A 225,008-nucleotide genomic window follows, 5' to 3' on the forward strand; every position below is an offset into this window, starting at 1 on the left:
TGGCAGGAGCGGCAGCCTTCTTCGCAGCAGGAGCAGCAGCCTTCTTGGCAGGAGCGGCAGCCTTCTTTGCAGCAGGAGCAGCAGCCTTCTTGGCAGCAGGAGCTGCAGCCTTCTTCACAGCAGGTGCAGCAGCCTTCTTGACGGGTGCTGCCTTGGCAGTGGCCGTGGTTTTCTTCACGGTTTCAGCCTTGGGAGCAGCCGCCTTTTTGGCAGTGGTTTTCTTGTCGGTGGGGGCCTTGGTGGAGGCCGTCTTCTTCGCAGTTGCCATCATCTTCTCCTTCGTTGATTTGCACAAAACACTTCGGGGTACGGGGCTCCGAAGCGATCCAAAGCGATGTGGAGTGACGCATCGCAATGAACACGGAGACGCCCCACGCCGCAACACCATCGGTATTGCAAAAGCGTGAAGCGCGTCATGGTTCGCATTGTGCCTGCAGAGAAGCGATTAATCCCAGGAAAGTGCGCCGCCGGTTTGATACTCGATGACGCGTGTCTCAAAGAAGTTACGTTCCTTCTTCAAATCGATCATCTCGCTCATCCAGGGGAACGGGTTTTCCTCGTTGGGGAACAGGGCCTCAAGGCCGATCTGCGTGGCGCGGCGGTTGGCGATGTAGCGCAGGTAGCCCTTGAACATCGATGCGTTCATTCCGAGCACGCCGCGCGGCATGGTGTCCTCTGCGTAGCGGTATTCCAGCTCGACGGCCTTGACGAAAAGCGCCGTGATTTCTTCCTTGAATTCGGGTGTCCACAGCTGTGGATTTTCGAGCTTGAGCTGGTTGATCAGGTCGATGCCGAAGTTGCAGTGCATGGACTCGTCGCGCAGGATGTATTGGTACTGCTCGGCGGCGCCGGTCATCTTGTTTTGGCGGCCCAGTGCAAGGATCTGCGTGAAGCCCACGTAGAAGAACAGGCCCTCCATCAGGCAGGCGAAAACGATCAGCGACTTGAGCAGGGTCTGGTCGGTTTCGAAGGTGCCGGTCTTGAAGGCGGGGTCCATGATCGCTTCGATGAAGGGGATCAGGAATTCGTCCTTGTCGCGGATGGAGGGGACTTCGAGATAGGCGTTGAAGATCTCGCCCTCATCCAGGCCCAGCGACTCCACGATGTACTGGTAGGCGTGGGTGTGGATGGCTTCCTCGAAGGCCTGGCGCAGCAGGAACTGGCGGCACTCGGGCGCCGTGATGTGGCGGTAGGTGCCCAGCACGATGTTGTTGGCGGCCAGCGAATCGGCCGTCACGAAGAAGCCCAGGTTGCGCTTGATGATGCGGCGCTCGTCCTCGGTCAGGCCGTTGGGGTCCTTCCACAGGGCGATGTCGCGGTTCATGTTCACTTCCTGCGGCATCCAGTGGTTGGCGCAGGTGGCCAGGTACTTTTCCCAGGCCCACTTGTACTTGAATGGCACCAGCTGATTGACGTCGGTCTTGGCATTGATGATGCGCTTGTCGGCGGCATTCACGCGCTTGTGTGTGGTACTCGGCGCAGCCTCCGCGCCGCTGGGCGTGTTCGAGAGGGTGGCGTCGTCGTCAAAGGTCAGCATTGCAATTTTCTCCGGCATGCCCTGGGGCATATGTTCAGTTCATTCGGTGCGAAAGAGTCCTCTCTTTCTGCTCCGGTCAATGTAGGACCATGGGTGGCCTGGCGTGTTGAGCAGGCCCAAGGTCCATGGCGAAGATCCTGCGCATGGCGCTGGCTGGCGGGCAGGGCGCGGGGCCTGCGCCGTGGCGAGGCCCCGCGCTGCGCGGCTCACTGGCAGGCTTCGCAGCCGGGATCGTCGATGGCGCAGAACTTGATGTCCGTCGCCGGTGCCTGGGCGCGTGCGGCGGCTGCCGCGGCTTCCAGGGCGCTGGAGGTGTTCACGGCGGCAGGCTGTGCGGCGGCGGCCGAGGGCACGGCGTTGAGCACGCGGCTTTGCACCGTGGACTTCTCGATGTTGGTGGCGCTGGTGGTGCGCAGGTAGTAGGTGGTCTTCAGACCGCGCAGCCAGGCCAGCTTGTAGGTGTCGTCCAGCTTCTTGCCCGATGCACCGGCCATGTAGATGTTCAGGCTCTGGGCCTGGTCGATCCACTTCTGGCGGCGCGCAGCGGCCTCGACCAGCCAGGTGGGCTCGACCTCGAAGGCGGTGGCGTACAGGCTCTTGACGTCCTGGGGCACGCGGTCGATGGGGCGCAGCGAGCCGTCGAAGTGCTTGAGGTCCATGACCATCACGTCGTCCCACAGGCCCAGGCGCTTCAGGTCACGCACCAGGTACTGGTTGATGACGGTGAACTCGCCGGACAGGTTGGACTTGACCGACAGGTTGCCGAACGAGGGCTCGATGGAGGCATCGACGCCGACGATGTTGGAGATGGTCGCCGTGGGCGCGATGGCCACGCAGTTGGAGTTGCGCATGCCGTGCTGGCCGATCTTGGCGCGCAGGGCATCCCAGTCCAGGCGCGAGGAGCGGTCCACTTCCACATAGCCGCCGCGTGCCTTCTCCAGCAGGTTCAGCGTGTCCAGCGGCAGGATGCCCTGGTCCCACAGCGAGCCCTTGTAGCTGGAGTACTGGCCGCGTTCCTTGGCCAGCTCGGTGGAGGCCCAGTAGGCGTAGTAGCAGATGGCTTCCATCGACTGGTCGGCGAACTCGACGGCCGCGTCGCTGGCGTAGGCGATGCGCATTTCATAGAGCGCATCCTGGAAGCCCATCAGGCCCAGGCCCACCGGGCGGTGGCGCAGGTTGGAGTCCTTGGCCTTCTGCACGGCGTAGTAGTTGATGTCGATCACGTTGTCCAGCATGCGCATGGCCGTGGTGATGGTCTTGCGCAGCTTGCCGTGGTCGATGGCGCCATCGACGATGTGGCGCGCCAGGTTGACCGAGCCCAGGTTGCAGACGGCGGTCTCGGTGTCGCTGGTGTTCAGCGTGATCTCGGTGCACAGGTTGGACGAGTGCACCACGCCGGCGTGCTGCTGGGGCGAGCGCACGTTGCAGGGGTCCTTGAAGGTGACCCAGGGGTGGCCGGTCTCGAACAGCATGGACAGCATCTTGCGCCACAGGTCCATGGCCGGGATGCGCTTGAACAGCTTGAGTTCGCCGTTGTCGGCCTTGGTTTCGTAGGCCTTGTAGGCGTGCTCGAAGGCGGCGCCGAAGAGGTCGTGCAGGTCGCCGACATCGGAGGGCGAGAACAGGGTCCAGTGGCCCTTTTCCATGACGCGCTTCATGAACAGGTCGGGAATCCAGTTCGCCGTGTTCATGTCGTGCGTGCGGCGGCGGTCGTCGCCGGTGTTCTTGCGCAGTTCGAGGAATTCCTCGATGTCCAGGTGCCAGGTCTCCAGGTAGGTGCAGACGGCGCCCTTGCGCTTGCCGCCCTGGTTCACGGCCACGGCCGTGTCGTTGACCACCTTGAGGAAGGGCACCACGCCCTGCGACTCGCCGTTCGTGCCCTTGATGCGCGAACCCAGGGCGCGCACGCGCGTCCAGTCGTTGCCCAGGCCGCCGGCGAACTTGGACAGCAGGGCGTTTTCCTTGATGGACTCATAGATGCCGTCCAGATCGTCGGGCACCGTGGTCAGGTAGCAGGAAGACAGCTGCGAGCGCAGCGTGCCGCTGTTGAACAGCGTGGGCGTGCTGCTCATGAAGTCGAAGGACGACAGCAGCTCGTAGAACTCGATGGCGCGTGCATTGCGGTCCTCTTCCTGCAGCGCCAGGCCCATGGCCACGCGCATGAAGAAGGACTGGGGCAGCTCGATGCGCGTCTTGCGCACGTGCAGGAAGTAGCGGTCGTACAGGGTCTGCAGGCCCAGGTAGTCGAACTGCTCGTCGCGCTCGGCCTTGATGGCGGCAGCCAGGCGGGGCAGGTCGTAGTTCAGCAGCTCGGGGTTGAGCAGCTCGTTGTCCACGCCCTTGCGGATGAAGCCGGGGAAGTACTCTGCGTAGGCCGCCTGGATGTCGGCCGGATGCACGTCACGGCCCATGACCTCGCGCACGATCGTGTGCAGCAGCAGGCGGGCGGTGACGTAGGTGTAGTCGGGGTCTTTCTCGATCAGCGTGCGAGCGGCCAGGATGGAGGCCTTGAAGACTTCTTCGATCGGCACGCCGTCGTACAGGTTGCGCAGCGTCTCGGCGACGATGGGGGCGGCCTGGATATCGGCGTTGAGGTTGCGGCAGGACGCCTCGATCAGCGCCAGCAGGCGGGCCTGGTCCAGCGGCACGCGCTGGCCGTTGTCGGTCACATGCAGCACGGGCGCCGGTGCGGCGGCGGCAGCCGCTGCGGCCTCGGCGGCCTTCTTTTGCTCGGCACGTTCCTGGTTGCGGCGGTCACGGTACAGCACGTAGGCGCGTGCCACGTCGTGGTGGCCGCCGCGCATCAGGCCCAGTTCGACCTGGTCCTGCACATCTTCAATATGGAAGGTGCCGCCGCCGGGACGCGAGCGCAGCAGTGCGCGAACCACGGCCTGGGTCAGCTCGTCCACGGTCTCGCGCACGCTGGCGGAGGCCGCGCCCTGGGCACCGCGCACGGCCAGGAAGGCCTTGGTCAGCGCGACGGCGATCTTTTGTGGCGTGAAGGGCACCACATCGCCGCTGCGGCGGATGATCTGGTAGCCGTCCTGCACGGACAGGTGATGGGCGGAGGAAGGATTGGCAGCATCACCGTGCGCAGCGGGAGCCAAAGAATTCAGTGCTTCTTGCATGAGTTTCCTCAACGGGTGTTTGTGGATAGAACGGACGCGGACCTGCACTTGGGGCAGGCTTGCTGGGAGATGGAATCGGGGTCGGATGTACACACCGTTTTCACAGGGTGTGCACAGCTTGTGAACACTAGATATGGTGTCCAGCGTGCTTCTGGGCACTACCTGTAGTGTATCGCCGTCTCATGTACACGGGGTACTCACAGCCGGAAAACCGCTGTTTGCGCTGCGCCAAACGGGTGCGCAACCTACAAGCCAATAGCAGCAAAGGCCCGCTGCGCCGTGGCTTGCGGGCGATGGTCCGCCGCAAGCCGCTGCAGCCTTGGCCCTGCGCCGGTCGGACCGCTGAAAGCCCCATGGACAGTGGGGCTGCGACACATGCGTGAATTTGTAAAAAATGATCAGGCAGCCGCTGCGTGCGCCGGGCGCGCCACATCGGTTGCTTTCTGGATTGACAGACCCTTTGTCCTCTGCCTGTGGACAAGCGGGGTTTTGCGCAAGATCTGGCGGTGCCTGCGATGAGGGTGTGCGCTTACGTGGAGGGCTGGCCCGAGCCCGGCGGCAGCTGCCAGTTGGCCGTGGCAGGGTGATGGGCCAGCAGCCCGCGCAGCCGGTGCCAGTCGAAGCCTGCGCCCGGATCGTATTTGCGGCCCGGCGCGATGTGCTCATGGCCTGCGAGATGGGCCACGGGGTAGCGCGCCGCGATGGCGTTGCACAGGGCATCGAGCGCCGCGTACTGGGCCGGCTCGAACCGCAGGCCCTCCAGGCCTTCGAGTTCTATGCCGATGGAGTCGTCGTTGCAGCGGTCGCGGCCCCGCCAGCAGGAAGCGCCTGCATGCCAGGCGCGCGCATCGCAGTCCACAAACTGCCAGACCTCGCCCTGGCGCGTGATGAAGAAATGCGCCGACACCTCCAGGCCGCGTATCCCCTGGTAGTAAGGGTGGGCGTCCCAGTCGAGCTGGTTGGTGAACAGTTGCTGGACCGCACCCGTGCCGTACTCGCCGGGGGGCAGGCTGATGGAGTGCACGACGACCAGATCGACCAGCGCCTGGGCCGGGCGCTCGCCAAAGTTGGGCGAGGGCAGGTGGCGGGCCTGCTGCAGCCAGCCGCCTTGCCAGGTCCAGGCCGGGGCCTGGGTGGCTTGCGCCTGCGGATCAGGACTCGCCATGGCCGCCTCCGTCCGCCTCGGCGCTGGCATCGCCGGGCAGGGCGATGTTCAGCCGGTCGATGCGGTAGCGGATCTGGCGCAGGCTCAGGCCCAGGCGCGCGGCGGTGGCCGTGCGGTTGAAGCCGTTTTCCTGCAGCGCCTGCACCAGGATGCCGCGCTCGCGCTCGTCCAGCCAAGCCTGCAGGTCACGGGGCAGGTCGGCATCGGCTGGCTCTGGCGATAGCGGGCCGCCTGGCGGCACGGGGCGCGAAGGCGAGAGCGAAGGAGAGGGCGAGGCGGATGCAGGCGGTACGGGCGGGGCTGGCGGCGTGCCGCAGGGCAGCTGCATCTCGGGATCTATGCGCAGCGGTCCGTCCTCGCCCAGCGTGATGGCGCGGTGCAGCAGGTTCTCCAGTTCACGCACATTGCCGGGCAGGGGCAGGCGGGCGATCTGCTGCACTGAAAGCTCGTCGATCTCGGGCATGGGCAGGCCGGATTCCTGCGACAGCCGTGCCAGCAGGGCGCGGCACAGGGCGGGCAGGTCTTCGCGGCGTTCGCGCAGCGGGGGCAGCAGTACCTCGATGACATTGAGGCGGTAGTACAGGTCCTGCCGGAAGCGCCCCTGCTGCACATCGGCAGCCAGGTCGCGGTGGGTGGCGCTGACGATGCGTACATCGGCCGCTTCCTCCTGTGCGGAGCCCAGGGGGCGCACGCGGCGCTCCTGGATGGCGCGCAGCAGCTTGGCCTGCATGGCCAGGGGCAGGTCGCCGATCTCGTCCAGAAACAAGGTGCCGCCGCGCGCAGCCTGGAAGTAGCCGTCGCGGTCCTGGGTGGCGCCGGTATAGGAGCCCTTGCGCGCGCCGAAGAACTCGGCCTCCAGCAGGTTTTCGGGAATGGCGCCGCAGTTCACGGCCACCATGGGGCCATGGGCGCGCTGGCTGCAGGCATGCAGCGCGCGGGCCACCAGCTCCTTGCCCGTGCCCGACTCGCCATGCACCAGCACCGGCGCCATGCCGCGCGCCACCTTGGCAATGCGCTGCTTGACGGCCTGCATGGCGGGCGACTCGCCGACCATGGCGTCCAGTGCGCCGCTGCCGTTGAGCACCGGGCTGGCGGCGGGAGCGGCCGAAGGGCTGCGCGCCGGCATCACGCCCGGGGCCGGCACACCGCCCACGCCCTGGGCGGCCGAGGCCACGACCAGGCGGAACTGCTTGAGGTCCACGGGCTTGGTCAGGTAGTCGAAGGCGCCTGAGCGCAGGGCCTCGACGGCGTTCTCGGCGGAGCCGTAGGCCGTCATGACCACGCAGCGCTCGCGCCGCTGCTGGCTGCGCAGGTCCTGCAGCAGCTCCATGCCCATGCCGTCGGGCAGGCGCATGTCGGTGATGACCACGTCGAAGCGCTGGGTCTGCAGTTGCTCGCGCGCCTCGCCCACGCTGGCGGCGGTTTCCACGCGGTAGCCTTCGCGCAGAAGGGTCAGTTCATAGAGGGTGCGCAGATCCGGCTCGTCGTCTACGACAAGGATCGATGCGGCAGCGGGCAGGGAGTTCAAAGGCATCACACCACAATCTGATCAAACAGGGAGGCCGGCAGGGCCGAGGCCGGGCCGGCACGGAACACGATGCTGAAGGCATTGCCCTCGACAGGGCCGTGCGGCGTGGGCCGCGACAGCCGCTGGTAGCTGATGCTGGCATCGTAGCGCTGGCACAGCTCGCGGCAGATATACAGGCCCAGGCCGCTGGAGCGGCTTTCCGAAGAGAAGAAAGGCTCGAACAGATGGCGTTGCACCGTGGGCTCCAGCGCGGCGCCGTCGCTCCAGACCTGTAGCCAGATCTGGCCGCCGGCCGGCGCGCCGGTCAGCACCTGCAGCGTGTGTGGCTCGTGGGCGTTGCTGCGGTAGCGCCGGGCGTTGTCCAGCAGGTTCACCAGGATGCGGCGCAGATGCTCGCCATCGAACACCACGGTCTTGTCCCTGGCGTCCAGCAGGAGCTGGATGCTGTGCGCGGGCTGGCCCTGGGCCTGCCATTCCTGGCAAACCTGGGCCACATGCTGGTCCAGGGCCAGCAGACCGGCATGCGCCTCGCCAATGTGCTGCTGGGCCCGGGCGATGTTGAGTACGTCCTCGACGATGCGTGCCAGGCGCTCGGCATTCTGGCCCACGATGCGGCACAGCTGCTGCTGGGCCGGATCCTGCGCCAGATCCTCGGCCAGCAGGGCATTGGCCTGGGTGATGGCGGCCAGCGGATTGCGGATCTCGTGGGCCACGGCGGCCGACATGCGGCCCATGGAGGCCAGCTTCTCCGTGCGCAGCCGCGCCTCCATCTCGCGCAGATCATGCAGAAAGACCACGCACAGCTGCTGCAGCAGTGCGGGCTCGGTCGCGTCGGCGGCGTCGGATGGGGTGGCGACCTCGGTCAGCCAGGTGCGCAGGTGCAGGCCCGTCATGCCTTCCTGGCCGATGGACTGCAGATGGATGGCGGCCGAGATGGGCAGGTTCTGGGCAAAGCTCTGGGCCACGGCGTCCTGCAGCCGCTGCCAGCCGGAATGCTCCTTGAGGGCGAAGGGCAGGGCATGCGCGTCGGCCAGCCCCAGCAGGTGCAGCGCGGCCGGGTTGGCCTGCTGCACGCGGAACTGGGGATCGACCACCAGCACGCCTTCGCCCAGGTGGCGGATCACCAGGGCATTGACCTGTTCCTGCGTCTGGGCCTTGCGGCTGCTGTGCTGGGCCAGGTGGCGCTCGCGCCGCACGCGGCGTGCCAGTTCGTGCGTCAGATAGGCCACCGCGAAATAGCCTGCGCAGGCAAAGCTGGCCTGGTAGTAGGCCTGGGTGCTTTCTATGCGGCCAGCCACGTCCTGCCATGCCACCCAGCCCAGGGTCAGCAGCGTGACGCTGGCCGTGGTGGCCAGGGCCAGCGTCAGATTGCCCAGCACGGCCGAGATCAGGATGGGAATGGCCAGCAGGGCCGAGTAGTTCAGCGGCCCGGTCTGCAGCATCTGCAGCAGGCAGATGACCGCGATGTCCACGCCGATCACGGGCAGCCAGTGCACGCCGGCGCGGGGCGATGGCGGCTGGGCGCGTGCCGTCAGCCGCAGCAGCAGCGTCAGCCCCAGGTAGCCCAGGCAGACCAGCCAGACCAGGGAATTGCCGCCGGGCTGCACGCTGAGCAGCGCCAGCTGCAGCAGCAAAAGCGCAGTGGCGATGAGCACGCGGCCGGTCAGGAAGCCCTGCCATAGCCGGACAAAGGGGGCGTTGGCGTCGTGCGGCGACTGCGCCGCGGCCTCGTCGATGGTGGGTGGCTGGGGGGGGGCCGCGTCCTGCATGCTCAGCGCCGTTGCGCCAGGGTGCGGTGCTCTGCGCTGCAGTAGCTGCGGCCGGCTGCCTCGATGGCCTCGCTGCGCGGCAGGTGCAGGCCGCAGTGCGCGCACTCGACCATGTCCTGTGGAGCCGCCAGCGGCGCATTGGCCGGGTTGGCCGGGTTGGCCGGGTTGCGTGGCGCAGCGGCGTGGCGCCGCTCGCGGGCCTCGGCACGGCGCTGGCTGCGCCAGATGCCGACAGCCACGATGATGACGATCAGGACCAGCAGGTACTTCATGTGGTGCGCTCCAGCAGCACTTCCATGACGAAGCGCGATCCCGCATAGGCCAGCAGCAGCAGCAGGGCGCCTGCATAGAGCATGCGCACGGCGCTGCGGCCACGCCAGCCAAAGCGCGCACGGCCGATCAGCAGCACGGCAAAGGTCAGCCACGACAGCAGCGAGAACACAGACTTGTGGTTCCAGACCCAGGCCTTGCCGTAGAGCTGCTCGCCGAACAGCCAGCCTGCGGCCAGCGTGGCCGTGAGCAGCACAAAGCCTGCGGACACGAAGCGGAAGGTCAGGCGCTCCAGCGTGAGAAGCGGCAGGCCGCTGTCATGGCCACCGCCGCCCAGCCGCATGTGCTGCTCGGCGCGTGTCATCAGCGAGGCGTGGACCACGGCGGCCGCGAACAGTCCGTAGGAGGCAATGCCCAGTGCCAGGTGCAGCGGCAGCCAGGGCGAGGCGTTGACATGCAGGGGCGTTCCCGGAAACAGCGCGGCCATGAGCACGGCGGCCGTGCCCAGCGCGGACAGCGCCAGCTGCGCGCGCATCTTTGGGAACAGCTGCTGCTCGACGCCATAGACGGTGAGCACCAGCCAGGCCGTCATGGACAGGGCCGGTGCGAAGCCGAAATGAGGCTGCTCCCCGAGCAGGCCCCAGGCCAGGGCCAGGGCGTGGAGCACCCAGGCCAGGCGCAGTGCAATGCGGGCGCCGGCCTGGCTGATGCGTCGGGCGCCGGCGGCTGGCACGGCATAGGCCACGGCTGCGGCAAGCGCCAGCATCCAGCCCAGGGGCGATACGTTGGCGGAAATCAGGGGGACGGAGAGCATCTTTCAATGATAGCTGTGGCTTTCCCGCCGCCGGTTGTGCAGGCTCAGAATCCGGGTGCCATGCCGTGGTTCGGCGCGCATTTTCAGGGCTCCACGGCTGCCTCGATGCGATTGCGCCCCTGGGCCTTGGCCTGGTAGAGCAGGCCGTCCGCCTTCTGCAGCCAGGTTTCCAAAGGCGCGGCAGACGGCTGCCGCACGGTGAGTACGCCGCAGCTGACGGTGAGCTGCGGCGCCGTGGGAGAGGCGGCGTGGGCGATGGACAGGCGCAGCACTTCCTGGCGGAAATGTTCGGCCATGGCCGGGGCGTCGCTTTCGCCGGGGAGGATGAGCGCGAATTCCTCGCCGCCAAAGCGCGCGGCCAGGTCGTAGGGCCGGCGCGCATGGCGCTGCAGCGCGGCAGCCACGGCCTTGAGCGCCTCGTCCCCCTGCAGATGGCCATAGCAGTCGTTGTATTGCTTGAAGTGGTCTATATCAATGAGAGCCAGGCCCACGGGCTCGCCGGTGCGCAGGCTGCGGCGGTAGGCGCGCTCCAGCACGTCGTCGAAGTGGCGCCGGTTGGCCAGGCCGGTCAGCCCGTCCACCATGGCCAGGCGTTCCAGGGCCTGGCGCTGCAGGGCCAGCCGTATCTGGTTGCGTACGCGCACCTCGACCACGGCGGGGCGTATGGGCTTGGAGACATAGTCGGCCGCGCCCAGGCGCAGGCCGTATTCCTCGGCCTCGGCATTGCTCTGTCCGGTGATGAAGATGACGGCGATATGGGCGGTGCGCTCCTGCGCGCGCAGCGCACCCAGCACCTCGTAGCCGTTCATGCCGGGCATGGCCAGGTCCAGAAGGATCAGCTGCAGGCGGTGGGCTTCGCGGTGGGCGATCACCAGGGCGCCAGGGCCGTCCTTGGCCAGCAGCACTCGGTAGTGGGGGCTCAGCAGCTCGGCCAGCATGCTGCGGTTCAGCCGCTCGTCGTCCACGATGAGGACCGTGGGCAGCTCCGACCCGGTCAGGGCGTCAAGCATCTGCAGCTCCCTGTAGGGCCATCCGGTTCGCGGCCATGCTCCGCGCCAGCTGATCGAGCGCCTGCAGCGCCGCCTCGGTTTCCAGGGACTCGGTGCAGCGCTGGATGCGCTGCAGCACGGACGCATGGCGCCCGCTGACCAGGGGCCGCAGCCGTTCCAGTTCGGCCACGGCGGCATAGTCGCTGTCGGCAATCTGCAGCCGCAGCCGAGCCAGCGTGGATGAGACTTCCTCTGCGGTCATCGGCTGCCGCTGCGGCGGCGGCGCAGCGCTGGACACCGTGACCAGGGGTGGCAAGGCCGCCTGCCTGGACCGCACGGCGATTTCCGCCAGCAGGCCCTGCAGCCCATCGGCCAGCGCCTGCACCAGGGATGGCAGATCACCGCTGGGCCGGGCATTCCCGCCATTGCCGTCGCCTGACATGCAGGCATGCGCGCCGGTCTCGGCCATGGCCGACCATTGCTCCAGCAGGTTCGCGCCCAGGTAGCCCAGGCTGCCCTTGAAGGTATGCGCCAACGACGCCACGGTTGCCCAGTTGCCGCTGCGCGCGGCGCGGCGCAGCTGTTGCGGCGCATCGGCAAAGTCCTGGGCAAAGCCTTCGATCGCATGCAGCATGCGCGGCGATTGGCTGGCAAGGCGTTGCCGCAGCTGCACAGGATCCCAGGCCGGGGCAGGGGTTGGCGGCGTGGGCTTGAAGGGCGGGGCCGGCGCAGGCGCTGCCGTTGTCGGGGGGGCTGCGCGCAGGCAGCGCTGCAGCGTCTCGTACAGCAGCACATCGTCAACGGGTTTGGTCAGATGGGCATTCATGCCTGCGGCCTCGATCCGGGCGCGCTCCTCGACATAGGCCTGTGCAGTCAGCGCGATCACCGGAAGATGCCGCAGCGCGCTGCGCGTGCGCAGGGCGCGCGTGGCACTGAGGCCGTCCATGCCGGGCATGTGCACGTCCATGAGCACGGCATCGAAAGGCTGGCTGTCGAGCAGCTGCAGCGCCTGCAGACCGTCTTGCGCAGTCTGTACTGATATGCCTGCCTGCTCCAGCAGTTCGGTGGCCACCTCGCGGTTGAGCACGTTGTCATCCACCACCAGCACCCTGCGCCCAGGCAGGCCCGGGTAGCGCTGCTGTGGCGACGGGCCGGCCGCCGGGTCTTCAGGCTGGGTCGATTCGGGGTCCCGCAGCGCCTCACGGATGCAGGACCTCAGTGCCGATGCGGTCAGGGGCTTGATCAGCAGGCCCCGCAGGCCCCGAAGGCCAAACTGCGCGGCACGCAGCTGCACTTCGTCGCGCCCGAAGGCCGTGACCATGAGCGCAGCCGGGGTCTTGACCAGGTCCTGTCGCTCGCGCATGCGGCGTGCCAGCTCCAGTCCGTCCATGCCGGGCATGCGCCAGTCCAGCAGGGCCAGGCCATAGGGGGATTCCTGGCGTGCGGCCTCTTGAAGCATTCCCAGCGCCTGCATGCCGTCCGCCGCTGTATCGCAGCGCATGCCCAGTTTGCGCACCATGGTGGCCAGCGCCTCGCGCGCGCTGGCGTTGTCATCTACGATGAGAACGCCGGTGCTGCCCAGGTTGTCGTGGCCGTCCAGCAGCGCATCCGTGGCAAGCCGGACCTTGGCCGTGAAGCGGAAGTCGCTGCCCTGGCCGGGCTGGCTGCACACGCCGATCTCGCCGCCCATGAGCTGCACCAGCCTGTGGCAGATGGCCAGGCCCAGGCCGGTGCCGCCGTGGCGGCGCGTGGTCTGGATGTCGGCCTGGGTGAAGGGCTGGAACAGCCGCTCGGCCCGCGATGCATCCAGGCCTATGCCGGTGTCGCGCACGCTCACGCACAGGTGGTGCAGGGGCGCTGCCGTGGTGTCCGCATCGGCATCCGCAGGCGCGTCCACCGGTGGCGGCTCCAGATGCAGGGAGATCACCACCTCGCCATGCTCGGTGAACTTGATGGCGTTGCCGACCAGGTTGGTCAGCACCTGGCCCAGGCGCATTGGGTCGCCGCGCAAACGGGGCGGCAGGTGCGGGTCCAGCGCATAGACCACTTCCAACCCCTTTTCCTCTGCGCGCAGCGCCGTGGAGGCCGTCACGGTCTCCAGCACATCGTCAAGGGCGAAGTCCACTTCCTCCAGCGCCAGCATGCCCGCCTCTATCTTGGAGAAATCGAGGATGTCGTTGATCACGGCCAGCAGGGCGCTGGCCGAGCGCTCCACCTTCTCCAGGTAGCCGCGCTGGCGCGATGTCAGCGCGGTCTGCTGCACCAGGCGCGTCATGCCGATGACGGTATTCATGGGTGTGCGGATTTCGTGGCTCATGATGGCCAGGAAATCCGATTTGGCGCGTTCGGCCGCTTCGGCGGCTTCCTTGGCCTGCCGCAGCGCCTGCTCGGCCTCGCGCTCGCGGGTGATGTCCAGCATGATGCCGTCCCAGACCATGCCCTCCTGACAGCGCCGGGGGGCCGAGCGGCAGCGCAGCCAGCGGATCTCTCCGTCGGGCTTGATCACGCGAAAGCGGCAATCGAAGACCCGCAGCGTATCGATCGAGCGTTGCATCATCCCCTGGTAGAGCGGCAGGTCCTCGGGATGGATGGCATTCAGGTAGACCTGCCGATCGGCCATGATGGCGTGGGCCGGCACGCCGATCAGGTTCTCTATGCCGGCGCTGATGTAGCTGAGCCGCAGTTGCGTCAAGCCGCCTTCCAGGCGGTAGATGGCGCCGCTGGGCAGGTTGTCGGCCAGGGCTTCGAGGCGCATGCGTGCGTCCTCGCGTTCGGACAGGTCCTGCAGCGTGCCGCTGAGCGCGACGATGCGGCCTTGCTCGTCGCGCAGGGCCCGGCCCATGAGGCGGGCAGCGAACTGCCGGCCGTCCGGGCAGCGCTGGACCACATCGATGCTGTAGGACTGGCCGGTGCTGATGCACAGATCCACGGCAGCGGTGAGCCGGGCAAGATCCTGCGGCCCGAGCATGGCGCGCAGGGCCTGGCGCGTCAGTGGCGGACCCTGGGGGTCCAGGCCGTTCATCACATACATCATCTCCGAGGCCTGAAAGTGCCCGGTGTCCAGTTCCCATGTCCAGCTGCCCAGGCGCGCCAGCTGTTCGGCCTGGCGCAGCACGTCGTAGCTTTTTTGCAGCTGGGACTCGGTCTGGCGCATGAGGGTGATGTCGCGCGCAATGCCCAGCACGCCCACGGTCCGGCCCTCGGCATCGCGATAGGGAATCTTGGTGGACTGGAAGATGCGGCGCTGCCCGTCGACCAGCAGATGATCGTCCATCACCACGGGTGCATCGCTGTCCAGCACCCGGCGGTCGCTGTCGGTGAAGCTGCTGTCGGAGAAAAGCTCCTGGTCGGTCTTGCCCACGACGTCTTCGGGCGCGCGCCCGGCAAAGCGCGCTGTGGCGGGGTTGGCGAAGGTGTAGCGGCCCTGCCAGTCCTTGGCGAAGACCAGGTCGGGCGTCTCGCGCATCACGGTCTCCAGCAGGCGCGTCGAGTCCTGCCACGGCCAGGTGCGGTTTTGCAGGTGCGGCTCAAGCTGCGCATTGGGCTGGCCGATCGGCTCGTCCTGGCCGGTGCGCTCGCTGAGGTCGTGCCAGGTAGTGAAGAAAAGCCGCCTGCCCGACAGTGACAGGCAATGGACATGGATCTCGGCGGGCAAGCTGCTGCCATCGCGGCGGATCAGCCGGCCTCGCAGACGGGCCTGGCTGTCCACGACCATGTCCCGCCAGAAATCACGCGGCCGTCCATCCAGGTCCAGCCATAGGTCCATGATGCCCAGCCCCAGCATGGCGGCCTTGTGATGGCCCAGGCTGGCGCAGGCCTGGGCATTGGCATCGAGCAGGCCGCCCTGCTCGTCAAACAGAAGAAAACCGTCGGACACACGGTCCAGGAACTGGCGATACGGCGTATCAGGCATGAAGACTCCCAGGCGGTAGCAAGCCAGCATTGCGGAATGTGATAGCCATAAACTATGGAAACATTGCGCATGTTACTGCTGGCCGGTGCCTGCCGTGGGGCACGGAAGGCCGGTACTTACCCCGGCAGGGGCAGCGGGTAGAATCATCGGGATCTGCAGGGTCCGTGCCGCGACCCGGCCCCACTTGGCCACCTGGCCCCGGCTGGCTCGCTGCAGCACACCTTTTCCTTTCCGACGACTCCAGTTCCTCCCCGCTTATGGCCTCCGCTCTGACCGACAAACTTTCGCGACTCGTCAAGGAGATGCGCGGCCAGGCCCGCATCACCGAATCCAACGTGCAGGACATGCTGCGTGAAGTGCGCATGGCCCTGCTCGAGGCCGACGTGGCCCTGCCCGTGGTGCGCGACTTCGTTGCGCGCGTCAAGGAAAAGGCGCTGGGCCAGGAGGTGCTGGGCTCGCTGCAGCCGGGCCAGCTGCTGGTGTCCATCGTCAACAAGGAACTCGCCGCCACCATGGGCGAGGGCGTGGCCGATATCAATCTCAATGCCCAGCCACCGGCCGTCATCCTGATGGCCGGCCTGCAGGGCGCCGGCAAGACCACGACCACGGCCAAGCTGGCCAAGCACCTGATCGAGCGGCGCAAGAAGAAGGTGCTCACCGTGTCGGGCGACGTGTACCGCCCCGCCGCCATCGAGCAGCTCAAGACCGTGACCGCCCAGGCCGGTGCCGAGTGGTTCCCCTCTACGCCCGACCAGAAACCCCACGACATCGCCGTGGCCGCGCTGGACTACGCCAAGCGCCACTTCTTTGACGTTCTGCTGGTCGATACGGCCGGCCGCCTGGCCATCGACGAGCTGCTGATGGCCGAGATCAAGGATCTGCACGCCACGCTCAAGCCGGTCGAGACCCTGTTCGTCGTCGATGCCATGCAGGGCCAGGATGCGATCAACACGGCCAAGGCCTTCAAGGAAGCGCTGCCCCTGACCGGCATCGTGCTGACCAAGCTCGACGGCGACTCGCGCGGTGGCGCGGCGCTGTCGGTGCGGCAGATCACGGGTGCCCCCATCAAGTTCGCCGGCGTGTCCGAGAAGATCGACGGCCTGGAGGTCTTCGACGCCGACCGCCACGCGCAGCGCGTGCTGGGCATGGGCGACATCGTGGCCCTGGTCGAGCAGGTCACCAAGGGCGTGGACATGGAGGCCGCTCAGAAGCTGGCCGAGAAGGTCAAGAGCGGCGACGGCTTCGACCTCAACGACTTCCTTGCCCAGATCCAGCAGATGAAGCAGATGGGCGGCCTGTCCAACCTCATGGACAAGCTGCCGGCCCAGCTCACGGCCAAGGCCGGCCAGGTGGACATGGACAAGGCCGAGCGCGAGATCCGCCGCAAGGAAGGCATCATCTGCTCCATGACTGCCAAGGAGCGCAAGAAGCCCGAGATCATCAAGGCCACGCGCAAGAAGCGCATTGCCGATGGCGCGGGCGTGCAGGTCCAGGAAGTCAACCGCCTGCTCAAGGAGTTCGAGCAGATGCAGGAGATGATGAAGAAGATGAAGGGCGGCGGCCTCATGAAGATGATGAAGCGCATGGGCGGCATGAAGGCCATGAAGGGGATGATGGGCGGTGGCGGCGGCATGCCCAAGCTCCCGTTCTGATGGGCACCGCCTGAGCCGCCGGGCCGCGTGCTCTTTCCCGCCAAGCCGCAGCGCAGCCTGCGGCTTTTCTTTTGGCCGCGAGGGCTTTGTGAGAACATGCAGCGCCATGAAGGCTGGTGTTTCGACTTCCCTTGCGGTGTCTCCGGTGACCGGGGCGCGGCTCTCGCGCCGTGACTGGGGTCTGCTGGCGGCCGCCGTGCTGCTGGCTGGCTGCTCGTCCGCACCACGCAAAGGCTCGGGCCCGGCGCCGGTGCCTTCGCCGCAGGCGCTCAATCTGGACGGTGAATTGCGCGAGGCGCTGCTGGCGCGCACCATGCTTGTGGTCAACACGCCCTATACCTATGGCGGCAATTCGCCCGAAGGCGGTTTCGACTGCAGCGGCCTGATCCAGTGGGCCGTGGGCGGCATCACCGAAAACCGCCTGCCGCGCACCACGGCGCAGTGGGCGCAGTTCAGCAATCCCGTGGGCAGCCGCAGCCTGCAGCGCGGCGACTTCGTGTTCTTCAACACCCTGGGCGCGCGCTATTCGCACATGGGCATCTTTGTCGGCAACGGCCAGTTCGTGCATGCACCGTCCAGCGGCGGCACGGTGCAGCGCGTGCGCATGGACAACACCTATTTCGCCAAGCGCTTCACCGAGGCGCGCAGCATCTTCGCCTGAACGCTGGCCGGGCGACGGGTTTGAGCCGGGTCTTCAATCGATGAGTCAATCAAGATTCCAGGGAAATCCAGGGTGTCGGAATGCGTAACAAGCTCGAATTCGCACTGCGCCTGCGCCAGGCCATCGAGGCTGCGGGACTGGAGCCCCGGCCCAGCGTGCTTCTGAAGCTGTTCAATTCCAGTTACTGGGGGCCGCCGATCTCCTTCCAGGCGGTCTCGCGCTGGCTGAACGGCGAGGCCGTTCCCGAGCAGGACAAGCTGGTGCTGCTGGCGGGTTTGCTCGAGGTCGAGCCCGATGTGTTGCGCTATGGCGAATCAGCCCAGCGGTCCCTGCCGTCGCCGCTCGAATGCCAGGAGCCGGGCGTGGGCTATCTCGAACGCGAAACCTTCGATGCCTTTCTGAAGCTGCCCGCGCCTCAGCGCCAGGTGGTGCGGGAGGTGATCCTCACCTTCGCCAAGGTGCATGGCGAAGGCTGAGCACCGGGCAGGGTAGGCAGTACAGGCGGCGCACCCGCCTGGCGGCAGTCACCGGACGGCCTGCTGCTGCCAGGGCATGGCATGCCAGGGGTGGCGCGGATCGGCCACCCACTGCTGCACTTGCTCAGGCGTCACGCTGCGCCCCAGCACGTCGGCGCGGCCACGGGCCAGCCACTGGCTGCGGCCGCGTGCGTAGGCCTGGCCGAAGGCCTGCCAGCTGTCAAAGCAATCCCGCGCGCGGCATGCGTTCAGGTGCAGGATCTGCTGGTGCAGGGCCTCGTCCACCCAGCCCAGCAGCCAGGCGCAGCGCACATGGAAGGCCACGCGCGCGCAGGCAAAGGCCATGGCGGCATGGGGATCGTCACCGGCCTGCAGGCGCTGCAGGTCCAGCGTGAACCAGCGCTGGCGCAGGCCATCGGGCAACTGGCGTGCGATCTGGGCATCGTCCAGGTCGGTGCGCAGGCCCAGGTGGTGCAGCACCATGGGGCGCAGCTGGGTGGTCAGTGCGGAGTCGGCGCCGTTGAGCTGCCGGTCCGCAAAGCCGCCCTGAATGGCGTGAAAGGCCATGGGATGGGCCAGGGCCAGGGCCCAGTCCAGTGCCGCGTCACCGCTGCGGTAGCTGCTGAAGTCGCCGCGTTGGCGCGACGCACGCATGCGCCGCAGGCCGGCGCGCACTGCCCACCAGAGCAGTGCAGACAGCACAACAAGGGTGAAGGCGTTCATCGCGGATTTCCTGTCCTGCCCGGTGTTCCCGGTGTTGCCGGCGATCCCGCCCGGCGGCGCGCCAGCTCCAGCGACTGCTGCAGGGCCGCGCTGCGCGGCATGCGCTCGAAGGCGGGCACGGGCACGGTGTCGCGGCGTGCCGCGACCAGCCATTGCATCAGGGGCGACCGGATGTCCAGCTGCTCCAGCAGCGCCGGGTGGGACTGCAGCAGCCACAGCTGCTCGGCCTCGGTGTGCAGCTCGCTGGCCGCGCACCAGGCAGCTGCGCTGCCCGTGGCCAGCAGCTGTGCCGGTCGGCGCACGATGCCCATGGCCAGGGCGTCCGCTGGCACCTCGCCATCGGTATCGAGGTGATTGAGCAGGGCCAGCACATCGGCCAGGTAGCGCGCAATCGGCGGGCGGTTCTGCTTGCCCTTGATCTGGTCGATGCGCAGCCGCCCGTCGTCCCGCACCTGGGCGCTGACGGTGATGCGCGGCTGGGCCGTGCCCGTGCGGTAGCTGAACAGCCGCAGCCGGCCCTGCTCACAGGCTTCGGCGTAGTGCTCGCCATAGCCGCCGCGCAGTGCGCCGCGCTCGCTGAACTGGCCCAGGCAGTGGCGCATCATCTGGCTTTCATAGGCCATTTCGGCGCGCAGGTCCGGGCTTTGGGCATCGAATTCGACGAAGACACCCAGCTGGCCACGCAGCAGCGGGCGCACGGCGCCGGGCCGGTGCTCGGCCCAGCCGCTGTCGCTTTTCCGGGCGAAGGCCAGGTGCTCCAGCGTCCAGCGCGCCAGCGCCTGCGGGCAGTTGATGCGCTGCAGCTTGCCCTCCAGCGCGGTGCCGCGCCGGGTGGACAGGAACTCCAGCAGCCGGCTCTCCAGCGCCAGCAGGGGTGCGCTGTCGGGCTCCACCCACCACAGCGGCGCGCTGCCGTCGGCCGCGGGCCTGTCCGGTGACAGCGGCTGGCGGGCCGCATGTTCGCGCAGGCGCTCCAGCGCCCAGGCGGCAGGCTCGGCGCGCCGGTGCAGGCGCAGCAGCTCGGCCTGCGTGGACACGGGCTGCACGGCAGGCGGATCGGCGTCGAGGTTGCCGATCACATGGCGGTAGAAGTGGTTGGCCAGCCAGGCGGCGATCTCCTCGCTGTCGCCGCGTGCGGCGCTGCGCTCGCGGATGCGCTGCTTGATGGCCGGCGCATTGACCACGTCGCGCGGCCGATAGGCACTGGCGGCGTTGGCACCGGCGCCCGGGTTCACCACAGCTTCCACCAGGGCTTGCTGTCCGAGCGCAGCTTGAGGCAGCGCTTGAGGCCGTCCTTTGCCATCCTGTGCTCGGCCTCGCCGTCGTCGGGCGTGAGCTTGGCGATGGCCTCGCGGTGCAGGGCCACGGCCTGGTCGATGGGGCCGCAGCTTTCCATGGCGCAGGCCAGGCGGCGCAGCGTGTAGCACTCGCCCAGGGCGCGCACTTCGGGCAGCAGGGCGTCCAGGCGCGGGCGCACCAGTTCGCCATGGTTTTCGGAGAAGAAATCGAGCAGGGACATCAGCGAGGCCAGGTAGTCGCGCCGCTGTTCGCGCTGGTCGTCCTCGTCCAGTTCCTCGAACCACTGGTCCAGGCGCTCCAGCCAGATGCCGATTTCGCCTGCGCGGCCCAGCTGGTAGAGCGCCAGCGCCGCGCTGGGGAAGTAGTCCGTGGGGCAGTGGCGGCTGTAGCCGTAGTCCTGGGTGAAGTGCCACAGCTGCTCGGCCGCCGTGACGATGCCGGGGCGGTCGTCACGGCGGATGGCGCACCACAGCAGGCCGTCATGGTGTTCGGCAAAGGGGCTGCTGGACAGGCCCTTGTGGTGCAGGGCCGCCGCCTCTTCATAGCGCTGCTGCGAGCGGTACTTGATGGCCAGGTTGTTGCAGAGCATGGAGTAGACGTGCAGGTGCGCGTCCTTGTACCGGCCCTGGCCGGTGGCCCAGAAGGCTTCGAAGCGGGCCAGGCCCTCTTCGTAGTAACGCTGCACCAGCGGCTCGCGCACCTCGTCGCCCGGCACCTGCCGGCCTTCGCCCATGATGGCGGCCAGGTCGTCCTCGTCGTCCAGGGTCACGCCCGCTGCATAGCACCAGTGGGCGCCATGGCCCTGCGCAAAGGGGCGCTGCAGCGCCTGCGCGGCGGGCAGCACGGCGAAGCGCGCGGCCCAGAGCATAGGCAGCAGCTCGGAGTTGGCGTGCCGGGGCTGCTCGGTCACGCCGCGCTCCAGCAGAGGCAGGGCCTGCTCCCATTGGCGGTCCTTGGCCAGGCGCCAGCCGTCGATCAGGTCCAGCAGAGGGTGGCCGGGCGCCTGGGTGCGCGCCAGGGCCAGGTAGTCGTCGGCGCTGCGCGGAGCAGCCGGGCTGTCTTCCAGGATCTCCTGCATGTCGGAATCCAGTCCCGCCCAGGCCAGGATCAGCGCCCAGGCCGGTGCATGGGCGGTGTCGCTGTCCACTCTGCGCAAGGCCAGTTCATAGCCCTGACGGGCCGATCCGGGGCGGCTGTGCAGCACGCTTTCCAGCGCCAGGTCCGCCGCATCGGCCAGGCGGCCCGCCTCTTCCAGCCACTGCAGCACCAGGCCGCTGAAGGCATCGTCGGAGTCATCCACCAGGCCGAAGCGGCCCAGCGCGGCCAGCTGCAGCGCGGCCTCGGGCTGGCCCATGGCATGGCAGGCCATGGCCTGCAGCCGGGCCGCATGGACCTTGCGGTGCGTGCGCACCGCCTGCGATGCGGCGGGGCTTTCGGTGCGGGCCAGGTGCTGCTCCGCCGCCATGAGCACGGCCGGAACGCTTTGCGGGGCCAGCGGCAGGACCTCGCGCGCGAGGTGCAGCCAGTCGTCGAAGTCCACGTTCTGCTCTGCATCGGCCTGGGTCAGCAGCGCCGTGGCGGCCTGCACCTGGCGCACGGTGGCGGGCACATCGCCGCGCAGACGGGCCAGCTCGGCCTTGCGCAGGCAGGCACGCGCGTCGCGGCGCGCGGGGGAGGCCTCGCCATCCGGGTCGCTGCGTTCGTGGCTGCGCTGCAGGTCCACGCCTTGCTCGGCCAGCTCCCAGGCCTGGGCTTCGCGGGCCAGGTAGTGCCAGCCGTTCCAGTAGCGGTAGGGCTCGCTGGTATGCGGCAGCCGGCCCATGAGATCGGCAGCGGGCGCGAGCAGGGCCACGCCGCCTTCACGGTCAAAGCGCAGCCGGCTCTGGATGTCGCTGAGCGCCAGGCTGGCCGTGGCCAGCAGGTGGTTGTCGCCCTGCAAGGGCTGCAGCGTGGCAGCGCGGTGTTCGCGCAGCAGTGCGTTGGCGGTTTCGGGCCGTTCCAGGTCCAGCCAGAGATCGTGCAGACGCTCCAGCTCGCCCACCGTGGCCGGGGCGAAACGCTGCTGGGAGAGCAGCTCCATGACGGCCGCCTGGCGTTCGGCCGGGGCGATGGGGCTGGCATCAGCCTCCTGCTGCAGCAGGTCGTGCGCCTGGTCCATGAAGGCATGCAGGGCTTCGCCCTCAAGGACGGCCTGGGCGGTGGCGGGCTGGGAGGTGTTCATGGAATCGATAGCAAGCAAGCGAAGCTGGAAAAGCCATGCAGGCCGACGGACCTCAGGGCGGCGACCCCGCGATGCTAGCGGGCCAGCCGGCACCATGCCAGAGTGGCCGGGCTGTTTTCACGTCCTGTTACATGCAAAAAAGCCCGGCATTGCCGGGCTTTAGTTAAGAAGGAGGTCGCTGGGCCGCCGGGGCCGGGTTGCGGTCAGTGGCGCACCACGACTTCGCCGCGCAGCGTGAAGGTGCGGGCCTCGGTGATCTTCACATCGATCATCTGGCCGATCAGGCGTTCGTTGCCCGGGAAGTTCACCACGCGGTTGCACTCGGTGCGGCCCATGAGTTCGCTGCCATCGCGCTTGGACAGTCCTTCCACCAGCAGGCGCTGCACTGTGCCCACGCGCTCGTCGCTGATGTCCTTGATGTTGTTGTTGATCACGGCCTGCAGCTCCTGCAGGCGGCGCAGCTTGACCTCGTGCGGCGTGTCGTCGTGCAGGTTGGCGGCCGGCGTGCCGGGGCGGGGGCTGAAGATGAAGCTGAAGCTGTTGTCGAAGCGCACGTCGTGGATGAGCTTCATCATCTTCTGGAAGTCTTCCTCGGTCTCGCCGGGGAAGCCCACGATGAAGTCGCTGCTCATGGCCATTTCGGGCCGGATGGCGCGCAGCTTGCGGATGGTGCTCTTGTATTCCATGGCCGTGTAGCCGCGCTTCATGGCCATCAGGATCTTGTCGCTGCCGTGCTGCACGGGCAGGTGCAGGTGGCTGACCAGCTTGGGCAGCCGAGCGTAGGCCTCGATCAGGCGCGGCGTGAACTCGTTGGGGTGGCTGGTGGTGTAGCGGATGCGCTCGATGCCGGGGATCTCGGACACGTATTCCAGCAGCAGGGCAAAGTCGGCGATCTCGGCCGTGTCACCCATCTTGCCCAGGTAGGCGTTGACGTTCTGGCCCAGCAGCGTGACTTCCTTCACGCCCTGGTCGGCCAGGCCGGCGACCTCGATCAGCACGTCCTCGAACGGGCGGCTGACTTCCTCGCCGCGCGTATAGGGCACGACGCAGTAGCTGCAGTACTTGGAGCAGCCTTCCATGATGGAGACGAAGGCCGAGGAGCCTTCCACGCGCGCGGGCGGCAGGTGGTCGAATTTCTCGATCTCGGGAAAGCTGATATCGACCTGGGGCTTGTGCCTGGCGGCGCGTGCATTGAGCAGCTCGGGCAGGCGGTGCAGGGTCTGCGGGCCGAAGACCACGTCCACATAGGGCGCGCGCTTGATGATTTCCTCGCCCTCCTGGCTGGCCACGCAGCCGCCCACGCCGATGAGCACGCCGCGTTCCTTCAGGTGCTTGTAGCGGCCCAGGTCGCTGAACACCTTCTCCTGCGCCTTCTCGCGCACCGAGCAGGTGTTGAACAGGATCAGGTCGGCCTGCTCGGGATCGTCGGTGGACTCGTAGCCCTGGGCTGCGCCCAGCACATCGGCCATCTTGTCCGAGTCGTACTCGTTCATCTGGCAGCCGAAGGTTTTGATAAAGACTTTCTTGGACATGGTGGGGTTCCGTCAGGCAGCCACCGCACTGCAAGCGGCGGTCTGCAAAAAATGAAGGTGGCTCGGCCAGGGTGCGGCGTGCCCCATGGCCGGGCCGCTGCGCCCCGCAAGGCGCGGGCCGCGTCAGCCGTGTACGTGCTGTGCGCTTGCTGTGGTGTGCGCGGTGCTCAGTTGAAGATGCGCTGCAGCATCGACTTGGGCTTGTAGTGCTTGTCGGCCTCGGCCTTGGTCAGGATCCAGGCCTGGTGCAGCCACTGCGTCTGCGGCTCGATCACATAGCCCACCACGAGCTTGCTGCCCCGGTAATTGATGGCCTGCACCAGCGTGCGTTCAGGGCTGAACAGGCGAAAGCCCGGACTGGTGCGAATGGTCTTGCCGTCGATCTCCACCTCGGGGAACTGGGTCACGACCAGCTCGCCGAACTGGGCCTGCGGCGGGAAATTGCGCGTCTCGTTGGACGGCAGGCCCTGCGCGGCCACGCCCAGGCTGGCGCAGGCCAGGCCGGCGAGCAGGGCGCCGGCACACAGGCGGCGGACGGTAGAGAAATGGGGCTTGCAGCGGTTCATGGTGTACATCCAGGGGCTGAACCCGCGATTCTACGAACTTGCCGCTGCGCAGGCGTGGCACTCGGGCATTGGGTCAGGTGCGGCCCGGCGCATACAGCACCGCCTTGGGCGGGCGGCACAGGCCCCAGAAGCGCAGGCCGATCAGTTCGGCCATCTGCACGCCCATGGCCGTGGGTGCGGAGATGGTGGCCAGGGCGGCGATGCCGACCTTGGCGCATTTGCGCACCAGCTCATGGCTGCCGCGGCTGGATAGCACGACAAAGCCGGCCTCGCCCAGGCGGCCTGTGCGGGAGAGGCGGCCGACCAGCTTGTCCAGCGCGTTGTGGCGGCCCACGTCTTCGAGCACATCCGTCAGTTGCCCGTCCAGCCCTGCCCAGCCTGCGGCATGCACGGCTCCGGCTTCGGCGTTGAGCAACTGCAGCGGCGGCAGTGCCGCGATGGCTGCGCAGACGGTGTCGGCATCGACACGGGCGATCCAGTCGTGCGTGGGCAGGGGGTCGAAGGACAGGTCCAGCGCCGCGAAGCTGTCCACGCCGCAGACACCGCAGCCCGTGCGCCCGCTCATGCTGCGGCGCCGGTCCTTGAGGCGGGCGAAGCAGCGCGAGGCCACGTCCAGCTGCACCTCAATGCCGTCCATGCCGGCCGGCAGGCCTGCGGCCTGTGCAGCCACGGTGCGCACCTCGATGCCGTAGCAGTCGGCAGCGCTGTCCAGAATGCCTTCGGTGAGCGCAAAGCCCAGCGCAAAGTCTTCCAGGTCCGAGGGCGTGCCCATCATCACGGCATGGGAGATGCCATTGAACACCAGGGCGATGGGGACTTCGCTGGCCAGCACCTGCGGCTCGGCCTGGATGCTGACGGCGCCGCCTTCACCGAGCCGGTGGCGCGCCACCGCATGCGTGCGCAGCGCGGCAATGGCAGGCGGGGTGGCGCATGCAGCATCTGCTGCGCCGGGGCCTGCGTCTGGGGCGGGGACGGGTGCGGGGGCGTGTTCGGTGGTGGCGTTCATGGCGTGGGCCGCGCAGGCGGCTTCCGCATGATATCGGCGCCGCCGCGCGTGCTCAGTCCAGCAATGCCATGCCCTTGATCTGGGCGAAGACATGCATGCCCGGCGCAATGCCCAGCTGCCGGGCGGAATGCAGGGTGATGCGTGCCAGCAGGCGGGACGGGCCCAGCTGCAGCGAGACCATGACCTGGCCCGGGCCGTCCTCACGCAGCTCCTGCACGGTGGCCGGGAGGATGTTGAGGATGCTGCTGTCTTGCGGGTGCTGCAGGCTCAGGCTCACATCGCGTGCCTGCACGCGCAACTGCACGGTTTCGCCGATGGGGCGCGGGCAGGCCATGACAAGGCGCAGACGCCCGCCATCGAAGCACAGCGTGCTCAGGTGTGCATCGGGATCGTGCTGCTGGACCTGTGCGCTGACCATGGCCGCTGCCGTGTCGCCCATGCTCAGGGGCAGGTCCAGCCGTGCCAGCAGTTCGCTGGTGGCGCCGGCCGCGACGATGCCGCCTGCCTTGAGCAGCACCAGGTGCTGGGCCAGGCGAGCGACCTCGTCGATGGAGTGGCTGACGTAGAGGACGGGAATGTCGAGTTCGCGGCGCAGCTGGTCCAGGTAGGGCAGGACCTCGGCCTTGCGCTGGGCGTCCAGCGCGGCCAGGGGCTCGTCCATCAGCAGCACCCGCGGGCTGGTGGCCAGCGCCCGCGCAATGGCCACGCGCTGGCGCTCGCCGCCCGACAGGGTGGAGGGCATGCGGTCCATCAGGTGGCCTATGCCCAGCAGGGACACGGCCTGGTCCTGGGACACCTTGCGCCGTGCGGCCGGCGTGCGCCGCATGCCGTAGTCGATGTTGCGCCGCACGGTCAGGTGCGGGAACAGGCTGGCCTCCTGAAACACATAGCCCAGCGCACGGCGGTGCGTGGGCAGCCATTGGCTGGCCGCATCGTCCTGCCAGACCTCGCCGTTGACGGCGACGCGGCCGCGCGCGCGCTCCAGTCCTGCCAGGGCGCGCAGGCAGGTGGTCTTGCCGCAGCCCGAGGGGCCGAACAGGGCGGTAACGCCGCGCCCGGGCAACTGCAGCTGCACATCAAGGCGGAAGTCTGCACGCTCCAGCGCCAGGTTTGCGATGATTTCCGAGGAGGGATGGGAGTGCGCGGCGCCGGACATCAGGGAGGGAGAGAAGGCGGTCATCATGCGCGGCGCTCCTCACGCGGCTGCAACAGGTGCAGGGCCAGAAGAACCAGGAAGGAGAACACCACCATGCCGCCTGCCAGCCAGTGGGCGTGGGCGTACTCCATGGCCTCCACATGGTCGTAGATCTGTACCGAGACCACGCGCGTCACGCCGGGAATATTGCCGCCCAGCATCAGCACCACGCCGAACTCGCCCACGGTGTGCGCAAAGGTCAGCACGGCCGCCGTGATGAAGCCCGGCCGCGCCAGCGGCAGCGCCACGGTGAAGAAGCGGTCCAGCGGCCCCGCGCCCAGGCTGGCCGCAGCCTCCATGGGCCGCGTGCCCAGGGATTCGAAGGCACGCTGCAATGGCTGGACCGTGAACGGCATGGAATAGACCAGCGAACCGATGACCAGGCCCGGAAAAGTGAAGGGCAGGGTGCTCAGCCCCAGCGCCTGCGTCAGCTGCCCCACGGGGCCGTTGGGACCCATGGTCACCAGCAGGTAAAAACCGATCACCGTGGGCGGAAGCACCAGGGGCAGCGCCACCACGGCGCCAATCGGGCCGCGCCAGCGCGAGCGCGTATGCGCCAGCCACCAGGCCAGCGGCGTGCACAGCGTCAGCAGCAGCACCGTGGTCACGCTGGCAAGTTTCAGCGTCAGCCGTATGGCGGCGTAGTCGTCGGCGGTAAGAATCATGCGGGGCAAATAGCAGGTGTCCGTAGGAAAACACAGCCCGAGAAACCGGCGCGGCCCAAGTCAGAGACAGCAAGCAAGGGCCTACGCCGGCCGCGCCGCCCCGCCCCGCAGCGAGGCTGTCGTCCCCTTCAGGGGGAAGCGGCGTAGCCAATCAGGGGGGGTCAAAGCCCGTAGCCGTACGAGCGGATGATGGCACGGGCCTTGTCGGCGCGCAGGTACTTCATCAGCTCGGTGGCGGCTTCGTTGTCCTTGCCGCTGTTGAGCACGACGGCGTCCTGGCGGATGGGCTCGTGCATGGAGCCGGGCACCTGCCAGGCCGAGCCTTCGCGCAGCTTGCCGTTTTCCATCACCTGCGACAGGGCCACAAAGCCCAGCTGGGCATTGCCCGTGGCCGCGAACTGGTAGGTCTGGGCAATGTTCTCGCCCATGACGATGCGCGGCTGCACCTGGGCCGTGATGCCCAGCTTGTTCAGCACTTCCATGGCGGCCGTGCCATAGGGCGCCAGCTTGGGATTGGCCACGGCGATGTGCTTGTAGTCGCCGGTCTTGAGGACCTCGCCCTTGTCGTCCACATAACCGGCCTTGGGGCTCCACAGCACCAGCTGGCCGATGGCGTAGGTGAAGCGCGAATCGGGCAGGCCACGGCCTTCCTTGGCGATCTTCTCGGGCGTGGTGTCGTCGGCGGCCAGCAGGATCTGGAAGGGCGCGCCGTTGACGATCTGTGCATAGAACTTGCCCGTGGCGCCGAAGGACAGCAGGGCCTTGTGGCCGGTGTCCTTCTCGAACTCGGCGGCGATCTTCTGCATGGGCGCCGTGAAGTTGGCGGCGACGGCCACCGACACTTCGGCGGCCTGCGCGGCGGCCCAGCCGAACAGGGCAAGGGCGGCGAAGGCGGTGGCACGCAGGGGCTGGTTCACGTTCATGGGTCTCTCGCTATTCCGTTGGTGAATAGCGCAGTGTAACGACCTGAAAATGCGCATGCAGGGTGCAGGCGTTTTGCTTGGCGGGAAATAACGCTTGGCGGGCATGATGCTGCGCATGACAGCCGCAACCCCCGCTTCTCCCTCAGACCTGGTGCCCGCGCTGGGCCATGACCTGGCCGACCGGCGCATTGCCATCCTGCGGCATATCGCGGCAGGGCATTCGATTTCCCAGGCCGCGCGCGAGGCGGGTGTCAGCTACAAGGCGGCCTGGCAGGCGCTGGATGTGCTGACCAATCTGGCGGGCCGCGCCCTGGTGGAGCGCTCGGTGGGCGGCGCCGGCGGTGGTGGCGCGCGCATCACCGAGGCCGGGCAGGCCCTGCTGGCCATGGCCGATGCGCTGGAGCAGGCGCGCGCGCAGGTGCTGCAGCGCTTTGGCGGGCCCGCCGGCGTTTCTTCGGCGGCTCCCGGGCTGGGGCTGGGCCTGCGCACCAGCATGCGCAATCTGTGGCCTTGCCGGGTTGGTGCCCTGCAGGCGCAGGGCGCCCAGGTCCGCGTCTGGCTGCTGCCCGACGGCGGCGGGGATGCATCAGGCATTGCCGCACGCATCACCGAAGAAAGCGCCCAGTTGCTGGGCCTGGCGCCGGGCCTGCCCGTGATGGCGCTGTGCAAGGCCACGGCCGTGCAGGTGCTGCCTTCGGCGCCACGCTCCGATGTGCATGCCCAGGCCAATGCCTGGCCCGCCCAGGTGCAGCGCGTGGCCCGGGCCGACAGGGCGGGGCCGCGTGAAGTGGTGGCACAACTGCCCTGGGGCGGTAGCGGCGTGGGTTACGCGGCCGAGCCGGCAGAGGGCGAGTCCTGGACTTTGCGCGCAGGGCGCAAGGTCTGGCTGACGGTGCCGGAGTCCGCCGTGGTGCTGGCCGTGGCCGATTGAGCAGATGGAGCGGATGGAGTGTTGAAGGAGCAGCAGCGCGTTGCGCATGCGCAGCAGTGGCTGCAGATTCGGACGGGTCTGATGGCGCATTCAGGGCGGTATACGAAGAATTGCGCCGCTGTGAAACCTGCGCGCTCTGGCGGCGCGGGCTTTTCTGGCGACCGAATCATCGAAACCTCCCTGGCCCTCCATGAGCATCCTGAAATTGCGCAGGCAAGAGAAAGTGGCGGTCTACACCGCCCTGCTGTGTTCCTTCATTGCAGCGTTCATCTTCTTCGCGTCCGAAGGTGTTGCTGACAGTTTTCGGCAGCGGCTGGATGCGCTGGCCATCTGCGCCGTCATCGGTGCGCTGGTGACCTGGTTCAATCACTGGTGGTTCCGGGTCTGGGGCTGGCATCTGGTGCCTGTGACCCTGCTGCTGTTTTATGCCGGCACGCTGGCCGCAGGATGGCTGTTTGGCGGATGAAGGCGGTGAAGGCGGATGAAGGATGATGAAGGCGGTGATGTGGGAACCTGCCGCCACGCTTTGCATCGAAGATCCTTTTCGACTGCCTCACCAGGCCATCCACGGCCTTGCCCCTGCCATGAAGACCACCCTGTCCGCCGCCCTGATCTGCCTGTTCCTGTCCACCCCGGCCATGGCCCGTCCGCTGGACCCGGCGCCTCTGGACGCCTCGCAGTTCAACCTGGGGCTGGTCGGGTTCGCGGGCGAGATCTCGCCTGCGGAGCGGCACCTTGAAGCCATGCTCAGGCGGCCCGAGGCCAATGCCGTCCTGCTGTCGGTGATCGACGATCCGCGCCGATCTCCCGTGGCCAAGCTCTATGCGCTGTGCGGGCTCAAGCGCATGGGCAGCGGCGGCTACGAGGCAGCGCTGATCAAGCTGCGCGGCTTTGAGGGCCAGGTCTCCGTGATGCTGGGAGACCAGATGTTCCAGGAAGACATCCGCGAGGCGGCAGACCGCATCGAAAACCTGGAGTGCAGCGAAGGCGGCTGAGCCTGGGCACGCCGGTTGCCGGACAAAAAAAGAGCTGCCATCGGCAGCTCTTTGCATTGTGGGGCATCGTTCTGAGCCGGAGAATCTGAGCCGCTCAGGACAGCTCGCGCCCCTTGAGTTCAGGGATCAGGAAGGCCGTGGCCAGCATGTCCAGCACATAGATGGCCGCCAGCAGGGCGATCGCCACCTGGAACGAATAGCTCATGGCCAGCGCACCGATCACCACCGGGCCCAGTCCGCCCACGGCGCGGCCGATGTTGAACAGCACGTTCTGCGCGGTGGCACGGGCCTCGGTGGGGTAGGCCTCGCTCATCACGGCGCCGTAGCCGCCCATCATGCCGTTGACGAACAGGCCCATGAGGGCGCCTGCCCAGAGCATGGCCGTGGGATCGGACAGCTGCGAATAGAGCACGACCATGATGACCGAGCCCAGCTGGAAGATCAGGAAGCTGGGCTTGCGGCCGATGCGGTCGGCCAACTGGCCGAAGACCCAGATGCCGACCATCATTCCCACCACGGTCACGGCAGTCCATATCGAGGACTTGGTCAGGCTGAAGCCCAGTTGCTTGGACAGGAAGCTGGGCATCCAGATCATGATGCCGTAGTAGCCGAAGTTCTGGACCGAGGTCAGCACGATCACGCCCAGGCTGACCTTGGTCGTGGCGCGGTCCTTCACCAGCAGCTTCAGGCTTTGCAGTACCGGCACGCGGGCCGAGGGCGTGGCGGACTGCTGGCGCTTCACGAAGACTTCGGGCTCGTGCAGCTTGTTGCGGATCACCCAGGCCACCACGGCCGGTATCACGCCCACCAGGAACATGCCGCGCCAGCCGATGAGGGGCAGCAGCAGCGGCGTCAGCAGCGCCGCACCCAGCACGCCCATTTGCCAGCCCAAGGCCACGTAGGACGAGACGCGGGCGCGGTGGCGTGCGGGCCAGGCCTCGGCAGCCAGTGCCATGCCGATGCCGAACTCACCGCCCAGGCCGATGCCCGCAATCGTGCGGTAGGCCAGCAGGTCCCAGTAGCCCTGCGCGAAGGCGCACAGGCCCGTGAAGACTGCGAACAGCATGATGGTCCAGGTCAGCACGCGGATGCGCCCGTAGCGGTCGCTGAGCAGGCCGAAGAAGATGCCGCCGAACACGGCACCGATCAGCGTCCAGGTCACCAGCGAACCGGCCTGGCCCGGCGTGAGGTGCAGGTCGGCCGAGATGGCCGACAGCATGAAGCCCAGGATCAGCAGGTCGAAGCCGTCCATGGCATAGCCCACGGCCGAGCCGGCCAGGGCCTTCCAGCTGTAGCCATTGACCTGGGTGGCATGTGTGCCGACATGCGTGTCTGTGCTGGCGCCGGCAGCAGTGGCTGCGAGCGCCCCGGAGGAAGTGGTGGTCACGTGAAAATCCTTGAAAGCCAGGACGGCGCGCGCTCTCGCTGGGGTGCGGCACCACGCAAAACGCCTGCGCCGCCGGCTGGGCCGGCGTGCGGGCACGCTGCGCGTGTGCGGCATCCTGGAGTGGCGATGGGCACGGGAAATCCTGGTGGGAAAACAAGCTGGGCGGCCGGCATGCCGGAGCATGGCAGGGGCTGCGCGCAAAGACAGAGCGCAAGGTGCAGCGCCAAAAGACCGCTTCTGCAAAAAGCGAAAGCCCTGAAATCGGCCGGGCGATCAGGGCTTGGAGGCGGTGGGCAGGCCCTGCGAGGAGAGGGCGGCCCATGCGAGCGGGCGCAATGGTAAGGCAAGTCGCCAGCCAAGGCAAGCTGCAGGGCTTATGCCAGGGCGATGGGTCTTTGGCCGGGGCGCCAAGGGGGCTCGTGCTAGGCTGGCGCCCGCTGCGGCCATTGCGCCGCTGGCGCGCCCCATTACTGCCCGGGTCCGTCTATGACCTTGCGGTGCAGTGCGGCGATATCTCGCAGGTTTTGCCAATAAAAACAATTCTCATTACAGTTTGGCATTCCGAGTTCTCCAACCTCCGATCCTTTCTGCCATGCATCCCATCCTGATTGCAGCCGCCCTGGCCCTGGGCGCGGCCGCCCCGATGAGCCAGGCCGCAGCCGCCGGCACCGTTCAACAGCCCGTGAAGAAGAGCCTCTCCGTTGCGGAGGTGGTCAAGCATTACGGCACCCTGGTGCACGCCAATTACTCGGACTCCATCAGCTCCGCCAAGACCATGCAGAAAGCCATTGCGGCTTTTCTGGCGGCGCCCAGCGAGCAGGGCCTGAACCAGGCACGCAAGGCCTGGCTGGATGCCCGGGAGTACTACGGCCAGACCGAAGCCTTCCGCTTCTACGCCGGTCCCATCGACAACGATGAAGGCCCCGAAGGGCAGATCAACGCCTGGCCCATGGACGAGTCCTATGTGGACTATGTGGAAGGCAATCCCAACGCCGGCATCATCAACAACCGCAAGGAAGCCATCACCAAGAAGCGCCTGGCCGAGCTCAACGAGCATGACGGCGAGGAGAACGTTTCCACCGGCTGGCACGCCATCGAGTTCATGCTCTGGGGCCAGGACCTGAATGACAAGGGGCCGGGCGCGCGTCCGTACACCGACTTCGTCGATGGCAAGAAGTCCAATGCCGACCGCCGCCGCGAGTACCTGAAGGTGGTGACCGCGCTGCTGATCGAGGATCTGCAGTCCGTGGCCGACCAGTGGAAGCCCGGCTCGCCCAAGAACTTCCGCGCCCAGTTCGAGAAAAAGCCCGACGACGCGCTGCGCCGCATCTTCGTGGGCCTGGGTTCGCTGTCGCGCGGCGAGCTGGCCGGCGAGCGCCTGGAAGTGGCCCTGGCCAGCCGCGACCAGGAAGACGAGCACTCCTGCTTCTCGGACAACACGCACCGCGATGCGGTGACCAATGCCCAGGGCATCCTCAACGTCTGGCAGGGCAGCTACAAGCGCCTGGATGGCAGCGAGTTGCAAGGCCCGGGCATCAAGGACTGGGTGGCCTCCAAGGACAGCGCGCTGGCCGACAGGACCACGCGCCAGATCACGCAGTCGGTGCAGGCGGCCCAGGCCATTCCCGCGCCGTTCGACCAGGCCATCCAGGGCGCGCGCGACTCGGCTTCGCGCGCCAAGATCCAGGCCACCATCGACAGCCTGGTCCAGCAGAGCAAGGATCTGGTGGAGGCGGCCAATGCCGTCGGCATCACCCAGCTCAACCTGGTGGACCCCAAGGCCAACTAAAAGAACATCCACGCCAGCGTCCATCCATTCCTGCGCCCATGTGCCAAGGCCGCCGCCCCCGAAAGGGTTCGGCGGCCCTGGCTTTTCCAGGGACGTCCCCACCCATGAATCTCTCCCCCTCGCTGCTGGTCGCTGCCTCCCTGGTCCTGATGGGCTGCTCGGCCCAACAGCAGGACACGGTGGCTGCCGCTCCAGCGCGCGCGCCAGCACCGCAGCCTGCTCCCGATCCAGCTCCCGATCCAGCTCTTTTGTTCGCGGCACCCGGCGAGCCCCTGCCCCCGGGTGGCCAGACCACGGTCCACGCCACGGGCCGCAACGCCTTCTCGCTGCCTGCCGCCAACCTGGAGGATGCAGAGCGCACGCGCTTCGTCATCGGCAACTCCTTCTTCAAGCGCAATTGGGTGCAGGCGCCGGCCTCCACCACGGCGCGCGATGGCCTGGGCCCGCACTTCCTTGCGCGCTCCTGCGGCGGCTGCCATGTGCAGGACGGCCGCGCCCAGCCGCCCGACTTCCACAATCCGCTCAAGCCCCAGCCCTTCGCGGGCCTGCTCATGCGTCTGTCCATTCCGGGCGACGGCCCGCACGGCAGCCCGGTGCCGGACCCGGTCTATGGCGACCAGTTCAATACCGAGGGCGTGCTGGGCGTCAAGGGCGAGGGCCAGCTGCGCATCCGCTATGAACAGGTGCATGGCCGCTTTGCCGACGGCACGGCCTACACGCTGGAAAAGCCGGTCTACGAGCTGGCTGCGCTCAACTACGGCCCCCTGGCCGCCAACCTGATGACCAGCCCGCGCATTGCGCCCCAGGTCATCGGCCTGGGCCTGCTGGAGCACATCCCGGAGTCCGAGATCCTGGCCAACGCTGCTGCCCAGGCGGCCCTGGGCGGCCCCATCAAGGGCCAGCCCAACTATGTCTGGGATGCCTACGGCGAACGCATGATGCTGGGCCGCTTCGGCTGGAAGGCCAACGTGGCCTCCATTGCCCACCAGACGGCTTCGGCCTTCCTGGGCGATATCGGCATCACATCGAAGCGTTTCCCGCACCAGACCTGCACGCCCGCGCAAAAGGACTGCCTGGCAGCGCCCAACGGCAACGGCGCCGAGGGCGTGGAGATCGAGGACCGCGTGCTGGACGACGTGATCTTCTACCAGGCCACGCTGGCGCCGCCTGCACGGCGCAACGCCAGCGACCCGGCCGTGCGCCGTGGCGAGGCACTGTTCCACCAGGCCCAGTGTGCGCAGTGCCACCGGCCCTCGTACAAGACCGGCGGGGAGCTGTTCCCCGCGCTGTCGCCGGCACTCAGCAGCAAGGGGTTGTCGGGCCAGACCATTGCGCCCTACACCGACCTGCTGCTGCACGACATGGGCGATGCGCTGGCCGATGGCCGGCCCGACTTCAAGGCCTCAGGCCGCCAGTGGCGCACGCCGCCGCTGTGGGGCATAGGCCTGCTGCCCGATGTCAACAACCACCAGCGCCTGCTGCACGACGGCCGTGCGCGCGGCGTGCTCGAAGCCATCCTCTGGCACGGCGGCGAGGCCGAAGCCGCGCGCGAACAGGTGCGCCAGTTCAGCGCCGAAGACCGTGAAGCCCTGGTCAAATTTGTGGAGTCCCTCTGATGCAAGACATGCGCATGACCCCTCGCCAAATCCTTTGTGCCGCCGCGCTGGCGCTGCTGGCCGCCGCCCCGGTCCATGCCCAGGAAGTGGATGCCAACATGGCCATCCCCTTCTACAACACGGCCCACGCCGTGCAGGGGCTGTACGTCCAATGGTTCGCGCCCCAGGCCAAGGCCGCGCAGGCATCCGCCCAGGCGCTGAGCCAGGCGCTGCGCGCGCACTGCACGGCACCTGCGGCACCTGCGGGATCGGCTGCCGCCACGCTGCAGACGGCGCGCCAGGCCTATGTGCAATCGTCGCGGCAGTGGAGCAGCCTCTCGGCCGTGGCCCTGGGGCCGCTGGTGGAGCGCCGCTCGGCGCGTCTGGTGGACTTTCGCCCCGTGCGCCCGGCCCTGCTCAAGAAGGCCATACAGTCGGCCCCCGCCGATCTGGCTGCCATGGAGCGCATCGGCGCACCCGCCAAGGGATACCCGGCGCTCGAGAACCTGCTGTGGACCCAGCCCGTGGAGCCGCAGACGCCGGCCTGCGCCTATGCCACCCTGGTGTCCGAGGAAATCGGCGCCGAGATGGGCATCCTCAGCAACGGCTTTGCCAAGCTCGCGGCCCAGGATTGGTCCGAGGACGGCGATGCCACCACCGAAGCCATGGCCGAGTTCATCAACCAGTGGGTGGGCGGCCTGGAGCGCCTGCGCTGGGCGGACATGGAAAAGCCTTTGCGCAGTGCAGGCAGCAAGCCCCCCGCCTGGGAGCACCTGGCCAGCGGCAGCACCGTTGAGATCTGGCGCGCGCACTGGCAGGGCCTGCGCACGCTGGCCGTGAGCGTGGACCGCAAGGTGCCCCAGCCCGGCGTGGACATCGTGCCCATCGAGTCCTACCTGCGCGGCCGTGGCCTCAACCCGCTGGCCGACCGCTGGCTCAAGGCCGTCAACGAGGCCGATGCCGGCATGCGCGCCCTGACCGAGCCGAGCGCCAAGGCCGTCGATGCCGCGACCAAGCCGCTGTCGCGCCTCAAGCGCCTCATGGAAGGCGAGGTGGCGCCTGCGCTGGAAGTCAACATCGGGTTCTCGGATGCCGACGGGGATTGAGCAGGCGCTGAATCGCCGCCGCTGGCTGCAGGGCATGGGGCTGCTGGCTGCCATGCCGCTGGCAACCTCCCATGCGGCCAGGCCGTCTGGACCGGCACGGTCGCTGGCTGCGGCCTGGATGCAGGGCGAGCAGATGCGTGTCGGCATCGTGCAGGCCAGTGCGCAGGTGGACAGGCCGCTGCAGGTGCTGCAGGCGCTGGATGTGCCCACGCGCGCCCATGGCATGGCCGCGCTGCGCGACGGCTCCGTGGTCTTCGCCAGCCGCCGCCCCGGTGACTGGCTGGTGCGCCTGAAGCCGGGACAGGCCGCCGAGGATGCGCAGTGGCAGTGGATCGAGCCCGACCGCTTCTTCAACGGCCATATCATCGAAAGCGCCGATGGCCGCCATCTCTACACCACCGAGACCGACCTGGAAGATGCCCAGGGCCTGATCGGCGTGCGCGATGCCATCACCTTGGAGAAGATCGCCGAATGGCGCACGGGCGGCATGGACCCGCACCAGTTGCTGCTGGACGCCGACGGCACGCTGATGGTCGCCAATGGCGGCATTCCCACGCAGTCCGAAACCGGCCGGCGCAAGCTGCAGCTGGACCACATGGATTCGTCCATCGCGCGGCTGCTGCCGGCCGAAGGCGGCGCCCGTGCCGGCCTGTGGAAGCTGGACGACAGCCGCCTGAGCCTGCGCCACCTGGCCTGGGGCCCGCAGGTCGCCCACGCGCCCGCACGCCGCTGGCTGGGCATTGCGCTGCAGGCCGAGCACCGCGACACCGAAGCGCGCGCCGCCGCGCCCGTGCTGGCCCTGTTCGATGGCCACCGTTTGCATGCCGTGCCCCTGCCCGAATGGCGCGAGCCCCTGGCCGGCTATGGCGGCGACATAGGCTGCGACGGCCAGCTCTTTGCCGTCAGCTGCCCGCGCGTGAACACCGTCACCTGGTGGCAGGTGCCCGACAGCGGCCAGGCCAGCGGACGCTGGCTGCGCGGCGATGCCATGCCGGGCGTGTACTGCGTGGCCAACGCAAGTGTCTCGCTGGATGCCAAGGGCCGGCCCCTGCCTGCCGAGCCCGCGCTGTGGATGGGCGGCGCACGCCAGGCCCAATTGCGCCAGCGCGGCCAGGTGCTGCGCACGGTGCCGGTTCCCGGCATGGCGCTGGACAACCACTGGATTGCGTTGGAGCGCGGCAGCTAGCAGCCGGAGGCGGCGCCGCAAACGGCGCGCTCTGGCGGAGTGCAGCGCCAACGGAAAAAGGGTCTACGTTTGCACGTAGACCCTTTTTTTTGTTTGGTGGCGCTTCACGGATTCGAACCGCGGACCTGTGGATTATGATTCCATCGCTCTAACCGACTGAGCTAAAGCGCCGTAAGACCTAAATTATATGCAGAATTTTCGGTCGATCCGGCAAGTTGTGCAAATTTCTCGAAATTTCTTTGCGAGAGGCTTGCTGCGCCTTGCCGGAAGACGCGCATTGTAGCGCGACTTTCAGCCCGCTCAGAGATGCTTGAAGTTGGCGGGACGCTTGTTGACGAAGGCGTCCATGCCTTCCTTCTGGTCCTGCGTGGCGAACAGCGCGTGGAACAGGCGGCGCTCGAACATGACGCCGTCGGCCAGCGAGCCCTCGAAGGCGCGGTTCACCGATTCCTTGGCCGCCATGACGGCGATCTGCGAGAAGCCGCTGATGATGATGGCGGCGCCCAGGGCTTCGTCCATGAGCTTGTCGAAGGGCACGACGCGGCTGACCAGGCCGGCGCGCTCGGCCTCGGTGGCGTCCATCATGCGGGCCGTGAGGGCCATGTCCATGGCCTTGGACTTGCCCACGGCGCGCGGCAGGCGCTGCGTGCCGCCGGCGCCGGGGATCACGCCCAGCTTGATTTCCGGCTGGCCGAACTTCGCATTGTCGGCGGCGATGATGAAGTCGCACATCATGGCCAGCTCGCAGCCGCCGCCGAGGGCAAAGCCGCTGACGGCGGCGATCACGGGCTTGCGGATGGAGCGGATGGCTTCCCAGTTGCGTGTGATGTAGTCGCCCTTGTAGGCATCGGCAAAGCTGTACTTGGCCATGGCGCCGATGTCGGCGCCAGCCGCGAAGGCTTTCTCGCTGCCGGTGATGATCATGCAGCCGATGGCCTCATCGGCATCGAAGGCCTGCAGGGCCTGGCCCAGCTCGTCCATGAGCTGGTCATTGAGCGCGTTGAGCTGCTTGGGGCGGTTGAGCGTGATGATGCCGACCTTGTCGGCTTCGACGCGAACTTCAATCATTTCGTAGGCCAAGGGAGTCTCCTGCTGGGGTTGTCGTCGTGATCCTCAAGAATAACCGGCCGGCGGCGCGGGACGGCATGCGCCGTTCAGGGCGTGGCAGGCGCCTGCGCAGTGCCCGTGTGCCCGGCCAGCCAGCGTCCAGCGGTCTCCTCGTCCGTGATTTCCAGTCCGAGATTGCTGGGGGCGGGCGCCGCCAGGGTGCCGGATGTGGCAGCTTTTGCATCGCCGTTGTCCGTTTTCTCCACCATGGCGGCGGCCTCGGACAGCAGGCCCGAGCCCCAGGGCAGGGTCAAGGCCAGGATCTGCCGGTCGCGGGCCACCCAGGCGACGATGTCCAGGGCCGTGCCTGCATAAAGCGCCACGTCGTCCAGCCGGGTGATGCGCCAGCGCGCGGGCTGTGAATCCTCGGCGCCGGTGGGCAGCTCGATGGCCAGCCATTCGTCGCCCGCCATGAAGCCTGCGCGCTCGGCCAGGCTGCCGCGCAGCACGGTCTTGATGGTGATGCCCTGGCTTTCCTGCACGCGCAGGCCCAGGCGCTGGGCAGTCTGCGCCGGCTCGGCCTTGGCCTGTACGCCGTGAGCGGCCAGCAGCTCGGCCAGCGGCAGGTCGTCGGTGCCGTGCACCCATTGCGTGATCTCGGGCGCGAAGCTGCGCCCGCCCAGGTCCTGCAGCACGGCCAGCACGTCGGCCTCGCGCATGGGGCCGCCCTGGCAGCGCTGCCACAGCGCGCGCATCACGTCGTCCAGCGTGCTGCGGCCTTCGCGGCGCAGTTGCAGGTCCAGGGCCAGTGCGACCAGGCAGCCCTTGGTGTAGTAGCTGACGGTCTGGTTGGGCGTGTTCTCGTCCTGGCGGTAGTACTTGACCCAGGCGTCATAGCTGGCCTGGGCCACGGACTGCAGGTGTCGGCCCGGCGTCTGCAGCACCTGGTTGATGGTGCGCGTGATGAGCTTGAGGTACTGGGCGTTGTCGATCAGGCCGGCGCGGCGCAGCAGCAGGTCGTCGTAGTAGCTGGTGAAGCCTTCGAAGAACCACAGCAGCTCGGTGTAGTTCTCCTGCCCGTAGTCGTAGCGTGCGAATTCTGCGGGGCGCAGGCGCTTGACGTTCCAGGTGTGGAAGTACTCGTGGCTGATCAGGCCCAGCAAGGTGGTGTAGCCCTCGGCGGCCTTGCGCTCGCCCACGCGCGGCAGGTCGCGCCGGCCGCAGATCAGGGCCGTGGAGTTGCGGTGCTCCAGGCCCCCATAGCCGTCATCGACCACGTTGAGCATGAACACATAGCGCTGCATGGGCGCGGGCGTGGCCTGCTCGCCCGTACCGTGCCAGAAAGCCAGCACGGTCTCGCAGATCCTGCGTGCATCGGCAATCAGGCGCGCGCCGTCGAAGCTGGGCGCGGCGCCCGCCACGATGAAGCTGTGCGGCACGCCCGCGGCCACGAAGTCGCCACGCCAGAAGCTGCCCATCTCCACGGGGCAGTCCACCAATTCGTCGTAGTGGGCGGCGCGGTACAGGCCCCAGCCGCGCGCATCGGTGTCCACGGCGTCCAGGCCGGTGGCCACCTGCCACGATGCCGTGGCATCCGACGCAAGCAGTTGCAGCGTGTGCGGCGTGTCTTCCTGGCCGTGCACGCGCAGGCACAGGCTGGTGCCGTTGAAAAAGCCGCGGCGGCGGTCCAGCCAGGCCGTGCGCACCGAGCTGTCATAGGCGCAGAACTGGTAGTGGAGCACCAGGGGCACGCCGGCTGCGCAGTCGGCCTGCCAGAGGTTCTTGCCCTGCTGGGCCAGCGCGACGGGGCGACCGTCCTGCTCGGCAGACAGGCCCTGGAGGTTCTTGGAGAATTCCCGCACCAGATAGCTGCCGGGAATCCAGACCGGCAGCGACAGGGTCTGGCCAGCAGCCGGGCGGGCGATGTGCAGTTGCACGCTGAACAGGTGCGCGTCCACATCAAGGGCCTGCACGCGGTAGTGGATGTCCGCTGCGGCAGTGGCAGTGGCGGTGGCGGCGAGGGGAGAGGTCATTCGGGCTCCTGCAGGTGTGGCCTGGAGGCTGCCCGGACCCGCTGCGGCGGGCTGGAGCCGGGAAGCTCCGGCCGAGGGGGATCAGGTGGGCGGGCCCGGCGTCCATGGCGCCGGGCCCGCCCGGTGGCGGTCAGCGCGCGGCTGCGGCTGCGGCCAGGTTCTTCTCGACTTCCTGGGCGCTGATGGCGCCAGGCACGCGGGTGTTGTTGGTGAAGATGACGGTGGGCGTTCCCGTGATCTTGTACTTGCGGCCAAAGGCCAGGTTGCGCTGCACGGCCGAGGTGTCGCACTGGGCGGCGGCCGGCACCTTGTCGCGCAGCATGTGGTCGGCCCATGCACCGGCCTGGTCCTTGGCGCACCAGATGTTGCGCGACTTCTCGGCCGAGTCGGGGCTCAGGATGGGGTACAGGAACAGGTAGATGGTGACGTTGTCCACGGTCTGCAGGTCGCGCTCGAAGCGCTTGCAGTAGCCGCAGTTGGGGTCTTCGAACACGGCCATCTTGCGCTCGCCCTTGCCGTGGACGATGGTCACGGCGTCCTTGAGCGGCAGCTGCTTGAAGTCCACCGCCGTCAGCTGGTTCATGCGGTCTTCGGTGAGATTGCGGCGCGCCTTGGTGTCGATCAGCTCGCCCTGGATCAGGTAGTTGCCCTTGGCGTCCGTGTAGAACAGGTCCGTGCCGATGCGCACCTCGAACAGGCCGGACATGGGCGTGGGGCGGATTTCGTCGATCTTTTCCAGCTGGGGAATGCGCTCGGTCAGCGTCTTGCGCAGGTTGGCGTCCTGGGCATGGACACCGAGGCTCCAGGTCAGGCTGGCGGCCGTCAGCAGGCAGGCGAAGAGTTTCATGGCAATGCGGTGGGTGGGCGGGGCCGCATTCAGGCCGGCCGCGCCGTGGTTGAGGGGGATTGCGCGGCGCGGTGCGCCACGGAGCAGGGGTACGAGTCGCAAAACGGCAAAGGGTTCAACGGCACGGGATCGGCTTGGCTCCAGGCTCAGGCGCCGCTGCGCGGGTCCAGGCCCATGGCCTGGCGCGCCATCCAGTCCTTGAGCGGGCCGAAGCGCTCGAAGCCCTTCATGCCCCAGTTGCGCAGCATCTGCACCGGCACCTCGGAGCGGCTGAACAGCTGCTGCAGCCCGTCCATGGCCAGCCCCATGGGCGCCAGCGCGGCCTTGCGCTCGCGTTCATAGCGGCGCAGCAGGCGCAGATCGCCGGTGCTGCGCCAGTAGCCGCGCTCCTGCAGCACGCGTGCCAGCGCCTGTACATCGCCCAGGCCCAGGTTCAGGCCCTGGCCTGCCAGCGGATGCACGTTGTGGGCAGCGTCGCCCACCAGCACCCAGCTGCGGGCCGAGCGTGCATCGCCGTCGGGCATGGAGCCGCACCAGTGGTCGGCCACGGCCTGCTGCAGCGGCCAGGCCATGCGCGGTGCGCTCAGCTCCAGCCGGCCCAGCGCGCCCTGGCTGATGGCTTCCAGCCGCGCGGTGAAATCCTGTGTGTCGGCGGCCAGCCAGCCGTCGGCCAGCTCGCGGGCGATGGACCAGACCACGGCCACGCTGTGGCCTTGCGGGCCGTCCAGCGGCAGCAGGGCCAGGATGCCTTCGGGCGTGAACCACTGTCGCGCCACCTGTCCGTGCGGCAGCTCGCAGTGCAGCCGGGTGGCGATGGCGTGCTGTGCATAGGGCGTGACGGCGAAGTCCACACCGAACTCGCTGCGCGTGCGGCTGGCGCGGCCCTCGCAGATGGCCGTCAGCGGCGCCGCCACGGGCTGCTCCACCACCTCGACCATGGGCTGGTAGCGCACGGCCTCGGCCAGGCGCTGCTCCAGCGCGGGCACATCGACGATCCAGGTCAGGGCCTCGACATCCTGGCTGGCGGCGTCGAACAGCACATGGCCGTCCAGGTCGCCAAAGACTTCCATTTGCGTCACGGGCGTGGCGTGCTGGTCATCGGGCCAGCAACGCAGGCTGTCCAGCAGACCGCGTGCGCTGGCATTGAGCGCGTAGGCGCGCACATCGGGCGCGTTGCCGGTCGGCGCGGCCACCACCAGGGCCACGCGCAGCCGTTCCCGGGCCAGCAGGAGAGCCAGGGTCCGGCCTGCAATGCCGGCCCCGCGTATACATACATCAAAGGTTTGCGCCATGGCCGGCATTGTAGGAGTCCGGGCCATGCCGGGGATTCCAACTGGCGCAAACTCCGGCTTTGGCATGACCTGCCGCAGCCTGCGTCGCCATCTGGCATATTGCCGCCCATCGCATGGCGCCATTCGCGCCATGGATGGCATACACACTCCAGATTTCCCAAAAAGAGCTATCCGATGTTTGACCAAGAAAGAGACGTGCAGGGCCGCATTGCACAGTTGTGGGTATATCCCGTCAAATCCTGCGCGGGCATCGCGCTGCAAAGCAGCGGCGTCGGCGCCACCGGCCTGGCCTGGGACCGCCACTGGATGGTGGTCGATGCGCAGGGCGAATTCCTGACCCAGCGCGACCATCCGCGCATGGCCTGGATACGCCCCGAGCTGGAGGCCGGGCACCTGGTGCTGCACTTTCCCCAGCAGCCGCCGCTGCGCATCGCGCTGCAGGCCACGGGGCCGGAGCGCCGGGCGCGCGTCTGGTCGGACTGGGTGCAGGCCTGGGACATGGGCCCCGAGGCCGCCCACTGGCTGACGCAGGCCCTGGGCACGGACTGCTCCCTGGTGCGCTTCGACCCGGCGGCGCCGCGCCGCACCAGCGAGCGCTGGACCGGGGGCGAGGCCGCACCTGTGCACTTCGCGGACGGCTATCCGCTGCTGGTGCTGAGCCAGGCGGCCGTGGATGAACTCAACCAGCGCCTGCAGGCGGCCGGCCACGCCCCGGTGGACGCACGGCGCTTTCGCCCCAACATCGTGATCGAAGGCCTGGAAGCCCATGACGAGGACCGGGTCGACGGGCTCGACGTGCTCGATGCCCAGGGCCTGCGGCTGCGCATGGCCAAGCCCTGCACACGCTGCCCCATTCCCGACATCGACCCCGTCACGGCCGTGCAGGGCACCGCCGTGGGTGACGCCATCCGTACCTACCGCCAGGACGACCGTGTCGATGGCGCCATCACCTTCGGCATGAATGCCGTGCTGGAAGGCCTGCACGACGGGGCCGAACTGGTCGTTGGCCAGTCCGTGGCCGGCGACTGGCAGTTCGCCTGAAACGACAGGAAATGCCCGGTTGACTAAAATACGGGGTTTGTCCCCAGAATCCCTGTAGAAAGCCCTGCCATGAGCCTCAAATGCGGCATCGTGGGCCTGCCCAATGTGGGCAAGTCCACTCTCTTCAACGCGCTGACGAAGGCCGGCATCGCCGCCGAGAACTATCCCTTCTGCACCATCGAGCCGAACACCGGCGTGGTGGAAGTGCCCGATCCGCGCCTGCAGAAGCTGGCCGACATCATCACGCCCGAGCGCATCGTCCCGGCCATCGTCGAATTCGTGGACATCGCCGGCCTGGTGGCCGGTGCCTCCAAGGGTGAAGGCCTGGGCAACCAGTTCCTGGCCCACATCCGCGAGACCGACGCCATCGTCAACGTGGTGCGCTGCTTCGAAGACCCCAACGTCATCCACGTGGCCAACAAGGTGGACCCCATCGCCGACATCGAGGTCATCCAGACCGAGCTGTGCCTGGCCGACCTGGCCACCGTCGAGAAGGCGCTGAACCGCTACAGCAAGGCCGCCAAGTCGGGCAACGACAAGGAAGCCGCCAAGGTGGTGGCGCTGCTGACCCCCATCCAGGCTGCCCTGGACCAGGGCAAGCCCGCACGCACGGTGCCCGTCTCCAAGGAAGACGCGCCCCTGCTCAAGCAGTTCTGCCTGATCACCGCCAAGCCCGCCATGTTCGTGGGCAACGTCAGCGAAGACGGCTTCGAGAACAACCCGCTGCTCGACAGCCTCAAGGCCTATGCCGAGGCACAAGGCGCTCCCGTCGTGGCCATCTGCGCCAAGATCGAGGCTGAAATGGCCGAGATGAGCGACGAAGACCGCGACATGTTCCTGCAGGAACTGGGCCTGGAAGAACCGGGCCTGAACCGCCTGATCCGCGCCGGCTTCGGCCTGTTGGGCCTGCAGACCTACTTCACGGCCGGCGTCAAGGAAGTGCGCGCCTGGACCATCAAGGTCGGCGACACCGCCCCCCAGGCCGCAGGCGTCATCCACGGCGACTTCGAGCGCGGCTTCATCCGTGCCCAGACCATCGCCTTTGACGACTTCATCGCCTTCAAGGGCGAGCAAGGCGCCAAGGACGCGGGCAAGATGCGCGCCGAAGGCAAGGAATATGTCGTCAAGGATGGCGACGTGATGAACTTCCTGTTCAACGTGTGAGGCAACGGATGCCGCGGCAGAACTGCTGAAAAGCAGTTCTCGCCCACCTCAGGAAACCGCGCTTGTGCGCGGTTTTTTCATGCCTGGATCGATTCGGTCCCGCGCACCGAACGTCCATGGACAATGGCGCCTTTCCATTGGGGAAAGAGAGACCTTGAAATGGACCGCCCGCATTTCAGATTCCATCCCGGTGCCTATGAAACCGTCTTCGAGCAGGAAGAGGGTGTGTGTTCCTGCTGCGGACAAAACCGCAGCCTCAAGTACGAAGGCCCGTTCTACAGCCAGCAAAGCCCCGATTACCTGTGTCCCTGGTGCATTGCCAGCGGGCAGGCTTGCGAGACATACGACGGCGAACTTGTGGGATATACCGATATCGAAGGCGTGTCGCCTGATCCGGCAGACCCGGAGCCCACCATCGCCAGGGAGCTGCTGCTGGAGATCGCGCAGCGCACGCCCGGCTACAGGGCCTGGCAGCAGCCCGTGTGGCTCACGCACTGCAACGCACCCTGTGTCTTCCTGGGTCACGCCGACAGGCAGGCCGTCGAGCCTTTCCTTGCTGAAGTCCTGCCCGACATCGAAGGCAGCTACAGCAACGATGCGCAGTGGATGCTGGAGCGGATGTCCAAGGACGGCATGATTTCCGGCTGTCTTTTCCGGTGCGTGCATTGCGGCAGGCATCGGCTGCATATGGACGTGGGATGAATCCAATGACCACCTACGCCAACCTCTCCATCCAGACCGGCATTGCGCTGCCGCCGCTGTTGAGCGACCTCCTGGCATCGGGAAAGACCGTCTACGGTCCGGATTGGGCCGCCACCTGGCGCCAGCGCTGCCTGCAGGACCCGCCCTTGTTCATGAGTTGGCAGGACTTCGAATGGATAGATGCCGAAGCCAGCCGGGAAATCATCGAGGGCTGGCTTCATCCTGGCGCACAGAACGGCCGGAGCTTTCTGCCATTCGCCCAGTCGGGCGCCGGCGATGCCTGGTGCCTGACGCCGCTGGACATGCATGGCGTGGGCGTGGCGCTGGTGTTGCACGATGACGAGGCCAGCAGTGTTTCGCACGCCTGCTTCGATGACTTTGTCTGCGCGGGATTTCTGCAGGCCTTTGCGGACCTGAGCGATCAGCTGGATGAGTTCTCGCAGTCGGAGGCTTTGCAACTGTTGCGGGCCGATGTCGCACAGACCACGCGCTTCATGAAGCAGGAGTTGGGCGACTATCTGCAGGATTTCTGTCGGCGTCCCTTGGAGATCAGGCCTTGGCGCGACGGGCCCCGGGCGCGTGTTCGCCAGGTGGCTTCATTGATTTCACAGGATGAACTGGCGGCCGAACTGGGCCGGCTGCCTGCCGTGGACCTTTCCTTTCCCGTCGTGGCGCGCTGGGAGGTGCGTTCGGTGGAGGAGGGAGACGCGCGGCATGGCCCTGCGCCAGAGTCCGCAAAGATCGACTGGCGCACCCTCGCCGCCGATCCCCTGCAGAAGATGGCGGCCATCAGGGCCTGCCAGAGCGAGCATGGCTGCAGCCTGGGACAGGCCAAGGCCATGGTGGACCAGTACATCGGAAGCTTGGACCGCCATGCGTGAACGCGGGCAACCCCGCCCCTGCAACCCACCATAATCACCCATCCCGCCAACCGACCTCCCTCACCTTCGTGCCCCACCCCACCAGTCCCGCAGCCTCTCCCATCCATGCCGAACTCGTTGCCGTGCTGGCGGCCGTGACCCAGGGCACACCGCGCGTGCTGACCACGGCGGACGGGCAGTTGCTGCCGGCGGGGCCGTTCGAGGTGGGGCACCGTTCGCTGCAGGCCGGCCTGCGCGCCTGGGTGGAGGAGCAGACCCATCACCCGCTGGGCTACATGGAGCAGCTCTACACCTTTGCAGATGGCGATCGCACCGATGCCAGCGGGGCGCGCGTGATCTCGGTCAGCTACCTGGGGCTGACGCGCGAATCCGCGGACCGCAGCGCGGGGCAGGCCGTCTGGCAGGACTGGTACCGCTACTTTCCCTGGGAAGACTGGCGCGGCGGCGAGCCGGCCCTGCTGCGCTCCCACATCGCTCCGCGCCTGCATGCCTGGATGGCCGAGGCGCGCGGCGCCCAGCGTGCGCTGCGGCGCCAGCGCGCGGACATCGCCTTCGGCCTGGACGGCGGGCCCTGGAACGAGGACATGGTGCTGCAGCGCTACGAACTGCTGTACGAGGCCGGACTGGTGCAGGAGGCGGCCCACCGCGTCCATGGCGCGGCCGCCATGCTGCCTGGCGAGGCCATGCACCACGACCACCGCCGCATCCTGGCCACGGGCATGGCGCGGCTGCGGGCCAAGATCAAGTACCGGCCCGTGGTCTTCGAGCTGATGCCGCCCGAGTTCACGCTGCTGCAGCTGCAGCAGACGGTGGAGGCCCTGGCCGGGCGCGGGCTGCACAAGCAGAACTTCCGCCGCCTGATCGAGCAGCAGGATCTGGTCGAGGAGACCGGCCAGCTCACGGTGGGCTCGGCGGGCCGGCCGGCCAAGCTGTTCCGCTTTCGCAGCGATGTGCTGCTGGAACGCGCCATCTCCGGCAGCAAGCTGCCTCTGGCCAAGGGCATCGACGGTTCCCCCTGAGCCGCACGGCACTTGCCCGATTGTGTCAATGGCTTGACAGCACTTATGCTCGTATCTAGCATAAGTTCCTCGCTCAAGCCCGCAAGGCCGCGCGCCACATTTTTTTGATCTACATATACTCAAAATGAGCATTAATATTGCCAATGCCCTCAGTGCCCGCCTGCCGGTACCGCCGCTGCCCGACCTGATGCTGGAGCCGCTGGTGCGCTCGGCCCTGCTGGAAGACCTGGGCCGCGCGGGCGACCTGACCACGGATGCCATCGTCCCTGCCGACGCACAGGCCGAACTGCGCCTGGTGGCGCGCCAGGAGGGCGTGCTGGCCGGGCTGGACATGGCGCGGCTGGCGTTCCGTGCGCTGGATGCGCAGTCGCGTTTCGAGCCGGTGCTGCGCGATGGCAGCGAACTGGCGCCCGGCCAGGAGATCGCGCGTATCCACGGCAGCGCGCGCGCCATCCTCACCGCCGAGCGCGTGGCGCTCAACTACCTGTGCCACCTGAGCGGCGTGGCCACGGCCACGGCATCGATCGCGCGGGCCATCGCCGACACGGGCGCACGCGTGACCTGCACGCGCAAGACCATGCCCGGCCTGCGCGCGCTGCAGAAGTACGCGGTGCGCGTGGGCGGCGGCAGCAACCACCGCTTCGGCCTGGACGATGCCGTGCTGATCAAGGACAACCACATCGCGCTGGCCGGCGGCGTGGCCGAAGCCCTGGCCCGGGCGCGCGCAGGCGTGGGCCACATGGTGCAGATCCAGCTGGAGGTGGACACGCTGGAGCAGCTGGAGGTGGCGCTGTCCCTGGGCGTGGAAGTGGTGCTGCTGGACAACATGGACCTGGACACGCTGCGCATGGCCGTCTCCATGGCGCGCGGGCGCGCGGTGACCGAAGCCTCGGGCCGCATCACGCCAGAGACGGCGCGTGCCGTGGCCGAGACCGGCGTGGACCAGATCGCCGTGGGCTGGATCACGCACAGCGCCCGGGTTCTCGACATCGGCCTCGACACCTGAGGACTCGGTCATGGCATTTTCTTTGCGCGGGCGGAGACTCTGGACGCTGGCGGCCTGCGCGCTGCTGGCGGGCGCATCGGGGCTGTGGCTGGCGGCGCCGGGCAAGGCCGGCACGCGCCTGGAGCGGCCCATCACCATCGTCGTGACCTTTCCGCCGGGCGGCGGCACGGACCTGCTGGCGCGGCGCCTGGGCGAGCAGCTGCAGCAGCGCCTGGGCCAGCCCGTGGTGGTGGAGAACCGGCCCGGCGCCAGCGGCAACATCGGCGCCCATGCCGTGGCCCAGGCCGTGGCGGACGGCAGCACCTTGCTGATGGCCAACAGCTCGTTTGCCATCAACCCCGGTGTGTACGAACGCCTGGACTTCGACCCGCGCAAGGACTTCACGGCAGTGTTCAACGCAGGCTCCATCGCCTCGGTGCTGGTCGTGCCTGCGGACAGCGCGCTGCAGACGCTGGAGGATGCGCTGGCTCAGGCGCGCCAGGACCGGCCGCTGCTGTTCGCCTCCTGCGGCAACGGCACGCCCCAGCACCTGGCCGGCGAGATGCTGGCCCGGGAGGCGAAGCGCTTTGTGCAGCATGTGCCCTACAAGGGCTGCGGCCCGGCCATCACCGCCGTGGCGGCAGGCCAGGTGGCGGCGGGCATGGTCACGGCCAGCAGTGCTGCGGCCATGATCGCTGCAGGCCGAGTGCGCGCCCTGGCCGTCACGGCGCCGCAGCGACTGCCGCAGCTGGCCGGCGTTCCCACGGTGGCCGAGCGCGGCCTGCCGGGCTTTGCGGTGGAGCAGTGGCACGGCCTGCTGGCACCTGCCGCCACGCCACGGGCCACGGTGCAGGCATTGCATGACACGCTGGAGCAGGCGCTGGCCGATCCCGCCGTCAGCGCTGGCTTGCGCGACCAGGGCTACACCCTGGCGCGGCAGACACCGGGCCAATTCCAGGCGCTGATCGCGGCCGACATCGACCGCTATGCGGCCGTGACGCGTGCGCTGGGCCTGAAGGCCGATTGAAGGCCGATTGAGTGGCCGACTGGCGACTTACTGCATGAACCAGCCGTGGCTGACCACCAGCGACTGGCCGGTCAGCGCATTGCTGGGGAAGCCCGCGAACAGCAGGGCCACGCGGGCCACGTCCTCGGTGGTGGTGAACTCGCCGTCCACGGTTTCCTTGAGCATCACGTTCTTGATGACCTCGTCCTCGCTGATGCCCAGCGTGCGGGCCTGCTCGGGAATCTGCTTGTCCACCAGCGGCGTGCGCACGAAGCCCGGGCAGATCACATTGGCGCGCACGCCGTGCTTGGCGCCTTCCTTGGCCACGGTCTTGGCCAGCCCGATCAGGCCGTGCTTGGCCGTGACATAGGGCGCCTTGAGCAGCGAGGCTTCCTTGGAGTGCACCGATCCCATGTAGATCACGCTGCCGCCGCGGCCTTGCGCATACATGTGCTTGAGGCAGGCGCGCGTGGTGAGGAAGGCACCGTCCAGGTGGATGGCCAGCATCTTCTTCCAGTCGGCAAAACTGAATTCCTCCACCGGATGCACGATCTGTATCCCGGCATTGCTGACCAGGATGTCGATGCCGCCGAAGGCCCGGGCGGCCTCCTCGACCGAGGCGTTGACCTGGGCCTCGTCTGTCACGTCCACGGCAACGCCCATGGCCTGCGCTCCCGTGGCGCGCAGCTCGGCCGCCGTGGCGTCGGCTGCCTCCTTGTTGAGGTCGGCAATGACGATGCGCGCGCCTTCGCTGGCGAACAGCGTGGCGATCTCCTTGCCGATGCCGCTGGCCGAGCCGGTGATGAAGGCGACCTTGTCCTTGAGTTGCATGGTGAGTCTTTCCTGGAGAGTGGATGAAACAGGCCGGTGTCCATCTTCGGCGCGGCCGGCCGCGTGCCCTTGTCGGCGCAGGGACCAGTCTGGCGCCGGTTTCTTAGACGAAACTGAGTCGGCCCGCCCTTCAGGGCGCGGCGGCCTCGCGGTGCCGGGGCTGCTGGAACAGCTCGCAGACCAGTTCGCGCAGCCAGCGCTTGGCCGGTTCCTGCTCGAAGCGCCAGCTCCAGTGCAGCGACACGTCAAAGCGGTGATCGGGCAGATCGGCATCGCGCACCGCATAGCCACCGCGCTCGACAAAGCCGGCCGCGATCTCGGCCGGCATGATCACCGCCAGGTCGGTCTTGCCCACGATGGAGGGCACGGCCATGAAATGTGCGGCCGACAGGCGGATGCGCTCGTCGAGCCGCAGCGCCTGCAGGATGCGCAGCGTCTCCGAATGCGAGCGCACCGCCGCGAAATCCAGCTGGCGCAGCGTGGCCAGCGCCAGTGGCGTGTCTTCGGGCAGGTGCGCCAGTGCGGGGTGGCCGCTGCGCAGCAGCACGCCGTAATGGTCGGACAGCAGCACGGTCTGCCGGGTCCGCGTGCCACCCGGCAGAAAGCCGATGGCGATGTCCAGCGTGCCCCGGTCCAGCGCATCGGCAATGCCGTCCAGCGGCATGGGCAGGGTCTCCAGCTGCACATGCGGGGCGCGATGGTGCAGCGCCTGCATCAGCGGCGGCAGAAAGCGCGCCTCGCCGATGTCGCTCAGGTGGATGCGAAAGCGCTGGCGCGCCTGCAGTGGCTCGAAGCTCTGGGCCTCGGACATGGCGACTTCGAGCACCTCCAGCGCCTGGCGCACGGCCAGCGCCAGGCGCTCGGCACGCGGCGTGGGGCGCACGCCTGCGTGCGCGCGCTCGAACAGCGGATTGCCCAGCAGCAGGCGCAGCCGCGTTACGGCCTGGCTGGCGGCGGGCTGGGACATGCCCAGCTCCTCGGCCGCGCGGCTGACGCTGCAGTGGCGGTACACGGCGTCAAAGACGCGCAGCAGGTTGAGGTCCAGGTTCTTGATATCCATTTGGTGAATATCTCTTAGATGGTTTATTCAATTGCTGGAAATCATAAGCGCCTGCACCATGGGCGCCGATTTCCATGGCCACTGCGCGGCACGCACCGGGCGGCCGGCCCATTCCCCAGGAGACCCCATCTTGCAAGCACCCACCACACCGCGCAGCCAGCCCGCCGAGGCATCCTCTTCCACCGCGACCTACACCGTGCGCCATGCCGTGATCGCCATGCTGCGCGAGCTGGGCATGACGCGCATCTTCGGCAACCCGGGCTCGACCGAGCTGCCGCTGTTCCGCGACTACCCCGAAGACTTCTCCTATGTGCTGGGCCTGCAGGAAACCGTGGTCGTGGGCATGGCCGACGGCCACGCCCAGGCCACGCGCAATGCCAGCTTCGTGAACCTGCATTCGGCTGCGGGCGTGGGCCACGCCATGGCCAACATCTTCACGGCCTTCAAGAACCGCACGCCCCTGGTAATCACGGCAGGCCAGCAGGCGCGCTCGTTGCTGCAGTTCGACCCCTTCCTGCATTCCAACCAGGCCGCCGAGCTGCCTAAGCCCTATGTGAAGTGGAGCTGCGAGCCCGCGCGCGCCGAAGACGTGCCCCAGGCGCTGGCGCGCGCCTACTACATCGCCATGCAGGAGCCGCGCGGCCCCGTGCTGGTCTCCATTCCCGCCGATGACTGGGACAAGCCGGCCGAGCCCGTCACGCTGCGCCATGTGGGCTTCGAGACGCGGCCCGATCCGCGCACGCTGGACCTCATCGGCCAGGCGCTGGGCACCGCGCGTGCCCCGGCCCTGGTCGTGGGCGCGGCCGTGGACCGGGCCCAGGGCTGGGATGCCGTGGTCGCGCTGGCCGAGCGCCACCAGGCCCGCGTCTTCGTGGCCCCCATGAGCGGGCGCTGCAGCTTCCCCGAGGACCATCCCCTGTTCGCCGGCTTCTTGCCCGCCATGCGCGAGCGCATCGTGCAACTGCTGTCCGGCCATGACGTGGTCTTCGCCGTGGGCGCGGCCGCCTTCACCTACCACGTGGAAGGCGAGGGCCCGCACATCCCCGAGGGCACGGCGCTCTACCAGTTGATCGAAGACCCGGCCATTGCTGCATGGGCCCCCGTGGGCACGGCTGCCGTGGGCAATGTGCGCATGGGCGTGGAGGAGCTGCTGCAGCGCCCCGCACCCGCACCGCGCCAGGCGCCCGCACCCCGGCCCGCAGCGCCCGTGCCGGCTGCGCCCGCCGCAGGCGAGCGCATGTCGGTGGCCTTTGCCATGCACACGCTGGCCCAGGTGCGCGACCGCCACAGCATCGTGGTGGAAGAGGCGCCCAGCTCGCGCTCCACCATCCAGACCTACCTGCCCATCTTCCACTCGGGCACCTTCTACACCATGTGCAGCGGCGGCCTGGGCCACAGCATGCCGGCCGCCGTGGGCGTGGCGCTGGCAAAGCCCGAGGCCAAGGTGGTCGCCGTCATCGGCGACGGCTCGGCCATGTATGCCATCCAGGCCCTCTGGAGCGCAGCCCAGCTGCGCCTGCCCATCAGCTTCGTGATCCTCAAGAACCGCCGCTACGCGGCGCTGCAGGACTTCGCCCATGTCTTCGGCTACCGCGAGGGCGAGAAGGTCGAGGGCACGGAACTGCCCGACATCGACTTCGTGGCGCTGGCCCGTGGCCAGGGCTGCGACGGCGTGCATGTGGAGAACGCGGCCGAGCTGTCCGATGTGCTGGCCCGCGCGCTGGCCCATCCCCGGCCCATCGTGGTCGAGGTCGAAGTCGCCTGAGGCGAAGCCCCCTGCAGGAGACACGGCAATGGAAAACACAAGAAGCATAGGCATCCTCGGCGCAGGCGCCATGGGCACCCTGTTCGGCGCGCGGCTGGCCCGCATCGGCCTGGATGTGACCCTGGTCGACGTGAACGATGAGCTGCTGCAGGCCCTGAACCGCGATGGCGCGCGCTGCCACACCGATGAGGGGCTGCTGCAGGCGCGCGTGCATGCGGCGCGGGCCGAGCAGCTCACGGCGGGGCCCGCGCTGTGGCTGGTCTTCACCAAGTCGGCCCATACGCGGGCCGCGCTGCAGGGCATTGCGCATCTCATCGGGCCGGACACGCATTTCCTGAGCCTGCAAAACGGCATAGGCCATGCCGATGTGTTGCGTGAAATGGTGCCGCTCGAACGCATCGCCGTGGGCGTGACCACCTGGCCTGCGCGCGTGATGTCGCCGGGCGAGGTCAGCTCCATGGGGCAGGGCGGTATCCGCTTCATGCCTTGCAATGGCCAGCGCAGCGCGGTCTTCGACCAACTGGCGGATGAACTCAACCGCGCAGGCATGCATTGCCGCATCGACCCGCAGGTGCAGGAAGCCATCTGGGAAAAGCTGGCCTTCAATGCCGCCTTCAACGGCGTGTGCGCCGTGACGCGCCAGACCGTGGACGGACTGGCCAATCCGCAGGGCGAGGCCCTGCTGCAGCGCGTGCTGGACGAGGTGCTGTCCGTCGCCCATGCCCATGGCGTCGCCGCCAGTGCCGAGCGCGTGGGCGCGGCCGTGCGCGATGCGCTGGACCACCACCGGGGCCACCAGCCCTCGATGCTGCAGGACCTGCTGGCTGGCCGTACCACCGAGACGGGCGCCATCCATGGCGCCGTGCTGCAGGTGGCCGACCGCCTGGGCATTGCCGTGCCCGTGACGCGCACGCTGCACGCACTGGTCAGCCTGTCGGAGAACGCGGGCGCCGTCGCACCGCGCTGAACGCGCTCAAGGCAAAACGAGCCACTACAAGAAGGAGACAAGATGCTGCGCAGACAAGCACTCAAGGCCGTACTGGCCATAGGCGCCCCGCCCCTGCTGGGCATGGGCACGGCACACGCACAGACCGGCAAGCCCGTCGAATGGGTGGTGGGCTTTGCCGCAGGCGGCGGCTCGGACGCCGTGGCGCGCACCGTGGGCGAGTCCTTTGGCAAGGCCCTGGGCCGCACCGTGGTCGTCATGAACAAGCCCGGGGCCGGCACCAACATCGCCGCCGAGTACGCGGCGCGCACGCGCGAGCTGGGCAGCCTGGTCTTCACGGCCGACTTCGCCACGCTGGCGGCCAACCCCCACCTGTTTCGCAAGCTGGCCTACAACGCCGAGAAGGACTTCGTGCCCATCGGCCTGCTGGCGCGCTTTCCGCTGTTCCTCGTGGTCGGCAACCAATTGCCGGTGCACAACCTGCAGGAGTTCACGCAGTGGGTGAAGGCCCAGCCAGGCCCCGTCAGCTACGGCAGCCCGGGGCTGGGCACGCCGCATCACCTGGCCACCGAACTGCTGTCGCAGCGCCTGGGCCTGAAGATGTCCCATGTGCCCTATCGCGGCGCGGGGCCGGCCCTGATCGACGTGATCGGCGGCCAGATCCCCTTCATGCTGGCCGACAGCGCGGCGGCGGCCCAGCACATTGCGGCCGGCAAGCTGCGCGTCATCGGCGTGGCCAGCGCCGAGCGGCTCAAGAGCCACCCGTCTGTGCCCACGCTGGCCGAGCAGGGCGTGAAGGATTTCGAGGCCCATGCATGGCAGGGCCTGGTCGCACCCGCAGGCACGGACGACGCCACCGTACAGGCCTGGTCCGTGGCGCTGCAACAGGCGCTGCGCTCGCCTGCCGTGCTGGCGCGTTTCGAGGCGCTGTCGCTGGAGCCGCTGCCCGGCACGCCTGCGCAGATGCGTGACTACTGGCGCAGCGAAAGCCGGCGCTGGGGCCAGGTCATCGAGTCGGCGGGCATACGGCTGGATTGACCGTAGCGCCGCTGCGCCGCTGCTGCTTCAGGCGCCCTCACCGTTTTCAAGAACTCATAACCCAAGGAGACATAGCTCATGCACAAGACAACCCCCTTCAGCCGCTGGCGCCGCCTGGGCCTGCTGGCCCTGCTGGGCGCGACGGCCTCGGTCCCTGCGCTGGCGCAGAAGGCCGGCGACAAATGGCCCGAGCGCCCCGTGCGCCTGGTGGTGAACTTCGCGCCCGGCGGCGCGGCCGATGTGCTGGCGCGCGCCATCACGCCCACCATGTCCCAGGTGCTGGGCCAGTCGGTGGTGGTGGACAACAAGCCCGGCGCGGGCGGCAACATCGGCATCAGCGAAACCGTGCGCGCGCCCAAGGATGGCTACACGCTGCTGCTGAGCTCGGGCGGGGCCATCACCATCAACCCGATGATCTACAGCAAGCTGGCCTTCAATCCCGAAAAGGATTTGACGCCCGTGGCTGCCGTGGCGCGCGTGCATGTGTTCCTGGAGACCAATCCCGCCGTGCCCGCCACCAACGTGGCCGAGTTCATCAAGCACCTGAAGGCCAACCCCGGCAAGCTGTCCTACGGCTCGCCGGGCCAGGGCAGCTCGCCGCATCTGGCCGGCGAGATGTTCAAGCGCATGGCCGGTGTCGATGCCGTGCACGCCCCCTACAAGGGCGCGGGCCCGGCGCTCAGCGACGTGCTCAGCGGGCAGCTGCAGTTCTGGTTCGACCCGGGTCCGGGCCTCAAGCAGGTGGAGGCCGGCAAGCTGCGCCTGCTGGCCATTGGCAGCCCGCACCGCTCGCCGCAGTACCCCAACGTGCCCACGCTGGCCGAAAGCGGCCTGCCGGGCTTTGACGCCGACACGCTGTTCGGCATCTACGCGCCCACGGGCACGCCCGAGTCCGTGATCGAGGCCGTTCGCACTGCCGTGGCCAAGGCGCTGGAGCAAAAGAACGTCAACGATGTCATCCTCACCCTGGGCGCCACGCCCGCGCCCCTGAGCCGCAAGGCCTTCATCGACCACCACGCCACCGAGCGCGAGCGCTTTGGCGAACTGGTGAAAGCCATTGGCCTGAAAGTGGACTGAGCTTTCCCGCAGGCCATCGCCCGCAAGCCGCCCGCTCCGCGCTGGCGGCTTTTTTCTTTCCGGTCCGGGCCGGTCCGGGCCGGGCCGATGGGGCTTGTGCTGGCCATCTTCTATACGAAGGTATATCCCGCATCCACCAATGAACAGGCCAGCCTTCCCAACAAAGGCTGGCCGCAGGCACTTTCGCCTTTGATAATTCCGGGCACATATTGCACTGCAGCAAACAGGGCTCCCGGCCTGCACGGGGACTGCGCCACCCACACGCAAAGGAGTACCCCATGGACCCCGATCCCGATCCTGCCAGGCGCTGCCGCGCCGTCCCTTTCCGTCTTTCCCTTCTTCCATTTCTTGATCTGCCCGGACCCGGGCGGAGGCCTGTGATCGCCTGAAGGGGCGAGAGGTCTGCGCGGGTCCGTGGCGCCCGGAGACCTCAGGATGACCCGCTTTCTCGCTTCTGATCGACCAGGCCGACCCCATGGCCACCCACATGACCGACCACATGGCCTGCACCAGCGCCATCCCTTGCTGGCAGCCGCCTGGCCTGTGGGCGGGCTGCTGATCAGCGTGGCCATGGCCGCCTGCAACGGCCCGGCCGAAACCCAGGCTGCAGTGGCAACCCCCGCCACCGCCGCCCCGCAGCCGGCTCCCGTGCGCCGCGAAGGCAACCTCATCGTGGTGCCCGAAGGCTCGCCGCTGCGCGAGCGCCTGCAGGTGGCCGAGATCGCGCTGCAGCCGCTGCAGACCCGCCTGTCGGCCCCCGCCACCATCGAGGCCGAGCCTGAAAAGCTGGTCCGCATCACGCCGCCCGTGGCGGGCCGCCTGGTGCGCCTACACCACCAGCTGGGCGATGCGGTGAAGGCCGGCGATGCGCTGATCACCATGGACTCCTCCGAGATCTCCAGCGTGCGTGCCGAGCACGCCAAGTCCCAGGCCGCGCTGCTGCACGCGCGCCAGGAATTCGACCGCCAGAAGCTGCTGTTCGATGCCGAGATCGCCGCGCGCAAGGACTACGAGGCCGCGCAGCAGTCGCTGGCCGCCGCGGGGGCCGATGCGCGCGCCGCCTCCGACCACCTGTCCCAGCTGGGTGCGGCCGTGCAGGAAGGCTCGCGCGGCAGCTACGTGGTCAAGTCGCCCATCAGCGGCCGCGTGGTGGAGATGGCGGGCTCGCAGGGCGGCTACTGGAACGATGTGAATGCCTCCGTCATGACCGTGGCCGACCTGCGCAAGGTCTGGCTCAGCGCCAGCGTCAGCGAGCGCGACCTGGCCCATGTGGACGTGGGCCAGCAGGCCCACATCGCGCTGGCCGCCTATCCCGACCTGCAGCTGCAGGGCCGCGTGCAGTACGTGGGCGAGCTGGTGGACACCGCCACGCGCAGCGTCAAGGTGCGCGTGGCCGTGGACAACCCCGAAGGGCGGCTGCGCCCCGGCATGTTTGCGCGCGTGGGCTTCGACGCCCCGGCGCGCCAGGCCTTGATGGTGCCGGCCGCAGCCCTGCTGCAGGGCCAGGTCAGCACGCGCGTCTTCGTGGACAAGGGCGGCTGGCGCTTCGAGCCGCGCGACGTGCAGGTCGGCGCGCAGCAGGACGGCCAGGCCGAGATCCTCTCGGGCCTGGCGGCCGGCGAGCGCGTGGTGGTCAACGGGGGAGTGCTGCTGCAATGATCGAGCGCATCGTCAACATCGGCTTTTCGCGCCGCGGCGTGGTCTGGCTGGTCTTTTGCTTCGCGGCCCTGTATGGCGTGTTCAGCTGGAAGCAGCTGCCGCTGGAGGCCTATCCCGACATTGCCGACGTGACCTCGCAGATCGTCACCCAGGTGCCCGGTCTCGCGGCCGAGGAGATAGAGCAGCAGATCACCATTCCGCTGGAGCGCGCCCTGCTGGCCACGCCCGGCATGCACGTGCTGCGCTCGCGCAGCCTGTTCGCGCTGTCGCTGATCACCGTGGTCTTCGAGGACGGCGTGGACGGCTACTGGGCGCGCCAGCGCCTGAAGGAGCGCATCGACGAGGTCACGCTGCCCTATGGCGCCCGCGCCGGGCTGGACCCCTACAGCTCGCCCACGGGCGAGGTCTACCGCTACACGCTGGAAAGCCCCGTGCGCAGCCTGCGCGAGCTGTCCGAGCTGCAGCAATGGGTGGTGATCCCGCGCCTGAAGAAGGCCCAGTCCGTGGTGGACGTGACCAACTTCGGCGGCCTGACCACGCAGTTCATGCTGGAGCTGGACCCGGCGCGGCTGCTGCAGTACGGGCTGGCGCTGTCCCAGGTGATCGAGGCCATCAATGCCAACAACGCCAGCGGCGGCGGCAGCGTCATCGACCGGGGCGATGTCTCCTATGTGGTGCGTGGCGTGGGCCTGCTGGGCTCGCTGGACGACATGGGCAACGTGGTCGTCAAGACCACGGACAGCGGCACGCCCGTGCTGGTCAAGGACCTGGGGCGGCTGACCTACGGCAACGTGGAGCGGCGCGGCATCCTGGGCAAGGACGGCAACTCCGACACCCTGCAGGGCATCGTGCTGCTGCTCAAGGGCTCCAACCCCTCGCAGGCGCTGGAGGGCATCCACGCCGCCGTGGAGGAGCTCAACGGCAAGCTGCTGCCGCCCGACGTGAAGGTCGTGCCCTACCTGGACCGCACCACGCTGATCGAGCGCACCACCCACACCGTGGGCAAGACCCTGGCCGAAGGCCTGATCGTCGTCACCCTGGTGCTGCTGGTCTTCCTGGGCAGCCCGCGCGCGGCGCTGATCGTGGCGCTGACCATTCCCATGGCGCTGCTGCTGGCCTTCATCTTCATGCACCACGCGAAGATTCCGGCCAACCTGCTGTCGCTGGGCGCCATCGACTTCGGCATCCTGGTGGATGGCGCCGTGGTCGTGGTCGAGAACATCCTGCGGCGCCGCGAGGCCGACCAGAACCGGCCGCTCACGCCCAGGGACGCCATCACGGCCACGCTGCAGGTGGCGCGGCCCATCTTCTTCGGCATGTGCGTGATCGCGGCCGCCTACCTGCCGCTGTTCGCCTTCGAGCGCATCGAGTACAAGCTGTTCTCGCCCATGGCCAGCGCCGTGGGCGCGGCCCTGGTCGGGGCGCTGGCCGTGGCCCTGCTGCTCACGCCGGCCCTGGCCTGGCTGGCCTTCCGCAGGCCGCGCAGGATTTTCCACAACCCCGTGCTGCACCGGCTGGGTACGGCCTATGACCGCTTCCTGGGCGTGGCCGTGGGCCGCGTGCGCTGGCTGGCGGGGGCGGTGGTGGCCTCGCTGCTGGCGCTGGGCGTGCTGGCCGGCACCATGGGCCGCGACTTCCTGCCGTACCTGGACGAAGGCTCCATCTGGCTGCAGGTGCAGATGCCGCCCGGCATCACGCTGGACAAGGCGCGCGACATGGCCGACGCGCTGCGCAGCGCTGCGCTGGAGTTCCCCGAGGTCTCCTACATCGTCACCCAGACCGGGCGCAACGATGACGGCACGGATTACTGGACGCCCTCGCACATCGAGGCCAGCGTGGGCCTGCATCCCTATGGCGAATGGAAGTCGGGCCTGACCAAGCAGCAGCTGATCGCGAAGATGGCCGCGCGCTTCGACCAGCTGCCCGGTTATTCCGTGGGCTTCATGCAGCCCATGATCGACGGCGTGCAGGACAAGCTGTCCGGCGCGCACAGCGACCTCACGGTGAAGGTCTTCGGCCAGGATCTGGCCGAGGACCGGCGCGTGGCCGATGCCCTGGTGGCCGTGCTGGAGAAAGTGCCCGGCGCGGCCGATGTGGCCGTGGACGTGGAGCCGCCGCTGCCCAACCTGCGCATTGCGCTGGACCGCGCGGCGGCCGCGCGCTACGGCATCAATGCCTCCGAGGTGGCGCAGCTCATCTCCACCGGCGTGGGCGGGGCCTCCATCGGCCAGCTGTACGTGGGCGAGCGCAGCTACGACATGGCCGTGCGCTTCACGCCCGACACGCGCAGCAGCCCCGAGGCCATCGGCGCGCTGCGCCTGTCGGCGGCCAACGGCGCCCAGGTGCCGCTGGCTGACGTGGCACGCATCACCACCACCGTGGGCCAGAGCGTCATCGTGCGCGAGGGCGGGGAGCGCCACATCCTCGTCAAGCTCAATGTGCGTGGCCGCGACTTGGCGGGCTTCCTCAAGGATGCGCACACCGCCATCGACCAGTACCTGGACTACGACCGCCAGAAGCTGCACATCGAGTGGGGCGGGCAGTTCGAGAACCTGCAGCGTGCCGAGGCGCGGCTGCTCATGATCCTGCCGCTGACGCTGGGCATCATGCTGGTGCTGCTGTTCGGCGAGTTCGGCAACCTGCGCCAGCCGCTGCTGGTGCTGGGCGTGGTGCCGCTGGCCATGATCGGCGGCTTTGCGGGCCTGCACCTGCGCGGCATGACGCTCAACGTCTCCAGCGCCGTAGGCTTCATCGCGCTGTTCGGCGTGGCCGTGCTCTCGGGCGTGCTCATGGTCTCGCAGATCAACCGGCTGCGCCGCGAGGACGGCCTGAGCCTGCGCGAAGCCGTGCTCGAAGGCGCCTCCAGCCGCATGCGCCCTGTGCTGATGACGGCCACCGTCGCGGCCTTCGGCCTCACGCCGGCCATGCTGGCCACGGGCCTGGGCAGCGACGTGCAGCGGCCCCTGGCCACCGTCGTCGTCTGCGGCCTGTTCAGCGCCACCTTGCTGACCCTGCTGCTGCTGCCCAACCTCTACTACGTGATCGAGGCCCGTGCCGCCCGCGCGGCCGAACGCCGCCAGCGCCGCGCCGCTGAACGCGGTGAGAGCGGCGATCTGGATGCCGCCGAGGACGAGGGCGGGCATCGCACCGCAACGAGCCAACCCCATTGATGCGAGTCGCCATGCAAACGACCCCTTTCTTCCCCAGGCAGGCCCTGGCCCTGCTGCTGTGCCTTGGCGCCGCAGCCCAGGCGCAGACGGCGCCGTCCGCCGGCGTGCGCTTTTCCGACTACCTCAACGCCGTGGAGCAGCACAGCCCCCTGCTGCGCTCGGAGGAACAGGGCGTGGAATCCGCGCGTGCCGGCATCGGCATCGCCGGCATTCGCCCCGACCCCAACCTCACGCTGGGCGCCTCGCGCGAGCAGGTGCGCACCGGCCAGCCCAGGCCCACCACGCGCAACTACGAGATCAGCATGGAGCTGGAGACGGGCGGCAAGCGCGCCGCGCGCATCCGGTCCGCACGCAGCCAGGTGCGCCTGTCCGAGGCCGGCCTTGAAGGCGTGCGCAGCCAGCTGTTCTCCGATGCCGCCCAGGACTACACCCAGGCCTGCCGCGACTCGCTGGCGCTGGAGCGCAAGCAGCAGACGCTGAAGGCGCTGGGCGATGTGGTGCAGGCCAACGAACTGCGGCGCAAGGCCGGCGACATCGGCGGCGTGGAATGGCTGCAGTCGCGCGTGGAGCGCGACCGCTTCCAGGCCGAGGTGGTGCAGGCGCGCGCCGAGGCGCAGACCGCGCGGCTGGCGCTGTCCGTCCCGCTGGGACGCCGCCTGTCCGAAGTCTTTGCCAGCGACACGCTGCAATGCGGCTTCATGGAATTGGCCGAAGACTCGGGGCTGGAGGATGCCGACGCCCTGGTCGCCCAGGCCCTGCAGTCGCGCGCCGAGGTGCGCATCGCCCAGGCGGCGCTGGAGCATGCGCGCGACAACGCGGGCCTGGCCCAGGCCAACCGCTGGGTCAATCCCACGCTGGCGGTGGGCATGGCCGCCGTGCCGTCCACGGCTGCCGGCACCGATGCCCAGGGCAATCCCTTCGATGGCGGCGGGCGCTCGCGCACGCTGTCGGTCTCGGTCAGCGTGCCGCTGCCGCTGTCGCGCCTGGACCGGGGCGATCTGGTGCAGGCCGAGGCGGCCGTGACCCAGGCCATGCTGGCCCTGCAGCAGGCCCAGAACCGGGCCGAGGCCGATGTGCGCGGCGCGCGCTTTCGCCTGACCGCCGCGCGCGAGAACGTGCAGCGCTACCGCGACGGCGTGTTGCGCGATGCGCAGCGCGTGCTCGAGGGCATACGCCTGTCCTACCGGCATGGCGAGGCTTCGCTGCTGGAGCTGCTGTCCGCCCAGCGCTCGGCCGACGAGGCCTACCTGGGATCGCTGGAGGCCGAGACCGAGCTGGCCAAGGCCACGGTGGAGCTGCAGCTGAGCGTGGGCCGGCGACCCGCCCTCTGATCGCGGGAGGGCAGGGCATCTTGCGACACAATCGACACGCCCTCATCGCAGCCCTGCACGCCATGACCACCGCTCTGCGCCGCTTTCCCCATTGGCCCCGGGCCCTGATCCTGGCGGCCATGGGCGTCGCCATGGCCGCGATCTTCGCGCTCGACACGCTGACCGACTACGCCGTGGCGGCCGCCGTGTTCCATACCGCCATCATCCTGGTGGCGGTGCGCTGGTTCAGCCCGCGCGTGGTCATCGGGCTCACGGCGCTGTGCATCGTGCTGACCCTGGCCAGCTTTGCGCTCACGCCTGCCGGTGCCTATCGCACCGGACTGATCAACATGGTGATCAGCATCCTGGCCATTGCCATCACGGCCTATCTGGGCCTGAAGATGGTGGCGGCCCAGAACGCGGCCCATGAGGCGCGCACCCAGCTGATGCGCATCACCCAGACCACCAGCCTGGGGCAGTTGACGGCCTCCATCGCCCATGAGGTCAACCAGCCGCTGGCGGCCATCGTCACCAGCGGCAATGCCTGCCAGCGCTGGCTGGCCCAGGAGCCGCCCAATCTGGCCAAGGCCGGCCAGGCGCTGGAGCGCATCCTGGGCGATGCGCAGCGCGCCAGCGATTTCATTGCCCGCATCCGCAGCATGGCGCGCGGCGAGGCGCCCAGCCGCCAGTCCTTCGACCTCAACGACGCTGTGCGCGAGATGGCGCGCCTGTCGGATGCCGAGCTGGACCGGCGCGGCGTGGCCCTGGACCTGCAACTGGCGCCCGCGCTGCAGCCGGCCTGGGCCGACCGCGTGCACATCCAGCAGGTGCTGGCCAACCTGCTGATCAATGCCATGGATGCCATGCAGGGCACGCCGGCCGCGCAGCGGCGCATCACCGTCACCACCCAGGCCCTGGGCCAGCAACTGGTGCTGACCGTGGCCGATGCGGGCGAAGGCCTGTCGCCGCTGGCCCGCACCCACCTGTTCGATGCCTTCTGGACCACCAAGCCCGACGGCATGGGCCTGGGCCTGAACATCTGCCGCCACATGGCCGAGGCCAACGGCGGCCGCATCTGGGCCACGGACCGCGAGGACATGCGCGGCGGCACGGTCTTTCACATCACCATTGCCTGCGCCCCGGCCACGGGCGACAGGTCTTCCACGGGATTGCGCCATGGTTGAACCCTCCACGGCCGAAGCCGAGGCACTTGTCTACATCGTCGATGACGACGCCTCGGTGCGTGCCGCCATCGAGGACCTGCTGGCCTCGGTGGGCCTGTGCGTGCGCGCCTTCGGCGCCACGCGCGAGTTTCTGGACCACTGGCAGCGGCAGCCGCCCGTGGGGCCTGCATGCCTGGTGCTGGACATCCGCATGCCGGGCCAAAGCGGCATGGACTTCCGGCGCCAGATGCTGGAGATGGGCCTGAAGCTGCCCACCATCTTCATCACCGGCCATGGCGACATTCCCATGAGCGTGGAGGCCATGAAGACCGGCGCCATCGAGTTCCTGACCAAGCCCTTCCGCGACCAGGACCTGCTGGACGCTATCCAGCAGGGCATTGCCCTGGACCGCCAGCGCCGCGCGCTGGAGGCCGGCGAACAGGCGCTGCGCGCCTGCTGGCAATCGCTGTCGCCGGGCGAGCAGGAAGTGGTCGTGGGCGTGGTGCGCGGCCTGCTGAACAAGCAGATCGCGGCAGACCTGGGCGTGAGCGAAATCACGGTGAAGGTGCGGCGTGGCCAGGCCATGCGCAAGATGCAGGTGCGCACGCTGGCCGACCTGGTGCGTGCGCTGGAGCGGCTGGATATCCGCTGAGGTGTCCTGGCAGGCCGGGCGCAGGCCAGGGGCAGGCCTGCCGCAACGCTTCAGTGGGCGTGTCCGTGCGCCGGTGCCTGCGCAGGCCCGCTTGCGGCACTGGCGGCACTGGCGGCATCCAGCGCCAGGAAGTGGTGGACCACGGGCCGCTCGGGGCCGATATGAAAGCGCAGCGCCTGGGCCTGCAGATCGGCATCGGCCCTGGACACGCGCTGGTGCTGGCGCAGATGCTCGGCCCAGGACTCCACCAGGAACCACTCGATCACCCGGCCCGGCTCGCCCGTGTGCTCGGCAATGCCCCAGGCATAGGCGCCGTCGCGCCGCCGCTCGCGCGCCACATGCTGCATGGCCTCGATGAAGGCTGGCAGGTCGTCGCGGCGCACCTGGTACTCCACCTGGATCATCACCGGGCCACGGTCATGGGCCACGGGCTCGGCCAGCAGCGGCTCGGGCCAGTGGTTGGAGGCCTGCAGGTCCGCCTCGCCCGTGGGCAGCTTGATGCGGTGGAACACCAGCGAGATGGCCACCAGGCCCGCCGCGCCGATCAGCAGCGCCGTGGGAATGCCCACGCCCTGCGCGAAGAGCCCCCAGGCCAGGCTGCCGCCCGCCATGGCGCCGTTGAACACCATCAGGTAGATGGCCAGCCCGCGGCCGCGCACCCAGTTGGGCAGCACCGCCTGGGCCACGCCGTTGAGCGTGGTCAGCGCAATGATCCAGCCCAGGCCCAGCACCAGCATCAGCAGCACGGCGGCCCATTGCGGCGGCGCGGTGGACAGCGCGGCCATCACGGCGGCGCTGAGCACGGAGGACAGCAGCACCAGGCCATCGGCATCCAGCCTTTTGCGCAGGCGCGGCAGCACCAGCGCACCCAGGATGGCGCCTGCGCCCACGGCGCCCAGCATCACGCCGTAAAAGCCTGCCGAGCCGCCCAGCATGCGCCGCGCCACCAGCGGCAGCAAGGCCCAGACCGAGCTGGCGAAGAGGAAGAACACGGCGGCGCGCAGCAGCACCACATGCAGCTCGCGGCTGGAGCGGGCATAGCGCAGGCCTGCGCGGAAGGCGCCGAAGAACTGCTCGTTCAGGGCCGAGGCCTCGGCCTTGGGGCGCGTCCACCAGACCAGCGCGGCGATCACGAACACATAGCTGGCCACGTCCGCGCCATAGGCCGCCGCCGCGCCGAAGCTGGCCAGCAGCAGGCCGCCGGCCGCAGGGCCCAGGGCGCGTGCGATGTTGATGCCCAGCGAGTTCAGCGCCACCGCGTTCTTGAGGTCGCTGCGCGGCACCAGCTCGGGCACGATGGACTGCCAGGTCGGCCCCATCAGCGCCGCGCCTATGCCGCCCACGAAGGTCAGCGCCACCAGGTACTCCACGGTCAGCGTGTTGGTGCGTGCCAGCAGCAGCAGGCTGGCGCTGACGGCGGCCAGCAGGATCTGGATGCCGATCAGGAAACGGCGGCGGTCCAGGATGTCGGACAGCACGCCGGCCGGAATCGCCAGCAGGAAGATGGGCAGCGTGGCCGCCGTCTGGATCAGAGCCACGGCGGCCGGGCTGGCCGACAGCTCGGTCACCATCCAGGAGCTGGCCACATCGCGCATGAAGCTGCCGATATTGCCCAGCACCGTGGCCGCCCACAGCACCGCGAACACGGGCTGGCGCAGCGGCGCGAAGCTGCCGGAGGCGGTGGTTGCGGGTGCGCTCGAATCAGCGGACATGGCGCTCTCCCAGGTCATGCCAGGCGACGAACAGGAAGCCGCCGACCAGGCCCAGATGCTCGAAGAAGGAATTGGCCGCCATGAAGCGCTCCTGCCCTGCAGGAAGCTCCCAGAAGCGCAGCGCGACGAAGGTGGCCAGCAGCGTGAACGCGGCCAGCGCCAGGGCGCCCAGCCAGCGCAGCCGGCCGGTGATGATCATGGCCGAGGCGCCCAGCTCCAGCGCGATCACCAGGACTGCGAACAGAGGTGCCGGCGACAGGCCGAAGTGGGCCATCTCGCCCAGCGCACCGGGAAAGTCGGTGAGCTTGACCAGGCCGCCCTGCAGATAGGCGGCGCACAGGCCCAGGTAGGCCACCAGGCGCACGGCCTGGCTGCCGAACACCGGGCGCGCGGCGGCCGCAAGGCGGCCGGAGAAAGTACTGGCTTGGGTCATGGCGGGTGTCATGCGTGTGGTCCTCAGGCCATCCAGCAGGAGCAGCCCAGCGCGCCGAAGAAGCTCTTGGGGTCGGAGGCCGGCACGTTCGAGGCCCATGCGTCGGCATGGCTGTGGCCGTGCATGCCGCAGCTGGTGCCGCAGCCGCAGGCCGCCGCCAGGCTGCGGTAGCGCGCGGGGTTGAGCGAGTTCCTGCCCGCACCCTCGGGCTCGCCCCAGGCGCCGTAGCCGCCAAAGCGCCGCACGGGCGACCAGTCGGGCATGGCCGGCGGCAGCGGGTTGTCGTCATGCTGCTGGAAGGGACCTGCGCCATAGACCACGCGGCCGCCCACCACGGTGAGGTCGGAGGTGAGGAAGGAGATCTCGTCCTCGGGCACGGCGAAGTAGTCCTTGCTGGGCACGATCATGTCGGCCAGCTGGCCCACCTGGATGCGGCCGCGCAGGCCTTCCTCGTTGGAGAACCAGGCCACGTTCTCGGTCCACATGCGCAGCGCGGTCTCGCGGTCCAGCAGGTTGCGCTGGGGGTACATCTGCAGGCCGCCCACGGTCTTGCCCGTCACCATCCACGACAGCGACACCCAGGGGTTGTAGGAGGCCACGCGCGTGGCGTCCGTGCCGGCCGAGGTCTTCACGCCGCGCTCCAGGATCTTCTTGACGGGCGGCGTGGCCTCGGTGGCGCGTGCGCCGTAGCGTTCGGTGAAATACTCGCCCTGGTAGGCCATGCGGTGCTGCACGGCAACGCCGCCGCCCAGCGCCGCAATGCGGTCGATGGACTTGTCCGAAATGGTCTCGGCATGGTCGAAGAACCAGTTCAGGCCGTTGATGGGCGTGTCGCGGTGCACCTTCTCGAACACATCGAGCGCGCGCGAGATGGTCTCGTCATAGGTGGCGTGCAGGCGCCACGGCCATTGGTTCTGCACCAGCACGCGCACCACTTCCTCCAGGTCGCCCTCCATGCTGGGGGGCATGTCGGGGCGCGGCTGGCGGAAGTCCTCGAAGTCGGCGGCCGAGTACACCAGCATCTCGCCCGCGCCGTTGTGGCGGAAATAGTCGTTGCCCTGCTTGTACTTCACGCTTTGCGTCCAGTTGAGGAAGTCGGCCTTCTCCTCCTTGGGCTTTTGCGTGAACAGGTTGTAGGCCAGGCGCACGGTGATCTGGTTGGCGTCGCTGAGCTTCTGGATCACGTCGTAGTCGTCGGGGTAGTTCTGAAAGCCCCCGCCCGCATCGATGACGCCGGTCACGCCCAGGCGGTTGAGTTCGCGCATGAAGTGGCGCGTGGAATTCACCTGGTAGTCCAGCGGCAGCTTGGGGCCCTTGGCTAGCGTGCTGTAGAGGATGGTGGCGTTGGGCTTGGCCAGCAGCAGGCCCGTGGGGTTGCCGTTGGCATCGCGCGTGATCTCGCCGCCTGCGGGCTGGGGCGTGTCGCGGGTGTAGCCCACGGCACGCAGGGCGGCGGCGTTGAGCAGGGCGCGGTCATACAGGTGCAGCAGGAACACCGGCGTATCGGGTGCGATGGCATTGATCTCGTCGATGGTGGGCAGGCGCTTTTCCACGAACTGGTGCTCGGTGAACCCCCCGACCACGCGCACCCACTGCGGCGCAGGCGTGATGGCCACCTGGCGCTTGAGCATGTCCAGCGCATCGGCCAGCGAGCGCACGCCGTCCCAGCGCAGCTCCAGGTTGAAGTTCAGGCCGCCACGGATCACGTGCGTGTGGTTGTCGAACAGGCCGGGCAGCACACTGCGGCGCTGCAGATCGATGCGGCGCGTGCCGCTGCCGGCCAGGGCCAGCACCTCGGCGTCCGAGCCCACGGCGATGAACCGGCCGTCCTTCACGGCCACGGCGGTGGCGGTGGGCTGGGCCTTGTTCAGCGTGGTGAAGCGGCCGTTGTGGAAGATGACTTCGGGCGTGGAATCGGACATGGAGGCTCCTTGGCGAGCGTTGGTGGTGCAACCCAGCAGTCCACCCATGGCAAGGGTGGCGGCGGAGCCCAGGACTTTTCTGCGCGTGGTCATGGTGCAGTTTTCTTGGAGAGAGGGGGAGGGGTCAGCCGTGGTGCCGATCGGCATCGGCATCGGCGTTCTTGCGGCCGGGCAGCTGGCCCAGCACATGCTCGGTGGCCTGCGTCTTGCTGCAGGCGCTGCGCAGGTCCATGCCCTGCAGCAGATGCCGGCCCACGGGCACGATCTGCTCGCCGGCCAGGATGCCCAGCAGGCCGACCAGGGCCACCAGCGGCGGTGCGGGCGAGCGCACCTGCAGCAGGCTGTAGACCACACCGACCAGCAGGCCGGCCCCCAGGGAAAGTGCATAGAGCTTCATGGCGAGACTCCTTTGGCGGGCCGGCGGCGGCGCTGGTGCTCAGACCTTGGCGGGGTTCGGGCCCATGGTCTCGCCGTGCTGCACGCGCTCGGCGGCCTTGTGCACCATGGTGTAGGCATAGTCCACGCCCATGCCGTAGGCGCCGGAATGCTCGCGCACGATGTCCATCACCGCGTCGTAGGTCTCGCGGCGGGCCCAGTCGCGCTGCCATTCCAGCAGCACCTGCTGCCAGGTCACGGGCACCACGCCGGCCTGCACCATGCGGTCCATGGCGTAGTTGTGCGCGTCCAGCGACGTGCCGCCCGAGGCGTCGGCCACCATGTAGATCTCGTAGTCCGTGTCATGCAGGGCCGACAGGGCGAAGGTGGTGTTGCACACCTCGGTCCACAGGCCGGAGACCACGATCTTCTTGCGGCCCTGGGCGGCGTTCCTGGCCAGTGCGTCCCGCACGTTCTGGTCGTCCCAGGAATTCATGGAGCTGCGCTCCAGCAGTGGGTGCTCGGGGAACACGGCCAGCAGTTCGGGATAGGTGTGGCCGGAGAAGCTGCCCGTCTCCACCGTGGTGATGGTGGCGGGAATGCCGAAGGCCTTGGCCGCCTTGGCCAGGCCCACCACGTTGTTCTTGAGCACCTGGCGGTCGATGGACTGCACGCCGAAGGCCATCTGGGGCTGCTGGTCGATGAAGATGATCTGGCTGTTGGCGGGCGTCAGGACTTCGAGGTACTTGCGGTCGGTCATGGTGATCTCCTGGAGGGGTTGGACGGGGTACGGGAAATGTTTTCTTGGGAAGAGGCGGGCAGGGCGCTTCAGCGCGCCGTGTCGACGAGCACCAGCTCGGTGTCGGCCAGGGCCGTCACACGGAAGCTGTCCACATCGCTGATGGCGGCGCCGTCGCGCTCCTGCAGCGTCACGCCGTCGATCTGCACCGAGCCGCTGGCCGGCACCAGGTAGCCCAGGCGGTCGCGGCCGATGCGGTACTCCGTGCTCTCGCCGGCCTTCAGCGTGGCGCCCAGCACCCGGGCGGCCGTGCGGATGGGCAGGGCGTCCTCGTCACCGGGCAGGCCGCTGGCCAGGGCCACGAAGCTGCCCGAGCGCTCGCCCTTGGGGAAGGGCTTGGCACCCCAGGACGGGGGCTGCTGGCCGCGCTCGTCGGGCATGATCCAGATCTGGAAGATCCGCGTCGTGTCCTTTTCCTGGTTGTATTCCGAGTGGCGGATGCCGGTGCCCGCGCTCATCACCTGCACATCGCCCGCTTCGGTGTGGCCCTTGTTGCCCAGGCTGTCCTGGTGGGTGATGGCGCCTTCACGGACATAGGTGATGATTTCCATGTTGGCGTGGGCATGGGGCGGGAAGCCCGTGCCGGCGGCGATGGTGTCGTCGTTCCACACCCGCAGCGCGCCCCAGCCCATGCGGGCCGGATCGTGGTAGCCGGCGAAGGAAAAGTGATGCTTGGCATCGAGCCAGCCGTGGTTGGCACCGCCAAGGGCTTGGAAGGGACGGCGTTCGATCATGGTGTTCTCCTGCTGCGTTGTGTGTTGCGATGGATGAACTTTATGTTTTGCCGATCAAGAAGAGAATAGAAAATATGCAAAGACATCTATTCCAAAACTTTCATGCCAAGACTTCCTGACCTCGAAGCCTGGGCCGTCTTCGCCAAGGTGGCCGAAACGGGCTCTTTCGCCAAGGCCGCCGCCGACCTGGGCGTCTCCCAGCCCACCATCTCCAAGGCCATCACGCGGCTGGAGACGCGGCTCAAGACCAGCCTGTTCCACCGCACCTCGCGGCGCATGTCGCTGACGGCCAGCGGCCAGGCCTCGCTGGAGCGCGCCGCGCGCATCCTGGCCGAGGGCGAGGCCGTGGAGGCCGAGATCAGCGAGCAGTCCAAAAGCCTGCGCGGCCCCATCCGCATTGCGGCGCCCATGTCGTTCGGCATCTCGCACCTGGCGCCGGCCGTGCCCGCCTTCATGGCCGAGCACCCGGAAGTCACGCTGGACCTGCACTTCAGCGACGAGCTGATCGACGTCGTGGCCCAGGGCTTCGACATCGCGCTGCGCATCTCCTCGCTGCCCGACTCCAGCCTGCTGGCGCGGCGCCTGTGCACGGTGCGCCTGCTGCTGGTGGGATCACCCGAATACTTCGAGCGCCACGGCCGCCCCACCCATCCGCGCGAGCTGGCGCAGCACCGCGCGCTGCGCTATGTGCACAGCCGCCTGGGCGAGGCCTGGCGCTTCGTGCATGCGCGCCGCGGCGAGTTCGCCCAGGTCGTTCCCACGGCCATGCGCGTGAACAATGCCGAGGGCCTGGCGCCGGCCCTGCGCGCCGGGCTGGGCCTGGCCCTGCAGCCCGAATTCCTGGCCTGGGAAGATTTGCAATCGGGTGCGCTGCAGACCTGCATGGACGACTGGCAGGTGCCCTCCATCGCCCTGCACATCGTCACGCCGCCGGGGCGCGCCCGGCCGGCGCGCGTGCAGGCGCTGATCGATTTCCTGGCTGCGCACTTCGCGCTGGCGCCCTGGGCGCGTGAGCCGCAGGCGTAGATCGCAAAAAGGGGAGGGCTTCGGTGGGAGGGCTTCGGCCTCAGCTGGCCCAGGAGGCCGGCAGCAGCTGCAGCAGCACCACCGTCATCACCACATAGCGCAGGAACTTGCCGATGGCCATGTAGAACACGCAGGGCCAGAACGGCAGCCGCAGCCAGCCGGCCACGGCGCACAGCGGATCGCCCACCACGGGCAGCCAGCTCAGCAGGCAGGCCTTGGCGCCCAGGCGGCGCAGCCACACGCGGGCGCGGCGCTCATGGCGGGACAGGGCGCGGGGCGGCTTGGCCCGCAGATCCTCGGGCAGTCCGGCGCGCCGCCGCTCGCGGGCCGCGCGCCAGGCCTTGTGCGCACCCAGGCCCATCCACCAGCTGATGGCGCCGCCCAGCGTATTGCCGGCCGTGGCCACGAAGACCGTTTGCCAGAACAGATCGGGGTTGAGCTGCAGCAGGCCGACCACCGCAGGCTCGGAGCCCAGCGGCAGCAGCGTGGCCGAAATCAGGGCCACGATGAACACGGTGCTGAGGCCGAACTGCGGCAGCGCCAGCCAGCTCAGCAATTGATGCATCCAGACTTCCATAGGTGCTGTAAGTGTAGGTCTGCGCTGGCTGACGCTTTGTCGGCCTGAAGCTATCGTGGGGCCTGTTCCAGAACCACAAGCACAGGGGGCGTCATGCAGACAGGGCGGATTGCAGGATGGGCGGGATGCGCGGCATTGGGAATGGCAGCAGCCGGCTTGGCCGGCTGCGCTGCGTTGCAGCCATCGCCGGGCAAGGACACCACCGTGGTGGCTCAGGCCGCTGCCCAGGCGCCGCCCACCCAGGCTGCACCGCCCTCCGCCTGGAGCAAGGCGCTGCAGGCCAAGGGCTGCACCCTGCCGGACCCGGCCGTGGGCGACAGGCTGGAGCAGCTGCAGCGCGAGCTGGAGCCGCTGGGCCTGGAGCCGCGTCTGCAAGGCTGCGTGAGCCTGGCCGGGTCCGAGCCCGGCCCGGCCCTGGTGCTGGACGCCTGGGTGACCGACGGGCGCAAGGCCATGGCCGTGGTGCGCGGCCCGCTGGCCGACGGCGAGGCGCTGGACCTGGGACTGGAGGCTGGGCTGCAGACAGCTGGGCTGCAGGCAGCCGGGCAGCCGAAAGCCGGGCTGCAGAAGGTCGGCCTGCGCCCCATGCCCGACGACCAGGTCTCTCCCGACGTGCAATTCAACCGCCGCTGGTGGCAGGGCCGGCTGGGTGCCTACGGGCTGCAGGCCGTTCCGGGCCAGGTGCGCACCTTCGTGCCCACACCATGAAAACTGCGCACTGTCTTGTTTTCGCTGCTTGGCCGTCTTGACGGCCCGGTTTTAGCCCTGCTGAAAATTTGGGCAGGTACAATCTTGGTCCTTTGTTGCCGCCCGTTTTGTGCTCGGCGCGCGCATTTTCTCCGGCTTTTCCGATGTCTTCCCCACCCCTGTCCATAGGCCCCCATGCCCTGGCCAATCGCCTGTTCGTCGCCCCCATGGCCGGGGTGACGGATCGGCCGTTCCGCCAGCTGTGCAAGGCCCTGGGCGCGGGCTACGCGGTCAGCGAGATGGTGACATCACGCAAGGACCTGTGGAACAGCCTCAAGACCTCGCGCCGCGCCAACCATGAAGGCGAGCCCGGCCCCATCGCGGTGCAGATCGCGGGCACGGACGCCGAGATGATGGCCGAGGCCGCGCGCTACAACCTGGACCGCGGCGCCCAGATCATCGACATCAACATGGGCTGCCCGGCCAAGAAGGTCTGCAACAAATGGGCCGGCTCGGCCCTGATGCAGAACGAGGCCCTGGCCGTGGAGATTGCCCAGGCTGTTGTAGAGGCCTGCGCCCCGCACGGCGTGCCCGTCACGCTGAAGATGCGCACCGGCTGGTGCGACGCGCACAGGAACGCCGTGGTGCTGGCCCGCCGCTTCGAGGAGGTGGGCATACAGATGCTCACCGTGCACGGCCGCACGCGCGAGCAGGGTTACAAGGGCTTTGCCGAGTACGACACCATCGCTGCCGTCAAGGCGGCGGTGCGCGTGCCCGTGGTGGCCAATGGCGACATCACCAGCCCCGAGAAGGCGCGCGACGTGCTCGCCTACACGGGCGCCGATGCCGTGATGATCGGCCGCGCGGCCCAAGGCCGGCCGTGGATCTTCCGCGAGATCGCGCACTTCATGGCCACGGGCGAGCACATGGCCCCGCCGCTGGTGGCCGAGCTGCGCCGGCTGCTGCTGGACCACCTGCAGGACCACTACAGCCTGTACGGCGAGGGCACCGGCGTGCGCAGCGCGCGCAAGCACATCGCCTGGTACCTGCGCAGCCTGCCGGGCGGTGAAGCATTCAGACAACACATCAACACCATCGAGGACTGCGCGGTGCAATGGCAGGCCGTGGCCGACTATCTGGACGCCCTGGGCGCACAGATGGACCGGATACCGGCCGCCATCGATGCCGGCGCCACAAGCGCCGAATTCGGAGAGCCCGCAGGAATGACAGTATGAGCAACCAGAACATCGAACAATGCGTGCGTGAAAGCCTGGAGGGGTATTTCCGCGATCTCGACGGCGAAAAGCCCAACGGCATGTACGACATGCTGATCCACCTGGTCGAAAAGCCGCTGCTGGAAGTGGTGATGACCCAGGCCGACAACAACCAGTCCCGCGCTGCCGACTGGCTGGGCCTGAACCGCAACACGCTGCGCAAGAAGCTGCTCGAGCACGACATGCTCTGAGCGGCACGAATCTCCATTTTTTCAAACTCCCTGCACTGACGCCCATGAACGCCCTGCTCTCCGTCTCTGACAAGACCGGTATCGTCGAATTCGCCCAAGGCCTGCACGCCCTGGGCATCAAGCTGCTGTCCACCGGCGGCACCGCCAAGCTGCTGGCCGAGGCCGGCCTGCCCGTGACCGAGGTGGCCGAAGTCACCCAGTTCCCCGAAATGCTGGACGGCCGCGTCAAGACCCTGCACCCCAAGGTCCACGGCGGCCTGCTGGCGCGCCGCGAGCTGCCCGCCCACATGGCGGCCCTCAAGGAGCACGGCATCGACACCATCGACCTGCTGGTAGTGAACCTCTACCCCTTCGAGGCCACCGTGGCCAAGGCCGGCTGCACGCTGGCCGACGCCATCGAGAACATCGACATCGGCGGCCCGGCCATGGTGCGCTCTGCCGCCAAGAACTGGGCCGACGTGGGCGTGATCACCGACGCCGGCCAGTACGAGGCCGTGCTGGGTGAACTCAAGGCCAACGGAAAGCTGTCCGACAAGCTGCGCTTTGCGCTGTCCGTGGCCGCCTTCAACCGCATCGCCCAGTACGACGGCGCCATCAGCGACTACCTCTCCAGCGTGAAGTTCGAGGACGAGAAGCTCTCCGAAACCTACGTGCCCGAGCGCAGCCCCTTCCCCGACCAGAGCAACGGCCACTTCACCAAGGTGCAGGACCTGCGCTACGGCGAAAACAGCCACCAGCAGGCCGCCCTGTACCGCGACCTGTATCCGGCTCCCGGCTCCCTGGTCACGGGCGAGCAGCTGCAGGGCAAGGAGCTGTCGTACAACAACATCGCCGACGCCGACGCCGCCTGGGAATGCGTCAAGAGCTTCGAGCAGCCTGCCTGCGTGATCGTCAAGCACGCCAACCCCTGCGGCGTGGCCGTGGGCAAGGACGCGCACGAAGCCTATGCCAAGGCCTTCCAGACCGACCCCACCAGCGCCTTCGGCGGCATCATCGCCTTCAACCGCACGGTGGACAAGGCGGCGGCCGAGGCCGTGGTCAAGCAGTTCGTCGAGGTGCTGATGGCTCCCGACTTCACGGCCGAGGCGCTGGAAATCTTCAAGCCCAAGGTCAATGTGCGCCTCATGAAGATCGCCCTGCCGGCCGGCGGCGAGCGCGCCTGGGACCAGGGCCGCAACGCCATGGACGCCAAGCGCGTCGGCTCGGGCCTGCTGCTGCAGACCGCCGACAACCATGAGCTGGCCCTGGCCGACCTCAAGGTCGTCACCGTCAAGCAGCCTACCCCCGAAGAACTGCAGGACCTGCTGTTCGCCTGGAAGGTCGCCAAGTACGTCAAGAGCAATGCCATCGTGTTCTGCAAGAACGGCATGACCATGGGTGTGGGCGCAGGCCAGATGAGCCGCCTGGACTCGGCGCGCATCGCCTCCATCAAGGCCGAGGCCGCCAAGCTGAGCCTGCAGGGCACGGTCGTGGCCAGCGATGCCTTCTTCCCCTTCCGCGACGGCCTGGACGTGGTCGTTGACGCAGGCGCCACCTGCGTGGCCCAGCCCGGCGGCTCCATGCGCGACCAGGAAGTCATTGACGCCGCCAACGAGCGCGGCGTCGCCATGGTCTTCACCGGCGTGCGCCACTTCCGCCACTGATGGCCGGCCAACTGCCTCCTGACGCAGACGACGAGGGCTACGACGCCCCCCACCGGCCCCGCTGGCTGGGCTGGGCGCTCGTGGTCTTCATGCTGCTGGTGGCGCTGGGTGTCTTCAACATCGGCTGGCGCATCATGCGCGGGCCGGCTGTCGGGGCCACCACGGCGGCGGCCAATGCGGCCCCGGCCGCCGCTGCCGTGACAGCCGACGCGCAGCTGGCCGCCGGCAAGGCCCTGGTGGAAGGCAATGACTGCCTGCGCTGCCACGGCCTGGTGCGCCACTACGTGGGCCCGTCCTTCCAGCAGATCGCCGAGCGCTACCGGGCCCGCGAAGATGCCGCCGACTACCTGGCGCGCAAGATCCGCGAGGGCGGGGCCGGCGAATGGGGCCGCGCCATCATGCCGCGCCACCCGCACCTCGATACGGCGCAATCCCTGCAGATGGCGGCCTGGCTGCTGTCCCTCCCCTCTGCCGAGCCCGGGAAGTCCTGACCATGTCCCGCCTGTTCACCGCCCCTGACGGCCGGCCGCGCTGCCACTGGTGCGCCGCCACGGACAACTACCTGGCCTACCACGACCGTGAATGGGGCTTTCCCGTCACCGACGACCGGCGCCTGTTCGAGAAGCTCAGCCTCGAAGGCTTCCAGTCCGGCCTGAGCTGGCTGACCATCCTCAACAAGCGCGAGAACTTCCGCGCGGCCTTTGCGGGCTTCGACTTCCACCAGGTTGCGCGCTTCACCGAAGACGACGTGCTGCGGCTGCTGGGCGATGCGGGCATCGTGCGGCATCGCGGCAAGATCGAGGCCGTGATCAACAACGCGCAGCGGGCGCTGGAGATGGTGGAGGCGCAAGGCTCGCTGTCGGCCTTCTTCTGGCGCCATGCGCCTGCGCCTGCGCCTGCGCCTGCACCTGTGACCGGTGACGGGCCCGTGTCCGAGACGGCCGAGTCTCGGGCGCTGTCCAAGGAGCTGAAGAAGCTCGGTTGGAAGTTCGTGGGGCCTACGACTGTCTACTCGTTCATGCAGGCCATGGGGTTGGTCAATGACCATGCTTTGGGGTGTGTGGTGAGGGGTGAGGTGGAGCGGGCACGGGGTGCGTTTCTGCTTGGTGCTTGAGCTGGGGTCTGGTTTTTGACCCTGCCGGGTGGTTGTTTTTCGAGGCCGGGTCTCGGCCCGGCGGCCGACCACCTTTCTTGATCGCCAAGAAAGGTGGCCAAAGAAGGCGACCCGAATGTCCGCGACCCTCCGCTTCGCTGCGGGCAACCTGCGTCGGGCCGCCTGCGGGGTTCGCCGCAGAACTCACTGCGCGCTGCGCGCTCCGTTCAAACAACTGCGGCGAGTCAGTTGACGAAGCAATCCTGTCCTTCGGCAGGACTGCAACCCCGCAGACGGCCCGACGCAGGCGCTGACATACGGGGGGGTGGAGGCGGGCCGTCGCTGCGCTCGGCCTGGTTTTGAAGTACTCAGCTATTACACTTGCGGCAGGCCGAAAGGCCCGGTGTGTCGAAGCATCTTTTCAACAGCGTTTGTGACCCCCAGCGAAAAGCGGGGTTCTGTCATGTCCAGATCTTTGGGACTGGCGCGTTCGTGCGCGCGAGTCCTGTCGGTTACGGGCGGGATGGGGCTACCCGTAAGGGCGTCCGCACGGCTGTTGACGTGCTTCGAACATCCCGTCCACCTGTTTCCGTGTCGAAGCGGCGCGGGTGGTTCCTTGATTCCAACAGGAGCCAAGACATGCACCCTCTCACCGCCGTACAGGCGAACTCTCCCCAACCACCCCTTCTTCCCACCTGGCAGCAGGCCATGCATGCTTCGCTGGGCCTGGTGCACAGCACGCTGCAGCAGTTGATCGAGCTGATGACCGACGATCCCGACAGGGACGACAGTGAAATCGATGTGGACTGCGCCGTGGAGCTGGCGCTGGAACACATCAAGCGCATGAGTGTCCAGCAGCACGCGGACCGCTATGCCTTCGAGGTGGAATGGGTCAAGGCAACGGCGGCGCTGCGGCTGGCGCAGGGCGCCTTCGGGCGGCCGGAATCACGCTTCGGCTTGCGGCTCAAGGACGCTATCCAGCAGCTGGAGATGCTGCCGGAGCTGGTGGAGTTCGTGGACCAGGGCGACGACGAGTGATGTGACCTGCACGCCAGCGCCGGATCACGGCGTTGGTGGCGTTGGCGTGCAAGGGAAGATATCTGCGGATATCAGAGCGTCTTGAACACTTCGCGCGCGGCTTCGATGGTTTTGTCGATGTCCGCGTCCGTGTGCGCGGCGCTCACGAAGCCGGCCTCGTACAGGGCGGGCGCGAAGTAGTGGCCGCGCTCCAGCATGCCGTGGAAGAAGCGGTTGAAGCGGGCGCCATCGGTCTTCATGACCTCGGTCCAGGTGCTGGGCAGCTCGGGCAGCAGGTAGAAGCCGAACAGGCCGCCCTGGTGGTCCACGCTGAAGGGCACGCCGGCGGCGTCGGCCTCGGCCTTGAAGCCGGCCATCAGGCGGCCGGTCTTCGCGTGCAGGGCGTCGTGGAAGCCCGGCTCGCTGATCAGCTCCAGCGTCTTGAGGCCGCAGGCCGTGGCGATGGGGTTGCCCGACAGGGTGCCGGCCTGGTAGACCGGGCCCAGGGGCGAGAGCTTTTTCATGATCTCGCGGCGCGCGCCGAAGGCCGCCATGGGCATGCCGCCGCCGATGACCTTGCCCAGCACGGTGATGTCGGGCGCAAAGCCTTCGATCTGCTGGGCGTACAGGCTCTGGGCGCTGCCCAGGGCCACGCGAAAGCCGGTCATCACCTCGTCGTAGACCATCAGCGCGCCATGCTCGCGCGTGAGTTCGCGGATGCGGCGCGTGAAGGGCACGCTGGCGCGCACGAAGTTCATGTTGCCGGCAATGGGCTCCATGATCACGCAGGCGATCTGGTCGCCGAACTGGGCGAAGGCCTCCTCGAGCTGGCCCACGTCGTTGTATTCCAGCACCACGGTGTCCTTGACCACGTCCTGCGGCACGCCGGCCGAGGAGGAGGCGCCAAAGGTCGCCAGGCCCGAGCCGGCCTTGACCAGCAGGGCGTCGGCATGGCCGTGGTAGCAGCCGTTGAACTTGATGATCTTGTTGCGGCCCGTGAAGCCGCGCGCCAGGCGCAGCGCGCTCATGCCGGCCTCGGTGCCCGAGCTGACCATGCGCACCATGTCCATGGAAGGCATGAGCGAGAGGATCTTCTCGGCCAGCACGACCTCGCGCTCCGTGGGCGCGCCGAAGGAGAAGCCTTCCAGCGCGGCGGCCTGCACGGCGGCCATTACCTCGGGGTGGCCGTGGCCCAGGATCATCGGACCCCAGGAGCCGATGTAGTCGGTGAACTGCTGGGCGTTCTCGTCCCAGAAATGCGCGCCCTGCGCACGGCGCACGAAGCGCGGCGTGCCGCCCACGGCGTTGAAGGCGCGCACGGGTGAATTCACGCCGCCGGGGATCACGGCCTTGGCGCGTTCGAACAGGGGAATATTCAGGTCAGTGGTCATAGTGCAGGAGTCTGCCATGTGCGGGGTACAAGCCAGAGGCGCCAAGCAAGGGCGCAGCCGCTCAGGGGGTGGCCTGCCTCAATGCTTGGTGTCATGGGGCGGCATCACGAAGCCTTCGATGGCCTGGGTGTCGGCGTCAAGCTCGGTGAGCGGCTCGGCGGCCTCGGCGTCTTCGTCCTCGGGCTCAGGCTGGGCCCAGAACATGCGGTCCGGGATGAAGTGGCCCATGCCGGGGCGAAAGCCGCTGTCCAGGCTGCGGTCCAGGTACTCCAGCGCCTCCTGCGTGGCCAGCCCCAGGTCGTTGCCGCTGGCCACCAGGGCCGCCAGCGCGGCCGACAGGGTGTCGCCCGAGCCGGTGAACGTGGCGTCGAACATCTCGTACTTGCTGTTGCCCAGCACGGACTGCGCCGTGGCCAGCACGTTGTCCACGAACTGGTCGGGCAGGGGGATGCCGGTGACCAGCACGTAGGGCACTTCCAGGGCCTCGGCCGCCATGGCGATGTCGCGCGCCGTGGGGCTGCGGCTGTTGCTCCAGTCGGGCAGCAGCCAGCGGCACAGCGTACTGTGGCTTCCAACCAACACAGAGGTTTGCGGCAGCACAAGCTCCTTGAGCGCGTCCATGTACTGGTCGAGCGGGTCTTCCTCCCACCACGACAGGTCCGGCATGTAGCAGACGATGGGGATGTCGGGATAGTCGGAAGCTATCTCGGCGATCGCCGCCAGGTTGCCCGGGCTGCCCACGAAGCCGACCTTGATGGCGGACACGGGTATGTCCTCCAGCACGGCGCGCGCCTGCTCGGCCACGGCCTCGTCGTCAAAGGGAAAATGCTCGAAGATCTTGGCCGAATCGCGTGCGTAGGCACCCGTGACCACGGGCAGCGGATGACCGCCGACCGAGGCGATGGTGGCGATATCGGCCGACAGGCCACCTGCTCCGCTGGGGTCGCTGGCGTTGAAGACCAGCACGCACACGGGAGCGGTTTCGTCCACCAATTCGGTGTCGAGACTGGGGGAGTTGGAGGGGTTCAATGCCATGGCTCAGCCCAGTTTGCGCCCCGCCAGCGAAGGCCGTGGCGGGTGGTTATGACTAGATACAATCGTTGCATTCTATGTGAAGGCCCTTTAAGCTGTGACCGACCCTAAAACTTGGATGTGCTTGATCTGCGGGTGGATCTATGACGAGGCGCAAGGCTGCCCCGAGCATGGCATCGCACCCCAGACGCGTTGGGATGACGTGCCCATGAATTGGACCTGTCCCGAATGCGGTGCACGTAAAGAAGACTTTGAGATGGTCGAAATCTGAGCGCGGGACCACCCGCGCCGACTCATACATTTCCGGGAGGTTTCTCAGTGACGACATCGGGCGCACCCTTGCGCGTACTCGTGGTGGATGACAGCAATACCATCCGCCGCAGCGCAGAAATCTTCCTCAAACAGGGCGGGCACGAAGTGCTCCTGGCCGACGACGGCTTCGACGCACTGTCCAAAGTCAACGACTATCAGCCCCAGCTGATCTTCTGCGACATCCTCATGCCCAAGCTGGACGGCTACCAGACCTGCGCCATCATCAAGCGCAACGCGCGCTTCTCCGATACGCCCGTGGTCATGCTCTCGTCCAAGGACGGCGTATTCGACAAGGCGCGCGGGCGCATGGTGGGCTGCCAGGACTACCTCACGAAACCCTTCACCAAAGACCAGCTGCTGCAGGCCGTGGAGCAGTTCGGCAAGCAAACCATAGGAGCACTTTGATGCCCATCCGCAAAGTCCTGGTCGTGGACGATTCCAAGACCGAACTGATGTTTCTGTCCGACATGCTGCAAAAGCAGGGACTGCAGGTGCGTACGGCCGAGAACGGCGAAGAAGCCCTGCGCAGCCTGGCCGAAGACCGGCCCGACCTGATCCTGATGGACGTGGTCATGCCCGGCCAGAACGGCTTTCAGCTCACGCGCGCCATCACGCGCGACCCGCTGTACGCGGACCTGCCCATCATCATGTGCACCAGCAAGAACCAGGAAACCGACCGGGTCTGGGGCATGCGCCAGGGCGCGCGTGACTACATCACCAAGCCGGTGGATGCAGGCGAGCTGCAGGCCAAGATCGCGGCGCTGAACTGACGCGGTGCGCTGGCCATGGCGAACCGTGAAGCACTGCGCGATCTGCAATCCCGTCTGGCCGGCCGTCTCCAGGCCGCACGCAGCGAAGGCGTCAAGGTGGCGGCCTGGCTGGCCGTCCAGGCCGGCGGGCGCAACTACCTGATGCCGCTGGGCCAGTCCGGCGAGATCTTTCCCTGGGCCGGCGTACAGCCCGTGCCCTATACAAAGCCCTGGTTCCTGGGCATTGCCAACCTGCGCGGCACCCTGGCCGGGGTGATCGACCTGGCCAGCCTGCTGGGCCATGGCGTGGCGCGCAGCGAACCGGCGCTGGCCGAGTCCAGCCTGCTGGCCTTCAATGCCGCGCTGGAAGTGAACGCCTCCCTGCTGGTGGACCGCCTGCAGGGCCTGCGCAGCGCCGACGCCTTTGTGCGCACCGAGCCCGCGCCCGAGCAATCCCCCGCCTTTTTCGGCCCCGTGCATATCGATGAAGCGGGCCACCGCTGGCAGGAGCTGCAATTGCAGCGCCTGTCCCAAACCTCCGAGTTTCTGAGCATTCGCGCCTGAGTTTCTGAAGGTCGTCCCATGTCATTCTTGCAACGTCTTGCAAATCGCTTCCAACGCAAGCCGGCCGACTCCGGCTCGGGCGCGGACAACAGCATGCTCGGAGACACCGTCTCCCAGGATATGTACGCACTCGATGCGTCCATGACCGTGCAGGGCGCGCCCGACGCCATGCCGGGCGACGCCGGCGCAGTCCTGGACCAGGAAACGGTGGTCCTGCCGCTGCTGGGCCGCGCGCCTGCCGCGCGCCACCAGCGCACGCTGTCCACGCTGCTGGGCGTTTCCGTGCTGGCCCTGGTGCTGGCGGCGGCATGGGCTCTGCGCCAGGCGGACGGCTCGGCACAGCAGCTGGCCGCCACCGGCCAGGCCCTGATGCAGTCGCAGCGCCTTGCCAAGTCGGTGTCGCAGGCGCTGACCGGCGCGGCACCTTCGTTTGCGGACGTGCAAGACAGTGCGGGCGTGCTGGCGCGCAACGTGCGCGCCCTCACCTCGGGCGATGACTCCATGGGCGTGCGCCCGCTGGGCGGCGCCTACGCCGACGAGCTGGGCCAGATCATGCCGCTGATGGAGCGCGCCGAGCAAAGCGCCAAGGTGGTGATGGAGCAAAAGCAGATCCTGACCCAGGTCGGCGACGCGCTGCGCACCATCAACCGCCAGTCCTCGGATCTGCTGGAGATCGCCGAAACCATCTCCTCGCTCAAGCTGCAGCAGGGCGCCAGCCCCGCCGAGATCTCGGCCGCAGGCCAGCTGGTGATGTTGACCCAGCGTATCGGCAAGTCGGCCAACGAATTCCAGACCGCCGAAGGCGTGAGCCCCGAGGCCGTGTTCCTGCTGGGCAAGGACTTGAACTCGTTCAAGGAAATCTCCGAAAGCCTGCTGGGCGGCAGCAGCGAACTGCGCCTGCCCCCCACGCGCGACGCCCAGACCCGCGAGCAGATCGAGGCACTGATCAAGCTCTACGAAGAGACCCGCACCGAGGCCAGCGCCATTCTGGGCAACCTGCAGGGCCTGGTCTCCGCACGCGAGGCACAGACCGCCATCAACGCCGACAGCGAACCGCTGCGCCGCCAGCTGGAAGACCTGCAGACCAAGCTGCAAAGCGGCGCCGGCATCGGCTCGCTGCCCATGGGCCTGCTGGCCCTGGCCACCGTGCTGGTGCTGCTGTGCGGCGTGGGCCTGTCCCGCGTGCAGCTGCTCGACAGCCGTCTGCGCCAGGAAGCTGCCGAACGCCGCCAGGAAGAGTCGCGCGTGCAGGAGCATGAAGCCAAGCGCATCAACGACGCCAACCAGGCCGCCATTTTGCGTTTGATGAACGAGTTGCAGTCGGTGGCCGAGGGCGATCTGACGCAGGAAGCGACCGTGACCGAGGACATCACCGGCGCCATCGCCGACTCGGTGAACTACACGGTGGAAGAGTTGCGCGCCCTGGTGGGCAGCGTGCAGAACACGGCAACGCGCGTGGCGCAGACCACGGCCGAGGTGGATGCCAACTCCACCGAGCTGCTGGCCGCATCGACCGAACAGCTGCGCGAGATCCGCGAAACCGGCCGCTCCGTGCTGGACATGGCAGGCCGCATCAACGAGGTCTCCACGCAGGCGCAGGAATCTGCCCAGGTGGCGCGCCAGTCGCTGGAAGCTGCGGATCTGGGCCTGAAGGCCGTGCAGAACGCCATCGGCGGCATGAACTCCATCCGCGACCAGATCCAGGAAACCTCCAAGCGCATCAAGCGGCTGGGCGAATCCTCGCAGGAGATCGGCGAAATCACCGAGCTGATTTCCGACATTACCGAGCAGACCAACGTGCTGGCGCTGAACGCCGCCATCCAGGCCGCATCGGCCGGTGAAGCCGGTCGCGGCTTCTCGGTGGTGGCCGAAGAAGTGCAGCGCCTGGCCGAACGCTCGGCTGACGCGACGCGCCAGATCGCGGCGCTGGTGAAGGCGATTCAGACCGACACCCAGGATGCCGTGGCCGCCATGGAGCGCTCCACCCAGGGTGTGGTCGAGGGGGCCCGCCTGTCCGACTCCGCCGGCACCGCACTGACCGAGATCGACTCCGTGTCGCGCCATCTGGCCGAGCTGATCGAGCTGATCTCCTCGTCCACCTCGCGCGAAGCCGTTCTGGCCAACGACGTGGCCGAGAACATCCAGCACATTTTCGCGGTGACCGAGCAGACGGGCGAAGGCACGCGCACCACGGCACAGCAGGTGCGCGAACTCTCACACATGGCCGAGGAACTGCGCCAGTCGGTGGCGCGTTTCAAGATTGCCTGACCCGGTCCAACATAGCTATGCACAGGCCCTAGGGGCTTGGGGAACTGTCCATGTCAGTGGTTGACGAATCGCAAACGGGCGCGGCGCAGGCCGCGCACACCGAACAGGACCTGGGCCCGCTGGCCTGGGTGCTCGATGAGCTGCGCAAGTCGCTGGAAGGGGCGAGCAAGGCGGTGGCCCGTTTCGTGCGCGATGCCGATGCGGCACGCGCCTCGGACCTTGAGGAGCTTGACACCTCGGCCCTGCGCATCGCCCGCCAGCAACTGCACCAGGCCTGCGGCGCCCTCGAAATGGTGGGCCTGGGCTCTCCGGCCCTGGTGCTGCGCGGCATGGAAAGCGCCGTGCAGCGCTTTGTGCAGCGCCCCGAGCTGTGCACCGACCAGGCCGCCGCCACGCTGGAGCGCGCCAGCTTCGCGCTCATCGAATACCTGGAAACCGTGCTGGCCGGCAAGACCGTCTCGGCCGTGGCCCTGTTTCCCCAATACCGTGACACCCAGGCGCTGGCCGGCAACGACAAGGTGCACCCTGCCGACCTGTGGCCTGCCGAGCGCCGCGCGCGCGAGCCCGAGTGGGCGCGCCAGCCCGAGCCGCTGGCCTACGGCCCCGATGCCCGGGCCCTGCTCGACGGCGTGGTGCTGCGCATGGTCAAGAGCGACGACCGCGAGGCCGCCGCCCAGATGCGCGACCTGTGCCTGCGCTTTGCCGTGGGCCAGACCGAGGATGTCACCGCGCGCAGCTTCTGGAAGGTGGCGGCCGGCTTCTTCGACGCGCAGTCGCGCGGGATGATCGTGGTCGACCTGTACGTCAAGCGCATGGCCTCGCGCGTGCTCATGCAGTACGCGGCCATGGCCAAGGGCGACCGCACGCCGCCTGCGCGGCTGCTGCAGGACCTGCTGTTTTTCTGCGCCCAGGCCCGCCCTGCCGAGCAGGCTGGCGCCGCCCTGCAGGCGGTGCGCCAGGCCTACGGCATGCAGGCCCAGCCCCAGGTGGACTACCAGCAGACACGCTTTGGCCGCTACGACCCGGCGGTGCTGGTGCAGGCGCGCAAGCGCATCACCACGGCAGCCGATACCTGGTCCGCCCTTGCCGGCGGCGATCGTGCCCGCACCAAGACCGTGGTGGACCAGTTCGCCCAGGTGGCCGAATCCCTGGTCAAGCTGCACCCGGCCAGCCATGGCCTGGCGCGGATGCTGATCAAGGTGGCCGAAACCGTGGCCCGCATCGGCGAGCCGCCACCGGCCGAACTGGCCATGGAAGTGGCAACCTCCGTGCTCTACCTGCAGGCGGCCTTTGCCACCATGGACATGGGCGACGAGGAATTGGCCGAGCAGTCCGCCAACCTGGTCCAGCGCCTGGAGGAATCCCTGCAGGGCGCGCCCGCGCGTCCGCTGGAGCCCTGGATGGAGGAGCTGTACCGCCAGGCCAGCGACCACCAGACCATGGGCTCGGTCGTGGGCGAGCTGCGTGCCACGCTGGCCGAGGCCGAGCGGCACCTGGACCAGTATTTCCGCAATCCTGCCGATGCCACCGTGCTGGCACCCGTCTCGGGCCAGATGGCGCAGATGCGCGGCGTGCTGTCCGTGCTGGGCCTGGACCAGGCCACGCAGGCCATGCAGCGCATGCGCGAGACCGTGGAACGGCTGGTGCTGGGTGAGATCGACGACGCAGAGCGTCCCCAGGTGTTCGAGAAACTGGGCAACAGCCTGGGCGCCATGGGCTTTCTGATCGACATGCTGAGCTACCAGCGCAGCATGGCGCGCAAGCTCTTCGTCTATGACGAGGCCGAAGGCGGCCTGCGCATCCTCATGGGCCGTCGCGGCCACCGGGCCGATGATGCGGGCAAGGCGCCCGAGCAACTGCCGGCCCTGGACACCGCCGCCGTGCCGCCGCAGCGCGAAGCCGTTGCCGTGGCCCAGCCGCTGCCCGTGCCGCAGGACGCCATCGCCGAGCCGCAATTTGCCGCGCCCTCCACGCCGCCCCCGCCGCCCCCGGCTCCCGTGGACATCGCGACCGAGCCGCTGGCGCAGCCCGCGGCCGCCGAGCAGGACGCGCTGGCCGATGCCGCGGAACTGGCGCAATTCGCCAAGGCCCTCGAAGCGCCGGCCGAGCCGGTCTTCCAGCTGGACCAGTCCCTGGCCGAGCCAGAGCCCGCAGCCGAATCTGCGCCTGAAGCCGTCTCTGAATTCGTCTCTGCATCCGTGTCCGAGCCCGTGCCCCCGCCGGCCGGCCTGTCGGTCTCGGAAGAAGACTCGGACGACGAACTGCTAGGCATCTTCCTGGAAGAGGCCCGCGAGGTGGTGGACAACGGCCTGCAGGCCCTGCGCGCCCTGGCCGACGAGCCGGGCAACCTCAGCGAGCAGACCACGCTGCGCCGCGCCTTCCATACGCTCAAGGGCAGTTCGCGGATGGTGGGCCTGGATGAATTCGGCGAAGCCGGCTGGGCCATGGAGCAGATGCTCAACGCCTGGCTGGCCGAGCAAAAGGCCATGCCCCAGCCCATGCAGGAGCTGGCCAGCGATGCGCTGCGCGCCTTTGGCGCCTGGGCCTCGGCCATAGAGCGCCACCAGGCCGACGCCTGGCAGGCCACGCCTTTCCGCGCTGCGGCCGATGCCATGCGCCTGGAAGGCCTGCGCGCCGACGTGGCCCTGGTGCCGCGCACACCGCGTGCCGAGCCCCTCGCACAGCCCGAACCCGAACTCGAGCCCGCACCCGCTACCGCCGCAATCGAGGAAGTCGCGCCCGTGGCCCAGGAGCCGCAGGCAGAACACCTGGATGCGCCCGAGCAGGCCACGCCCGTCCAGCCCGTCCAGCCCGTCCAGACCTCTGGCGAGCTGGACTTTGCGCTGGACTTCGACCTGCTGGAGCCGGACCCCCAGCCTTCGGCTGCCGCGCCTCAGGAGTCGCTGGAGACATTGACGCCGCAAGCCGCCGAGGCGCCTGCCGAACTGGCCACCGACGCCGTCGAGGAACTGGACTTTGCGGCCTTCGAAGCCGCCATGCGCGACAGCGAGCAGGAGGCCCTGGCCGTCGTCGCGGGCGACCCGCCCGCGCTGCCCGAGGCCGCCGCCATCGAAGCCGAAGCCATCGAGGCCGAAGCTGAAAGTGAAACTGAAACACCGCAAGCCGCCGTGCCCCTGGCTCCTTTCGAGGGGCTGGACCTGGATCTGGGCCTGACACCGGCAGCCGCACCCGCCGAAGCGATCGAGATGATCGCGGTGCCAGAAACGGTTGAGGCGGTTGAAGCGGTTGAAGCAACCGACGCAGTCGAGTCGGTCACGGCGCCCGAGGTGCCCGAGGCAGAAACCCCGCAGGCCGAAGAGTCCGGCGACGAGGATCTGTCCGGCATCGACGCCGATGGCTTCAAGGTCGTGGATGGCCTGCGCATCAGCGCGCCGCTGTACAACGTCTACCTCAACGAGGCCGACGAATGGTCGCGCCGCCTGGACCTGACGCTGCAGCAATGGGCGACCGAGCCCGGCGAGCCCGTGCCCGACGACGCCGTCGCCTTTGCGCATTCGCTGGCCGGAAGCTCGGCCACCGTGGGCTTCAAGGCCTTGTCGGACCTGGCGCGCCTGCTGGAACATACGCTGACCCATCTGCAGCCGCAGCGCTGTGGCACGCCCGACCAGGTTGCCGCCTGCGTGGCGGCCTCCGACGAAGTGCAGCGCCTGCTGCACCAGTTCGCCGCCGGTTTCCTCAAGACGCCCCAGCCGGGCGTGGAAGAAGCCCTGCAGGCCCTTCTGGCGCTGGACATCGAGGCCGCAGACGCGCCGGACAGCCGCCTGGACGCGCTGGAGCAACTGGACCAACTGGACCAGCTGGAGCCTCAGGACGCCAGCGATGGCACGGACGCCGTGCTCGACGCCGGTGCCCAGGCGCAGACACCGTCGGTGGCGCCCCTGGCCTACTCCATGCGCCCCCTGGTCAACGATGCGCGCCACGAAGCCGAGCTGCAGCGCCGCATAGACGAGGCCATCGCCCATGCCGTGGCCGTGGGCAGCGACCTGGACGATGACATCGATGCGCTGGACGAGGTCGATCCCGACCTGTTCCCCATCTTCGAGGAAGAGGCCATCGAGCTGCTGCCCCGCCTGGGCGCCGCGCTGCGCCGCTGGCATGGCCGGCCCTCGCTGGACGAGGCGCGCCACGAAACCCTGCGCGCCCTGCACACGCTCAAGGGCAGTGCCCGGCTGGCGGGCGCCATGCGCCTGGGCGAGATGGCCCACCGCCTTGAATCTGCCGTGGAGCGGGTCGATGGCGAATCTCCGACCGCCGAGCAGATCGAGCCCTTGCTGGGCAGCTTCGACGCGCTGCAGGCCGGCTTCGACGTGCTACGCGTGGCCGGTGAGCAGGCGCAGGAAGCGCCGCTGGACCTGGGCGATGAAATCTCCCTCGACGAGCCCGCAGCGGCTGCGGCCTCCGACGCATCGGCAGCGGCTGGATCACCGGCGGCTGCGGCCCCTGTGCCAGCGCCTGTCACTGCGCCGCTGCGCGCCGGAGCCCAGCAGACGGTACGCGTGCGCGCCCAGCTGCTGGACCGCCTGATCAGCCAGGCCGGCGAGGTGCTGATTGCGCGCTCGCGTGTCGATGCGCGCCTGGCCCAGGCCCGTGGCTCGCTGGACGAGCTGGCCGGCAACCTGGAGCGCCTGCGCATGCAGCTGCGCGACATCGAGGTCCAGGCCGAGAGCCAGATGCAGTCGCGCCTGGCCCTGTCCAAGGACTCGGCCGTGGGCTTCGACCCGCTGGAGTTCGACCGCTTCACGCGCGTGCAGGAACTCACCCGCATGATGGCCGAGTCGGTCAACGACGTGGCCACCGTGCAGCGCAACCTGCAGCGCGACATGGCCGGCGCCGAGGACGACCTGGTCGCCCAGGGCCGCCAGGCCCGCGAGTTGCAGCGCGACCTGCTGCGCACGCGCATGGTGGAGTTCGACTCCCTGGCCGAGCGCCTGTACGCCGTGGTCCGCCAGACCTCCAAGGAGATGGGCAAGCAGGTGCGGCTGAACATCCTGGGCGGCACCATTGAAATGGACCGGGGCATGCTGGACCGCATGATGCCGGCCTTCGAGCACTTGCTGCGCAACTGCGTGGCCCACGGCATCGAGTCGCCCGAGCAGCGTGCCGCCGCAGGCAAGCCCGCCATGGGCACCATTGAAATCATCCTGAGCCAGGAGCGCAACGACGTGGCGCTGTCGGTGGAGGACGATGGCGCCGGCCTGAACCTGCAGCGCATCCGCGACAAGGCCGTGGCCCAGGGCCTGTGGCCCGAGGACCAGACGCTGACGGAGCAGGACGCCGGCCGCCTGATCTTCGAGCCCGGCTTCACCACGGCCACCGAGGTGACCGGCGTGGCCGGGCGCGGCATCGGCATGGACGTGGTGCGCTCCGAAGTCAACGCGCTGGGCGGCCGCATCGAAACCCACAGCGAGGCGGGCCGGGGCAGTGCCTTCCGCCTCGTGCTGCCGCTGACGACCGCCGTCACCCAGGTGGTCATGCTGCGCGCAGGCCAGTTGCTGGTCGGCGTGCCCGCCAGCCTGGTGGAAATCGTGCGCCGCGCGCCGCTGGAGCTGCTGCAGCAGGCCTATGCAAGCCACAGCTTCGAAGACGGCAGCGAGACCCTGCCGTTCTACTGGGCCGGCGCGCTGTGGCAGTCCTCGCTGCGCAGCGAGGAAACCGTGGGCCGTACCCGGCCCGTGGTCATCCTGCGCAGCGCGGCGCAGCGCATTGCGCTGCACGTGGACGAAGTGCTGGGCAACCAGGAAGTGGTGATCAAGAACCTCGGCCCCCAGCTGGCCCGCCTGCCCGGCCTGACCGGCATGTCGGTGCTGGCCTCGGGCGCCGTGGTGCAGATCTACAACCCCGTGGCGCTGGCCAACGTCTATGGCGACGAGGTGCGCGCCCGGACCGAAGAGGCCGAGCGCGCCGCAGGCCAGGGCGACGGCGAAGCCGTGCTGGCCAGCGCAGGGCCGGCCTCGGTGCCGCTGGTGCTGGTGGTGGACGACTCCATCACCGTGCGCCGCGTCACCCAGCGCCTGCTGCAGCGCGAAGGCTACCGCGTGGCCCTGGCGGCCGACGGCCTGCAGGCCATGGAGCGCCTGGCCGAGGAACGCCCCACCCTGGTGCTGTCCGACATCGAGATGCCGCGCATGGACGGCTTCGACCTGCTGCGCAACATCCGCGCCGACGAGGCCCTGCGCGACCTGCCCGTGGTCATGATCACCTCGCGCATCGCCCAGAAGCACCGCGAGATGGCGCGCCAGCTGGGAGCCAACCACTACCTGGGCAAGCCCTACTCGGACGAGGAACTGCTGGGCCTGATCCAGCACTACTCCCTGCAGGGCGGCAGCATCAGCGGCGGCCCGCTGGCGCCGCAGTCGCTGCAGGCGCAGCAGGTGGACAGCGAGCCCCTGGGCGAAGGGGCCTGAAGGCTGGTGGCCTGAACAAAAAAGAGCAGCATCCGCTGCTCTTTTTTTATTCCAGCAGGTTTTTCAGCCGGCCTGCTTGACCACGCCGTAGCGGGCCAGCGTGCGCTCGCGCGCGGCTGCGTGGTCCACCACGGGATGGGGGTAGTCCGTGCCCAGCACCACGCCGGCCTCGGCCAGCTCCAGCGGCCGGGCCTGCCAGGGCGCGTGGCGCAGCGCGGCGGGCAGGCGGGCCAGCTCGGGCACGTAGCGCTCGATGAAGCGCGCGTCGGCATCGAACTTCTGGCTTTGCGTGATGGGGTTGAAGATGCGGAACCAGGGCTGGGCGTCGCAGCCCGTGGAGGCCGCCCACTGCCAGCCGCCGTTGTTGGCCGCCAGGTCGAAGTCGTTGAGCTGGCGCGCAAACCAGGCTTCGCCCCGGCGCCAGTCTATGCCCAGATCCTTGACCAGGAAGCTGGCCGCCACCATGCGCAGCCGGTTGTGCATGTAGCCCGTGGTGTTGAGCTGGCGCATGGCGGCATCGACCAGCGGATAGCCGGTGCGGCCCTCGCACCAGGCGGCGTACAGCGCATCGGCCTCGGGGCCGGTATCCCACACGATGGCGTCGTAGGCGGGCTTGAAGCTGGCGTGCACCACGTGCGGATGGTGGGCCAGGATCTGGAAATAGAAGTCGCGCCAGATCAGCTCGGACAGCCAGGTGGCGGCGCCCTCGGCATCATGGGGCTGGCTCTGCGTCTGCTCCCAGGCCAGCCTTGCCAGGCGGCGGATGGAGACCGTGCCAAAGCGCAGGTGCACGCTCAGGTAGCTGGGGCCCTTGACGGCGGGAAAGTCTCGCGCCTGCTTGTAGCGCGGCAGGCGCGGCAGGAAGTCGGCCAGCAGTTCCTCGGCGCCAGCGCAGCCCGTGGGCAGGCGCAGGCCGTCCAGCGTGCCGGCCTCAAAGCCCAGGTCGGCTGCGGTGGGCACGGGGCGGCGCTCGCCTTCGGGGCGCGGGGCCAGGCGCTCGGGCAGGTCGCGCTCGCTGGGATAGGCGGACAGGAAGAAGGGCGTGATCTGGCGCAGCCAGGCGTTCTTGTACGGGGTGAACACCGAGAACGGCGCGCCGGCCTGGGTCAGCACCTCGTCGCGCGCAAAGACCATGTGGTCCTTGAAGCTGTGCAGGGCCACGCCCTCGGCAGCCAGTGCGTGGCGCACGCGGGCGTCGCGGGCCAGGGCGTCGGGCTCGTCGTCCCAGTTGCAGAACACGGCCTGGGCGCCGAGCTGCCGGGCCAGGTCCGGGATCTGCTCTGCGGGCTGGCCGCGGCGCACGATGAGGCCGGTGTCGGCGCGGCCCGAGGCCTCGCGCAGCGCATCGTCCAGCCCGCTCAGGCTCTGGCAGATGAACTCCACGCGCCGGTCTGCACGGGGCAGGGGGGCGAGGATGTCGTCGTCGAAGATGAACACGCAATGCACCTGCCTGCACTGGCGCAGCGCGTGGTAGAGGGCGGCGTGGTCGGCCAGGCGCAGGTCGCGCCGCAGCCAGACCAAGCCCACAGGGTAAGAAGGTGGCATGGATCGCCGGTAAAATCCGTGGTTATGTCTGCTGAAACTGCGCCTATCAATCTGACGCACCACTTCCTGATTGCCATGCCTGGCCTGGAAGACGAAGCGTTCTCGCGCAGTGTGATCTACCTGTGCGAACACAGCGAGCGCGGTGCGCTCGGTCTGATTATCAACAAGCCCTCGCAGCTTACGCTGGAAGGCTTGCTGGAAAAGGTGGATCTGGCCCTGGGCCGCGAGGACCTTCGCGGCAACCGTGTCTTCAACGGCGGACCCGTGCAGACCGATCGCGGCTTTGTGCTGCACGACCCCATGGTCATCGAAGGCGCGCCCGACGACGAGTCCGCCTACGCCTCGACCATGACCATTCCCGGCGGCCTGGAGATGACTACCTCCAAGGACGTGCTCGAAGCCCTGTCCGACGGCGCAGGCCCCAAGCGCCTGCTGGTCACCCTGGGCTATGCGTCCTGGGGCGAGGGACAGCTGGAGTCGGAGCTGGCCGAAAACGCCTGGCTCACGGTGGGCGCCGACGCCAACGTCATCTTCGACACCCCGGTCGACGACCGCTATGACCGCGCCCTGGGCCTGCTGGGCCTGCAGCGCTGGATGATCTCGCCCGAAGCGGGGCGCGCATGAGCCTGCCCGCTCCCGAGTCCCAGGCAGCAGCGGCAGCCGGCACGGCCGTGCCGCCCACCGTTCCCTCCCATTTCCAGAGTTTCGTGGCCTTCGACTTCGGGGCCAAGCGCACGGGCTGCGCCGTGGGCACGCGCATGCTGCGCTCGGCCAACCCGCTGCCCACCATCCGCGCCGAGGCCGGCGAGGCCCGCCTGGCCCAGGCCGGTGAGCGCATCAAGGAGTGGCAGCCCGATGCGCTGGTCATCGGCGTGCCCTACCACCCCGACGGCAATGCGCACGAGAACACGGCGCGGGCGAAGAAATTCGGCCGCCAGCTCAAGAGCCGCTTCGGCCTGCCTGTCTACGAGGTGGACGAGCGCTACAGCACCACCGAGGCCCTGGCCGGTGGCGCAAGGGATGCCGATGCGGCCTCGGCCTGCATCATTCTTGAACAGTTTTTGAGGAGTCTTCCATGAGTGAAACCATTGCGGGAGCCGGCAGCCTGGTGCTGGACGCCGAGGCCCTGTACCGCGAACTGCTGCGCGGCGTGCGCAGCCTCATGGGGCCTGAAACCCGCCTGGCCGGCATCACCTCGGGCGGCGCCTGGCTGGTGGAGCGGCTGCACAAGGACCTGAACCTGCCCGGCAACCCCAGCGTGCTGTCCTCGGCCCTGCACCGCGACGACTTCGCGCAGCGCGGCATGGCCACCAGCGCCCAGACGCAGATCGACTTTGACGTGAACGGCGCCGACATCCTGGTGCTGGACGACGTGCTCTACACCGGCCGCACCGTGCGCGCCGTGCTCAACGAACTCTATGACTACGGCCGCCCGGCCTGCGTGCGCCTGGCGGTGCTGGTGGACCGGGGCGGGCGCGAGTTGCCCTTCCAGGCCGACTTTGCCGCCGCGCGCATCGCGCTGCCGGCCGACCGCCTGCTGTCGCTGGCGCGCGATGACGCCGGCGTCTTCCAATTCCGCATCCAAGAGGCCTGACCGTGCTGTACAAGCGCAATCCCCAGCTCAACAAGAACGGCGAACTGATCCACCTGCTGTCCACCGAAGGACTGTCCAAGGACATCCTCACCCACATCCTGGACACGGCGGCCAACTTCGTCAGCGTCAATGACCGCGAGGTCAAGAAGGTGCCGCTGCTGCGCGGCAAGAGCGTGTTCAACCTGTTCTTCGAGAACAGCACGCGCACGCGCACCACGTTCGAGATCGCGGCCAAGCGCCTGTCGGCCGACGTGTTCAACCTGGACATCGCGCGCAGCTCGGCCAGCAAGGGCGAGTCGCTGCTGGACACCATCGCCAACCTCTCGGCCATGGCCGCCGACATCTTCGTCGTGCGCCACAGCGAGTCGGGCGCGCCCTACCTCATCGCCCAGCATGTGGCGCCCCATGTCCACGTGGTCAATGCCGGCGACGGCCGCCACGCCCACCCCACGCAGGGGCTGCTGGACATGTACACCATCCGCCACTACAAGAAGGACTTCGCCAACCTGCGCGTGGCCATCGTGGGCGATGTGCTGCATTCGCGCGTGGCGCGCTCCGACATCCATGCGCTGACCACGCTGGGCGCGGCCGAAGTGCGCGTCGTCGGCCCGCGCACCCTGGTGCCGCCGGACCTGGCGCAGATGGGCGTGCGCGTCTTCCACACGCTGGAAGAGGGCATCCGGGACTGTGACGTGATCATCATGCTGCGCCTGCAGAACGAGCGCATGAGCGGCGCCCTGCTGCCGTCCAGCCAGGAATACTTCAAGAGCTTCGGCCTCACGGCCGAGAAGCTGCGCCTGGCCAAGCCGGACGCCATCGTCATGCACCCGGGACCCATCAACCGCGGCGTGGAGATCGACTCCGAAGTCGTCGATGGCCCGCAGGCCGTGATCCTGTCGCAGGTGTCCTTCGGCATCGCGGTCCGCATGGCCGTCATGTCCATCGTCGCCGGCAACGAGGCTTGAGCCTCCACACACGCAAATGTTTTTGATCGCCGCAGGCCGCAGCCCATGCGCCGCCTGCGGTCTACGGGGTAGCAAACCATGAAGATACTCATCCGCAACGGCCGAGTGATGGACCCGGCACGGGGCCTGGACCAGCAGGCCGACGTGGCCATCGACGGCGGCAAGGTGCTGGCCATCGGCAAGGCGCCCGAGGGATTTGCCGCAGAACGCGAGATCGATGCCGCCGGCTGCTGGGTGCTGCCGGGCCTGGTCGATCTGGCCGTGCGCCTGCGCGAGCCCGGCCACGAGCACGAAGGCATGCTGCAGTCCGAGATGGCTGCATCGGTGGCCGGTGGCGTGACCAGCCTGGTCTGCCCGCCCGACACCGATCCCGTGCTCGACGAGCAGGGCCTGGTGGAGATGCTCAAGTTCCGCGCCGAGAAGCTGCACCAGTCGCGCCTGTTCCCGCTGGGCGCGCTGACGCTGGGCCTCAAGGGCGAGGTGTTGACCGAGATGGCCGAGCTGACCGAGTCCGGCTGCATCGGCTTCAGCCAGGCCGAAGTGCCCATGACCAGCACCCAGACCCTGCAGCGCGCGCTGGCGTATGCGGCCACCTACGGCTACACCGTGTGGCTGCGCCCGCAGGAGCTGTACCTGGGCAAGGGCGTGGCCGCCAGCGGCCCGCTGGCCACGCGCATGGGCCTGTCCGGCGTGCCCGTGGCGGCCGAGACGATTGCCCTGCACACCATCTTCGAGCTGATGCGCGGCACCCAGGCACGCGTGCACCTGTGCCGCCTGTCCAGCGCCGCAGGCGTGGAACTGGTGCGCCGTGCCAAGGCCGAAGGCCTGCAGGTCACGGCCGACGTGTCCATCAACTCGCTGCACCTGACCGATACCGATATCGGCTACTTCGACAGCAGCGCGCGCGTCACGCCGCCGCTGCGCCAGCAGCGCGACCGCGATGCGCTGTCTGCCGCGCTGGCCGATGGCACCATCGACGCCCTGGTCTCCGACCACACGCCCGTTGATGAAGACGCCAAGGTCCTGCCCTTTGCCGAGGCCGAGCCCGGCGCCACGGGCGTGGAGCTGCTGCTGTCGCTGGCCGTCAAGTGGTCGCAGGAAAGCGGTGTGCCCCTGAGCCGCGCACTGGCCGCCATCACGGCATCGCCCGTGCAGGTGCTGGGATCGGCGCTGGGCGAGTTGCAGGAGCAACTGGGCCGTCTGGCCGAGGGCGGCGTGGCCGACCTGTGCATCGTCGATCCGCAGGCGGCCTGGACCGTGAAGCCCCAGGAGCTGGCCAGCCAGGGCAAGAGCACGCCCTTCGGCGGCTACGAGCTGCCGGCCCGTGTGCGCTGCACGCTGGTCGATGGCCGCGTGGCATTCGAACGCCGCTGAAATGAAGCGCCCCCTGAGTCGCTCCGCGACTTCCCCCTCTCTACTCGCTACGCGAGGGAGGGGGACGACACCCTCGGGGCGGGGCGGCCCTTCCTCGGTGTCCCTGAGATGGGGCGTGCCTGTTTCACGAGCATGGGCGTTGCCAAACGCTCTGAATGGCTGAAATGAAATGCTTGCGTAATGGAGGGCGCGCCACGCTGCGCGCAGCGCGCCTGTTCGGCCATGTGTGCAAGGGGCTGTGGATCGTGGCCCTGCGCTTTCCGCAGCTGCCCGAGGCGCGCCAGCACGCCCATGTGCAGGCCTGGGCCCTGCAGTTGCTGGCCCATGCGGGCGTGCGCCTGGATATCCAGGGCGAGCCGCCGCGCCAGGGCCCCATGCTCATGGTCAGCAACCATATTTCCTGGCTCGACATTCCCGTGCTGCATGCGGCGCGGCACTGCCGCTTCATCTCCAAGTCCGACGTCAAGGGCTGGCCGCTGATCGGCACGCTGGCCACGGCGGCGGGCACGCTGTACATCGAGCGCACCTCGCGCCGCGATGCCCGGCGCATGGTGCAGAGCATGGAGGAATCCCTGCAGCGCCGCGAGATCCTGGCCATCTTCCCGGAAGGCACGACGGGCGACGGCCGCAAGCTGCTGCCCTTTCATGCCAATTTGCTGCAGGCGGCCGTGCAGATCGATGCGCCCGTGCTGCCCGTGGGCCTGCGCTTCATCGACGGCGCTACCGGCCAGATCAGCCACGCGCCCAGCTATGAGGGCGATGAAACCCTGCTGGGCTCCATCTGGCGCACGCTGTGTGCTGACGACCTGGTGGCCGTCGTCCACTATGGCCAGCCGCAGACGGCCGAAGGCCGCGACCGCCGCGTCTGGGCCCAGGACCTGCATGCCGAGGTGGACCGGCTGCGCCAGGCCTGAACGCTGCCAGCGACATGACAGACACCCTCACGCTCCGGCCCTCGCGGCCTGATGACCTTCCGGCCCTGAACGCCGTTCTCTGGGCCACCTACGAGAGCACCTGGAAGCCCCAGCTGACGGCGGACAAGCATGCGCAGTTCTGCGCCTCCGGCAAGACCGGGCAGTACGTGCAGTCGCGCGGCCACCTGTTCTGGGTGGCCGAGTGCGATGGCGTGGTCGCCGGCTTCGCGGACTGGGTGGACGACTTCATCGGCGCCCTGCATGTGCTGCCGGCCTGGCAGGGGCGCGGCGTGGGCCGTGCGCTGCTGGCCCATGCCGAGCAGGCTTTGCGCGCCGCCGGCCACGCCCAGGTGCGCCTGGAGACCGACAGCTTCAACACCCAGGCCCTGGGCTTTTACACGGCGCAGGGCTACGCCACGCTGGACACCTATCCCGACGAGGAATGGGACTGCGGCCTGACCACGGTGCTCATGGGCAAGCCGCTGGCCTGAAAGGCCGGCCCCTCAGTTGCTGTAGGGCTGTCGCTCCAGCACCAGGTTGGCGAAGTCCTCCACCAGGTCGGCACCCAGTTCCTCGATGGCGTCGTCTTCCTCGTCGAAGGCCCAGAGCACGCGGATGTCCGTGCCCTTGCTGCCTGCATGGTCGAGCAGCTCGAACAGCGAGCGCAGCCCCATGGTCGATGCGCTGTTGATGTACTGCAGCTTCACCTCGGCCACGAAGCGTGCGGGCTGGCTGGCCTCTAAGTACTGGCCCAGCATGGCCAGCAGGGGGGTGAAGAAGGGCAGCGGGTTTTCTGGATAGCACTCGCCTTCGATGCGCAAAAGCTGCTCGGCCGGCGAGAAGACCACTTCGGGCGTGACGGAAGTGCGTTCGGATTTCAGTGCTTGCATGGCGGCGTCATTCGGATTCGGGAAGGGGTCCCGGCGCTCAGATCAGCGCCTTGACGTGGAACACGGCATGGGGCGCGGTATCTGCGGCGTCCTCTCCCGTGGCGATGTGGTACTGCAGCGGTGCCGAGGCGTCGCGCGCAATGGTCAGCCAGCCCAGGCCCGCGCCGCGGCTGATGTCATCGCTGGCGCTGTGGTCGGTGTTGTGCAGCTGGGCCTTGTAGGCGGCCTTGATTTCGGGGTGGCTCATGGCGCGCACGGCATCCAGCTTGGCGGCCAGGCGCGGCACATGTTCGCGGCGCACGGCGTTGCTGCAGGCAATCCAGAAGCGCGCCTGTGCCTGATCGGCCCCCGCGTCCGGGGCACCGGCCGGTGCATCGATGCGGCCCACGCCGATGGCGCCCTGCGCCACGGGTTCGCCGAGTGCCTGGCTGGCTCCGGCGTCAGAGGCAGGCAGCGGCGCCGCGTAGTGCAGCACGTTCTGCGCCATCTCGATGAAGGTGGAAAACAGCTTGCGCTTGGCGCTGCTCGATCCATCCTCGCTGGCCAGCCGGCACTTGAGCGTGTCGGCTGCCGCCTGGATCACGTTGGGGTTGAAGGTGCCCGCGTAGTACAGCAGCAGGCCGTTGTGCTCGGCCTGGGCGCGCAGGTGCGCGAATTCCGACGGGCTCATGGCTGCAGGGCCTGGTTGCGCCACACCAGCAGCGAGACATCGTCGCGGCGGCGCTGCGTGCCCTGCCACTGGGCAAAGGCCTGCCGGAATTCGGCGCAGGCCTGGGCGGCGGGGCGGTCGTGCTGCTCGTGCAGGAAGCGCGCCAGGCGCTTTCTGCCATGGGCGATCTGGCGCGGGCCGCCCAATTGGTCGATGACGCCATCGGTGGCCACCATCAGCAGCGAGCCGGGCGCGACCTCCAGCTCCTGCGTGCTCCAGGCCGCGTCGTCGGGCGTGGTCGCATAGCCTATGCCCAGCTTGTCGCCGGCATGGATCTGCACCTGGGCCGCCTCCTGCACGCCGGGCGGCGCCACCAGCAGGTCCAGCCGGGCCGAGGCAAAGCGCAGTTGCGTGCCGCAGGGCGACTGCAGGAACAGCGCGGCGTCCAGGCCGTCGCTGGAGGCTTTTTCGGCGGGCAGGCCATCGGCGGGCGCTGCCGGTGCGCCCCAGGCGGGCTGGACGTCGCGGCTGCGCTGCTGCAGCACGCGCTTGATGTAGCGGTTCATCTGGCCCAGCAGGGCGCCGGGGTCGATGGCGGCGCCGGTGCCGATACCTGCAGGCGCCACGGCCTGTTCGAGAAAGGACAGCGCAATCAGCGTCATGAAGGCGCCCGGCACGCCGTGGCCCGTGCAGTCGAACATGCAGCCCAGCAGGCCCTGCGGTGTGGCGCGGAAGAAATACGCATCGCCGCCCACCACGTCGCGCGGCTCCCACAGCAGGCCGTGGTCTGCAAGCTGGCTGGCGAGCACGCGGTCGGATTCGACCAGGTGCGAGCGCTGGATCAGGCTGGCGTAGTCGATGCTGGCCATGAGCTGGCGCGTCTTGTCGGCCTCGATGTCGGACATGGCGGCCATCAGCGCGTGGCCCGTGCCTATGCCTGCGTAGCGGCCTTCCTCCACGGTGATGAAGCCGTCCTTGAGCACGCGGCTGCCGCTGGCCAGCGCCTGCTGCACCAGCTGGTCGATGGGCAGGCCGTCCGCCACCACCATGGGCGCGGTGTCGGTGAATACCAGGCAGCTGCGGCGGCCGAACACGTCGCGCGCAAAGGGCCGCGCGTACTGCTCCATGAAGCGCTGGCGGTTGATCAGGCCCAGCGGCCGGTCATCGGCCACCACGGCCAGGGTTTCGAGCATGGGCTGCTCGCTGAACAGCCGGTGCACATCCTCGTTGCTGGCCTCGGGGGGGATCGGTGCCGTGGGCTGGCTGAGCTGCCCTGCGCGCGCCACAAGGCGCGGTGCGGCGGGCGCCGGGGCCAGCGCGGGAACGGGTGCAGGGTCAGGTAGGTGATCCGCTGCGGGGTGCTGCGTGGAGGAGGGGTCCAGAGCAAACATGGGGTGGCCTTGAATTGTCACAAGATGTGACTGATTCTGGGTTCCACCCGTGACCGTCGAATGACAAAGCCCGGACGGCGCGGCGGACGCCGCTGGTTCAGGCTGCAGCGGACTGCGGGGCGCCCTGTGTTTCTCGCGGGAAGGCGACCACGTGATTCATGTCGAGCCGGATCCCCACCCACTCGCCCACCGCATGGTCGTGGTGGCTGGGCACATGGGCCATCACGCTGTGGCCGCTGGCCAGTTCCAGCGTGTAGAGGAACTCCGAGCCGCGAAACGCCTTGCGCAGGATGCGCGCCTGCACGGGCGAGGCATCGTCGTGCACCACATCGTCGGCGCGCAGCAGCACATCGCATTCGCCGCCCGGGAACTGCGCGGGCAGCGGGCAGGTGGCCGGATCGACCAGATCGCCCAGCGCCGTGCGCGCCACCACGCCGCCGGCCCCCGACTGCGCCAGCGTGGCCGGCACGAAGACGCCGTGGCCGATGAAGTCCGCCACGAAGCGCGTGGCAGGGCGGTGGTACAGCGAATAGGCTTCGTCCCACTGCTGCAGCTGCCCCTGGTGGACCACGCCGATCATGTCGCCAATGGCAAAGGCCTCCAACTGGTCGTGCGTGACGAACAGGGCCGTGGCACCTGCGGCCTTGAGGATGCCGCGCACCTCGTGCGCCAGGCGCTCGCGCAGGTCCACGTCGAGGTTGGAGAACGGCTCGTCCAGCAGCATCAGCTGCGGGCTGGGTGCCAGTGCGCGGGCCAGCGCCACGCGCTGCTGCTGGCCCCCTGACAGCTCGTGCGGAAACCTCCCTGCACTGCCGGCCAGGCCCACCAGCTCCAGCACCTCGGCCACGCGCTCGGCTTGGCGCGCCTTGGGAAGATGGTGGATGCCGAAGGCCACGTTGCGGCCCACGTTCAGATGGGGGAACAGCGCATAGTCCTGGAACACCATGCCGATGCGCCGCTGCTCGGGAGGGAGCGAGAAATCCGCGCTGCCCACGAGCTGGCCGTCGATGCGGATCTCGCCGCCGCTCACGGGCTCCAGGCCCGCCACGGCGCGCAGCAGCGTGGTCTTGCCGCAGCCCGAGGGGCCGATGAGCACGCCGATGTCGCCAGCGGCCAGATTCAGCGTGACGCCCTGCACGGCAGGCCTGTCGCGGCCCGGGTAGCGCACCTCGAGTTGGGAGACGGTCAAAAACATGCGGCGATTGTAGAACCGCGCAAATGAATAGAATTCGCATTTGCATTGGCGGGCCAGGGGCATGCCCGGAGCCCGCCGACTCCAGCAGCCTGCAGGCACGTCCGGTCTCGGCGGCACATCGGCCCACAGGCCGGCGGCAGCCGCAGATCCCGGCCCGTTCCATAGCCCGGCAGCCAGATCCTCCCCCTCATCCTCTAGCCGAGACCTCCGCTTTGCGCCGTCTGTCGTCCGTACTCCGCTCCCTTCCCCTGCTATTGCTGGCCCTGGTGCTGATGCTGCCCGTGCTGGCCGTGCTCGGCTCCTGGCTGCCCGTGGGCCAGGGCGATGCCCTGGCCGGCTCCATCCTGCGCGAGATGGCGGCCACCGTGCTGCCCGGCTATCTGTGGACCACGGTCTGGCTGGGCCTGCTGGTGGCGCTGGGCGCGGCCATCGTGGGCACGGGCACGGCGGCGGCCGTGACGCTGTTCGACTTCCGCGGCCGGCGCCAGCTCGAATGGCTGCTGCTGCTACCGCTGGCCATGCCGGCCTATGTCACGGCCTATGCCTATACCGACTTCCTGCAGTTCAGCGGCCCGCTGCAGACCTGGATGCGCGACACCTATGGCCTGGAAGGCCGGCTCCTGCCCGAGGTGCGCAGCCTGGGCGGCGCGGTCTGGGTCTTCATTTTTTCGCTCTACCCGTATGTCTACCTGCTGGCGCGCACGGCGCTGGGCGAGCGCGCCGCGCACCTGATGGAGGCCGCGCGCCTGATGGGCGCGCCGCTATCGCGGCGCATCTGGTCGGTGGCGCTGCCGCTGGCGCGCCCGGCCGTGGCCGCTGGCGTGGCCCTGGTGGTGATGGAGACGCTGGCCGACTTCGGCGTGGTCAGCTATTTCGGCATACAGACCTTCACCACGGGCATCTACAAGGCCTGGTTGTCCATGGACAACCGCATTGCCGCCGCGCAGCTGGCGACCTTCCTGCTGGTGCTGGTGGTGCTGCTGCTGCAGCTGGAGCTGCGCGCCCAGCGGCGCATGCGCTTCGTCACCGGCAGCACGGGCCGCGCCAGCTCGGCCGAGGCGCAGCCGCTGCGCCTGCGCGGCTGGCGCTGCGCGCTGGCGTGGCTGGCGTGCCTGCTGCCCGTGCTCATGGGCTTTGTGGCGCCCGTGTTCTTCATGCTGCGCCCGCTGGCAGCCGACTGGTCGGTGCTGCCCTGGGACCGCTTCCTCGACTGGGCGCTCAACAGCGTGCGCCTGGGCACCATCACCTCGGTGCTGGCCGTGATCATCGCCGTGGCCCTGGCGTTTGCCGTGCGCCGCCACAAGGAGTCGGCCGTCACGCGCGGCGTGGTGCAACTGGCCAGCCTGGGCTATGCGGTGCCGGGCGCCGTCGTCGTCGTCGGCCTGCTGCTGCCCGTGGGCTGGGTGCAGCAGGTGCGGCCCGAATGGGGCTTTGCCGGCCTGGTCACGGCCACCGCCGTGGGCATTGTCTGGGCCTACCTGGTGCGCTTTTGCGCCGTGGCCCTGCAGTCCATGCAAAGCGGCTATGCGCGCATCGCGCCCAGCCTGGACGACTCGGCCCGCATGCTGGGCACGGGCGCCTGGGGCATGCTGTCGCGCGTGCACTGGCCGCTGCTCAGGCGCTCCACGGCGGCGGCGGCGCTGCTGGTCTTCGTCGATGTGATGAAGGAGCTGCCTGCCACCATGGTGCTGCGCCCCTTCAACAGCGACACCCTGGCCGTCGTGGCCTACCAGCTCGCGCGCGACGAACGCCTGGGCGAGGCCGCCCTGCCGTCGCTGGCCCTGGTGCTGGTGGGCCTGATCCCCGTGATCATGCTCAGCCGCACGCTGCGCGCCGAGCGCCCGGGCACTGCCCGCTGAGCCTGCGCTGCCGGGTGCTGCAAAGCGCGGCCCGGCAAACCCCGCTACGCTCGCGCCATGCACGCCAGAGTCCTGCGCTATCTCGACGAAGTGGTCCGCCGCGGTTCCATCCGCAAGGCGGCCGAACATCTGCACGTGGCCCCCACGGCCGTCAACCGCCAGATCCTCGACCTGGAGGCCGAGCTGGGCACGCCCCTGTTCGAGCGCATCCACAAGCGCCTGCGCCTTACCCCGACGGGCGAGATGGTGCTGGCCCATGTGCGCGCCACGCTGCGCGAGCATGCGGCGCTGCGCGAGCGCATTGCCGAACTGCAGGGCGCGCGCAGCGGCGAGATCACCGTGGCCGCGACCACGGGGCTGGCCGGCTCGCTGCTGCCCTCGCTGGTGCATGAATTCCGCCAGCGCCACCCGGGCATCGTGGTGCGCATCATCGACCTGCCCTTGAGCGACATCGCGGCCGCCGTGGAAGGCGGCGACGCCGACCTGGGCCTGGCCTACGACCTGTCCGAACGCCCCGCGCTGCGCGCGCTGGCCACCAGCGAATGGCAGATCGGCGCCATCGTGCCGCCCCGGCATGCGCTGGCGCGCCAATCGTCGGTGCTGCTCAGCGAGTGCATAGGCCATCCGCTCATCCTGCCCGCGCCGCCGCTGTCCATCCGCAGCCTGCTGGACGAAGCCTTTGCGCGCAACGCCATCGAGGTCACGCCCGTGGCCGAATCCACCTCCATGGCCCTGATCCAGCGCCTGGTCATGCTGGGCGAGGGCATCGCCCTGCTCAACCCGCTGGACGTCATGGAAGAGCGCAGTCGCAATGCCCTGGTCTTCGTGCCTTTGCGCGATGCGCATCTGCGGCGGCAGACGCTGGTGCTGACCGGCCGGGCCAGGGGTCAGTTGAGCGCGGCGGGGGAGCTGATGGCCCAGTCCATCGGCCAGGCGCTGGCAAGGCTGTTTGCCGGGGGACGGTGAGTCTTCGGCACTGTCCACTTTTTGTGGACACATCGGGCGGAATTCGGCGCTATCGGCAATGGCTTGTCCTTCCTAGACTGGCGGCTTTTCCATTTCGAAGAAGAGAACGCCATGACCTTGATCGCACTGAACGCCGATGTACTCGTCACCATGGATGCGCAGCGCCGCGAGATCCGCGACGGCGCCCTGGTGGCCGACGGCCCGGCCGTGCAATGGGTGGGCGCCACGGCCGATCTGCCGCCGCAGTACCGCTGCATGGTGGACGACGGCACGGCCCAGGTGCTGGACATGCGCGGCCGCGTGGTCATGCCGGGCCTGGTCAATACGCACCACCACATGTACCAGAGCCTCACGCGCGCCGTGCCGGCCGCGCAGGATGCGGAGCTGTTCTCGTGGCTGACCAACCTGTACATGCTGTGGTCGCACCTCACGCCGGAGATGATCCACGTCTCCACCCAGACCGCCATGGCCGAGCTGATGCTGTCGGGCTGCACCACCACCAGCGACCACCTGTACCTGTATCCGAATGGCGCTCGGCTGGACGACTCCATCGCCGCGGCGCAGCAGATGGGCATGCGCTTTCATGCGGCGCGCGGCTCCATGAGCCTGGGCCGCAGCAAGGGCGGCCTGCCGCCTGACGCGGTGGTGGAGGAAGAGGAAGCCATCCTGCGCGACAGCCTGCGCCTGATCCAGCAGTACCACGACAGCGCACGCCACTCCATGCTGCGCGTGGTGCTGGCGCCATGCTCGCCGTTCTCGGTGACGCGCGAGCTGATGCGCGAGTCCGCCGTGCTGGCACGTGCGCACGGCGTGTCGCTGCACACCCATCTGGCCGAGAACGACAACGACGTCGCCTTCTCTCGCGAGAAATTCGGACTCACTCCCGCGCAGTACGCCGAAAGCCTGGGTTGGGTCGGCCCCGATGTCTGGCATGCCCACTGCGTCAAGCTCGATGCCGAGGGCATTGCGCTGTTCGCGCGCACGGGCACGGGCGTGGCGCATTGCCCGTGCTCCAACATGCGCCTGGCCTCGGGCATCGCACCCGTGCGCACCATGCGCGACGCGGGCGTGCCCGTGGGCCTGGGCGTGGACGGCAGCGCCTCCAACGACGGCGCCCACATGCTGGGCGAGGCGCGCCAGGCCCTGCTGCTGCAGCGCGTGGGCCACGGCCCCGCTGCCATGGGCGCGCGCGAGGCGCTGGAGATCGCCACCCTGGGCGGTGCGCGCGTGCTGGGGCGCGACGACATCGGCGCGCTGGCGCCGGGCATGTCGGCCGACTTCGTGGCCTTCGACATGTCGGGCGTGGGTTACGCGGGCGCGGGCCATGACCCCGTGGCCGCGCTGGTGTTCTGCACGCCCACCGATGTGTCCACCAGCGTCATCAACGGCCGCGTCGTGGTGCGTGACGGCCACCTGCTCACGGCCGACCTGCCGCGCGTGCTGACACGCCACCGCGAGCTGGCCCGCACGCTGTTCGAGCGCGCAGCGGGCCACTGACATATCCCTGCAGCGCGGCAGGCCGGCACCCAGGCTATCGCGGGTGCCGGCGTGCCGCCCTGCGCCATTCCCCCGAAGCATCTCCAGGAGGCTCGAAGACCCGGACAGCACTTTCAGGACCCCCACCCTTTTCCGGCACCACTGCCCCGACATACATACAAGTGCCTCTGAAGAGGCCGACGGCCAGGACACAAGGAGACAAGACAATGGAACAACTGCTTTACAAGGTGGAAGACCGTCCGCCAATGCTCATCACCACGGTCCTTCTGTCGCTGCAGCACCTGCTGGCGGCGCTGGGCGGCATCATCGCCGTGCCCCTGGTCTTCGGCGGGGCGCTCAAGCTGCCGGCCGACCAGATCGTGGCGCTGGTGAATGCAGCGCTGCTGGGCTCGGGCGTGGTCACCATCGTCCAGTGCAGGGGGGTGGGGCCCGTGGGCATACGGCTGCCCTGCGTCATGGGCACAAGCTTCGCCTTCGTGGGCGCGGGCATCAGCGTGGGGCTGGAGCATGGCGTGGCCGGCATCCTGGGCTCCTCGCTGGTAGGGTCGCTGGTGATGATCGTGGGCAGCTACTTCATGCCCGTGATCCGCCGCTTCTTTCCGCACACCGTGACCAGCGTGGTCGTGACCATGATCGGCCTGTCGCTGACCCCCGTCGCCGTGGACTGGGCTGCGGGCGGCGTGGGCCGCAGCGACTACGGCGCGATCGGCCACCTGGCCATCGCCGGCTTCGTGCTGGTGCTGGTGATCGGCTTCGTGCAGTGGGGCAGGGGCATCGTCTCTGCCTCGGCCGTGGTGCTGGGCATCGCCTGCGGCTATGTGCTGTGCCTGGCGCTGGGCCTGATCGACTTCACCCAGGTGAGCGAGGCCGCGGTCTTCGCCATCCCGCAGCCGCTGACCTTCGGCATGACGTTCCCGGTGGCCGGCATCGTCGCCATGTCCATCGCCTTTCTGGTGACCATCGTCGAGACCACGGGCACCTTCATGGCCCTGGGCGCGGCCACGCAGACGCGCATCGACGGCAAGCGCCTGTCCAGCGGCATGCTGTGCGATGGCGTGGGCTCGGCCTTCGCCGCCGTGATGTCCAGCCCTCCGCTGTCCACCTTCGCCCAGAACGTGGGCGTGGTCTCGCTGACCGGCGTGGCCAGCCGCCACGTGGTCATGCTGACGGGCGTCATGCTGCTGCTGGCCGGACTCTTTCCTGTGCTGGGCGCACTGGTGGTGACGATTCCGCAGCCCGTGCTCGGCGGCGCGGGGCTGATGATGTTTGCCATGATCATTTCGGCCGGCATCCGCATGCTCAGCGGCGCCGAGCATTCGCGGCGCGCCAGCCTGATCATCGCGGTCTCGCTGGGCTGCGGCCTGGCGGTCACGGTGCGCCCGGACCTGCTGGCCCGCATGCCTGCCTTCGTGCGCGAAGTCTTCGGCTCGGGCATTACCGTCGGCGCCCTGGTCGCGGTGGGGCTGAACCTGCTGCTGCCCGGCCGCGAGGTCGATGCCCATCCCGAGGAAGCCGTGGCCTGATGCGCATTTTCATGGGCCTACACTGCGGCCCATGAACACCACCGCACCCCGCACCGACATCACCATCTACCACAACAACCGCTGCAGCAACTCGCGCGGCGCGCTGGCCCTGCTGCGCGACAACGGCGTGGAGCCGACCATCGTCGACTACATCGCCCAGCCCCTGGACGCTGCGCAACTGCAGGCCCTGGTCCGGCGGCTGGGCGTGCCCGTGCGCGAGCTGCTGCGCAGCAAGGAAGCCGTCTACACCGAGCTGGGCCTGGGCGATGCATCCGTCAGCGATGAGCAGCTCATCGCCGCCGTGGCCGAGCACCCCGTGCTGCTCAACCGCCCCATCGTCGTCACCCCTAAGGGCGCGGCGCTGTGCCGCCCGCCGGAGAAGGTGCTGGCGCTGATCTGAGATGCACGGCGAGGGTTCTAAGCCTCGCCTAAGTCTGCCCCTTCAGACTTCTCCCCAACGCAGCAAGGAACGCTGCTTTTGAGGAAAGGTCTGCGATGAACAAGATTCTGTCCACTCCCCGCCGTCTGGTGCTGGCCCTGGTGGCCGCAGGTGCCATCGGCGCCCTGGGCGCCACGGGCGCCGGTCTGGTTGGTGTGGTGCATGGCGATGCGCGTGCCGCCACGTCGCTGTTTGCGCCCGCAGCACAGCCTGCTTCTACCGCTTCTCCAGCTTCTCCCGCCACCGCCGTGGTGGCGCCCAACTTTGCCGACATCACGGCGCGCAACGGCGCGGCCGTGGTCAATATCAGCGTGGTCGGCAGCTCGCGTGCCATGGGCGAGGATGGCGACGAGGCCGCTGCACGGCAGGGCCAGGGCCAAGGTCAGGGCCTGCAGGGCATGGACCCCAACGATCCGTTCTTTGAATTCTTCCGCCGCTTCGGCGTGCCCGGCATGCCTGGCATGGGCCAGGGCCAGCCCCAGCGCGATGTGCCCACGCGCGGCGAAGGCTCGGGCTTCATCGTCTCCAGCGACGGCCTGATCCTGACCAACGCCCATGTGGTGCGCGGCGCCAAGGAAGTGACCGTCAAGCTGACCGACCGGCGCGAGTTCAGCGCCAAGGTGCTGGGTGCCGATCCCAAGACCGACGTGGCCGTGCTGCGCATCGAGGCGAAGAACCTGCCCACCGTATCGCTGGGCAAGACGGCCGATCTGCGCGTGGGCGACTGGGTGCTGGCCATCGGCTCGCCCTTCGGCTTCGAGAGCAGCGTGACGGCCGGCGTGGTCAGCGCCAAGGGCCGCACACTGCCTGACGACTCCTTTGTGCCCTTCCTGCAGACCGACGTGGCCATCAACCCCGGCAACTCGGGCGGCCCGCTGTTCAATGCGCGCGGCGAGGTGGTGGGCATCAATAGCCAGATCTACTCGCGCTCGGGCGGCTACCAGGGCGTGTCCTTCGCCATTCCCATCGAGGTGGCCACGCGCGTGCAGCAGCAGATCGTGGCCACGGGCAAGGTGCAGCATGCGCGGCTGGGCGTGGCCGTGCAGGAGGTGAACCAGGCCTTTGCCGATTCCTTCAAGCTCGACCGTCCCGAAGGCGCCCTGGTGTCCAGCGTGGACAAGAGCGGCCCCGCCGCCAAGGCGGGCCTGGAGCCCGGCGACGTGGTGCGCAAGATCGATGGCCAGCCCATCGTGGGCTCGGGCGATCTGCCGGCCTTTGTGGGCCAGGCGCTGCCGGGCCAGAAGGTCACGCTGGAGATATGGCGCAACGGCGAGGCCCGCACGCTCAGCGCCGTGCTGGGCGATGCCAGCGACAAGGCCGCCAAGGTGGCCAAGGACAAGCCCGACGCCGGCAAGGGCAAGCTGGGCCTGGCCCTGCGCCCGCTGCAGCCCGAGGAAAAGCAGCAGATCGGCGTGAAGGACGGCCTGGTTGTGGCCGACGCCGCAGGCCCGGCGGCCGAGGCCGGCATCACGCAGGGCGATGTGCTGCTGTCCATCAATGGCACGCCTGCCGGTGATATCGAGGCCGTGCGTGCCGCCATGGCCAAGGCCGGCAAGACCGTGGCCGTGCTGATCTGGCGCGATGGCAACAGGATCTTTGTCCCCGTACGTCTCGGGTAAGTGAAAGGAGGTAAGGGACCAGAAGCATCCACACACTTGATTGATCGCACGGCCCCGGCGTGAATGCGCCGGGGCTATCGCTTTGGGAAAACCCAGAGAAAAATGCCAGCGGTCCAAGGATCGGTATGCCAATGTGATGGTTGTATCGTGTGAAATAACGCCCGTTTGCGTTAGTAATGTTTCTTTTTGTGACGGATTGATGTAAGGGAAACCGCTTAGACTGCCGGCCCATCGAGGCGTGCGCTGACCGTCTTGATTCACGGAATACGGCCCCTGGGGGCGCAACGCATCACAGGAAAGGCACGGCTTTGAATCAGGACTACAGCTTGCAGGTGGCGGGTTTGGGCGCATCGTTCGGTGCGCGCGTCATCCTGGCTGAGGTGGACTTCGCACTGCCCGCCCGGGGCGTCACCGTTCTGCTGGGGCCTTCGGGATCGGGCAAATCCACCCTGCTGCGCACGCTGGCCGATCTCAATGCCGCCAATCCGCGTTTTCGCCGCTGGGGCAGCACGCGCTACGCGGGCCAGCCATGGAGCAGCGGCATGCAGGCGCCGCGCCTGGTGCAGCAGCAGGCCAGGCTGATGATGGCCAGCACCTTCGATGCCATCGTGGAGCTGGCGCGCCCCCGTCTCAAGCTGGTGCCGCATGAGCTGCGCGACTGGTGCCGCGCCCAGGTGCAGGCCTTTGGCTTCCCCGAGCTGGGATTGATGCTGGACCAGCCCGCGCTGGAGCTGTCTGCCGTGCAGCAGCGGGCCGTGGCCATCCTGCGCGAGGCGCTGGCCGAGCCGGCGCTGCTGATGGTGGACGAGCCCACGGCCGAGCTGGAGGGCTACGAGGCCTTCGTGCTGCTGGAACTGCTGCGCCAGGTGGGTCAGCGCACCGCCGTGCTGATGAGCACGCACCAGCAGCAGCACGCACAGGCCGTGGCGCAGGACATGCTGCTGCTGGCCGGCGGTCGCATCGCCGAGGCGCAATCCATGGAAGCCTTTCAGCGTGCGCCGCTGTCGCTGGCGGGCCAGCAGTTCTTGCGCACCGGCAGCTGTGCCGTGGCTTCTCCCGATGCGCGGGCCGAAGACCTGGAGGAGGGCGTGCCCCTGCCTCCTCCGCTGCCTGCAGCGGCCGTGGCCGCGATCTCCGAATTTCTGTCGGATGCAGTGGCCGCCGAGCCTGCATCCGAGCCCATGCCTGCACCTGAGCCCGTGCCCGTGCCTGCATCCATGCCTGCGCCGGTACCCGCACCCGCACCGACACCGACACCGACACCCGCTGCCGCTGCCCGCCCACGCGCCGTCAATCCCGCCGTGCTGGTGGACTGGCAGCCGCTGGCCGCCGACCCGCAGGCCGTGCCCGCCAGCCGCGGCCCCAACGGTTTTGCCTGGCTGGTGCCGGGCCGGCTGGCCGGTGCGCCGCAGCCCGGCGTGGTGCAGTCCATGGACTTTGACCTGAAGGCCCTGCGCGGCTGCGGCGTCACCGTGCTGATCACGCTGACCGAAAACGACCTGCCGCAAGAGCCGCTGCAGCAGCACGGCCTGCGCAACCTGCACCTGCCGGTGCGCGACCACGAATCACCCACGGTGGCCCAGATCCAGATGCTGCTGGCGCGCATGTCGGCCATGCTGCGCGCGGGCGAGGTGCTGGCCGTGCACTGCCTGGCCGGCCTGGGCCGCACGGGCACGGTGCTGGCCGCATGGCTGGTGCGCGAGGGCCTCACCGCCGACGAGGCGCTGCGCCGCGTGCGCCTCATCGACGCCCAGTACGTGCAGTCCCAGGCCCAGGAGGACCTGCTCTACGCGTACGAAGTGGCACTGCTGCTGAAGATGGGCTGACCGATCACATCCATTCACAAAAAAAGGAAAGCTGCAATGAGCCTGGATAACGTTTTGAGCGAGGTGGCCGGGTCCGTGCCCGAGTGCCTGGCCATCGGCTACGTGGATGCCGCCTCCGGCATGCTGCTGGCCATCCGCACGGTGGACTCGCATCCGCGCGAAGTCATCGACCTGGTGGCCGCGGCCACGGCCGACCTGTTCAACGGCCCCAATGTCTCGATGATCGAGAGCCTGTTCAAGAAGTCGCGCGGCCTCAAGGACGACGGCCACCACTACTTCCAGGAGCTCATCGTCAACAGCGACAACCTCATCCACGTCTTCCTGCGCGGCAAGCTCATGCCCGACTACGTGGCCGTCTTCGTCTGCCGCCGCACCGCCAATCTGGGCATGGCCTTGACCAAGGCCCGCATGGCCATGCCTAAGATTGAAGCGGCGGTGTAGCCGCCGCTCACCCCCTGAGTCGCCAACTGAGCCAGCCTTCCAGGGAGCTATTCTTCAACCATGCGCTTACTGCTTGTTGAAGATGACGCAATGATCGGCGAGGCCGTGCAGACCCTGCTGCGCGGCGAGGGCCATGCGGTGGACTGGGTCCGTGACGGCCTGCAGGCCGATGCGGCCCTGTGCCCCGGCCCGGGTGGCGGCCATGGCTATGACATGGTGCTGCTGGACCTGGGCCTGCCGGGGCAGGATGGCCTGCAGGTGCTGCGCCGCCTGCGCGGGCGCCGCGACCGCACGCCGGTGCTGGTGGCCACGGCGCGCGATGCCGTGCGCGACCGCATTGCCGGGCTGGATGCGGGGGCCGATGACTACGTGGTCAAGCCCTATGACCTGGACGAGCTGCTCGCGCGCCTGCGCGCGCTGGCGCGGCGTGCCTCTGGCGGGTCCGACCCGCTGTACGAGCGCGAGGGCGTGCGGCTCAATCCCGCCACGCGCGAGGCCAGTGTCGATGGCCGCGACGTGGTGCTCTCCGGCCGCGAATGGGCGGTGCTGGAGACGCTGCTGGCACGCCCGGGCAGCACGCTGTCGCGCCAGCAGATCGAGGACAAGCTCTACGGCTGGGGCGACGAGGTCAGCAGCAACGCCATCGAGGTCTACATCCATGGTCTGCGCAAGAAGCTGGGCGCGGGGCTGATTCTCAATGTGCGCGGTGTGGGCTACATGGTGCCCAAGCCATGACGGCGCCGGCTTCCTCCCTTGTTTCCTCCCTTATCACCCGGGCGCGCAGCCGCCTGCCCGGTGCACTGGGCACGCGGCTGCTCCTGTTCCTGGGGGCGGCCATCGTGCTCACGGCGCTGCTGCAGGGCCTGCTGGCCTACCGCAATGCGCTGCTGCAGACCGACACCCTGTTCGACTACCAGATGCAGCAGACCGCCTTTGCGCTGCGCGCCGGCCTGCCGGTGGATGCGCGCGGCAGGCCCCAGGGCACGCCGCCCGAGGATGAGAACCACGAATTCATCGTCCAGGTCTGGACCAACGAAGGCCTGCGTATTTTTGAATCCGCCCTGGGCGCCGCGCTGCCGCAGATGGCCGTGCTGGGCTTTGCCGACGTGCCCGCGCGCGGCACCGTCTACCGCGTGTTCTCGCTGCAGACGCGCTCGCAGGTGATCCAGGTGGCGCAGGACATGCGCGTGCGCCGCACCCTGGCGCGCGATGCCGCCTGGCAGAGCCTGCTGCCCATTGCCCTGCTGGCGCCCGTGCTGGCGCTGGCCGTGTGGTGGGTGGTGCGCAGTTCGCTGGCGCCCGTGCAGCGCGTGCGCCGCGAACTGGCCACGCGCCGCCCGCAGGACCTGGCCCCCGTGCCTGCCGAGGGCCTGCCCGACGAGGTGCGGCCCCTGGTGGCCGAGCTCAACGCGCTGCTGCAGCGCGTGGGCCAGGCCTTCGAGGCGCAGCAGCACTTCGTGGCCGATGCCGCGCACGAGCTGCGCTCTCCGCTGGCCGCGCTCAAGCTGCAACTGGTGGCCTTGCAGCGCGCGCCCGATGCGGCCGCGCATGACGAGGCCGTGCAGCGTCTTTCGGCCGGCATAGACCGGGCCACACGGCTCGTCGAACAATTGTTGACATTGGCGCGGCAGGAAGCCCAAGGCACGGTACAAGGCACGGCACAAGGCGTGCAAGGCATGCAGGGGCAGCACGGCGCTGCCGCGGCCGCACCTGCGGACGTTGACCTGCGCGAGGTGGTGGAGCAGGCCCTGGCAGACCAGGCCGTGGCGGCCCAGCAGCATGGCCTGGACATGGGCCTGAGCGAGTCCCCGCAACTGCGGCAGTCCTTTGCCGTGGCGGGCGACGCACAGTCCTTGCAGATGCTGGTGCGCAACCTGCTGGACAACGCCGTCAAGTACGTTCCGCAAGGCGGCCGCGTCGATGTCGGCTGGCGCAGCGATGCCCAGGGCCGCGCGCTGGTGGTCGAGGACTCGGGCCCCGGCATTGCCGAAAGCGAGCGCGAACTGGTGCTGCGGCGCTTTGTGCGTGGGCCCTCTGCGGCTTCAGCGGCTTCTGCGGGCCAGCAGGCGCAGGGCAGCGGCCTGGGCCTGGCCATCGTGCAGACCATTGCCGAGCGGCATGGCGCACGCCTGCTGCTGGACCGCTCGCCCACGCTGGGCGGCCTGCGCGTGCAGGTGATGTGGCCGCCTGTGTCGGGCCGCTGACAGCGGCGCGTGGCGCGCAGGCCTATCGGCGTGTAGCGCGCGGCGGGAATGCTTCCCGCCTGCGTCCGGCCGGGTCACAATCCCCAAATTGGTGCCGGCCCGCCTGCCTTGCCATTCCCTCAGCAGGCGCGCGGGCAGTCTGCATCCGTAGTTATTTCGAGAGGTATTTCATGGAGTCCCTTGTCCAGCGCCTGTCCCAGTCCGTGACCCAGGCGCATTCGTTGGAAGAGTTGACGCGGCCCCTGCTGCAAATGCTCGAAGAGAGCACGCAGCTGGAGTCCACCTATCTCACCACCATCAACGAAGAACAGGGCCAGCAGCGCGTGCTGTACGCGCGCAACGCCAGCGAGATGCAGATTCCCGAGGGCCTGGTCGTTCCCTGGGGCGACACGCTGTGCAAGCGCGCCCTGGACGAAGGCCGCATGTACACGCCCGATGTGGGCGACTGCTGGGGAGATTCCGAGGCCGCGCGTGAACTGGGCATACGCACCTACGCCAGCGCGCCCGTGCGTTTTTCGGATGGCCAGCTCTACGGCACGCTGTGCGCGGCCAGCAAGTCCTCGCAGGCCCTGAGCAGCGAGGCCGAAGGCATGCTGCGCCTGTTCGCCAACCTGATTGCCGAGCGCGTGGAGCGCGAGCAGCTCATCGCCAGCCTGAACCGGACCAACCGGGAGCTGGCGGCGCTGGCCTTGCTGGACCCGCTGACCGGCCTGCCCAACCGGCGCTGCCTCACCGACGAGCTGGGCCGGCTTATTGCGCGCTGCGCACGCAGCCAGGAATGCGTGGTGGTCGGCTTCATCGACCTGGACCGCTTCAAGAACGTCAACGACGAGTACGGCCACGAGGCCGGCGACGCGCTGCTGCGTGCCATGGGCGAACGCCTGTCCGCCCACCTGCGCAGCGCCGACATGCTGGCTCGCTTTGGCGGGGACGAGTTCGTCTTCATCGGCGTGGGGCCCTTGTTCGGCAGCGAGGCCGATGCCGTGGCGCGTGAACTGCAGCAGCGCCTGTCGGATGCCTCGGCCTTCCAGGTCGATCTGCCCGATGGCAAGACGCTGGACTACGGCGGCGCCAGCGTGGGCGTGGTCTGCCTGCGGCCGGACTCCATTGACGCCGACGACGCGCTGCAAAAGGCCGATGCGGCCATGTACCGCGTCAAGATGGCGCGCAGCCGCGAAGCCAGGGGCAACGCGCTGCATTGAGCCAGCCGCAGGCCTGGCCCGGCGGCCAAGACCTGTTGCTGCCTTGCTCCGGCCTGTCTCGCTGCTTCTCGCGCGCGCTCTTTTTTCTTTCCGTCTCAGCCTGCTGCCAGCATGGGCTGCCTGCGCTGCAGCTCCACGGCGGCATGCTGATGGCTGCTTGCCGCCTCCAGCTTGAAGGCGCCCACCGTGCGCACCAGGTCGCCGGCCTGGCCGCGCAGGCTGGAGGCGGCGGCGGCCATCTCCTCCACCAGTGCCGAGTTCTGCTGGGTGGCCTGGTCCATCTGCGTGACCGCCTGGCCGATCTGCGCCACGCCCGAGCTTTGCTCGGAACTGGCGGCGCTGATCTCGCCCATCAGATCCGTCACGCGGCGTATGGCATCCACCACCTCGGCCATGGTCGTGCCGGCCTGGTCGGCCAGCGCGCTGCCGTTGTGCACGCGGCTGGCGCTGTCGGTGATCAGTTGCTTGATCTGCTTGGCGGCCTCGGCACTGCGGCTGGCCAGGCCGCGCACCTCGGTGGCCACCACGGCAAAGCCCCGGCCCTGCTCGCCCGCACGCGCGGCTTCCACGGCCGCGTTCAGCGCCAGGATATTGGTCTGGAAGGCAATGCCGTCGATCACATTGATGATGTCGGCGATCTGCCGGCTGGAATCACTGATGCCGCGCATGGTGTCCACCACCTGCCGCACGACCTCGCCGCCCTGCTCGGCCACAGTGGAGGCGCCCAGCGCCAGCTGGTTGGCCATCTGCGCGTTGTCGGCGTTCTGGCGCACGGTGGAGCTGAGCTGCTCCATGGAGGCGGCCGTCTGCTGCAGCGCGCTGGCCTGGCTTTCGGTGCGCGAGGACAGGTCCTGGTTGGCCTGCGCGATCTGCCCGCTGGCCGCTGCCACGCTGACCGATCCCTGGTGCACCTGGCGCACCACGCCACGCAGCCCCTCCTGCATGGTCTGCAGCGCGCGCAGCAGCATGGACACCTCGTCCTTGCCGCGCACATCGATGTGCCGTGTCAGGTCACCCGCCGCCACGGCATCGGCCGTATGGATGGCCAGGCGCAGCGACCGCGCCATGTTGCGGATGATGGACCAGCCCAGCAGCACCCCGAGCAGCACGCCCGCGATGATGGAGCCCACGGCCACGGCAAAGATCATCTGGTACAGCGATTGCGCGGCCTCGTACTCCTCCTTGGCGACGCGGGTCTGCAGGGCGGTCAGCTGCACGATCACATCACGCAGCGGCGCGTACAGCGCCTCGTCCTTGTCGATCAGCAGTTGCCGGGCCAGCGCCAGGTCCCCGGACTGCAGCGCCTGCTGGGCCGGCTTCAGAAAGCCCTGCAGGAACAGCGCGCGCACGGCCTCGAAGCGGTCGGCCAGCTGCGCCTCTTGCTCCGTCATCCGGGTCTGGCGGAACGAGGTCCAGAACTTGTTCACGTCGTTGATGTTGGTCTGTATCTCCTGCTGCTTTTGCTGCGTGTACTCGGGCAGGTGCACGGCAATGGCGCCCGAGACCGCATTGCGGTTGCGCAGTAGCAGGCGCTGCACTTCCAGCAGATCGCCCAGTGCGACCAGGCGCTCTTCATAGACCACCTTGAATCGGCGGTTGGACTCGCTGATTCCATATAGCCCAAAAGCGCCGATCACGATCATGAGCAGTGAGAGAAAACCAATCAAGGCGGTCAGGCGAGTCGATAACTTGAAATTATTCATACTGCGTCCTTTGCATGCATTGCGGATGGTTGGTGGGTACTTGCGTTGTCAGGCCGCCCCGTGATGACTCGCATCTCTCATAACGGAATCGGTAATGAAAATGAGATTTCATTAACGGAAAATGCCCGGTCTGCACAAATGCTCACAGGCATCCGGAAACGGCGATGCTGGTTTGCCGATGGCCTGCGTGGCCAATGGCGATCCATGTTGTATTGGTTTGTAAACTATTTGTTACAAACTATAGTATGAATCGAATGGGCCAGGCAATACCAGTTTTTCAGGCATTGGCCTTGGCCTGATAGGGGTTCTCTGCGTATTGCTTCGCTATTGTTTCGCTATGAAAAATACAGGCGGCAACGGCCCTGGCAGTGGCTGCGGCGCCGAACGGCCCGCCTAGAATCCGCCTTTATGCGCTGTGCATGCGCGTTCATGCGCGCTTGCGCGAGGCCCCTGGCCTGCCTTCACGAAAGAGATCCATGAAACCCAAAACCCTTGCCCGCGCGCTGGCCGCCCTCTGCGTGGCTGCGGCCGGACTGCTCTACGCATCGCCCTACATCGCCCTGCACCAGATCGGCAAGGCCGTGGAGCGCCGCGATGCCCAGGCCCTGTCCGGCTACGTGGACTTTCCCGCGCTGCGCGAAAGCATCAAGGGCCAGATGATGGCCAGGCTGCAGTCCCAGATGGGCGGCTCGGGCGACAGCTCGTCCAACCCCCTGGCCGGCTTTGGCCAGCAACTGGCCCAGGGCCTGGTCAGCCAGTTCACCGAGGCGCTGGTCTCGCCCGACGGCGTCATGCTCATGCTGGAAAAAGGCAAGCCCGGCAAACCTACGGACGTGGCCGCCGCAGGCGTGGGCGTGGACACCCAGGGCGGGCCGCCGCGCAAGGACTACTCCGTGGAGTACCAGGGCTGGTCCAAGGTCTTCGTGCACCCGCGCGGCGAGCCGGGCGGCTTCATCTTCAGGCGAGAAGGCCTGATGGGATGGCGGCTGGTGGCCGTGAAGATGGATTGAGGGGCGCGGGCAGGCCGCCAGCACCCTGGCGCCTCAGCCTTGATGCAGCACCTTCATCACATGGCGCTTGCCCAGCCGCAGCGCGCGGGCATCGGCCTCTGGCTGCGTATCGCAGGGCTGGTCATCGGTGATGGCCTCCAGGGCCTTGCCGCTGGCCACCTCCAGCAAGGTGGCGCGCGGCAGCCAGGCGCCTGGCGAGGCATCGCTGGGCAGTGATGCGGGCGTGATCCGCACGCCCATGTAGAGAAGGCTGTCCATGGCCTGGCGTATCCGTTCGGATCAGCCTGCCAGGGGCGGGCGGGGCAGGGCCAGCCACTGCTGGACGGCGGGGTGCTCCCACTGCCGGCGCGCATAGGCGGCCAGCGGCGCGGGCACGGCATCGCCGTTGAGCACCAGGCGGTTGAGCATCAGCGCCAGGTCCACATCGGCAATCGACCATGGGCCGGCAATGTGGTCATCTTCCGCGCGGATGAAGGCACCGGCCACCGAGAACAGCTTGCGCGCCGCGGCCTGGCCCGCATCCGACAGCGGCGTGGGCGTGGGGCGGTAGAACACCACTTCGGTGCTGCGCTCCGAGCGCAGTGCCATCAGATCGCTGCGCAGCCAGGCCTGGACCTGGCGCACACGGGCGCGCGCCTGCGCATCCTGGGGGTAGAGCGGGGCGCCGCCAAAGCGCTCTTGCAGATACTCGGAAATCGCCGACGACTCCGACAGGCTGAAGTCGCCATCCACCAGCGTGGGAACGCGCGCAGTGAGCGATGCAGCCACATAGTCCGCCCCGATGTTCTGTCCCGCCGAAAGGTCCAGCGTGCGCAGCTCGAAGTCAATCCCCTTGACCTTCAGCGCAACGAATACGGACATGGCATAGGGAGAGGCGAATTGCGAATCGGCGTAAAGCAGCATGGGGGCCTTTCGGGAGACTGCATCAGTGATTGGGGCACTGATGGTAGCCGAGCAGCCCGGGCGCATCGGCCATGATCGGTCATGCGCTGTCCGGGGGATCGCCGCAGATGCGGCCCATGCAGCCTTCAAAGACATCGCGCACGTCACGAAGGGTCTGCGAGCCCCATTCATCACGGTGCTCGCCATGCAGGGCGGCTGCCACGTAAACGATCTCCGACAACTGCGAGATGCGTGCCGCCATGCCGTGCGCCACGATATGGCTCTCCGTGTTCTGGTGGTCGCCCATTTGCATCAGCACCTGCGCCAACTGCTGGACCTCGTAGTTGGCCTCGCGGGCCAGTTCGCGCCACTGCGATGGCGTTGCGCCGGTGTCTAGCCTGGCTTGCAATTCATACAGCGTGGTGCGCGGAAACACGATCCCGTCCACCGGCGTCTCTGATATCTGCGCCAGAGCCTGGGCCGCTTCTGCCAGCAGGCGAGTGCGTGGGCCGGACTCCGCATCGCCGGGCACCAGCCGCGCCGAATTGATGCAGGCGGCCACATCAAACGCCGTGTTCTGCAGATCGCACGTCGAGCCGGGCTGCGCCGCGTGGCGTGCCACATCGCTGGCAATGCGCAGCAGGCGGTCGGATTCCCCGCTGTGCCGGTGCTTCTCGTCGGTCATCGCGGCCTGCTTGAGTGCTTCAGCGGCCTGCAGGAACAGCGCGCGGTCCGCCTTGGCGAGCTTCTTGCGCGATGGTTTTGCGGCAGCGTGCTTCATGGACCTCCTTCGAGCAACGTACAGGGCGCAGCAAAGGAGCCGCCTGAGTGGTCAGGTAGTATTTGGCGCTAGTAGTGACAACGCTCCATAGATTATCAAACAAAAATTTGATCGTCAATAGTTTATATAAAAAATGTTTGACTTCTCTGCGCGCCTGACGGAGGAAAGGAATAGGCTCGGCCTCAGTCAGGAGGCGTTTGGCGCTATCGCGGGAGTGTCAAAGATGTCTCAGCTCAACTATGAGAAGGGCGTCAGAAAGCCAGATGCGGGTTACCTCATGGCGGTTGCCGAGCAGGGAGTGGACGTCGCCTACCTGCTGACAGGTCAACGTTTGTTTGACCCGAACGCCATCCAGCATGAGCGCCCTGAACCCACCCTCGCCGCCCGCCTGCAACAGGAGCGCCAGCGCCTGAACCTCAGCGAAGCCGAACTCGCACGCAAGGCCGGCCAAGCCAAACAGGTCCTGCAGCAATTCGAGTCCGGCGCCCTCGTCCCCGACGCCACGGCGCTGCAGCAACTGCACCTTGCCGGCGTCGATATCGGCTACGTGCTGCTGTCCCTGCGCTCCCATGCGCCCGACGCCGATGTGCAGGCACTGCTGGCGCATTACGGCAAGGCGACGGACGCTGGGCGTGCGCTGGTGCGAGGGGTGGCGGAGCTGGCCGGGCGGGGGTGAGGCTCGCCCTCCACAAGGTTCAGTGTCTTGTCGCCCGGCCCAGCGACGTGCGCGGCTTGCCGTGCAGAAGGCGCCGCAGGACATAGGGCAGGCGCCAGGCAGGCCGCAGCGATGGGCCGGTGCGCTCCACAAAGAGCAAAACGGCTGCAACAGCCATGGCCGGCAGGTGCCAGGCCGCGGGAAAGGCGAAGGGCGCCAGCATCCACGGCCAGCATGCCGTGGCGCATGCCACGCCGGTTCGCAGTCCGTGCTGCAGGCTGTCCCGGTTGGCCGTGGGGCCGCTGGCGGCCACGGGGTACAGCCTGTGGCAGGCATTGTGGGCGCGCGTTCCTGCGGGCGATGAACTCCACAGGACCGCCACGGCAATGCAGGCAAGAATGAGCGCGGGATGCGCTGCTGCGTGCAAGACGGCGGCAAGCGGCACCATGACCAGCCCGGCCGCCATCCACACCAGCGCATAGCCCGCAAGCAGCAGGCCCGCCGCCAGCAGGCGCCGGCGGGCCACGCTCGATCGCATGGCGTGGCGCACCTGCCGCAGTGCCAGCAGCGGCATCATGGCCAGAACCATGGCCAGCCATGCCACACCGAGGATGCCGAGCGTGTGCCCGTCCAGAACCAGCGGCGACAGGTCGGCCAGCGTGACCGAGGACAGCGAGCCGCACAGCGACAGGCCGGGCGTGGCAGGCGGGCTGATGGCCAGGCTGATGAAGCCTGCCCCCGACACGGCCATCAGTGCTGGCGCGGGAGCGGTCCGCAGGTCTCTCAGCAGCGCGTCCATACGCGGGCCTTAGCGGGTGGCGTCCTGTGCGACCACGCTCACGCGGTCCACGGTGATTTCGCGCCCGGGATCGGCTTCGGGCTGTTCGATGGCCACGTTCAACTGGTCCAGACTGCCGCCTGCGTCCAGGATGGCCTGCGTGGCATCGGTGATGTCGATGGTGGCACCCAGTCCGTTGCCTCCATGCGGTCCATCGCTGGCCGAGGCTTTGGCCAATCCGAACAGCGCCACGGTGTCGGCATGCCGTGCCGCCGCTCCGGGCGAGCCGATGGATACCGTCAGCACGCCGCTGGGCGCATTGCCGCGAATGCCTTCCAGGTGAAGAAAGTAGCGCTGTGGCCGCGGCAGCGCGGCGCCTGCCTGCAGCAACTCGACCTTCGCTGCACCGGGGTCCGCGATCGATACGGTGGTCAGCTGCGGCGTGCGGCCCACGATGACCCGCTCCGCATTGGAGCCCAGTACACGCGGCGCGGGCGGCGGTACCGTCGAGAATTCTGCGGGCATGTCGATCTCCTGCGGTGTGAGGCCTGCCGTGCTGGCGGTGAGCGCGGTGGCGCCCGTGCCGCTGGTCAGATTGTCATAGTCAGGGACGAGCGCACCGCCCGGCAGGGTTTCACCCGGATCATAGGAGGCCAGCTTTCCGTCGGTGTCCGGCATGACGAAGCCGCGGCCGGCAGGGCCGTTGCTCCAGGCGGCGCTGTTGTCCTGGATGTTGCCGGGCTGGGTCAGCCAGGCGGCCCAAAGCCGGTCCACATTGCAATGGTGCACCCAGAAAATCGGGTCCAGGGCGGCATAGTCGGGGTCTGACATGAATCCATAGGGCTCCTGCAGTCCGCCGACCATGATGTGAACCAGATTGTGCGGATTGGATTCAATGGCGCCAGTGTCGCTGCCGTCATGGGAAAAGGCGGTGATGCCTCCGCCGTATTCCAAGGTGCCGGGAGCGCTGGTGAAGCGGTGGTAGTCCTGGCAACCCAGCGTGATATCACGGGGAATGTCAGGCGTTGGTCCCAGGCGCTTTGACCCATTGCGCCTGGCCTTGGCCAGGAAATTGGGAGAACCATCCGGCAATTTCTCTTCCAGGAACGCCTGGGGTATGTTGCGTGCGGCCTGATTGCTGGAATTCAGGTAGTTCCAATAGGGAAGCGCCCAGTCCGCAGGGCCGCCAAGCTCCTTGACGGTCTTCGCCACAATGGCTTCGAATGCGGCGAGATAGCCGCGATGCCAGGGAAGAAAGTACCAGGTGCCATGCTGGCATTGGTCCCGCATCTCCTCGGTTTCGGAGGTGGGCGGCAAAGGGTCCTTGGCCGAAAGCACGCCGGCACTGATCCAGCCACTCTTGTTGATGCCATGAATGGCGGCAAGATATCTCCAGCTGGTCCTGTCCGTAATGGGGAGAGAGTAAAGATGCCCCACGGCCTTGGAATACCAGATCAGCGTTTCATTCCAGACAGTTCCACCTTGATTGACATCACGACGAATTCCAGTCATTGCGTTCTCCTCCATGAAAGTTGGAGACTGGAGTGTATGAAGGCGGATTGGGTTTTGCAAGATATTGTTTCTTTTTATTGGGTTTGTCTGAGTGGGGTTTCTTGATATTGAGAGTGCGTTTTCCATTGCGGATGCCGCAATGGTTGGGAATTGATTGATTTCAGGTATTGACCAATGACGTGTGTTGGTCTAATTGACTGGATTTGTGTTTTCGCAATGGAGACTGGATTTCCGTTTTCTTACATGGAATCGTCACGGATGGACTGAGAAACAGCAGAAGACGGCAGGCCTGGACCCCGCCGGGCAACAAAAAACCCGCATGCCGGTGAGCATGCGGGTTTGTGATGTCCTGAGCGTCTTCACGACGTCCGGTTGGTCCCTCCGACAGGAATCGAACCTGTATCTGGCGCTTAGGAGGGAACCAACGTAAGTTTAGAAATCCCTTTGGTGACCTGTACTTAGTGGCGATTATCGCGTTAGCATACCTCAAATGTTCCAAATTTGTTCCAAGTGCCAACGTGGTGACTGGAAGGGACTGAACTGGAGAGAGGTAGCGATGGCAGGCAAGTTGATCACAGAGCGGGTGGGCGTGAATGGGGATGTGTCGTTCCTCGTTCGCATCCGTGAGGCTGGCGTAGCAGTCAGCAAGACCTTCAAAGCCAAGAAGGAAGCCGAGAAGTTCATCCGTGAGGTCAAGACCAAGTTGGACCGTGGCGAGTCTGTGGACATTGCCAAGGTGAAGAAGATGACCCTTGGTGCCATCTTTGACGACTACTTGAAGCACAACACGGTGGCGAAGGGGAAGCTCTACACCCTGAACAAGCTCAAGCTGGAGATCGGCGCTGTGCCTCTTCAGAACTTCAAGGCTGGCACCTTTGCCGTCTATCTGAAGACCAAGCTGGAACAGCCCATTCCTGACCAGAAGAAAAAGAAGAAAGATCACCCCTTGTTCAAAGCGAACATGGTCAAGGATGAAGCTTCTGGGGAGATGGTCAAAAAGACCTATGCAGAAGGCACTGTCCGGAAAATTTACTATGTGATTAAGAATGCTTTAGAGTGGCATTCGAAACACATGGACTACACGTTTGACAGCAAGCCTTTTGATGACAATCCGCCCCCTAAAGCATGGAAGCCGCGTGATCGGATTCTGGAGGTAGGTGAGCTTGATAGGTTGCTATCGGCCACAGACAAGATGTATGTGAAGCAGGAAGAATGGAAGTGTTTTATTCTTTGGCAGTATTACTCTTGCATGCGGGTTGGGGAGAGCTTGCTCATGAAGTGGAGCGATGTCCATATCAATGAAGAAAAGCCGCAACTGTCCTATATCTTCGTTCCCAAAGAGAACACGAAGATCGCAGATAAGAAAAATGCGGAAGACCGTAAAGTTCCTTTGAGGCCCGAATTCTTTCACTTCATCAAAAATAGGTTGATGAAGTTGAAAAAGGAAAAGCAAAAGCTTGTGTTTGGCGACTACTGGACCAGTAGCTCAACCCTTGGAAATAGATTCAAGGTCATCTGCAAAAATGCGGAAGTGGAGAACTTCAAGATCCATGATTTGAGGCATTGTGCAGTCAGTTGGTATTTCATCAACACTAGCTTGACAGACATTGAGATCAGCAAGATTTCAGGTCACATTGAACTTGAAACCTTGAAGCGGTATGCCACTTTGAGGCATAGTGATATCGGTGTGAAGCTGTGGGCAAATGCCGCTGTTGAAAGCAAGAAAAATGACGAACAAGAAGCTGTTGCTGGTTGATCTGGAGAACAAGCACAAGGTAGACCTGTCTCCGTTGGATGAGAGCTTCAGGGCCATCATCTTCGTGGGGGCCAACCAGAATCCTCCCAAAGCTTCCAAGACGCCAGCCACGGCCCACAGGTTCAGCCGTGTGGACTTCCTGAAGATCTCAGGCGCTGGCAAGAATGCTCTGGACTTCCACATTGCCTTTGAACTGGGCCGGACCTTTGAGGCAGCACCTGACACCGAGTGCTTCGTGCTCAGTGGCGACAAAGGCTTTGATCCCCTGCTGAACCACCTGAACAACAACGGCATGAGCTGCCGCAGAGTGGAGAGCATTGCTGAACTGGTGCCGGTCAATGTCGTGCCCTTGGTGGCGCATGACCAAGTGGTGTGTCCGTTCTGTAAGAAGGCCAGCACGATTGAGCATCATGGTGGGCATTGGTGCAGCAACTGCGGTAGGTTTGCCACTCCACCCGATCCCAAGCTTCTTCCGTCCAACCAGAAGGGCTATAGAGAGCCTGAACGGTATGCCTACGAGGACAACACCCACTATGGAATGTGTGGTTGGTGCCACCAGCGAACCGACCTAACGGGAGGTATCTACGATGACGGGGAATGGATGTGCGGCGGCTGTATAGCAAGATATGCGCGTTGACGCGGGGGTATGAATGAAGCTGTCTGATTACTCAACACAGAGGGTAGGCGAGTTCATAGCTGGTGATGCTGATGGCTGGCCTTATAGGACTGGCCCAAAACTTGTCGCTTACTTCAACAAGCTTGGCTTTCGTGAAGTCTATGGACAAGGGTTTCCGAGTCGTGCCACCTTCGCCAAAGAAAAGGTCGCAGAGCTCAATGGCAAGCCCAAGCTAAAAGATGCATTGCGGGAATTGCTCGATCCAAGGCTGTGGCTTGGGGTCAGCAATGGCACTGTTGAAGGGTGTGCCGAACAGGTCAATGAGATCCTTCGTTATGACGGCTACGAAGTAGTTCGGGATGGCAACTTCTACAAGGTGCGTGAGCTTTCGGGTGCTGTCATTGAGGTTGAAAACCGATTTGCGGAGTCCGAAGAGTTGAGCGAACTTCTCATCGAAGAGCAGATCCAGAAGTGCCGTGAAAAGATTGAAAGCGGGGACTACTCTGGAGCGATCACGAACGCCAGAAGTTTGATTGAAGCCGTCTGCACGAAGATTGAGGCTGACCTTGATCCCAATGCTTTAGGCAACGATGGCGACTTGGTAAAACTCTTCAATCGGGTGCGAAAGCTGCTTAACCTTGACCCAAGCAGGCAGGACATCAACGAGTCTTTGAAGCAGGTTCTTTCGGGCCTCTCTAATATCATTAATGGTTTGGCAGCAATGCGCAACAAGATGTCTGATGCGCACGGAGTCGCTTACAAACCAAGTCGGCATCATGCGAAGCTTGCGGTGAATGCTGCAAAAACTCTTGCCGATTTCTTGTTTGATACAATGAGTTATCAAATAGAAAAGGGTGGGCTGAAGAAGAGGTAGATTCAGTTAAATTTAACTATTAAATAGAAAAAGCACCCGATTGGGTGCTTTTTATTTGATTGATCTACTGGCGTTTCGTGCCTCGATTGACTTCCAGCACTTGGCCCAATTCCAGATAAGTTGATTGCCTTCGCGTTCCGCTATGGCGATGAGTAGGTCAACGTCCAAACCTCTGCGGACTTGGTTAGCAACAACCATTAGTTGATCGTTGCGCACGGCTGCTACAACGAACGACTCCCCGGTCATATCTAGTCCGAATTGTTCTAGGTAGTAGATACGATCCAAATCGCCATCGATGATTGCTTTGAACATCTCGTCCATTGTGTTGCCGTGCTCGTCAACAAGATCCATGACCTTACCAATATTTCCAAGTGGCACGTTCCTATCCATTTCTTCTTCTATTTCTTTGAGTGATCTCATTTTGTCTCCTGTGGTTGTTAGATTTTTGGTTTCTTGATCTTGGTAGCGGATGCTTTCGGAATCAGCTTTTGCTCTAACCTTTGATTGACTGAAAGATTACTCAGTTCGCTATCAAGCTGCTTTTCATGGAGTAGGTTCATGATGTACAGGTCAATGTATTGAAGTGCCTGCTGAACATTGCTCATCATGAATCCAGGTGCTTGGCTGAAGTAGTCGTAGTTAGTGATGTCACCGATCCAATGCTTCACAGAAATCTTGCCCAATCTCTGGTTGCGCATGGCTCTCTCTTGAGGTGACATATCTGCAGTCAGGGGATTGATCGCTATGAAAGCTTCGCGCACGAAGTCTTTCAACGGGCCCTCTTGGAATTGGTAGGTGTTCACCAAAGATTGGTAGTCTTCCCCGAAATATTCTTTGGTCAGGTAGTTCGTATTGAAGTGCTCCAGCATGAGCTGAAATGTTGAGGTGTCAACATTCTTCTTGAGATACGCCGTGATCTCTTTCTTGAGATATTTGTAGGCGGTATCGTCTGCTAGCTTCCAATCCCAAAAACCATCCTTGGTTTTCTTCTGGATAACTAGGTCTTCTTGCGCAGTGACTTTCAAAAACAGCGAGGCTAGGCGATTGGGTGAAAAGCCTGTGGCGTGATGTATGAGTGCCAGCTTTGGTGTATTGGTCTTGATAAGTCTGTAAGCATTGTTCTTCTTCTTAATCATTAAAAAATTCTCCTGCTGTACATCTAGCAGAAGAATTGCTGTTGTCAAGTTAAGTTCATATGAATTTAACTGTGTGATCAAAAGAAAAGCACCCGAAGGTGCTTATGTAATTTTTGGCTGTGGTGTGCTCTTGTCTTGAAGCTTCTTCTTTTCAATCTCAAGATTTAAGGCTGATAGCTTTTGCTCCAAGGCCATGATCTGAGTCCTGATCTGGGAAGCTCTTCTTCCTTTGGCTCCAGCCAGCATGAGAAGAAGGCTGTGGTACTGCATGGACAAGCTGCCGATCTGCGCTTCTAGGCTACCGACAGCACCACCAGTGCCACCGGGCACACTCGCTGCGATCTCATGGTCGTCCTTGCTACGGGCCGCGTGGTGTGGAAGGTGAGAAGCTGCGCTTTTGGCGGCTGGGGCAGATTGCTCTTTCAGCGTGTCTAGGTGGGCCTGTAACTCTGCTCGGCCTTCCTTAATAGGCACCGGTTTGACCATCTGATCCAGCTCGTCCTTGCGGCGTGCTACGTGGTGTGGGAGGTTTGACCCTGCCTCGATTTCACGTACAGCAAGAAGTTGATAACTTCAGAGGTACGGAGAATCGAAATGAAAGAAGGCAAGCTGCCCAAGCGGCAGTACACACAGGAATTCAAGGCTGAGGCCGTCAGACTCGCGGCGTCAGTCGGCGGACACGAGGCAGCACGTCGCCTGGGCGTGCCGGTGGCAACGTTGGGCAACTGGTCCAGGCGAGGTGTCGCAGCGAGCGGCGGCAGTGGCGCGGCTGTGCCGCCCACCGAGGCGCCTGCGCGCCGCCCCGTGAGTGAACTGGAGGCGGAGAACAGCCGCCTGCGCAGAGAACTGGCCGACGCGAAGCTGGATGTGGAAGTCCTTCGAAAAGCGACGGCGTACTTCGCCAGGGGGTCGCGATGAAGTACGCCTGGATCGACGAGCATCGCGACCAATACACCGTCAGTCGGCTTTGCCGCGTGCTGCAGGTGTCTCGCAGCGGCTACTGCCAATGGCGCGTGCGCCCGCCCAGTCCCAACACGCTGGCCAACCAGGCTCTGGACGCCAAGGTGGCGGCCATCCACGATGCCAGCCGTCGAAGCTATGGCCGCCCTCGGATCGTTCACAAGCTGCGCCAGCAGGGAGAGGTCGTCAGCGCCGAGCGAGTGCGAAAGAGCCTGCGGCGCCAGGGCCTGCGCCCGGTGTACAGAAAGCCGTTCGTGACGACCACCGACTCGGCGCACCGTTTGCCGGTGGCGCCGAATCTGCTGGATCGGCGCTTTGATGGTTGGCAGAGCGACCAGGCGTGGGTGGCGGACATCACGTACGTGCCCACCTGCGAGGGCTGGCTGTACCTGGCCGCCGTGCTGGACCTGGCCAGTCGGCGCATCGTCGGCTGGTCGATGTCCGAGACCATCGACGCCACGCTGGTGTGCTCCGCTTTGAAGTCGGCATGGTGGCTGCGCAAACCTGCCAAGGGGCTGCTGGTCCACACCGACCGCGGGTCGCAGTATGCCGGCGGGCGCTACCGGGCACTGGCCGCCGAGCTGGGCATCACGATGTCCATGAGCAGGAAGGCCAATGCCTGGGACAACGCGCCGATGGAGAGCTTCTTCAAGACGCTGAAGGTCGAGCGCATCCATCAGGTACGCTACGACACGCGAGCGCAGGCCAGGCTGGACATAGTCGATTGGATCGAGGGCTGGTACAACCGCCAGCGCCTGCACTCGGCCAACGGCTTCCTGCCCCCAGTGACCTGGGAGAACGCTCGTTTGGCTGCATGACTTGGTGTACGTGGAAACGAGGCAGGGTCAGTTGGCTGTAGGTAGCCTTTTGCTGGCTCTATGGCTGCGTTTCGCACCTGGCTTGGGGGTGAGGTAGCGGCGCTGGTTGAATGCCATGCGTGCCGCTATGCCGGCGATCAGCTTCTCTCGCTGGTCCTGGGCCTCTGTAGGGGTCAAGAACTTCGGAATCTTGGACTGGTGGTGCTCGGCTACGAGTGCGGCGTAGTCGCTTCCCTTGGCAAACAGTGCCCCCTTCAGGCGAGTGTTCTTGTTCGCACTAGGCAGACGCACCGTGATGAAGTCTGTGCCTACAGCGGGCACGTCCACGCCGTGGTGTTTCAGGTAGCCAATGAGTTGGTTGCGATCCTGGATGAAGCCACCCACGATCTCTGTGTGGAGCACCTTGGCGAAGTCGTCTTTGGCCTTCTTGTCCTTCTTCCCATTGGGAGACTTTGCTTCAAAGGGCTTGAGGCTGATCTTGAGAGGATCGGGCACCACCTGCGCGAATCCGAAGGTGTCGTTCATGACGGCGCTGAACGCATTGAAGAACTGGATGTTCTTCTCACCCGGTGGATGAATATTTAGTTGCTGAGTGCAGACCAATTCAGTGTTGGCGACAAGGAAATGCAGTTCAACGTTTCCTTTTTCGCGGTGCATCACCCAAAAGTCTGCGAAGTTCTCATCCACCTTCAGGCCAGGCAGAAACGTCGCACGGAATGTCTCGATGAGGGTGGTGACCTGGTCGGCTGTGATCGTTTCCTGGTCACGAAAAGCTATGACCCCAGAGGTGTACTTGTGCTGCCTTTTGGTGGCGTTGGCGATTGCTGTGAAGGTGTCTGGATCGCCAAACAGGATCTCAGGCATGACAGCGCGCTTCTTGCCAGCATGGTCAGTGTCGCTGAGTAGGTATCTAACGGCTGATTCAGAACCTCCTTTTCCAGTAGGAAAGATCGTGACATTCATATCTTCCCTCTGCTAGTGCTTCCTTTCTCACCAAGGTTGGACTCAAGCTTCTCTTTGAGAGCCTTCTTCGCCAAGAAGTGGTCGTACTCTTCTTCAGAGTATTGACGGCCATGAACCCACCATTGATGTGGTTTGCCTTCAAGAAGCACAGCAGGCCCATCTTTTTTATGTAGTTCGCCGTTGCGATAGTGCTTTGTATAGATGGCGGACTTTTCCGCGCCAGTAGCAAAGTCAGTCTCAGTGAGTGTGAATTTCACTATTCCTGAATAATCATCTGGTATTCCATTTGTTGTGCTCATTTCTTCTCCTTTAATAATTGGCTTATGGTGCTCACTCCTTCCTGAATTTTGGTGAGTTCTTGGAACATGCCTTTGGTGGTGTCGTTCCACATCTTCATGCGGTTGAGTGAACGGGCGATCTGATTTATGTTGCTACCAATCTTTCCAAGAGATGCCAAAAGCTGAACACGCAACTTGTGTTCGGCCTTCGTTTCTTGGTCGGCTAAGTGGTTAGATGGAAGCAAGACAGAACGAGCGTAGATCGCTGCTGAAGATGCACCTGCTTCACTGGCACGTTGTTGGAGTGCCACCCATTCTTCAGGTGTGAACCTGATTTCAAATCGCTTGCTGCGAATTTTTCTATTGGCTTCTACGCCAGCTTGGCCTGCTCTTCTTTTAAGAGTCGGGTCTTTTTCTTTTATGGGGTGTGCCATTGGGGCCTCCTTTGTTCTTGTTTTTTTATCGAGCCTCGCGCAGCAGCGGGTGTGGGTAAAACCCACGATATTCAAGCCTAAAGTTAGCCCAAAGGGGTATACGTAGGATTGATTGACCTTGCTTAAACCTCTTTTTCCCGTTTTCTTGAATTTGTAGGGGGTTGGAGTAACGGTGCTTATTAATACCTTAGCAGGACCAAAATCGAAGTCAACGATCATCAGCAGTATGCGCAGATTTTCTATGACTGAAAATTTCTATGGATAAAACGCGGACTGTGTCATCGTGAATAAAATCAATAGAGGATGATGTCGCTATGAGACACAGGACAGAATCATCATGTATGTTTTCATGCGACATAAGGCAAATTGATCATATATGTAGCTATGCGACATAAGACAAACTCATCATCTATGTAGCTATGCGACATGAACTCAGTCCGTCATCTGGGTTGACTTCGAAAAAAAATACGTTTGAATGAGTCATGAGAGATATGGAGAAAAATCGTCATGACCAAGAAAAGCATAAAGAATGAAATAACAACCGTAAGGATTGGGCCTCGTATGTCTAGAGGTCTTTATCAGCTTGCGAAGTATGTTTATGGAGCGAAGCGCGTCAACTTTGAGGATCAGCTTGAAGAGTTGGTGGAAAAAGATCTGGACTATCAGATGAAGCAAAAGTGGTTCCTAAACTACACGTCTGGCAAAGAAGGGCAGTATTTTGAAAAGCTGAGAAAGGCAGTTGGTGAAGCACGCGATGATGCGTTTCCCGCTGATGGAAGCGATTTCGATTCAAATAACGTAAGCGGAGATGAATGATGAGCATTCCAAGAAAGGTAGATCCGAATAGAAAAGTTCGCGTGACTGCAAATATAGATTTTCAACTCCATCTTCTGTTCAAGCTTGCTTGTAAAGAAATGGGTGTTTCTATGGAATCAAGAATAGAACACTTGCTCAAAGAAGATGTAAAACAGTCATTGAAGAAGAAATGGTTCAAAGACTTGGAGCATTCAGAAAGCAGTGACCTTGGCAATTGAAAATGAAGGGCATTGAATTTCACTACAATAAAGAGGCCGTAACCACTCAATCTGAACTGCTAGTGTCAGTGGCAGATTTACGAGATCTGATTCAAGCCTTCACCATTCCAGATGAGGCCCAAAGGCTCCAAGAGCTTCAGGTGGTGCTTGCTTCCATCATGCGAAAGAACAAGCTGCCCAATGGCTCGTTGAGTGTGGAGTGATCCACCTGTAGCGCACATGCCTGGTGGCGGCCCCGGCCTCACGTGGTCAAGGAACGTCGGAGCGTTCTCACTGGCGTGCGCACACTCTGGGAGCATTGCCTAGATCAACGCTCGCAAGGTACAATTTACTAGTTGATTGATGGTCTTTCTAAAGGCCATATGACCTTTATCTAGTGGAGCATCGATGGCAAGAATCAATCTAAGAAAGTTCATCGCTGAACACTATAGGGGTGGTGTCAGTGCTCGCGATGTGATTAGAGAGGCGTTGACCAACTCTATTCATGCGGGAAGCAAAAATATTTCGGTTGATCTTCATTTCTCGGAGAAGCAACAAGAACTCACTCCGGGCACTGAAGAAAGACGAGTGCTTGAAACAATCACCATTGTTGATGATGGCGAGGGTTTTACCTCTGAGAATCTGAACTTCTTTGATGAAGTTTGCACTGGTCATAAGGACAGCATCGGCGGTAAAGGCGTTGGGCGGCTGGCATTTCTTAAATATGCCAAATCCGTCAAAGTCAGAAGTCAGCTTTCTAGTGAACTAGTAGAGTTTGACTACACACCTGAGTTCAAGTTGGAAGATGTTAAGAAGTCGGCCATCGGTGGGGCTGTTAGTACTAGCATCACCTTGATGGAGTTGAAAGAGAAGATCAACACACAAGTCACCAAGTTGGTGAACGCCATTTGTGATGATCTGCGCTTGCTCCTTTTTCTCAAGCATCAGGCTGGTCACAGCATCACACTGAAATTTACCCACAATTCAAGACAGCCTTTTGATGACAATTTCACCTTTTCTGGTGAGGCTATCAAGGCTGAGTTGACAAGAGAGTTTGAATTTTTGGATCAGAAATTCAACTGCTACTTGTTCAGGGATGAGCCGCCAAGAAAAGGCATTGTGGCAATGCTCTGTGCTGATGAGCTATGTATTGAAGAATACATCATCAGCAAGCGGTTTGATATTTGCCGCCATCTGATCTTTGTCACGTCAGACTACTTCAATCAACGATCAAACATTGAACGCCAACGCCTTGAACTGCCAAAGACAGATGAAGACGTGGATATGGTTTCACCTATCAGCCGGGAGAAGCTGACGCCTCGTATTCACGAGGAATGTATGAAGATGATTGACGAAGCCGCTGAAGGCGACGTTGATCAATTCAAGAGCCAGAATGTTGATAAGCTGAAGAAGTATTACCCCTTCATCAAGCTCGATTCTCTGGGGGGCAATGCCGCGCTGCTGGACGCCGACGAGGTGGTCAAGACCTACCGTGCCCAGCAGGCTAGGAGAGAAGATCAGCTTATTGATGCGCTGGAAAGTGGCCGTCCAGTGTCATGGGACGATGTCTCCCACTTGGCGAGTGAAGACCTGGCACGCTTCATTGTTCACCGTGCATTGGTGATTGACTCACTTGCGAAGATGCCTCCCAGCAGCGCAGAAGATGCCCTGCACAATGCGATCTTGCCCAAGCGAAGCGATGGCAGTGAAATACGAGAGAACAATGTTTGGTTGGTGGACGACAAATTCCTGTCCTACTCCAACATCTACAGCGACGAGACATTAGCCAAGATCATTGAAGAAGTCGGGCAAGTAGTTGCTGAAAAGCAGAACCGTCGCCCGGACGTTGCTGCTTTCTTCTCCAAGGATGATGAGAACCACCCCAACAAGTTGGTGATCATTGAGTTCAAAAAGCCCGGTGCCGACATCTTTGAGAACAATAAGGCTCTCATGCAGTGCAGGCTCTATGCTAGTGAGCTTGCAGACAGAATTCCTACCGTGCTGGAAGTATTCGCCTTCTCAGTGGTGGAAATCGATGATGCTTTCTATAGAGACATGAAACAAACGGGCTTCAAGGATGTATTTTCGTTGAATGATCGGGTTGTCTACAATGATTTTCTCATTGGAAGCAACAATGAGATCCCCCTCCACCTGTACGTCATGCCTGCCTCTGCGTTGATCAAGGATGCAAAGGCTCGCAACAGAGTCTTTGAAGAGGTCTTGCAGTTCGATGTAGCCAAATAATAGATTTCTATCGACCTGCTTTATTTTCAAGTCTGATCCAGGCTTGGAAATGAAGTAGGAGCCCTCGGCAGGAGTGCTACTGGTTAGGCTGCTTCTTGTATTTCTTATGAGCAACGGCGCAGACACTCTCAACGATCTTTACGACTTCATCTCTGTCGCTGCTGCCAAGACCTTCCATGAGGTTGGCAATGTGCTGCGCCTGGCTGCTCAGGCCCACACTGGTTTCAGTTATCAGCTCCACAATCGTGCAGTTAAAAGCCTTTGATAGCTTGTCCAAGAACATGATGTTGGGACTGCTGTCACCGCGCTCATATTTGGCGTAGCCTTCTGTGCTCAGATCCAGAAGTTCAGCAGCTTTCTCCTGACTGAGCCCAGCACTCTTGCGCATATTTCTAATGCGCTGGCCTACGAGGTGTCTTAGTTGAAGTTGCCGGCTCATGCTCTGCGAGTATTAGTTAAATTCATATGATTTTCACTGATACAGGGTCGCAGATCAAGAAGATGCGCGTTAGCATGGGACGACAACTTTTGGAGCGAAGCTTGGAAAAGCTAAAGTGTGTCGCGGACAATCAGGTGCAGCGCTGGACCAAGAACGGCCTCCTTCACCGTGAAGATGGTCCTGCTGTTGTGCGTGGTAGCGGCAAGCTGAAGACAGAAGAATTTTGGTTTGAAGGATGTTTGGTGACTGAAGCGATGCTTGAGCTACACAAGACACTAACGCCTGAAATTGAAGAGATAGTGCGAGCGCGAAAGGTAGTCAGCATGTTTGGTCGGCGAATGTAAAAAAGCACCTCAATGGGTGCTTTTGTTTATGCTGCCAATGCTTGAAGCTTCCTGCGCTGCTGCCTTGTCAGCTTTGAAAAAAGAAGATCAAAGTTCTGGTGAACCGTGTCGGCAAGTTCGTGTTGAAGCTCCATGAACATGGGGGAGGTCAACACATCAAAGGCATCTTTGTTGTTCGTCGTGTAGCCCAGCGCTTGAGCCATAAAGGCCGAGTTGTAGTACAAGATGAACTCACGAATTCGTTCATGCACTGAAGGGCTAATTCGCTTCCACAATTTCAAGAAGCGCCGTCCAGCTTCTGATTGTGCGTGAGTGATAAGCCTCTCATTCATGCCACGAATGCAGTAGGTCAAGCAGTCAACCCCAAGGTCAATTTTGTTGTCGTTCATGTGCTTCTCCTTTAGCTGAGAATCACACGAACTTGCTGCTGGGTGACGGCTGACAAGATCACGCTCATGCCCTCGCTTCCGAGCCCTTGAACAATCTCCTGGAAGCTCTCAGAAACGTTCTGAACTGCCAAGTCACGAAGTGCTTCTTCACCTTCTGGGGTGGAAGGCTCTTCATGTTTGCCCAAAGCCATCAACTGCGCTTTGAGATCCATGTATTGATAGGCCACCAAGAATGGAATGAGATTTTCTTCTGGTTTGTCGCCGTTGGAGGAAAGATTTGCAGCCATCTCTTTTCCAAACTTTGTTTCAATAAACTCTTTTGGGGTGAGAAGTCCGTGGGGAATGCCTTTGATAACGAGATGAATTTGAGCTGTGTTTTCCATGATGATTTCCTTTATGTCATTGTTTAAACCCTCCTTCCAAATTGACGAATTTCACTTGGTTGGCTTTTGTCGGGTCTTTGCTGATTGATGTTTAATTTAATTTGCATCAATCAACAAAACGAATTGTGCGCTTGTGAAAGATAAAGATCTCGTACTGTTCATGAGGAGGCCCACGGAATACGTGGGTTGAAGATCCGATAGCGTCCACAGCTTGATCGATTTTGAAAATGCGCTAGTCTTTGAATTATTTGAGCGCGGAGGTGCGTATGAAAAATGGACGCTACCAAGAGGACAACATAGAGCTTTGGTACTTCAACGATGAACTTCATCGTGAAGATGGCCCGGCTTGTGTTGAGCCTGACGGCACCAAATCTTGGTATGTCCACGGACGCCTCCACCGAACAGATGGTCCTGCTGTCCTCTGGGGTGATGGAAGTCAGGAGTGGTGGGTCAATGGTGCGAGGCACCGTGAAGACGGTCCCGCCGTTCTCAATGCTGATGGCAGTTGCTCTTGGTATCTCAATGGCAACTTGCACCGCGAAGACGGCCCAGCGGTAGAAGCTACAAGTGGTGCTACAGCGTGGTATCAGGCTGGTGAGCTACACCGCGACGATGGCCCCGCTGTTGAAGGGGCTGATGGCACAAGGGAGTGGTACAACCGCGCCGTTCAGATCTCTGAAGAAGAATTCAAGAGCCAGCGTAAAGCCTTCAACCCAAAAAAGCTGCATGAGGTAAGAAGTGCCTATGACAGACCTGTGAAGGCTGTTGAGAACAAGATACTTGCCATGCGCAAGAAGTACCTAGAAGGCGAAGGTACTTCAGGAATAAAGATCAGATGGTGAGACAACAAAAAAGCACCCGAAGGTGCTTTAGTCGTTTTCTTGATCTAAAAGCCTTTCAGCTTCCTTAATCTGCTCGTCCAAAAACCTTTTGCTGTCTTCGGAGTTCAAAAGCTGATCCCAAATTTCCTCGTCTGGCAAGGGTGACTGGTCAGTCATGGGATTGCTTTTCAGCGCTCTTCCTACGAAGAGCAATAATGGCATCAATCTGGCTTGGCGAGAAAGAATTGCCAGAGTTGGGGAGGTTGGAAAAAGCCTCTTTGAAGGCTAGTTGCTTGTTGATCCATTGAGCCAAAAAGTTTTGTTCAAGATCATGAGGGGCGGTTTTTAGTGTGGCTCCTGGTTTTAGTGAGAACATGATTGCTCCAATCGGTCATGTTCACTATAACGACGTCACTACCTGCGTCAAGCGCTCGCGCCCCGCATCACGAAAAAACAAGAAGAAGATTGTAAAGATACTCAGCTTGTCTTCAATGGCTTTCTCTTGTCTTGAAGAGAAGATCAAAAAGGTGTTGGTCGGTGGCTGTGGAGCTTGTGGGCGAAGGTTTGCGCGGTGGGGAACTCGTAAGAGTTATCCACGGCAAGCATGCCGGTATGCAGCGCATATTGTCCATAAATCCATAGCCTTCTTCTGGTGCTACAGCCGATCCTTCAGGCGGGTGGCAATCTTCTGCACCACTTCAACAATCATGGCTCTGTCTGCCTCTGGAAGAGTTTGAAGAATCTTGGCGATCAGTTCGGCCTGGTCGTTGGTCCTGACGCTGCTGGCTATCAGAAGCTCATCGATTCCGCAGTCGTAGATCTCGGCCAACTCTGCCAGGCGCTGGACGGTAGGCATGGTGAGCCCTCGTTCCATGCGTGATACGGCCTCTGTGCCGATCTGGAGAGCTTCTGAGACTTGGTCCTGGGTCATGCCCTTGGCCTCGCGGCGCTGGGCAAGGGTACGCCCAATGCTCTTGAATAGCTCTCTGTGCTGGTTGTTCTCTGGCGGCATGCTCACTCCACGATCTTTGACAACCTCAATGGTTGTCTGTCAACCCAAGAAGATGAACATGCGTTAAAGTTGGGTATCAACCCTATAGGTTGGGTTGAGAGAGCAAGGTTGGTAGAGCCTTGCCTAGATCAGCGAAGCATTCAACCTGGCAACAAGAGGAATCATGGCTATTCAGTGTCCAAAATGCGGCGGTGCTCATACCCAAGCTATCCGCGCTGTTCTTCAATCTGGAACCACATACAGCACAGGGGCTGTCAATGGGATGGGGCTTGGCACTGACGGTGCTGGAGTGTTCGCAGGAACCACCAGTAGCACAAGCCAAACTCACTTGGCCGCACGCTTTGCACCTCCAAAGAAGCCCAAGAAGCTAGAGATCATTGCGGGTGCAGTGATGTCATTGGCAACTAGTCCTTGGCTCTTCAGCAAGGAGCCGTTGGCCTTCATCACGTTGGGGATCATGGCTTGGTGGGCATGGGAGATTCGCGCTTACATGAAGCGAAACAAGGCGTATCAAGAACGCCTCCCAGTTTGGCAAGCATTCAATGATCGTGGCTATCTTTGTCATGGATGTGGAAGCTCATTTCTTCCAAAATAAATCGTTAGATTAAAAAGCACCTTCGGGTGCTTTTTTAATTGCAGGTCGTGAATGCGTTGCCAAGACCATATGTGTAGCAATTTATTGATCGCTTTGGTGCTGCTTGATTTATTACTCTCACAGGTGCTTGACCAGTCATCAAAGTTGTTAGTCTATCCTCAAGGTTTTGAATCTCGGTATTGATTTGGTTCCCTTGCACTGATCTGGTCATCATTTCTCCAATAGAAGAGTTCATCAAACTTTTGGTGTTTTCGTTTCGTTGCTGCTTGAGCTGTTCAAGTTTTGCTTGTAACTCGGCTATTTGAGATGACCTTGCATTAGCTGCTGAAGCTGCGGAGCCAGTTCCACCTTGATCGCCTCCTTGGCTTTGTTTTGCCATCAATCCTGGATAGTAGTCATAGTCAGGATTGTAGTTTGTAGTCAATGGGTTGTAGCTGATGGGGGTTAGGTTGTGAATTGGAAAGTACTTGCTATCTTCAGCGTGTGAGGCAACATGTAGGCAGCTTAGAATGGCTAGAGTCAAAATTTTTGTTATTCTTGGCATGATATTCTCCTTTCTTCTATGCTAGTAGTTGGTTTTAATTTGTCAAATATTAATGCCCGCCAATTTCGCTTTATCTTCTTTTTTCTAGTCCTGCGGACACCTATTTTTTATTGAGGTGCCCTGCGGCGATCAATATTTTCTGATGAAAGTCCTTCGGAAACCGAGTGCTGATGACCCCAATGGATGGGGTAACTATCTGATATACACCGTAATGGCACAAGATAACTAGTTATGTAGATACGAGTTAGTCTCATGCAAGAAGTCTTATCCAGTTGAAAGTAGCTTCTCTATGTTTGCGAAATGTGCTGCCTGCTAATCCGCATTTTTCTAAGTTCGCTGGAGTTACCTCTAGCCTTCTTTGTTTGCATGTGTGGATTGCCGTTTTAATCTTGTCGTCAACTGCTTCTGTACGAATTACATTGGTGTAGGCAGCGCCTTGGGCCTGTTTCTCTTTGATAGGCATGTCTGCGGGGAGCTCCAAGACCCCCCTGTTCTTCTGTGTGCCAATGCTGGCTCTGTGCTTCCATGTCCATTTGCCGACTGACTTGGCAGTAGAAAGCACTTCTTTTGCTGGAAGAACGCCGTTTTCGTGGGCTAGGAAGTGTCCGTTGATGGCTAGCGCCTTGGAGTCCACAGCGAGTTGAAATACGGTGTGAGAGGCGTGTTGCTTGACCTCGGCGTAGGCCCAGTGCCTCAACGTGTCAAACAAGGTGGTGTTTCGGCCAATGCCAGATTCGCGCAGAACTTCTTTGCGGCGCTGAGGCGTGAGATCGACCCCATACTCTTGGAAATCTTCTAGGTCGTAGCTGCGGTGGTTGCAGATGGTGCGCCAGCTTGGGTGAAGTGGGTTCTTGACCAAGTGGCCGGTAAAGGCCGCGTCCGCACCGAGTAGGCGGGTGAGCGCGATGTCTGTGGCCTCGTAGAACTTTTGTGGTGCTCTGCGGGCTTCCTCCGTGTAGTAAACGGGGGTGTTGAGCTCGTAGAGATAGTGGCAGTGCGCGTTCTCTGGGTTGACTACAACTATGGTTGGTGGTGGCAGACCGTGTTCATCCCAGAGGTAGGCAGATCCTGGGGTATCAATGTCCAATGCAATGAACTTTTTATAGAGCTGGTTTAACTCCACATAGCGATAGCCAAGAGCCTTCTCACGCTTCCTGAATTTGGTGCCTTCGTCTTTGAACTCTGCACTTCTAACCTTGTCAGGCAAAGCCTGAATAAAACTCGCATACATATTAATTCCTCGTTTCTTGCGAAAGACAGGAATTAATATGTTGGGTTATTGACAATTGATATTAAATACGTTTTAATATTTACATCAGGTCAAAGCCAGTCACAGCTTCTTCTTATTCCTGAATTTCTAAAATGCTCAAGTTGATCGCTTGGGCATTTTTCATTTCTTCTCTTTCTTTTACGAAAATTATTCTATAAAGTCAAATTTGTTTGACTTCTTAAATTTTTATGAAATAATAAGAGCGTCTGGAGCTCCTTATGGAATTGGTTATTTCAGGCGACAAAACAAAAAAAGCACCCTTCGGGGTGCTTTTTGCTGGGTGGGTAGGGCTTACGCTGCTTTGAATTCAGCTTCGGTCACTTCACCCAGTTGAACCTTGTTCGGCGGGGTGCCGATTCGAGTAGACAGCTTCTTGAGGAATTTTGCCTTAGCCTTGCTATCAGCACGAGTGACCAACCATCCATCAACGGACTTGCCACTCTTGTAGGTTTCAAAGCAGCCCTCGGCTTCCAAGAACTTGGGCGGGTAGTTCAGCCACACGCCGGTTTCATTACCTTTGGTGGACTTGAGCGGCTTGCTCATGACGCGGGTGCCACCAGTGGTGCCCTTGGGGGCAGCAGAGGTTCGGCCAGCAGCAGGAGCCTTCACGCCCAACTCTTCAGCAGTGAAGTTGAAAAGCTTGATCTGTTCCTGAACAGCTTTGAGAGCATCGGGACGTTCAGCTTCCATCTGAGCCTTCACCATGTCCTCAAACTCCTTGCGCTTGGCAAGGATGTCAGCGAGAGACAGCTTCTTGGCTTCTGCCATATAAATACTCCAATGTGTGGTTGAGACTGTAGTTGCTTGCTGTGTTCAACAAACTACTACAGTGCCTTGGCTTGTTGATGGCCGTACTCTATGAGCAAGAACAAGCAGCGTCAACTGCACAAAGAAGATTTTTATCGTTCTTCAATGCTTTGTGCATTCAGATCGTAACGGTAATTTACTATGTCCCCGTTGATAAGCATGTTCGCCGCTGCTTCAATGATGTGAAGGGGGGCGATGAACCACTCACGAGGTGAGAAGCGCTTACCTTGCTTGTCAAAGACATCAACGTTCAAACATGCCTTGCCGAAGAAGGTGTGTAGCAGAAGTTCAAATTTCTGCGGGTTGAGGTTGTAGCACTCAAAAACCTCCACCACCTTCACAGGTGCCATGAGGTAAGTAGGTTCTTCGGCTGCGTTCTTGATCCGTTCTGGAACTGGCACGGTGGAGTAGCCAATCTTGAACAGGTTCTTCGTGTCTGCGATCTCTGGCACTTTGCTGAGAGACTGGAGCACATAGAGGTAGCCTGACTTTTCATCGCCTGCCTTGATCTGTTCCAGTGCTTCAAGGGCCTTCTCATGCGGGTCCAGGATGCGCCGTCCGGTTTCGTCCTTGTAGAGTTCGGTGGCAAGGGAACGGAGCAGCATGTTGGACTCGGTGCCGTTCTCAAAGATGCAGCGAAGCCGGGCGTTGACCTTCCCGTTCTTCACTTCCTTCTCACCGACTTCAGCCACATAGGCAGTAATGCCGTGGAGGATGAAGAAGTGACCAGGCTGGATCTGCTGCTCACCAGTGAAGCCGCGTGCCTCACGAACCCCGGCGGCCAAGTCTGCATGGCATTGCTTGAAGAGGTGTTCAAACTGCTCAAAGTCTGGACAGCGTTTGCGCTGGGCGATCTTGTCGGGCATTTCCTTTGAAAGCACTGGAACATGCTTGAGCTCAAAGATGCTTGCTACCTCGTCATCTAGCAGACCTAACGAGTCATCCTTAAAGATGTCGGCCACTGAGGTAATGGGCTTGGCTGGCTGTACGAAAGTGAGCAGCTTGAACTCATCCACCTCCTGCAACGCTTCGCATTTCTCCTTGCTGGCGCGGAGTCCTTTCAGCCTGTTGAACAGTTGGAACTCAAGGATGTTGGAGGGGTTGGACTCTGGCTCTTTGCTGTGCTGACGGTAGAAGTCGTTGATCTGCTGGAACGAGGCCAACAGGCGGTCATCCAGGCTGATAGCGGCACGCTTGGGCTTTACGTTCAGTAAGCCCATGTCATCGTCGTGCAGGATTTTTAGAAGGTCATCCTTCTCCACAATCAAACCCCTTGCTGACGGCGCTGGGCTTTGAGGTAGACCACTGCATCAGCCATGCGGCGCTCCAACGGGTCAAGCGAAGCAATGTTTGGCTCCTTACCGTGGGTCTTCACGAACTCCTTGATCTTGGGCCAAAGCAGGATGGCTTCCTCGTCACTCATCTGCACACGTGTGGCTTCAATGGTGTCCTGAATCACCTTGAAGATTTTCGTGGTCAGCGACTTGGACAAAATTTCAAACGCCTTCTGGAACGGATTCACCCGGTCGATCAGGTCAATGTGCAGGTCGTCAATATTGATGAACTTGTCGGCCATGCGGACAAAGCGTTTGTCGCCTTCCTGCTTGATCTCGCCATTCTTGATGACTGAATCCACCACCACATGCTGACGAACTTCTTCGACTTCCTCGTCGCTCAGCTCGGGGTATTTGATCTTGATGATTTTGGGAATCATGACCTTGTTGATCACTTCGGGATCAACATTGCCAGGCAGCGCCTTCACTAGTTTGTCGTCAGAGAGGATCGCGGCCTTCAGGTCGTTCAGATCTGATTCGATGATGTCTTTGACGCGCTTGGAGGTCGGCTCCTTCAAGCCGCGCACCTTGATTTCGGTGTCCGTGCTTTGGTCGTCGTCATCCCTCTTCGTCTTGAACTTGAAGTTCGGGGCAAGCACCTGCTCCATGAGCAGCGAACAAGTGATGGCCTTGAGCATGTTGTTCACGGACAGCTTCACCAAGTCGTCGGTGGCGTCAGGCTGGGCAATGAGGTTGGTGAACTGGGCGTGGCTCTTGTTGTCGCTGTCGCGTGTGCAGCGGCCAATGATCTGAATGATTTCGGTAAGCGAACCACGGTAGCCAACCGTCAAGGCGTGCTCGCAAAATTTCCAGTCAAAGCCTTCCTTCGCCATGCCCAAGGCGATGATGAGATCCATGTCTTCTGGCTTCTCAATCTTGCGCAGGTATTCCACAATTCGTTCGCGCGCTTTGGGTTCGTCATGCACGAGATCGGCAACCTTCAGATCCTTGCCATCACCGTGCCGTTTGACGTGAATGACGCCGGTATCTGGGTCGCGATGTGTGACGGTGCCGATGAAGTCCAGGATACGGTCTACCTCGTCATACTTGTCCTTCGTGGACTCGCCTGACTGCACATTGGGTATGTGGAGGATGGTCTTCTGGTCGGTATTGAGGACCCCCTCAATACCGCTGGGAATGTCGGGTTCTGGTCGCTTGGTGTAGTTGCCACGGTAGAAGTGGTAGCCAATGCCCAGCGACTTGAGGAAGGTGTAGCCATTCAACTGCTCGTAGTAGTTGTATGTGACCTTGGTGAACTGGGCTTCGTCTTCGGGCAGCAGGACCGGCACACTGTCACCACGGAAGTAGGAACCCGTCATTGCCACGATGTGCACGTCGGACTTGGCCATCACGGTGCGCAGCAACTCACCAAGGCGGTTCTCACCGTCAGCAGAGACATGGTGGAACTCGTCAATGGCAAGCAGCACATTGTCAAAGTCTGATTCCTCCACTGCTTCAAAGGCAAAGCGAAGGGTGGCGTGGGTGCAGATCAGAATCTTTGCATCGCTCTTCAGGAATTCCACGAAAGCTTGGACCTTGCCTTGATCGCCACCAGGTGTGCAAAGGTTGTTCTTGGGCTCAACCGTCCAGTCCGAGAAGAAGCCAAACTTGCTCAGTTCCACACTGTCAAACGAACCACCAATGGAGCGTTCTGGCACAGCAATGATCGCCTTGGACTGCCCTTGATTGATGAGCTTGTCCAGCGCGATGAACATGAGGGCGCGGGACTTTCCAGAGGCTGGCGGTGCTTTCAGTAGGAGGTACTGGGCATTGCGAGCTTCAAAGGCACGCTCCTGCATTTCGCGCATGCCATACTGATTGATGCTGGTGCTTTTGCCAGTCTGGGCATAGGTGACATCGACGATATTAGGCATGCTCGGCCTCCATCATTTTTTCGTAGAGTTTGAAGAGGTGTTCAAGGCGTTCGGTGTCGCTGTAAAACGGCTTGATCTGATAGCACTGCTCAACCACCACATCTAGTTCTTCATGTGCCTGCATCAAATCGGGAGGCATGATGTCTGGGTCGTATAGATCTTTGATGCTCAGTTCAGGATAGGCCTCGCGTATAGCTACGACGGCCATTGCCTTCTCAGCTACCGCTTGTCGCTTCTTCTCGTTCACTGCTGGGAATGGGAAGGTGTTGTAGCAAATCTCAGCGGAGTAGCGAAGGCGTGTTTCAAGCTGTCCGCCCACAGTGCGTACCCAGAGAATGTGCAGCTTGGAAGCAATGATTCCGAACAGAACCGGGTCTTGCTTGTAGATTACGTTCGCGGAGTTAGTGATTACGACATTGGCATCAAGATAGCCAATCGGCACATATTCCCGTCGCTCAGAAGAGGTGGCAGGAACGATGATGGAACCGCCCTTGATCTGTACACGCTGTGCAAACTTGTGGGCGATTTTGGCGTAGCCGTTCGTGGTCTTGGCCTTGGACTTCACGCGGAAGTCAAAGCACGCATCGATGCGTGCTTTGATAGGCGGGATAGAACGGGCAAGGTCAAGCTGTTCGTCCTCGATCCACAAGCATTGCCGGGGATTTCCGTCGATGAACTCCTGTGTGCCATACAGGGTACGGAACAGAGGTTTGGACTGCGGATACTGCTTGACGATGGCGTCCCGTTCTTCAGGCTTGAGAATGAGGTTTCCACCGTCGCGAGCCATGCACCCGATCACCATCGTGGGAAATTCCGAAAGAACATCAGAAGTGCGACGCACGAAGACATCTTTGCCTTCAATCAGATAGGGATTGATGTTCTTTACTATCTTGTAGCTGTCGGTGCCGAACAAAAGCTTAGGCTTGTCTGCTGCATTCCTCACTCCAACGATCACGCATGTCACACCTGCATTGTTCTTTGCGAAATTGGACCACTTGAACGAGGTGTAGGCGAAGTCGATCTCAAGACCGGGCTGGAACACTCTGGGCCACAGGTAGGCAACCTGCTCACCTTGACAGATTGAATTGGTAGCAACGAAGGCGTACTTCGCGTTCTTGCCAGCAATGAAGTTTGCTGCCTTGATGAACCAGCAGCACACATAGTCAGAGTCTTTGTATTCTTCGTGGCCTTCAAAGATCGCTTCGAGATCGGCTTTCTGTTCTGGCTCTTGATTTCGTGCTCCCAGATAGGGCGGATTTCCAAGCAGGTAGGTTTCACTTTCCTTCTTCGGTGCAAGGAAAGTGTCCCAGTCGACATGAAGGGCATTGTCGCTCATGACGTTGCCACTGCTCTTGAGGGGGAGAGCCGGGTTGCAGTGGCCGAATGTGGCTTTGAACTTCAGGTTCATCTGATGTTCTTTGAGCCATAAGGAGAGGATGGCGATTTCGTGTGCGAAATCGTCTAGCTCGATGCCATAGAACTGGGAAAGCTTGATGCGGGATAGCGGCATCAATCCTTCTTTGGAGAGCTCCTGCAATCGCTTGAAAACTTCCATTTCAAGCTCACGAAGCTCTTTGTAGGCAATGATTAAAAAGTTGCCTGATCCACAAGCTGGGTCAAAAATCTTCAAGTGTTCCAGGCGAAGAAGAAGCTGTTCCAGCTTGGTTTTGCTGTCCGAATGCTTCTCAAACTCTTCCTTCAGTTCGTTGAGGAAGAGAGGTTCAATCACTTTCATGATGTTGGGCACGGACGTATAGTGCATGCCCATGTTGCCCCGTTGGCTAGGGTCAACCACTGCCTGAATCATCGAGCCGAAAATGTCAGGATTGATCTCTGACCAATTCAGATCCGCACCACACTCAATGAGCATGGCCCGCGATTTCCTGTTGAACTTGGGGACTGGCAGATTGTCGGCAAACAAGCCGCCGTTCACATAAGGGAAGTTGAGGTAGTCAGGAACGCCTTCACGGCTTTCCTGATTCATCACATCAAATATACGGCTCAAATAGTCGTCAAGATCGCTGCCATCTTCGGACGTGCTGCTACCAATGCGATTGGTGAAGAGCTTTGGAGAAAAGATGCCAGTGTCTTCGGCAAAATAGCAAAACAAGATTCTGGACAAGAACACGTTCTGCCAGTGAATTTCTTCTTTGGTGAGGGCCGGGTTGTTGTCGCGCAGAAGGTCAAACAGCTTCGCCATCTTTTCGGCGGCTTTGACATCTGCGGGGTTTTCCCCTTGGGCCTGTGTTTTCTCCAAACCAGCCCACGGAAGGAAGAAGTCAAACTTCTTGTTCAGTTCGGCCAGGAGTATGTCTAGGGTGTCTTCGGTCTTGGTATCAATCGCCAGAAGGTGCGTGGCGTTGATAGCAACGATGAAGCGTGGCGAGTGCTTGGTAACCACGTCAGCATGCTTCATCTCATCAATGATGGTCAGCAGCTTGTCGCTGTTCGTTGCCTTGAAGTAGACCTGCTTCTTCCAAAGAACTTCGTCGGCATTCTTGGAAAGGTTGTAACTACCCTTGCCAACCATTTTCAGGCGGGTGATGGAGGCTTTGGGCTTGCCGTAGCACTCCAGCAAGTCATACAGGAAATCAGCCTGTTTGATGCCTCCTACAAGCGCCTTAACTTTTTCTTCTACTTGTGCAATGTTCATTGGAAGTCCGTCTAAATTTATGAAGTATTTTTGTCTAGTGAAGTTCTATTTTTTCACCAAAGGAATGGCAGTGCCTTTTGGCGGGAACTTCTTATGAAAGCTCTCGGCCATTTCCTTTCTGTTAGCATAGTCCTTCAAGTTCTCTGACAAGGAAAGCATGGCTGTAGCACGCTCTTCCAAGGATTGTGCAAAGGCACGCAGCATGAAGATGTGCGACAAGTCCTGAACAGTTGCTTTGGGCTTGACGGCCTTCTTCTGAATCACAATGGGCGCGGGCACTTCCTGCGGAACTTCCTTGGAAGACGTAGTTTCGCCATTGAGCAAGAAGTTGGCTACATCATAGATTGAGTAATAGACTAGCCGTCCTATGTTCTTGAATGGGATGGGAAACCTGCCTTCCTTTCGCAACTTTGATTGTTGCTTGGCCGGGATCCCGATTTCTTCTGCCAGTTGTTCAGGTGACATCAACAACTTGCCCGTTGTCTTTACTCTCAAATAATCAATGAGTTGTTGATCTATCATCTTCTAGCTCATTCTTGTCTAAGGGCTTTTTCTGCTGCTATAGTACAGCGCTGGCCCCCGTAGCTCAGTGGATAGAGCATCTTCCTCCTAAGAAGAGGGTCACACGTTCGATTCGTGTCGGGGGCACCATCTACGAGTCCTATGGGCTCACTCCTTGGATAGCATCAAGCTATCTTTAGGCAAAAAAATAGGTAGCCGTGCGCTACCTGTTTTGCTTCTGGGGCACGCTTTTCAGTGCCTCATCTGACCGTCCTAAGCCTTCTATTGCTCCTGATCCACGTTCCAAATTTGTTCCAAGAGTGGGTTGGAGCTGGGTGGATTTGAGTGGATTTCAGAGGTTTGATTTCTAATGAAATCAACGACTTAGGCGTCGCATGTCACCACCCGGAATGGCTTAGGAGGCGCCCGTTCTATCCATTGAACTACGGAGAGGAGCAAACGGCGATTGTAAACCCACGCCGGACCCGCCCCGCGCACCGCCGGGAGGGCGGCATGCGGGGCGCTGGGGCGTCAGTCCTTGCGCACGGTGTAGATCAGGTCCAGCGCGCTGGTTTCCCCGGTCTGGCCGCGCAGGGTGAGGCGGCGCGAGAGGTCGTAGAAGATGTACAGCGTGCCCATGGCGCCCGAGAGGCTTTGCTCGTAGGTGACGTAGAGATCGCTGGACAGGCGCTTGCCCAGGGTGAGGGCGGCGCCGGTGGAGCCTTCGCCGCCCGGTCCCTTGAAGCCGATTTCGTCCAGGCCCAGGTTGCTGGCGATCTTGCCGCTGTTGTTGCGCCCGCCGCTGAGCAGGGACAGCGCGGCCTGCTGGAGCAGGGCGCTTTCGGCGCCGCCCGTGGCGGGGTCACGGCCCATGACCACCCAGGAAAGCTTTTCGGCATCGGGCATTTCGGGGTCGGAGTACAGGCGCACGCGCGGGGCATTGGCTGTGCCCTGCACCTGCACGCCTGCGCGTACGGCGATGTTCGGGCGCAGCGCCAGGATGTCCAGCGAGGGGTTGGCGTAGGGGCCGTTGAAGCGGATGAGGCCGGTCTCCACGTCCAGCGACTGGCCCCAGGCGCGGTAGCGGCCCTGCACGGTTCGGATCTCGCCCGTGATGCGCGGCGGGCCGCCCGCCACGGTGGGGCCTTGCACTTCCAGCGCGCCTTCCAGGCGGGTGGTGATGCCGTAGCCCTGCAGCGCGAAGTCGCGGCCCAGGTCGAGCTTGACGAGGATGTCGGGCAGCTTGATGGTTTCCGCGCGGGCCTGGGCCTTGCGGTCGGCCTGCTGCTGCTTGCGCGCCGCTTCCTGCTCTGCCTTGCGCGAGGCGGCCGAGTGCACGACCACGTCGGAGTCCAGCGAGGGGGCGGATTCCTCGGGCAGGATGATGGTGGCGCGGTCGGTGGTGAGGTCGCCGCGCAGCGTGAACTGGCCTTGCTCCAGCTTGGCCTGCAGGCCGCCGGAGATGCTGACCTGGCGATCTGCCCGCACCAGCACCTGCAGCCTGGTGGCCTGGGCGCGCAGGTCCATGCTCAGGCCGGAGTTGCTGCCATCGGCATTGGGCGGGTCCCAGCGCACGAAGCCCGAGTCCGTGAGTTCGCCGCCTTCGCGCGGTGCCGTGGTGAGGTTGCCGCTGTAGCCCAGGATGCGCGCATTGCTGCCGCGCCCGCCCTGCATGCGCAGTTCGGTCAGGTCCAGCCGGTTGCCTTGCAGGCGGGCGCGCAGCACGCCGTTTTGCAGGTCGATGCCGTCCAGCGCGGACAGGATGCTCAGGCCGTCGGCCGAGAGATTGCCCTGCCACTGCGGGTTCTGGCGGTCACCGCTGATCTCGGCCTTGGCCTGCAGCGAGCCGGTGACGCGCCAGCCGGGCGGGGCGAACAGCGCCCAGATGCCGATGTCGGGCATGCGGGCGTCGATCTGGCCGGACAGCGGGGCCTTCTCGGGCCAGGTCCAGGTGCCGTTTTGCTGGGCCAGGCGCGTGCCCAGCTGGGCGGTCAGGGTGCCGGCGCGTTCGCTGTCCCAGTCGAGCTTGGCCTGCACGTCGTCGCCCTGGGCGCGCACGCTCAGGCGGGCCTGCTTGATGTGGGCGCGCATGCCGGCGCCGCGCACGGTACGGGTGCGCACTTCGCCGGGCTTGCTGGAACGCGGCCCCGTGGTGTGGATGACGGTGGTGCCCGAGCCGTCTTCCACGGCCAGGCGCAGGTCGCCGGCGGCACGCTCGACCAGCAGTTCGGCCTTGAGCGCGGGACCGGTGGTGTCCAGGTCCCAGCGGGCGTTGAAGCTCAGGTCGCCGCTCAGGCCCATGGCAGCCAGCGGGGGCTCCTCGGCCATGGACAGGGCATCGACCCAGGCCAGCGGCAGGGCCTGGGCGCGGCCGGTGCTGCGCAGGGCCCAGCGGCCGTCGCCGCCCTGGGTGGCGCGGGTGTCGTCCCAGGCCAGCAGCACGGGCTGCGGCGCCTCGGCATTGGCGCGGCGCTGGGCCAGCGTGGGCGGCGTGACCTGCAGGCTGCCGGCCGATGCCGTGAAGGTGGTGGACAGCACGGTACGGCCCGTGGTGCGCTGGGCGATCTGCACGGGCTGCTTGCCCGCCAGTTGCACCTGCCACGGGCCGGGCAGGTCCTGGCCCGGATTCAACCGGGCCTGCAGTTTGTCGATGCTGGCCTGCCAGTCCAGGGGCGCCGCACCGCGCGCCGTGGCAAGGCCTGCCTGCAGTGCCGTGTCGATCTGCGCGGTCTGCGTGCCGCGCTTCGCCTGGCCGGTGAGGGTCAGGCTGGCCTGCTCGGGCGAGCCCTTGAGGGCCAGGCGCAGCTCGGGCAGCTCCAGCGCCTGCTCGGGCGGCGTGTTGGCGGGCAGGTAGCGCAGCTTGGCGGCCTGCAGGTCGGCCTGCAGTTGCAGGCCGCTGGCGGGAAGCGGGTCGCCCACGGCAGCCTTCATGCGCTTTTGCAGTGCGCCCCATCCGCCGCGCCAGCTGGCGTCCAGCTGGGCCTGGCCTTCGATCAGGGCGCCGGCCAGCGGGTCCTTCATGCCGGGCAGCTTGCGCAGCCATTGCGTGAGGGCGGTGAGTGACGACAGCTTGAGCTGGCTGCTGCCCTGGCCTGCGGCGGGGCTGATGTGGCCGTCCAGCGAGAGTTCGGCGCCGGGTAGCTCGGCCTTCAGCACGGTCTGCAGTTTTTGCTGTTCGGTGTCGAACTGCAGGCTGCGGCTGCGCACCGAGGCCTGCAGCGCATCAAGCTGCAGGTTCTCCAGCGACAGCACGGGCTGGGCCCAGCGGCCCTTGGTGGCGAGTTTCTCTATGCGCAGGGGCTGGCGCTTGCCGCCCGCGGGCGCAGCTGCGGCCTGGATGTCCACGCTGAAGTCCACCTGCTGCTCGGTCGTGGTGCTGGCGCGCAGCTCGCCCTGCAGCGGTGCGGCTTCCAGGATGCTGTAGAGCGCGGCGGGGTCCAGGCGCTGGATCTTGGCCTGGCCTTCGAAGACCTTGGTGGCGGGCTCGAAGCGGCCCTGGGCGTCGATGCTGCCCGAGCCTATGGCGATCTGCGCCTGCTCCAGCAGCCACTGCTGGCCGTCATAGCGCACCGCGGCCTCGATCTGGTCCAGCGGCAGGCGCTGGCGGTCCCAGGGACCGGGCATGGCGTTGTTCAGGCGTGTCGTCAGCTGCCAGGCGGTGGTGGCGATGGCCGAGCCTGGTGCCTGGTCCGATGCCTGTTCCGTGGCGGGTGCTGTGGCTGGTGCCGGGGCTGTATCAGCTGCCTTGCCATCCGGCCCGGCCTGCAATTCGCCGCTGATGCGGGTGCGCGGTCCCTGGGGCCAGAAGGCAGCGATGTCGATCTGGCTGAGCTGGGCGCGCGCGGTCTGCAGCGGCTGGGGCTGCCAGGGCCGGATGCTGGCCTCGATGTCCGCATGCATGGGTTCGGACACCAGGGCGGCTTCCTTGCGCTCCCTGGCCTTGCCGTTCTTGCCATCGGCCTTGGCGGATTTCTGTACGGCGGGAGGGGCAGGCGTTTCCTCGGACACCGTCCCGGGCTTGGCATCAACCTGGAGCTTGATGCCCAGTTGCGCAGCGGCGGTGGCCAGGGTGCCGTCGATCTGTGCCTTGGCCTGCACGGCCAGCGGTGCAGGTTTGGGGGCCTTGGCCGTGGAGGCCTCGTCATCCGAAGCCAGGGCCGGCGCCTGCAGGTCGCCCTGCAGCTGGGCCTGGATGGCCATGGGCGCACGGGCCTGCAGGCGCAGCCTGGCCTGGTAGTTGCCATCGGCCCATTGCAGGTCGCGCACGTCCAGCTGGTGCTCGCTGCCGTCGTAGACGTAGTGGCCTTGCAGGCCCAGCACCTCGGCCTGGGGCGGGCCTTGCCAGACGATGCGCTCCACATGGAAGGGCACGTCGATCTTCACGGGCAGCACGAGCTGCTGCAGTGGCTCGACGGGTTTCTTGTCCTCGGGGTCGGGCGTGCTGGCAATGCTCAGCTCGGCGATGCGCACTTCGCCCAGGCGCACGGTGCGCGACAGCAGGGGACGCAATTGCCAGCCGATGGTGGCGTCACGCAGCTCCACCTTCATGGTGGGGCTTTGCCATTGCAGCCAGCCGATGCGCCCGCCCTGGCGCACGGTGCCGGTGACTTCCTTGGCCTGCAGGCTCTGGCCTGCGGGCAGCCAGCCGGCCACGCGCTGCAGGGTGTAGGCCAGCGAATCGGCACGGCCGCTCCACCACCAGGCGGAACCCAGCAGGGCGGCCAGCAGCAGGACCAGGACCAGGAAGAACCAGAGCAGGGCGCGCAGCCAGCGGCGGCGGCGGGGCGCGGGCGGGGGCGCCGGCTGGGGAGGGGACGCCTGGGGGCTTTGATCTGGCGCGGCGGAGGAGGCAGGGGTATTCAAACGGGAATCCACCATGGTCAGAAGTTGAAGCCCAGGCGCAGGTGCAGGCGCAGCTGTTTTTCCTGGGCGCCCCAGGCGATGTCGGCCTGCACGGGGCCCACGGGGCTGCGCCAGCGCAGGCCGGTGCCCACGCCCACGCGCATGTACATGGAGTCGGGCGCATCGCCCACGGTGCCGGCGTCCAGGAAGACGGCATGCTCCCAGTCCTGCGTGTTGCCCTTGATGACGATGGGCCGCTGCCACTCGATGCTGCCCACGGCCATGTAGCGCCCGCCGATGACCTTGCCGCTGTCGGTGCGCGCACCGATGCTCTGGTAGCCGTAGCCGCGCACGGTGTTGTCGCCGCCCGTGATGAACAGTTGCGTGACGGGCAGGTCGGCATCCTTGCGTGCCAGCAAGGCACCGCCCGAGGCGCGCAGCGCCAGGCGGCTGCGGCGCTTGGTCTCGGGATCGACATCGCCGATGGGAATCAGGCTGAGCCAGCGGCCCGAGACGCGGCCGAACGGCGTGCGCTGGGGCGTGAGCGTGGTGCCCGCGCCGACTTCCCAGGCAAAGCCGAAGCCCGAGGAGGGAGCCAGCGTGCTGTCGAAGTAGCGCCCGGTCCAGCCGTAGTTGGCCGTGACCGACGAGCTGGACGGGGGGGCGCCCTCGCCCTGGGTCTTGGCGTAGTCGTACTGCAGGTAGTAGTTGCGGTCGATGTGGTCTTCGGACTTGGTGCGGCCGGCGCGCAGCTGCAGGCTGTTGACATCGAAGTCGCCCGAGGGCGCGCGCTCGGCCTTGGCCGTGGTGAACCAGCGCCACAGGGTTTCATCGGGCAGGGCGGTCCACTGCGTGGAGATCAGCGGGTTCTTGCGGTCGAAACGCATGCGCGTGACGGCACGCCAGCCCAGCCAGGGCAGGCGGTTGTGAATATGGTCCACGCTCAGGCGCGGGCCGGTGTCGGTGCTCATGCCCACGCCGAAGACCCATTTCTGCATCTGGGCCTCGCGCACCTGGGCGATGACGGGCGTGGTGACCTGGGCGCCCTTGCGCTTGAGGGCCTCCTCATCCTCGGCGGCGCTTTCTCCCTGCTGGGGCACGTTGGCCAGCGTGAGGAAGACGGAGTCGTAGTAGCCGCTGCTGGCCAGGCGCAGCTGGGCATCGACCAGGGCGGTCTGGTCGTATTCCTCGCCCTCGGGCAGGCGTGCGATGCGGGCCGTGCCCACGGGGTCGTAGCGCTGGGCGCCTTCGATGCGCAGCGGGCCGAAGGTGTAGGCCGGGCCGGGCGCGTAGGCCACGCTGACATCGGCCTCATGCGTGTCGGCGTCGATGTCGGCCAGGCTGGAGTCGATGCGCGCCAGCGGGTAGCGGCGCGACTGCAGCGTGCGCAGGCCCTGGCTCTTGGCCTGGCTCCAGTTGGCCTGGCTGAAGCGCTGGCCGGGCTGCAGCGGCCAGTCCTCTTCGATGGTGGCGCGCTGGGAGGCGCCGTCGGGATCATCGGCATTGACGCCCGCAAAGCGCACCTGGCTGCGCGCAATGGTGGCGGGCTCGCCCGGGTCCACCTTGACCGTTACCTGCAGCGGGGCCTCTTCGGATTCGGGCGTTTCCTTGATCTCCACCGTGACCGTGGGGCTGAAGTAGCCCAGCGTGCCGATCAGGTCGCGCACGTTGGCGTCGGTGGCGCCCAGCAGCCGCGTGAGCTCGCGCCGCTGCAGATCGCTCTGGTAGCGGTAGCGGCGCAGTTCGAGGTGCTTTTCCAGCAGCTCGCGCACTTCCTTGGGCGCATCGACGACGAGCGAGAAGGCCGGGTCGCCGGTCGCTGCAATCAGCGACGGGTCCGTGTCCTTGTCATCATTCTTGGACGGCAGGAGGCTGCAGCCACCGAGCATCAGGGCTGCACTCAACAGAAACAAAAACGCCGGCCCTCGGGCCGGCGCTGTTGCGGGGGGGAGCTTGGGCATCAGCCTATTTTGACAGCAGGCGCATGGCGTCTTCCAGACCTTTGAGTGTCAAAGGGTACATGCGGTTGCCCGTGAGCTGCTGGATGATGCTGATGCTCTGGCGGTACTGCCAGACGCCAGGCGGCTCGGGGTTGATCCAGGCAAAGCGCGGGAAGGCATGCGTCAGGCGCTGCAGCCATTCGGCGCCGGGCTCCTCGTTCATGTACTCCACGCTGCCGCCGGGCTGCAGGATCTCGTAGGGGCTCATGGTGGCGTCGCCCACGAAGATCAGCTTGTAGTCCTTGTTGTACTTGCGGATGATGTCCCAGGTCGGAAACTTCTCGGCGAAGCGGCGGCGGTTGTTCTTCCACATGAAGTCGTAGACGCAGTTGTGGAAGTAGTAGAACTCCAGGTGCTTGAACTCGCTCTTGACGGCGGAGAACAGCTCTTCCACGCGCTGCACATGCTCGTCCATGGTGCCGCCCACGTCCATGAGCAGCAGCACCTTCACGTTGTTGTGGCGCTCCGGGATCATCTTGATGTCCAGGTAGCCCGCGTTGGCGGCCGTGCTGCGGATGGTGTCGGGCAGGTCCAGCTCCAGCTCGCCGCCTTCGCGGGCGAACTTGCGCAGCCGGCGCAGCGCGACCTTGATGTTGCGCGTGCCCAGCTCCTGCGTGTCGTCGTAGTCGCGGTAGGCGCGTTGCTCCCAGACCTTGACGGCGCTCTTGTTGCGGCCCGGCCCGCCGATGCGCACGCCGGCCGGGTTGTAGCCGCCGTGGCCGAAGGGGCTGGTGCCGCCCGTGCCTATCCACTTGTTGCCGCCTTCGTGTCGCTCCTTTTGCTCTTCGAGCCGCTTCTTGAGCGTCTCCATCAGCTCGTCCCAGCCCATGGCCTCGATGGCGGCCTTTTCCTCGGGCGAGAGCTCGCGCTCCAGCAGCTTCTTCAGCCAGTCCTGGGGAATTTCGCGCGTGAGGTCGGCCACCATCTCCACGCCCTTGAAGTAGGCGGCAAAGGCGCGGTCGTACTTGTCGTAGTGCTTCTCGTCCTTGACCAGCACGGTGCGACCCAGGTGGTAGAAGTCGTCCAGGCTCCAGGCGTCCTCGCTCTTGGGGCCGACAACGCCGGCCTGCAGTGCCTCCAGCAGGGTCAGGAACTCCTTGACCGAGACGGGCAGCTTGGCCGCGCGCATGGTGTAGAAGAAGTCGATCAGCATGGCATCTCCCGAAGGCCCGGCGTACGCGCCCTCATGTGCGCGCCACGGCGGTGCTGCCGTCCGAATGGCGCTGCAACTGGTCCAGCAGCTGGGCGCGCGACTCGGGCCATTCGCCGCTGCGCAGGCTGTACATCACGGTGTCGCGGATGGTGCCGTCGCGGCGCAGCGCGTGGCCGCGGATCACGCCGTCCTTCCTGGCGCCCAGGCGTTCGATGGCGCGCTGGCTGGCGAAGTTGAAGCAGTCCGTGCGCCAGCCCACCACATGGCAGGACAGCGTGTCGAACGCATGGCCCATGAGCATGAGCTTGGCCGAGGTGTTGACATGGGTGCGCTGCACGCTGCGCGCGTACCAAGTGTAGCCAATCTCCACGCGGCGCACCTCCGGCAGGATGTCGTGGTGGCTGCTGGTGCCCAGCACCTTGCCGCTGTCGTCGTCCAGCACGGCAAAGGCGAAGCGCTTGCCCAGGCTGCGCTGCTCCAGGGCGGCCTCGATATAGGCGCGCACATCGCCGGGCTCGGGCGCCGAGGTCACGCGGATGCGCCACAGCTGGCCGTCCTGCACGGCCTCGCGCAGCCCGGCTTCATGGGCGAGGGCCAGGGGCTCCAGCCGCACGCCGTTGAAGCGCATGACCACGGGTCGCACAAAGCCCTGGTGCGCCACCGCGCCGGCCACGGGAATGGTCGTCACCTGGCCGGTGAGGGCCGGCACGCCCGTGTCGTTGGTGTGTTCGGGATGGGGCATGGGCGCAGGCCTCAGCGGTTGCGCTGGTTCATGAAGACCAGCTTCTCGAACAGGCTCACATCCTGCTCGTTCTTGAGCAGGGCGCCCACCAGCGGCGGCACGGCGACCTTGCCCTCGGCGGTCTGTAGCGATTCCACGGGAATGTCCTCGGCCACCAGCAGCTTGAGCCAGTCGATCAGCTCGCTGGTAGAGGGCTTCTTCTTGAGGCCTGGCAGGTTGCGCACGTCGTAGAACACCTTCATCGCGGCGGTCAGCAGCTCGCCCTGCAGCTTGGGGAAGTGCACGGCCACGATCTGGCGCATGGTGTCGGCGTCGGGGAACTTGATGTAGTGGAAGAAGCAGCGGCGCAGGAAGGCGTCGGGCAGCTCCTTTTCGTTGTTGGAGGTGATGAACACCAACGGCCGGTGCTTGGCGCGGATCATCTCGCGCGTCTCGTAGCAGTAGAACTCCATGCGGTCGATCTCGCGCAGCAGGTCGTTCGGGAATTCGATGTCGGCCTTGTCGATTTCGTCGATCAGCAGGGCCACGGGCCGGTCTGCCGTGAAGGCCTGCCACAGCACGCCCTTGATGATGTAGTTGTGGATGTCCTTGACGCGCTCGCCGCCGTCGATGTCGGACAGTTGCGAGTCGCGCAGGCGGCTGACGGCGTCGTATTCGTACAGGCCCTGCTGGGCCTTGGTGGTGGACTTGATGTGCCACTGCAGCAGCGGCATGTCCAGCGCTGCGGCCACTTCCTCGGCCAGCATGGTCTTGCCCGTGCCGGGCTCTCCCTTGACCAGCAGCGGGCGCTGCAAGGTGGCTGCGGCATTCACCGCGAGCATCAAATCCTGGGTGGCGACGTAGTTCTCGGAACCTTGAAATTTCATGGGCGGTATCAGCGTAAGTATTGATGGGGACGCTTGACGGTGACTGCCATAATCGTTCGCGCTACCCGCTCAGCAGTAGGCATCCGTCAGAACTCTTGAAGGATTGTGCGCGCAAAATGATAAAAACTTTGACCACGGTATTGGCGCTGACTGTCGCATCTGTGACCCCTGTGGCACAGGCCCAGCAAAGCAAAGGTGACGCAAAGGCAGGGGAGGGGAAGATCGCCATGTGCATTGGCTGCCATGGCATCCAGGGCTACCAGGCCAGCTTCCCCGAGGTGTACAAGGTCCCCAAGATTTCAGGACAGGGCGCACCCTACATCGTGGCCGCGCTGCAGGCCTACCAGAAGGGCGAGCGCAAGCACCCCACCATGCGCGGCATCGCCGATCCGCTGACCGAGCAGGACATGGCCGACGTGGCCGCCTACTACGCCGAGCATGGCGTGGCCAAGGCCGCCGACGCCAAGGTCCGCGAGCCCAGCACCCAGGTTGCCGCGCTGCTGCAAAAAGGGGCCTGCGTCTCCTGCCACGGCCAGGGTTTTTCCAAGCCCATCGACCCCAGCTATCCGAAGGTGGCGGGCCAGTATGCGGACTATCTGTACTCTGCCCTCAAGTCCTACAAGACCGAAGGCAACCCCCACATCGGCCGCAGCAACGGCGTGATGGCCGGCATTGCCAAGCAGTTCACCAACAGCGAACTCAAGGTGCTGGCCAACTACATCGGCAGCCTCGATGGCGAGCTGCAGACCCTGCCCCAGCCCCATTTCCGCCTCGGCCAGAAATCGCAGTAGGTCGCGCCTTTCCTCCAAAGCAAAAGCCCGCAATTGCGGGCTTTTTTCGGGCTTTGTTTCGAGCTTTGTTTCGGGCTTTGTCTTGAGGCGCTGAACGGCCGGGACTATGCGCTGCCCGTGGCCTTGGCGCCGTCGCTGGTGGCGCGGCGCTGCACGGCTGCAATGTAGGCCTCGCCATCCGGGGGGCGGCCCGAGCGCTGGCTTTCCCAGAGCATCTGCCCCAGGCATTCCATGGTGGCGTGGTGGGCGTCGTGCAGCGAGTCCAGGCGGCGGCTGAGCAATTCCACCGCCTGGCGTATGCCGCGCGGCTGGTCGATGCTGCACTGCTCGCTGATGGACAGGTGCATGGACAGGTGCAAAAACGGATTGGTCACGCCGGGCGTGGCGTCGTAGTCGCGCAGCAGGGCGGCGTCCACGTCGGCGAGGTCATCGAAATACTCGGGATGCTCGGCAATCCAGAGGCTGGCCAGCGTCTCTATGGCCTCCATCGGCGCGCCGTTCAGCATCTTGGTGCGCACGCCGCAGAAAAAGCGCCGCACATCGGCTTGGGTGGGGTTGAACATGGTGGCGCGCAGCGTAGCACGCAGCCCTTTTGGGCGGGCACGCAAGGACTTTGCCGAGGGCCCGCCGCAAGACAGGGATCAGAGCACTTCGAAGACCCTGCCGGTCTGGGCGCCTTCCACGCTGCGCTGGTAGGCCAGGGCCACGCGGGCGGCGGGCACGGTCTCGAAGCCGGGGAAGACCGAGCCATAGGCCTGGGCCGATTCGGTCAGCAGGGTGGGGCTCACGGCATTGATGCGCAGGCCGCGCTGCAATTCGACCGCAGCGCCGGTGACGAAGCCGTGGAGGGCGGCATTCACCGTCGATGCATTGGCGCCGTGGCGGATGGGCTCGGTGGCGGCGACGCCGCTGGTCAGCGTGATGGAGCCACCGTCGCGCAGCCAGCGCTGTCCCAGCAGGGCGAGCCGCACCTGGCCCAGCAGCTTGTCCTGCAGGCCGGAGTTGAACTGCTCGGCTGTCATCTCGGACAGCGGGCCGAAATGCAGCTTGCCGGCCGTGCTGACGATGGCGTCCACCTGGCCTGCGGCTTCGAACATTTTCTGCAGCGTCTCGGGCTGCGTGAAGTCGGCGCGCAGGTCGCCGCTGTTGCGGCCCACGGTGACGATCTCATGGCGCGGGGCCAGCAGGGCGTGGACGGCGCGGCCGATGGTGCCGGTGGCACCGATGAGCAGGATCTTCATGCGGTTTTCTTTCGGAAGGAGTGAACAGGCCTCCAGTGTTTTGCAAATCGCTCATGCCATAAAGTAGCCAGATCTTTTTGTACTACTAAGCATTGGTTAGCAATCCATGGACAAGCTGCGCAATATGGAGGTCTTCATGGCCGTGGTCGAGGACGGCAGCTTTGCCCAGGCCGCGCGGCGCCTGGACATCTCGGCCGTGATGGTGGGCAAGCATGTGCAGCAACTGGAAGCCCACCTGGGCGCACGCCTGCTGCAGCGCACCACGCGGCGCCACAGCCTGACCGAGGTGGGGCGCAGCTTCTACGAGGACAGCCGCCAGGTCTTCGAGCAGTTGCGCTGGGCCGAGTCTGCCGTGGAGCGCAGCCGCAGCGCACCCCAGGGCCTGCTGCGCATCAGCGCGCCGACCACGCTGGGCAACCATGTGATCGCGCCGCTGGTGGCCGACTACCAGCTGGCCAATCCGCTGGTGCGCGTGGACCTGCAACTGAGCGACAGCATGGCCGACCTGGTGGGAGAGAACATCGACGTGGCCGTGCGCATCGGCCCCGTGGGCGGCGAAGGCCTGGTGGCGCGGCCGCTGCAGCCCTATCGCATGGTGATCGCGGCGGCGCCCTCGTACCTGCGGCGGCGCGGTCATCCGCGTGGTGTGGACGATCTGGCGCGCCATGACTGCCTGAGCTACGCGGTCTGGCAGCGCCGCTCGGAATGGATTCTGCGCGGCGACGGCTCGGGTTCGGTGCAGTGGCCCGAAGACGCCCGCCTGCGCTGCAACAGCGGCGACGGGCTGCGCCATGCGGCGCTGCGCGGCCTGGGCCTGATCCTGCAGCCCGAGGTGCTGCTGGCCGCCGACATGGCCGCCGGCCGGCTGGTGCCCGTGCTGCAGGACTGCGTGCCGCTGCCGCGCCCGGTGCACCTGGTCTACCTGCCGGACCGCCGCCAACTGCCCAAGCTGGCGCAGTTCGTGGACCACATGGTGCGGGCGCTGGGCGCGGCCTGAGGCCCGGTTTTCAGGGGCCGGGCGGCGCCTGGTCCTTCTCCTGCTGCGCCTGGGCCTCCTGCCGTTCCTTGGCCATCTGCTCGACCAGTTGCTGGCGGCCCTGTTTGGCCACGGCAATGAGCTGGGCCTGGTCCTTGTGGTGGGGGTACATGCGCTCGATCAGCTCCAGGTTGTGCTCCCGAAAGCGCGTGGTGGTGCGCTGGGCCTCGGCAGGGCTGTGGCCTGCGAGTTCCAGCACGGTGCGCGCCGAGACCAGGCTGGACTCGAAGACTTCCCGCTCGACATGGTGCACGCCCAGGTCGCGCAACTGGTACCAGTGGGCCATGTCGCGCGCGCGGGCCACGATCTCCAGGTGCGGAAAGCGCTTGCGCACGCGGGCGGCGATCTTCAGCGATTGCTCGGAAGAGTCCACCGCGATGACCAGCACCCGCGCCTTGTCCGCGCCGGCAATGCGCAGCAGGTCCATGCGCGTGGCATCGCCGAAGAACACGCGGTAGCCGAAGGTGTGGGCCACTTCCAGCATCTCCACGCTGTGGTCGAGGATGGTGGCCGGCACGCCCTGGGTCAGCAGCACGCGTGCCACGATCTGGCCGTAGCGGCCAAAGCCCGCAATGATGATTTGCGCGTCCTGCGGCTCCGATATTTCATGGGGCCTGGCAGTCTGGCCCGCGCCGTCGACCTGGCAATCCTTCATGTCGGCAAAGCGCTTGAGCAGCAGCTTGTCCATCAGCACCAGCACCAGCGGGCCGATCAGCATGGACAGGGCCACGGCGGCCACCAGCATGGACGAGATGCTGTGGTGGAACACCTTGTACTGCGCCGCCGTCTGGAACACCACGAAGGCGAACTCGCCGCCCTGGGCCAGCAGCAGGGTGAACACCGGGCGCTCACGCCAGGGCAGCTTCAGCACGCGGGCCAGGGTGTAGAGCACGGCGCCCTTGAGCGCCAGAAAGCCAAGCACCATGGCCGCCATGGCCCAGGGCGCGCGCAGCAGCACGCCGAAGTCGATGCTCATGCCCACGGCCATGAAGAACAGGCCCAGCAGCAGGCCCTTGAAGGGCTCGATGTTGGTCTCCAGCTCGCTGCGGTACTCGCTGTCGGCCAGCAGCACGCCGGCCAGGAAGGCGCCCAGCGCCATGGACAGGCCCACCTGCACCATCAGCATGGCAATGCCCACCACCAGCAGCAGTGAGGTGGCCGTGAAGATCTCGGGCGTGCGGCTGCGCGCTATCCAGCGCAGCAGGGGGCGCAGCAGCAGGCGGCCGCCCACCACCACGGCGGCGATGGTGCCTACGGTCTTGAGCACCTGCAGCCACAGGTGGCTGTCGGTGTGCGTGGCATTGGCAGCCTTGACCGCGCCCAGGATGGGGATCAGCGCCAGGATGGGAATGGCGGCCACGTCCTGGAACAGCAGGATGGAGAAGCTGGCCTGGCCGCTGGGCGTGCGCATGAGGTTGCGCTCGGCCATGACCTGCAGGCAGATGGCCGTGGACGACAGGGCCAGGCCCATGCCCGCGATCAGGCTCACGCGCCAGGAAAAGCCGAAGGCCCAGGCCGCCAGGAACAGCACGCCCGTGCAGGCCAGCATCTGCGCCAGCCCCCATCCCAGGATGGGCCGGCGCAGCTCCCACAGGCGGCTGGGCTGCAGCTCCAGCCCGATCACGAAGAGCATCAGCACCACGCCGAACTCGGCGAAATGAAGAATGTCATCCACATTGCTGACAAGCGACAGTCCCCAGGGGCCCATGGCAATGCCGGCACCCAGGTAGCCAATGATGGCGCCCAGGCCCAGGGCACGCGCAATGGGCACGGCCAGCACGGCGGCGGTGAGATAGAGAAAGCCGTAGGTCAGCCAGATGGGGGCGCTGTGTTCCATGGGAGCTTGGGATCTTGGAGTTGGTGTTTACCCTGGGGTGATTGATTGTGTCACTCTCACAGCTGGGTCAGCTTTCTGACAGGGTTAAAAATGCCCCCCACGCTCCCCTTGCTGCGCAAGGTCCGCTGCCCCTGGCCGGGCGCCCCCCGAGGGGGCCGTTTTCATCTTGGGGCGGCCCGGCGATGAAAAATGCCACCGAATGCTTCATCGCCCCATCCGGCTTTGCCGCGGCAGTGCGCCAGATCGTCTGCACGGTTTTAAGATGCCGGCCTGCTCCGTATTTTTAAGGTGTTTGGCATGGATTGGCACACTTGGATCGCTTACTTTGTGGCCTGCTGGATCATTGCGGTCTCCCCGGGCTCGGGCGCCGTGCTGTCCATGAGCCATGGCCTGTCGTATGGCGTGCGCAAGAGCAGCGCCACCATCTTCGGGCTGCAGCTGGGGCTGTTGACCATCTTGCTGATCGCCGGTGCGGGCGTGGGCTCGCTGCTGCTGGCCTCCGAATGGGCGTTCAACGCCGTGAAGATCGTCGGCGCCTGCTATCTGATCTACCTGGGCATCAGCCAATGGCGCTCGGGTGCCGCACCCCTGGCCACCCAGGAATCCATGCCCGAGCTCAGCGTGCGCCGCCGCGTGCTCACGGGCTTCCTGACCAATGCCACCAATCCCAAGGGCATCATCTTCATGGTGGCCGTGCTGCCCCAGTTCATGACCACGAGCCGCCCGCTGTGGCTGCAGTTGCTGATCCTGGCCGCCACCATGCTGGCCGTGGACACCATGGTCATGCACGGCTACGCGGCCAGCGCCAGCGCGCTGCGCGGCTTCATGCGCAGCGCGCGTGCGGTGCGCAGCCAGAACCGGGTCTTCGGCGCGCTGCTGATGGCCGTGGGCACGGGGCTGTTCTTCGTGCAGCGCGCCTCGCGCTGAGCCCCTCCCTGGGCTAACCCAAGGGTCTGTTGACGTTAATTTGCGGTCGCGAAGCAGCCTGCCAGCGTGCCAATCAAGGCGCGCGACGCCGTGCGTGTGCCTACACGCACAAGGAGTGCAACGCCGAGTGGCGCGCTGGCAGGCTGCTTCCCTTCGGGTTGCGCGGTTGCGGGGCCGTCTGCCGCGTTGCTCACACTCGCAAGGCATGGGCCTTGCTGCGCATGAGCGCCTTGCATACAACCCCGCAACCGCGCAACGCGATCCACAAATTAACGTCAACAGACCCTAGCTGTCGCGCGCCCGACATGGAGCGCGCGGCACCGGCCCCTACCATTTGGGGCATGAAAACCTTCCATTCCTATTCCGAAGTGCGTGCCTGCGTGGGGCAGGAAGTCGCCGTCAGCGACTGGATCACCATCACCCAGCAGCAGGTGCAGCTGTTCGCCGATGCCACGGGCGACCAGCAATGGATCCATGTGGACCCCGAGCGCGCGTCCAAGGGCCCCTTCGGAGCGCCGATTGCGCACGGCTTTCTGACGCTGTCGCTGATCCCCCAGTTTTTCCAGAACTGCTTTCACATCGAAGGCGCGCAAATGGGCGTGAACTACGGCCTCAACCGCGTGCGCTTCACCTCTCCCGTGCCCGTGGGCAGCCGCCTGCGTGCGCGCCTGACGCTGCAGGCCGCCGAGCCCATCGAGCCCGGTGGCCTGCAGATGACCTGGCTGGTGACCGTGGAGCGCGAAGGCGCCGACAAGCCCGCCTGCGTGGCCGAGTCCGTGGCCCGCAACTACGGCGCCAAGGCCTGAATGAAAACTGACCCCCACGCTACCCTTGCTACGCAAGGTCCGCTGCCCCCCCAAGGGGCGCTTTTCATCTTGGGGCGGCCCGGCGATGAAAAAAGCCCGCAGGGGGCACCTGCGGGCTGGCTGCGTGGTGGCAGCGGTTGCGGGGGGCTGTGAGGCTCAGGCGCCGAAGTTCAGCTGGCCCGAACGCTCGGCGGCGGCGGCTTCGCGGCGCACTTCATCGCGGCTCACGGTGGCGGTGGCAGTGTTCTGGATGGGCAGGTAGCCTTCGGCGACGGAGGGCATGGTGCCATTGGCCTGGGCGGCCTTGAGGTCGGCCATGACCTGGGCACGTGTCAGCGTGCTTTGGGTCTTCACTTCGGGCGGGTAGCTGCTGTTGTCGGCATAGTCGAAGCCGGCAGCCTGGGCGGCGATGGCGGAGATGGAGAGGGCGGCCAGGACGGCAAAACGGCGGGTGTTCTTCATGATTCAAGTCCTTTGTTTTGTTTCTGGGACAGGGCGTTCTTTGCGGAAATCGCTTGGTAACGTAGAGCCCATGACTCAAATGTAGGACGGCTTGGAATCGGGAAAAACCCTTGGATTGGCAATGCGCTTTTTCAGCTGTTGAAACAATCGGCCGGGAACTTTTCGCCCGGTCCGACTGATCGCTCAGGCCACGCCGGCTGCTCCCTCGGCCAGGGCAGCGCCCACGAATTGCTGCTGGCGCCAGGCTTCGAACACGGTCACGGCCACGGCATTGGACAGGTTCAGGCTGCGCTGCTGCGGCAGCATGGGCAGGCGCAGGCGCTGCTGCGGCGGGAACTGCTCGCGCACCTCGGCGGGCAGGCCCTTGCTTTCGGAGCCGAACACCAGCCAGTCGCCAGGCTGGAAACCGATGGCGTGGGCGGGGCTGCTGCTGTGCGTGGTCATGGCGAACATGCGCTGGCGGTCCGGCTGGCAGTCCTGCAGGAAGGCCTGCCAGTCGGCATGGCGGCGCACGGGCGCGTACTCGTGGTAGTCGAGGCCGGCGCGGCGCATCAGGCGGTCTTCCATGGAAAAGCCCAGCGGCTCAATCAGGTGCAGGCTGCAGCCGGTGTTGGCGGCCAGACGGATCACATTGCCGGTATTGGGTGGGATCTCCGGCGCGACGAGAACGATATGGAACATGGCCCGTATTGTCTCGCGGCGGCCTATGCCCCCGGGCCCCGAACCCCCACGATCAGGGCGTGCGCGCCAGCACCAGGGCGCTGACCTCGGCCGCGCCTGCACGCCGCAGGCAGGTGGCCAGCGCATGCAGGCTGGCGCCCGTGGTCATTACATCGTCGATCAGCAGGATCTTGCGGCCGCGCACATGGGGCAGTTGCGCCGGCGGCACCGCGAAGACCCCGCGCAGCTGGCGCAGGCGCAGGGCGCGCGGCAGGTCATGCTGGGCCTGTGCCGTGTGGGCGCGCTGCACGGCCTGGTGCCGCAGCTTGCCGCGGGTGGATGGGCCGGACAGCGCACGGGCCAGCACCAGGGCCTGGTGAAAGCCGCGTTCGCGCAGGCGCTGGGCAGACAGGGGCATGGGCAGCAGCAGATCGCATTGCTCCAGTTGCTCGCGCGCCCCGTGCTGCTCCAGCAGCAGGGCGGCCAGGCTGCGTGCCAGGCCGGTGTCTCCCCGGAATTTGAAGTCGCCGATCACCGTGTGCCAGGGATAGGCGTAGTCCAGCGCGGCAAGGCAGTGCGTCAGTGGCGGGGGCTTGACCAGGCAGGCGCCGCAGACCTGCTGGCCGCCGCTGGCGCCGTGCCCCGCTGGCAGCGGCATGGCACAAAGCCCGCAGCGCGCCAGCGGCCTGGCCCAGCGCAAGCGGCAGTCCTGGCACAGGCGCTGCGCCGGCCAGCGGCGGCAGACGGCGCACTGGCTGGGCAGGCCGGCATGCCAGTGCGAAAGCCATGACGCAGGCAGGTTGGGCATGGAGTCAATATACTCGCGCCGCGTCCGCCACCCCTTTGCTCCGGGGCTGGGCGCCTGTCTTTCGAGGAGCCCGGATTCCCCGCCCAGCCATGTCCCACGAATTGCCCCCCACCATCGATCCGGCCGCCGCATTGCGCTGGCAGCAGGCCGCGCCTGCGGCCTCGCCGTGGCTGCATGAGGAGGTGGCGCGCCGCATGCAGGAGCGGCTGGACTGGATCGTCAAGCCGCCCCAGCGCTGGTGCCACTGGCAGCCCGTGCGCGGCGGCCTGCAGGCCCATGCGCTGCTGCGCCAGCGCTATGCGCAGTCCGAATGCCTGGTCTATGAAGCCTCGCCGCTGCATGAGGCCGCCGCCCGCGAGCAGCTGGGCGCGCGCTGGTGGCAGCCCGCGCGCTGGACCGGGGGCGCCACGCGCTTCGGCGAGCCTGAGCCTGCCGGCGTGGACATGCTGTGGGCCAACATGGCCCTGCACCAGCAGGCCGACCCGCAGGCGCTGATCACGCGCTGGCACCAGGCGCTGTCCGTGGACGGCTATGTGATGTTCTCCTGCCTGGGGCCCGATACGCTGCGCGAGCTGCACGCCATCTACGCCCAGCTCGGCTGGCCGCCCGCCGGCCAGGCCTTCACCGACATGCATGACTGGGGCGACATGCTGGTGCACGCAGGCTTCAGCGAGCCGGTGATGGACATGGAGCACATCACGCTGACCTTTGCCACGCCCGAGCGGCTGCTGCAGGAGCTGCGCGAGCTGGGCCGCAACTTCCATCCGCAGCGCTTTGCCGCGCTGCGCGGCCGCCGCTGGCAGCAGCGCCTGCACGATGCCCTGCGCGAGCGCCTGGCCGGCCCCGACGGGCAGCTGGCGCTGACCTTCGAGATCGTCTACGGCCACGCCTACAAGCCGCAGCCGCGCGTGCGCCTGGAGTCCAGCAGCGCCGTATCGCTGGAGGACATGCGCAGCATGCTGCGCCAGCCGCGCAACACGGGTTTGCGATAGCCCCAATGTCGCTTTCCGGTCATTGATCGAAAACAAAAACGTCTACACTTTTCCCGAGCTGACAGAGACAACAGCTTTTCCCTGGGCTCGCTTTCCCGGGCCGGGAAAAGACCAGCGGTCCGCAGGCCGAAAGGGGAGACGATTTGGTGTTTCGTTTTGCCACGGGAACGAGAACGGGCCGACCCATCCAGGAGCGGCCCGCCCACGAGTTTGATCATCACCGGCTGCAGCAGTGCCTGTTCCTCTGGGAGCGGGCACTGGTCTTTCTGTCCCTGCTGTCCCCCCTTCTGTCTCCTCTTCTGTGCCGCATGCCGGGCCGCATGCGCCCCCTTTTCCAATCCGCTCCCGGCCCCCATGGCACACATGCCCTGAATGGCCGGCGTGCGCGCATTCTTCCGTCCACCTTGCTGCTGTCCTCCGAATTCATGCGCCTGCAGGCGCAGGCGGGGATGGCCGTACGCCCGAATCCTGGTCCCACGTCCGAGCTGCCGTTGATGCCGGCTGGCACGCTATTGGTGATTGCGCGCAGGCACATCTGCGGCGCTTTCATGCATGCTCGGACAGTTGAGGCCGGGAGTTGCCCTTTGGGCAGGCGTTGAACGGTCTGGCTGCGCGGCCCCCACGCCGGCGCAGCGGAGCGAGTGGATAACCCGAGGCTTAGATGTAAGTGAAAACTATGAAAAGCATTTCCACCAAGCTGGTTCTCTGGGGCTTGATGAGTGTGGCAGGGGGAGGCTCCCTTGCGCATGCGACGACAGATCTGCCAGGCGGCCCGGCCGTCAATCAGCTCAACCTTCATCCGGCGGTCACGCGCATCGCGCATGAGCAGCATTACCTGCACTGGATGATGCTGATCATCTGCACGGTGATCTTCATCGGCGTGTTCGCCGTGATGTTCTATTCGATCTGGAGGCACCGCAAATCGCGCGGCGCCAAGGCGGCGAACTTCCACGAATCGGCCACGGTCGAGGTGGTCTGGACCATCGTGCCGTTCATCATCGTCGTGCTCATGGCGCTGCCGGCCACCAAGGTGCTGGTGGCGCAGAAGGACACCACCAATGCCGATGTCACCATCAAGGCCACGGGCTACCAGTGGAAATGGGGCTACGACTACATCAACGGCGAAGGCGAGGGCCTGAGCTTCATCTCCACGCTGGACAGCAGCCACCGCGCGCTGTCCGACAGCGGCGATGTCTCCAAGGCACCCAACGACTACCTGCTCAAGGTGGACAACCCGCTGGTCGTGCCCGTGGACCGCAAGGTGCGCATCATCACCACGGCCAATGACGTGATCCACTCCTTCATGGTGCCGTCCTTCGGCATCAAGCAGGATGCGATCCCGGGCTTTGTGCGCGACACCTGGTTCCGTGCCGAAAAGACCGGCGACTACTACGGCCAGTGCGCCGAGCTGTGCGGCAAGGAGCATGCCTACATGCCCATCCACGTGAAGGTGCTGTCGAGCGACGGCTACAAGGCCTGGGTGGACGAGCAAAAGAAGCTCGCCGCCGCCAAGAAGGACGACCCCAGCAAGGTCTGGAGCCTGCCCGACCTGATGGCACGCGGCGAGAAGGTCTATGCGGCCAACTGCGCGGCCTGCCACCAGGCCAACGGCAAGGGCGCCGGTCCCATCAAGGCGCTGGACGGCAGCCCCGTGGTCCTGGGTCCCACGGCCGAGATGATGCATGTGGTGCTGGAAGGCCGTGCCAACGGCGCCATGCCCGCCTGGAAGCAGTTGAGCGATACCGAGCTGGCCGCCGTGGTCACCTTTGCAAAGAACCACTGGTCCAACAAGACCGGCCAGCTGGTGCAGCCGGCCGAGTTCGTGGCCGCCCGCACCGGCAAGTTCCCTGCGCAGTGAGCCCGCAAGACAGATGAGCGATTGGAGATAACAGCATGAGCGCCGTACTTCCCCCCATCCACAGCCCTGCGGGCGAGGGCCACGAACATGCGCATGAGCACGAGCATGGACACGGGCATGACGACCATCACCACCACGCCACGCCCACGGGCTGGCGCCGCTGGATGTTCGCCACCAACCACAAGGACATCGGCACGCTGTACCTGCTGTTCTCGTTCACCATGCTGATGGTGGGCGGGGTGCTGGCGCTGCTGATCCGCGCCGAGCTGTTCCAGCCCGGGCTGCAGATCGTCAACCCCGAGCTGTTCAACCAGCTGACCACCATGCACGGCCTGATCATGGTGTTCGGCGCCATCATGCCGGCCTTCGTGGGCTTTGCGAACTGGATGCTGCCGCTGCAGATCGGCGCCTCCGACATGGCCTTCGCGCGCATGAACAACTTCAGCTTCTGGCTGCTGATCCCGGCCGGCCTGATGCTGGTGGGCTCGTTCTTCATGCCCGGCGGCGCCCCCGCCGCAGGCTGGACGCTGTATGCGCCGCTGACGCTGCAGATGGGCCCGTCCATGGACACCTCCATCCTGGCCATGCACATCATGGGCGCCAGCTCCATCATGGGCGCCATCAACATCATCGTCACCGTGCTGAACATGCGCGCGCCCGGCATGACGCTGATGAAGATGCCCATGTTCGCCTGGACCTGGCTGATCACGGCCTACCTGCTGATCGCCGTCATGCCCGTGCTGGCCGGCGCCATCACCATGACGCTGACGGACCGCCATTTCGGCACCAGCTTCTTCAACCCCGCAGGCGGCGGCGACCCGGTGATGTACCAGCACATCTTCTGGTTCTTCGGCCACCCCGAGGTCTACATCATGATCTTGCCGGCCTTCGGCATCATCAGCCAGATCGTGCCGGCCTTCAGCCGCAAGAAGCTGTTCGGCTATGCATCCATGGTGTATGCGACCTCGTCCATCGCCATCCTGTCCTTCATCGTGTGGGCGCACCACATGTTCACCACCGGCATGCCCGTCACGGGCCAGCTGTTCTTCATGTACGCCACCATGCTGATCTCGGTGCCCACGGCCGTGAAGATCTTCAACTGGGTGGCCACCATGTGGCGCGGCTCCATGACCTTCGAGACGCCCATGCTGTTCTCGGTGGGCTTCATCTTCGTGTTCACCATGGGCGGCTTCACGGGCCTGATCCTGTCGATGGCGCCCATCGACATCCAGCTGCAGGACACCTACTACGTGGTGGCCCACTTCCACTACGTGCTGGTGGCCGGATCGCTGTTCTCCATGTTCGCGGCCTACTACTACTGGGCACCCAAGTGGACCGGCGTGATGTATTCGGAGACGCGCGGCCAGATCCACTTCTGGGGCTCGCTGATCTTCTTCAACGTCACCTTCTTCCCCATGCACTTCCTGGGCCTGGCCGGCATGCCGCGCCGCTATGCCGACTACCCCATGCAGTTCGCTGACTTCAACATGGTGGCCTCGCTGGGCGCGCTGGGCTTTGGCCTGATGCAGGTGTATTTCTTCCTCTTCGTCGTCGTGCCCGCCATGCGCGGCAAGGGCGAGAAGGCGCCGCAAAAGCCCTGGGAGGCCGCCGAGGGCCTGGAGTGGGAAGTGCCTTCGCCGGCGCCGTTCCATACCTTCGAGACACCGCCCAAGCTCGATGCCACCGCCACCCGCATCATCGGTTGATGCAAGCCCCAAGGGAGATGCACATGGACGCACAGCAACGAAAAGCCAACCTGCGGCTGGCGCTGATCCTGGTATCGGTGGCGCTGGTCTTTCTGGCGGGTTTCGTGATCAAGATCACCGTGCTCCATTGAGGGCAGGCAACAGGAGGGACGTCCGTGAGCGTGCGCAGTGAAAACGCGAAGATGGTGGGCAAGCTGGCCGTGGTGGCGCTGGGCATGTTTGCCTTCGGCTACGTGCTGATTCCCATCTACAAGCACATCTGCGAGCTCACGGGCATCAACATCCTGTCGCTGTCCGAGCGCCAGGTGCCGGGCAACGGCACGGCCGGGCGCGATGTGAAGCTGCCCGCCAACTCGCAGGTGGACAAGAGCCGCACCATCACCGTGGAGTTCGACGCCAATGCGCGCGGGCCCTGGGACTTCAAGCCGGCGCAGCGCTCCATCCAGGTCCATCCGGGCGAGCTGGCCACGGTCATGTACGAGTTCCAGAATGTGCAGAACCGCCGCATGGCGGCCCAGGCAATACCGAGCTATGCGCCACGCCAGGCGGCCGCGCATTTCAACAAGCTGGAGTGCTTTTGCTTTTCGCAGTACACGCTGGAGCCCGGGGAAAAGCGCGAATGGCCGGTGGCCTTCGTGATCGATCCGCGCATCTCCAAGGATGTGACCACGATCACGCTGTCCTATACCTTCTTTGAGGTGGGCGGCAGGACGCCGGCCGCACCCACGGGCGAGGCGCCGGTGGCGGCGGGGCCGAAGCAGGAGCCCGCCTCATGAATGCGCCGCAGCCACGGGAGCCGCGCCGCCCGCCCAGCGTGTGGCGCACGGTGCGCGCCGTGGCCTGGTCGCTCTTCGGCGTGCGCAGGGGAAGCGAGTACCAGCAGGACGGGGAGCGCATCACGCCGCTGCATGTGATTGCGGTGGGGCTGGCGGCCATCTTCGTGCTGGTGCTGGGATTGATCGCGCTGGTCAAGCTCGTGGTCTGAGCGGCGCGGCCATCGGGGACAGAGAGTGATAGACGGGAAACCGAGAACCAAGAATTTCAGGAGCTGAGCAATGAGTGCAACCACCCACGGCAAAACGCCTTACTACTACGTGCCGGCCGAGTCCAGCCACCCCGTCATGGCGGCGGCGGGGCTGTTCTTCGTGATCCTGGGCGCGGGCAACTGGATCAATGGGCATGAATGGGGCATGTACAGCCTGGGCCTGGGCCTGGTCTGGTGGCTGGCCGTGCTCTTTTTCTGGTTCCGGGAGGCCGCGCATGAGAGCGAGTCGGGTAAGTACGGGCGCAAGATCGACCTGTCCTTCCGCTGGAGCATGAGCTGGTTCATCTTCTCCGAGGTGATGTTCTTCGGCGCCTTCTTCACCGCCCTGTGGTGGGCGCGCTCGCATTCGGTGCCCGCGCTGGGCAGCCTGGACAACGCTTTGCTCTGGCCCGACTTCAAGGCGGTCTGGCCCAGCATGGCAGCGGGCGCCACGGCCTCGCCGGCCAACAGCGTCGAGCCCTTCCAGACCGTGGGCCCGTTCTGGCTGCCCACCATCAACACGGCGCTGCTGCTGACCTCGGGCGTGACGCTGACCATCGCCCACCATGCGCTGCAGGCCGGCCACCGCGCCCGCACCATCGCCTTCATGTGGATGACGGTGGTCCTGGGCTTCGTCTTCCTGTGCGTGCAGGGCTACGAGTACTACCACCTGTACACCGAGCTGAACCTCAAGCTGTCCTCGGGCGTGTTCGGCTCGACCTTCTTCCTTCTCACGGGATTCCACGGCTTCCACGTCTTTGTGGGCATGCTGATGCTGTTCTTCATCACCATGCGCCTGCATGCGGGGCACTTCACGTCCGAGCGGCATTTCGGCTTCGAGGGTGCGGCCTGGTACTGGCACTTCGTGGACGTGGTCTGGCTGTTCCTCTACGTCCTCGTGTACTGGATGTGAGGGCCTGCCCGCCCCATGCAAAAAGAAGCGCCTGGGCGCTTCTTTTTGTTTGCGGGGGCAGGGGGCTTGTCTATTGCCCGGCGGTCCAGCCGGTGGGATGGATGTAGCCCAGCTTGGCCGCCAGCAGCACGCACAGGAACAGCGCGATGGACAGGCCCACGCGCAGTGCCAGTGCGCGGAACATGGCGCGGCTGCGGCGCCTGTCGTCGCCCGCACCCTCCTGGTCTTCGGGATTGCGGCGCATCATGAAGAACAAGGCGCTGCCCAGACTGGCGACAATGGCCAGCAGGGCGAGAACGATCACGAATTTCATGGGTGGATTATCCGGTGCGTGTTTCCAGAATGCCAGACCGCTGGCGGTTTGTACTGATCACCTTGGCCGCGCTGATCGGCGTGGCCATCACACTGTCCCTGGGCCGCTGGCAACTGCAGCGCGCGGCCTACAAGCAGCAATTGTTCGATGCCGTGCAGCGCCAGCAGGGCCTGCCGCCGTTGGACAACGCGCAGCTGGCGCCCATGCAACCCGGTGCTGCCCTGAACACCGAGGCGGCGCCCTGGCTGCACCGGCCCGTGCGACTGCAGGGCCACTGGATTGCCGGGCAGTCGCTGTACCTGGACAACCGCCAGATGCAGGGCCAACCGGGCTTCTTTGTGCTCACGCCGCTGCGGCTGGCCGCGCCGCATGAGGATGTGGTGATTGCCGTGCAGCGCGGCTGGGTGCCGCGCAACTTTCTGGACCGCACGGCCTTGCCCGAGGTGCAGACGCCCGAAGGCGTGGTGACCGTTGAGGGGCGCATGGAGGCCGCGCCGTCCCGGCTCTACGAATTCGGCCGTGCAGGGGCAGACCCTGATGGGCAAAAGTCGCGCATCCGACAGAATGTGGACATTGCCGAATGGGCCGTGGCCTCCGGGCTGCCGCTGCGCGAATGGAGCCTGCTGCAGACCGGCGAAGCCAGCGAAGGCCTGCGGCGCGACTGGCCCGTTGTGACGGCCGGTGTCGAGAAACACCATGGCTATGCGTTCCAATGGTTTGGACTTGCGGCCCTGATCACGCTTTTGTATGTCTGGTTCCAAATCGTCCGACGCTTTGTCCGCCCGCGCCATGCCCGCTCCTGAGACTCCCCTGGAGATGACCGTCCATGGCCTGCCACCCTTGCAGCCGGGCCTTGCCGGCGCGCAACGCACGCGCAGCGGCCGCTGGAAGATGCTGGCCGTGTTCGCGGTCTGCGCCGCGCCCGTGGTGGCCTCCTATTTCACCTACTACGTGCTGCGGCCTGGCCAGCAGCGCAGCTTTGGCGAGTTGATCGCCGCCCAGCCGGCCCTGCCTTCGGCCACGGCCACCACGCTGGACGGCGCGCCGCTGCCGCTGCAGTCGCTCAAGGGCCAGTGGCTGCTTCTCAGCGTGGCGGGCGGTGCCTGCGGCAGCGACTGCGAAAGCCATCTCTATCTGCAGCGCCAGCTGCGCGAGACACTGGGCCGCGAAAAGGACCGGCTGGACCGGGTCTGGCTCATCTCCGACGACGCACCCGTGCCCGCGCACCTGCGCCCCGCGCTGGCCCAGGCCACGGTGCTGCGCGTGCCCGAGGCCGTGCTGCGCGGCTGGCTGCAGCCGGCGCCCGGCCATGCGCTGCAGGACCACCTGTACGTGGTGGACCCGCAGGGCCACTGGATGATGCGCATGCCCGCAGGCCTGGGCATGGCCGATGCCGGCAAGGCCAAGCGCGACCTGGACCGGCTGCTGCGTGCATCGGCTTCCTGGGACACGGCAGGGCGTCCGGGCGACGGCGAGTAAGGCTGGCCAGTAGGCTTTAGTAGGCCCTGGTAGGCCCTGGTAGGCCCTGGTAGGCCCTGGTAGGCCGGCAGGCCGGCCCCGCGGCGCCGGGGTCTTGCGGTTATGGGTTATGGTTTGCGGCTGTGCGAAAGCGCCTTCAGCGGACGCTTTCGCCTTTTCCCTTTCCAGCCCGGGCCGGCGCGCAGCCTTTGCGGCCACGCAGCCTGCGGCAACTACCTTGTTGAGGAAGCATGAACAAACGGACAGCGCTGCGCGTTCTGGGCTTGACCGCCATGGCATGGGGCGCCCTGGCGCTGAGCGGGTGCTCGCGCGAGGCAAAGACCAGTTTCCAGGGCGTCGATGTCACGGGCGCCGAGTACGCCAAGGACATTCCCCTGCGCGATGTGGACGGCAAGCAGCGCAGCATCAAGGACTTTGCAGGCAAGGTCGTCGTGGTCTTCTTCGGCTACACGCAATGCCCCGATGTCTGCCCCACCACCCTGCAGGAGCTGGTCGAGGTCAAGCAGCAACTGGGCGCCGATGGCGACAGGCTGCAGGGCGTCTTCGTCACCCTGGACCCCGAGCGCGACACGCCCGAGGTGCTCAAGGCCTACCTGGGCAACTTCGACCCCGGCTTCGTCGGCCTGCACGGCACGCCGGACGAGACGGCGGCCGTGGCCAAGGACTTCAAGCTCTTCTACAAGAAAGTGCCCGGCAAGACCGAAGGCACCTACACGCTGGACCATTCGGCCGGCAGCTATGTCTATGACACGGCCGGCCGCCTGCGCGTGTATGAGCGATACGGCGGCGGCCCGCAGGTGCTGGGCGCCGACGTCAAGGCCCTGCTGCAGGAAAAGCGCTCCTGATCCTGCGCGCGCCGCAGCCAATGTGACCCCCGTCACATTGACTGCGTTTAGGTGCGCTGCAGCACACCATCCCTGATGTGCATCGCCTCAGGACTGCTTAGAGTGGGCCCCGCCTGGGGGTGTCATGCCGACGCCCCGCCCATCTCCGAGAGACCTGATCCATGCGGCGAAACGTGTACGTCACCCAGCGTGAGTACCCTCTGAGCGAAGGAGAGACGCTTCTTTCCGTCACCGACCTGAAGGGGCGCATCGTCTATGCCAACGATGCCTTCATCCGCGTCAGCGGCTTCGAGGCCGCCGAGCTCTACGGCAAGGCCCACAGCATCGTGCGCCATCCCGACATGCCGGCCGCCGCCTTTGCCGACATGTGGTCCACCATCCAGCGCGGGCTTCCCTGGAGCGCCCTGGTCAAGAACCGGCGCAAGAACGGCGACCACTACTGGGTGCGCGCCAACGCCAGTCCCATACGCCATGCGGGCGCCGTGGTCGGCTACCTGTCCGTGCGCACCCGGCCCGAGCCGCGCGAGGTGCAGCAGCATGCGGCGCTCTATGAACAGATCAATGCCGGCGTGCGCTCGCTTGGCCTGCACCGGGGCTTTCCCGTGGGGCGCGGCGCCGTGGGCGCACTGCAGCGGTGGTGGCGCTTTCGGCCACTGGCCTGGCGCGTGCAGGCCGTGGTGGCCGGCCTGTGGCTGCTGGGGTCGGCCGGGTTGTGGTCTTCCGCGCTGCAGCCATCGGCCGTGCCGCCGGCCCAGGTCTGGCCGGCCTGGCTGATCTGGAGCCTGGCCTGCGTGGCGGCCGGGCAATGGCTGCGCCGCCGGCTGCTCATGCCCCTGGCGGCGCTGCGCGGCCAGGCCCAGGCCGTGGCCAGCGGGCAGCAGACCGATGCACGGTTTCTGCAGCGCACGGACGAGATCGGTGCCATCGGCAGCGCCGTGCGGCAGACCGGACTCAACCTGGTCTCCCTGGTCGGCGACATCCAGGGCAAGAGCGACCAGGTGCGCCGCTGCGCGCTGGCCGTGCAGCAGGGCAGCACCGAACTGAGCGACCGCACCGAAGCCGCGGCCGCGAGCCTGGAGCAATCGGCCCAGGCCATGCAGGCCCTGGCCAGCGCCATCGAGCGCAGCAGCGCCCAGGCCGGCGAGGCCGCCGCCCGCGCGCGCCACGGCGTGGACATGGCAGGGCAGAGCAGCCGCATGGTCGTGCAACTGGACCAGGGCATGCGCGGCGTGGCCCAGACCAGCGACCAGGTGGGGCAGATCAGCTCGCTCATCGACGGCATCGCCTTCCAGACCAACCTGCTGGCGCTCAACGCCGCCGTGGAGGCGGCACGCGCCGGAGAACACGGCAAGGGCTTTGCCGTGGTGGCCGATGAGGTGCGCGGCCTGTCCCAACGCAGCGCCCACGCCGCGCGCCAGATCAAGGCGTTGATCGAGGCATCGCAGCAGCAGGTGGCGCAAAGCTGCGCCATGGCGCGTGAAGTGGGCGAGGCCATGCTGGCCGTGCAGGCCGATATGCGCGAGCAACTGGTGCTGGCCGAAGGCATGCAGGCCGCCAGCCAGGCCCAGGCCGGCGGCGTGCAGCAGGTGCAGGCCGCCGTGCAGCAGCTCGAACAGATGACCCAGCACAACGCCGCCCTGGCGCGCGACACCATCGGGCACGCACAGCTGCTGGCCGGACAGGCGCAGGCGCTGGAGGCTGCGGCATCGGTCTTTCACGGCAGCGGGGCGTCCGCATGATGGCGGCGGGCTGGAGCATGGTTGCCGGCGATCCCGCCGCACCGGGCGAAGCGCTGGACGAAGACCTCAAGCGCGTGGCCATGGAGGCCGCGCCCGACGGTATCTTGCTTGTGGACCGCAGCGGCCGCATCCTGCTGGCCAATCCCGCCATGCAGGCCATGAGCGGCTATGGCGCCGCCGAATTGCTGGGCCACTCGCTGCAGATGCTGCTGCCGGCCGAGGCGCAGGCGGCCCACGGGCCGCAACTGCAGTCCTACTTCGCCCAGCCCGCGCGCCGGCCCATGGGCCAGGGGCGGGACCTATGGCTGCTGCGCAAGGACGGCAAGCGCCTGTCGGTGGACATCGCCCTGGGCCACTCGCCGCACGGCAGCGGCGTGGCCGTGGCCTTCGTGCGCGACCTGTCGCAGCTGCGCCAGATGGAAGCCTGCATGCACTACCACGCCACCCACGACACGCTGACCGGCCTGCTCAACCGCTGGCAGTTCGGGCTGCAGGTGGAACAGGCGATCTCGCAGGCGCAGGCGCAGTCTGAATCGGGCGCCGGCCCCGCGTCCTTTGCGCTGCTGCTGCTCGACCTCGACAACTTCAAGGCCATCAACGACGGTTATGGCCACGACGTGGGCGACCAGGTCCTCAAGGAGGTGGCGCGCCGCCTGCAGGTCGCGCTGGGCGGCTCGGCCACGCTGGCGCGCATGGGCGGTGACGAGTTCACCGCCCTGCTGCAGCCCTGCAACGAGCCCGATCTGCGCCAGCGCATCGACGCGCTGCTGCACGAGCTGTGCCGGCCCTGCGCCATAGGCCACTACGCGCTGAACTTCGGTGCCAGCGTGGGCGCAGCCTTCTATCCGCAGGACGCGGGCGATGCGGCCACCCTCATGCGCTATGCCGACATGGCCATGTACGACGCCAAGCAGCGCAGCCGCTCCTCCTATGCGCGCTATGCCTGCGCCATGGGCGAGGCCATGGCAGAGAAAGTGCTGCTGCACGAACGCCTCAAGCGTGCCCTGGACCGGGGCCTGCTGAGCCTGCACTTCCAGCCCCAGGTGCAGGTGCTGGGCGGCCAGGTCCAGGGCGTGGAAGCCCTGCTGCGCTGGAACGACGAGCAGATGGGCTGGGTCTCGCCCGAACGCTTCGTGCCCGTGGCCGAATCCACGGGCCTGATCCTGGCCCTGGGGGAATGGGTGATCGATGCTGCCTGCCGCCAGGCCGGCGACTGGCTGCGCGCAGGCATGCCGCTGCGCGTGGCGGTCAACCTCTCGGCCCAGCAACTGCGCCAGGCCGACCTGCAGCAGCGCCTCATGGCCAGCCTGGCTCGGCATGGCGTGCCGCCGCACCTGTTGGAGCTGGAAGTCACCGAGTCTGCCGCCATGACCGACCCGCTGCAGGCGCGCGAGCTGCTGGGCAGCCTGCTGGCGGCCGGCGTCTGCGTGGTGCTGGACGATTTCGGCACCGGCTACTCCTCGCTGGCCCACCTGCGCGATCTGCCCGTCTCGCGCGTGAAGATAGACCGCACCTTCATCGGCCCCATGCTCGACAGCCCGGCCGACGCCAAGATCGTCAAGGCCGTGATCGCGCTGGCCCGCACCCTGGGCCTGCAGGTGGTCGCCGAAGGCGTGGAAACGGCCGAGCAATTGCGCCTGCTGCGCATCCTGGACTGCGACGCCTACCAGGGCTGGCTCTTCGCCCGCGCCATGCCGGCAGAGCAGATTCCTGCGCTGATCCACAGGCCCGTGGCGACGCTGCTGGCGCAGCAGGCGGGGGTGGCTTAGGGTGTGAACAGAACCTGGTTCAGGCCTGCCTTTGGAGATGCCTGCGCGCAGCGCGCAACAGATGATTGACGGCGTGCAGCATGAGGTCATCCCTGTCGTCGCCGTTCACGCGCTGGAGGATTCCCACGGCACGGTCCAGGTCCGAAGACATTCTGGGCAGTACCACAGCCTCCATGTCTGGCAGGGGCTCGTTGTTCATGTGGCCATAGGCCGTGTCGTAGTAGCTGCGCAGCAAATCGCGCGCGCCATGCACGTCCGGGTACTGGCACTGCTGCGCGTGCACTTCCAGCACGGCCAGCGCCGCTTCCATATGGCACAGCGCATCGGACGCCAAGTCCTCGGCGTTGAACACAGGCTGCGGGGGCGGGCTTGCACACGCCTGGCGGGCAGGCGCCGATATGCCATCATCCGACATGGTTTCGTTCCTTCTGAAAGGGCGCGAATCAGCAGATCCGTGTGTTTGAGCAATACGGATCTTGCAAGCGGGCTCGCACAGTGGCTGCTGTCGAGTGTGAATGCATAGTACATCAAAAGACTAGTCTTTGATAGCCTTTTTCAATCCTTCATGGGAAATCCCGATTTCGCGAACCGTCTGGCAGACGCTCGAAGCCGTCTGCACCTGACCCAGGTCGAACTGGCCGTGGCCAGCGATATTGCCGCCACACAGATCAGCCGTTACGAGACCAGGAGGGCCAAGCCGCGCCCGGACGTTGCCAAGCGCCTGGCTGCCGCGCTCGCTGTGGATCTGGAGTGGTTGCTCAGCGGAACAGAGTCGCCGGAGAATGAAAAAGCGCCCAGTGGGGGCGAGCCTGCGTCAAATCTGGTCTTGCGAGCCACCGCGGATACGGCAAGGCGATGGGGGGAAATCCTTGCCAGAACCGGACTGGCGCCAGAGCAGCTGTTTCGCCGGATGGTGCTTGAGTTCGAGGCGCAGACAGAGACCAGGTACGGAGAACTTCTTCACCGTATCGAGCGGTTGGAGCAGGCGTTGGGAGGCCATAAGAACGTTGGAAAAGACTAGTCTTTTTTGCTGGCCGTCTGCCCTTCGCCGCCTCCATCCTGCACACCCGCCCCACTGATCCTCAACAACACCGCAGGCTGCAGCACGCAATGCCATCGATCTGGCCGCTCCAGCGCGCCGAGCTGCACCAGGCGCACAAGGCTGCGCGCGATGGTTTCGCGCGTGGTGGCCAGCAGGGCGGCCAGTGCGCCCTGGCTGGGCAGGCGCACGAGCAGGCTTGACTGCAGAGCCGCCAGTTGCATCAGGGTGGCGGCCAGCTGGCGCAGCACGCCGGGGATGCGGACGATGTGGGCCCATTCCGCCAGCAGGGCGTTGTTGCAGGTGTAGCTGGCGGCCAGCGCGCGCACGAAGGCGGCATCGACCAGGCCGCGGCGCGTGATGGTGGCAATGTCCACGCAGCAGATGCGCCCCGGGCCCAGTGCCTCGAAGTGCATGGCCGAGGGCTGCTGCAGCCAGCCCGGGCTGCCCAGCGCATGGCCGTTGCCGAACAGCGCCACGGGCCGCTGCACGCCGTCGCCGCCACGGCGGATGGCCAGGACGAAGCCGATCTTGATCACCTGGAATTCATGGGCGACGCTGCCCTGCGCCTGAAGCTTCTGGCCCTTGGCCAGGCCGCGTTCGCGGATATGCGGCAGCCATTGCTGGAATGCGGGCTCGGGCAACTGGCCCAGCAGGCAATGGGACGAACGCATGCATTCGCTGCAGCGAACCGCTGAAGGCGTGGAGGACGACGATGGCATGGGGCACGCAGGCTAGGATGCGCCGCAGCCTGGGCGGGCAGACAGCCACCCAGGGCACCGGCAGTGGACCCGGGCGGCGCGCCCCGGGAGAAGCCGTGCAGGCTAGCGGGCTATGCCGTTGAATGCAACGCGATGTAACGCGTTTCGCGCGGGATGGCGGCCATCTGCCGCTGTTTCTTGACCTGGGTCAGACGGCTGCGGTGCTGTCGGCGTTGTTGGCGCTGCCGCTGCTGTCACTGCCGTGGGCGCGGGCCGCCTCGCGCATGCGTGCCAGCTCGCGCGCGGGCAGCGGGATGTCGCCGCTGGCGACCTTCATCAGCAGGCAGTGCAGCATTTCGGTGGACAGGCCGTGCAGCACCAGGCGGTGGCCGGCGCGCAGGGTGGACAGGGGCACCAGCGGGTGCTTGTTGTTGAGCATGACCAGGTGCTCGGGCGAGGCGAGGATCTTGGCCGCATAGATGGCCACGGTTTCGTCCAGCTGCAGCGAGTTGCTGGCGCGCCAGAAGTCGTTGTCGGTCAGCAGCAGCTGGTAGACGGGCGTGTAGACCTCGATGGCGCTTTGCAGGTCCAGCAGGTTCAGGCGCCCGCGCGGCATGTCCTCAAGGCGCAGGGGCGGGTTGCGCAGCATGGCGAAGTCGGGCTCTGCCACGGGCTGCAGTTCCTGGCCTGCGGCGCGCAGCGCGTTGTTCAGGCGGATGACGAAGTTGAACAGATTCAGGTCGTGCCTGAGGAACAGGTCGTCCTTGATGTCGTCGATGCTGTCCGGCTCCAGCGGTGTGGTGGACACGGGCGTGGGCGCGTTGGCCGCGACAAAGGCCAGGATCTGCGAGCCCAGGTGGAAATGGCGCAGGATCAGCCAGTTGGCCTCGGGCGAGACGAAGCGGTTCATGCTGAAGGCCAGCAGCCGGTGCAGCAGCCTGGAGTGCGCCCAGTTGCGCGGCAGCAGCACCTTGAGGATCTGGATGAGCACGATGCTGGTGCGTGCCAGCGGCCGCAGGAAGGGCAGCAGGTATTGGCGCGAGCCGCTGCTGCAGTCACGCAGCCAGGCGGCCTTGACGTCGTCGGGCAGCGGCGTGCTCTGGTCCAGGTACAGCGCGCGCCAGGGGCTGGGGTCGCGCTCGTCGTGGGGCGGTTCGATGAAGTCTGGTGGTTGCATCAGTGCTCCTCGGGCAGGACATGCTCGAACTGCATCAGGTACAGCGCCGCCGTGTGGCGCGCGGTGCGCACGATGGCCTGCGCCGCCGTGCCCCCGCTGCCGTCTGTGTCGTCCAGCGCCATCACCATCTGCACGGCCATGAGCCAGCGCTCCAGGTGGTGTTCGTCGTTGGCGCCGTGGTATTCCAGGAAGCGGAAGGCATCGGGCGGCAGCGGCAGGCTGGCGCGCAGCAGCGGCAGCAGGCTGGGCACGATGCGCTGGCCCGTGCCTTCGATGATGTAGATGGCGCCCAGCAGGCCGATCGGATTGGGCGTGGCGGCCAAGCTGTGCAGGTAGGCGTTGAGCGCCTCGCCGCCGGGGTTGCGGCGCAGGCGGGTGAGGTCTGTCTCGGTGCCGCCGGCCTTGAGGTAGTCCTCGTGCAGGATGCGGAAGTCGTTCTGCTCCTCGCCCGCATGCACGTCGATCAGCGCAGCCAGCGCCGCATGTTCGCCGGTCAGCGAGGCCGCGCCCTCGCGCATCCACAGGCTGCCCTCGCGCACCTGGGGAACCCAGTGGCTCATCCAGCGCACGTAGTCCGCCGTCTGCAGCCTGCCTGTGCGTATGCGCTGCAGCAGCGGCGTGCGCCACACGCGCGAGCGGTAGTCTTGCCAGAGGCTGGCCAGTTCGGTCAGCAGCGGCGCCAGCGTGGCCGGGGCCTGGTTCGGGTCGTGGGGCGGGGCGATGGTGGAGACATCGGGCAGCAGGTCCGGGGCAGCGGGAGCTTCGGCGGTGGCACTGCGTGCTGTGGCCTTGGCCGGGGTGGCGGTGGGTGCCTGGGCCGCATCCTCCACTTCCAGCAGCATGTAGCCGGCCGTGAAGCGGCCCGATTCGGGAATGAAGCACAGCACGGTGTCGCCGTGCTTCAGGCGTGCCGATTGCGTGCGCAGGAACTCGGACAGCATCACGAAGATGGAGGCCGCGCCCGTGTTGCCGCGCCAGGCCAGGTTGCTCCACCAGCGCTCGCGCGGGATGCCGAGCTGGGCCTTGCCCAGCAGCTCATCGACCACGGGAATGAAGCGCTCGGACGAGTAGTGGCACAGGAAATGGTCGATGCCGCGCTCGGGCACCCAGCCCGTGTGGGCCAGGTGGGCGTATTCGTGGATGCAGACATCGAACAGATGCGGCAGCAGGCGGATGTCCTGGCGCAGCGACAGCGCGCCTGCGGCCTCGGCATCGCCCCAGGCGGCAAAGTCCAGGTGGCTGGTGGCGCGGTCGGGCGTCAGTCCCAGCTGCATGCAGACAGGGTAGTCGCCCGCAAAGCTGCGCAGATGGGTCCAGCGCAGCTTCAGCCGCAGGCCCGGCGCCTGGGGCAGGGCCTGCGGGCCACCCAGCAGCACGGCGCCTGCGCCATCGGACAGCATCCAGCGCAGGAAGTGGGCGTCGAAATCCGTGTTGTATCCCTGGGCCGCGAAGCGCGAGCGCTTGAACAGGCGCGAGGGCATTTCACTGGCCACGGCCAGGGCCAGCGAGTCGGGCGCACGGTCCACGGCCTGGGCCGCTGCCTGCAGCGCGCCCACGCTGGCGGCGCAGACGCCGTGCACGGACAGGGTCTCCATGGGCGGCGCAGCCATCTCGCCCTGGATCATGTTGGCAAAGCCGGGCATGAGCGCATCGCCGCCCGACGAGCCGCTGGCCAGGAAGCCGACATCGCCCAGCGCACGCCCGGCCTGTGCCAGGCAGTCATGGATGGCCTGGGTGGCCATGGCCGTGTTGCTGTGGACGGTGCGGCCTTCGGCGTCTATGGCGTAGTGGCGCTGGACAATGCCGTTCTCGGCCAGGATGCGGCGCTTGAGGCGCTCGGACAGGCGGTTGAGCGGCGCCACGTAGGCATCCATGCCTGCGTTGTCCACGGGTTCACCGGGCAGGAACATGCCTGCGGCATGCAGATAGACGTTGGAATAGGCGACGGGCATGGGTTCAGGGTCGTATCAGTCGTATGTTCCGGGAGGCATTTGCGCACGCGTGCGCGCCGGCGGCCAGACCGTGCCGAGCACGAAGACGCGGGCCATGTAGGGTAGCAGTCCGCCTTCGTTGAGCGCAGGGGCCACGCGCTGACGGTAGTGTTCGCTGTGCAGGCGCGTGAGCTCGGACCAGTGGGCCTGGGGCCGCTCGTGGTGGGCCGTGTGCAGGCCGATGTTGAACAGCAGCGGATTGACCCAGCCCTCGAAATTGCGCGCGTAGTTCAGTGGCGTGGCGCTGTCCATCCGCTGGCCGCGCGTCAGCGGCCGGCCATCGGCATGGGCGTGCTGCAGGTAGTTGGTGGCCAGCAGCCAGTGCAGGCCATGCAATTGGGGAACGATCACCAGCAGCAAGGCCTTTTGCCAATCCAGCGACAGCAGCAGTGCCCAGCTGCCCAGCCACAGCAGGTACTGGCCCATGCAGTAGCGAAAGGCGCCGGGCCAATGCCGCCGCAGCTGGCCCAGCCAGCGCAGGAACAGCGGGTACAGCACCCAGCCGGCCTGCAGCGGGTGGAGCAGGTAGCCCGGCAGATGGTTGTGGTCGCCGCCGAAGCGGTAGGTGCGTGCCATGTCGCGCGGGCCGTGGCGGAAGCGGTGGTGGTTGGCCACATGGGCGGGCCAGAACACAAAGGTCGGGTGGCCCTGCAGCAGGGTCAGCCAGTAGTCGGTGAAGCGGTTGGCCCAGCGCCCGCGCCACATGCGCAAATGCGTGTGGTTGTGGTGGATGACGCCCACGCCCAGCGTGAGGAACAGCTCGATCCCGTAGAGCCACAGGTTCCAGCCATGCTGCCACTGCCACCACACGATCAGCGGCAGCGCCACCAGATAGGCCAGCGACTGCAGGTCGCGCCAGTGGCGCAGCCGGGGCAGCCGTGGCTGGACGTGGCGAGCAGGCGGTCGGCTCATTCCGTTCTGGGCCGGGCCGTGGCGGGCAGTGCCACGCGCGTGCGCATCAGCCGGTCCATGAAGGCCAGCGCAAAGCCGTAGTTGCCATTGGGCCGGGCATGGTGCAGATGGTGGCGCCGGCTGGCGGCCAGCGCATGCGTGTCGGACACCCCGGGAAAGAAGTCATAGTTGGAGTGGCCTATGACGTTCAGCAGCAGGCTGAGTACCGGCACCGAGGCCAGCGACCAGAAACTGAAGTCATGCACCACCATGGGCAGCAGGATGACGTTGCCCAGCATCAGCGCTTCGATGGGATGAAAGCTGTAGGTGGACCACGGCGTGGTGACGATGGAGCGGTGGTGGTCACCATGAAAGCGCCCCAGCAGCCGCGTATGCAGCAGGCGGTGGTTGATCCAGAAATGCACATCGTTCCAGATCAGCAGCACCGCGATTTCGATGGCAATGCGCCAGGGGCCTGCATCGGGCTCCAGCCGCGCCCACCCCAATTGCAGAAGGCCCCAGGGCACGATCATGCCGATGCCGAAGATCAGCACCGAATGCAGCGACTGGCGCCATTCGCGGCGCAACTGATCGGGCTTGAGCGGGCGCGTGTCCAGCACGCGGCCCACGCCGCGCCGCTGCAGCCAGCGCGTAAGCGCCGTCATGCCCCAGCCGCCGGTCGTGTACAGCACGCCGAAGAAGAGCAGGCCCCAGGCCATGACCTGCCAGGCGTTGAGTTCGGTGAAGGCTTGGGCAGCGGTCATGGCAGTGTGATCGAGCACGTCATTGCGCGTGGATTCCCTGTTCGCGGATGATGCGGCCCAGTGCCGTCACGTCCTGGCGTATGCGCAGGGCCAGGCCCTCGGGTGAGCTGCCGACAGCCTGCCAGCCCTGGGCGGCCAGGCGTGCACGCATCTCGGGCGAGCGCACGATCTCGCTGACCGCTTCGGCCAGCTTCTGCACATGGGCGGCGGGCATGGCCTTGGGCGCGGCCACGGCGTTCCAGATCTCCAGATCGAAATCCCCCACGCCCAGCTCCTTGAGGCTGGGCAGTCCCGGCGCCAGCGGGCTGCGCGCGGCCGAGGTCACGGCCACGCCGCGCAGCTTGCCGGCCTGCACCTGGGCCATGGCCAGTGCGGGCGGCAGCATGGACAGCTGCAGGTCGCCCCCCTGGATGGCGTTGAACACCTGCGGATAGCCGGGGTAGGGAATGTGTTCGGGCCTGAGCGCGGAGCGGCTCTTGAGCAGCTCCATGCCCAGGTGGCCCACCGTGCCCACGCCTGGGGAGCCGTAGCTCCAGCGGCTGCCAGCCTGGGCCGCGGCCTCCAGGAAGGCGCGGCCCTCGGGCGCGCCGGCCGGAGCCACCAGCACCAGGGGCGCCACGCCGATCAGGCTGACGGGCTGCAGGTCCTTCACAGGGTCGTAGCGCACGGCGGGGTTGAGCAGGCGGGCAATCGTCAGGTTGCCGTTGATCATCACGCTGAAGGTATGGCCGTCGCGCGCACGGGCCACCTGCTCGCCTGCGATGTTGCCGCCTGCGCCCACCTTGTTCTCGACGATGACGGGCTGGCCCAGGTGCTTTTCCAGGGGCTCGGCCAGTGCGCGCGCCGTGAGGTCCGGGGAAGATCCTGCGGGAAAGCCGACGATCAGGTGCAGCGGCTTGCTGGGCCAGTTGTCGCCCGCCACGGCAGCGCAAGGCAGCAGGGCCGAAGCCAGGGCGGTGGCCAAGGCATTGGCGAAGAGACGGCGTAGTGGCGAGATGGCGCTGGCGGGCATGGGGTACGTGGGGGCCGCAAAGGCTGCGGGCAATAAAAAACCCGGAGATTATCCGGGTTTGTCGTGAAGCGGCCTGTCAGCCCAGGCCGTCAGGCCATCAGGCGAACTCGGCCAGGGCCTTCTTCATCTTCTTCATGGCAGCCACCTCGATCTGGCGGATGCGCTCGGCGCTCACGCCATACACGGCGGCCAGCTCATGCAGCGTCATGCCGCCCGAGCCGTCGTCGTTGACCTTGAGCCAGCGCTCCTCGACGATGCGGCGGCTGCGGTCGTCCAGCGAATCCAGCGCCATGGCAATGCCGTCGGTGGCCAGGTGGTCGCGCTGGCGCGACTCGATCATGGCCGTGGGTTCGTGTGCGCCATCGGCCAGGTAGGCGATGGGGCCGAAGGCCTGCTCGCCATCGTCGCTGGGCGAGGGGTCCAGCAGCACGTCGCCACCTGCCAGGCGCGTTTCCATCTCCATGACTTCTTCGCGCTTGACGTTGAGCTTCTCTGCCACGGCGTCGATCTCGCCCGAGGTCAGCGTGTCACGCAGCATGGCGCCGTCCTCGGCCATGGCGGCGTCGGACTTCAGGCCCTGCTTCATGGAACGCAGGTTGAAGAACAGCTTGCGCTGGGCCTTGGTCGTGGCGACCTTGACCATGCGCCAGTTCTTGAGGATGTACTCGTGGATCTCGGCCTTGATCCAGTGCATGGCGTAGCTCACCAGGCGCACGTTCTGATCGGGGTCGAAGCGCTTGACGGCCTTCATCAGGCCCACGTTGCCTTCCTGGATCAGGTCGCCGTGCGGCAGGCCGTAGCCCAGGTACTGGCGCGAGATGGACACCACCAGGCGCAGGTGGGACATCACCAGACGCCCTGCGGCGTCCAGATCGCTGTGTTCTTTGAGCTTGCGGGCGTAGTCCTGCTCTTCCTCAAGGGTGAGCATGGGCAGGCGGTTGACCGCGGAAATGTAGGCATCCAAATTGCCCAGAGGCGGCACCAGGGCCCAGGGGTTAGCGGGTGCCAAGGTGGTCGCAATGGAGCCGGAGGCGTTTGTCATTGCAGAGTTCCTTTCTTCCATTCCTTCATATTAGCACTCGTTATGACCGAGTGCTAAAGCCAAAGTTCCGTGGGTTTTTCAGACGGTTGCACTCATTTTTGGAGTGCCAAAAGTCGTTTGTGCCTAGTCTGAGCGATTTTTGGAAACCCTGCTTGCCAGCGGTGGGCGCATATTGCTGGGAGAGCATTACAGTTTTTCCAGCAGGCTTTCAATCTGCCTGTCGATTCCCACCGAGTTTTGAACTTTTCTCACTCAGTTTTGAACTAATTTCTTGTCGATTCGCTTCGTAAGTCATTGATTTAAATGAATATTTTTGCACTCTGAACTTGCCTGGCGAGTGATCAGGGCCGAGAAATGCCAAGTTTTGAGGTGCCTATCCCATGGCTTACATTCGCGAGCCCTGCGCCCTGCGCCCTGCGCCCTTCGCCCTGCGCCCTGCGCCCTGCGCCCTGCGCCCTGCGCCCTGCGCCCTGCGCCCTGCGCCCTGCGCCCTGCGCCCTGCGCCCTGCGCAGCAGCGGATCTCTGTGGGAGCATCGAATCAGTCGGTAAGACGCCCTCCCAGGCTCCGACAGGTCAGGAGTTGCGAAAAGTTCAACTCGCTATGAGAGTCACAGCGGGTCCAGACTGGGCGGTCCAGGTACATGTAAGTCCCTGATCTGCCTCATGTGCAGAGACAACCCTCGGTGAACATCGACACTGGATCACCTCGGTGCGGCTGCATTTTTTGCACCTTCTATGGCAGATCCCTGAGGGATATCGAAAGGTTCACACGCTCAGCGGGGCGAACGCAGGTCCTTATCTCGACAACGCTTTTTGCCTCTCAGTTTTGAACTCCTCGGCTGGAAACCCTCTGAATTTTGAACTCTTCCCGCCGCTTCTCACTGAGTGTTGAACTATCCGCAGGTTGTGATTAAATTTTCAGCAGATCACGGTGTCTGAGTGCAGGCGCTATGCGGCCACATTTCAGTGTGGATGTCATCAGCTGGTGAGCCGATGAAGGCGAGCAGCAAGCTGTGGTGCGACGCCTTCAGTAACGCCTTCGAGGCCGTTGGTCACGAACAGGGAGCCGCAAAATGGCATGAACAGCCAAGGACGGTCGTCCACTGCCAGCCAAGGCAGGTGGGCTGAATTGTTAGCCCACAGCCAAGCCCGGCATTCAGCTTGACGGTGGTAGCCCAGCAAAGTGTTTGGAACATCACGCAGCTCGGGATAGTGGGGGGTGACGCCCAAAATTCTGTCCGCGATGTCTGGTGAGAAGTGCTTTCGAAGCTTCTCAACTGGCGCTTGCAAGCGCCAGGTACTTGAAATCACCACCAAACATGTCGACGCTTGACGCAGGAGATCTTCCATCAACGGCAGGCAGCAGAAGTGCTTTGACTCGTGACAGAACTCAGGGTGCAGCACCCCATCGAAGTCAAGGAAAACTATGGGGGCTGCGATTGATGGCAGGGACATAGCAAAACCTTAGATGAGACTAGTTGGTCGTGGTCTTTTTGGTCTCACTGGGCGGAAATCGAGGCGATGCAGCCTCGCAAACATGTTCCCACTCGAGCCGACTTTGGCCACGCGCTTCGACAGCTGCGTGCCCTGCGCGGTTTGACGCAAGAGGACATGCTGATGGCAACCAGCAGGCGTCACATGAGCAGAGTTGAGCAAGGCCATCAGATACCGAGCGTTCGCGTTATTGAGGCATTGGCCGAAAGCTTGCAAATTCATCCATTGACGCTCATCGCAGCTGCATACTGCGTTAACTTGGACGAGGCGTCGATCAAGCTGATCACAGATACAGTACAGCTTGATCTTCAACGCATGGTGCAGGATCACATGGAGAATGGCTCTGTGAGTGAGTTCAGCTGAACAAGCTCGCGCAGGCTTTGCATGAATCCTGCCCCCGATGTCCCATCTTCTCGACGAAGTAGTCTGCTGACTATTTCATGGTCTACGGAGATGCTCAGCAGCGTCAAGACCTCGTGCAAACTGGCCATATCCGCTTCTCTGGAAAGATCCTCCGGCAGGGAAGCACCTGCCTTGGACAAGAGCAGAAGGCCCAAAGACAGGGCGGCACTACCATCGCCATGCTTTGAGTTCCATCCCTTGCCCGCCAGCAGGTCTCGGAGCTGGTCTGAAAGCAGGAGCAACTGGTGGTCCTTCAAGGCATCAGGCAGGGCTGCTTGCCAGCCATGGGCGCTGATGCACTTGGCAAGCTCGTGTTCATCAAATTTCCCAAGAAGACTTTTCTCAACTGTAAGCATGATCGTTCATCCGTTCGTATGAGACTATTTGGTCTCGTGCACAAGTGATGCATGCGAAGATAGCGCAGTACGGCGAGCGGTTGCGTCTTGCGCGCTCGCGCATCAAGTAACAGGAAGCCGTGAGTTGCCTGACCGAATGATGCAGGCAACCAATCTGTTGCCCAATGCAGAGGGGTTTTGAATTTGTTGAAAAATAGAATAGATCTTATTCGCCTTGCTGAACTAGATCGCCAGTTTGGCGAGTTTGCAAAAATGCAGCGAAGTGCGACGCCAAGATGTGGATGGGCAAAGACCATAAGGCTTGCCTTGGGTATGAGCTCGGGTGCTTTGGGGCGCCGCCTTGCTATATCCGCTCAAGGTGTGCGTAAGTTAGAGCAAGCTGAAGCCAACGGAACAATTACACTCAATACCTTGGCGCGACTTGCTGAAGGAATGGATTGTGAGGTGCATTACGTGCTTGTGCCACGTACCAGGCTGGTCGAGCAGGTTCTGCGACGTGCAAATGGGTTCTCTGGCAGGCGCGAAAAAACTCCAGTTGAGGTTCAGCAGCTTTTAACTGAATCAGATTCTTTCAACGTTTTATCAGATCTGTTCGAAAATTTGGAGAAGCGTGGATTTTGGTAAGGTGCCAGATTAAGCGAAAATTCATGAGACATGCTGCGGGATTATTCAGAGTCGCGTATGGCTGCGTGCAACTTCAAGAATTCATCAAGACCTTCCAGACGCATGAGAATTATTATGGTTTTGCCATTGATAGTGATCCCTAGTGCTCTTTGGTGAATCCTTGTTTATGAAAAATTACATCAATTAAATCAACAAGTTGTAAGTGATTGGTGGGTAAAGAAAGGGATTCTGTAGACCCATTCTAGAGAGTTATTCGCTCTTCAACGAGTCAGCTTTGATTGCTCGTAGTCACAAGACTCGGATTCCCGAAATGGCCGGAGTTTGGCGAGCGCTGCAATCCCACGATCACCTGTGTAAAAAATCAGCCAAAAAATTCCGAGAGAATCCATAGTATGCTTTGGCTGATATGTTGTGCATTACTTATCGCTCTGCACTCAACTCTGATGTGTCTATTTTAAAGTCTTCATAGATGTCGAGTTTTTTCATTATTACTGGTAGGACTTGGTGTATTACACGCATGCCCGTCAGTAGCTCATTTAGGTAAATATCTGGATGAATCTTATTTCTTGTGAAGCCTAGACTATGAGCATCTGCCTCTCGACCAAGCTCATCGTGTGAAGCATATGCTAGATCAAGTAACTCTGCTTTCAGTGGAATACATGATTTAAACGCATACTCCTTAAGAAGACTTAGTTTTTTTGCAACTTCCGTCTCGATAGTCCATTTGAATCTGATGAATTCTGGAGTCAGGTCTTTGTCTATTTCTATTTTTGAGGCTGCTAGCCTTAGCATGTCGTTTTCCAGTTCCCATACTGGGGTATCTATCAGATCTAGATCTTCGTCGTAGATGATTCCTGAAACGAATGCGGAATAGAATCCATAGACATTGTTAAGTGAGTTGAATATCTCGTTAATTATAAATACAATATTGTTCTTGTAAATTAATTCTTCTTGCTCATCATTCTGGAAATTAATGTCCAGTTCTTCAGGGTACTGGCTAGGAATCTCTATGCCCATATCCTGTAGAGCCTTAAGAGTGTCAAAAAAAATAGGGCACGAGTCTTCTTGAATATCCTCTGTGAGGGGGACCGTTTCGTAGCCAGTTTCGGCTGAATGGACAGCGGTGTCAGCCAAGTGGCGAATCAGTAGTTGCCATTTTTTTGCGTCTTCCATCGTGCCAGCGAGCAAGATGAAGTCAGGATCGATATCGCCGATCCCTGTTAGAGCACGCAAACGTTGGCTCATCTCGATTGACATGTACTCACCCTTCTTCCATTTGCTAACCTGTGCTGGTGAAACGCCCAGCTTGGCTGCCAGGTCTCGTTGGGTGCAACGCAAGGTGTCAAGAGTGAGCTGGATCAATGAAGGTGTGGTCATAAAAATGTTAAGTAAATTGTTTGTAGAATTTACTTAACAATCTACACGCAAGCCACCGAAAAGGCAAGCATGGCCCTTCCCCAGCAGGTGCCGCACAGTGATCTGAGATGTTCTCTATCGCTGGAGCTTGGCGGCTTGGCAGGCAGTGTCGGTGGAGATGTATGCAGGCCAGTTGATGGGGGACCCGTGTCTGATGCTTAGCAGCCCTCGGGCTGCTTTCTTCATACGATGAGGTTGGTTGGGATCAGCCCAATTTATGCGAGCAAAGTGGCTTTCATGGATGATCTATGTCCTCGCACGCCGTACGCAGCATCTCTCAGGTGTTGCAGATCTGCTGCAGGCCCAGTTGCATACGGATGTTCTGGGCGTGTTGCCATTGAGGGCCGATCACGTTCAGCGCCCATGTCATCCAACCTGTGTAGATGGTCAAAAATCCCAGGACAAAAGTCTCTCGTACGAGCTGTCCGTTGGCAACGATGGACCACGCTGTCCCCAGTAGCAGTATCGGTATCAGAGCACCTACGACATTGCGAAGCGCGCCTGCGCAGACATGCAGCCAATTTGGGAGGCTGTACATGTGAACTTTGTTTGCTGTCTGGAAAATTCCTGCTGCAGTGAACGCAAGGTGCATGGTGCGCGGCGCCATGGATTTGCGAACGCAGGCCTGCCGAATCCGGTGCCGTTGCGACGGGACTAGGCGTCGCGAATTAAATTCGATGCTGCTCAGCAGGTCATCGGCCTTGGCAAGTAGCAGTGGTGTTGGAGCGACCTTCAGGTCATGTTGCAGCTTTTTAAGTCGCCAGCATGCAAGAGGACGACGGATCCACTGCTTGGAAGAGAGCTTGGCGCTAGGCACATAGAACGCCACGGAGGCCGCGTGAAAGCTCATCACGTCCTGCATGGACTTGCGCGGATCACGCATCTGTTTCAAAGACTTCAGGGTCGCGTTCCACAACTTCTGCGCCTCTACGCTCAGGTGCACATCACTTTCCATAGTCGGCCCACAGCTTGCTAAGTACCTCTAAAGACGGTGGTTGTGGTGCTTCTGGCTCCTGCAAGAGTGCAGCAGAAAGCGCCTCATACAGCTGCCTGATCAGCTTCCAGCGATAGCTGGCCGGACAGGTCGGCGCAAAGCGTAGACAGAAGAAGTCCACTGTGTCGCAGCACTCTTGGATGAGTACCCAGTCAGGTTGTCCGCGCGCTGGGGGAGGAGCCGCATGATCAATCTCTTCCCTCGGTCCAAACAGAACTGCGTCGATGTCGAGTCCAGCCCGCTGCGCTGCTTGTAAGTATCCAGTTGTGGGCTCTGTAGTGCCTTTTTCGTAGGCAATCTGCGTTGAGCGGCTGATGGCCGTCAGGGTTGCGAGCTCCGCTTGTTTGAGGCCTAAAAGTTCTCGTGCTTCACGCAGTCTTGTAGCTACCCCATCTCTTATGTTTGATATCTTCGACTTCATGATCTTCTATAAGTTTTGAAAAATTTGCATAGAATTGAAGGAAGTTGGAGAAAAAGTGAAACAAGCATCGTCAGTGATCAGAGAACAGTTCCTTTTGCACGGTGTCTCCGTCAGAGAGTGGGCGCTCGCACGCGGATTCTCTGTGGCACTGGTGTACGCCGTTCTGGCAGGCAAAAGTAAGGCGTCGCGCGGGAAAAGTTACGAAATCGCCATCGCCTTGGGCATGCTTGAGCATCCCAAGGTCGAGGTCATCCCTGCCTTTGTGAACGATGTTCACCTTCATCGGCGCCAACAAAAACTGCTACAGGAGCGTCCCATGACATAAAAAAAACCGATCAATCCCCGAAGAAATTGACCGGCCAGAGTGCTGATAAAAATATCAGCCGCAAACTTAAGTCTACCCAGCACTCTCCGGTTGTCAAGAAAATCCGACCTCAAGCATGAGGTTGGAGGATATTCTGTTGTCTGGAGAAAACATGCAACCTGCTACCCGCAAGGTGGTGCATCGCTCGCCCGCGCACACCGTGCGCTTGCTAAACCTTCCTCACCTGCAAGACGAAGCCATCGAGGCGGATTCGTCTGTCGAGCGCGACTTTGTGCATTGTGCGGCTTTGTTCACCTTGACCAGGGCTATCAAAGCGCAGCCTTTCAAGCTCAGCCTGAAAGCATCAAGCTACACCCCAGACTTTGCGGTGAAGTTTGCAGATGGGTCCTGTGCTGTCGTCGAGGTCAAGCCCGAAAAATTCGTGGACTCCTACCAGGAGTTGTTCGCTCACGCACGACGCCAGCTCGCGGAGCGTGGAATGCTGTTCTTCGTTGTTCGAGACACGAGGCTTCGGCATGGCGGCTTGATGGAGAGAGCATTGATCATCAGGCGCTACGCGAAAGGTGTCTGCCGACTTGCTGACCAGCAGTTGGCTAAAACCATGGTTGCAGAGGCTGGCGGTACCGTGAGCATCATGTCGCTCCGAGAGGCTGGCGTGCCCCTTGAAGTGATTTTGTATCTGGTAGCCCATAGGCAACTGATGCTTGGCGCTGATCTGCGCTATGAATCTAAGGACTTGGTGTACTTGCCGAATGTTGGTGAGGAAGGAGCGTGCCATGCACTTCAGTTTGGTCGCTGGCTTGACATTTAGGCAGGGTCAACGAACGCTTGAGCTGGTCCGTGAACTCGACAAAAGCGAGTACCTGATTGAGGATGTCATCACTCGTAGATCCTTTACGGCCACAGCGGCTCAACTGGTGAGCGGGTTTCACGATGGCAAATATCAGCTCATTAAACATAGCTCAGAACCGGTACCCCGCGGGCCCGATCTGTGGCCAGCGCTCGTTGACTTGGCTTCACTGACAGAGCACGAACGCAAAGGGTTAGAGCAGCGTCTTGCGTACATCAAGCAATTGAGGCGTTTACGCATTTCGAAGGGACAACGTGCAAAGGTGGCGCTGGCCATAAAAAAATTTGCCGAATTTAGAGGGGAGAAAGCACCCTCTGCATCTGCAGTAATGATGTGGGTGCGAAACTATGAAAGGAGCGGCAACAACCCGCTGGCTATTGTTGATAAGCACAGGGTGGGAAAGAGGGTCAAGCGACTGAGGAACGAGGCTGAAAAGATCGTTTGGCAAGTGCTCAAGCGCGAGTACTTCACGACGAAACAGCAATCAATCAAGCATGCTCACAGGCAGCTGGAAATCGCACTCAAGCGTGCTTATCAGCAGGGAATTCTGCAGTCAGACGAAGCGGCGGTGAGTTACCAAACAGTGGCACGCCGTATCAAAGACGTAGATTTTTATCACAGGATCGCCTCGCGACAGGGCCCCACGCAAGCGCGAATGCAGTGTCGCAGCGCGTTCCCTGAGGGAGTGGCTACCTATCCCTATCAGAAAGTGGAAATCGACCATACGCCACTCAATTGGGTTGTGATCTGTGACAGAACAGGCCTCCCCCTAGGGAGGCCCACGCTAACAGTGATGATTGATGCTTTCTCTGGCTATATTCTTGGATTTTACATCTCCTTTTATGGGCCGGGGCTAACATCAGTTTGCGGAGTGGTTCGCAATGCATTGCAACCTAAAGCAGACATGATTAAATCGTTGAAGTTGGAGAATGAATGGCTATCTTGCGGGTTGGGTGACGAATGGGTAATAGATAACGGTCTTGAATTTCATTCATTTGGCTTCAAAACGATGGCAATGAGTCTCGGCGTAGACTTGATGTTTTGCCGTGTTCGTACGCCTTGGCTGAAACCTCACGTAGAGCGGTTTTTTAGCACGCTAAATACATTGACTTTGACCAAGGGTCGCGTGACAAAGTCTGTAGGCAGCATACTAAGGATAGACCCCTACAAAGATGCTGCGATCACCTTCACAGATTTGATTAACGGTCTGCTGATGTTTGTTGTCGATGTATATCCGCATCAGCCAAATTGGCGAAAGATGGCGACTCCTTTTACTTTGTTTCAAGAAGGAATTGAACGTGTGCCACCAGCACGCTATCCTGGGACGTTAGATCAGCTACGGCTAGCAGCAGGTATGTCCAGGATGCTGACTGTGAATCAGGGCGGAATTGAATTCACTGGATTGCCCTACGGTAGCTATGCGTTTAAAGACGTTTTCAAGAGGCATGGAAGTAAATTGAAGCTCTTGTGCAAATGGGATCCTGATGATATTTCCACATTGCATTTTTTAGATCCAGATGGTGTGACATGGCATGAAGCGCAGTGTCGTTGGCCGCAATATGCTAGTGGCCTTAGTTTCAATCAACATCGCTTGATTAGAAAGTTCGCTAAAGAAGACCTTCAGTCCGTCGATCGTATGGACTCACTTGCACGCGCCCGGCAGCGTTTGCACGACCACTGGCTCGATGCAACGAGTCGGCGAGGCCGAGTTGACGCGTTGACGGCGGGACGGTATGCCGACCTGACTTCACACAAAGTGATGTCTCCAAGCTCCGCACAATCCGTCTCGAAGGAGACGAGCGCAACTCAGTTGCTGTCAGAGTCGGAATACAAGTTGTCTGAGAAAGACATTCCGCAATTTGAAACATTTTCATTTTGACTATGGAAAATAGCGGTAAAAATAAATACTTTGATCAGTCGATGCAATTCGATGCGATTGCTTCTGATGATGAACTTCTTGAGGCACGCAGGTTGGCTACATATTCGGTTAATGCATTGCGTGTGGCAAAATCTGTTGATCGGACATTTGTGCTATTTCCTGCTGCAGTTCAAGCACTCACGTCGCTCGACAGGCTATTTCAGCTAGGCACTGAGTTTAATATGCCACAGGGAATGCGACTGGTCGGTCCTTCGGGTGTCGGAAAAACGGCATCTTTTGAGTATTTTCGTGCATCATTGCCGAATTCAGCTCTTTTTGCGCAAGGTATGGCTGCTATTAGTGTTCGGGTGCAGAATAAGCCAAGGACATCTCACCTTGTCCAAGCCATCCTCAACGCGATCCGCTACCCATTTAATTCGGGCTCAGCACGGCAGCTGTACATGCGTAGATCTCTCCTGTTCGACGCTCTCAAGAACTACAAAACGAGGCTGATCTGGCTCGATGAGGCTCAGCACCTGCTGTATCAGCGGCGCTCCGAGATGAGCAACGAATGGGAGAACGATGCTACCGAGTTTCTTAGAGAGCTGGTGGACGAATGTAAATTGAGTCTGGTTCTAGCTGGCACTTCTGAACTCGACAACTTGCCTGAGGTGGCGCCCCACCTTTCATCACGCGTTAGTGGCCGTGAGAGTATGGATAACTTCATCGCTGATGCGAATTGGGTGGGATTTGTTCGGGGATTCGTTAAACAATGTCAATCTTTCGATCTGACCTGTATGAATGATGTGCAGATGGCTATGCGTTTGCACATGGCCAGCGAGGGAAATCTACGCGCTTTCAAGCGCTTAGTTACCGAGGCAGTCCTCATTGCTTACGACTCCAATGATCGGCAAGTGGATAGAAAAGCGCTCCAGCGTGGTTTTCAAGGTGTTTTTGGTGCGGGGGCAGTGCGAGGTAATCCGTTTGTTTGATCTTCCCTTTCCATTTTGCCAAGAGTTATTCGATGATGAATCTGGTCTTGGTTTCTGCCTGCGTGTCGTGACTACCAATGGAGGCAAGTTGCACTTGCTACGAAAGATGTTGGGTATAGGGCGCTCTGTAAGGTTCAATGCGGTCCATGCACAAAAACTGGCCCCATTGCTTGGTGTGGATGCTTCAAGGCTTGCTTACAGGCTTCCCATTGCTGCTACCGTTGCACCTGGAGTGCCTAGACGATGCTACGGGCATGTTTTCAGAGTTGCTGGGCTGCTGAGGATGAGCCGTCCTCAGCTATGCGCTCTATGCATACAGGAAAGTGGCTATCTCAAAGCGCATTGGGACATTGGCCTGTCGAGTTGCTGTGTTAAGCATGGGCTTGGTTTCACTGACAAGTGCCTTCGCTGCGGATCTGCAGTTCGATGGGACCGCAGATCAGTGGAATGGGGTCACTGTGGACATCATCTTGGCCGAACCGGTACCTCTGTCGCAGATGGAAAACAGCTGCAGGTGCAGCGGTTGCTTGATGGGGTTTTCTACAGGCAACAACTGTCGCAAGTACTCGCGGAATTTAGCTTGCATCCTTGCATAGGTTTGTTATCCATGGATGGTCTGATACACACACTGTATGCTTTTGGCTTGCTCCATGGTCCATGGGCTGCCACAAGCGCAGGAGCGCTCGCCAAGTGCCTATCACCTGGCTATGCAAAAGCCATCGCTGCACGAGGCTTGGTGCGCCTTCAAGCTTGGTCCAACGAGTATCCATACGCCGGTGAAAAACTTGCTCCGGTAGTCGCGGCTGCCGCATTCATCAAAGTCATTGTCCATCCTGTCACACCGCAGGACAGAAGCATAGCACTGGGTATGTACGGCTCCATCTTCGGCCGACGTGAGCTTGAACAGCTGAAATCCCGGCACGCGGCACTCGGGCAGAAGAGCCTGTTCGAGGAAACTCTATGAAATTGGTTGGTGTGCCCGATACTTGCTGTGGCGAAAGCCCGGCATCCTGGCTTACACGCGCCGCGCTAAGTCAGGCTGTAAATTTACCGAGCTTGAAGTCACATCTTGGAGTTCCAACTAGATGCGACCCAGACATAACAGTTTTTGGAGGCGCGATTTGTAAGATTTCTAGAGTCTCTGGGTTGCCCGCGTCATCCTTTGCGCTCGCGGAGCACATCTTTGCTGGGCTGCGAAGTCTTGATCCATTAGGGCATAATTTTCTACTGTGGACTGAATGCCGTAAAGCCCGCTACAGATACTGTCCACTTTGTCTGGAAGAGCCTGGTTGTAAATTTTTCCCGCTGCATTGGCGTTTTAAAGCGTGGCGATGGTGTCCTGTTCACGACTGCTTGCTAGAGGACGTCTGCGCTCACTGCAGCGCACCTGTCACTCTCCCAGATACAATGATTAACGCGGGGCCGGATAAGCAAGGCGTCGCTACTTTGCAATACTGTTTGCAGTGTGCTAATCCGCTATCTTCAGGGCTAGGAAAAATCTTCCATCCGGTAGCCGACGATCTCCTTACCTCTGCAGAGCGGGTTTTCTTAATGAATGGCCGTGCGGTGTTGGCCGCTCTGCTTCACCGCTCAGTGTACTCGGATCAGTCGGATAAAAGACGACCACTTGCTTACTTGGAGACAATGAGAAAATTTGGAGTTCTTCCTCACGAATATTTTGAAATTCCTAGCTCTTTGTTGGAGAGGAGATTTTCTCAGCGATTTTAGTTGAAGCGACCGGGAGGTCTATGCTGATGCCGACTATCAAAGTGTTGTCAAACGGCCTGAAACTAAGTGAGAGGTGACTTGGCGCATCGCCATGCGATCCAGAAAGCGCCGCTTACTGCGTCCTGGCCAAACTGATCGATGCTCTGAACGCGCTTCTCGAGCACGTCAAGAAAGGCATTCGGGAAGCGAATAGCGATAGTGATTGCTTTCTTTCCATCTGACGTTCAGAGAACGGCATCATGGCCCTCACCGCGATCATCCAGCACACGGCCCAAGAGCCTGGAAATCTGCAGGGCTTTGATAAGAGTGCTTGGCTGAGCGACTGACTCGTGAACGCCGTCCCGGTATTCGGCTGCCGGCTGCCGGCTGCCCCTGGATGTTATGAAGGATCTTGGTAGCATGGGTCTAGCGCGCAACCATCCGCTACAGACTCCGCCTAACAGCTACCCTTATGCGTGACGCACATGCGATGACTTCTGGTCACAACGCGCCCTATGTACCGGCATCCACGCCTCGCAGCGCGGATGTGATCCTGTACTTGGACCTTGATGGCGTAGTCCACCATGAGAAGGTACTCTGGCATCCCCGCAAGGGCATCTACATGAGCCCATACCAAGCTCCTGGCCATGCGCTGTTTGAGTGGCTTCCCATTCTGGAAGAGGAACTGGCGCCATATCCCTCTGTGGCCTTGGTGCTGAGCAGCACCTGGTGCATTCGCCCAGGTTACGCCAAGACGCTTCAGCGGCTGCCTGAGCGACTGCGCGCGCGATTCATCGGCGGCACATACCACAAGCGTGTCCATGGGGCTGATCCTTGGAACCTAGCGTCGTTCCAGAGCACCCCGCGAGGCATGCAGATCTTGGCAGACGTGCAGCGGAGAAAACCGCGCCACTGGATCGCCCTGGACGATGACATTGAGGACTGGCCTCCGCTCGCTATCAGCAACTTGGTAGCTTGTGACGGCACCACCGGGCTTTCCGACCCGGAAGTGCGACATCAACTACGGCAGCAATTAAGGCAAAGTGCGACAGCATGAAAGGCCTCTGAGCGTGAAAGATTGCGCCTAAATTTGCGGATCACTAAAACAGTGTAAGCCCATGATTTTTATGAGATTTTATGCAAAACCAAGGAACTCATTGCGGCTAAGTATTTGGCTATTTCACCCGTTCCCCATGTTCCATGGGCCTGCTGGTAGGCGGGCGCTCAAGCTGAGCAGCCTTGCGGTCTGCAAGCGCTTGAGCAGTGGATCCTGAAATGCGCGGTCGTACTGTCGGCCGTTGAAATTTCAGTGATGAGGACAACTCACCAGCATCGACCAGCCCACGATGCGACGGGAGCCCAGGCCCGGTATCGCGACCACATAAAGCCTACGTTGTGCCGACCAGATGCGGGGAAGTTGGCCTTGTCGGAGCAAGCGGCGGCGAATCGTGTGGAGATGCCCCGTCTCATCCGCGCCTATAACATTTCCGACATTAAGACTGTGCGTCTTCAAAGTCTGCGGGATGGCCGCCCCGCCAGCGCCAAGCCGACGAAAGTCACGCGGGCAGAAAGCGATGATGAATTCTTGATTGGCAGCATCGCGCGCTTGCGTCCGACTTGATCAGACAACCCATCAACGGCCTGGATGATACTGGGCTGCTGCCGGTTTCATGTGCAATAACAAGGTGTCATCGAAACCGGTACCAGCTCAAGCAGCACCGGTTCTGAACAGTACAGCTAGAGCTGTAGGAGGCAGTTGCGAACAGCTTTCATGTGCTGGATTTGCATCCTACTCTGCGCCTGAACACGGAGGACGTGATCAGTCAGCGGAGAAATCCCCTCGCCAAGGGTAAGCGGCTGATGGTCATGGACCAATTCACCCTCCTGCAGATCGGTTTCTCGCGTTGCTTTGCATGCAAGTGGCTCGGTTACCCGGGTATCGGCGACCTTACGAAGAGCGAATTTGTGCAATGACTACAAATATGTAATCATGAAATAAATTGTGAAATTTCACGTTCGCGAGGCGATTCGCGAAATAATAAATTTCAAATCAACAGAACTCAGTACCCTACAGAAATGATGGGGATCTTCGGCCACATTGAAGTGGCACTGAAGGGAGACCCAAGTTGACCACCATTTTCAAAAAATACAACAGAGGCTTTACCCTAAATTACGAGAAAATGACACTGGCGTGACGAAAATGCAAGAAATAGTGGGTTTGATGATCACCTTATAAAACCAAAAAACGTACCCAAGAAAAATTATCAGTTGCAAAATAGGATGTATTTTTAATGAAATCTGAACACAATCAAACACATGCAGACAAAGAAATGTCTGAAATAAACAACGATGGAGATTTGACAGATCTACTTGGAGAACTCCGCATTCTACTTCCTAGCTCACAGCTACTGTCCGCATTTTTGATAACAGTACCTTTCATGCCAAGATTCGATGCAATCGCTTACACGGAAAAATGGGTATTCTTGGCGACATTCCTCTTGGCAGTGATGAGCTTGATACTACTAAGTGCAACCGCCGTCCAGCATCGACTAATTCGACCGCTGATTGACAGACCTCGCTTCAAAACATTTGCATCTCGTCAGATTCTGGCGGGCGCGGTAACGCTTGCTATCGCGCTGATATCAGGCACACAACTTGTTCTTTCAACCATATTTGGTCATTTCGTGGGCAGCATAGCTGCGGCGTTGATCGCTGTTTTGATTCTTACGACATGGTGGTGGTTACCGCGTCACTGGAAAGAGGCTGGAAGATTATGAGAGAATTCCCTTTCTCTTGTCGCTGAGGTATATCTGGCAAAAATCGTGCTCGGGCTCTCATTTATCGGTACTGTGTAAGCTGGTCTGTTGCTGCACGTTGGATCCAGCGTCAACCATGTTACCGTTCTATCCTTCGGTGCCCCGTAGTGGCTGGAAGGGAGTCAGTTGGAATCAGCCAAGAAAGGGGGTTCACCGAGTGCCGCCCGCAGGCTCGCTATCGACTCAAGTGGCGATCGTCTATTTTTCGTTGAGCTAATATTTCCGCGAAGGGAGAGCAATGACGCTAACAGCCTTCTCAATTACTCGCACCGGCGAGTTCGACGTCGACCAAATTCTGGAAAAACTTAGTGCAGAAACAGGCCATGCCTACATGTCCGTTGAGAGAATTCCTGATGAGTGGCGAGCCCATCTTCGCGCTGATCTCAAGTGCCCAGACTGCTCGGTGACAGGGGCCGAGGTTGTTCGTTCCGTCGTCGCGGGCAAGTCCGGTAAGCCCAAAAGGCAGTCATTCTTCAGATTCACGACACCAGGTCACCACCCCTTTTGCGACTACGCCAACCCAGATGCGACGAATGCCGTACCCGAAACCCTAGTAGCTTTCAGTGAGTCACGGTCGAATCTGACGCGAGCGGTGAGGGATCTTGTGTGCACCGGGATCGAGGTAGGCAGCTTCAGCCAAGGTTCCATTCGTTCCATGCGGGATTGGTTTTTCAACAAGAAGGTCGAGTCGATGTTTGTGGTCTCCCTAGACCCGCGAACGTATCCGTGGATCGATGCACTGCGGGAGAACGCATTTCACGCTCGCGGCGCCTTGCCGACGGATGTAGAGATCACGCCAGAGATCGCCGAACTGCCCAACTTTAACTGGAGGGCCCAGGCAGCTCGCCTAGTTCAAGCCCGCTATCCCCAGCACCAGGCGAACATGCGCGCTTTGATAGACCAGCACATTGGCCTGTTCGGCGCGAGCGGAAAGCGGTCGGAGAGCTTGGCCAGGCGCTACGCCGGCAGGCCAGTTTTCAACCCTACGGTGCTGGCCTCCGAATATAGGAAGACCCTGGCCTTGTCGGAATTCATCGCTCATACGCACCCCCCATTGAATGCGGTCAAAGACACTAGTTCGAGCACGGGCAGTGTGCTCGCCTTGTCAGCATTGCTGCTGTTCGGACGAGACTGGGATATCAGCAAGGCGATCGCAGATTTCGCCAAGATCTCACCGGCGGTGGGTACTGCAGACCAGCAGCTCGGGAACGTAATGGGATTGAACCCTTTCCACGACTACGAAGCCTGGGCCGCACTAAAAAAGCTGCAGGACCTGAACATCCAGGTGCCGAAAGACATCGACATCAAGGCCGAGCGAGTCGTGGTGGAGGCGGCATTACGTGCGAAGTTCGGTGTATCGCCGCCCGGCGATTGATCGGCCATTTGCGAGCGAGTCTCGCGCCGCAGCAGTTCTCGGCTAAGAGCGGTCGGCACTGGCAGACTTCCGAGCGACAGCTTCAGGCGGTCATCGTGTTGTATCGACCAGTTGAATTCACACGCCCGCAAGGTCAGGGAGCTCTGGGGGGCACACCTGAGCATTGATGATCAGGAACTCCTGCTGCTGCCACGGACTTTGTCACTGGATACGGACTCCACGTCATTGGAAGGCCATCGGGAAAATCTGGCCTTGCTGCTCGAGAGCCGTGATCTACGCCGAATCCCCGTGAGCGAGAGCAGCTTCGTGTATGACGAAGTTGCCTTTCAGTGGCTTGCGCAGGGCAGACTGGACTTCAATCGGCAAACGTTTCGCGAGGCCTGCAAGCGTGAGGGGTTGTTGGATGGCGACGGCGAGCTCATGGGCTGTTCGGTGTGAAATCATTCGAGCACCCTTTCAATTGCCAGGAGGATCGTTGCATGGTGATGCTTGATCTGATCACTCACTTCGACGAACGTGCTATCCGCGACGAACTCGCTCTATCCCAAGCTCAAGGGCTTTGTGCAGGCTTAGGCCACTGGCACCCAACATCGCTGACTAAGTCTTGATGCGCACATTACACTGGCCTTCGCTACAGGATTAGTGCTGGACATCAAGGCTGACCGCGATGTCGAGATCGAGCAAAGAGCCATTCATCGAAATGTCTGGAACTCGAACGACACACCTCGCGATCCATCTTGGCCAGGAAGGCATTTCGACCAAAGGCACAAACCCCATCGATCACGGCGTTTACGCGTTCAAGCTCGCGTGCTCCTGGCCGCCCGTCAGATCTCGAAAGAGGTCCGATCCGCAGCATCCTTGATCCAGTTGGGCGGCTTGCCACGCCCCGTCCACGTAGCGCCGGTACCAGGATCGCGGTACTTGGCCGCGCCAGCCGAAGCTTTGCGTTTGGAGCCTCCGAACACATCGTCTGGAGTCAGGTGGAATTCCTCGATCAGGCTGCGCACGCGGGCGACCACGCCAGACTTTTCTGTGGCCAGAGCGTGGGCAATCTTGGCTTCAAGTTCAGCCTTCTGCTGAAGAAGTGTCTTGTAATCGGATGTCATGGTGTTCCTTAAATTTGCATGCTAGCAAATTGCTAATTTTAAGGGTTTCTAGCCAAGGATGCTTTCATTTCAGCGGGGCTAGAGAGCGAAATTTTGCTGCGCCCGCCTCATACTCAAGCACACCTCACACACACGAGAGTCATACACCCAATCTGAGCAGGACAAAAATGTCATGCTAACGACCATGTTCGCTCATGTTCGCTCATGGTCGCATGCTGGGCGTGGCCTCCGTCAACGGAAATGGAAGCTTCGGAGCAATCCATTGATAGTCTTCAGCCAGGATATTTAACTTACTACTTTTTCCCTCCCATTGCAGCGAGAGTAAATCCGCAATTGTCCAAGAGGCCCAGTCAGACCTAAATCCTCTATCACCAAGGTTATCCGGACTATTACTCTCAATTTTATTGCGCCAAATTATGGTCGGAATACGATAGCCAGACTCAGTTGAAGGGCTGTGACCAACCTTATTTAGTAGATGTCCAACCTCTTGGCCATGATCAGATAGGTACATCCAGGCCTGATAATCTGAACTACTTTCTGAAGTTTTCATCAGATCCAGTGTTTTGGCAATTACCGAATCATGATACAAGAGTGCGGCGTCATACTGCTCTCTGAAACCACGCACCCAAAATGATCTATGCTTAGCCTCCATCTCCCGATCTACATCATCAGTTGTATCATCAAAAGGGTTCTCATTTTTCGGGTAGCGAAGACTGTAATGAGGATGTGCACCAAGCAAATGCACAACAATAAATTTATTCTCCGCCCCATCCTTTAGAGCTTCTTCCAAAAGATTCAGAGTCTCGCCATCCAATGAGGATGATGAGCGACCAGGCGTGCGGTTGATCAACTCGACTATGTCTGCATAGCTTGCATGCCGCGATTCAATTGCAACATCATCATGATTGCTTACCCACCACGTCTTATAACCCGCGGCTCGAGCCATGGCCAAAAGGTGCAATGAATTATCAGTAGAAGCGGCCTGCAATGAAAACATCCGTTCAAACGCAGGTATTGTGCTTGCATCCAATGACCAAGAATTACGGAATATCACCATATTTCTACCCGCATCCCTCCGCTTTAGCGAGAGCATCGGCGTGGTATTTCTTGGGTAGCCATATATCCCCAAATTATCTCTATTAATACTATCCGCAATTACGAGAACAATTGTGGAGCTCCCTTTGCGCTCAACTTTTGGCGCCAGTGTCTTCGCTCTCGTGAACTGCTCTTCACGGATGGCAACTTGGTTTGCCCATTCTGCCTGAACAAGTGAAATAGACTCCTGCCAGTTTTTCCAGAAAACTATTGGATGCAACTTCCTCCAGGGCTTATTGACATGGGCAACCAAACTAAACGTCATCAGCAAGACGACGATGCACCAAATAGCCCTCGAGTAGCTCCTTGGCGCTGAATCAACCGAGATCAAGAGAACCAAAGAAAGGGTCGCCAGAAAAAACAACAGCAACCCCAAGCATATCAACAACACTGAATTTGCAAATGCATATTCAATGCCCTCTCGGAGATTGGTATTCGCTACTGCATTTAAAACAAGTGCGCTATCAGGCGCGGCGTCATAGGCCTCTCTCAGATAATATCGAGCGATTCCATCCACATAAAATGCCAAGGTCACAAGCCAAACGAAGGTCTTGCCGATCCAAGACGGATTTCCATTTTTTGCAAAAAGAAAAATCAGAAAGCAATATGGCAGGTACAAAACCAGTAGCTTTACCAACCTCAGTCCTTCATGACCAATACTTAATGCAGAAAAAACTGAAAGAAGTATTATTGCAAATACAAGTTCCGGTTTCTTAATTGCGCGCCACACTCTATCCCCAAAATTCTTCACCATCTCGATCATCTCACGCTCAGGGCATCATATTCTGACGAAAATTAATTATGCGTCATCACTGATCTGCGGGAATATCAACCCAATACTAGTCACTCCCGCTTCAGATCTTGCGAATACATTACCCTGATGCAGCCTGGCAATTGCGGCAACAATTGCCAGTCCTAGTCCGTGGTTACTTCTAGCCTGCGTCCTAGAGGAGTCTGCTCTGTAAAATCGATCAAATAGTCTCGGAAGATGAGAGGGATCTATGGTCTGGCCTTCGTTAGTGACTGTCAATTGGATATGCTGTGCATTCATGGTGAATGGGTTTCGATCAGAAGCAACCATTCGGATATCAACAATTATCTTGCTACCTTTTGAGGCATAGCGCGTAGCATTCCCCAAAAGATTCGAAAGTGCACGACGTAATAAGCTCGCATCCAAGATGCCTTTTGCTTCGCCCTGTATGGCTACCTCTAAACCAGCGTCCAGAAGAGACGCTTCGTGGAATTCAATAACCTCGCGAGCGAGCTCAGCGAGACTGCTTACCGCCATTCGCTGAGCACCATTCCCTCTATCTGCGTTTGAGAGGAAAAGCATATCGGCAATGATGCTGGCCATTCTATGCAAATCCTCCAAATTGGAAGATAGGACATCAACCAGTTCATCCGATGTTCTCCGCTTTCGTAGTGCCAGCTCCGCGCTACTTATCAAAGTTGACAAAGGTGTATTCAGCTCATGTGCCACGTCCGCGTTAAAAGATTCCATCTGCCTGTAAGCAACAGATAACCTATCCAAGAGGTCATTAATTTGCCGTATCAAGGGCATCAACTCTTGAGGCTGCTGGCTATCGTCCAATCTCTTTATCAAATTTTGAGCAGATACCTGTCGCGTCTGTGTGATCAAAAGGTTAATTGGCGACAGCCCCTTCTTCACCAACCAGATACTTGAAATAGAAACAATCAAAGTGCTAGCGATAGCTGCGATGCCAAGCGTCCATGCCAAATGACGCAAAATCATATTATCCGGACCACGATCCAATATGAGTGTTACAGCTATTTCTTGAGGGCTAGAATCTTGACTTGAAACTTTCACAGAGAACTCGCGTTCAATGGTATTTTCTCTGTGACGCAGCAGTTCAAAAAGAACCTCCCCATTCACGCCATATTTTCGCACCACCAATGACAAATCGTCGTGCCCGCTCAAAAAATCCAACAGTGAACTCTGCAACGATTCGGTATTTATGTGTAGCTTACTCTCATTGAGCAGGCGCTCCAACGCTACTTGTTTATGATCAAGAGCATCGGTTTGCTTCAAATAGAGCGTTTGCGATATGACCAGATAAACAGCCACGCACACTATTCCTAGTCCAAAAATAGTTTGCAGAGCCAGAGAAATAGACAAACGCGCCGACAAAGGGCGCGTCGCTTTTTTTGCTCTTCCTTGTTTAATCATCTTGATTCCAAAATGTAGCCCATTCCGCGAATGGTGTGCAGCAATGGCTTATCGAACGGCTCATCGATTTTCATTCTTAGCCTTCTAATGGCCACCTCAACGACATTTGACTCTGACTCAAAATTTATTGACCAGACCTGAGAGGCTAGCTCAGCTCGAGAAATCACCTCTCCTTGTCTACGTATCAACAATATCAGCAAGCTATACTCTTTCGCACTTAGATCGAGTTTTTTCCCCGCACGAAAGGCACGCTGCCTTGCAAGATCTATTTCCAAGTCGTGCATTCTCAATATTGTCGCAACATTCACCGCACTGCTCAATGAAGGATTCCTGCGGAGCAATACCTTTATTCTTGCGACCAATTCGGAAAATGCAAACGGCTTGACCATATAGTCATCAGCACCGCTTTTCAAGCCGGTCACTCTGTCTTCAACTGAATCTCTTGCAGTGAGCATCAAAACAGCTGTTTGCTTTGACTGTCTCAAAGCCGCTAAAACAGCAAGGCCATCTATTCCAGGAAGCATGCCATCAAGAATAATTACATCGAAATCCTGGGTAGCCGCCTTATTTAGTCCTGAGATCCCATCAAGTGCAAAATCTACAGTAAACCCTTCGTCGTCCAACCCTCTGACAAGCTGGTCTACCAACTTTTCATCATCCTCAATTATTAGGATTCTCATGGGGCGGATTGTGATCCCAGGGCCCTGGCACTTGGATGATAAATTTGTCATCTGATTATCAGGAAGCCGCCGGGAACGCTCCTCTATAGTGCCCTTCGCCCATACCTTGCGCTTGCGCATAAATATTTCAGGGCACTACAGCGACCGACAGGAACATGGATTCTGTCCGGGCAGGAGTTTCATACATGATCTTGGTAACCACACGTGGCAAGGAGAGGCTTCGCACGAGCTTCTGCCAAACCTTGCTTGTCAGCATGTTGGTAGGGGCAGGCCTAGTCCACGCCGCACCCACGAGCTCAAGCAGCCTCACAACGGCCTCAAGCGAAGCACCGGCGGCGCCCTTGACATTGTCTGTCGCGGTCGCTCAAGCCTTAGCAACTCATCCGAGCTTGCGTGCGGCTCAGTTCGGACTTGAGGCCAGCGACGGCGCAGTCCTTCAAAGCAAGTCTCGCCCCAACCCCGAGCTCTCCTACGCTCAAGAAGATACACGCAGCCGTACCAAAACATCAACCGTTCAGTGGAATCAGTTGGTTGAAGTCGGAGGCAAGCGAGACGCACGCATGCGCATCGCGGAACGCGGGCGTGACGTCGCTCAAGCCGGGGTGGCCGCCACCCGTGCAAACATCCGTGCCGACGTGCGCGCAACTTTCTACAGTCTTTTAGCGGCCCAGGAGCGGGTGACTGTTGCCAAGCAAACAGTGGAGATAGTTAGGAGTGCCCGCGAAGCGGCAGCAAAACGCGTTGCGGCCGGCAAAGTAGCTCCGCTTGAAGAAAGCAGGGCAAAGGTTGCTGAGTCTGGGGCTGAACTCGAGCAGGGTAAAGCGGAGTCGGACCTTCGTGTTGCTCGGCAGCAGATGCAGGCACTTCTAGGAGGACAAGACTTCTCCTTTGGACCAGCGCTCGGGACCTTCGAGATCGCTCCTGAAGCACCTGCTGCATCGGAATTGTTGGCCCAGTTGGAGGACTCCCCATCCATCAGGCAGGCGCGCTCTACGCTGGAGCAAAGCCGCGCATCAGCAGATCTAGAGCGAGCAAAGCGCTTGCCTGATCCGACCTTGAGCTTGGGTGTGAAGCGCGCGCAGGAGGTGGGGCGTAACCAACTTGTTTTTGGAATTTCGATACCACTTCCGGTGCTGGACACCAACCGCGGTAACCAGATCCAAGCACTGCGCCTTGCCGATCAAGCTGAAGAGAAGCTTCAAGCGCTGCGCGTCCAGATGCAGACAGATGTGTTTCAAGCCCGTGAGCAGTTGGAAACCAGCCGTCGCCTTGCACAACAGCTATCAACCCAAGTACTGCCCACAGCACAAACTGCTTATGAAGCAGCCGTGAAGGGCTTTTCACTTGGAAAGTTTAGCTACCTCGACGTTCTGGACGCACAGCGCACATGGTTCGACGCGCGTAGCCAGTATCTAAGCCAGCTGCTGTCCACCCATAGCGCCGTCGCGGACCTCGAACGTCTGCTCGGATCGCAAGCTGATCAGTAAACCATTGAGCCGCCAAATGAAAACGAACTCTTCTTCAAGTTCTAGCCGTACGCCAACCGTCATAGCGATTGTGAGCATCCTGTCTGTAGGGGTTCTCGCAGCGACTCTGATTTTGCGATCAGGCAACTCCAACTCCCCCGAATCCAGCGGAAAGACCCCCCAGTCCCAGGAGCATGGTCATGGTGAGGCCGCAGGCCATGCTGATCAAGAACATCATGGGGAGAAGGCTGCCAAGTCCCACAGCGATGACAAGGGCCATGCTGATGGTGAGCATCATGAAGAGGGCGATGGCAACAAGGCCAAGCCAGAAGCTTCCGCCAAGCCCGGCGCCGAAGCTGGTCATGACGAAGATGAAGGATTGATCCCGATGGATGCCCAACGCATCCAGGTTGCCGGCCTCAAGGCCGCTCAAGCTGGACCATCGGTTATCCGTAGCGTGCTGCAACTGCCTGGAGAGATTCGCTTTAACGAAGACCGCACCGCTCACGTGGTACCCCGCGTTGCCGGCGTCGCGGAAAGCGTGCCAGCCAACTTAGGTCAAAACGTTAAGAAGGGCCAGCTGCTGGCTGTTCTGAGCAGCGTTGCAGTGTCGGAGCAGCGCAGCGAACTGTTGGGCGCGCAAAAGCGTTTGGCACTCGCCCGAACCACCTATCAGCGTGAAAAGCAGCTTTGGGAGGAAAAGGTTTCGGCGGAGCAGGACTATCTGCAGGCCCAACAGGTACTACGCGAAGCTGAGATCGCGGTCTCCAACGCTCAGCAAAAGTTGGCAGCTACTGGTGCAGGCGCTGGCGCGGGCGCAGGGCTCAATCGCTTCGAACTACGGGCACCATTTGACGGTGTGATCGTGGAGAAGCACCTGTCTATCGGTGAGGCCGTTCAGGACACCACGCAAGTCTTCACGATCTCCGACCTTCGTTCTGTGTGGGCCGAGATGAGAGTCTCCGCCCCCGATCTGCCCTCAGTGCGTGTTGGCGAAAAGGCAACGGTTCGCGCGACAGCATTTGAATCTGCAGCGACGGGCGAAGTCTCCTATGTCGGCGCGCTCATCGGACAGGACACGCGAACTGCCCCAGCCCGTATCACCTTGCCGAACCCAGACGGTGCCTGGCGCCCAGGTCTGTTTGTGAATGTGGAGGTCACAGCATCCTCGCAGGAAGCCGCGCTCACCGTTGTGTCCACCGCAATTCAGCGCATCGAAAACCAAAAGACAGTGGTGTTCGTTCCAGTGCAAGGCGGCTTCCGGGCACAGCCGGTTCGAATCGGACGTACGGACTCCAAAAATACGGAAATCTTGGAAGGCCTCAAGCCTGGCCAAGCGTACGTGGCCGAAGGGAGTTTCCTCCTGAAGGCGGAGCTCGGCAAAGCCACGGCTGAACATGCTCATTGAGGCGGGGACCGGAGAACTACATGTTTGAACGCATCATCCGCTTTGCCATTGAGCAGCGCTGGCTTGTGCTGCTCGCCGTTTTCGGCATGGCAGCACTGGGCATCTTTAGCTACCAGCGCCTGGCCATCGACGCTGTGCCCGACATCACCAATGTCCAGGTGCAGATCAACACCCAGGCTCCCGGCTACTCTCCGCTGGAGACTGAGCAGCGCGTCACCTACCCGATAGAAACGGTGATGGCTGGACTGCCGAACCTGGAGCAGACGCGCTCGCTGTCGCGCTACGGCCTGTCTCAGGTTACCGTAGTGTTCAAGGACGGCACGGACATCTACTTCGCGCGCCAGCTCGTGGGCGAACGCATGCAACAGGCCCGAGAGAGCCTGCCAGACGGCGTGTCTCCCACCTTAGGGCCGATATCGACTGGCCTAGGAGAGATCTATCTCTGGACCGTTGAGGCGGAGGAAAACGCCAAAAAGCCCGATGGGTCTCCCTACACTCCTATGGACTTGCGGGAGATCCAGGATTGGGTGATCAAACCTCAGCTGCGCAACGTGCCAGGCGTTACTGAGATCAACTCAATTGGTGGCTACGCGAAGGAGTACCTCGTCGCGCCCTCTCCTGAGAAGCTCTCTGCCTACGGCTTCACACTGGCCGACATCGTGGCGGCGCTGCAGCGCAACAATGCAAACGTCGGCGCTGGCTACATCGAGCGCCAAGGCGAGCAATATTTGATCCGTGCGCCTGGTCAAGTTAAGGGCATCGCAGACATCCGTGAGGTCATCGTTGGCTCTGCACAGGGTCAGCCTATTCGCATCCGTGACTTGGCAGAAGTGGGCCTCGGCCGCGAGCTGCGCACTGGCGCAGCCACCGACAACGGTCGCGAGGTAGTGCTGGGAACGGTGTTCATGCTGATTGGAGAGAACAGCCGAAAGGTTTCCCAGGCCGTCGATATTCGTATGCGGGAAATTAACCGCAACTTGCCCGAAGGCGTCAAAGCCGTAACGGTCTACGACCGTACGAACCTGGTGGACAAGGCCATTGCCACCGTCAAAAAGAACTTGCTCGAAGGCGCCGCCCTGGTGGTGGTCATCCTCTTCCTGTTCCTGGGTAACCTGCGCGCGGCGCTGATCACAGCGTTGATCATCCCACTGTCCATGTTGTTCACCTTCACCGGAATGGTGTACTACAAAGTCAGTGCCAACCTCATGAGCTTGGGAGCTCTCGACTTCGGCATCATCATCGATGGCGCCGTGGTGATCGTGGAAAACTGTGTACGCCGTTTGGCCCATGCGCAAGAAGCGCGCGGCCGCCCCTTGACTCGCAGTGAGCGGTTTCATGAAGTGTTTGCTGCCGCCAAGGAAGCTCGGCGTCCGTTGCTCTTCGGCCAGCTCATCATCATGGTGGTCTATCTGCCCATCTTTGCCCTCACAGGGGTGGAAGGCAAGATGTTCCATCCCATGGCGTTGACTGTGGTCATTGCCTTGGCCGGCGCCATGCTGCTGTCCATCACGTTCATTCCTGCGGCTGTGGCCCTGTTCATGGGCGACAAAGTGGCCGAAAAGGAAAACCGCATCATGGGCTGGGCTCGGCAGGCGTACTCGCCTGTGCTTGCCCGCGTTATGGCGGCTCCAGCAGTGGTGTTGACAGCAGCAGGCGTGGCGGTCGCGCTCAGCCTTCTGCTTGCGACGCGCCTTGGTAGCGAGTTCGCTCCTAATCTCAACGAGGGTGATTTCGCCATACAGGCGCTGCGCATACCAGGCACCAGCCTCACGCAGTCCTTGGAGATGCAGATCCAGATCGAAAATACTCTGAAAAAGGAGTTCCCCGAGATCGATCGAGTGTTCGCTCGTACAGGTACTGCCGAGATCGCTTCGGATCCGATGCCTCCCAACATCTCCGACGGCTACATCATGCTCAAGCCCAAGGACCAGTGGCCAGATCCATCTCGTTCACGCGATGACCTGCTCGCTGCCATCCAGAAGACTGCTGACGGAGTGCCAGGCAACAACTATGAGTTTTCGCAGCCGATTCAGCTTCGCTTCAACGAACTGATCTCGGGCGTGCGCAGCGACGTCGCCGTCAAGATCTTTGGTGACGACATGGCCGTCCTGGAGAAGAACGCCCAAACAGTGGCAGGGATGCTTCAGCAGATCCAAGGCGCCTCTGAGGTTAAGGTTGAACAGACGACAGGCCTGCCCATGCTCACCGTTCAAATTGACCGTGAGAAGGCTTCACGCTATGGGCTGAACATGGGTGACGTACAGGACACCATCAGCGTTGCGTTGGGCGGAGGAGAAGCGGGGATCGTGTTCGAAGGCGATAAGCGCTTCGACATTCAAGTGCGCCTGCCGGAGAACATCCGCAATGACGTGGAAGCGCTGAGCCGCCTTCCCATCGCCTTGCCAAAGGGAGCAGATGGCCGAGTTGGCTTCGTCCCTTTGTCTTCCGTTGCGACCTTTGAGACGGCGCCTGGTCCCAACCAAGTCAGCCGAGAGGATGGGAAACGACGCATCGTCGTCAGCGCAAACGTGCGCGGACGTGACATCGGGTCCTTTGTGGGCGAAGCAGAGCAGCGCCTGGAGAGCTTGCAACTGCCGGCTGGCTACTGGACCCGTTGGGGAGGTACGTTTGAGAACCTGGAGTCCGCTCGACAGAGACTTCTGATCGTCGTACCCGTTGCACTTTTGATGGTGTTCGTGCTGCTCTTCGCAATGTTCGGCAACGTTCGTGACGGCCTCATCGTCTTCACGGGTATTCCGTTTGCGCTAACGGGAGGCATCTTGGCGCTATGGCTGCGCGACATCCCGTTGTCGATTACGGCAGCTGTGGGTTTTATCGCGCTATCCGGTGTGGCAGTGCTCAACGGCCTGGTGATGATCTCCTACTTCCGTACATTGCGTGAAGAGGGTCGAAACGTAGCTGACGCCGTGACTGAGGGAGCCCTGACCCGGCTGCGGCCGGTCTTGATGACCGCCCTGGTCGCCTCACTTGGGTTCGTCCCCATGGCCATCGCCACGGGTACTGGAGCTGAAGTGCAGCGTCCCCTGGCCACCGTGGTGATCGGAGGGATTCTGTCCTCAACGATCCTCACGCTCTTAGTGCTGCCTTTGCTGTACCGACTCATACACAGGAACGACCCTTCAGAAAGTGAAGGTCAAGGGAACCCCGAGAGTGGAGCATCGTCCTCTGGCGAGGTGGCGATCGTGTAACTGGGACAGCGATCGCCTTTTACAGGTCATGGCTTAATGCCATGGCCTTTTTTTGTGTCAACAAGATTACAGCTTTGTCACTGCAATGTGTGCGTCCTGTGGGGGGCATTTTTCTACAGTAGAGCCATCGACTTGAGATAGATCCAAATCTCGAGAAGAGAATCAAAACTCTGTTGAAAGGAAATCCAATGAAGCACCGTCGTTTTTACTCTGCATCTTTTATTGCAGCATTGGTCGCTTCGGCGGCGTTCGTTCTCCCTGGTACCGCCTCGGCAGAAAGCTACCAGCACCCTGCCAACAACGAAGCGGGGGTGAAGACTTACCCGGAGCATTTCAAGGGCGAAAAAACCCGTGAACAAGTTCAAGCTGAAGCTGCAGCGGCTGTCCGTGAGGGTGGTACCAATCGTTTTAATACGGGAGTTTACCCGGCGGCCTCGAAGCAACCTACTACAGGCAAGACACGCGAAGAAGTAATTAACGAGCTGCTGAGGGAAACTCCTGCTGAGCGCGACGCCCGTCAGCGTTCGATGGGCGGTTAAGCACGAAATCGCTTAACACGACAGCCGTATACCATCAAAAAAGACGTGGCTATCTGTCATCAGCAATGACAAAATAGTCGCGCATAGAAAAGCAGATTATGCCTTCCTCTTTAGAACAACGTTCTCTTGAGGAAGGCTTTCTGCGTTTGGCTCAAGCAAAAGAGCTAGTCATGAAAAATAATAATCAAAGCTTTCTACAGAAAATATCAGCGCACCTGACAGTTGGCCCAGCTCTTTTAATCATTGCGACAGGACTGTGGATCGCGACCATTGGAAATATTCCATTGTGGAAAGCTCTGAGCCAACTGCCTGAAGGTGTCGATGCCAAGTTCTTTACAGGGTTTCTAACGGCAGTCGCTGCATTAAATATATCACTCATCGCAATCTTCGCCTGGGGACGGCTGCTAAAGCCAGTGTTGATTTTTTCGATACTTACAGCGTCTATCACAAGCTACTTCATGCTGAACTACGGGATAGTCATTGATCCCGGCATGGTGAGGAACACAATACAAACGGATGTGGCTGAGGCGAGCGATCTCGTAAGCGTACAAATGCTGCTTACCGTAGTTATGCTTTCTGCAGTACCGATCGCGTTCATATGTCTTGCGAATGTAAAGAAGACTACTGCAGTTGGGTCGTTAGCCACCTCCATTGCTTTGTCAGCAACGGGCTTAGTATTTTCAATTTTGTGCATATTTTTAATTTATCAGCCATTCTCCTCGACGATGAGAAATCATACAAAGATGAGATATCTGATAAACCCACTAAATACCTTTTACTCAACAATTAAGGTTGCCACAAATCCATTAGAACGGACAAATGCTGAGCTTTCTAAAATAGGCCAAGACGCCAAAATAATTACACCCCCTGCAGAAACTACAGCCGCGCCCATCCTACTACTAGTAGTCGGTGAAACTGCACGATCAGAAAGCTTTGGATTAAACGGGTACGAAAGGAATACAACTCCGCAGTTGTCCCAACGTACAGATATCTTCTCATCGAAAAATGCTTGGTCTTGCGGGACGAGTACAGCTGAGTCGCTTCCCTGCATGTTCTCTCACATGAGTAGAGAAAAATATTTCTCCAGAAAGCAAAATTACGAAAACATGCTCGATGTCTTGAGTCGCGCCGGGCTATCCGTCTTCTGGCTCGACAACCAGTCCGGGTGCAAGGGCATTTGCGCAAGGGTCGCAAACGAACAATTCAAGCATCAACCAAACAACCCTCTATGTGACAAAGAAGGTGTTTGCCAAGATGCAGCCATGCTGGACTCTCTTGAAGAGCGTATTAAATGGCCTCCAACAAATACAGGAGATAAAGGCAAGGTGATCGTGCTTCACCAGATGGGTAGCCATGGACCCGCCTATTACAAGAGATCAAGCATGCAGAGAAAGCCTTTCCAGCCCGAATGCAAATCAGCATCTCTGCAGCAATGTACACAGCAAGAGGTTATAAACGCCTACGACAACAGTATTGTCGAAACGGATCACTTCATAAATAGCTCTATCGAGTGGCTGAAAAACAAATTCCCATCAACCCCCACTGCATTGATTTACGTCTCTGACCATGGAGAATCACTGGGTGAAAATAACATATATCTTCACGGCCTCCCATACTCAATAGCGCCCAACGTACAGAAAAATATACCGTGGATAGTTTGGCTCTCCGAATCCATGATGGCATCCAGACAAAAAAACCTATCCTGCATTGCAGAGAAAAACAACGACAGAGCCATTAGTCATGATAACTACTTTCATACTGTACTTGGATTAATGAACGTTCAAACAGATGTTTATGAGAAATCTCTAGACATCACTGCACCATGCATGAAGAAAGAGTCGGTCGCCAACATAACAAATATGTAACCCAATCAAATTAGCCAGTCCACTATCATATTTAACCAGTCTTTGACCGTCAACGATGAAATGGCAATCACCTCGAAAGAGGATTTTACTGGAGGCATGAAATGAGTGAAGTTCGTTTTGAAGATATAGCTCTAAAGATAAGAACTCAAAGACTTGCGATTATTGCAAGTAATATAGCCAACGCAGATACACCTGGGTACCAGGCAAAGGACCTTGATTTCAAAGAAGCACTTGAACGGAGCAACGCAACAATGCTGTCCGTTAGTAGCACCAGCAAGGGTCACATTCCCAGCTCTGAGATGAAATCTATTTATGACACACAAGTCGCCTTCCGTCCGGCATCACAAAATTCTCTCGACAGAAATACTGTCGACTTAGACCAAGAAAGAGCCAGCTTTATTGACAATGCAATTCGGACAGAGCTTGCAATGAAACAAGCGGTAGAAGAGTATTCTGAAATTGGCGATATGCTAGCCAAAATGATTAAATAATTAAATCTCGCTTCAAGGAAATTGAATCATGGGTATCAGTAAATGGCTATTTGGAAAAATTCAACATAACAATAATGGTGGCCATCACCAAAAAAATGGCGGTCATCACAATCAATACAATCAGCCCGCACAAAGGGGGAGTTATGGAGAAGTCGGATATGCATGTCCAACCTGTAGAACGATCAATTCAGCGACGAGCCGCTTCTGCCGACAATGCGGACTTTCATTAGTTTGCCAAGGTTGCGATGCAACTATCACGCCTGGCGCAAAATTTTGCCCTCAATGCGGACGCGCGGCTTCCTAAGTTGACGTTGCCTGCGCCAACTAGTACGCTGCGAAGCAAGTATCGATTTCTTCCTGTCTTCGCCTAAACATCATGACAAAAAAACTGCGTCTAGACATACCAGTAGTGCTGCCATCGATTTCCTCGAGCGAGGATCTTCTAGTAAGAAGATTGTTAAATGATATTGAAGGAAGGGATGGGGTTGAGAAAGTACATCTTGAGCCTGGACAGGATGGTGAATGGCCTAAGCTTTGCATACACTATGATTCAGATAAGCTGTCATTAGTTCGGATACGCGAACTAGTTCAAGCAGCTGGCTCCAGGATCACCGACCGATGGGGCCATTTTCTGCTCGAGTTAGATGGAATCAAGCACGCGCGCAAGGCCCAAACCGTTGAGGCCAAACTCAGCGAATTGAGTGGTGTTCTGGAAGTGCAAGTAAGCGCAACTGGACAAGTTCATATCGACTTCGACAAGTCAAAAATAAAAGAAGCTGATATTTTGGAGGCACTAAAAGAGTTGAACGTTACGCCAGTTCGGTCGAAGGCTGCTAATCCTTCTGCCCCAAAGGGTCACGAGCATTCAAAATCCGAATCGGATCATAAGCATGATCATGGGAATGGCATTTTGGGAGAAAATGCCGAGATGATTTTCGCGATCACCTGCGGCGCGCTACTAGGATTGGGGGTGGTCATTGAAAAATTTGTAGCCAATGCACCATCTTGGCTACCAATTAGCTGCTTCGTATTAGCATACTTTTTTGGTGGATTCTTCACCTTAAGAGAAGCAATAGAGAACCTCAAACTTAAGAGGTTTGAAATAGATACCCTCATGCTTGTAGCTGCAGCGGGCGCTGCTGCTCTGGGCTCTTGGGCAGAAGGTGCATTATTACTTTTTCTTTTCAGCATTGGTCATGCCCTCGAACACTACGCGATGGGCCGCGCCAAGCGTGCAATTGAAGCACTCGCAGAGCTAGCACCTGATAAAGCAACAGTTCGGAGAGACGGCGAGGCCCGCGAAATTCCTGTCGAAGAACTGGTCGTAGGCGACACTGTCCTCATTAAGCCAAATGAGCGCATTGCGGCCGATGGCTTCATCGTACGCGGCAACTCTGCCATCAACCAAGCTCCAGTTACCGGCGAAAGCATTCCAGTTGACAAACGAGCTGTTGCTGATATTGATAGAGCCAGAGCAAAGCCCGATATTGTCGGATCGGAATCAAAGGTTTTTGCCGGAACGATTAATGGAGCTAGTGGTATCGAAATTGAGGTAACCAAAAAATCCTCAGACTCAGCACTGGCCAGAGTCGTGAAAATGGTTAGCGAAGCCGAGACCTTGAAGTCACCGACTCAGCGCTTCACCGAGAAATTCGAGAAGGTATTTGTCCCAGCGGTTCTGCTGCTCGCATTTTTACTGCTTTTTGCGTGGGTTGTTGTTGACGAGTCATTCCGAGAGAGCTTCTACAGATCGATGGCTGTACTGGTCGCCGCCAGCCCATGTGCGCTCGCAATAGCCACACCAAGCGCTGTGCTGTCCGGTATAGCCCGCGCAGCTCGAGGAGGCGTACTGATCAAAGGTGGAGCTCCTCTAGAAGAACTTGGATCGCTGAACGCAATTGCCTTTGATAAAACCGGAACATTGACCGAAGGTCAGCCAAGGATTACCGATGTAGTACCGCTGGAAGGAGTTACGCAGGAAGAACTGCTAGAAGTGGCCATAGCAGTTGAGTCTCTCAGCGATCACCCTCTTGCTGTAGCAATTGTGAAAGATGCAGGCGCCCGCATCACCGTGCCGGTCCGCCTGAATGCCGTCGATCTCAACAATTTGATTGGCCGTGGAGTGAAGGCGACCATCGACTCCAAACCGGTTTGGATCGGTAAGGCCGAGATGTTCGGCACTGAGGGAATTCCCAGTCTAAGCAGTCAGTCAAAATTCATAATAGACAAACTCCGAGAAGATGGCCGAACAACAATGTTTGTTCGGTTTGATGATAAAGAGCTAGGAGCTATCGGTCTACTAGATACTCCGAGGCCTGGAGCGAAGGAAGCACTGCAAGAACTGCGTCGTCTAGGTATTTCCAGAATGATAATGATCTCTGGTGACCATCAAAAGGTTGCGGATGCGATTGCTAAAGAGGTGGGCCTAGACGAGGCTTGGGGTGACCTCATGCCAGAAGACAAAGTTAAGGCAATACGGGATCTAAAGAAAAATACTAAAGTCGCCATGGTTGGAGATGGTGTTAACGATGCCCCCGCCATGGCGAACTCCACTGTAGGAATTGCAATGGGAGCTGCCGGTCCCGACGTGGCTCTAGAAACAGCAGATGTCGCATTAATGGCAGATGATCTAAAGCACTTGCCTTTTGCGGTAGGCCTGAGTCGACACACCAGATCAGTCATACGACAGAATGTCTTCGTGAGCTTAGGCATAGTCGCGGTTCTAGTTCCGGCTACTATTATGGGACTCAGTATTGGTGCTGCGGTTGCGGTCCATGAAGGATCAACCCTATTAGTGGTTTTCAATGCACTACGTTTGCTAGCCTACAAGAAGCAGCAGGTTTGATCGGTGCTGACCACATAGTCTGAAAAACTGGCCCTTCGATACGGGCCAGTTCTAATTGGGGCATCGGCCCTGCAGTGCGGCCTCAGAATAAAAAATATGTTTCAAGAACAATTGGGAAATTATATAGATTCCCAGCGACACCAGTTTCTGATCACCCATATCTTCACACCATTCCTCCCAATAATTGCTATGTCATATGTGCTCATGGCAGGAGGAGGTGATCAATGGCTTGCTGATTCTATATACGGAATGCAAGGCCATGAATGGAGGTTTGTCGATAACTGGCTCGCGTCAACAATACTTCATCGAGGTGGAAAGATTGCAAGCATCCTTGCAGCAATAACAGTTTTCTGCCTCTACACTATATCTTTTCTTAAATGTGCGCCATACATTCGGTTGTGGAGAACGCCATTGTGCTATTTGCTGCTTACCATAATAGCGAGTGTGGTAGCAATAAGCTTATTAAAATCACTAACTAACATGGACTGCCCTTGGAGCCTGGTGGACTACGGAGGGGATCGCCCATTTGTAGGGCTATTTGAGACCAGGCCCTCAGGCCTCGGGCGAGGAAAATGCTTTCCTGCCGGGCATGCTAGTGCTGGATATGCATGGATTAGTCTCTATTTTTTCTACCTAATGGTTAAACCATCGTACCGATGGCTGGGCCTCGCCATTGGAATATTGTCCGGATTGATCTTTGGCCTGACGCAGCAGTTTCGAGGCGCTCATTTTGCATCCCATGACCTCTGGTCTTTAGCAATCTGCTGGTACATATCAGCACTGATGTACACCTTCTTCTCAAAATTTGAATCTCACCCCCGCAGCCACTATTGTGAAAAACAACTCTACCAAGCCTAATATTTTCGTCAATCAGCAGAAGAGCCGAAAAGGACTAAACCGACTAATTCACGCAACGCGTTACTCCTGGCGAGGCATCCTAGATGCTTGGCATGAAAAAGCATTCAGGCTAGAGTGCAAGATATTTGTCATATCCACACCTTTGGCATTGTTGATTGGAAACGGTTGGCTGGAGAAGTTTCTACTTATCGCAAGCATCTGGGTCTTGATGTTAATAGAAGTTCTCAATTCTGCTATCGAATCTGCAATAGACAGGGTAGGCTCCGAAGAGCACGAACTCTCTAGAAGAGCAAAGGACCTAGGTAGTGCGGCAGTGCTGATGGGCATACTGCTATGCTTGGCGCTATGGACGGCTACCATATACAACAACATCCGACTTTTCAATTAAAAATAGCCCACCTACGGTGGGCTATTTTTTAGATGGCAGACAGATTACCCACCATACTCATATTCATTGGGGGCAACAAACATCGACCTGCCTTGGGCATCAAAACCCTTGGGAGCAAATTTTGCAATCGGTACTTCAGAATGGTAAATTGAATCAGCCTTCCAGATGAACGTCTTTCCGTTGCTCGAAAACTGAATAATTTCTCCACAATTTATGTTTATTGGTTTTTTCTGAGAAAGGTCTATCGTTCGAAAATTCGGAGACTGAACCTCAGAGCCGTAGTAAGACTTTCCGGTAGGGAAAGTATCCGCCCATGCTTGGCTCGTAACGAGCATCATGGCAACAGCGGCAAGCGACAGAGTGGACTTCATTGGAGACTCCTTTCCTATAAAAAAATGCCATGGAGCGCTAACTCCATGGCATTCACTGTAACCGAGCCAACATTTAAATTTGCAAGCTGGACAGTTACTTTCCTGTCACATTGCAGACTGAAAACCTGGCTCTTTAGAAGGAATGACGAATACCGACTTCTGCGCCAGTAGAACTACCGCCTCCAGCCAGACCAGACGCCCCGCCGACCAAGCTGAAGTTCGCACCACCCTTGTTCGTGATACGGGCGATAGTGCCGTAGACAGCCGTACGAGTCGACATGTTGTGGACGTAGCCGATTGCGTACTTGTTAGCATCGCTCTGGTTGTACCCAACGGGGCCCTTACGCGAATCGGTGCGCACATAAGAAGCTCGGATGTAGTCCTTGCCCACAGGCACCGTCACACCAACTTGCCAGCGATCTTCTGAGCCCGCAGCACGAGAGCCATAAGTTCCAAAGGGCAGATCGTCACGCTGGAAATAACCCATCAGAGTCGCTACACCGAAGTTGTACGACGCTGCTGCACCATATTGCTTGAGCTTGGCACCAGCAGTCGTGACATCGGTTGCACCGTACGAAAGCGAGAGGCTCAGAGGACCGTTGTCATAGGCCAAACGCCCAGCCATGTGTCGACCAACTTTGGTCAGCGGATCTTCGTCCATAGCGTACATTGCTTCCGCTTGGAAACCCGCGAACTTCGGAGAGAAGTACTGAATGGCATTGTCGTAACGATAGTACGACGCGATTGTGCCAGGCAAGCGGCTGGTGACGTTGGAGCCGGCCAGGCCGATCACATTGAAGGGATCGAACTTGGTTGCATTGATGGAAGCAGGCGAGAAATCGCGACCCAGGCGAACTTCACCAAAATTGCCCATCAGGCTGATCGTCGAGCGACGCTGGAAGAATTTTCCCGTCGAGCTGAAGGTGCCGGTATCGGCATTAACGTCAGACTCAAGCCAGAAACCAGCTTTCAGGCCTCCGCCAAGATCTTCTACGCCACGAAAACCGAAGCGGCCGGACGACAGACCGCTGTTGTTCATCGTCAGGTTGCTTGGAAGATTGCTGTTGTTCACGTAACGCGTGTTCACGTCAACGATACCAAACAGGGTGACGGAGGATTGAGCACTTGCACTTGCAGCAATGCCTGCCAGCGACAACGCAACTATATGTTTGAGGTTCATGATCAGTTTCCTTAAGAAAGCGGTAGGTTGATGCCTGCTTAGGCCATCAAACGGAATCCTAAACGTCACACAAAAAAATATCGCTCAGTGAAAAGGAATGAGCATGTTTGCGCAAGCCAAAACTGCGCATTTCCATCGTTCATGAACCCTCTTTCCAACATCTCAAGCTGCAGATCTGATTTCTGATAGTTCCGAGGCATAGCGTTTCATGAAAATTGCAAATATGTCATTTTTTTGAGTGGAATATGCCATCACAAATTTGTTAGTGTCTTTGAAAAACTAGGATTCGGATTTTTTGCTCAACTTATAGTGATTCCGGGAGATGTGATGCGGAGAGAGGATTTACAGCTCAGGCAGCTTGCGAAGACTGGGGATACAGAGGCATGCTTAAAGCTTGGTGAAGCATATTTAACAGGCTCACCTGGGATAGCCAAAAATACTTCCATCGGGATTTCTTATCTCAGATTGGCGATCCCAAAAGCCGAACAAAGAGTTGCTTCCTGCTTAGCAAAAAATCTATCGCTCCGAGAGCTCATCAGCGAGGACCTGGCTTTCGCTCTTAGGCAAGCTGCTGAAGTGGATGAGATCGCTAGATTAAAGTTGTCAGCCTGGCACTTTCTTCGTTGCGAGCCAGATATGGGAATTTCCTGGCTACGCCGATGCCAGACCAGACTTATTGAGAGCAATGCTATCGATAGTCAAATTCCATCTGTTTCCAAGATATTGGAATCCTTATATGCACTACGTGTTATTAATCCGAAAGATGTCTCTTATGTCATCGAAAGCGAGGCTCGATCCGCACTAGATGAAAATCGCCTCGACAAGAGCATACAGATGATATCAATGCTCTCAATGAGCTGCCGATCTGTTGCGCTTGACCCAGTTTTTCATCAGCTGATATGCGACATTGTTGCGTATGCAGAGAAATTTAGGCGCGATTTGGGTTGTCTATCCAAGAGTATGATCGAGCAGAGCTTAGAGCGATGCTCTGCAAATGGCGATCTCAATGCGTGCCATATTTTGGGAAGATCACTAGCCGGATATCCATGCGGTCATTTACCGGCGGATCGACTTGTGCGCTCACAAAATCTCAGGAAATCCGTTGCACTCCTCTTGCGATGCGCCGATGCTGGCATGTCTATCGCTTGGCTGCATCTATTTAGAATTTGCTCCGATTACCGCAGCTCTGTAGCAAATCCAACAATGGCAAAATTTTGCCTCGAAAAGGCGGCAAAACATGGAATTGTAGAAGCAGAACGCTGCCTCGGAATAATTATTCTCAGAGAATCCTTGGATATAGATTCAATGGCAACCGGAATGAAGTTACTTCATTCTTCTGCCCACAAAGGGGATTCACTGGCTAAGACTTTGCTTTGCTCCTTCGTACTTCCTGTTTCTGGCTTAGAAGAAGATGCCGAAGCAGCAATATTAGAAATCCAAAGCGTTACTCCCATGCTGGCGATGCGACTGCGACTGGCAAGAGCTTTTGGACTGACAAAGCTCGAAGCCCTGTCCATGAATATTACAACCACCATTCGGCCATGGGGTTTGGTTTTAGAAAAGAACACCCTCGTTGCGAAGGGAAAGCTCTCCGAACCAAGAGTTATTCCTGCAACTAGCACTTATGCGATGAACTGCCTTGATATCGCATCAGCTCTTTTTACATCTAATTCGTTGGAGAGCACGATATTTGAAGGATCGCTTAGAGCGAGATCGCTGCAACTGAGGAGGTTGCTCCAGAAGTTGCATGTACAGGAGAAAATTTTCTTTTCTTCAGCGTCTTCCCAAGAAAGAGAAAGCACCAGAGTGGGGGCTAAATGGGCAAAGGTGCAAAAAGAAATCCTAAAAGAATCCTTCTAGGTGCAAATGTATAAATGCGAATAGTTGTAATTAGATCTTATGAAGATTTTCCACAATATCTCAGAGAGACTTTGCATAATTTCGAGCTCACAATAGAAGAATTTATCGACTATGACTCAGGTATGAAGTTCGCCATAAGCAATAATATTGCCATCATACTGGTTTATGAGAAACAGTCATATTTGGAGAAGGTAGAGTTATTCTGCAGGCAAGGCCCTGATAAATATCTCCCAGTTTCGGCCATCACAAAAATCACACATAACACTGGCCACCAGCTATTTTTAAGAGATAAAAAGACATTATCAATGTCGCGTATCAAAAACAACGAAGAGATCATAAAAATTGTTGAAAAAATCAAAGCCGGCTTGCTGCGCGACTTGAGAAACAGAGAGTTTTATAATTTAGAAGATCTCGTGCTTGATTTGTCGAAACAAAGAGCAGAACGTGGTGGTAAGAGACTTGACCTAACCAAAGGTGAGTTTTCGTTGCTATTGGAATTCATGCGTCGATCAGGACGGGTTTTATCCCGAGAGTATCTGGCGGTACATGTTTGGAAGAAAGAAGGCGAATTTACGAAAAATATGGTTGATGTTGCAGTACGCAGACTACGAAAGAAGCTAGACGACAATCATGAGTTGAAGCTACTCCATACTCGAAGGGGTGTGGGATATATTTTAGAAGTCCCCGCAGCCAAAGAATTGGAGCCGGAATCATCCACTCGAGATTCAGAGACACAAGCGCCTTGAACGAAAAAGTGGTGCGCCGTTTCGTATATTGGGTGTAACTGTGCTGCCTCGCAGAGAGTTGAGTCAATTAAATCGACGCAGATCCCACACACTCGCTTAAATCAAACCTCGCCAACAGAACTAGCCCAGCTCTTATTTCGCAACTGTAGAGACTCGATGTTTCCAATGCGCGCCCGCCAAGATTACGCCCCAGGTGCGGTGCAACAGCCAACCGATGTAGATCTCCAGCTGGTGCGCGTCCGGACCGGTCAGCAACATGCTGTAGTTCAGCGCATGCAGGAACCGCTTCTTGGAAATCCAGCGGCGGCAGCCCACCAGTTCCTCCTGCATGTGGAAATCTGGCCAGCAGGACCTCCAACGCTGATGAAGCCAATCTTCACCCGAAAGCGCACGTGCGTAATGGCTCTGAGCACTCGGTGCGCCACTGCACTTTAGTTTGTGCCCCCTCCCGAACGGGGGAGGAGTGAGCGATCGGCGAAAGCACGGGGCTCTGGGCTGATGCGCCGCGGCCGTCAAGGGCTCGTGAAGGTCTGCATGCGAGCCGCTGCAGCCGCTCAGAATCTGTGCACCAACAACAGGTTCACAACGAACAATTGCCGCTCACCTCGCCGTCATTGTTCATCCGGCGGCGGCTTGGTACCCCGGCGCGCCTCCCCCGGAAACCGGAACGGCCCAAGCGGAAGCTCGGCCAGAAGCAAGACCGCGTGCACCTTGTTCAGCTCGCCTGCGTGCTCATGCATAAAGGCGCGCAAGCGCTGCTCAGAGTCCAGCAGTTCCAGGCATTGAGGATGTCGCATGTCGAGCACTTCGGCATGGCTGTGCGAGAGACGTTCGCCCGGCAGGTAGCCCGAGCTGACCCGATGCAGCATGGCCTGGCGGATGTGCGCGTTCTTTGCTGCAACCAGCAGGTGATGAGCCAGCGCAGGCGCGCTCAGGCGGTGCCAGAAGCGCGTGGCCTTGGCCGTGCTAGCGCCCGGGAAGTACAGACGCAGAGCTGCCAGCGTGGCCGGTTTGGTGCTCATCATGCTGGATCCTTGGTCTTGGTTGCCTCCACATCGCGGCGTGGAACTTCGGCCCCGGTCAGGCTGCGCCTGTGGTGCTTGCTGTGGCCAATGCGCTGGGCGTGGTAGATGCCTGCATGCCCGGAGAACAGGTAGGCGGTGACGCAGCCGATAGCCGCCAGTGGTCCGATGCCAGCGCCGAACAGCTCCATCGCCATCAAGGTAGTAGCAATGGGCGTGTTCGCCGCCCCCGCGAATACTGCAACAAAGCCGATGGCGGCCATGAGCGCGAACGGCATATGCAGCAAAGGCGCCAGGACGTTGCCCATGGTCGCACCGATGTAAAACAGCGGTGTCACCTCGCCGCCCTTGAAGCCCGTCCCCAGCGAGGCGACCGTGAACACCAGCTTGCCCAAGAAGTCCCATGGCAGCATGGGCTCTTGGAAGGAGCGAGCGATGTCCGGAATACCCAGGCCGATGTAGCGGTAGGCGTCGAGCGCCCAAACCGCCGTGGCGATGACGAGGCCGCCGAAGAAAGGCCGCAGTGGCGGGTATGCGATCAGGTGTTTGACCAGCGCGCCGATCTTGTGCACGGCGGTGGCAAAGAGCATTCCGACCAGGCCAAAGAGAATGCCGGCGATGATGACGGCGACCACACTCCAAGCATCGATATTGTTCACGGCGCTCATGGCGTAGTGGGTGTGGTGGACTCCCCAGGCGGTGCAGACCTGATCGGCTACGAAGGCTGCCACGATGCAGGGAAACAGCGCGTCGTAGCGCATACGGCCGATGGCCAGCACCTCCAGACCGAAGACTGCCCCGGCCAGCGGCGTGCCGAAGACCGAAGCGAAGCCGGCGCTGATTCCGCTCATCAGCAGCACGCGGCGATCGTCTTGGTGGAGTCGGAAAACATGCGTCAGCTGGTCGGCCAGAGCGCCCCCCATCTGCACGGCGGTGCCCTCGCGCCCGACTGATGCGCCGAACAGATGGGATATGACGGTGCCGCCCAGTACCAGCGGCACCATGCGTAACGGCACCACCTGCTTGGGGTCGTGAATCTCTTCGATCAACAGGTTGTTGCCGCCGTCCACCCGCTTGCCCAACAGGAAGTAAACGAGGCCCACTGCCATGCCTGCGAAGGGCAGCAGCCAGATGATCCAGGGATGGGCCTCACGCCAGGCCGTCGCCAGGTCCAGGGACAGCAAGAAGAACGCGGAAGCGGTGCCGGCCAGGGCCGCCACGAGGGTGGC

Annotated in this window: 208 protein-coding genes, 2 tRNA genes and 3 pseudogenes (1 of these 213 running past the window's edge); 115 read left to right on the plus strand and 98 right to left on the minus strand. The window is 63.2% G+C overall.

The features are described 5' to 3' along the window. Positions 1–407, plus strand: a pseudogene (locus KDK82_RS32865) (hypothetical protein); the annotation flags it as partial. Positions 408–445: 38 nt separating this feature from the next. Here the strand turns inward: KDK82_RS32865 and KDK82_RS21285 are convergent. The 9 genes from KDK82_RS21285 to KDK82_RS21325 all read right to left on the minus strand — a co-directional run bounded on the left by KDK82_RS21285 (position 446) and on the right by KDK82_RS21325 (position 15,113). Beyond that, on the minus strand, positions 446–1,537 hold the full coding sequence (locus KDK82_RS21285; protein WP_012203430.1) for a ribonucleotide-diphosphate reductase subunit beta: 1,092 nt from the start codon (positions 1,535–1,537) through the stop codon (positions 446–448). Positions 1,538–1,743: 206 nt separating this feature from the next. Continuing rightward, entirely contained in the window at positions 1,744–4,665 is a 2,922-nt protein-coding gene (locus tag KDK82_RS21290; protein WP_034390517.1) for a ribonucleoside-diphosphate reductase subunit alpha, read from the minus strand. Positions 4,666–5,194: 529 nt separating this feature from the next. Next, the gene (gene ampD, locus KDK82_RS21295) at positions 5,195–5,830 is read right to left on the minus strand and encodes a 1,6-anhydro-N-acetylmuramyl-L-alanine amidase AmpD (protein ID WP_088166122.1); all 636 of its coding nucleotides are present in this window, start codon (positions 5,828–5,830) and stop codon (positions 5,195–5,197) included. After that, positions 5,817–7,364 (minus strand): sigma-54 dependent transcriptional regulator, encoded by a 1,548-nt coding sequence (locus tag KDK82_RS21300; RefSeq protein ID WP_088166123.1) that lies wholly within the window; start codon positions 7,362–7,364, stop codon positions 5,817–5,819. The genes ampD and KDK82_RS21300 overlap by 14 nt, the downstream gene beginning before the upstream one ends. Next, positions 7,364–9,127, minus strand: a complete 1,764-nt coding sequence (locus KDK82_RS21305) for a PAS domain-containing sensor histidine kinase (protein WP_088166124.1) — start codon at positions 9,125–9,127, stop codon at positions 7,364–7,366. Before KDK82_RS21305 ends, KDK82_RS21300 begins: the two co-directional genes overlap by 1 nt. A gap of 2 nt (positions 9,128–9,129) precedes the next feature. Next, on the minus strand, positions 9,130–9,399 hold the full coding sequence (locus KDK82_RS21310) for a PP0621 family protein (protein WP_088166125.1): 270 nt from the start codon (positions 9,397–9,399) through the stop codon (positions 9,130–9,132). Continuing rightward, entirely contained in the window at positions 9,396–10,211 is an 816-nt protein-coding gene (locus KDK82_RS21315) for an inner membrane protein YpjD (RefSeq protein ID WP_012203436.1), read from the minus strand. Before KDK82_RS21315 ends, KDK82_RS21310 begins: the two co-directional genes overlap by 4 nt. Before the next feature lie 83 nt (positions 10,212–10,294). Then, positions 10,295–11,221: a diguanylate cyclase gene (locus KDK82_RS21320; RefSeq protein WP_088166126.1), complete on the minus strand. Its 927-nt coding sequence runs from the start codon at positions 11,219–11,221 to the stop codon at positions 10,295–10,297. Beyond that, positions 11,214–15,113 (minus strand): response regulator, encoded by a 3,900-nt coding sequence (locus KDK82_RS21325; protein WP_088166353.1) that lies wholly within the window; start codon positions 15,111–15,113, stop codon positions 11,214–11,216. The genes KDK82_RS21320 and KDK82_RS21325 overlap by 8 nt, the downstream gene beginning before the upstream one ends. Before the next feature lie 257 nt (positions 15,114–15,370). Here KDK82_RS21325 and ffh point away from each other — a divergent pair, with 257 nt between their 5' ends. The 3 genes from ffh (at position 15,371) to KDK82_RS21340 (ending at position 17,902) form a co-directional block, all read left to right on the plus strand. After that, positions 15,371–16,765: a signal recognition particle protein gene (gene ffh, locus KDK82_RS21330; RefSeq protein ID WP_012203439.1), complete on the plus strand. Its 1,395-nt coding sequence runs from the start codon at positions 15,371–15,373 to the stop codon at positions 16,763–16,765. Between the two features lie 106 nt (positions 16,766–16,871). After that, positions 16,872–17,426 carry a C40 family peptidase gene (locus KDK82_RS21335; RefSeq protein WP_012203440.1) on the plus strand — a complete coding sequence of 185 codons (555 nt, stop codon included), beginning with the start codon at positions 16,872–16,874 and terminating at the stop codon, positions 17,424–17,426. An 80-nt stretch (positions 17,427–17,506) separates the two neighbouring features. Beyond that, the gene (locus tag KDK82_RS21340) at positions 17,507–17,902 is read left to right on the plus strand and encodes a helix-turn-helix domain-containing protein (protein ID WP_088166127.1); all 396 of its coding nucleotides are present in this window, start codon (positions 17,507–17,509) and stop codon (positions 17,900–17,902) included. Between the two features lie 48 nt (positions 17,903–17,950). Here the strand turns inward: KDK82_RS21340 and KDK82_RS33470 are convergent, their stop codons facing one another. Beyond that, the gene (locus KDK82_RS33470) at positions 17,951–18,325 is read right to left on the minus strand and encodes a DUF1266 domain-containing protein (protein WP_368731470.1); all 375 of its coding nucleotides are present in this window, start codon (positions 18,323–18,325) and stop codon (positions 17,951–17,953) included. Positions 18,326–18,330: 5 nt separating this feature from the next. On the opposite strand from KDK82_RS33470, the gene KDK82_RS33475 reads away from it, so the two are divergent. Then, complete coding sequence (locus KDK82_RS33475; RefSeq protein ID WP_368731471.1) at positions 18,331–18,426, plus strand: MYXO-CTERM sorting domain-containing protein; 96 nt, start codon at positions 18,331–18,333, stop codon at positions 18,424–18,426. A gap of 195 nt (positions 18,427–18,621) precedes the next feature. Here KDK82_RS33475 and KDK82_RS21350 read toward each other — a convergent pair whose 3' ends face one another. From KDK82_RS21350 to modA, 8 genes are all read right to left on the minus strand, one after another. Next, entirely contained in the window at positions 18,622–19,860 is a 1,239-nt protein-coding gene (locus tag KDK82_RS21350; protein ID WP_088166354.1) for a hypothetical protein, read from the minus strand. After that, positions 19,857–22,145, minus strand: coding sequence for a tetratricopeptide repeat protein (locus KDK82_RS21355; protein ID WP_088166128.1), 2,289 nt, complete (start codon positions 22,143–22,145; stop codon positions 19,857–19,859). The genes KDK82_RS21350 and KDK82_RS21355 overlap by 4 nt, the downstream gene beginning before the upstream one ends. 203 nt (positions 22,146–22,348) lie before the next feature. Further along, positions 22,349–23,677 carry a tRNA (N6-isopentenyl adenosine(37)-C2)-methylthiotransferase MiaB gene (gene miaB / locus KDK82_RS21360; RefSeq protein ID WP_047474437.1) on the minus strand — a complete coding sequence of 443 codons (1,329 nt, stop codon included), beginning with the start codon at positions 23,675–23,677 and terminating at the stop codon, positions 22,349–22,351. Positions 23,678–23,844: 167 nt separating this feature from the next. After that, positions 23,845–24,243, minus strand: coding sequence for a hypothetical protein (locus KDK82_RS21365; RefSeq protein WP_088166355.1), 399 nt, complete (start codon positions 24,241–24,243; stop codon positions 23,845–23,847). A gap of 73 nt (positions 24,244–24,316) precedes the next feature. Further along, positions 24,317–25,249, minus strand: coding sequence for a formate dehydrogenase accessory sulfurtransferase FdhD (fdhD, locus tag KDK82_RS21370; protein WP_088166129.1), 933 nt, complete (start codon positions 25,247–25,249; stop codon positions 24,317–24,319). A 52-nt stretch (positions 25,250–25,301) separates the two neighbouring features. Beyond that, a complete protein-coding gene (gene modC, locus KDK82_RS21375; protein WP_088166130.1) occupies positions 25,302–26,432 on the minus strand; it encodes a molybdenum ABC transporter ATP-binding protein in 1,131 nt (376 codons plus the stop codon). Next, positions 26,429–27,109, minus strand: a complete 681-nt coding sequence (gene modB / locus KDK82_RS21380) for a molybdate ABC transporter permease subunit (protein ID WP_013804076.1) — start codon at positions 27,107–27,109, stop codon at positions 26,429–26,431. The genes modC and modB overlap by 4 nt, the downstream gene beginning before the upstream one ends. A 161-nt stretch (positions 27,110–27,270) precedes the next feature. Further along, positions 27,271–28,032, minus strand: coding sequence for a molybdate ABC transporter substrate-binding protein (gene modA / locus KDK82_RS21385; RefSeq protein WP_088166131.1), 762 nt, complete (start codon positions 28,030–28,032; stop codon positions 27,271–27,273). Between the two features lie 103 nt (positions 28,033–28,135). Between modA and KDK82_RS21390 the strand changes: the two genes are divergently transcribed. From KDK82_RS21390 to KDK82_RS21400, 3 genes are all read left to right on the plus strand, one after another. Further along, entirely contained in the window at positions 28,136–28,963 is an 828-nt protein-coding gene (locus KDK82_RS21390; protein WP_088166132.1) for a TOBE domain-containing protein, read from the plus strand. A gap of 190 nt (positions 28,964–29,153) precedes the next feature. Continuing rightward, positions 29,154–29,429 carry a hypothetical protein gene (locus KDK82_RS21395; protein ID WP_012203452.1) on the plus strand — a complete coding sequence of 92 codons (276 nt, stop codon included), beginning with the start codon at positions 29,154–29,156 and terminating at the stop codon, positions 29,427–29,429. Positions 29,430–29,547: 118 nt separating this feature from the next. After that, complete coding sequence (locus tag KDK82_RS21400) at positions 29,548–29,958, plus strand: hypothetical protein (RefSeq protein WP_043783239.1); 411 nt, start codon at positions 29,548–29,550, stop codon at positions 29,956–29,958. A 94-nt stretch (positions 29,959–30,052) separates the two neighbouring features. On the opposite strand, the gene KDK82_RS21405 is transcribed toward KDK82_RS21400, so the two are convergent. After that, positions 30,053–31,237, minus strand: a complete 1,185-nt coding sequence (locus KDK82_RS21405) for an MFS transporter (RefSeq protein WP_170962147.1) — start codon at positions 31,235–31,237, stop codon at positions 30,053–30,055. 700 nt (positions 31,238–31,937) lie between these two features. Here KDK82_RS21405 and KDK82_RS21410 point away from each other — a divergent pair. The 4 genes from KDK82_RS21410 to KDK82_RS21425 all read left to right on the plus strand — a co-directional run bounded on the left by KDK82_RS21410 (position 31,938) and on the right by KDK82_RS21425 (position 37,021). Next, on the plus strand, positions 31,938–33,134 hold the full coding sequence (locus KDK82_RS21410; RefSeq protein WP_013804069.1) for an imelysin family protein: 1,197 nt from the start codon (positions 31,938–31,940) through the stop codon (positions 33,132–33,134). 104 nt (positions 33,135–33,238) lie between these two features. Continuing rightward, entirely contained in the window at positions 33,239–34,750 is a 1,512-nt protein-coding gene (locus KDK82_RS21415; protein WP_088166133.1) for a di-heme oxidoredictase family protein, read from the plus strand. Positions 34,751–34,764: 14 nt separating this feature from the next. After that, positions 34,765–35,835, plus strand: coding sequence for an imelysin family protein (locus KDK82_RS21420; protein WP_256974525.1), 1,071 nt, complete (start codon positions 34,765–34,767; stop codon positions 35,833–35,835). Beyond that, entirely contained in the window at positions 35,819–37,021 is a 1,203-nt protein-coding gene (locus KDK82_RS21425; protein ID WP_088166135.1) for a DUF1513 domain-containing protein, read from the plus strand. The genes KDK82_RS21420 and KDK82_RS21425 overlap by 17 nt, the downstream gene beginning before the upstream one ends. A gap of 94 nt (positions 37,022–37,115) precedes the next feature. On the opposite strand, the gene KDK82_RS21430 is transcribed toward KDK82_RS21425, so the two are convergent. From KDK82_RS21430 to KDK82_RS21450, 5 genes are all read right to left on the minus strand, one after another. Further along, positions 37,116–37,192, minus strand: a tRNA-Met gene (locus KDK82_RS21430). Positions 37,193–37,321: 129 nt separating this feature from the next. After that, the gene (locus tag KDK82_RS21435; RefSeq protein WP_034390562.1) at positions 37,322–38,101 is read right to left on the minus strand and encodes an enoyl-CoA hydratase; all 780 of its coding nucleotides are present in this window, start codon (positions 38,099–38,101) and stop codon (positions 37,322–37,324) included. A gap of 74 nt (positions 38,102–38,175) precedes the next feature. After that, positions 38,176–40,101: a M61 family metallopeptidase gene (locus KDK82_RS21440; RefSeq protein WP_088166136.1), complete on the minus strand. Its 1,926-nt coding sequence runs from the start codon at positions 40,099–40,101 to the stop codon at positions 38,176–38,178. Between the two features lie 130 nt (positions 40,102–40,231). After that, on the minus strand, positions 40,232–40,948 hold the full coding sequence (locus KDK82_RS21445) for a DsbC family protein (RefSeq protein WP_034390564.1): 717 nt from the start codon (positions 40,946–40,948) through the stop codon (positions 40,232–40,234). Between the two features lie 146 nt (positions 40,949–41,094). After that, positions 41,095–42,240: an FAD-dependent monooxygenase gene (locus KDK82_RS21450; RefSeq protein WP_170962085.1), complete on the minus strand. Its 1,146-nt coding sequence runs from the start codon at positions 42,238–42,240 to the stop codon at positions 41,095–41,097. 174 nt (positions 42,241–42,414) lie between these two features. Here KDK82_RS21450 and KDK82_RS21455 point away from each other — a divergent pair, with 174 nt between their 5' ends. From KDK82_RS21455 to KDK82_RS21485, 7 genes are all read left to right on the plus strand, one after another. Next, positions 42,415–43,281, plus strand: a complete 867-nt coding sequence (locus tag KDK82_RS21455; RefSeq protein ID WP_088166137.1) for an MOSC domain-containing protein — start codon at positions 42,415–42,417, stop codon at positions 43,279–43,281. A 69-nt stretch (positions 43,282–43,350) separates the two neighbouring features. Further along, a complete protein-coding gene (ychF, locus tag KDK82_RS21460) occupies positions 43,351–44,445 on the plus strand; it encodes a redox-regulated ATPase YchF (RefSeq protein ID WP_012203464.1) in 1,095 nt (364 codons plus the stop codon). Positions 44,446–44,568: 123 nt separating this feature from the next. Then, positions 44,569–45,147 carry a CbrC family protein gene (locus KDK82_RS21465; RefSeq protein ID WP_256974526.1) on the plus strand — a complete coding sequence of 193 codons (579 nt, stop codon included), beginning with the start codon at positions 44,569–44,571 and terminating at the stop codon, positions 45,145–45,147. A 5-nt stretch (positions 45,148–45,152) separates the two neighbouring features. Continuing rightward, on the plus strand, positions 45,153–46,028 hold the full coding sequence (locus KDK82_RS21470; RefSeq protein WP_088166139.1) for an SMI1/KNR4 family protein: 876 nt from the start codon (positions 45,153–45,155) through the stop codon (positions 46,026–46,028). Positions 46,029–46,096: 68 nt separating this feature from the next. Beyond that, positions 46,097–47,047, plus strand: coding sequence for a membrane protein (locus KDK82_RS21475; protein WP_013804059.1), 951 nt, complete (start codon positions 46,097–46,099; stop codon positions 47,045–47,047). A gap of 124 nt (positions 47,048–47,171) precedes the next feature. Beyond that, a complete protein-coding gene (nadC, locus tag KDK82_RS21480) occupies positions 47,172–48,053 on the plus strand; it encodes a carboxylating nicotinate-nucleotide diphosphorylase (RefSeq protein ID WP_088166140.1) in 882 nt (293 codons plus the stop codon). A gap of 10 nt (positions 48,054–48,063) precedes the next feature. Continuing rightward, on the plus strand, positions 48,064–49,059 hold the full coding sequence (locus KDK82_RS21485) for a tripartite tricarboxylate transporter substrate-binding protein (RefSeq protein WP_088166141.1): 996 nt from the start codon (positions 48,064–48,066) through the stop codon (positions 49,057–49,059). Positions 49,060–49,086: 27 nt separating this feature from the next. Here KDK82_RS21485 and KDK82_RS21490 read toward each other — a convergent pair whose 3' ends face one another. Beyond that, a complete protein-coding gene (locus tag KDK82_RS21490; RefSeq protein ID WP_012203473.1) occupies positions 49,087–49,869 on the minus strand; it encodes a 3-hydroxybutyrate dehydrogenase in 783 nt (260 codons plus the stop codon). A gap of 130 nt (positions 49,870–49,999) precedes the next feature. Further along, complete coding sequence (locus KDK82_RS21495) at positions 50,000–50,929, minus strand: LysR family transcriptional regulator (protein ID WP_088166142.1); 930 nt, start codon at positions 50,927–50,929, stop codon at positions 50,000–50,002. Positions 50,930–51,059: 130 nt separating this feature from the next. On the opposite strand from KDK82_RS21495, the gene mdlC reads away from it, so the two are divergent. The 9 genes from mdlC (at position 51,060) to KDK82_RS21540 (ending at position 63,709) form a co-directional block, all read left to right on the plus strand. Further along, entirely contained in the window at positions 51,060–52,694 is a 1,635-nt protein-coding gene (gene mdlC, locus KDK82_RS21500; RefSeq protein WP_218827090.1) for a benzoylformate decarboxylase, read from the plus strand. A 28-nt stretch (positions 52,695–52,722) separates the two neighbouring features. Beyond that, positions 52,723–53,661, plus strand: coding sequence for a ketopantoate reductase family protein (locus KDK82_RS21505; RefSeq protein WP_088166143.1), 939 nt, complete (start codon positions 52,723–52,725; stop codon positions 53,659–53,661). A gap of 42 nt (positions 53,662–53,703) precedes the next feature. After that, positions 53,704–54,678 (plus strand): tripartite tricarboxylate transporter substrate binding protein, encoded by a 975-nt coding sequence (locus tag KDK82_RS21510; RefSeq protein WP_088166144.1) that lies wholly within the window; start codon positions 53,704–53,706, stop codon positions 54,676–54,678. Positions 54,679–54,756: 78 nt separating this feature from the next. After that, on the plus strand, positions 54,757–55,755 hold the full coding sequence (locus tag KDK82_RS21515) for a tripartite tricarboxylate transporter substrate binding protein (protein ID WP_013804051.1): 999 nt from the start codon (positions 54,757–54,759) through the stop codon (positions 55,753–55,755). Between the two features lie 435 nt (positions 55,756–56,190). After that, a complete protein-coding gene (locus tag KDK82_RS21520) occupies positions 56,191–57,414 on the plus strand; it encodes an efflux RND transporter periplasmic adaptor subunit (RefSeq protein WP_088166145.1) in 1,224 nt (407 codons plus the stop codon). Beyond that, on the plus strand, positions 57,411–60,584 hold the full coding sequence (locus tag KDK82_RS21525) for an efflux RND transporter permease subunit (protein ID WP_088166146.1): 3,174 nt from the start codon (positions 57,411–57,413) through the stop codon (positions 60,582–60,584). The genes KDK82_RS21520 and KDK82_RS21525 overlap by 4 nt, the downstream gene beginning before the upstream one ends. Before the next feature lie 11 nt (positions 60,585–60,595). Next, positions 60,596–61,915: a TolC family protein gene (locus tag KDK82_RS21530; RefSeq protein WP_088166147.1), complete on the plus strand. Its 1,320-nt coding sequence runs from the start codon at positions 60,596–60,598 to the stop codon at positions 61,913–61,915. Positions 61,916–61,977: 62 nt separating this feature from the next. Continuing rightward, complete coding sequence (locus KDK82_RS21535) at positions 61,978–63,078, plus strand: sensor histidine kinase (RefSeq protein WP_088166148.1); 1,101 nt, start codon at positions 61,978–61,980, stop codon at positions 63,076–63,078. Continuing rightward, positions 63,071–63,709: a response regulator transcription factor gene (locus tag KDK82_RS21540; RefSeq protein ID WP_088166149.1), complete on the plus strand. Its 639-nt coding sequence runs from the start codon at positions 63,071–63,073 to the stop codon at positions 63,707–63,709. The genes KDK82_RS21535 and KDK82_RS21540 overlap by 8 nt, the downstream gene beginning before the upstream one ends. A 50-nt stretch (positions 63,710–63,759) precedes the next feature. On the opposite strand, the gene KDK82_RS21545 is transcribed toward KDK82_RS21540, so the two are convergent. The 6 genes from KDK82_RS21545 to KDK82_RS21570 form a co-directional block, all read right to left on the minus strand. Further along, on the minus strand, positions 63,760–65,421 hold the full coding sequence (locus KDK82_RS21545; protein WP_088166357.1) for an MFS transporter: 1,662 nt from the start codon (positions 65,419–65,421) through the stop codon (positions 63,760–63,762). After that, a complete protein-coding gene (locus KDK82_RS21550) occupies positions 65,411–65,866 on the minus strand; it encodes a DoxX family protein (protein WP_088166150.1) in 456 nt (151 codons plus the stop codon). Before KDK82_RS21550 ends, KDK82_RS21545 begins: the two co-directional genes overlap by 11 nt. Before the next feature lie 11 nt (positions 65,867–65,877). Further along, a complete protein-coding gene (locus KDK82_RS21555) occupies positions 65,878–67,776 on the minus strand; it encodes an amidohydrolase (RefSeq protein WP_218827091.1) in 1,899 nt (632 codons plus the stop codon). Positions 67,777–67,900: 124 nt separating this feature from the next. Further along, on the minus strand, positions 67,901–68,173 hold the full coding sequence (locus KDK82_RS21560; protein WP_012203487.1) for a XapX domain-containing protein: 273 nt from the start codon (positions 68,171–68,173) through the stop codon (positions 67,901–67,903). A gap of 39 nt (positions 68,174–68,212) precedes the next feature. Beyond that, positions 68,213–68,911 (minus strand): hydrolase, encoded by a 699-nt coding sequence (locus KDK82_RS21565; protein WP_088166152.1) that lies wholly within the window; start codon positions 68,909–68,911, stop codon positions 68,213–68,215. A 68-nt stretch (positions 68,912–68,979) separates the two neighbouring features. Then, the gene (locus tag KDK82_RS21570) at positions 68,980–69,684 is read right to left on the minus strand and encodes a pirin family protein (protein WP_088166153.1); all 705 of its coding nucleotides are present in this window, start codon (positions 69,682–69,684) and stop codon (positions 68,980–68,982) included. 102 nt (positions 69,685–69,786) lie between these two features. Between KDK82_RS21570 and KDK82_RS21575 the strand changes: the two genes are divergently transcribed. Continuing rightward, a complete protein-coding gene (locus KDK82_RS21575; RefSeq protein ID WP_034390596.1) occupies positions 69,787–70,710 on the plus strand; it encodes a LysR family transcriptional regulator in 924 nt (307 codons plus the stop codon). A 40-nt stretch (positions 70,711–70,750) separates the two neighbouring features. On the opposite strand, the gene KDK82_RS21580 is transcribed toward KDK82_RS21575, so the two are convergent. Further along, positions 70,751–71,275 (minus strand): YqaA family protein, encoded by a 525-nt coding sequence (locus KDK82_RS21580; protein WP_043780881.1) that lies wholly within the window; start codon positions 71,273–71,275, stop codon positions 70,751–70,753. Between the two features lie 105 nt (positions 71,276–71,380). Here KDK82_RS21580 and KDK82_RS21585 point away from each other — a divergent pair, with 105 nt between their 5' ends. From KDK82_RS21585 to KDK82_RS21615, 7 genes are all read left to right on the plus strand, one after another. Next, positions 71,381–71,995: a hypothetical protein gene (locus KDK82_RS21585; protein WP_088166154.1), complete on the plus strand. Its 615-nt coding sequence runs from the start codon at positions 71,381–71,383 to the stop codon at positions 71,993–71,995. Positions 71,996–72,138: 143 nt separating this feature from the next. After that, positions 72,139–73,209 carry a tRNA dihydrouridine synthase DusB gene (dusB, locus tag KDK82_RS21590; protein WP_013804038.1) on the plus strand — a complete coding sequence of 357 codons (1,071 nt, stop codon included), beginning with the start codon at positions 72,139–72,141 and terminating at the stop codon, positions 73,207–73,209. Next, a complete protein-coding gene (locus KDK82_RS21595) occupies positions 73,206–73,439 on the plus strand; it encodes a Fis family transcriptional regulator (protein ID WP_013804037.1) in 234 nt (77 codons plus the stop codon). The genes dusB and KDK82_RS21595 overlap by 4 nt, the downstream gene beginning before the upstream one ends. Positions 73,440–73,483: 44 nt before the next feature. Continuing rightward, positions 73,484–75,082, plus strand: coding sequence for a bifunctional phosphoribosylaminoimidazolecarboxamide formyltransferase/IMP cyclohydrolase (gene purH / locus KDK82_RS21600; RefSeq protein WP_088166155.1), 1,599 nt, complete (start codon positions 73,484–73,486; stop codon positions 75,080–75,082). Next, positions 75,082–75,573, plus strand: a complete 492-nt coding sequence (locus tag KDK82_RS21605) for a c-type cytochrome (protein WP_088166156.1) — start codon at positions 75,082–75,084, stop codon at positions 75,571–75,573. Before purH ends, KDK82_RS21605 begins: the two co-directional genes overlap by 1 nt. Positions 75,574–75,575: 2 nt before the next feature. After that, on the plus strand, positions 75,576–76,196 hold the full coding sequence (locus KDK82_RS21610; RefSeq protein WP_088166157.1) for a DNA-3-methyladenine glycosylase I: 621 nt from the start codon (positions 75,576–75,578) through the stop codon (positions 76,194–76,196). A gap of 618 nt (positions 76,197–76,814) precedes the next feature. Beyond that, positions 76,815–77,213 carry a hypothetical protein gene (locus tag KDK82_RS21615; RefSeq protein ID WP_088166158.1) on the plus strand — a complete coding sequence of 133 codons (399 nt, stop codon included), beginning with the start codon at positions 76,815–76,817 and terminating at the stop codon, positions 77,211–77,213. A 71-nt stretch (positions 77,214–77,284) separates the two neighbouring features. Here KDK82_RS21615 and hemL read toward each other — a convergent pair whose 3' ends face one another. Beyond that, on the minus strand, positions 77,285–78,583 hold the full coding sequence (hemL, locus tag KDK82_RS21620; RefSeq protein ID WP_088166159.1) for a glutamate-1-semialdehyde 2,1-aminomutase: 1,299 nt from the start codon (positions 78,581–78,583) through the stop codon (positions 77,285–77,287). A gap of 78 nt (positions 78,584–78,661) precedes the next feature. Further along, complete coding sequence (locus KDK82_RS21625; protein WP_088166160.1) at positions 78,662–79,618, minus strand: bifunctional hydroxymethylpyrimidine kinase/phosphomethylpyrimidine kinase; 957 nt, start codon at positions 79,616–79,618, stop codon at positions 78,662–78,664. A gap of 115 nt (positions 79,619–79,733) precedes the next feature. Between KDK82_RS21625 and KDK82_RS21630 the strand changes: the two genes are divergently transcribed. Genes KDK82_RS21630 through KDK82_RS21655 form a run of 6 tightly spaced genes read left to right on the plus strand, consistent with a single transcriptional unit; the run spans position 79,734 to position 89,933 of the window. Continuing rightward, positions 79,734–79,886 carry a rubredoxin gene (locus KDK82_RS21630; protein WP_013804031.1) on the plus strand — a complete coding sequence of 51 codons (153 nt, stop codon included), beginning with the start codon at positions 79,734–79,736 and terminating at the stop codon, positions 79,884–79,886. Positions 79,887–79,933: 47 nt separating this feature from the next. Continuing rightward, the gene (locus KDK82_RS21635) at positions 79,934–80,332 is read left to right on the plus strand and encodes a PleD family two-component system response regulator (protein WP_012203501.1); all 399 of its coding nucleotides are present in this window, start codon (positions 79,934–79,936) and stop codon (positions 80,330–80,332) included. Further along, a complete protein-coding gene (locus KDK82_RS21640; RefSeq protein WP_013804030.1) occupies positions 80,332–80,697 on the plus strand; it encodes a PleD family two-component system response regulator in 366 nt (121 codons plus the stop codon). The genes KDK82_RS21635 and KDK82_RS21640 overlap by 1 nt, the downstream gene beginning before the upstream one ends. 15 nt (positions 80,698–80,712) lie before the next feature. Beyond that, complete coding sequence (locus KDK82_RS21645) at positions 80,713–81,240, plus strand: chemotaxis protein CheW (protein ID WP_012203503.1); 528 nt, start codon at positions 80,713–80,715, stop codon at positions 81,238–81,240. Positions 81,241–81,258: 18 nt separating this feature from the next. Beyond that, on the plus strand, positions 81,259–83,508 hold the full coding sequence (locus KDK82_RS21650) for a methyl-accepting chemotaxis protein (protein ID WP_012203504.1): 2,250 nt from the start codon (positions 81,259–81,261) through the stop codon (positions 83,506–83,508). Between the two features lie 50 nt (positions 83,509–83,558). Then, positions 83,559–89,933: an Hpt domain-containing protein gene (locus KDK82_RS21655; protein ID WP_088166161.1), complete on the plus strand. Its 6,375-nt coding sequence runs from the start codon at positions 83,559–83,561 to the stop codon at positions 89,931–89,933. Positions 89,934–89,996: 63 nt separating this feature from the next. On the opposite strand, the gene KDK82_RS21660 is transcribed toward KDK82_RS21655, so the two are convergent. Next, positions 89,997–91,478, minus strand: coding sequence for a deoxyribodipyrimidine photo-lyase (locus KDK82_RS21660; protein ID WP_088166162.1), 1,482 nt, complete (start codon positions 91,476–91,478; stop codon positions 89,997–89,999). Between the two features lie 24 nt (positions 91,479–91,502). On the opposite strand from KDK82_RS21660, the gene KDK82_RS21665 reads away from it, so the two are divergent. The 7 genes from KDK82_RS21665 to KDK82_RS21695 all read left to right on the plus strand — a co-directional run bounded on the left by KDK82_RS21665 (position 91,503) and on the right by KDK82_RS21695 (position 96,816). Further along, on the plus strand, positions 91,503–92,102 hold the full coding sequence (locus tag KDK82_RS21665; RefSeq protein ID WP_012203507.1) for a YqgE/AlgH family protein: 600 nt from the start codon (positions 91,503–91,505) through the stop codon (positions 92,100–92,102). After that, the gene (gene ruvX, locus KDK82_RS21670) at positions 92,099–92,557 is read left to right on the plus strand and encodes a Holliday junction resolvase RuvX (protein WP_012203508.1); all 459 of its coding nucleotides are present in this window, start codon (positions 92,099–92,101) and stop codon (positions 92,555–92,557) included. The genes KDK82_RS21665 and ruvX overlap by 4 nt, the downstream gene beginning before the upstream one ends. Further along, a complete protein-coding gene (pyrR, locus tag KDK82_RS21675; protein WP_012203509.1) occupies positions 92,554–93,072 on the plus strand; it encodes a bifunctional pyr operon transcriptional regulator/uracil phosphoribosyltransferase PyrR in 519 nt (172 codons plus the stop codon). Before ruvX ends, pyrR begins: the two co-directional genes overlap by 4 nt. Before the next feature lie 2 nt (positions 93,073–93,074). Beyond that, on the plus strand, positions 93,075–94,037 hold the full coding sequence (locus KDK82_RS21680) for an aspartate carbamoyltransferase catalytic subunit (protein ID WP_012203510.1): 963 nt from the start codon (positions 93,075–93,077) through the stop codon (positions 94,035–94,037). Positions 94,038–94,115: 78 nt separating this feature from the next. Then, complete coding sequence (locus KDK82_RS21685; RefSeq protein WP_063327162.1) at positions 94,116–95,411, plus strand: dihydroorotase; 1,296 nt, start codon at positions 94,116–94,118, stop codon at positions 95,409–95,411. Positions 95,412–95,575: 164 nt separating this feature from the next. Continuing rightward, on the plus strand, positions 95,576–96,325 hold the full coding sequence (locus tag KDK82_RS21690; protein WP_088166358.1) for a 1-acyl-sn-glycerol-3-phosphate acyltransferase: 750 nt from the start codon (positions 95,576–95,578) through the stop codon (positions 96,323–96,325). 14 nt (positions 96,326–96,339) lie between these two features. Beyond that, positions 96,340–96,816 carry a GNAT family N-acetyltransferase gene (locus KDK82_RS21695; protein WP_088166163.1) on the plus strand — a complete coding sequence of 159 codons (477 nt, stop codon included), beginning with the start codon at positions 96,340–96,342 and terminating at the stop codon, positions 96,814–96,816. A gap of 12 nt (positions 96,817–96,828) precedes the next feature. On the opposite strand, the gene KDK82_RS21700 is transcribed toward KDK82_RS21695, so the two are convergent. The 4 genes from KDK82_RS21700 to KDK82_RS21715 all read right to left on the minus strand — a co-directional run bounded on the left by KDK82_RS21700 (position 96,829) and on the right by KDK82_RS21715 (position 100,450). Continuing rightward, positions 96,829–97,215: a DUF1987 domain-containing protein gene (locus KDK82_RS21700; RefSeq protein WP_034390623.1), complete on the minus strand. Its 387-nt coding sequence runs from the start codon at positions 97,213–97,215 to the stop codon at positions 96,829–96,831. A gap of 37 nt (positions 97,216–97,252) precedes the next feature. Then, positions 97,253–97,885 carry a DUF6272 family protein gene (locus KDK82_RS21705; protein WP_034390625.1) on the minus strand — a complete coding sequence of 211 codons (633 nt, stop codon included), beginning with the start codon at positions 97,883–97,885 and terminating at the stop codon, positions 97,253–97,255. After that, positions 97,882–99,255: a SpoIIE family protein phosphatase gene (locus tag KDK82_RS21710; protein ID WP_088166164.1), complete on the minus strand. Its 1,374-nt coding sequence runs from the start codon at positions 99,253–99,255 to the stop codon at positions 97,882–97,884. The genes KDK82_RS21705 and KDK82_RS21710 overlap by 4 nt, the downstream gene beginning before the upstream one ends. Positions 99,256–99,352: 97 nt before the next feature. Continuing rightward, positions 99,353–100,450, minus strand: a complete 1,098-nt coding sequence (locus KDK82_RS21715; protein WP_088166359.1) for an ABC transporter ATP-binding protein — start codon at positions 100,448–100,450, stop codon at positions 99,353–99,355. 212 nt (positions 100,451–100,662) lie between these two features. Here KDK82_RS21715 and KDK82_RS21720 point away from each other — a divergent pair, with 212 nt between their 5' ends. The 11 genes from KDK82_RS21720 (at position 100,663) to KDK82_RS21770 (ending at position 114,026) form a co-directional block, all read left to right on the plus strand. Continuing rightward, positions 100,663–102,309: an iron ABC transporter permease gene (locus KDK82_RS21720; protein WP_088166165.1), complete on the plus strand. Its 1,647-nt coding sequence runs from the start codon at positions 100,663–100,665 to the stop codon at positions 102,307–102,309. A 57-nt stretch (positions 102,310–102,366) separates the two neighbouring features. After that, positions 102,367–103,275, plus strand: coding sequence for a LysR family transcriptional regulator (locus KDK82_RS21725; RefSeq protein WP_012203519.1), 909 nt, complete (start codon positions 102,367–102,369; stop codon positions 103,273–103,275). Positions 103,276–103,386: 111 nt separating this feature from the next. Continuing rightward, positions 103,387–104,772, plus strand: coding sequence for an 8-oxoguanine deaminase (locus tag KDK82_RS21730; protein WP_088166166.1), 1,386 nt, complete (start codon positions 103,387–103,389; stop codon positions 104,770–104,772). Positions 104,773–104,978: 206 nt separating this feature from the next. Beyond that, positions 104,979–106,295 (plus strand): nucleobase:cation symporter-2 family protein, encoded by a 1,317-nt coding sequence (locus tag KDK82_RS21735; RefSeq protein WP_013804016.1) that lies wholly within the window; start codon positions 104,979–104,981, stop codon positions 106,293–106,295. A 31-nt stretch (positions 106,296–106,326) separates the two neighbouring features. Continuing rightward, a complete protein-coding gene (gene arsC / locus KDK82_RS21740) occupies positions 106,327–106,695 on the plus strand; it encodes an arsenate reductase (glutaredoxin) (RefSeq protein ID WP_013804015.1) in 369 nt (122 codons plus the stop codon). A gap of 95 nt (positions 106,696–106,790) precedes the next feature. Next, positions 106,791–108,353, plus strand: a complete 1,563-nt coding sequence (locus KDK82_RS21745) for a Do family serine endopeptidase (protein WP_088166167.1) — start codon at positions 106,791–106,793, stop codon at positions 108,351–108,353. Between the two features lie 308 nt (positions 108,354–108,661). Then, positions 108,662–110,179, plus strand: a complete 1,518-nt coding sequence (locus tag KDK82_RS21750; protein WP_088166168.1) for an ATP-binding cassette domain-containing protein — start codon at positions 108,662–108,664, stop codon at positions 110,177–110,179. 36 nt (positions 110,180–110,215) lie between these two features. Further along, the gene (locus KDK82_RS21755; protein WP_012203525.1) at positions 110,216–110,620 is read left to right on the plus strand and encodes a hypothetical protein; all 405 of its coding nucleotides are present in this window, start codon (positions 110,216–110,218) and stop codon (positions 110,618–110,620) included. A gap of 60 nt (positions 110,621–110,680) precedes the next feature. Beyond that, positions 110,681–111,355 (plus strand): response regulator transcription factor, encoded by a 675-nt coding sequence (locus tag KDK82_RS21760; protein ID WP_034390638.1) that lies wholly within the window; start codon positions 110,681–110,683, stop codon positions 111,353–111,355. Then, a complete protein-coding gene (locus KDK82_RS21765; RefSeq protein WP_088166169.1) occupies positions 111,352–112,824 on the plus strand; it encodes an ATP-binding protein in 1,473 nt (490 codons plus the stop codon). The genes KDK82_RS21760 and KDK82_RS21765 overlap by 4 nt, the downstream gene beginning before the upstream one ends. A 170-nt stretch (positions 112,825–112,994) precedes the next feature. Next, positions 112,995–114,026: a diguanylate cyclase gene (locus KDK82_RS21770; RefSeq protein WP_088166170.1), complete on the plus strand. Its 1,032-nt coding sequence runs from the start codon at positions 112,995–112,997 to the stop codon at positions 114,024–114,026. Positions 114,027–114,121: 95 nt separating this feature from the next. On the opposite strand, the gene KDK82_RS21775 is transcribed toward KDK82_RS21770, so the two are convergent. Continuing rightward, the gene (locus tag KDK82_RS21775) at positions 114,122–115,729 is read right to left on the minus strand and encodes a methyl-accepting chemotaxis protein (protein ID WP_088166171.1); all 1,608 of its coding nucleotides are present in this window, start codon (positions 115,727–115,729) and stop codon (positions 114,122–114,124) included. Positions 115,730–116,205: 476 nt separating this feature from the next. Between KDK82_RS21775 and KDK82_RS21780 the strand changes: the two genes are divergently transcribed. After that, positions 116,206–116,739: a DUF2939 domain-containing protein gene (locus tag KDK82_RS21780; protein ID WP_088166172.1), complete on the plus strand. Its 534-nt coding sequence runs from the start codon at positions 116,206–116,208 to the stop codon at positions 116,737–116,739. Positions 116,740–116,772: 33 nt separating this feature from the next. On the opposite strand, the gene KDK82_RS21785 is transcribed toward KDK82_RS21780, so the two are convergent. From KDK82_RS21785 to KDK82_RS21795, 3 genes are all read right to left on the minus strand, one after another. Then, positions 116,773–116,997: a hypothetical protein gene (locus KDK82_RS21785; protein ID WP_016453212.1), complete on the minus strand. Its 225-nt coding sequence runs from the start codon at positions 116,995–116,997 to the stop codon at positions 116,773–116,775. Between the two features lie 21 nt (positions 116,998–117,018). Continuing rightward, entirely contained in the window at positions 117,019–117,642 is a 624-nt protein-coding gene (gene yfcF, locus KDK82_RS21790) for a glutathione transferase (RefSeq protein ID WP_088166173.1), read from the minus strand. 79 nt (positions 117,643–117,721) lie between these two features. Continuing rightward, positions 117,722–118,402 carry a hypothetical protein gene (locus KDK82_RS21795; RefSeq protein ID WP_088166174.1) on the minus strand — a complete coding sequence of 227 codons (681 nt, stop codon included), beginning with the start codon at positions 118,400–118,402 and terminating at the stop codon, positions 117,722–117,724. 223 nt (positions 118,403–118,625) lie between these two features. On the opposite strand from KDK82_RS21795, the gene KDK82_RS21800 reads away from it, so the two are divergent. Continuing rightward, on the plus strand, positions 118,626–119,078 hold the full coding sequence (locus KDK82_RS21800) for a helix-turn-helix domain-containing protein (protein ID WP_223275114.1): 453 nt from the start codon (positions 118,626–118,628) through the stop codon (positions 119,076–119,078). Positions 119,079–119,097: 19 nt separating this feature from the next. Here KDK82_RS21800 and KDK82_RS21805 read toward each other — a convergent pair whose 3' ends face one another. Beyond that, complete coding sequence (locus KDK82_RS21805) at positions 119,098–119,856, minus strand: DUF2182 domain-containing protein (RefSeq protein ID WP_088166175.1); 759 nt, start codon at positions 119,854–119,856, stop codon at positions 119,098–119,100. 9 nt (positions 119,857–119,865) lie between these two features. Continuing rightward, entirely contained in the window at positions 119,866–121,347 is a 1,482-nt protein-coding gene (locus KDK82_RS21810) for a tyrosinase family protein (RefSeq protein ID WP_088166360.1), read from the minus strand. A 556-nt stretch (positions 121,348–121,903) separates the two neighbouring features. Here KDK82_RS21810 and KDK82_RS21815 point away from each other — a divergent pair. The 3 genes from KDK82_RS21815 to KDK82_RS21825 are packed head-to-tail and all read left to right on the plus strand — an operon-like array spanning position 121,904 to position 124,593. Then, on the plus strand, positions 121,904–123,103 hold the full coding sequence (locus KDK82_RS21815; RefSeq protein WP_179217958.1) for a site-specific integrase: 1,200 nt from the start codon (positions 121,904–121,906) through the stop codon (positions 123,101–123,103). Further along, complete coding sequence (locus tag KDK82_RS21820; protein ID WP_088166177.1) at positions 123,075–123,740, plus strand: PIN domain-containing protein; 666 nt, start codon at positions 123,075–123,077, stop codon at positions 123,738–123,740. The genes KDK82_RS21815 and KDK82_RS21820 overlap by 29 nt, the downstream gene beginning before the upstream one ends. A 13-nt stretch (positions 123,741–123,753) precedes the next feature. Beyond that, on the plus strand, positions 123,754–124,593 hold the full coding sequence (locus KDK82_RS21825) for an abortive infection family protein (protein WP_088166178.1): 840 nt from the start codon (positions 123,754–123,756) through the stop codon (positions 124,591–124,593). A 51-nt stretch (positions 124,594–124,644) separates the two neighbouring features. Here KDK82_RS21825 and KDK82_RS21830 read toward each other — a convergent pair whose 3' ends face one another. From KDK82_RS21830 to KDK82_RS32210, 3 genes are all read right to left on the minus strand, one after another. Continuing rightward, positions 124,645–125,013 (minus strand): hypothetical protein, encoded by a 369-nt coding sequence (locus KDK82_RS21830; protein ID WP_143343503.1) that lies wholly within the window; start codon positions 125,011–125,013, stop codon positions 124,645–124,647. A 17-nt stretch (positions 125,014–125,030) separates the two neighbouring features. Next, the gene (locus KDK82_RS21835; RefSeq protein ID WP_088166180.1) at positions 125,031–125,729 is read right to left on the minus strand and encodes a hypothetical protein; all 699 of its coding nucleotides are present in this window, start codon (positions 125,727–125,729) and stop codon (positions 125,031–125,033) included. A gap of 102 nt (positions 125,730–125,831) precedes the next feature. Continuing rightward, positions 125,832–126,215, minus strand: coding sequence for a hypothetical protein (locus KDK82_RS32210; RefSeq protein ID WP_143343504.1), 384 nt, complete (start codon positions 126,213–126,215; stop codon positions 125,832–125,834). A gap of 108 nt (positions 126,216–126,323) precedes the next feature. Between KDK82_RS32210 and KDK82_RS21840 the strand changes: the two genes are divergently transcribed. Then, positions 126,324–127,507, plus strand: a protein-coding gene (locus KDK82_RS21840; protein WP_088165044.1) for an IS3 family transposase whose coding sequence is annotated in 2 segments (ribosomal slippage) — positions 126,324–126,615 and positions 126,615–127,507 — 1,185 coding nt in all. Because the reading frame shifts where the segments join, the coding sequence is not laid out codon by codon here. A gap of 27 nt (positions 127,508–127,534) precedes the next feature. On the opposite strand, the gene KDK82_RS21845 is transcribed toward KDK82_RS21840, so the two are convergent. The 3 genes from KDK82_RS21845 to mobC form a co-directional block, all read right to left on the minus strand. Next, a complete protein-coding gene (locus KDK82_RS21845; protein ID WP_088166181.1) occupies positions 127,535–128,371 on the minus strand; it encodes a hypothetical protein in 837 nt (278 codons plus the stop codon). A gap of 95 nt (positions 128,372–128,466) precedes the next feature. Further along, positions 128,467–128,769, minus strand: coding sequence for a hypothetical protein (locus tag KDK82_RS32215; RefSeq protein WP_143343505.1), 303 nt, complete (start codon positions 128,767–128,769; stop codon positions 128,467–128,469). Continuing rightward, complete coding sequence (mobC, locus tag KDK82_RS21850; RefSeq protein WP_088166182.1) at positions 128,766–129,401, minus strand: plasmid mobilization relaxosome protein MobC; 636 nt, start codon at positions 129,399–129,401, stop codon at positions 128,766–128,768. The genes KDK82_RS32215 and mobC overlap by 4 nt, the downstream gene beginning before the upstream one ends. A gap of 288 nt (positions 129,402–129,689) precedes the next feature. Between mobC and KDK82_RS32220 the strand changes: the two genes are divergently transcribed. The 4 genes from KDK82_RS32220 (at position 129,690) to KDK82_RS21860 (ending at position 132,439) form a co-directional block, all read left to right on the plus strand. Next, positions 129,690–129,998 carry a hypothetical protein gene (locus KDK82_RS32220; RefSeq protein WP_143343506.1) on the plus strand — a complete coding sequence of 103 codons (309 nt, stop codon included), beginning with the start codon at positions 129,690–129,692 and terminating at the stop codon, positions 129,996–129,998. Continuing rightward, positions 129,998–130,216, plus strand: coding sequence for a hypothetical protein (locus KDK82_RS32225; RefSeq protein WP_143343507.1), 219 nt, complete (start codon positions 129,998–130,000; stop codon positions 130,214–130,216). The genes KDK82_RS32220 and KDK82_RS32225 overlap by 1 nt, the downstream gene beginning before the upstream one ends. Before the next feature lie 2 nt (positions 130,217–130,218). Next, complete coding sequence (locus KDK82_RS21855) at positions 130,219–130,419, plus strand: hypothetical protein (RefSeq protein ID WP_088166183.1); 201 nt, start codon at positions 130,219–130,221, stop codon at positions 130,417–130,419. 184 nt (positions 130,420–130,603) lie between these two features. After that, positions 130,604–132,439 (plus strand): ATP-binding protein, encoded by a 1,836-nt coding sequence (locus tag KDK82_RS21860; RefSeq protein WP_088166184.1) that lies wholly within the window; start codon positions 130,604–130,606, stop codon positions 132,437–132,439. A 76-nt stretch (positions 132,440–132,515) separates the two neighbouring features. Here KDK82_RS21860 and KDK82_RS21865 read toward each other — a convergent pair whose 3' ends face one another. Then, on the minus strand, positions 132,516–132,878 hold the full coding sequence (locus tag KDK82_RS21865; RefSeq protein ID WP_088166185.1) for a helix-turn-helix domain-containing protein: 363 nt from the start codon (positions 132,876–132,878) through the stop codon (positions 132,516–132,518). A gap of 74 nt (positions 132,879–132,952) precedes the next feature. On the opposite strand from KDK82_RS21865, the gene KDK82_RS21870 reads away from it, so the two are divergent. After that, complete coding sequence (locus KDK82_RS21870; protein ID WP_143343508.1) at positions 132,953–133,222, plus strand: hypothetical protein; 270 nt, start codon at positions 132,953–132,955, stop codon at positions 133,220–133,222. A gap of 26 nt (positions 133,223–133,248) precedes the next feature. Here KDK82_RS21870 and KDK82_RS21875 read toward each other — a convergent pair whose 3' ends face one another. Then, positions 133,249–133,611 carry a hypothetical protein gene (locus tag KDK82_RS21875; RefSeq protein ID WP_088166187.1) on the minus strand — a complete coding sequence of 121 codons (363 nt, stop codon included), beginning with the start codon at positions 133,609–133,611 and terminating at the stop codon, positions 133,249–133,251. Between the two features lie 11 nt (positions 133,612–133,622). Further along, positions 133,623–133,994 (minus strand): hypothetical protein, encoded by a 372-nt coding sequence (locus tag KDK82_RS32230; protein ID WP_143343509.1) that lies wholly within the window; start codon positions 133,992–133,994, stop codon positions 133,623–133,625. A 266-nt stretch (positions 133,995–134,260) separates the two neighbouring features. On the opposite strand from KDK82_RS32230, the gene KDK82_RS32235 reads away from it, so the two are divergent. Beyond that, positions 134,261–134,836 (plus strand): hypothetical protein, encoded by a 576-nt coding sequence (locus KDK82_RS32235; protein WP_143343510.1) that lies wholly within the window; start codon positions 134,261–134,263, stop codon positions 134,834–134,836. 148 nt (positions 134,837–134,984) lie between these two features. Here the strand turns inward: KDK82_RS32235 and KDK82_RS32240 are convergent, their stop codons facing one another. From KDK82_RS32240 to KDK82_RS21920, 9 genes are all read right to left on the minus strand, one after another. After that, positions 134,985–135,191, minus strand: coding sequence for a hypothetical protein (locus KDK82_RS32240; RefSeq protein WP_143343511.1), 207 nt, complete (start codon positions 135,189–135,191; stop codon positions 134,985–134,987). Between the two features lie 279 nt (positions 135,192–135,470). Next, positions 135,471–135,827 carry a helix-turn-helix domain-containing protein gene (locus KDK82_RS21890; protein WP_088166190.1) on the minus strand — a complete coding sequence of 119 codons (357 nt, stop codon included), beginning with the start codon at positions 135,825–135,827 and terminating at the stop codon, positions 135,471–135,473. A gap of 629 nt (positions 135,828–136,456) precedes the next feature. Continuing rightward, entirely contained in the window at positions 136,457–136,966 is a 510-nt protein-coding gene (locus KDK82_RS32245; protein WP_143343512.1) for a hypothetical protein, read from the minus strand. A gap of 250 nt (positions 136,967–137,216) precedes the next feature. Further along, positions 137,217–138,197 carry a replication initiation protein gene (locus tag KDK82_RS21895; RefSeq protein ID WP_088166191.1) on the minus strand — a complete coding sequence of 327 codons (981 nt, stop codon included), beginning with the start codon at positions 138,195–138,197 and terminating at the stop codon, positions 137,217–137,219. Between the two features lie 330 nt (positions 138,198–138,527). After that, positions 138,528–139,004 (minus strand): hypothetical protein, encoded by a 477-nt coding sequence (locus tag KDK82_RS21900; RefSeq protein ID WP_088166192.1) that lies wholly within the window; start codon positions 139,002–139,004, stop codon positions 138,528–138,530. A gap of 131 nt (positions 139,005–139,135) precedes the next feature. Next, on the minus strand, positions 139,136–140,305 hold the full coding sequence (locus tag KDK82_RS21905; protein ID WP_218827092.1) for a GIY-YIG nuclease family protein: 1,170 nt from the start codon (positions 140,303–140,305) through the stop codon (positions 139,136–139,138). Between the two features lie 2 nt (positions 140,306–140,307). Next, positions 140,308–142,251: a DEAD/DEAH box helicase gene (locus KDK82_RS21910; protein WP_088166193.1), complete on the minus strand. Its 1,944-nt coding sequence runs from the start codon at positions 142,249–142,251 to the stop codon at positions 140,308–140,310. Beyond that, positions 142,244–144,904, minus strand: a complete 2,661-nt coding sequence (locus tag KDK82_RS21915; RefSeq protein WP_088166194.1) for a DNA methyltransferase — start codon at positions 144,902–144,904, stop codon at positions 142,244–142,246. The genes KDK82_RS21910 and KDK82_RS21915 overlap by 8 nt, the downstream gene beginning before the upstream one ends. A gap of 45 nt (positions 144,905–144,949) precedes the next feature. Then, positions 144,950–145,426 (minus strand): hypothetical protein, encoded by a 477-nt coding sequence (locus KDK82_RS21920; protein WP_088166195.1) that lies wholly within the window; start codon positions 145,424–145,426, stop codon positions 144,950–144,952. Between the two features lie 53 nt (positions 145,427–145,479). Here KDK82_RS21920 and KDK82_RS21925 point away from each other — a divergent pair. Beyond that, positions 145,480–145,555, plus strand: a tRNA-Arg gene (locus KDK82_RS21925). A gap of 381 nt (positions 145,556–145,936) precedes the next feature. Here KDK82_RS21925 and KDK82_RS21930 read toward each other — a convergent pair. From KDK82_RS21930 to KDK82_RS21950, 5 genes are read right to left on the minus strand one after another with little or no spacing between them, the layout of a single operon-like run. After that, positions 145,937–150,283, minus strand: a complete 4,347-nt coding sequence (locus tag KDK82_RS21930) for a translocation/assembly module TamB domain-containing protein (protein ID WP_088166196.1) — start codon at positions 150,281–150,283, stop codon at positions 145,937–145,939. Between the two features lie 2 nt (positions 150,284–150,285). Continuing rightward, on the minus strand, positions 150,286–152,208 hold the full coding sequence (locus KDK82_RS21935) for an autotransporter assembly complex family protein (RefSeq protein WP_179217962.1): 1,923 nt from the start codon (positions 152,206–152,208) through the stop codon (positions 150,286–150,288). Positions 152,209–152,212: 4 nt separating this feature from the next. Beyond that, positions 152,213–153,400: a VWA domain-containing protein gene (locus KDK82_RS21940; RefSeq protein WP_063327138.1), complete on the minus strand. Its 1,188-nt coding sequence runs from the start codon at positions 153,398–153,400 to the stop codon at positions 152,213–152,215. 31 nt (positions 153,401–153,431) lie between these two features. Then, the gene (locus KDK82_RS21945; RefSeq protein ID WP_088166198.1) at positions 153,432–154,142 is read right to left on the minus strand and encodes a GNAT family N-acetyltransferase; all 711 of its coding nucleotides are present in this window, start codon (positions 154,140–154,142) and stop codon (positions 153,432–153,434) included. 11 nt (positions 154,143–154,153) lie between these two features. Continuing rightward, the gene (locus KDK82_RS21950) at positions 154,154–155,008 is read right to left on the minus strand and encodes a MoxR family ATPase (protein ID WP_012203589.1); all 855 of its coding nucleotides are present in this window, start codon (positions 155,006–155,008) and stop codon (positions 154,154–154,156) included. A gap of 116 nt (positions 155,009–155,124) precedes the next feature. On the opposite strand from KDK82_RS21950, the gene KDK82_RS21955 reads away from it, so the two are divergent. Continuing rightward, a complete protein-coding gene (locus tag KDK82_RS21955) occupies positions 155,125–155,799 on the plus strand; it encodes a cytochrome c (RefSeq protein WP_088166199.1) in 675 nt (224 codons plus the stop codon). A gap of 104 nt (positions 155,800–155,903) precedes the next feature. On the opposite strand, the gene KDK82_RS21960 is transcribed toward KDK82_RS21955, so the two are convergent. Together KDK82_RS21960 and KDK82_RS21965 are read right to left on the minus strand one after the other, a co-directional pair. Continuing rightward, complete coding sequence (locus tag KDK82_RS21960) at positions 155,904–156,362, minus strand: DUF1841 family protein (RefSeq protein WP_088166362.1); 459 nt, start codon at positions 156,360–156,362, stop codon at positions 155,904–155,906. A 78-nt stretch (positions 156,363–156,440) separates the two neighbouring features. After that, entirely contained in the window at positions 156,441–157,040 is a 600-nt protein-coding gene (locus KDK82_RS21965) for a short chain dehydrogenase (RefSeq protein ID WP_012203592.1), read from the minus strand. A gap of 106 nt (positions 157,041–157,146) precedes the next feature. Between KDK82_RS21965 and KDK82_RS21970 the strand changes: the two genes are divergently transcribed. Continuing rightward, positions 157,147–158,037, plus strand: coding sequence for a LysR family transcriptional regulator (locus KDK82_RS21970; protein WP_012203593.1), 891 nt, complete (start codon positions 157,147–157,149; stop codon positions 158,035–158,037). A 10-nt stretch (positions 158,038–158,047) separates the two neighbouring features. Here the strand turns inward: KDK82_RS21970 and kefC are convergent, their stop codons facing one another. Beyond that, positions 158,048–159,913 (minus strand): glutathione-regulated potassium-efflux system protein KefC, encoded by a 1,866-nt coding sequence (gene kefC, locus KDK82_RS21975; protein ID WP_034390660.1) that lies wholly within the window; start codon positions 159,911–159,913, stop codon positions 158,048–158,050. 297 nt (positions 159,914–160,210) lie between these two features. On the opposite strand from kefC, the gene KDK82_RS21980 reads away from it, so the two are divergent. Further along, positions 160,211–160,840, plus strand: coding sequence for a LysE family transporter (locus tag KDK82_RS21980; RefSeq protein ID WP_012203595.1), 630 nt, complete (start codon positions 160,211–160,213; stop codon positions 160,838–160,840). Between the two features lie 341 nt (positions 160,841–161,181). After that, the gene (locus KDK82_RS21985) at positions 161,182–161,646 is read left to right on the plus strand and encodes a MaoC family dehydratase (RefSeq protein ID WP_034390662.1); all 465 of its coding nucleotides are present in this window, start codon (positions 161,182–161,184) and stop codon (positions 161,644–161,646) included. Positions 161,647–161,802: 156 nt separating this feature from the next. Here the strand turns inward: KDK82_RS21985 and KDK82_RS21990 are convergent, their stop codons facing one another. The 3 genes from KDK82_RS21990 to KDK82_RS22000 all read right to left on the minus strand — a co-directional run bounded on the left by KDK82_RS21990 (position 161,803) and on the right by KDK82_RS22000 (position 163,576). Continuing rightward, the gene (locus tag KDK82_RS21990; protein WP_013803990.1) at positions 161,803–162,108 is read right to left on the minus strand and encodes a DUF4148 domain-containing protein; all 306 of its coding nucleotides are present in this window, start codon (positions 162,106–162,108) and stop codon (positions 161,803–161,805) included. A 183-nt stretch (positions 162,109–162,291) separates the two neighbouring features. Beyond that, the gene (gene trmL / locus KDK82_RS21995) at positions 162,292–162,789 is read right to left on the minus strand and encodes a tRNA (uridine(34)/cytosine(34)/5-carboxymethylaminomethyluridine(34)-2'-O)-methyltransferase TrmL (protein WP_088166200.1); all 498 of its coding nucleotides are present in this window, start codon (positions 162,787–162,789) and stop codon (positions 162,292–162,294) included. Positions 162,790–162,841: 52 nt separating this feature from the next. Next, positions 162,842–163,576, minus strand: coding sequence for a phosphoribosyltransferase family protein (locus KDK82_RS22000; protein WP_088166201.1), 735 nt, complete (start codon positions 163,574–163,576; stop codon positions 162,842–162,844). An 89-nt stretch (positions 163,577–163,665) separates the two neighbouring features. Between KDK82_RS22000 and KDK82_RS22005 the strand changes: the two genes are divergently transcribed. The 7 genes from KDK82_RS22005 to KDK82_RS22030 all read left to right on the plus strand — a co-directional run bounded on the left by KDK82_RS22005 (position 163,666) and on the right by KDK82_RS22030 (position 170,069). Then, entirely contained in the window at positions 163,666–164,568 is a 903-nt protein-coding gene (locus KDK82_RS22005; protein WP_012203600.1) for a trans-aconitate 2-methyltransferase, read from the plus strand. Positions 164,569–165,244: 676 nt separating this feature from the next. Next, on the plus strand, positions 165,245–166,426 hold the full coding sequence (gene coxB / locus KDK82_RS22010) for a cytochrome c oxidase subunit II (protein ID WP_088166202.1): 1,182 nt from the start codon (positions 165,245–165,247) through the stop codon (positions 166,424–166,426). A gap of 35 nt (positions 166,427–166,461) precedes the next feature. Further along, positions 166,462–168,132, plus strand: a complete 1,671-nt coding sequence (ctaD, locus tag KDK82_RS22015; protein WP_012203603.1) for a cytochrome c oxidase subunit I — start codon at positions 166,462–166,464, stop codon at positions 168,130–168,132. A gap of 23 nt (positions 168,133–168,155) precedes the next feature. Then, a complete protein-coding gene (locus tag KDK82_RS33010; RefSeq protein WP_012203604.1) occupies positions 168,156–168,263 on the plus strand; it encodes a cytochrome oxidase small assembly protein in 108 nt (35 codons plus the stop codon). A gap of 24 nt (positions 168,264–168,287) precedes the next feature. After that, entirely contained in the window at positions 168,288–168,908 is a 621-nt protein-coding gene (locus KDK82_RS22020; RefSeq protein ID WP_082848220.1) for a cytochrome c oxidase assembly protein, read from the plus strand. Next, positions 168,905–169,117 carry a DUF2970 domain-containing protein gene (locus KDK82_RS22025; RefSeq protein WP_013803984.1) on the plus strand — a complete coding sequence of 71 codons (213 nt, stop codon included), beginning with the start codon at positions 168,905–168,907 and terminating at the stop codon, positions 169,115–169,117. The genes KDK82_RS22020 and KDK82_RS22025 overlap by 4 nt, the downstream gene beginning before the upstream one ends. A 70-nt stretch (positions 169,118–169,187) precedes the next feature. After that, the gene (locus KDK82_RS22030) at positions 169,188–170,069 is read left to right on the plus strand and encodes a cytochrome c oxidase subunit 3 (protein WP_012203607.1); all 882 of its coding nucleotides are present in this window, start codon (positions 169,188–169,190) and stop codon (positions 170,067–170,069) included. Positions 170,070–170,139: 70 nt separating this feature from the next. On the opposite strand, the gene KDK82_RS22035 is transcribed toward KDK82_RS22030, so the two are convergent. Further along, positions 170,140–170,382 (minus strand): twin transmembrane helix small protein, encoded by a 243-nt coding sequence (locus tag KDK82_RS22035; protein ID WP_088166203.1) that lies wholly within the window; start codon positions 170,380–170,382, stop codon positions 170,140–170,142. 29 nt (positions 170,383–170,411) lie between these two features. Between KDK82_RS22035 and KDK82_RS22040 the strand changes: the two genes are divergently transcribed. From KDK82_RS22040 to KDK82_RS22060, 5 genes are all read left to right on the plus strand, one after another. Beyond that, on the plus strand, positions 170,412–171,185 hold the full coding sequence (locus tag KDK82_RS22040) for an SURF1 family protein (protein WP_088166204.1): 774 nt from the start codon (positions 170,412–170,414) through the stop codon (positions 171,183–171,185). Next, positions 171,172–171,861 carry a hypothetical protein gene (locus KDK82_RS22045; RefSeq protein WP_088166363.1) on the plus strand — a complete coding sequence of 230 codons (690 nt, stop codon included), beginning with the start codon at positions 171,172–171,174 and terminating at the stop codon, positions 171,859–171,861. Before KDK82_RS22040 ends, KDK82_RS22045 begins: the two co-directional genes overlap by 14 nt. Before the next feature lie 230 nt (positions 171,862–172,091). Further along, positions 172,092–172,706 carry an SCO family protein gene (locus KDK82_RS22050; RefSeq protein ID WP_034390671.1) on the plus strand — a complete coding sequence of 205 codons (615 nt, stop codon included), beginning with the start codon at positions 172,092–172,094 and terminating at the stop codon, positions 172,704–172,706. A gap of 161 nt (positions 172,707–172,867) precedes the next feature. Next, entirely contained in the window at positions 172,868–174,445 is a 1,578-nt protein-coding gene (locus tag KDK82_RS22055) for a PAS domain-containing methyl-accepting chemotaxis protein (RefSeq protein WP_088166205.1), read from the plus strand. Then, positions 174,442–176,214 (plus strand): bifunctional diguanylate cyclase/phosphodiesterase, encoded by a 1,773-nt coding sequence (locus tag KDK82_RS22060; RefSeq protein ID WP_088166206.1) that lies wholly within the window; start codon positions 174,442–174,444, stop codon positions 176,212–176,214. The genes KDK82_RS22055 and KDK82_RS22060 overlap by 4 nt, the downstream gene beginning before the upstream one ends. A 19-nt stretch (positions 176,215–176,233) precedes the next feature. On the opposite strand, the gene KDK82_RS22065 is transcribed toward KDK82_RS22060, so the two are convergent. After that, positions 176,234–176,629, minus strand: coding sequence for a hypothetical protein (locus KDK82_RS22065; protein WP_051940538.1), 396 nt, complete (start codon positions 176,627–176,629; stop codon positions 176,234–176,236). Positions 176,630–176,779: 150 nt separating this feature from the next. Here KDK82_RS22065 and KDK82_RS22070 point away from each other — a divergent pair, with 150 nt between their 5' ends. Then, positions 176,780–177,235, plus strand: coding sequence for a helix-turn-helix domain-containing protein (locus KDK82_RS22070; protein WP_034390675.1), 456 nt, complete (start codon positions 176,780–176,782; stop codon positions 177,233–177,235). On the opposite strand, the gene KDK82_RS22075 is transcribed toward KDK82_RS22070, so the two are convergent. From KDK82_RS22075 to KDK82_RS22110, 8 genes are all read right to left on the minus strand, one after another. Continuing rightward, positions 177,232–177,927 carry a Crp/Fnr family transcriptional regulator gene (locus KDK82_RS22075; protein WP_088166207.1) on the minus strand — a complete coding sequence of 232 codons (696 nt, stop codon included), beginning with the start codon at positions 177,925–177,927 and terminating at the stop codon, positions 177,232–177,234. The genes KDK82_RS22070 and KDK82_RS22075 overlap by 4 nt on opposite strands. 235 nt (positions 177,928–178,162) lie before the next feature. Continuing rightward, the gene (locus KDK82_RS22080) at positions 178,163–179,131 is read right to left on the minus strand and encodes a hypothetical protein (protein WP_088166208.1); all 969 of its coding nucleotides are present in this window, start codon (positions 179,129–179,131) and stop codon (positions 178,163–178,165) included. Continuing rightward, entirely contained in the window at positions 179,131–181,083 is a 1,953-nt protein-coding gene (locus KDK82_RS22085) for a StlD/DarB family beta-ketosynthase (protein WP_088166209.1), read from the minus strand. Before KDK82_RS22085 ends, KDK82_RS22080 begins: the two co-directional genes overlap by 1 nt. 15 nt (positions 181,084–181,098) lie before the next feature. Next, positions 181,099–182,034 carry a fatty acid desaturase gene (locus tag KDK82_RS22090; RefSeq protein ID WP_088166210.1) on the minus strand — a complete coding sequence of 312 codons (936 nt, stop codon included), beginning with the start codon at positions 182,032–182,034 and terminating at the stop codon, positions 181,099–181,101. Next, the gene (locus KDK82_RS22095; RefSeq protein ID WP_034390682.1) at positions 182,031–182,777 is read right to left on the minus strand and encodes a sterol desaturase family protein; all 747 of its coding nucleotides are present in this window, start codon (positions 182,775–182,777) and stop codon (positions 182,031–182,033) included. Before KDK82_RS22095 ends, KDK82_RS22090 begins: the two co-directional genes overlap by 4 nt. A gap of 19 nt (positions 182,778–182,796) precedes the next feature. Further along, the gene (locus KDK82_RS22100; RefSeq protein ID WP_088166211.1) at positions 182,797–183,789 is read right to left on the minus strand and encodes a tripartite tricarboxylate transporter substrate binding protein; all 993 of its coding nucleotides are present in this window, start codon (positions 183,787–183,789) and stop codon (positions 182,797–182,799) included. A 97-nt stretch (positions 183,790–183,886) separates the two neighbouring features. After that, positions 183,887–184,831, minus strand: coding sequence for an RNA polymerase sigma factor RpoH (rpoH, locus tag KDK82_RS22105; protein WP_012203622.1), 945 nt, complete (start codon positions 184,829–184,831; stop codon positions 183,887–183,889). A 979-nt stretch (positions 184,832–185,810) separates the two neighbouring features. Beyond that, on the minus strand, positions 185,811–186,287 hold the full coding sequence (locus tag KDK82_RS22110; RefSeq protein ID WP_012203623.1) for an HAD domain-containing protein: 477 nt from the start codon (positions 186,285–186,287) through the stop codon (positions 185,811–185,813). Positions 186,288–186,353: 66 nt separating this feature from the next. On the opposite strand from KDK82_RS22110, the gene KDK82_RS22115 reads away from it, so the two are divergent. Beyond that, entirely contained in the window at positions 186,354–186,689 is a 336-nt protein-coding gene (locus KDK82_RS22115) for a helix-turn-helix domain-containing protein (RefSeq protein WP_080649860.1), read from the plus strand. Here the strand turns inward: KDK82_RS22115 and KDK82_RS22120 are convergent. Further along, the gene (locus KDK82_RS22120) at positions 186,653–187,084 is read right to left on the minus strand and encodes a hypothetical protein (protein ID WP_012203624.1); all 432 of its coding nucleotides are present in this window, start codon (positions 187,082–187,084) and stop codon (positions 186,653–186,655) included. The genes KDK82_RS22115 and KDK82_RS22120 overlap by 37 nt on opposite strands. A gap of 177 nt (positions 187,085–187,261) precedes the next feature. On the opposite strand from KDK82_RS22120, the gene KDK82_RS22125 reads away from it, so the two are divergent. Then, complete coding sequence (locus tag KDK82_RS22125; RefSeq protein ID WP_225971060.1) at positions 187,262–187,708, plus strand: DNA-binding protein; 447 nt, start codon at positions 187,262–187,264, stop codon at positions 187,706–187,708. Between the two features lie 420 nt (positions 187,709–188,128). Here the strand turns inward: KDK82_RS22125 and KDK82_RS22130 are convergent, their stop codons facing one another. The 3 genes from KDK82_RS22130 to KDK82_RS22140 form a co-directional block, all read right to left on the minus strand. After that, positions 188,129–189,085 carry a helix-turn-helix domain-containing protein gene (locus KDK82_RS22130; protein ID WP_012203626.1) on the minus strand — a complete coding sequence of 319 codons (957 nt, stop codon included), beginning with the start codon at positions 189,083–189,085 and terminating at the stop codon, positions 188,129–188,131. A 316-nt stretch (positions 189,086–189,401) separates the two neighbouring features. Then, the gene (locus KDK82_RS22135) at positions 189,402–190,067 is read right to left on the minus strand and encodes a hypothetical protein (protein WP_225971061.1); all 666 of its coding nucleotides are present in this window, start codon (positions 190,065–190,067) and stop codon (positions 189,402–189,404) included. A gap of 1 nt (position 190,068) precedes the next feature. Beyond that, a complete protein-coding gene (locus KDK82_RS22140) occupies positions 190,069–190,539 on the minus strand; it encodes a helix-turn-helix domain-containing protein (RefSeq protein WP_012203628.1) in 471 nt (156 codons plus the stop codon). A gap of 55 nt (positions 190,540–190,594) precedes the next feature. Between KDK82_RS22140 and KDK82_RS22145 the strand changes: the two genes are divergently transcribed. The 11 genes and pseudogenes from KDK82_RS22145 to KDK82_RS33275 all read left to right on the plus strand — a co-directional run bounded on the left by KDK82_RS22145 (position 190,595) and on the right by KDK82_RS33275 (position 200,900). Then, on the plus strand, positions 190,595–190,864 hold the full coding sequence (locus KDK82_RS22145) for a DNA-binding protein (protein WP_126313170.1): 270 nt from the start codon (positions 190,595–190,597) through the stop codon (positions 190,862–190,864). Positions 190,865–191,015: 151 nt separating this feature from the next. Then, on the plus strand, positions 191,016–191,675 hold the full coding sequence (locus KDK82_RS22150; RefSeq protein ID WP_016453756.1) for a TnsA endonuclease N-terminal domain-containing protein: 660 nt from the start codon (positions 191,016–191,018) through the stop codon (positions 191,673–191,675). After that, the gene (locus KDK82_RS22155; RefSeq protein ID WP_012203630.1) at positions 191,641–193,593 is read left to right on the plus strand and encodes a DDE-type integrase/transposase/recombinase; all 1,953 of its coding nucleotides are present in this window, start codon (positions 191,641–191,643) and stop codon (positions 193,591–193,593) included. Before KDK82_RS22150 ends, KDK82_RS22155 begins: the two co-directional genes overlap by 35 nt. Before the next feature lie 2 nt (positions 193,594–193,595). Then, entirely contained in the window at positions 193,596–194,564 is a 969-nt protein-coding gene (locus KDK82_RS22160) for a TniB family NTP-binding protein (RefSeq protein WP_012203631.1), read from the plus strand. Next, a pseudogene (locus KDK82_RS33480) lies at positions 194,476–194,937 on the plus strand (TniQ family protein); the annotation flags it as partial. The gene KDK82_RS22160 and the pseudogene KDK82_RS33480, both read left to right, overlap by 89 nt. Before the next feature lie 234 nt (positions 194,938–195,171). Beyond that, positions 195,172–195,528, plus strand: a complete 357-nt coding sequence (locus tag KDK82_RS33270) for a hypothetical protein (RefSeq protein ID WP_012203632.1) — start codon at positions 195,172–195,174, stop codon at positions 195,526–195,528. Beyond that, the gene (locus KDK82_RS33485) at positions 195,525–196,292 is read left to right on the plus strand and encodes a TniQ family protein (protein WP_016453758.1); all 768 of its coding nucleotides are present in this window, start codon (positions 195,525–195,527) and stop codon (positions 196,290–196,292) included. Before KDK82_RS33270 ends, KDK82_RS33485 begins: the two co-directional genes overlap by 4 nt. Positions 196,293–196,743: 451 nt before the next feature. After that, positions 196,744–197,328 (plus strand): HAD domain-containing protein, encoded by a 585-nt coding sequence (locus KDK82_RS22175; protein WP_012203634.1) that lies wholly within the window; start codon positions 196,744–196,746, stop codon positions 197,326–197,328. Positions 197,329–198,562: 1,234 nt separating this feature from the next. After that, positions 198,563–199,048 (plus strand): DUF6328 family protein, encoded by a 486-nt coding sequence (locus tag KDK82_RS22185; protein WP_012203635.1) that lies wholly within the window; start codon positions 198,563–198,565, stop codon positions 199,046–199,048. A gap of 277 nt (positions 199,049–199,325) precedes the next feature. Beyond that, a complete protein-coding gene (locus tag KDK82_RS22190) occupies positions 199,326–200,462 on the plus strand; it encodes a hypothetical protein (RefSeq protein WP_012203636.1) in 1,137 nt (378 codons plus the stop codon). A gap of 111 nt (positions 200,463–200,573) precedes the next feature. Further along, positions 200,574–200,900, plus strand: coding sequence for a hypothetical protein (locus KDK82_RS33275; protein WP_012203637.1), 327 nt, complete (start codon positions 200,574–200,576; stop codon positions 200,898–200,900). A 386-nt stretch (positions 200,901–201,286) separates the two neighbouring features. On the opposite strand, the gene KDK82_RS22200 is transcribed toward KDK82_RS33275, so the two are convergent. The 4 genes from KDK82_RS22200 to KDK82_RS22215 form a co-directional block, all read right to left on the minus strand. Further along, on the minus strand, positions 201,287–201,568 hold the full coding sequence (locus KDK82_RS22200; protein ID WP_012203638.1) for an H-NS family nucleoid-associated regulatory protein: 282 nt from the start codon (positions 201,566–201,568) through the stop codon (positions 201,287–201,289). Positions 201,569–201,770: 202 nt separating this feature from the next. After that, entirely contained in the window at positions 201,771–203,426 is a 1,656-nt protein-coding gene (locus KDK82_RS22205; RefSeq protein ID WP_012203639.1) for a phosphoethanolamine transferase, read from the minus strand. A 36-nt stretch (positions 203,427–203,462) separates the two neighbouring features. Then, positions 203,463–204,851, minus strand: a complete 1,389-nt coding sequence (locus KDK82_RS22210; RefSeq protein ID WP_012203640.1) for a heavy metal sensor histidine kinase — start codon at positions 204,849–204,851, stop codon at positions 203,463–203,465. Beyond that, the gene (locus tag KDK82_RS22215; RefSeq protein ID WP_012203641.1) at positions 204,848–205,531 is read right to left on the minus strand and encodes a response regulator; all 684 of its coding nucleotides are present in this window, start codon (positions 205,529–205,531) and stop codon (positions 204,848–204,850) included. The genes KDK82_RS22210 and KDK82_RS22215 overlap by 4 nt, the downstream gene beginning before the upstream one ends. 185 nt (positions 205,532–205,716) lie before the next feature. Here KDK82_RS22215 and KDK82_RS22220 point away from each other — a divergent pair, with 185 nt between their 5' ends. The 10 genes from KDK82_RS22220 to KDK82_RS22265 all read left to right on the plus strand — a co-directional run bounded on the left by KDK82_RS22220 (position 205,717) and on the right by KDK82_RS22265 (position 218,600). After that, positions 205,717–207,018, plus strand: coding sequence for a TolC family protein (locus KDK82_RS22220; RefSeq protein ID WP_016453760.1), 1,302 nt, complete (start codon positions 205,717–205,719; stop codon positions 207,016–207,018). 16 nt (positions 207,019–207,034) lie between these two features. After that, the gene (locus KDK82_RS22225; protein WP_012203643.1) at positions 207,035–208,405 is read left to right on the plus strand and encodes an efflux RND transporter periplasmic adaptor subunit; all 1,371 of its coding nucleotides are present in this window, start codon (positions 207,035–207,037) and stop codon (positions 208,403–208,405) included. A gap of 20 nt (positions 208,406–208,425) precedes the next feature. After that, on the plus strand, positions 208,426–211,614 hold the full coding sequence (locus tag KDK82_RS22230) for an efflux RND transporter permease subunit (protein ID WP_012203644.1): 3,189 nt from the start codon (positions 208,426–208,428) through the stop codon (positions 211,612–211,614). Positions 211,615–211,802: 188 nt separating this feature from the next. Beyond that, a complete protein-coding gene (locus tag KDK82_RS22235) occupies positions 211,803–212,153 on the plus strand; it encodes a DUF4148 domain-containing protein (RefSeq protein WP_012203645.1) in 351 nt (116 codons plus the stop codon). 98 nt (positions 212,154–212,251) lie between these two features. Further along, complete coding sequence (locus KDK82_RS22240; RefSeq protein WP_126312497.1) at positions 212,252–214,018, plus strand: phosphoethanolamine transferase; 1,767 nt, start codon at positions 212,252–212,254, stop codon at positions 214,016–214,018. Between the two features lie 101 nt (positions 214,019–214,119). Further along, positions 214,120–214,509, plus strand: coding sequence for a flagellar basal body rod protein FlgB (gene flgB / locus KDK82_RS22245; RefSeq protein ID WP_012203647.1), 390 nt, complete (start codon positions 214,120–214,122; stop codon positions 214,507–214,509). 28 nt (positions 214,510–214,537) lie between these two features. Next, on the plus strand, positions 214,538–214,813 hold the full coding sequence (locus KDK82_RS33490; RefSeq protein WP_012203648.1) for a zinc ribbon domain-containing protein: 276 nt from the start codon (positions 214,538–214,540) through the stop codon (positions 214,811–214,813). Positions 214,814–214,885: 72 nt separating this feature from the next. Continuing rightward, on the plus strand, positions 214,886–217,354 hold the full coding sequence (locus KDK82_RS22255; RefSeq protein ID WP_088166212.1) for a heavy metal translocating P-type ATPase: 2,469 nt from the start codon (positions 214,886–214,888) through the stop codon (positions 217,352–217,354). Between the two features lie 249 nt (positions 217,355–217,603). Further along, the gene (locus KDK82_RS22260) at positions 217,604–218,212 is read left to right on the plus strand and encodes a phosphatase PAP2 family protein (protein WP_225971096.1); all 609 of its coding nucleotides are present in this window, start codon (positions 217,604–217,606) and stop codon (positions 218,210–218,212) included. Continuing rightward, a complete protein-coding gene (locus KDK82_RS22265) occupies positions 218,187–218,600 on the plus strand; it encodes a diacylglycerol kinase (protein ID WP_012203651.1) in 414 nt (137 codons plus the stop codon). The genes KDK82_RS22260 and KDK82_RS22265 overlap by 26 nt, the downstream gene beginning before the upstream one ends. A 44-nt stretch (positions 218,601–218,644) precedes the next feature. On the opposite strand, the gene KDK82_RS22270 is transcribed toward KDK82_RS22265, so the two are convergent. Together KDK82_RS22270 and KDK82_RS22275 are read right to left on the minus strand one after the other, a co-directional pair. Further along, the gene (locus KDK82_RS22270) at positions 218,645–218,971 is read right to left on the minus strand and encodes a CzcE family metal-binding protein (protein ID WP_012203652.1); all 327 of its coding nucleotides are present in this window, start codon (positions 218,969–218,971) and stop codon (positions 218,645–218,647) included. 133 nt (positions 218,972–219,104) lie between these two features. After that, on the minus strand, positions 219,105–220,151 hold the full coding sequence (locus tag KDK82_RS22275) for a porin (protein ID WP_012203653.1): 1,047 nt from the start codon (positions 220,149–220,151) through the stop codon (positions 219,105–219,107). A gap of 327 nt (positions 220,152–220,478) precedes the next feature. On the opposite strand from KDK82_RS22275, the gene KDK82_RS22280 reads away from it, so the two are divergent. Both KDK82_RS22280 and KDK82_RS22285 read left to right on the plus strand, forming a co-directional pair. Next, on the plus strand, positions 220,479–222,011 hold the full coding sequence (locus tag KDK82_RS22280) for a hypothetical protein (RefSeq protein WP_016453764.1): 1,533 nt from the start codon (positions 220,479–220,481) through the stop codon (positions 222,009–222,011). A gap of 14 nt (positions 222,012–222,025) precedes the next feature. Further along, complete coding sequence (locus tag KDK82_RS22285; protein WP_012203657.1) at positions 222,026–222,757, plus strand: winged helix-turn-helix domain-containing protein; 732 nt, start codon at positions 222,026–222,028, stop codon at positions 222,755–222,757. A gap of 171 nt (positions 222,758–222,928) precedes the next feature. Here the strand turns inward: KDK82_RS22285 and KDK82_RS33285 are convergent. The 3 genes and pseudogenes from KDK82_RS33285 to KDK82_RS22300 form a co-directional block, all read right to left on the minus strand. Next, a pseudogene (locus tag KDK82_RS33285) lies at positions 222,929–223,182 on the minus strand (chromate transporter); the annotation flags it as partial. Between the two features lie 186 nt (positions 223,183–223,368). Continuing rightward, entirely contained in the window at positions 223,369–223,782 is a 414-nt protein-coding gene (locus KDK82_RS22295) for a DUF190 domain-containing protein (protein ID WP_012203659.1), read from the minus strand. Continuing rightward, on the minus strand, positions 223,779–225,008 hold the 3' portion of the coding sequence (locus KDK82_RS22300) for a voltage-gated chloride channel family protein (RefSeq protein WP_012203660.1). The gene runs 66 nt beyond the window's last position; 1,230 of the gene's 1,296 nt are visible here — the last part of the coding sequence; its start codon lies beyond the right edge, outside the window — the gene reads right to left on this strand; the stop codon is at positions 223,779–223,781. The genes KDK82_RS22295 and KDK82_RS22300 overlap by 4 nt, the downstream gene beginning before the upstream one ends.

Origin of the sequence: Delftia sp. K82, assembly GCF_002193035.1 — a bacterium.
Taxonomy (GTDB): Bacteria; Pseudomonadota; Gammaproteobacteria; order Burkholderiales; family Burkholderiaceae_C; genus Comamonas; species Comamonas acidovorans.

Coding starts and splice junctions, on each gene's coding strand:
- KDK82_RS21285 (WP_012203430.1), bottom strand. CDS start 1,537: ATGCTGACCTTTGACGACGACGCCACCCTCTCGAACACGCCCAGCGGC.
- KDK82_RS21290 (WP_034390517.1), bottom strand. CDS start 4,665: ATGCAAGAAGCACTGAATTCTTTGGCTCCCGCTGCGCACGGTGATGCT.
- ampD (WP_088166122.1), bottom strand. CDS start 5,830: ATGGCGAGTCCTGATCCGCAGGCGCAAGCCACCCAGGCCCCGGCCTGG.
- KDK82_RS21300 (WP_088166123.1), bottom strand. CDS start 7,364: ATGCCTTTGAACTCCCTGCCCGCTGCCGCATCGATCCTTGTCGTAGAC.
- KDK82_RS21305 (WP_088166124.1), bottom strand. CDS start 9,127: ATGCAGGACGCGGCCCCCCCCCAGCCACCCACCATCGACGAGGCCGCG.
- KDK82_RS21310 (WP_088166125.1), bottom strand. CDS start 9,399: ATGAAGTACCTGCTGGTCCTGATCGTCATCATCGTGGCTGTCGGCATC.
- KDK82_RS21315 (WP_012203436.1), bottom strand. CDS start 10,211: ATGCTCTCCGTCCCCCTGATTTCCGCCAACGTATCGCCCCTGGGCTGG.
- KDK82_RS21320 (WP_088166126.1), bottom strand. CDS start 11,221: ATGCTTGACGCCCTGACCGGGTCGGAGCTGCCCACGGTCCTCATCGTG.
- KDK82_RS21325 (WP_088166353.1), bottom strand. CDS start 15,113: ATGCCTGATACGCCGTATCGCCAGTTCCTGGACCGTGTGTCCGACGGT.
- ffh (WP_012203439.1), top strand. CDS start 15,371: ATGGCCTCCGCTCTGACCGACAAACTTTCGCGACTCGTCAAGGAGATG.
- KDK82_RS21335 (WP_012203440.1), top strand. CDS start 16,872: ATGAAGGCTGGTGTTTCGACTTCCCTTGCGGTGTCTCCGGTGACCGGG.
- KDK82_RS21340 (WP_088166127.1), top strand. CDS start 17,507: ATGCGTAACAAGCTCGAATTCGCACTGCGCCTGCGCCAGGCCATCGAG.
- KDK82_RS21355 (WP_088166128.1), bottom strand. CDS start 22,145: ATGAACACCTCCCAGCCCGCCACCGCCCAGGCCGTCCTTGAGGGCGAA.
- miaB (WP_047474437.1), bottom strand. CDS start 23,677: ATGTCCAAGAAAGTCTTTATCAAAACCTTCGGCTGCCAGATGAACGAG.
- KDK82_RS21365 (WP_088166355.1), bottom strand. CDS start 24,243: ATGAACCGCTGCAAGCCCCATTTCTCTACCGTCCGCCGCCTGTGTGCC.
- fdhD (WP_088166129.1), bottom strand. CDS start 25,249: ATGAACGCCACCACCGAACACGCCCCCGCACCCGTCCCCGCCCCAGAC.
- modC (WP_088166130.1), bottom strand. CDS start 26,432: ATGATGACCGCCTTCTCTCCCTCCCTGATGTCCGGCGCCGCGCACTCC.
- modB (WP_013804076.1), bottom strand. CDS start 27,109: ATGATTCTTACCGCCGACGACTACGCCGCCATACGGCTGACGCTGAAA.
- modA (WP_088166131.1), bottom strand. CDS start 28,032: ATGAACGTGAACCAGCCCCTGCGTGCCACCGCCTTCGCCGCCCTTGCC.
- KDK82_RS21390 (WP_088166132.1), top strand. CDS start 28,136: ATGATGCTGCGCATGACAGCCGCAACCCCCGCTTCTCCCTCAGACCTG.
- KDK82_RS21395 (WP_012203452.1), top strand. CDS start 29,154: ATGAGCATCCTGAAATTGCGCAGGCAAGAGAAAGTGGCGGTCTACACC.
- KDK82_RS21400 (WP_043783239.1), top strand. CDS start 29,548: ATGAAGACCACCCTGTCCGCCGCCCTGATCTGCCTGTTCCTGTCCACC.
- KDK82_RS21410 (WP_013804069.1), top strand. CDS start 31,938: ATGCATCCCATCCTGATTGCAGCCGCCCTGGCCCTGGGCGCGGCCGCC.
- KDK82_RS21415 (WP_088166133.1), top strand. CDS start 33,239: ATGAATCTCTCCCCCTCGCTGCTGGTCGCTGCCTCCCTGGTCCTGATG.
- KDK82_RS21420 (WP_256974525.1), top strand. CDS start 34,765: ATGACCCCTCGCCAAATCCTTTGTGCCGCCGCGCTGGCGCTGCTGGCC.
- KDK82_RS21425 (WP_088166135.1), top strand. CDS start 35,819: ATGCCGACGGGGATTGAGCAGGCGCTGAATCGCCGCCGCTGGCTGCAG.
- KDK82_RS21440 (WP_088166136.1), bottom strand. CDS start 40,101: ATGACCTCTCCCCTCGCCGCCACCGCCACTGCCACTGCCGCAGCGGAC.
- KDK82_RS21445 (WP_034390564.1), bottom strand. CDS start 40,948: ATGAAACTCTTCGCCTGCCTGCTGACGGCCGCCAGCCTGACCTGGAGC.
- KDK82_RS21450 (WP_170962085.1), bottom strand. CDS start 42,240: ATGGCGCAAACCTTTGATGTATGTATACGCGGGGCCGGCATTGCAGGC.
- KDK82_RS21455 (WP_088166137.1), top strand. CDS start 42,415: ATGTTTGACCAAGAAAGAGACGTGCAGGGCCGCATTGCACAGTTGTGG.
- ychF (WP_012203464.1), top strand. CDS start 43,351: ATGAGCCTCAAATGCGGCATCGTGGGCCTGCCCAATGTGGGCAAGTCC.
- KDK82_RS21465 (WP_256974526.1), top strand. CDS start 44,569: ATGGCGCCTTTCCATTGGGGAAAGAGAGACCTTGAAATGGACCGCCCG.
- KDK82_RS21470 (WP_088166139.1), top strand. CDS start 45,153: ATGACCACCTACGCCAACCTCTCCATCCAGACCGGCATTGCGCTGCCG.
- nadC (WP_088166140.1), top strand. CDS start 47,172: ATGAGCATTAATATTGCCAATGCCCTCAGTGCCCGCCTGCCGGTACCG.
- KDK82_RS21485 (WP_088166141.1), top strand. CDS start 48,064: ATGGCATTTTCTTTGCGCGGGCGGAGACTCTGGACGCTGGCGGCCTGC.
- KDK82_RS21490 (WP_012203473.1), bottom strand. CDS start 49,869: ATGCAACTCAAGGACAAGGTCGCCTTCATCACCGGCTCGGCCAGCGGC.
- KDK82_RS21495 (WP_088166142.1), bottom strand. CDS start 50,929: ATGGATATCAAGAACCTGGACCTCAACCTGCTGCGCGTCTTTGACGCC.
- KDK82_RS21505 (WP_088166143.1), top strand. CDS start 52,723: ATGGAAAACACAAGAAGCATAGGCATCCTCGGCGCAGGCGCCATGGGC.
- KDK82_RS21510 (WP_088166144.1), top strand. CDS start 53,704: ATGCTGCGCAGACAAGCACTCAAGGCCGTACTGGCCATAGGCGCCCCG.
- KDK82_RS21515 (WP_013804051.1), top strand. CDS start 54,757: ATGCACAAGACAACCCCCTTCAGCCGCTGGCGCCGCCTGGGCCTGCTG.
- KDK82_RS21520 (WP_088166145.1), top strand. CDS start 56,191: ATGACCCGCTTTCTCGCTTCTGATCGACCAGGCCGACCCCATGGCCAC.
- KDK82_RS21525 (WP_088166146.1), top strand. CDS start 57,411: ATGATCGAGCGCATCGTCAACATCGGCTTTTCGCGCCGCGGCGTGGTC.
- KDK82_RS21530 (WP_088166147.1), top strand. CDS start 60,596: ATGCAAACGACCCCTTTCTTCCCCAGGCAGGCCCTGGCCCTGCTGCTG.
- KDK82_RS21535 (WP_088166148.1), top strand. CDS start 61,978: ATGACCACCGCTCTGCGCCGCTTTCCCCATTGGCCCCGGGCCCTGATC.
- KDK82_RS21540 (WP_088166149.1), top strand. CDS start 63,071: ATGGTTGAACCCTCCACGGCCGAAGCCGAGGCACTTGTCTACATCGTC.
- KDK82_RS21545 (WP_088166357.1), bottom strand. CDS start 65,421: ATGTCCGCTGATTCGAGCGCACCCGCAACCACCGCCTCCGGCAGCTTC.
- KDK82_RS21550 (WP_088166150.1), bottom strand. CDS start 65,866: ATGACACCCGCCATGACCCAAGCCAGTACTTTCTCCGGCCGCCTTGCG.
- KDK82_RS21555 (WP_218827091.1), bottom strand. CDS start 67,776: ATGTCCGATTCCACGCCCGAAGTCATCTTCCACAACGGCCGCTTCACC.
- KDK82_RS21560 (WP_012203487.1), bottom strand. CDS start 68,173: ATGAAGCTCTATGCACTTTCCCTGGGGGCCGGCCTGCTGGTCGGTGTG.
- KDK82_RS21565 (WP_088166152.1), bottom strand. CDS start 68,911: ATGACCGACCGCAAGTACCTCGAAGTCCTGACGCCCGCCAACAGCCAG.
- KDK82_RS21570 (WP_088166153.1), bottom strand. CDS start 69,684: ATGATCGAACGCCGTCCCTTCCAAGCCCTTGGCGGTGCCAACCACGGC.
- KDK82_RS21575 (WP_034390596.1), top strand. CDS start 69,787: ATGCCAAGACTTCCTGACCTCGAAGCCTGGGCCGTCTTCGCCAAGGTG.
- KDK82_RS21580 (WP_043780881.1), bottom strand. CDS start 71,275: ATGCATCAATTGCTGAGCTGGCTGGCGCTGCCGCAGTTCGGCCTCAGC.
- KDK82_RS21585 (WP_088166154.1), top strand. CDS start 71,381: ATGCAGACAGGGCGGATTGCAGGATGGGCGGGATGCGCGGCATTGGGA.
- dusB (WP_013804038.1), top strand. CDS start 72,139: ATGTCTTCCCCACCCCTGTCCATAGGCCCCCATGCCCTGGCCAATCGC.
- KDK82_RS21595 (WP_013804037.1), top strand. CDS start 73,206: ATGAGCAACCAGAACATCGAACAATGCGTGCGTGAAAGCCTGGAGGGG.
- purH (WP_088166155.1), top strand. CDS start 73,484: ATGAACGCCCTGCTCTCCGTCTCTGACAAGACCGGTATCGTCGAATTC.
- KDK82_RS21605 (WP_088166156.1), top strand. CDS start 75,082: ATGGCCGGCCAACTGCCTCCTGACGCAGACGACGAGGGCTACGACGCC.
- KDK82_RS21610 (WP_088166157.1), top strand. CDS start 75,576: ATGTCCCGCCTGTTCACCGCCCCTGACGGCCGGCCGCGCTGCCACTGG.
- KDK82_RS21615 (WP_088166158.1), top strand. CDS start 76,815: ATGCACCCTCTCACCGCCGTACAGGCGAACTCTCCCCAACCACCCCTT.
- hemL (WP_088166159.1), bottom strand. CDS start 78,583: ATGACCACTGACCTGAATATTCCCCTGTTCGAACGCGCCAAGGCCGTG.
- KDK82_RS21625 (WP_088166160.1), bottom strand. CDS start 79,618: ATGGCATTGAACCCCTCCAACTCCCCCAGTCTCGACACCGAATTGGTG.
- KDK82_RS21630 (WP_013804031.1), top strand. CDS start 79,734: ATGTGCTTGATCTGCGGGTGGATCTATGACGAGGCGCAAGGCTGCCCC.
- KDK82_RS21640 (WP_013804030.1), top strand. CDS start 80,332: ATGCCCATCCGCAAAGTCCTGGTCGTGGACGATTCCAAGACCGAACTG.
- KDK82_RS21645 (WP_012203503.1), top strand. CDS start 80,713: ATGGCGAACCGTGAAGCACTGCGCGATCTGCAATCCCGTCTGGCCGGC.
- KDK82_RS21650 (WP_012203504.1), top strand. CDS start 81,259: ATGTCATTCTTGCAACGTCTTGCAAATCGCTTCCAACGCAAGCCGGCC.
- KDK82_RS21655 (WP_088166161.1), top strand. CDS start 83,559: ATGTCAGTGGTTGACGAATCGCAAACGGGCGCGGCGCAGGCCGCGCAC.
- KDK82_RS21660 (WP_088166162.1), bottom strand. CDS start 91,478: ATGCCACCTTCTTACCCTGTGGGCTTGGTCTGGCTGCGGCGCGACCTG.
- KDK82_RS21665 (WP_012203507.1), top strand. CDS start 91,503: ATGTCTGCTGAAACTGCGCCTATCAATCTGACGCACCACTTCCTGATT.
- ruvX (WP_012203508.1), top strand. CDS start 92,099: ATGAGCCTGCCCGCTCCCGAGTCCCAGGCAGCAGCGGCAGCCGGCACG.
- pyrR (WP_012203509.1), top strand. CDS start 92,554: ATGAGTGAAACCATTGCGGGAGCCGGCAGCCTGGTGCTGGACGCCGAG.
- KDK82_RS21685 (WP_063327162.1), top strand. CDS start 94,116: ATGAAGATACTCATCCGCAACGGCCGAGTGATGGACCCGGCACGGGGC.
- KDK82_RS21690 (WP_088166358.1), top strand. CDS start 95,576: ATGAAATGCTTGCGTAATGGAGGGCGCGCCACGCTGCGCGCAGCGCGC.
- KDK82_RS21695 (WP_088166163.1), top strand. CDS start 96,340: ATGACAGACACCCTCACGCTCCGGCCCTCGCGGCCTGATGACCTTCCG.
- KDK82_RS21700 (WP_034390623.1), bottom strand. CDS start 97,215: ATGCAAGCACTGAAATCCGAACGCACTTCCGTCACGCCCGAAGTGGTC.
- KDK82_RS21705 (WP_034390625.1), bottom strand. CDS start 97,885: ATGAGCCCGTCGGAATTCGCGCACCTGCGCGCCCAGGCCGAGCACAAC.
- KDK82_RS21710 (WP_088166164.1), bottom strand. CDS start 99,255: ATGTTTGCTCTGGACCCCTCCTCCACGCAGCACCCCGCAGCGGATCAC.
- KDK82_RS21715 (WP_088166359.1), bottom strand. CDS start 100,450: ATGTTTTTGACCGTCTCCCAACTCGAGGTGCGCTACCCGGGCCGCGAC.
- KDK82_RS21725 (WP_012203519.1), top strand. CDS start 102,367: ATGCACGCCAGAGTCCTGCGCTATCTCGACGAAGTGGTCCGCCGCGGT.
- KDK82_RS21730 (WP_088166166.1), top strand. CDS start 103,387: ATGACCTTGATCGCACTGAACGCCGATGTACTCGTCACCATGGATGCG.
- KDK82_RS21735 (WP_013804016.1), top strand. CDS start 104,979: ATGGAACAACTGCTTTACAAGGTGGAAGACCGTCCGCCAATGCTCATC.
- arsC (WP_013804015.1), top strand. CDS start 106,327: ATGAACACCACCGCACCCCGCACCGACATCACCATCTACCACAACAAC.
- KDK82_RS21745 (WP_088166167.1), top strand. CDS start 106,791: ATGAACAAGATTCTGTCCACTCCCCGCCGTCTGGTGCTGGCCCTGGTG.
- KDK82_RS21755 (WP_012203525.1), top strand. CDS start 110,216: ATGAGCCTGGATAACGTTTTGAGCGAGGTGGCCGGGTCCGTGCCCGAG.
- KDK82_RS21760 (WP_034390638.1), top strand. CDS start 110,681: ATGCGCTTACTGCTTGTTGAAGATGACGCAATGATCGGCGAGGCCGTG.
- KDK82_RS21765 (WP_088166169.1), top strand. CDS start 111,352: ATGACGGCGCCGGCTTCCTCCCTTGTTTCCTCCCTTATCACCCGGGCG.
- KDK82_RS21770 (WP_088166170.1), top strand. CDS start 112,995: ATGGAGTCCCTTGTCCAGCGCCTGTCCCAGTCCGTGACCCAGGCGCAT.
- KDK82_RS21775 (WP_088166171.1), bottom strand. CDS start 115,729: ATGAATAATTTCAAGTTATCGACTCGCCTGACCGCCTTGATTGGTTTT.
- KDK82_RS21780 (WP_088166172.1), top strand. CDS start 116,206: ATGAAACCCAAAACCCTTGCCCGCGCGCTGGCCGCCCTCTGCGTGGCT.
- KDK82_RS21785 (WP_016453212.1), bottom strand. CDS start 116,997: ATGGACAGCCTTCTCTACATGGGCGTGCGGATCACGCCCGCATCACTG.
- yfcF (WP_088166173.1), bottom strand. CDS start 117,642: ATGCTGCTTTACGCCGATTCGCAATTCGCCTCTCCCTATGCCATGTCC.
- KDK82_RS21795 (WP_088166174.1), bottom strand. CDS start 118,402: ATGAAGCACGCTGCCGCAAAACCATCGCGCAAGAAGCTCGCCAAGGCG.
- KDK82_RS21800 (WP_223275114.1), top strand. CDS start 118,626: ATGTCTCAGCTCAACTATGAGAAGGGCGTCAGAAAGCCAGATGCGGGT.
- KDK82_RS21805 (WP_088166175.1), bottom strand. CDS start 119,856: ATGGACGCGCTGCTGAGAGACCTGCGGACCGCTCCCGCGCCAGCACTG.
- KDK82_RS21810 (WP_088166360.1), bottom strand. CDS start 121,347: ATGACTGGAATTCGTCGTGATGTCAATCAAGGTGGAACTGTCTGGAAT.
- KDK82_RS21815 (WP_179217958.1), top strand. CDS start 121,904: ATGGCAGGCAAGTTGATCACAGAGCGGGTGGGCGTGAATGGGGATGTG.
- KDK82_RS21820 (WP_088166177.1), top strand. CDS start 123,075: ATGACGAACAAGAAGCTGTTGCTGGTTGATCTGGAGAACAAGCACAAG.
- KDK82_RS21825 (WP_088166178.1), top strand. CDS start 123,754: ATGAAGCTGTCTGATTACTCAACACAGAGGGTAGGCGAGTTCATAGCT.
- KDK82_RS21830 (WP_143343503.1), bottom strand. CDS start 125,013: ATGAGATCACTCAAAGAAATAGAAGAAGAAATGGATAGGAACGTGCCA.
- KDK82_RS21835 (WP_088166180.1), bottom strand. CDS start 125,729: ATGATTAAGAAGAAGAACAATGCTTACAGACTTATCAAGACCAATACA.
- KDK82_RS32210 (WP_143343504.1), bottom strand. CDS start 126,215: ATGGTCAAACCGGTGCCTATTAAGGAAGGCCGAGCAGAGTTACAGGCC.
- KDK82_RS21845 (WP_088166181.1), bottom strand. CDS start 128,371: ATGCCTGAGATCCTGTTTGGCGATCCAGACACCTTCACAGCAATCGCC.
- KDK82_RS32215 (WP_143343505.1), bottom strand. CDS start 128,769: ATGAGCACAACAAATGGAATACCAGATGATTATTCAGGAATAGTGAAA.
- mobC (WP_088166182.1), bottom strand. CDS start 129,401: ATGATCGTTGACTTCGATTTTGGTCCTGCTAAGGTATTAATAAGCACC.
- KDK82_RS32220 (WP_143343506.1), top strand. CDS start 129,690: ATGACCAAGAAAAGCATAAAGAATGAAATAACAACCGTAAGGATTGGG.
- KDK82_RS32225 (WP_143343507.1), top strand. CDS start 129,998: ATGAGCATTCCAAGAAAGGTAGATCCGAATAGAAAAGTTCGCGTGACT.
- KDK82_RS21855 (WP_088166183.1), top strand. CDS start 130,219: ATGAAGGGCATTGAATTTCACTACAATAAAGAGGCCGTAACCACTCAA.
- KDK82_RS21860 (WP_088166184.1), top strand. CDS start 130,604: ATGGCAAGAATCAATCTAAGAAAGTTCATCGCTGAACACTATAGGGGT.
- KDK82_RS21865 (WP_088166185.1), bottom strand. CDS start 132,878: ATGAGCCGGCAACTTCAACTAAGACACCTCGTAGGCCAGCGCATTAGA.
- KDK82_RS21870 (WP_143343508.1), top strand. CDS start 132,953: ATGGGACGACAACTTTTGGAGCGAAGCTTGGAAAAGCTAAAGTGTGTC.
- KDK82_RS21875 (WP_088166187.1), bottom strand. CDS start 133,611: ATGAACGACAACAAAATTGACCTTGGGGTTGACTGCTTGACCTACTGC.
- KDK82_RS32230 (WP_143343509.1), bottom strand. CDS start 133,994: ATGGAAAACACAGCTCAAATTCATCTCGTTATCAAAGGCATTCCCCAC.
- KDK82_RS32235 (WP_143343510.1), top strand. CDS start 134,261: ATGAAAAATGGACGCTACCAAGAGGACAACATAGAGCTTTGGTACTTC.
- KDK82_RS32240 (WP_143343511.1), bottom strand. CDS start 135,191: ATGTTCTCACTAAAACCAGGAGCCACACTAAAAACCGCCCCTCATGAT.
- KDK82_RS21890 (WP_088166190.1), bottom strand. CDS start 135,827: ATGCCGCCAGAGAACAACCAGCACAGAGAGCTATTCAAGAGCATTGGG.
- KDK82_RS32245 (WP_143343512.1), bottom strand. CDS start 136,966: ATGCCAAGAATAACAAAAATTTTGACTCTAGCCATTCTAAGCTGCCTA.
- KDK82_RS21895 (WP_088166191.1), bottom strand. CDS start 138,197: ATGTATGCGAGTTTTATTCAGGCTTTGCCTGACAAGGTTAGAAGTGCA.
- KDK82_RS21900 (WP_088166192.1), bottom strand. CDS start 139,004: ATGGCAGAAGCCAAGAAGCTGTCTCTCGCTGACATCCTTGCCAAGCGC.
- KDK82_RS21910 (WP_088166193.1), bottom strand. CDS start 142,251: ATGCCTAATATCGTCGATGTCACCTATGCCCAGACTGGCAAAAGCACC.
- KDK82_RS21915 (WP_088166194.1), bottom strand. CDS start 144,904: ATGAACATTGCACAAGTAGAAGAAAAAGTTAAGGCGCTTGTAGGAGGC.
- KDK82_RS21920 (WP_088166195.1), bottom strand. CDS start 145,426: ATGATAGATCAACAACTCATTGATTATTTGAGAGTAAAGACAACGGGC.
- KDK82_RS21930 (WP_088166196.1), bottom strand. CDS start 150,283: ATGGTGGATTCCCGTTTGAATACCCCTGCCTCCTCCGCCGCGCCAGAT.
- KDK82_RS21935 (WP_179217962.1), bottom strand. CDS start 152,208: ATGCCCAAGCTCCCCCCCGCAACAGCGCCGGCCCGAGGGCCGGCGTTT.
- KDK82_RS21940 (WP_063327138.1), bottom strand. CDS start 153,400: ATGCTGATCGACTTCTTCTACACCATGCGCGCGGCCAAGCTGCCCGTC.
- KDK82_RS21945 (WP_088166198.1), bottom strand. CDS start 154,142: ATGCCCCATCCCGAACACACCAACGACACGGGCGTGCCGGCCCTCACC.
- KDK82_RS21950 (WP_012203589.1), bottom strand. CDS start 155,008: ATGAAATTTCAAGGTTCCGAGAACTACGTCGCCACCCAGGATTTGATG.
- KDK82_RS21955 (WP_088166199.1), top strand. CDS start 155,125: ATGATAAAAACTTTGACCACGGTATTGGCGCTGACTGTCGCATCTGTG.
- KDK82_RS21960 (WP_088166362.1), bottom strand. CDS start 156,362: ATGTTCAACCCCACCCAAGCCGATGTGCGGCGCTTTTTCTGCGGCGTG.
- KDK82_RS21965 (WP_012203592.1), bottom strand. CDS start 157,040: ATGAAGATCCTGCTCATCGGTGCCACCGGCACCATCGGCCGCGCCGTC.
- KDK82_RS21970 (WP_012203593.1), top strand. CDS start 157,147: ATGGACAAGCTGCGCAATATGGAGGTCTTCATGGCCGTGGTCGAGGAC.
- kefC (WP_034390660.1), bottom strand. CDS start 159,913: ATGGAACACAGCGCCCCCATCTGGCTGACCTACGGCTTTCTCTATCTC.
- KDK82_RS21980 (WP_012203595.1), top strand. CDS start 160,211: ATGGATTGGCACACTTGGATCGCTTACTTTGTGGCCTGCTGGATCATT.
- KDK82_RS21985 (WP_034390662.1), top strand. CDS start 161,182: ATGAAAACCTTCCATTCCTATTCCGAAGTGCGTGCCTGCGTGGGGCAG.
- KDK82_RS21990 (WP_013803990.1), bottom strand. CDS start 162,108: ATGAAGAACACCCGCCGTTTTGCCGTCCTGGCCGCCCTCTCCATCTCC.
- trmL (WP_088166200.1), bottom strand. CDS start 162,789: ATGTTCCATATCGTTCTCGTCGCGCCGGAGATCCCACCCAATACCGGC.
- KDK82_RS22000 (WP_088166201.1), bottom strand. CDS start 163,576: ATGCCCAACCTGCCTGCGTCATGGCTTTCGCACTGGCATGCCGGCCTG.
- KDK82_RS22005 (WP_012203600.1), top strand. CDS start 163,666: ATGTCCCACGAATTGCCCCCCACCATCGATCCGGCCGCCGCATTGCGC.
- coxB (WP_088166202.1), top strand. CDS start 165,245: ATGAAAAGCATTTCCACCAAGCTGGTTCTCTGGGGCTTGATGAGTGTG.
- ctaD (WP_012203603.1), top strand. CDS start 166,462: ATGAGCGCCGTACTTCCCCCCATCCACAGCCCTGCGGGCGAGGGCCAC.
- KDK82_RS33010 (WP_012203604.1), top strand. CDS start 168,156: ATGGACGCACAGCAACGAAAAGCCAACCTGCGGCTGGCGCTGATCCTG.
- KDK82_RS22025 (WP_013803984.1), top strand. CDS start 168,905: ATGAATGCGCCGCAGCCACGGGAGCCGCGCCGCCCGCCCAGCGTGTGG.
- KDK82_RS22030 (WP_012203607.1), top strand. CDS start 169,188: ATGAGTGCAACCACCCACGGCAAAACGCCTTACTACTACGTGCCGGCC.
- KDK82_RS22035 (WP_088166203.1), bottom strand. CDS start 170,382: ATGAAATTCGTGATCGTTCTCGCCCTGCTGGCCATTGTCGCCAGTCTG.
- KDK82_RS22040 (WP_088166204.1), top strand. CDS start 170,412: ATGCCAGACCGCTGGCGGTTTGTACTGATCACCTTGGCCGCGCTGATC.
- KDK82_RS22045 (WP_088166363.1), top strand. CDS start 171,172: ATGCCCGCTCCTGAGACTCCCCTGGAGATGACCGTCCATGGCCTGCCA.
- KDK82_RS22050 (WP_034390671.1), top strand. CDS start 172,092: ATGAACAAACGGACAGCGCTGCGCGTTCTGGGCTTGACCGCCATGGCA.
- KDK82_RS22055 (WP_088166205.1), top strand. CDS start 172,868: ATGCGGCGAAACGTGTACGTCACCCAGCGTGAGTACCCTCTGAGCGAA.
- KDK82_RS22060 (WP_088166206.1), top strand. CDS start 174,442: ATGATGGCGGCGGGCTGGAGCATGGTTGCCGGCGATCCCGCCGCACCG.
- KDK82_RS22065 (WP_051940538.1), bottom strand. CDS start 176,629: ATGTCGGATGATGGCATATCGGCGCCTGCCCGCCAGGCGTGTGCAAGC.
- KDK82_RS22070 (WP_034390675.1), top strand. CDS start 176,780: ATGGGAAATCCCGATTTCGCGAACCGTCTGGCAGACGCTCGAAGCCGT.
- KDK82_RS22075 (WP_088166207.1), bottom strand. CDS start 177,927: ATGCGTTCGTCCCATTGCCTGCTGGGCCAGTTGCCCGAGCCCGCATTC.
- KDK82_RS22080 (WP_088166208.1), bottom strand. CDS start 179,131: ATGCAACCACCAGACTTCATCGAACCGCCCCACGACGAGCGCGACCCC.
- KDK82_RS22085 (WP_088166209.1), bottom strand. CDS start 181,083: ATGCCCGTCGCCTATTCCAACGTCTATCTGCATGCCGCAGGCATGTTC.
- KDK82_RS22090 (WP_088166210.1), bottom strand. CDS start 182,034: ATGAGCCGACCGCCTGCTCGCCACGTCCAGCCACGGCTGCCCCGGCTG.
- KDK82_RS22095 (WP_034390682.1), bottom strand. CDS start 182,777: ATGACCGCTGCCCAAGCCTTCACCGAACTCAACGCCTGGCAGGTCATG.
- KDK82_RS22100 (WP_088166211.1), bottom strand. CDS start 183,789: ATGCCCGCCAGCGCCATCTCGCCACTACGCCGTCTCTTCGCCAATGCC.
- rpoH (WP_012203622.1), bottom strand. CDS start 184,831: ATGACAAACGCCTCCGGCTCCATTGCGACCACCTTGGCACCCGCTAAC.
- KDK82_RS22110 (WP_012203623.1), bottom strand. CDS start 186,287: ATGTCCCTGCCATCAATCGCAGCCCCCATAGTTTTCCTTGACTTCGAT.
- KDK82_RS22115 (WP_080649860.1), top strand. CDS start 186,354: ATGCAGCCTCGCAAACATGTTCCCACTCGAGCCGACTTTGGCCACGCG.
- KDK82_RS22120 (WP_012203624.1), bottom strand. CDS start 187,084: ATGCTTACAGTTGAGAAAAGTCTTCTTGGGAAATTTGATGAACACGAG.
- KDK82_RS22130 (WP_012203626.1), bottom strand. CDS start 189,085: ATGACCACACCTTCATTGATCCAGCTCACTCTTGACACCTTGCGTTGC.
- KDK82_RS22140 (WP_012203628.1), bottom strand. CDS start 190,539: ATGAAGTCGAAGATATCAAACATAAGAGATGGGGTAGCTACAAGACTG.
- KDK82_RS22150 (WP_016453756.1), top strand. CDS start 191,016: ATGCAACCTGCTACCCGCAAGGTGGTGCATCGCTCGCCCGCGCACACC.
- KDK82_RS22155 (WP_012203630.1), top strand. CDS start 191,641: ATGCACTTCAGTTTGGTCGCTGGCTTGACATTTAGGCAGGGTCAACGA.
- KDK82_RS22160 (WP_012203631.1), top strand. CDS start 193,596: ATGGAAAATAGCGGTAAAAATAAATACTTTGATCAGTCGATGCAATTC.
- KDK82_RS33270 (WP_012203632.1), top strand. CDS start 195,172: ATGGATGGTCTGATACACACACTGTATGCTTTTGGCTTGCTCCATGGT.
- KDK82_RS33485 (WP_016453758.1), top strand. CDS start 195,525: ATGAAATTGGTTGGTGTGCCCGATACTTGCTGTGGCGAAAGCCCGGCA.
- KDK82_RS22175 (WP_012203634.1), top strand. CDS start 196,744: ATGCGTGACGCACATGCGATGACTTCTGGTCACAACGCGCCCTATGTA.
- KDK82_RS22185 (WP_012203635.1), top strand. CDS start 198,563: ATGAAATCTGAACACAATCAAACACATGCAGACAAAGAAATGTCTGAA.
- KDK82_RS22190 (WP_012203636.1), top strand. CDS start 199,326: ATGACGCTAACAGCCTTCTCAATTACTCGCACCGGCGAGTTCGACGTC.
- KDK82_RS22200 (WP_012203638.1), bottom strand. CDS start 201,568: ATGACATCCGATTACAAGACACTTCTTCAGCAGAAGGCTGAACTTGAA.
- KDK82_RS22205 (WP_012203639.1), bottom strand. CDS start 203,426: ATGATCGAGATGGTGAAGAATTTTGGGGATAGAGTGTGGCGCGCAATT.
- KDK82_RS22210 (WP_012203640.1), bottom strand. CDS start 204,851: ATGATTAAACAAGGAAGAGCAAAAAAAGCGACGCGCCCTTTGTCGGCG.
- KDK82_RS22215 (WP_012203641.1), bottom strand. CDS start 205,531: ATGAGAATCCTAATAATTGAGGATGATGAAAAGTTGGTAGACCAGCTT.
- KDK82_RS22220 (WP_016453760.1), top strand. CDS start 205,717: ATGATCTTGGTAACCACACGTGGCAAGGAGAGGCTTCGCACGAGCTTC.
- KDK82_RS22225 (WP_012203643.1), top strand. CDS start 207,035: ATGAAAACGAACTCTTCTTCAAGTTCTAGCCGTACGCCAACCGTCATA.
- KDK82_RS22230 (WP_012203644.1), top strand. CDS start 208,426: ATGTTTGAACGCATCATCCGCTTTGCCATTGAGCAGCGCTGGCTTGTG.
- KDK82_RS22235 (WP_012203645.1), top strand. CDS start 211,803: ATGAAGCACCGTCGTTTTTACTCTGCATCTTTTATTGCAGCATTGGTC.
- KDK82_RS22240 (WP_126312497.1), top strand. CDS start 212,252: ATGCCTTCCTCTTTAGAACAACGTTCTCTTGAGGAAGGCTTTCTGCGT.
- flgB (WP_012203647.1), top strand. CDS start 214,120: ATGAGTGAAGTTCGTTTTGAAGATATAGCTCTAAAGATAAGAACTCAA.
- KDK82_RS33490 (WP_012203648.1), top strand. CDS start 214,538: ATGGGTATCAGTAAATGGCTATTTGGAAAAATTCAACATAACAATAAT.
- KDK82_RS22255 (WP_088166212.1), top strand. CDS start 214,886: ATGACAAAAAAACTGCGTCTAGACATACCAGTAGTGCTGCCATCGATT.
- KDK82_RS22260 (WP_225971096.1), top strand. CDS start 217,604: ATGCAAGGCCATGAATGGAGGTTTGTCGATAACTGGCTCGCGTCAACA.
- KDK82_RS22270 (WP_012203652.1), bottom strand. CDS start 218,971: ATGAAGTCCACTCTGTCGCTTGCCGCTGTTGCCATGATGCTCGTTACG.
- KDK82_RS22275 (WP_012203653.1), bottom strand. CDS start 220,151: ATGAACCTCAAACATATAGTTGCGTTGTCGCTGGCAGGCATTGCTGCA.
- KDK82_RS22280 (WP_016453764.1), top strand. CDS start 220,479: ATGCGGAGAGAGGATTTACAGCTCAGGCAGCTTGCGAAGACTGGGGAT.
- KDK82_RS22285 (WP_012203657.1), top strand. CDS start 222,026: ATGCGAATAGTTGTAATTAGATCTTATGAAGATTTTCCACAATATCTC.
- KDK82_RS22295 (WP_012203659.1), bottom strand. CDS start 223,782: ATGATGAGCACCAAACCGGCCACGCTGGCAGCTCTGCGTCTGTACTTC.